The sequence below is a fragment of the Rosistilla ulvae genome (genome assembly GCF_007741475.1).
Taxonomy (GTDB): Bacteria; Planctomycetota; Planctomycetia; order Pirellulales; family Pirellulaceae; genus Rosistilla; species Rosistilla ulvae.
Genome location: NZ_CP036261.1, coordinates 2,825,903 through 3,056,588, shown reverse-complemented (window position 1 = coordinate 3,056,588; position 230,686 = coordinate 2,825,903). Strand labels below are relative to the sequence as shown.

Here is a 230,686-nt window from a genome sequence, read left to right as displayed (position 1 = left end):
CGGCAGTGAACCGAGTACCCGATTCGAAGTTGGCCGACAGTCCCATCTGTGGCCGTTGCAAACAGCCGTTGTTGCCATCGCAACCGATCGATCTGACCGAAAGCTCCTTCGCCAAGTTCATCGCCAAAACCGACGTGCCGGTACTCGTTGACTTCTGGGCTCCCTGGTGTGGTCCCTGCCGGATGATGGCGCCAGCGTTTGCAGAAGCCGCTGCACAGCTTTCGCCGAACATCCTGCTTGCCAAGCTGAACACCGAACAGGCGCCGACGACCGCAGGTCAGTTCGACATCACGGGAATCCCCACGATGATTTTGTTCAAGTCAGGTGCCCCCGTCGCGCGACAGTCGGGCGCGCTGAACGTCCAACAAATCGTCGCGTTCGCAAACAGCTAGTGCAGCGTCAACACAAAACATTTGCGGTAGTGGACGAGGCCACGAATCCTTTCACGCCACAGACTATGGGGACTCGTGACCTCGTCCACGACCATCCGTCCTATATATCAAGGTTTGACAAACCACTAGCGTCTCGCTGTCGATGATTCTCTCCGCTCGGTGGAGGCTGGTGGTGGCGACGCACTGGGGCATCGCGTGCTATCGCTTCACTGCCACTCTCGAAGCCGCCAAGCAAGTGTTTGCGTGACGGAAAAAAAACGTCGTAAATCGGAAGAACAATTGCATTGACATGTCGTGACGTAGCGATATATTGAATGTGTCTGCTAAGGAGTTCTGATGGCTACGCAAGCGATCTCAAAAGAGCCGAAGCGGTCAGACACAGCCAGCCCCGGGGTGAGGGATGCTGGCGGGAACCGAAGCGTTTCACTCCGCTTTTTGCAATGAGTTATCAGGAGTCCTTTTTTTACGCTCAATATATCGCCGAATCGTGACCTAACGACTGTTGCGTTGTAGGAGCTGTCGAATCTTTGCCTTCGCAATAGAAAGAGACCCGCCATGTGCAAACCATCAAATGACTGTGAATGCTGCCGGCAGCAACCGCTGGTCGGTGGTAACGGTTGCCGGGTGTCGGATTCGGCTTCGACAAGAGGGGTTTTGCCGGAAGGAGCACGATCATGTTGGGTCTAGCGATTCTGTTTGGCACCATCGTCGGATTTGCCTTGGGGCTGACCGGCGGCGGCGGGGGAATCTTCGCCGTTCCGCTGTTGGTTTATGGCCTCGCCTTCAGCCCTCGCGAGGCGGTCGGAATTTCGCTCGCCGCCGTTGGCGGAACCGCTCTGTTTGGTGCGATCCCACGATTGGTCCGGGGCGAAGTGGAACTGAGAACGGGTCTACTGTTTGCAGTCGCCGGGATGTTGGGGGCGCCGATCGGATCGTATCTCTCCACGCTGGTTCCCGCCAACGTGTTGTTGGTGATGTTTGCTTTGTTGATGTTTGTCGTTGCTCAACGGATGTGGTCCAAGGCTGGCAATCCTTCGCTTCCCAGCGGTGTTTGTCCGACGGAAGACGAACCGGGTCCCGATCGCAGCGCTTGCCAACGCGATGCCGACGGGAAACTGCGGTTAACGTCGCGCTGTGCACGACTGTTGGTTGGCGTCGGGCTGATGACAGGCGTGTTGTCGGGGATGTTTGGTGTCGGTGGCGGGTTTGTGATCGTCCCGGCCCTTGTCATCTTCAGCGGAATGGCGATCCATCAAGCCGTCGGTACTTCGCTGTTTGTGATCGTGTTGGTCAGCATCAGCGGCGTTGCGTCGCACATTGCGAATGGAAACGAACTGTCGTTGGCAACGACGTTGCAATTCATGGCGGGCGGGTTTGTAGGGATGTGGATCGGCGGGATCGTTGCGAAGCGATTGAAGGGGCCGACGCTGCAAAAAACGTTTTCGATCGCGGTCGTGTTGGTCGCGGTGTTTGTGATTTTCAAATCGGTGGTGTTGTAACAAACTCAGTTTCTAGCAAGGAGAACCCAATCATGTTACTCAAATATTTCTACGATGAAAAACTTGCTCACGCTTCTTATCTGGTCGGCTGTCAACGGGCAAAGGTCGCAGTGGTTGTCGATCCAGGTCGCGATATCGAACCCTATATCGCGATGGCGGAAAAAGAGGGACTCAAGCTGGTCGGAGTGGCCGAGACGCACATCCACGCCGACTACGTTTCGGGAGCTCGCGAGTTGGCCGATCGCGTCGATGCGACGCTCTACGTCAGCGACGAAGGGACCGCCGATTGGAAGTATCTATATCTGGACGGTTACAAAAGTGTCCTGTTGCACGATGGCGACCATTTTATGATCGGTAATCTCCGGATGGACGTTTTGCACACGCCGGGCCACACGCCCGAGAGCATCTCGTTCCTGTTGACCGACGAAGGGGGTGGCGCGGACAAGCCGATGGGCATCTTTACCGGCGACTTTGTTTTCGTCGGATCGATCGGACGCCCCGACCTATTAGAGGAAGCGGCGGGACTGACCGGGACCGCCGAACCCGGGGCTCGCGATCTATATAAGTCCGCGGAGCGTTTCAAATCGCTTCCCGAATATTTGCAGGTTTGGCCTGCTCATGGTGCCGGAAGTGCTTGTGGCAAAGGGCTCGGTGCGATTCCCTCGTCGACTGTCGGATATGAAAAGCTGTTCAATCCGGCGCTGCAGTTCGACGACGAAGACGCTTTCGTCCGCTATATCTTGGCCGACCAACCCGAAGCGCCAAAGTATTTTGCCGTGATGAAGCGGGTGAACAAAGAAGGACCTCGGGTTCTCGGCGCCGGACATCATCACAGGATGTTGCCGATCGCCGGTCTCTCCGATGCGGTTCAAGCGGGCACAGTCATCGATCTGTCGCCTTCGGCGGAATACGCCAAATCGCATCTCCCCGGAACGATTAACATCCCGGTGGGAATGCTGGCGGCGTGGGCCGGATGGTTGGTCGACTACGACAAACCAACCTACCTGATCTGCGAACCACAGCAATTGGAAGAAGCTGCCCGCGTCTTGCACAAGATCGGCGTCGAAGAAATCCGTGGCGGTTTCGATAGCAATGAAGTCCGGTCGCAAAGTTTGGCGAGCGAATCGTACGCGACATGCAGTCCCGCCGACCTGGCTGCTGAGATCGAAGCGAGCGCTGTAAAGCTGATCGATGTGCGTTCCGACGAAGAGTGGAACGAAGGCCACATCGCCGCGGCGGAGCATCGCTTCCTTGGTCGTTTGCCCGCCACGCTTGCCGAACTGCCACGCGACCAAAAACTGGTTGTGCAATGTCGCAGCGGAGCCCGATCGGCGATCGGTGTCAGCGTTCTACAAGCCGCTGGTTTCAAGGACGTGGTCAATCTCACCGGTGGTTACAACGCCTGGAAAGCTGCGGGATTGCCGAGCGTCAAACCGCAACCCGCGATGAGCACCTGAACGCCGGGAAACGCAGCTCGCGATTGAGTTGCGTCCTGTTTTCATTGTCGTCGATCCTCGTCGACTACTTACGCTTGGGGACCTAACGGAAAGACCATTCATGGAAACGACAGTTCAAAGACCTTCTTTAGCCGATCGGTTGAACGATCAGCATACGGCGGAAGTCCTGCATCGTTTGCTAGATCATGCCGAGACGCTCGATCAGGCGCTAACCGCCGCGGGCGAGTTGCCGAATTTGCTGGCGATCGCGGTGGACGTTTTCGATGCGGTCAGTCGCAATGCGTCGCAGGCGGGGATCGACATCGAACAGCGTGGAACGCGGTTGATGCAACTGATGCTTCAGATTACTGAGCCGGCGAATCTGGAGGCGCTCGAGCGACTGGTGGCTCGCTTGCCGAAGCTCGCCGAAGGGAGTGCGTTGTTGGATGAAATGCCGAACCTGATCGCAACCGCGGTCGATGTCTTCGACGAATGGGCAACGCAGGTGAAAGCCGAAGGCATCGACTTGGAACAAAGTGTCCGACAAGGCCTGCACGCTGCGTTGTACTTGGGTGGGCAGATCCGCAAAGAGGAACTCGATCGGATCGGTTATTTGCTGAGGTCCGATGTTCTTAGCGAGCACTCGGTTTCGACGGTGGGGATGGCTGGATCCGCACTTTCGAGTTGTCATCGCGGTACGTGTGAGCATCCGGTCCCGAAACGCGTTGGCTTCTTGGGGCTGTTGGGGGCGATTCGCGATCCCAACACGCAACGTGCACTTTCGTTTGGATTGCAATTCGCGAAATGCTTTGGCGGTGTGCTGGACCAGCAACCGGCAAGCGATCGATGTCCTCCCACTCCTTCTAACCATTGAGGCCAAGTTTTATGAGTCATCATCAAATCGTTATCGTCGGTGGCGGAACGGCTGGAATCACGGTTGCCGCGCGACTGCGAAACGCCAATCCGTCGCTTGACATCGCGGTTATCGAGCCGTCACAGAAGCATTATTACCAGCCGCTGTGGACTTTGGTCGGCGGGGGCATGTTTAAGCCCGAGGAATCGGGACGCGACGAGGCCGATCTGATCCCTTACGGTGTTACCTGGATCAAGAGCTTTGTCGATTCGTTCACGCCGCAATCCAATCAGCTGGCGACTCGCGATGGCGAAACGATCAGCTACGACTACTTGATCGTTGCCCCCGGCATTCAGCTCAATTGGGACAAGGTCAAAGGCTTGAAACAGGCTGTCGGCAAGGAGGGTGTGTGCAGCAACTATTCGATCGACACGGTGGCCAGCACTTGGGAATCGATTCGCAACATGAAACAGGGCGTGGCGTTGTTCACGCAGCCTGCCGGTGCGGTCAAGTGCGGTGGGGCGCCACAGAAGATATGCTATTTGGCGGAGGATTATTTCCGGCGCAATGGGGTTCGCGACGACATCGAAGTCATCTTCACCACTGCGGGGCCTCGCCTGTTTGCGGTGGATCAGTATCGCGAGGTGCTCGAAAAAGTAGCGGCGCGAAAAGGCGTTGAACCTCGGTTTCGCCATAACCTTGTCGAGATCCGATCTGAATCCAAAGAAGCAGTCTATCGGCACATGGACACCGACGAAGAGATGGTCATCGAATATGACATGATTCACGTCACGCCCCCGATGAGTGCCCCCGATTTTGTCGCCAACAGTGAATTGGCTGACGAAGCAGGCTGGGTCGATGTCGACAAACACACGCTGCAACATACGCGGTTTCGCAACGTCTTCGGGATCGGAGATGCTTCGAGTTTGCCGACTTCCAAAACCGGCGCAGCGGTGCGCAAACAAGCTCCTGTGTTGGTCAGCAATTTACTCTCCCTGATCAAACAAGAGCCGCTGACTGCAAGCTATGATGGTTACACATCCTGCCCCGTGGTGACAGGTTACGACAGCTTGGTCTTAGCCGAATTCGATTACAGCGGGCAACCGGCGGAAACCTTTCCGTTTGTACAGGCGAAGGAACGCTTCAGCATGTTCCTTTTGAAGAAGTTCGGTCTCCCCGCACTTTACTGGCACGGTATGCTGCGTGGCCGCGCCTGATCGTCTCCCTTCCCCAATCCCTCCCACCTGCGAAGACTTTCGCATTCCACTGGATCTACCAACCATGACCTTCACGACAAGAGCACTCATCGAACCACTCGCACTTGCGATCTTGATTCTGGGAATCACCAACATCCACGCCCAGGATTTTGCTTCGCTGCCAAAGACCGCTTCCTTGCCGGGAGACACCCAAGAGAAGATCGAACTGGGAAAGAAGCTCTTCTTTGATCCTCGCTTGTCATCCACGGGAACGGTCTCGTGCAATACATGCCACAACGTGATGGAAGGTGGCGACGATGGCCGGGCAACCTCGATGGGCGTCGACGGACTGACGGGGCCACGCAACGCACCGACCGTCTGGAACTCTGCTTTTCAAGCCTCCCAGTTTTGGGACGGTCGCGCCGCGACGCTCGAAGAACAAGCCAAAGGCCCAATGGTCGCCGACGTCGAAATGGGCATGCTCGCTCACGACCAAGTGATCCGTCGCATCGAAGACATCCCTGGATACATCCGCGAATTCCAAAGTGTCTATGGCAAGGATAGCGAGGTCACGATCGAAAACGCCGTCGACGCGATCGCTGCATTCGAACGGGTTCTGATCACGCCCAATTCGCCCCTGGACCGCTATCTCGCCGGTGACAAGGATGCGATGAGTCCGGCTCAAATCCGCGGCATGCAGTTGTTCGAATCGACCGGTTGCACCGAGTGTCATTCCGGGCCCGCGCTGAATGGCTGGCAGCCCGATGGGGAAGCGGAGTTCGCTCACTTTCCGCGAATTCCCGAATCGGATTACGTCACAAAATACGACTTGATCGCCGACCTTGGGCGTTCCAACGCGTCGGGCGATCCCGCAGATGATCATCACTACAAGACGCCGACGCTGCGGAACATCACGCTTACGGCTCCCTATTTTCACAATGGTCGCGTGAGCTCCTTGTCCGAAGCATGCCGATTGATGGCGGCTACGCAGCTGGACGTCGAGCTAAGCGAATCGGAGGTCGCCGACCTGACGGCATTCATGGAAGCGTTGGAGGGTGAATTTCCCGAACTCAGCTTTCCACGCTTGCCATCGCGTTCGGGTGAATCGGTGATTCGCGCGTCGGCGGGAAAACCGCGTCGCGACGAAAGCTAGCCATTCCGTCCCTGATTCCCTGCCGTGCGGTGGCACTCGATATATCGAACGCCTAACGCGGTTGAACACCTACGCACAACCACTCCCGAAGGAGCCACCTTATGAAACGAAGCATTTCATTGTTAACAATCCTGTTTGTTAGCCTCTTGGCGATCGCGCACGCATCGGCGCAAAACCAACCTGGCGAACGACGCGGTTTGGGGTTTGGTGGTGGCCGAGGGGCTGGTTTCGGACATGGAAAAGGGATGCGGCACCGTGCGGACGCCGACGAGAAGGCGGGCTCGTCTCGCCAGCTGGTATATCCCGTCATTGCGAATCATGGCGGAGTCGTCCCCTTGCCCAAGGCGGTTCAGCAGCCTCGGGCCGGGACAAAGCTGGTTGTCGATCTGACAAGTGGCGGCGATCCCGAGCAATTGAATGCGGGAGTCGAGAAGCTTGCGAGGTATTTGAATATCTACGCCGGTGCCGGAGCGAAACCTGCCGCTGCCAAGATCGCAGTCGTCTTTCACGGTGGCGCAACGCTGGCGGTGTTGAATGAAGACGCTTACACAGCAAAGTTCAAAACGGCCAGCAATCCTAACTTGAAACTTTTGCGGCAACTGCATGATGCTGGCGTCGAACTCTTCGTCTGTGGTCAAGCATTAAGCGGTCAAGGCGGTGCCCCCGACGAAGTCGTCGACTTCATCGACGTCGCGGTTTCTGCGCTGACTGCGATTGTGAATCTACAGTCCGATGGCTACGCGTACATTCCACTTGCCATCGCGACTCCGAAACCTGCGCCTGCAGCGCGCGCGGCGTCAGCGTCCAGTGCCGACAAAAGTGTTGATGCCCCCAACGATCGCAACCGCTAGCTGCGATTAGCCGCAGCGGATGAGCGGAGCCGGTTTGGCCCCTTCCGCTTTTACCGATCGCTGTTCGTTCTTCGACCGACCTGTTGGATGATTGGACAGCGCGATCGCCGAGCGCCTTGGCGTCGATCGCTGCTGGCAGGGCCGGTATGCGATTTGCGAGCCGAGTGTCTGAAGAATCCGCGGCCGAGAATGTCGATTGCGGGTTTTGCCCGGCAGACGCACGCATCGCACTCCTAACTCGGCAATCGCATGGACTTCCTAAAACAGACCTTTTCGGAGTTTTCCAAAGACCGCTGCACCACACGCTGGCCGCGGCATTAGCCTACTACACAGCCTTTGCCCTGCCACCGCTGCTTTACCTGCTTTTATCGGTGCTGACCTACGGATTATCGGTCGCCTACGAAAGCGACAGGGCGCACTCCAAAGCGGAAGCTGTACTGGAGGACCAAGCGGCGGACATGCTTGGAAATCCAGCGGCTGCCGACGGGATAACCACGATTTTGCAGCAAAACCGCGAATCGAGCGGCACGTGGTGGAAGACGGCGATCAGTTTCTTGGGCATCATCGTCGGAGCGACCGGCGTTGTCGGAGCGTTGCAAGACGCGTTGAACCGCGTGTGGGAAGTCAAACCCGATCCCAATGCATCGACGCTGCGGACGATCCTCAGCAAACGCCTGCTCTCCTTTGCGATGATCTTGGGACTGGGATTTCTGCTGCTCGTCTCCCTCGTCGTCTCGTCGGTTCTTTCCACCGCAGGCCAACAATTGGGAGAAGTCATCGGGATCAGCGGCATCGTGGCTCGCACCGTCAACTACGGCGTTCAGGCTGCTGTGGTGTTTACCATCTTCGCGGCGATCTTTCGATTTATGCCCGACGCCGACGTCCGCTGGCGCGACGTGATGGTGGGGGCAGCGATTACGACAGCCCTGTTTTTGGTGGGCCGGTTCGGCATGCAAATCTATTTCGGATACAGCGAACCTGGGGCGCAGCTAGGATCCGCTGCCGCTTCGCTGGCGGTGATCCTTGTCTGGGTCTACTACAGCGCGATGATCGTGTTGCTGGGAGCCGAAGCCACTCAGGTCTACGCCATCCGCTTCGGCCACGGGATTCAACCCGAGAATCACGCGGTTCAAGTTGTCGAACAGGTCCGCCATTCTCGATCGTAGTCCTGCCGATCGATTCGCATGACGGCGGCGGGAAATATCGACAAGACCTGTCGTCCGAGTGGATGAGCGGCTGATGTCGATCGCCCACTCCGTAACGACGAAAGCAAGAAGTACTCGACCCAACGCAGCATCGCGACGAAATATAGTCCGCTTCGTTCCGCAAACGACCAACGCCTGCATCGTGTCGAATGGACGCTGGGTTAGCACCATCACATCCGCGCAATAAATCGCGAGACCGATTCCCGGAGCGAGGATTTTTTAGCGTCGGGCCTCATGCAGACAACTCTCAGAAGCGGCGGCTCGGAGCTCGGGCTCGGGCTCGGAAGTCGTACCCGCGACGGTTCGGCAACCGAAACCGCTGTCTGTTCGCCGCCCCAAGTGCACCGATATCGTTCACACTCGACTACAAGGACCGCTGCTCCAGGCAACAACGACCGCTGGCAACCATCGCTTGCCAGCACAATTGGAAACCACTGCGGCGAGAGGAGTCACTCGAACGAAAATTGACTCCAACGTGGTAGCGTCATCCCCTCCAAGAAAGTGATTGTTAGAGGTCGCCTATCGTGATACAGATAGACTCTGCATACCTATTTTTCAAGGGAGGTGGCCGATGATTCGAGAAGAGACGCAAGCGACAGTGGTTATGATCGAAGCGTCACGTTGTTTCGCTGCGACCGACTTAGCCCCCGACAACGTCCTGACGTTGATCGCGTTGGTGTCGGATGATCCATCCGATTGGAAGGAAGCAGCGAGTCTCTGGTCACGCTATTCCACCTCCGTGGTCTGCAAATCGATCGAAGAACTATCGATTCGTGAAATCGGTTACGGTGATGCGCTGAAGACGCTGGCGAATTCCGAAGCATGGGTCGTGATCGATTTTCCGAGCAAACGCGTTTTCAGTGGCGGGGAGTTCATGCCGGTGACTCGCGACGCTGACTTTGCCATGGTCGCCGATGAAGCGGGCAACCAACATTGCCCACTTAGCATTCATTTGCCGCCTTGGTGGGAAATGCATGAACCCGCTTCACTCGATGCAATCGATCGTCCTCGCGATACGCCGATCAACAAACCGCATGTCGACCGCGAAGTACTTTATGGAGCCCCCTTCCTGCAGGACATCGCATCCCGAGTGTTGGATACGGTCGCCAACGACGTTTGGCTGCAAACCAACGCTGGCGAAAACGCATCGGATCGCTACCAATCGACGGTCGCCATTCATCGCGATTGGTTGATGACACCGCGTTCGGATCTGGGCGGACGGATGCCGAGGGAACTGTTGCATGGTGCGCGGCAGTGGATTGAACAAGTGACTTGGGGGCAACAACAACGCGTCCAAGACGGCGGTCCAACGATCGCCCTGCCGGACGACTGGGCGGACTACGCGACGGCACCGATGGGGGGCGAAGAGATGTGCCTCTATTTCGACCTCTGTCGCGAAGTCATCGGCGCGGGCTGGCGATGGTGCTCGGGGGAAGCAGGGAACCGGACGAGTCAATACGAAGCGGATGCAGCGACGGAACTGACCAATTTTTTGCGAGTTGCGAAAAACGATTGGCTTTCCAGTCCCTTCGAAGAAGGCCCCTCCCCAAGTTTCATCATCCAGTGCAGTCGCCGACGTGTTCCTCGAGGCTTAGGGAGCACCATCGAAGGGATCGAAGCGCCCCAGGTGGAAGAGCACTCCATCGGATGCGACTGTCCGATTTGTGAGATGCTGGCCGACGGCATGTTTGGGATCGGGTTCGAGTGTCTCGATGGCCATCATTTAGAGCTGGACAATGAATTTGCGTTTTCGATGCTCGAGACGCGCGAGGCGTGGGAAGAGCAACAGCGTGAATTTGGGTTGTACAATTCGGAACTAGATTTTGAATTGCTCGCCCCAGAGGAAGCGGGGCAGGGGGACGCCACGCTTGCGTCGGCGTGGTCGGGAATCTGCGACGATACGCCGTTACCAGGCGACCCAACCGGGCACATGAAGCTTGCGTTTATGGTTGCCGAGATCGTTTCGAATCTTCAGTTTTCAGGAGCGCCACACGATGACGTTCTCCGTTTAAACGAAGCCTTTGCCAATTTTCGACGCAGCGATATCGACCGGCGTGAAGCGACATCGAGCGCACTCAAATCAAATCTCCAGACACTCGCGGAACGTTACCCAGAACTGATCTCCAAATCGGCAGACCTGCAAAGCCGGATCGACGAGTTGCTTCGCAGCTCTTCTCCACACAGCAACTGATCTAACCGCCCCCCATCAAAACGCCCGTCGATATCGCTCGAAACGACTTTCTGAATCGGATCGGTCGAGGGCAGTAGCTGTCGAGCGTTCGATTTTGGAAAGCCGTTCGTGCCACTCGACCGACCTCGCGATTCCAATCGATACGCGACAAGTCGCGATGCGTTGCTTCGCCGGCTATCGTACGATGTCCGTTGGCGCGAGATACGAAGCAACCCCTCTATCCATGGAACCCAAAGGCGAGACCAAGCAATGAAGGCAGCGATATACCGCGAGTTTGCGGGCCCCGTGACGATCGAGTCCGTCCCCGACCCGGCGCCGACCAACCGGGGTGTTGTGATTCGAGTCGAAGCGACCGGACTTTGCCGCAGCGATTGGCATGGCTGGATGGGACACGATCCCGACATCCGCTTGCCGCATGTCCCCGGACACGAACTTGCGGGTGTGATCGAAGCGGTCGGCAAACAGGTCACCGCTTGGAAGATAGGCCAACGCGTGACGCTCCCTTTTGTCTGCGGCTGCGGCACGTGCACCGAGTGCGCCGCGGGACACCAACAGGTTTGCGACCGACAGTTTCAGCCGGGGTTCACGCACTGGGGTAGCTTTGCAAAGTACGTGGCGATCGACTACGCCGATGCCAACTTGGTCGGCCTGCCCGAAGAGATCGATTTCGTGACCGCGGCAAGCCTGGGGTGCCGGTTCGCCACGGCATTCCGCGCCATCGTCGATCAAGGCAGGGTGAGTGCCGGGCAATGGGTCGCCGTTCATGGATCCGGTGGCGTCGGGCTATCGGCGATCATGATCGCCAGCGCGTTGGGAGCGAACGTTATCGCGATCGATATCAACGATCAAAAGCTCGACTTTGCCCGAACGATGGGAGCTGTCGAAACGATCGACGCCACCACCGTCGACGATGTCGCGGCACAGGTTCACACGCTCACCGGCGGCGGGGCTCATCTATCGATCGACGCATTGGGAAGCCCAACGACCTGTTTTAACTCGATCGCAAGCTTGCGAAAGCGTGGCAAACATGTCCAGGTTGGGTTGATGTTGGCCAGCCACAAACATCCATCGATTCCGATGGACAAAGTGATCGCTGGCGAACTGGCAATCCTCGGCAGCCACGGCATGCAGGCTCATCGCTACCCGGCAATGCTGGCGATGATCCGAGCCGGCAAACTGCAACCTGAAAAACTTGTCGCCCAAACAATCGACTTAGCCGATGCGCCAGGAGCACTGACCTCCATGGATCAGCATCGCGGAACGGGCGTCACGGTCATCGATCACTTCGGTTGACCTGCGGCCCGGTGGCCGCGGCATCATCCCGAGTTTTCAATCGCGGCCGCGTCTGCCCCCTGCTGCGCAGGCAATCGCCCCCCCAACCTTTTCGCCGCGCTGCCGCATGCCCTGAAAATCGACGCAGCGATTCGAGGCGACTCCATAAAAAAACACCCAGCCGAATCGGCTGGGTGTTTCGTTTGAATGCTTCATGTCGCTGCGTTGTCATACTCGATGACGACGCTTGCAACAGAGACTATTCGGTTGGGATCAAAGGACCGCCATCGCCGAGGCCACCCTTGAGCTCTTGGTGCTCGGAGACCTTTTGGCGTTCTTCTTCAGCGGCTGCTTCCTCTTGGTCCTCAGCCCATTCGACGCGTTTACGGCTCAAGCCGATCTTGCGTTCATCGGTGTCGACACGCAGGATCTTAACCTCGATCTCATCGCCAACCTTGACGACTTCTTCGGGATCTTCGACCTTGTGGTCAGCCAATTCGGAGATGTGCAGCAAGCCTTCCAGGCCATCTTCAAGTCCAACAAAGACACCGAAGTTGGTGATCTTGGTGACCTTGCCGTTGATGACTTGGCCGGGTTGGTAACGATCTGGAATGTCGTTGTCCCAAGGATCGCCTTCCATCTGCTTCAGACCCAACGCGATCCGGCGGCGACTTTGATCGACGCTCAAGACCTTGCAGTTGATCTCTTGTCCCTTCTCCAAGACTTCGCTCGGGTGGCTGATCTTGCGGGTCCAAGACATATCCGAAACGTGCAACAGACCGTCGATACCTTCTTCGAGTTCGACGAAGGCACCGTAGTTGGTGAGGTTGCGGATCTTGCCGGTGACGTCGGCACCCTCGGGATACTTGTCCATGACAACATCCCAAGGATTGTCTTGAGTCTGCTTCATGCCCAGGCTCAATTGTTGGCCTTCGACATCGACACCCAAGATCTTGACTTCCACCTGGTCGCCGATCGAAACCAATTCCGATGGATGGTTGACGCGCTTGGTCCAGCTCATTTCGCTGATGTGAACCAGGCCTTCGATACCGGCTTCCAGCTTGACGAACGCACCGTAGCTCATCACGTTGACGACTTCGCCAGTGTGCGTCGAACCGACTTCGTAACGCTCGCCGATGCTTTCCCACGGGTTGCGTTCTTTTTGCTTCAGACCCAAAGCGATCTTTTGCTTTTCGCGGTCGATGTGCAACACCTTGACGTCGATCTCTTGATCGATGGCGACCATTTCGCTTGGGTGTTGGATACGTTCCCAGCTCATGTCGGTGATGTGCAACAGACCGTCGATTCCGCCCAGGTCGACGAACGCACCGAAGTCGGCGATGTTCTTGACGATACCCTTGCGGATCTGGCCAACTTCCAATTCTTGCATCAAGTAAGCGCGATCTTCTTCACGCTGCTTCTCGATCAACGAACGGCGGCTGATCACGATGTTGCGGCGAGTGTCGTCGATCTTCAAGACTTCGGCTTGGATCACGCGACCGATGAAATCTCCGATATCGCCAGGGCGACGGATATCGACTTGGCTTCCTGGCAGGAAGACGTTGACGCCGATGTCGACCAACAGGCCGCCCTTGATCTTGCGAATCACGGTACCGGTGACCACTTGGTCCTCGGCAACCGATTCCATCATCTTTTCCCACTGGACGATCTTCTCGGCCTTTCGCTTGCTCAGCGAAATCATTCCGTAAGGGTCGTCCGCACCACCCAGCTCGTCCTCCATCTCTTCGATCAGGACTTGGACGCTGCCGCCAACCACGGGCGGATCTTCGTCGGGGCCCCATTCGTTTAACGGGACCGTTCCTTCGCTCTTGAAGCCGACATCGACCAGGGCCCATTCGTCGTTCAGTTCGACGATACGGCCGATTACAATTTTGTTGACATCGAAGTCTTGCTGTTCGACCTCAAAGGCCTCCAACAACATATCTTCTAGTTCTTCGTCGGGGGCCAGTCCCAACAGTTCATTGGCCAGAGTGTCATCTTCGAGGGAACGGATCAGATTTCGATTAACCATGAAAGACTCAGTTGCTGAGGATCGGATTCGCGTGGCTGCTTGTCGTAAACGGCTTTTGATTTAGACGCCATGTTTACGAAGCTTCGATGAGAAGCTAAAACGCGATCCCAGCGGGGTTAGAGTATTGCCGAGCTGCTCTCAATCGACCCTTGCGATTGACAATAAAAAACAGCGATAGCAACACGAAAGGCTATCAGAATCGCCTAGTCGCCACAACGGACGTCGTCGTTTCCCCCGGCAATATTCCAATCAAATTCAAACAAAACCAGAACCAGGATCGTTTAACACAGCCCATGAGCAACGCATCTTCTCTGATTTACGCCATCGGCGGCGATCACGCCGGATTCCCGCTGAAATCGGTGGTCACTCAAACCCTCACCGATCAGCATCTGCAGATCATCGATTGTGGCGCTCACGATGAAACCAGCAGCGATTTCCCCGACTTCGCCCTGGCCGTTGGCGAAGCGATCCGATCGGGAAAAGCCGACCGCGGGATCCTGGTCTGCGGCAGCGGCGTCGGCGTCAGCGTGGCAGCTAACAAAATCCCCGGCATCCGCGCCGCACTCTGCCACGATAGCTATTCCGCCCGCCAAGGGGTCGAACACGACGACATGAACGTGTTGTGCATCGGAGCCCGGATCATCGGCCCCGAGCTAGCAATGGAATGCATTCGCGCATTCATGAACGCTCGCTACACCCCGTCGGAACGCCACGCACGACGCCTGGCCAAGCTGCTGGAAATCGAAAAGCGATTCATGAAGGCGTAAAGATTGGGTGGGCGCAGGTGAACCGTCGCTGCGCCGATGTGGAGAGAGCGGCGACTGCGAGAAACAACGCGCAGCGAGAACCGAAACGGACATCGCCGACAGTCGCCGGCGTCGCGAAAGCAATCGTGGATTGGATCGCCAGAGAAGCGTCCCAAGTAAAACAACCTAGATTCTCATCAGCGAAGATCAGGGCGAATTAGTGTCCCGTTTCTTGAACCACTGATTTCCACTGATTTCCACTGATCAACGCTAATCAAACCCACACCCGGCAGATTCGCTCGGGCACCAATACTGTTCGGGTTTCATCAGCGAAGATCAGAGCGAATTAGTGTCCCGCTTCTTGAAACGCCGATCTCCACGGATCGACGCTAATCAACCCCGCACCCGGCAGATTCGCCTAGTCACCAAAACTGCTGGATTCCCATCAGCGAAGATCAGAGAGAATTAGTGTCCCGTTTATTGAAACACGGATTTCCACTGAACGACGCGAAGCAAGCCCGCACCCGGCAGGTTCGCTCGGTCACCAAAACTGCCGAGGTTTCATCAGCGAAGATCAGAGCGAATTAGAGTCCCGTTTCTTCAAACGCCGATCTCCACTGATCGACGCTAATCAAACCCGCACCCGGCAGATTCGCCTGGTCACCAAAACTGCCGAGGTTTCATCAGCGAGGATCAGAGCGAATTAGTGTCCCGCTTCTTGAAACACGGATTTCCACTGAGCGACGCGAAGCAAGCCCGCACCCGGCAGGTTCGCTCGGTCACCAAAACTGCCGAGGTTTCATCAGCGAGGATCAGAGCGAATTAGTGTCCCGCTTCTTGAAACGCCGATCTCCACGGATCGACGCTAATCAACCCCGCACCCGGCAGATTCGCCTGATCACTAAAACTGCCGAGGTTTCATCAGCGAGGATCAGAGCGAATTAGTGTCCCGTTTATTGAAACGCCGATCGACGCTGAGCAAGCCAACGCAGACGACATTTGTGGGGCCCTTTATCGCGGAATCTCTATCAATACTACGCCGGGAACAGGACGCCAATTATGGACATTGCAGGCGTGGACTACTTAGTGGTGGAGTCGCTACCGCACGCGTCGCTGTGGCACCTGACGCCCGTCTCAAGTCAAGAAAGCATAAGACGTGAAACGGGCTGCTACTCCATCGGTTCGGGCTGCGAATCCAACAGGCTGCAGATCAGCGGCAACAATTGCTTCTTGCGGCTGACCACGTTTTCCAGCTTGTAGAGATTGCGGCCGACGCGTGGGTAATTGATCTCTTCCCAACAGGCCGGTTCGCTCGACATCATCAACAGGCTGCCCGACGAACTGATGTCGGTGACCAGCAGAGCGGCAAAGTCGAGCCCCTTCTCCTTGGCATGCCCTTCGAGCGCTTTGCGGATCTCTTGCTGCCGATCCCAGAACAGGCCGAAGCCGAGCTCTTCGATCTGCGAAATCGAGAACCGATGCCCCGCTTCGCTGAACTCCTTGCAGTCCTCGGCGACAACCTCTTCGGGACTGCAGGTCTGCAGCGCCGATCCGATCTCGAAGAAATCGTGAGCGAATTCGTCCAGGTCACAAGTACATAGACTCGCCAACCAGCCATAGATCTCGCGATCGATGTCGGTTGTCGTCGGCGACCGCAGCTTGATCGTGTCGGAGATGATCCCCGAGGCCATGCAGAGCGCATAAGCCGGGGTCGGTTCGATCCCCGCGGCGCGATATCGCATCGCCACCAACGTGCACGTCGAACCAACGGGTTCGTTGATAAACCGGATCGGCTGGCTCGAACGCAGCCCGCCGCCAAGACGATGGTGATCCAAGACTTCGATAATCTCCGCCTCGGCAGCTCCGTCGACCGCCTGCCCCAATTCGTTGTGATCGACAAGCACCAACTGAGGTTTCGGAGGATCGATCAGATCCGATTTCGACAACACGCCACACAGTCGCTGCGAATCGTCGACGACGGGAAAGATCGACTGCCGCGAACGCTCGACGCTCGACCGGGCGTAAGCGATCGTGTCCTTGTTCGACAACGAGAGGAATCGATCGGTGATCGCCGGTCCGATCCCGCGAGCACTTTTGATTCGAACCGTCGTCGTCGCGGTGTCGAATGGACTGACCAGCACCGAAACGTCTTTGGCTTTGGCCAGTTCCAGCAGGCCGGGCGAAAGGGTGTATCCGCCGGTGACAACTAAACACCGAACGCCACGCTCCAACGCCGGCAACTGGATCGTCGGGCGATCGCCGCTGACGACCAACAACTTTTCGGGCGGGTAGTCTTTGATGTGTTCGACGAAACCGTGAGCACTCATCGCCCCCACGCTGACGATAAAGTCATCGCGTTGGTCGGCGTTGCTGACATGTTGGAAGTGCCCCTTCAGACATTCGCAGATCTTGGCCAGGCTGGAATTGACGGTCCGCGACTTGGTCGGATCGCCGTCGCCGTGGAAGACCAGCTCCAACAGATCCAACAAGTTGAGAATCCCGACCAATTCGCCTTCGCTGGAAAGAACCGGGATCGCTCGCAAGGAATGTTGCTTCAGTCGCTCGTAGACCTCCGAAAAGATGTCGGTATCACAAGCGGTGACGACATCGGTGCGGCAAACGTCTTCGACTTCCGGACGGACATCCATTACGATTCGCGGCGTATCGAGCCCCGCCCTTCGCAAGACAAACTCCGTCCGCTTGTTGGGCGGACCGCAGCAGCACGCAATCGCATCGGGCCGAGAGGTCTTCTTTAATAAGTTCGCATAGGCCAGCGCCGAACAAATCGCATCGGTATCGGGATTCTTGTGACCAAAGACAAATAGACTCATTGAAGGCCGCTGAGGGGTCGCTTGGAGGGAGGGCGTGAGACGATGTGCAACACTTTCTGATCGTCCTCGATTCACCGCAGTGAAACAAGGTGCAGGCCGAAGTTTTGGCCCGGAATGCACCGCGCCATTGAAACGCCGATGAATGGATCAACTAACCCCATCGACACTAGCGACCCCAGACCTGTAACGGTTCCAAGCCACTCGGCAAGATTCCGCTGGCCGCCGCACGCTGGGAAAGCTGGCTGAGCGCGTTCGCACCGACCGGCCCCAGATCGACAGTCCAATCGTTGACGTACAGGTCGACGTGCTGCATCAAAACTTCGTCGTTGAACTCCTGGGCATATCGTCGCATCGTCGGAATCGCCGCGCTGCGATCGGCCATCGCGAAGCAGAGCGAATCGTGAATCACGCCCTGCACCCGCGCCAGCGTCTCGTCGGGCAAGCTTCGCCGCGCGACCAAACCGCCCAGCGGCAAAGGGCACCCGGTTTCGGATTCCCATCGCGTGCCGAGATCCTCCACCAGCCCAAGCCCCTCGGACTGCCAAGTGAATCGTCCCTCGTGAATGCAGACGCCAAAGTCGGCTTCGCCGCGTCGCAGCATCGGCATGATCTGCGAAAAGACGACCTGCTGCAGCTCCGTCTTTTGGGGATAGAACAACTGAAACAGTAACGTTGCCGTGGTGTGTCGTCCGGGGCAGAGTGTCATCTGTGAAAGCGAATCCGGAACCTGCCCCTCGCGAGCCGAAAGCAGCAACGGGCCGACGCCAAACCCAAGCGCCGATCCGCTGGGCAGAACCAGCGTCTGATCGGCCAACAGCAGCGCGGCGTGGAAGCTGGTTTTGGCGACGTCAAAATCGCCGGCGAACAAGCGATCGTTCAGCTGTTGAATGTCGAGCAGTTCGATTTCGAAATCGAGCCCTCGCCAATCGACCAACCGCTCCATCAAGGCGTGAAATGTGAAAGTGTCGTTTGGGCAGGTTGATATTCCGAGTCGAATTTTCATCCGCTATTTGCTCCGTTGGCCGGACGATCTAAGACGTGTTGCAACAATTCGCTGGCGGCGTCCAACGCCGCTGTGATTCGCCATCGCGACTTGTCCCGATCCCCGGCGATGTTTGAAATTCCACGGACGATCGTCAGCGGAATACCGTGCATCCGGCAGGCCATCGCCACGGCAAAGCCCTCCATATCCTCGGCTACCGCTTCGGGGAAACGCTGCAAATAGGCTTGCACGTCGGCCTCGCTTGCCGATGCCGAACAGACGGTGACCAAATCCCGATCGGCCTCCGCGGCGGCGGCGGTAGTCAACGCGAGACGGTCCCCAATGGCGTCGCCCGTCTCCGGCGACCACTGTTTCCAGCCCAATTCGCTGGCACTTTGAAAGTCGGAACCGCCTCCAGCGCCGATCCCGTGGCAGCTGACCGAATCGAATTCGCTAGCTTGGCCAACCGCCAACCGCTCTCCGACCGCGCCGGCGATTCCGACTAAAAAAACTCGAGCCGGTCGATGCAGTGCAATCAGGCTGGCAGTTCGCGCTGCCGCGGCGATCGGTCCAAAACCGCAAAGCTCTAACCTGACTGAGGTTGCGGCGACCAGCGAACGGTGAACCCGGCCCAATTCCCCAGGGGTTGGAACCAGCACCAAACGCCCCCGCGACGCACTAAAGTTCGCCGAGTGGTCGCCCTCGGATGTGTCAGGGACTGGATCGATCATTACAATGGATGGTAGCAGGGGATTGGTTGACCGCAGGTTCCAAGAGACGAACAATTCCCTGGTACCACCGCGATATCGACGGACCGTTCCGGCCGGCATCACTTGCCGAACCAAACGAACATCCGTAACTTTTCATGTTGTTTCTGACCGGCTAATCGAAAAACTCTTTGATTCCTTGGGAACCAATGGGGCTTGCGAATTAGTCTTACATAATAGGTAATGGAGTCGTTGGGAAACCACAGGGCTCTCCACGATTTTTAAGCTCGGCCCCCATCCAAGAAATCGTAACTGCCATGACCACCACCGCTGCTGCAACTCGCTGGTTCACGCCCGCCAAGGCCGACAAGACCCTGCCGCTGGTCAGTGCGATCGTGTCGGACATCAAAGAACTGCGCGAAGCTGTCAAATTGCGGCAGTCGCGAGTCGATGAAGTCCTGATGTCGCGTCCCGATGCCTCCTCGGGGCCTTACCACGAAGAACTCGAAGCGATGCGGCGCTCGCTCGACGAAGATCGTCGCCAGATTCGCGCGTTCATCAGCGAACTGACAGCGATCGGTGCGGAGATCGTCGAAGGAGACGATTCGGCTGTCGAATTCCCCGCCTGGGTCGGAGACCGCGCGGTGCGATTGCGATGGTCGCTCAACGAACCGGGAGTCAATTCCTGGCGTGAGCTTGCCGATCCGATCACCACCGACCGCGAAATCGATAGCGTTCTGTTCGGCGAAGGTCCCGACATCGCCAGCTACAGCGGCCGCTAAGCTGCCGACGCTCTTCAATCCCCAACCACCGAGGCTTGCGCCTCTCCGAGTCGCCTCTTCACCCTCGGATGCTCTAGCTGATCAAGCCCCTCCTGCATGCGACTTGCATTCGCGATGCGGAATCGCCTGGCCGGCAATCGCTCTTCACGCGACCATGCAAACTTCCCGAGAATCGCCGCGCGACAACTCTCGATAGGTCCATCCATAAAAAAACAGGACCTCGAATTCGATTCGAGGTCCTGTCATAAAGCTTTGATTGCGACCGGCGTCGCCGAATGCGAAACCGGTTTGCAGTATTGCCGTCCGCCGGCCCTTAGCCGCCGAAATCGTCGTATGCGACGTTTTCTTTTTCGACGCCCAGGTCATCCAACAGATTGAAGACAGCTGCGTTCATCATGGGCGGACCACAGATGTAGTACTCGATGTCTTCGGGAGCCGGATGATCCTTCAAGTATTCGTTGTAGAGGACTTGGTGGATGAAGCCGCGGTATCCAGTCCAGTTGTCTTCAGGCAACGGTTCGCTGAGCGCGATGTTGAACTTGAAGTTCGGGAACTCTTCTTCGATCTTGCGGAAATGATCGACGTAGAACAATTCGCGATGACTTCGTCCACCGTACCAGTAGCTAACTTTGCGGCCGGTCTTCAAGTTGCGGAACAACTCGAACAAGTGACTACGCAGCGGAGCCATACCAGCACCACCACCGATGTAGACCATTTCCGAATCGGTATCCTTGATGAAGAACTCACCATAAGGACCGCTGATCGTCACCTTGTCGCCCGGCTTGAGACCGAAGATGTAGCTGGACATCTTGCCCGGAGGGGTGTCTTCAGGAGCACGTGGCGGCGGCGACGCGACGCGCACGTTCAGCATGATGATCCCTTTTTCGCCGGGATAGTTTGCCATCGAATAAGCGCGAACGACTTCTTCGTCGACAACCGATGTGTAACGCCAAATGTTGAACTTGTCCCAGTCCTCGTGGAACTTCGATTCGATATCAAAGTCCTTGTAGTGGACCGTGTGCGGTGGACATTCGATCTGGATGTAACCGCCCGCCTTAAACGCAACGTCTTCCCCTTCGGGCAATTCCAACACCAATTCTTTGATGAAGGTCGCGACGTTGTTATTGCTGCGAACGGTGCACTCCCACTTCTTAGTCTCGAAGGCTTCGTGTGGCACTTCGACTTTCATGTCTTGCTTAACAGCAACTTGACACGACAGACGCTCGCCACAGGCAGCTTCTTTCTTGGAGATATGGTTGCGTTCGGTGTCGAGAATCTCTCCACCACCGTCGAGAACCTTCACCTTGCACTGTGCACAGGTACCACCGCCACCGCAGGCGCTGGAAACGAAGATGCCCGCGTCGGCCAACGCGCCCAGCAATTTGCCCCCGGCGGGGACGCTGATATCTTTTTGTTCGTTGATGTTGATCTTGACGTCGCCCGAGGGGACCAAGATCTTTTTTGCACCCAGAATCACGCCAACCAGCAGGAAGATGACCCCGGTGAACATCAATACGCCGAAGAAAATGGTCATAGGGAAATTACTCGTTACCAGTGTTTCCAGAATGCATAAATTTGAAAAAGTTAAACGCTACCGCGACGCCTGACGCGTCGCAGCAGATGTTTAGATGCCGCCGAAGGCCATGAAAGCCATCGCCATCAAACCGACGGTGATAAAAGTGATTCCCAAGCCACGAAGTCCCGGTGGGACATCCGAGTACTTCATCTTCTCGCGAATTCCCGCAAGGGCGGCGATCGCCAACGCCCATCCAACGCCCGAGCCGAAACCGTAGGTAACGCTCTGTGCGAAATCGTATTCGCGTTGGACCATGAACAAACTACCACCCAAGATGGCGCAGTTCACGGTGATCAACGGCAGGAAGATTCCCAACGCGTTGTATAGCGGTGGAAAGAAGCGATCCAACACCATCTCGAGAATCTGGACCATCGCGGCGATCACGCCGATATAGCTGATAAAGCCCAGGAATTCCAAGTTCAGCGTTGCATATTCGCTGCCCAGAAAGCGTGCCAACGCACCCTCTTTCAACAGGTAGGTGTAGATCAAATTGTTCGCGGGAACCGTGATCGATTGGATCACGATCACAGCCAAGCCAAGGCCGACGGCGGTCTTCACATTTTTGGAGATCGCCAAGAAGGTGCACATTCCCAAGAAAAAGGCTAGCGCCAAGTTCTCGATGAAGACAGCCTTCATAAAGATAGTCATCAATGATTCGTTCACGTTAAGCCTCCTCGACTTGTTCGGGCCGTGCGACGCGAATCGCCCAGATCAGGAAACCGATCAGGAAAAAAGCACTCGGTGGCAACAACATCAAGTTGTTGGGGTTGTACCAACCACCGTTGCGAGTCAATTCCATCACCTGGTATCCGAACAGCGATCCGTTGCCCAGTAGTTCTCGGAAAAACGCAACGACCATCAGCACCATGCTGTAACCGAGACCGTTGCCGATGCCGTCAAGGAAGCTCATCCCGACGCTATTTTTCATTGCAAAGCCTTCAGCGCGTCCCATCACGATACAGTTCGTGATGATCAGACCGACGAAGACCGACAATTGTTTACTGATGTCGTACAGGTAAGCCTTCAGCAATTGATCGACCAGAATCACCAGCGATGCAATCACGGTCATCTGCACGATGATCCGGATGTTGCTGGGAATGTAGGTTCGGATCGAACTGACCGCGGCGTTACTGGCCGCCACCACGCAGGTTACCGCCAAGCACATCACAAACGCGGTGCTCATCTTGTTGGTAACCGCCAGGGCGGAACAGATGCCAAGGATTTGCAGGGCGATCGGGTTATTGTGGAAGATCGGTCCCAGCAAAACGTCTTTTGATTTTATAGCAGCCATCTATGACTTCCCTCCCGATTTTGGAAGTTCCGTTTTGAGTTTCGCGAGATACGGTTTGAAACCGTCTTCACTGACCCAGTAACGAACCAGATTCGTGACACCACGACAGGTGATCGTCGCACCACTGAGGCCGTCGACCAGGTAGTTGTCGTCAAGCGGCGCGGGGCCCTTGCTAACACCCAACTCCGGCTGGCCTTCATCGTTGTAAATTGTCAAACCTTCCCATTCGGCCTTCCAAGCGGGATTGTCGACTTCACCTCCCAAGCCCGGCGTTTCACCATGTTCGTAGAACGTGATGCCTTTGACGGTCTCTAGGTTCTTGTCCAAGGCGAGGAAACCGTACAGCGTCGACCAAAGTCCGTTGCCGTAGACCGGCAACACAACTTGCGACAACTCACCATCGGCCGTTTTCACCAAGTAGACCTTGGAGACCGTTTCCCGGCGTCCGAGTCCGATTGGATAAGCGGTATCGCCGATGGCGGTGCTTTCATCTTTATCGCGAGCCGCTTTGCGGGGATCAAATGAACTGACCTCCTCGGGGCTTGCATCGACATAGTCGCCCGTTTCGAGATCGACCAATTTGGTCTCGATCTGTTCGAACATCGTTTCAACTTGAGTCTTGGTCAATTGGTTCGCTGGAATCCCCAACTGCTCCATCGCCATCCCGGTCGCGTCGAGAATGTTCTTCTGGACGTCGAGCGCTTTGTTGATCTCTTGCAGTGGTTTCAGCTTGACGGCGGCGACGCTGACCAAGCTGGAGCAAACCAGACACAGGACCAGGGCGACCAAAACCGTATTGGTCATTGAATCACGAGGTGGCATAACGAGCGACCCTCCGTTTGATGTTGGCTTGAGCAACGTAATAATCGATCAGTGGAGCGAACACGTTGGCGAACAGGATCGCCAGCATGATGCCTTCTGGATAAGCGGGGTTTACAACACGAACCAGGATCGTCATGAATCCGATCAGCACGCCGTAGATCCAGCGTCCGGTGTTGGTCATCGCTGCGGAGACCGGGTCGGTCGCCATGAAGACCGCACCAAAAGCGAATCCGCCGACAACCAAGTGCCACATCGGCGGCATCTCGAACATCGCGTACTTGTCGCTGCCGATCGCGTTCATCAACGCTGCGGTCGCAACCGCACCGACCACGGTACCAGCCATGATCCGCCACGATCCGATGCCCGCGGCGATCAGAATCGCTGCTCCGATCAAGCACGCCAAAGCGCTTGTCTCGCCCATCGAACCTTGGATCGTTCCCAGGAAACAGTCCCACCAGGTGAGCGTTTGCGTTCCCCATGAGGTCGCGATTCCGCCGGCAACCAATTCACCCGCTGCGTCGAATTCGCCAGTCACAGGAGCCATGCCAGCTCCGGGAACCGCCGATGCCATCGCACCCAGGCTGGTTGCACCGCTGAAGCCGTCGACTGCGGTCCAAACCTTGTCGCCGCTGATCTCACCAGCGTAAGCAAAGTACAGAAACGCACGGGCGGTCAGAGCGGGGTTGAGGAAGTTGCGTCCGGTACCGCCGAAGACCTCTTTACCGACGATCACGCCAAACGCGATCCCAATGGCGACCTGCCACAGCGGAATCGTGGGCGGTAGCGTCAGCGGAAACAGCAAGCCGGTAACCAGAAAGCCCTCGTTGATTTCATGGCCGCGAACGACACAGAACAGAGCTTCGATGTGACCACCAACAAACATGCAGACGATGTAGATCGGCAGGAAGTGCAACGCACCGAAGACAAAGTTGTCGACGAAGCTGCCCGGATCGCGTCCTAAACCAATCGCAGATTGGATCGTGTAGTGCCAGTCGGTCTTGGCCAGCTTGCGGAGCGGAATCTCGGTCTTGGGAACCAGTTCGTATTCCGCAGGGGTCAGGATTTCGTAGCCCGCCGATTCCATCTTGGCCATCGCCAAGTTGGCTTGGTAGCCGGTGTTCCACATCGCAAACAGCGTGCAGGGAATCAAAGCGACCACGACCATGATCATCATCCGTTTCAGGTCGATGTTGTCGCGGACGTGAGTGGAACCTTTGGCAACGTGTCCCGGAGTGTACAGAAACGTATCGGGCGCTTCGTACATCGGATGGAGCATTGCCAGCGGTGAGCCTTTTTTGAACCAAGGCTCGACCTTCTGGTCGAGAAATTCTCGCAGCGCTTTCATGATATAAGGGGCTACGTTAGTGGTGAGTGATAAAGCGACGTGACGCTAGCCGCGAATAATATTTCGAAAGCGGCAACCGATTGGGGCTGGGCTTTCGTGTCATTGTGTCTTGCGCCAGCCGGGCTCGGCGGCGGCCGACTGGATCAGCCTTCGATTTCGATCGTGGTCAGATTCTCTCGCAAGATCTCACCAAATTCGTATTTGCCTGGGCAGACAAACGTGCAAAGTGCCAGATCTTCTTCTTCGAGTTCCAAAGCGCCCAACTGCTGCGCCTCTTCGGTGTCGCGAACGATCAACGATCGCAACAACTGAGTTGGCAGGATGTCCAACGGCATCACCCGTTCGTACGACCCGATCGGGACCATCGCCCGCTCGCTGCCGTGGGTACCAGTGTTCATCGCAAATCGCTTGCCGGGGGTAAGAGCCGAAGCGAACACTCGCGTGATCGAGAACTTTTCAAAGCCGGGCTTTTGCCAGCCCAAGAACTCGCGTTCGTTTCCTTCCTTCAGCACGCTGACCTGGGTGTGGTAGCGGCCCAAGAACATACAAGGATCGGTTGTGGTGCGACCACCCAAGACCGACCCCGAAACGATTCGCAAATTGTCCCCTTCGAGTTCGCCCGCGGTCAGTTGTGTCAGATCAGCACCCAGACGTGTTTCGATCAAGCGAGGCTTGGAAACGCAGGGGCCGGCCAACGAGATGATTCGTGTCGGATCCAGCTTGCCGGTTTCGAACAAGTGGCCAATCGCGATCACGTCCTGATAACCGATGTACCAAACGGTCTTGGTCGGACCGACGGGATCCAAGAAATGGATATGGGTACCAGGCAGACCGGCGGGATGGGGACCGCTGAAATCGCTGAGTGTCACGCCATCGACGTTGGCACCGGGGATCTCGGCGTCTGGGTTCTTGCAAACAAATGTCTTGCCGGAGGTCAGCTTTTTGATCGCGTTGAGCCCGATCGCAAATTGCTCCGCCTTGCCACGCATGACAACCGAAGGATCGGCGGCCAAGGGATGCGTGTCGATCGCTTGAACAAAGATCGAATGCGGTTGGCTGCCCGGGGCAGGCACCTTGCCAAAGGGACGCGTGCGGAACGCCGACCACAGACCGCTAGCGGTCAGAACCTCGGTGATCGCTTCGCCACTGGCGACACTCAGATCGCTCGGCGTGTCGAAGGTTTCGCTGTCGTCACCTTCGATTTCGATCACCAGCGATTCAAAGCGACGCTTTGCTCCGCGGTTGATCTCAACAACCGTTCCCGCAGCGGGAGCGGTGTAGGTGACACCAGCGGTCTTCTTGTCGGAAAATACAGCCTGGCCCAACTTTACCTTGTCGCCGACGTTCACAAGCATAGTCGGCTTCATACCGATGTAGTCGTCGCCCAACAGCGCGACGCGAGTTACCGCGTGGGACGATTCGACAAGCTGCTGCGGCTCGCCGGAGATCGGTAAGTTCAAGCCTTTGGTGATAGTGGTCATTCTCGGTCACCGATTCGTCGTGGGAGCGAACCGCCTAAATAATGTTGACGGGAACCTATTGTGAAAAATTTCACAAGCCGTTGGCTAAAGAAAACTCACAGCCGATCGATTCAACTTTGAGCTTCGCTTACCGGAGGCAACAACGCGCGTATCATAACGGAACTTCGTCGCGACTGTAACGCCGGGTCAGAAAGGAATCTCTGCCTCATCTGTCCCTGTTCTCTTTGCCAAGAATTGGCATCCGAACAACGAGATCCTGAGAAACTATTGCACAGTCGATAGCGGATGACAACGCCACATTGCCAGTTTCCCGAGCAGATCGACGCAGCCCCCTCTGCAAGGCCCTGCAGTGATCACCACAACGGAGGAGAGGATTCCCCAGCAGCCAGCTAACGGACCCTTGCTCTCCCGATTGTCGACGGCAGGAGACAGGAAGCCCACGCCGCCCCGCGATATTTTTTGGCCACGCCGCCGCTTGCGATACTGCACCACGCCTCGGCTTTGCCGACAGCAGTCGAGCTAACGGGCTACAAGATCCCGGCAGGGCTACAACACAGGCTCCTAGGATTCGCCGCAGCAAACGTTCGCGGTGACGTGCTGGCGGTTAGCTCGGAGCCGTCCCCAGCGAGCGGCCCCATCCATTCGGCGCCGACCATCACCGAGAATGGAGCGTCGAAACAGCCTTTAAAGGTCTGGGCTCAGCCGTCGATCGCAAAGGTCGATTCGACTTTGACGATCGCTTGATCCTCGGGAAAGGTATGGATGGCTTGGATCATCATCGATCGCGCACGGGTCTCGATGTTGATGTAGCTGACCGCTCCCATCGCGATTCGTCCGTTGGAATCGAAGCGATGCAGCAAGCCCTCGGTGGCGTCGGCGGTCAATTGCTTTTGAATCGTCCAAAACAGATCGGTAGCGACCGGTTCGAGTGTAAACCGCGTGGAATAGGTGACGCCCGATCGACATTCGGCGCGGTCGGTTCGCGAACCGCGAAGCGGGTATTCCATCAACCGGCGGCGGGTCGGCAGCAACTGCTGCGACGACGCTGCGACTTCGGAGATCGTGATCCCGTTGCCGCGCCAGGTAACCACATGTCCGGAGTTGGTGATCGAGATCTCCGCATGAAACGCATCGCGTTGGATCCGACGCGACCGATGAAACTCGAACAGCTCGGGATGTAGCGATCGTCCGAATACCTGAAATTTAAGCTCAGCGATCTTGGGGCGGACGGATAACACGTTACATCTTCTCAAACTTGTTGTAGATTTGTAAAAGACTGGTTCGCAAACCGATCGGCCATCGAGCGATGGCTGCAACGAATCTGGCGAACCCGAATGAAATTATACGGTCCCAAGGAAAGATTGCCAAAGACCGTTTAGGCAAGTTCGCTGGTTTTGATTTTTTGCAGCTTAGTGGTATTGCAATTCCAGCTTGGCGTTGGTCGGTTAACGTCCACTGACCGCCGGACAGCTGATCGCTGGCGGAAAAAATTTACGCGACGCAAGCTGGTCGCCGGTTCGAAGCACGAAGAAAGCACTATGGTCGTTGTCATCGATAACTATGATTCGTTCACCTACAACTTGGTCCAGCGGTTGGGCGAAATCCAGCCGCAGATCGATGTGCAGGTTCGTCGCAACGACCAGATTTCGATCGAAGAGCTGGAACAACTGAAGCCCTCGCGAATCCTGATCTCGCCGGGCCCCTGCACTCCCAGCGAGGCGGGGATCAGCGTCGATGTCGTCAAACACTTCGCCGGGCGGATCCCTTTGTTAGGCGTCTGTCTGGGGCATCAGTCGATCGGCCAAGCTTTGGGAGGCAAGATCATCCGCGCCCCCGAACTGATGCACGGCAAGACCGACCAGATCTACCACGACAACGGCGGATTGTTCGAAGGAATCGAGATGCCGTTTGTCGCGACGCGGTATCACAGCCTAGTGATCGAACCCGCTTCGCTTCCCGAGGATCTGATCGTTTCCGCCTGGACCGACACCGGCGGAACGCGGCAGATCATGGGCGTGCGACACAAGAAATTCCAGCTCGAAGGCTGGCAGTTCCACCCCGAGAGCTTCTTGACCGAACCGGGTATCGCACTGCTAACCCGCTTCCTCAACTGGAGTTAAACGCCCCCATACCAGCACGAAGCGCAAGCGAGTGACCTCACTGCGTCACTCCAACCATACCAGCACGAAGCGCAAGCGAGTGATCCCACGGCGACACTTCTACCATACCAGCACGAAGCGCAAGCGAGTGATCTCCTCCCATCCCCATCGATACGCCTCCATCGCCCCGCGCTCACCGTGCTCCCTTCTTCCCCGCTGGCGCATAATCGGGATCGAAATCGGGATTGAGCGTCCGGGGGATATCGGCGTCCGTTTCGACCTGCCATTTCTTGAGCACCTTCAATAACTCGGCCGCCTTTTCCGGATGTTGGTCGGCGAGATCACTGCTTTCTCCCAAATCATCCCGCAGGTTATAGAGCTCGATCGATCCGGTCTCAAAGAACTCCATCAGCTTCCAATCACCCATCCGGATGACGCTGCAGGGCGTCCCTCGCCAATACATCCGGTCGGTCCCGTAGATCGGCTTCACCTGCACTTCTCCGTTGAGATACAGCGGGTAGTGCCAATAGATCGCGCGCCGAGCGATCGCATTGCCCATCATCAGCGGAACGATCGAGACGCCGTCCAGCGGCTGATCGGTCGCCAGCGGCGCCCCAGTCAATTCGGCAAACGTCGGCATGTAATCGACGCCCGTCACCGGCGTATCGCAGACGGTTCCCGGCTTGATCTTCCCGTGCCAACTCATGACAAGCGGCGTGCGAATACCGCCTTCGTAGAAGCCACCTTTGGAACCTTTCAGCGGCGTGTTCCAGGTCGCTCTGCCATACCCGCCGTTGTCGGACGTAAAGATCACCAGCGTCTCCTGCTCGATCCCGTTCTCTTGGATCGCCTGCCGCAGCCGGCCAACCGATGTATCGACAGCTTCGATCATCGCAGCGTAAACGGGGTTCCAGTTCCGGCTCCACTTTTTAGATGCCAGCTTCCTCTTGTATTTGTCGACCACGGCGGCGCGAGCATTGATCGGAGTGTGAACGTCGAAGTGGTTCAGATAGATAAAAAACGGATCGTCTTTGTTTTTGGCGATGTAATCGACAGCCGCATCGGTCAGCCACTGAGCGACATTTTTGTTGCCGTAGAATTTATGATCCTTCTTCAAGTCGGCGCCTCGACCGTCGACATCGTTCCTGTCGAAGCCGAGTCCGCTGCCCGAACCGAGGTGCCATTTGCCCAGGTGCAACGTTTTGTAGTCGACTTGTTTCAGCAAGCGGGCCAGCGAAAAGACCTCGGGATCCAAGCTACCGACAGTCGGGATTTTGCCGTCCCCTTTGTTGTTCTGCCGGCTGGGAACCAGCAACCGCATGTAACGCTGCTCTCCCTTGGAGACCATTCCGGGAGTCCACATCTTCGTCCGCGGCGTATACATTCCGCTCATGATGCAGGACCGCGAGGGCATGCAATTCGCAGCACCGGGATACGCATCGGTGAACTCCATCCCCGACCGACAGAGCGCGTCGATGTTGGGCGTTTCGTAGAACTCCGCGCCGTTGTAGCCGACGTCCGCCCAGCCCAAATCGTCTGCCATGATGAAGACGATATTGGGCTTCCTGTCGTCTGCCGCTTGAACGACGTCGCCAGTCACTACCAGCATGATCGCGATGCTGGATGCCCAAATTGTTACCCGATTGATCATCGTATTTATCCGTACGTTGGGAAGGTAGTTCGATGGTCGCCTTTCGCTCCGCGAAAGAGCGTGCATCCGGACCGCACTTTCGCGGAGCGAAAGGCGACCATGGGGGCGGCGACCCGATTGTATGGCAGGGGTATGCAGAATCGACCATAATTCAAGCCTCTGGCGATTTTCTTGTCCAACCAAGCTGCCTGTGCGGGAAAGAATATGTACGGACGAACAGAACCCGATTCCAGCACACGGCAAACAGGCGTCGTTGCGGCAATGGTCGCCTTTCGCTCCGCGAAAGTGCGTCCCCACCGATCGATCATTCGAACAATCCACACGTTGGCCCTCCTGGCAATCCTCCTCACCAGCGGTATCGCACCGGCAAGCGCCGCAGACAAACCAAACAAAGAACTATCCGGCGAAAGCGAAGTCCTCTTCGTCCGCCGGATCGCACCGATGTTCCGTGAGAAGTGCCTCGGCTGTCACGGCCAGGATCCCGAAGCGATCGAAGGCGGAATCGACTTCCGCGCGATCGCTCCATTGCTTGCCGGCGGAGACAGCGGCGAAGCTGGCATCGTACCGGGACAGCCCAACGCGAGTTCGATCTATCTGGCGGCGGCACGAGGCGAAGACGCTTTCTCAGCGATGCCACCGAAAGAAAGCGAAGCCCTCAGCGATGAACAACTCCGGTGGCTCGGGCGTTGGATTGAAACGGGAGCCCACTGGCCAGCGGATGAACGGACGCTCGCGATCGAAACGGAATACGCCGACGCCTGGTCGTCCGAAGATGGCGTGAAGGTCAACACCTCCGGCGGTCTCGATAGCAACTGGACCAACCGGCGCTACGACCCGGCGGGCCTGTGGGCGTATCAACCGGTCAAAGGTCGCCTTTCGCTCCACGAAAGTGCGGCAAACGCTGCGCACTCTGGCGGAGCGAAACGGGGCGATGTCGATCACTTTATCGACGATGCAATGCCCGACGGGATCGCCGTCGCACCGCGAGCGGACCGCCGGACGCTGATCCGCCGCGCAACCTTCGATCTGACCGGATTGCCACCGACGCCCGGCGAGATCGCTAGCTTCCTCAGCGACCCAGCGGATGACAAAACCGCCTTTCGATCGCTCGTCGATCGCTTGCTCGCTTCACCTCATTACGGCGAACGGATGGCCCAACATTGGCTCGACGTGACTCGCTACGCCGACTCCTCCGGCTTCGCTAACGATTACCAGCGGGGCAACGCCTGGCGATACCGCGACTATGTCATTCGGTCGTTTAACGACGACAAACCTTACGACCAATTTGTCCGCGAGCAGATCGCGGGGGACGAGATCGATCCCGACGATCCTGAAGGCATCATCGCCGTGGGGTTCCTTCGCATGGGCCCTTGGGAATTGACAGGCATGGAAGTCGCCAAGGTAGCCCGAATGCGATTCCTGGACGACGTGACCAACAGCGTGGGCGAAACGTTTCTCGGCCAATCGCTGCAATGCTGTCGTTGTCACGATCACAAATTCGATCCGATCCCTACTCGCGATTATTACAGCATCCAAGCCGTTTTCGCGACGACGCAATTGGCGGAACGACCTGCCCGTTTTCTGCGGGATGAGAACACCAGCGGTTTTGATGAGAAGACGTATCTCGAACAGCAGCGGAACAGCTACGCCCAAACGCAGCAGCAGTTAGATGAAGTCCTGCTGGAGAACGCAGAAAAATGGTACGCCGACATGGGCGTCTTTCGCTCCGCGAAAGAGCGTTCCGATGATCAACGCCCGACTGCGGAGCAAACGACGACTCAAGCTGAACACACTTTCGCGGAGCGAAAGGCGACCATCAAGCAGCGATGGAACGATGCGGTTGCCAAGGCAAAACAGAAACGTTCGGGGCGGGGGATTTTTGCTGCCGCTCGTGGTGCTCTGATCTCTGCGGGAGTCGATCCACAGGAGATACCACCGGTCCGCGTCGGATTCACTCCGCAACAATTTGGGCTCGAACGCGTCTCTCGCAAAGGCATGCAACGACTGCAATGGGAATTCGATCGCTACCAACCTTTTGCGCATTCGGTCTACAACGGCCACACGCCGTCGATGACATCCGTCTCCCAACCGCTTCGAATGCCCAATGATCGCACTCGCGGTGAGCTCGAAAAATCGGTGATCCATACCGGCGGCGACCCGTTTGACGCGGGCGAACCTGTCGCTGCGGGAGTGTTGAGTGTGATCGCGGACCAGGTTTCGGCGGAGATCCCCGGAACGATTGATGGTCGCCGAACAGTGCTCGCCAATTGGATCGCCGATCCCAAAAATCCGCTCACCACGCGCGTGATCGCGAACCGGATCTGGCAATGGCACTTTGGTCGCGCGATCGCGAGAAATCCCAATAACTTCGGCTCGACTGGCAAACGCCCCACGCATCCCGAGTTGCTCGATTGGTTAGCTGGTGAACTGGTTGCCAGCGGTTGGTCGATCAAGCACCTGCACCGCACGATCATGAACTCCGACACCTATTGTCGGTCGACTCGATACCCGCACCCCGCGGAAGCGGATGAAACACAAGAGCCCCAAACGCTTGATCGCGACGCGATGGCCCGCGCGTCGTACGCGTACGCAGTCTTCCTGCCGCGGCGTTTGAGTGCCGAAGAGCTTCGCGATTCGATGCTGAGTGTCAGCGGCGAATTAAATCCCGCGGTGGGTGGCATTCCCTGCCGACCGATCATCAATGCGGAAGTTGCGTTGCAACCGCGTCAGGTGATGGGAACGTTTGCTGCGGCGTGGACACCGAATCCCAAGCCACAGCAACGCAACCGCCGCTCGATCTACGTCTTGAAACTCCGCGGCTTAGTCACTCCGGGGCTCGAAGTCTTCAACGCGCCATCCCCCGACTTCTCCTGCGAACGCCGCGACACATCGACAGTCACGCCGCAGGTGTTTGCAATGTTTAACAGCCGCAACACCCACGCCCGGGCGAGGGCATTGGCAAGCGAAGCGATACAAAACACCTCCGATCCGACCGAAGCGATCGGCATGATTTATCAACGATTGTTTAGCCGCGAAGCGACGGCGGAAGAGATCGAGCGATCCGTGACGCATTGGCAGCGGATCTGGTCGATGCTGCCAGCGACAGCGGATCCGGTCGACCCGCCAGCTCGTGAAGTCATCCGCGAAGCGGTTGAGGAGAACACTGGCGAGCGATTCCGTTTCACCGAAACAAGACACGCTCTCGACGACTTCCAACCCGATATCCAACCGAGCGAAATGGATCAAAAAGCCCGAGCCTTGGCGGATGTTTGTTTAGTGCTGATGAATAGCAACGAATTTGTATACGTGTACTGATGGTCGCCAAGCACCAATACTAGCACGAAGCGCAAGCGAGTGAATGAATGAATTAGCCTACGAACGAACGCCCCCCGCTTGCGGTCGTGCGTTTATTGGGGGATGACCACTCGCTTGCGCGTCGTGCTGGTATTTTTGGAGATGTTGGACTCAACCGTTACATTGAATCCTGCGTCGTGAATGTCGCGATCGCTGTTCGCCGGAGCGCAGGTTGATGTCCGATCGCCCATTCAACACCGAAGAGCCCCTCGCATATTTTGTCACGTGGACATGTTATGGGACTTGGCTTCCCGGAGACGAGCGTGGTTGGCATCAATGGGGAAAAGGAGGAGCGAGGCCTCCTTGCGAACCACTGCAAAAGTTTGCCAAGTCTCAGATGAAAGAACCTGAGTTCCTGTTAACGGTTGATAACCGCCAGGTCGTTGAAGCGACGGTGGAGGAGCATTGCAAAATCCGGAACTGGTTGCTGCATGAAGTCAGTGCGCGATCGAATCATGTCCATGTGATTGCGACCGCAAGTGGATATCCACCAGAAACCGTTCGTGATCAACTGAAAGCCTGGTGTACTCGTAAGTTGAAAGCAAGCTATCCAAAGCGTGAACACTTTTGGACCGAAGGTGCTAGTTGCCGATACATCAATCACGAAGCCGATCTAGAATCCGCGATAGCATACGTGAGAGAAGCTCAGGACAGAAAAGGACTCGAAGACCAATACTAGCACGAAGCGCAAGCGAGTGAACAAGTGGAATCACTCGCTTGCGCTTCGTGCTAGTATTTTTGATACGCGGCTTTGAACGTGTGGTGTGCACGCGTTTTCGCTTCGTGCTGGTATTGCCTAAATATGTTGGACTCAACCATGCATACAATCAATCGCCGCGAAAGTCTTTTCCGACTTGGCACCTCGCTTGGCAGCATCGCCGCGACTGCACTGGTTTCCGACGATGCCCGTGCCAACGGCACCTCCACTTCCCCCCTTGCTCCCAAGGCTGGACATTTTCCGGCGAAGGCTAGGAACTGCATCTTTCTGATGATGGAGGGTGGGCCTTCGCACATCGACACCTTCGACCCCAAGCCGTCGCTGCGCAAGTTGCACTTGAAGGAATTCACTCGCCGGGGAGAGCAGAAATCGGCGATGAAAAGCGGCAAACGCTACTACGTCGAAAGTCCGTTTCGTTTCGGCAAACATGGCGAAAGCGGAGCCGACATGGCGGACAACTGGACGCACCTGTCCAAGCTCGCCGACGACTTGTGCTTCTATCGCGGATGCCAAGTCGACAGCGTCAATCATCCGACGGCGATGTATCAAATGAACTGCGGCAATCGCTTTGGCGGCGATCCGGGACTGGGAGCTTGGGTGACTTATGGACTGGGTAGCGAAAACCAAAACCTGCCCGGCTTCCTGGTCCTGCCCGAGGTGTCGTATCCTCAAGGCGGCGCGGCGAATTGGAGCAACGGCTACCTGCCCGCTTTCTATCAGGGAACGCCGCTGCGTCCCAAGGGATCGCCGATCCTCGACCTGCAACCGCCGCCCGGCGTGACCGCCGCGAGGCAGCGAGCGAATCTCGATTTTTTGAACAAGCTCAACGCCGACCATGCCGCGAAGCATCCCGCTCACGATGACCTAAACGCTCGGATCGAAAGTTATGAACTGGCCTTCCGGATGCAGATGGAAGTCCCCAATGCGATCGATCTATCGGGAGAGGACGCGAAGACGCTGGACCTTTATGGCATCGGCGGCGAGGCGACCGATGCCTTTGGCCGCAAGTGCCTGCTGGCTCGAAAGATGGTTGAAAAAGGAGTCCGCTTCGTCCAACTCTACAACGGTTCCTGGGACAGCCACGACTACATCGAACGCGCTCACGGCAACCTAGTCCGCAGCGTCGATCAACCGATCGCCGCGCTGATCCAAGACTTGAAACAGCGTGGATTGTTGGAGAGCACACTGATCGTGTGGTGCGGCGAATTCGGTCGCACTCCGGACAACGGAGTTCGTGGCGGCGTAGCATACGGTCGCGATCACAATCCCAACGCGATGACGATCTGGATGGCTGGAGGCGGCTGCAATGCCGGACATACGATCGGAGCGACCGACGAGCTGGGCATGACCGCTGTCGAAAACGTCCACCACGTCCGCGATTTCCACTGCACCCTGCTTCGCCTGCTGGGCTTGGACGACAACAAACTGACTTACTATCACGCCGGACGCTTTAAACAGCTCAGTCAATTCGGCGGCAAGGTGATCGATGAGCTGATTGCATGAACTGCCTGACAGCTTCAAACCGAAAGTTGGCGTGCCATAGATGCAGGAACGCGGCTCCTGAGGCTCGCGTATCCAAGCCGCGCCGATCAGTGCTCTAGCGGTGGGATCGGACTGCCGTGGGGATCGGTTTGCGTATCGCGGGTCTCGCGATTCAACTTGTCCCCCATCTCCGCATCGGTCACATGTTCCAGAGCGTCCGCTTTGGCGTGCAGTCGGTCGGTGTCGACTCCCGCTTCATCGACAAGGTATTGTTCCCACAGGCGATGGCTGCGGACAAGCCACCGCGCCTGGGTGCGTCCACGCTTGGTCAACCGATATCCGGCGTCGATCGGTTGCACGTTGCCACGCCCTTGATGCATTCGCAACAACACAGCAGTCGAGAGCGGACCGGCCATCAAGCGTTGCCCCAACTGGGCTCCCGTCGCGACAACATGGTCGCGGTGCTCTTCCATGCGGAACATCACCGCCAACACATCTTCCGCCAAGATCCGCCAGCTGAGGATTCGCCGCCGAATCGATTTGACCAGCACACCGTGTCGAGGTCCAAACAGCATCGCGACAACAAACAGCAACCCCGTGGCAACGGCCATCATCCCCGAGGTGCTTGTGCTGCGGTACCCGAACCAACCGGGAACGACCAGCGCCGACAGATGCCCTAGCACGCCCGAGGCGATCGCGATCAGACTGCTCAGCAAAATCACCATCCACAGCCGATCGGTCAACATCAGCGCCGCCGCTGGCGGCACAACAAACATTGCCACGACCAAGATATTGCCGACGCTTTCAAAACTTGCCACCGCGGTGATCGCCACCAGCGTCATCAGCGAATAATGGATCAACGTCGCTCGAAAGCCCAACGCGGTCGCCAGCGAAGCGTCGAACGAACTGAGTTTCAACTCTTTATAGAACAGCGTCACAAATGCGATGTTGATGCACAGCACCACGCTCAGCACCGCGACGACGCGGGGGATTTCCAGCCCGGCGAAACGCACAAGATCCAACGGCGTCAATTCGATCGCGCCATACAACACGCAGCCCGGATCGAGATCGACGTGATCGGCGGCTTGCACGATCATCACCAGACCAAGGGCAAATAGCGAGGTAAAGACGACTCCCATCGACGCCCCTTCATCGACTTTGCCAAACCCTCGGATCCACTCGCTGAACAGCGCCGTCAGCACGCCGACGATCACCGCGCCGACAAACATCGCGATGCTGCTGCGATTGCCCGTCAGCAGAAACGCCGCAGCTAGGCCGGGCAGGACCGCGTGGGTGATCGCGTCGCCCAGCATGCTCATCTTGCGAAGTACCAGGAAATTGCCGAGCAACGCCGCTGAAAGCGCGCAAAGACATCCCGCGACGATGATCCAACCGTCCAGCGACCATGTTAAGCTTTGCAATGCGTTCATCACTCCATCTTAATCGATGCCGCCGAGTACCGGGAGTCACGACCGAAATCGTCCCAGAGCGAATCCGTGGTTCCATTTTGAAGTAGCAGCCGCCACGCGAATACGGCTTGTCGTTTTAGCCGCATCACCGAATTGAGCGCAAGAGTCTCCGTCCAACACGTGAACGTACGGGGCGGATCAATCCCATGCTCACGCGTCGGGTTGCTCAACCGACGAACGGCTAACACGTGCCAGCGAAGCGTTGGAACATAAACACTCGATAGCCCAGGAATCGTCCTGCAGCCGCTCTCCGCAGCCACATCCCTTTGGGGAAAGGAATTTCTCCATACTTTGTAGACTCAGCAAATCCCAAACCTTAATATCAGGCCCTGGACTTTTCTTGCTCTTATAAAAGATTCCCGGCCCGCCAGTAATTTAATTGGGCTCAGCAATCGACATCAGGGACAAAACATCATGATGCACCACCGGACCAAACGACAACGTGGGCTTCGGCTCGAAGCTTTGGAACGCCGACATCTGTTGGCTGGCGTGATTAGCGAGCTTTCGATGGACACCACGGAACAGTTCTTCGAATTGCGTGGGCAGCCCGATGCGACGATTCCCCAAGGCACGTATTTTACGGTGGTCGAGAGCACCGGTAATTCACTGGGCGGACGGGTCGAAACGGTCCTGGATCTTTCGGGGCAATCTTACGGCGCCAATGGATTTCTGGTCGTGGCGCAGGCCGGTCATTCGTTTTCGATCGACGCGTCGGCCAACGCCTTGGTCAGTTCTTCGACCGCGATGAGCGGGCTGCCGGCGGGGGTGCATCTGGCCGGTGATTTCTCCGTCTTCACCGCGACGGCGTTTTTCCTGCAATCCTCGACTGCCCCGGTCGCTGGCGATGACATCGATCTCGACAACGATGGCACGATCGATCCCGACGGCGTTGCCGCAACATGGACGATTCACGATTCGGTTACGATCGGAAGGATCCATGATTTTTATGGATATGGGCAAACCGTCTTCGGCCCGCAATCCAACCAACAGTCGCTGCAAGCCAATTCCACCTATATCCCGACCGACGAAAACACCGGCGACAACTACGACTACGTTGCCCGGATCGGAGACTCCAGCGGATCGGGAGCGGAGGATTGGGTTGCCGCCCGACTGTACGACGATTTCGGCGACACGCAGGGACTCCGTTTGAACAACGGAAGCGTGATCAGCGATTCGGCGACGCCGACCGTTTTCAGCGGACGCGAATTGGACCACGTGGGGACCTATAATTTCTTTGGCGGAGTCCGCGGCAGGGTGACCAACAACTCCGCTGGTGCTCCGATCCCCGGTGTCACCGTACTGGCTGACACGAATGGTAACGGGATCCGCGACGTGATCACGACGGTGATCGAACCCGATTCGGTTCTCGCCGGCACCGAAATGACAAATCTCTTTCCAGGGATCACGCTGAGTGTTGCCGATCGATCGACCGGTGCTCTGAAAGGTGGGGTTTCATCGATAACCGAAACAATCGGCCTGGCTTCCACCGGTACGCGGGTGTTCGGCGACGACGCGGCATCGTTTGGGTTCAACGATGTGCTGCGCGTCGATTTTTATCGCGATGCCGATTCGGTGCAGATCGATGCAATCGGCGATGCTTTTTCCCTGCCAGCGGTCGTGCGAATGGAAGCGTTTAATCGCGATGGCGAATCGATTGCCTTCACCCGTAGCGTGTCATTGCAGAACGGCCAACGACAACAACTGAGATTGCAATCGGCGACCGGCGAAATCGCATCGGTGCTGATCTACGAGGAATCGGGCAATGGATGGTACGTCAACTACGACCGCATGGTCGTCACCCAAAAGGAAGCGATCGCAATAACCGACGCCGCCGGCGAATACCACTTGGGTTACCTGACGCCGGACAGCTACCAGATCACAATTCCCGAAGGCGTCGGCGCGATTCCTGTTCTGCCAGTCGACGCAACGCAAGCGGTCACGATCGATTCCACCGAGCACTTCGACGTCGACTTTGTGTTTACCAATAACCAGCCTCCCGTGATCGACACGACCACGCTGGTCATGGAGGTCGATGAAAACTCGCCGATCGTCACGCCCGTTGGAATCGTGCAAGCCTCCGATCCCAACGCTGGGCAGAGCATCCGGTATCGGTTGGTCGACGGCACCGGCAGAAGATACTTCGCCCTCGATCCAATCAGCGGGGAGATTCGGGTCAGCAATCCACGCGGGCTCGATTTCGAATTGTCCCGAGAGTATACGCTGGTCGTCGAAGCCTCCGATAGCTTTTTGCCCCGGCAAACGGATCAGGCCACGATCACCGTTTCGATAAATAATGCCAACGACGCGCCGACGTTTGCCGACAATCGATTCACGGTTGCCGAAGACGCTGCCGGCGGATTCGTTCTCGGCACGGTCCTGGCCAGCGACCAAGACGCGTTGAACGAAGACAGCATCGAGCCCGAATCCCCCAATGCGCCGATCGGCGAAGAGAGTGGACAGTTTACATTCGCGATCGCCGACCCCGTTTGGGGAGAAGCATTTTCGATCGATCCCGATTCGGGTGTGCTGACCTTGATCGACCCGGCAGTGCTCGATTTCGAAACCAGCCCTGAAATGTTGCTAACCATCGCCGCGACCGACCAAGGGCTTAAGCCACAAACAAAACTGGGCCAGGTTCGGATCATGGTGCTCGATGCGAATGAACCGCCGCAATTGGATGACACGCCGATCACCATCGGCGAGGATGCGCAACCCGGCAGCCTCGTGGCCCTACCCGCCATTTTCGATCCCGAAGGACACGATCTCTTCTCCCGAACGATCGTCTCGGGCAATGGCCAATCGATGTTCGAGATCGACAGTAACACCGGCGAGATCCGGTTAGCCAACGACGCGACATTGGACTATGAAAATCAGACGACATACCAGATCGTCGTGCGCGTTGTAGAGGTCCCCGACGGCGACGGTGAACCCGCCACAGCGTTGAGCTCGGAGACACCGCTGACGATCCAGGTTCTAAACGTGGACGAACCACCCCAGGTCGAATTTGACGCCACGGCGATCGCTGAAAATGCAGCCGCCGGAACCGTCGTGGCTTCCGTGTCGGCGATCGATCCCGAAGGGGAAGAGGTCACGATCACGCAACGTGGCGGGTCGACAAAGTTTGTCTTCGACCCGCTGACCAACCAGGTGAAAGTCGCCGACGGCGCGGTCCTCGACTTCGAGTCGGACCAGGAATACTCGATTCAATTGCGGGCAACCGACGCTTCCTTTCCGCCCAACTTCTCCGACTTGATCATTCCAATCACCGTTAACGACGCCCCCGAAACTCCGACGATCGTTTCGCAAACCTTAACCGTTCCGGAAAACTCTCCCACGGGACCATTGAACGCATCGGTCGCTGCGATCGACCCCGACTCCAACGATCCGCTTCGATACGAGATCGTTGCTGGTGACGGCGCGGCGGTGTTTACGATCGACGACGCCACCGGAAGACTGTCGCTGCGACCGGGAACAACCCTCGATTTCGAAGGCTCCCAAATTGAATTTGCGTTGGAGATCCTGGTAACCGACTCAACAGGGCTCTTCGACACCCAAACGGTTCAGGTCGTCGTGCAAGATGTCAACGAACGGCCGACGATCAGGCAGGATTTTGCGAATTTGCAATTGCAAGTCGGACGCCGATTCTGTTTCACCTTTGGCGACGATTTGTTCTCCGACCCCGATGCAAACACCACGTTTGAAGTATCGCTTTCGAGCAGCCAAGGCGAATTGCCCGATTGGCTGTCCTACGACAGCGTCACCCGCAACTTGCATGGCACTCCGCAATCAGACGACGTGGGAGTGATCTCGCTGGGCGTTCGCGTAACCGATTCGGGTGAAGTGCCGTTGACCGCATCGGACGCCTTCACCGTCTCGGTCCTCGATTCCGATGTAGGTGATTTTTATACGTCGAATTGTGTTTCGGCGTGGCAAAACCCAGGGGACCGATTCGACGTCAACGACGATGGTAGTGTCGCCCCGATCGACGCGGTGATCATCCTGAACTACCTGAATCGCTATGGAGCTCAAACGGTCCCCGAGGGGCAGGCACCACCTCACTATCTCGATGTCGATGGCGACAGCATCATTCGTCCGATCGATGCGTTGCAGGTGTTGAATTATCTAAATTCGAACCCTTCGCGCACCGCTGTTCCCGCTCCCGAAGCCGAGCAGACTGCGACAGCCACCGACGCTGCACTGTTGGAATTGACCGCCATTCCGCAGCAAGACGCAGCCACGGCGGATGGTTCCCCCGACGCGACACCCGCGTGGAATCACTCCAGCGGGGATGCCGATCGCGACGACGAACCCAATGACAACGCGGCGATCGACGAATCGCTGCGGCAGTTTTTGTTAGCTTAGCGACGGGGCTCGCCGACATCGCCAAAGTCGTTCCGGTCGAACAAGTTAGTTATTGCCAAGGCAATCCAGCCGGGCGTGGCCATGGTGCCGTGGAGTCGGTCGGGCGAAGCGAACGGCAGCCCCCAGGGCACATTGAACAGACGGGGGCTAGCTCACCGACCGATCCCTTCGGTCGCCGGCAGACACCGTCTCGCTTGCAAATGGCGGTTGGCGTATGATCGGATACGTATCCCCAAACCAAGCGGAGTTCTCCAGAACATCATGCTCGCAAAACGTGTTATCCCCTGTCTGGACGTCAGTTTAGGTCGCGTCGTCAAAGGGACGAATTTTGTCAACCTTCGCGACGCCGGCGATCCGGTCGAAGTCGCGGCGCGTTACGAACGCGAAGGGGCCGACGAATTGGTCTTCCTGGACATCACCGCCAGCCACGAAGAGCGGGACATCATCATCGATGTCGTGCAACGCACGGCCGAACAGATCTTCATGCCTTTGACCGTCGGCGGCGGAATTCGCAGCCTCGAAGACATCCGTGCGCTGTTGAGCGCCGGTGCCGACAAGGTCTCGATCAATTCAGCCGCCTGCAAGGATCCCGAACTGGTCCGCGCGGCAGCCGATCGATTTGGCAGCCAATGCATCGTCGTGAACATCGATCCCAAGCGGGTCGTCGTCGATGGAGAGACAAAATTCGAAGTCTTCATCAACGGCGGCCGCAAGCCGACAGGGCTGCAAGCTGTCGCCTGGGCTCAAGAAGTTCAGCGGCTCGGCGCCGGCGAGATCGTACTGACTAGCATGGACGCCGACGGAACCTGCGACGGATACGACTTGGAAATCACCGCAGCGGTCAGCAACGCGGTTTCGATCCCGGTGGTTGCTAGCGGCGGGGCGGGGAAACCGGAGCACTTGGCCGACGCAATCGAAATCGGCCGCGCCGATGCGGCTCTTGCGGCCAGCATCTTCCACTTCGGACAGTTTACAATTGAAGAGACCAAACGCGTGATGGCGGACCGTGGAATTCCTGTTCGACTGGGATCGGGTGTCTGCCGATAAAAGAGATCATCGGGACGTGACCGCCGCCCATTGTTAGACCTCAAGACGAAAGCAGACGACGATGAAGCCAAAGACAGCTGAAAAGCCCGCGATCCCCGCTCCCGATCCTTCGATCTCGCCCGAGGCGCAACGCACCGCGATGATGGCTCGGTTGAAATCGAGCCTGCTGCAAGAGAAAAAAGAGCTGCCGGTCGACAAGATCTTCCGCGCCTTGGTCAAGCTGGAAGGCTCCGATCTTCACTTGAAAGTCGGCCAACCGCCGATGGTCCGCGTCGGTGGCGAACTGAAGCCGCTGAATCGTGGCCCGATCGACACCGAAGAGATGGTCGATCTGTTGCTGCCGATGATGGATCAACGCAATCTGATGATCTTCGAAGAGGAGGGCGGGGCCGACTTTTCGTATCAATGCGAAGTCGATGGCGTTCGCTGGCGATTCCGTATCAACATGCTCAAATCGCTCGGCAACATGGGCCTTGTCGCGCGGCGAATCAGCAATTTCATCCCCGACTTTCGCGGGCTCTTCCTCCCCGAATCGATCGAAAAATTGTGCCACTACGAACAGGGCATGGTGCTGTTGGCGGGAGTCACCGGTTCGGGAAAAAGTACGACGATCGGTTCGATGCTGAACTACATCAACAGCATCTATCGCAAGCACATCCTAACGCTCGAAGATCCGATCGAGTTTATCTTCACCGAGGATAAGAGTCTGATCAACCAGCGGGAGATCGGCCAGGACGTCGTCGACTTTAGCGTCGGCATGAAACACGCGGTGCGTGAAGATCCCGACATCATCCTGGTCGGTGAGCTTCGCGACGAAGAGACCTTTATGACGGCGATCCACGCCGCAGAGACCGGTCACTTGGTCTTCGGAACGATTCACGCGGCGAGTGCGTCGACCTGCATCGGTCGTATTCTCGACCTCTTCCCCGAATCGTTGCACGGCGCGATCCGTTCGGCGATCGCCTTTAATATGAAGGGGATCGTCGCCCAGAAATTGCTCCGCAGCATCAAACCAGGCGTCTCCCGTGTGCCGACCTGCGAAGTCATGACCTTCACGCCGATGATCACCAAATTGATCCTCGAAGGGCACGACAGCAAGCTGCCCGATGCGATTCGGATCGGTGCCGAGGATGGCATGCAGGACTTTACGATGAGTCTGAAGCAGTTGATCGACGACGAATTGATCGACCGCCCAACCGCCTTCGCCGTCGCTCCCAACAAAGACGCCCTCAAGATGGCGCTCAAGGGAATCGACGTCAAAGCCCCCGGCATCATCTGATCCCGGCAACGTTGGAGTAGAGCCTTCAGGCGACCTCAACATCGCGTTGGAGTCGAGTCTTCAGGCGAAGGCTCGACATCGCATCGATCGCCTAAAGGCTCTACTCCAGCACGTGCGTCCGGGACATGACATCCCGGACGCGTCTCCATGGTCATCGCCACAGCGGGCGGCTATGCACAGCCCGTCGCTCGGCGGGGCAGTTCGAACATCGAATACTCCAACTGCTTCTGGCTGATCCCCAACTCATAGCGCAGCCGGCGATACATGTCGGGCATCTGAGCTGACGAACCGACGAAGTGCGATCCGTCGGCGGAGGTTGGTGGCATCCCCGCTTCGACGCGGATCTGTTGCCCGGCCAGCGTATAGACTCCCGCTCCCAAACCGGCTGCTGCGATGCAGTCGGTCGTGAAGACGAGATTCTCTGGCGGGATGCAGCGGATGTAGTTCTGCAGCGCCACCAACGGAACATGAAACCCGTCGGCGATCATGCAAACGACCAACCGATCGGACATCGACAGCACGCGTTGGATGATGTTGTCGTGCCGATGCATCAGTTGCGGGCAACCATTGCCAAGATGCGTGAACATGCTCAAGCCCTGATCGATCGTCGTGGCCAATTGCTCCACGCTCGGATCGCAATGCCCCGCGGCGACGACCACGTTCTGATCGACCAACCAGCGCGTCAGCTTGCCGCCGGGATCTTGTTCCGGTGCAATCGTGACCAACCGGATCAGTCCTTCGCCAGCCGCCAACAACTCTTCCATGAAGCCTTGTTCGCACTGCCGGGCGTGAGCCGCTGGGTGAGCCCCGATATATCCGGTGACCGGACTGATGAACGGGCCTTCGATGTGCAGCCCCGGAATCATCGCCGCCGCCGCTGGCAACAGTTTCCGCAACTCGACGATTCGCCGCACGCGAGCCAACATCGCTTCGTTGGAATCGGTGATCACCGTCGCCAAGATCCCCGAAACGTTGTCCTGCTGCAGCCGCGTTACGGCGGCATCTAGCTGCGATTCGGAGAGCGATGCGTCGTTGAAGTCGGCACCAAAAAAGCCGTTGACCTGCAGGTCGAAGAACTTCGGTAGCGATTCGCTGTCGCTCATGACTGAACCTTTCGCGCTTTCTCCTTCGATTCAGCCGACAGCAGCGAAGCGGCTGGTTCGTCGACCAACAGCGTCGTTTGCGGATGGCGCTGCAAGATCGATGCAGGAGTCTTGGGGCAGATTTCGCCTTCGAACGATCCCTGAACCGCCTTGGCCTTCCGTTCATCGGGAACGCTGCAAACGATCCGCTTCGACTTCAAGATCTGGTTGACCGACATGCTGATCGCTCGCTTAGGAACCGATTCGAGCGAATCGAACCAGCCTTCGCCAACCTGTTGCAACCGGCAAGCTTCATCGAGATCGACGATCAGATAGGGATCGTTGGTTTCGAAATCGGCGGGCGGATCGTTGAACGCCAAGTGAGCGTTTTCGCCGATGCCAACCATCGCGACATCGATCGGTGCCGCCGATACCGCCGCTGCGGCTTCGCTGACAGTCGCTTCGATGTCTTGATCGCCACGCAGGAAACGGAAGCTGCGAAGGCCGACGCGGTCGACAAATCGCTCTTTCAAGTATTTGCAGAACGATGCGGGGTGATCGGGCGAGATCCCTTCGTATTCGTCCAAATGGAAGCCATCGACGACCGACCAATCGATCTCATCGTGCTGGATCAAGTGCTCCAAAACGGTGAACTGCGAGGCGCCGGTGGCGACCAAAAGTCTCGCTTGGCCCGAATTTTTAATTGCGGCGACAAGATCCGCAGCGGCGATCTGGGCGGCTTCGCGCCCCATCAAGTCAGAATTAGCTGCAATAACGAGGTCCATTTGGGATGCTCCAGGTGGGATTCGAGAAATTTTTTGGAAATTAGTTCGTGCTGCTCAGACCGCACGCCGCGATCCAAAACCAGCCGGCCTAAGACTCGGCAGAGCCGTAAACCGTGAAATATCCATTGCCTACCAACGTTAACGAAGGTAAACTCAGTATTGCGACCTTAAAAACTAAGGTAAGGTAAGTTGCCACATCGTGGCGTTAAGGCGGGAAAGACATCCGCAGCGTGGCGAAGGTGGGTCGATTGTGAGTTCGAAAACTTGTTTTGTGGTGTGCGATCGGGTACACTGCTGATCTCGTTCGAATCACTCAGATAAGAACTGGGTAATGGAGATGCCAAAAATGACTCATCGTTTTGTTCAGCCGTGCCCAACTTGCGGTCGCAAGTTGGAGATCGGTATCGAGCTGCTCGGCCGGGCTGTCGCCTGCCAACACTGCCTCGCGGAATTCACCGCCGCCGATCCCACCAGCACACAGTCGATTTTGGATGACGACAGTGCTCTGCTGGCACGTGTGGATCAAGCGCTCCAACGCGCCGATAACCTACTGACCACAAACAACAACGCGGATGCTAATCTTACCGCGAACTAGCACCCCTTTGCTACCACCAATGCCCGATGCTTGCGTCGGGTTTTTTTATGCGCCGACGGAATCGGCGCAACGTTTCCATCCAGGCCCCTATCTCTCACTAGCACCGCATCGGACGCCACTCGCCGCATTTTGATGCCTGCCAATATATTCGCGGTGTTCGTTCTTGACATGCGTGACGTGCTGAATTTCACTGAGCACCATCCTTCCTTCAAATCCCCCACCCCCATTGTAAGGCAATCATGGCAGACGAGTGGCGATACTATCGTAACGGCACGGAGCATGGCCCCGTTGCAGGAGCCGAATTGAAGCGACTTGCTGCCCAAGGAGGTTTGCAGCCGAGCGACACGATCTGGAAGCCGGGTATGGCCGCGCCGGTGCTTGCGTCGCGTTTGAAATCGTTATTCCCGCCAATCGATAACACGGCCCAAACAAGCGATGTCGCGCCGCCATTCGTGCCATCCCCACCCCAACCTCCACAGCTTTCTCCAGAAGCGAACACCGCAGGTTCGTTTTCGAACGCGAACAAGTTTCCCTTCCCCAGTGACGAAGATCGTGCCGGTGAGAATCCTAACAGCGATCTAGATACCGAGCCCGTTACCGGCTCCGCACCGCATTTTCAGACCAATGCAGAATGGTCTAGTGATAAAACGGAGCGACCGCGGCCGCATGCCCCACAGACGCTCCCCTTAAGTAAAATACCGCCACGTTTTCGAGACTACATCCAGAATGGAGAGACGATACTTTACGCGAGCAATCCTTCCGTTAGTGCGAAGATATTAAGCATGATCGTTGCGAGCGCGGTCCCCGGCATCCCTATGCTGTGCACATCCATGATGTTGATAGCTTCTGGTGCAATGGTTCCAGGCATTGTTATGACCTTTATCTCCGCATTTTTCATGTCGCTCCTTGCGTTCATCGCCTACCTGAACTGGAAACACCGCTTCTACATCATCACAGACTCTCGAACGATTGTCTCGCAAGGCATTTTCAATATCGCGGTGAAGATCATCTTCAATCAGAACATTCAAATGATTGCAGTCAACACAGGCGTGGTCGATCGATGGATCAATCTGAACTCCGTTCAGCTTTCAACGTCCGGGTCCGGGGGCGGCATACCGATTTTTGCAGCCTTTCCGGGAATGTCCCCTGGCAACGTGCAGCTTCGCTGGATCGCCGATGCGCCCAAAGTGGTTGGACTTATCGCGCCGTAGTCACACTTCAAAAACTGTAGAGCAGTATCGACTAATTTCCCTTGGACAAGGGACCGATCTGCTCGCACAACGTCTTCTGTGACTCCAAAGACCGAAGACTCGCGAGTCGCTTAATTATGCGTACAGCGACCGCTTGCGACTAAGTGAACCGCTGCGAATCCCAGCCATCAATCGACCGTATTAAAAATCCGGTCGCCGGCGTCTCCCAAGCCGGGGACGATAAACTGCTGGTCGTTCAGCGATGGGTCGACGGCGCAGACGAAGATCGAGACGTCGGGGAATTCCGCCTGCACGCGTTCCAGCCCTGGGCGGGCCGCGATCACGCTCAAGACGCGAATATCGGGGACGCCCCAGCGGATCAACCGCTCGACGGCGCTGCGGATCGATCCGCCAGTCGCCAACATCGGGTCCAACACCAGCGCCACATCGACCGCGTCGCGGCTGGGCAGTTTGTCGTAATACGAGACCGGCTCGGCCGTCTCCTCGTTGCGATACATCCCCAAATGCCAAACCTCTGCATCGGGAATCAATTGGTGCAGCGGTTCGACCAATCCCAGTCCGGCTCGCAAGATTGGAACCAGCCCCACGCGAACGGCTAGCGTTTGCGAAGGGCAATCGGCCAACGGAGTCCTGACCGTCGTGGCCGCCGTCGGCAGATCCTCGGTAGCGTAGACTCCCAACAACATTGCAAGCCGACTGACCGTCGCTCGGAATTCGGCGGGACTGGTCTTCTCGTCCCGCATTGTGGCCAAATGATGAGCCACAAGAGGATGGCTCAACTGATTCAAACGCCCCATCGGCCTAATCCTCGTCTTAAGTTGTGGAAACTGCCGCGGCCGATCATCGCGACCGGCTTCTGGGCGTTTTCGATCGCATCGGTTTAAAGCACCGGGCAGACATCAAACCAGCTGCGTTTTTGACCCTGCATCCATTCGGACGACTCCGTCGGGCCCCACAGTCCGGGTTCGTAGACGTGAAGGTCGGGAGCGGCGGCGCTGCCCCACGCATTGATGATCGGATCGATGATGCTCCACGCCAATTCGACCTCGTCGCTGCGTGCAAACAAGCTCGCATCGCCGTTAACAGCATCCATCAACAGACGTTGGTAGGCGTCGGGCATTCCGTCGGGACCAGCGTCCTGGAAGCGGAAATCGAAGTGGCTGGTGCGGGTCTTCATCTCGGTGTCGGGTACCTTGGACTGGAAGTACATCTGCAGTCCTTCGGCCGGTTGGACCTGGATCACCAATTGATTCGCTTCGGGCGTCCGCATCTTCCCCGATGGGAACAGCAAATGGGGAGGCGAACGGAATTGGATCACGATCTGCGTCGTGCGACAGGACATCGCTTTGCCGCTGCGCAGATAAAACGGCACGCCCTTCCAACGCCAGTTGTCGATGTACAGCTTCAATGCGGCGAAGGTCGCCGTTTGGCTGCCCGCCGGGACGCCATCCTCTTGCAGGTAGCCCTGATATTGTCCGCGAAGCGTGTTGCAGGCGAAATCGCTCCCCGACATCGGTCGCACGCTGTGCAGCACCTTGACCTTTTCATCGCGGACCAGGTTGGCGTCGTAACGCGCCGGTGCCTCCATCGCGGTGATCATCATCAACTGCAGCAAGTGATTCTGAAACATGTCGCGCAAAATGCCCGACGTATCGTAGTATCCCCCGCGACGGCCAATCACCACCTCTTCAGCCACGGTGATCTGCACGTGGTCGATGTAGTTGCGGTTCCAAAGTGGTTCAAAGATCGTGTTCGCAAAACGCAATGCAAACAGATTCTGAACGGTCTCTTTGCCCAGATAGTGATCGATTCGATAGATTTGGTTTTCGTGGAACGATTTGTGAATCGATTGGTTTAGCGCTTCGGCCGATGCCAGATCGGTCCCAAACGGCTTCTCGATGATCACCCGGCGACTGCCTGCGCTCTCGTCGGCCAAGCCAGCTTGTCCCATCAGCGTGATCGCCGATTCATACAGCCGCGGCGAGGTGGACAGATAATAAACGCGGTCGCACGCCGCACCTTCCAACTCGTCAAGGTGCTTCCCCAATGCGACAAAATCATCGGCTTTGGTGATATCGCCCGGGCGATAATAAACATGCTGGCAGAACTGCTTCCAATCCTCGGCAGTAAAGCTGGCGGGCAAGAATTTTTCAGTCGTTTCGCCGAGCTGGTTGCGCCATTGTTCGTCGCTGAAATCGCTCCGCGAAACGCCGACGATTCGAGTCCCCTCGGGCAGTCGTTTCTTTTGGAACAAGCGAAATAACGCGGGAATCAATTTGCGACTCGTCAAGTCGCCCGAGGCACCAAAGATTACGATCGTACTGGGCATGTCGTTGTCTCTCACCATCGCTCGTCCAACGGATTAGGTTCTACGTCGATAAATAAGTGTAACGGCCAGCCCAGGCATTACGAGTGGTGCAACGCGGCGTTTCCCGGCGTGGTCAGCCAGTCCTGAGATCGCGCCGCAACAGCCTTCTGACGTGCGACTCAGCGCCCTAGAGGTCGTTCCGATTGGCCCTCTTGCCAACGGACGTCGTGCAACGCTTGCCCGCGATCCACCAGATGCTCGAACAAGAAATCAGCCGCGTCGCGACGCAGCCGCCGATGGTCGGTCAAATCGGCAAAGCTCCGTTCTTCGTTCCGCTTTACGTGGACGTAAACCAGGTGCAGCCCAAGCCCCGATCGAACGATCGGCAGCAACGTATTAGGGTCCGCCATCAGCGCCGCTTCGGCAACCACTGCTGGCAGGTCGCCATCGGCCCCAATCCAACCGATCCGTCCACCATCGTCGGCGCTACCGGCTTGCGAGTGCTCGGCTGCCGCATCGGCAAACGTGATCTCGTCGCTGCGAATCCGATCGGCGATCTTTTCCAAAGCCTCCAGCTGTGCCGGATCGCTCAGGAAGATCTGCGAGACGTCGACCTGCGTCCCATCGTAAAGCGAGGACCGCGTCTCGAAGAACCGCTGCAGATTCGCATCGTTCAAGCGAACGCGCAGGTAATCGTTCCATAGACTCAACCAAGCGACCTCGGCCTGCAGCGCTGCGACATCGCTCTGCTGTTGGGCTGCAAATTCTTCCAGCGTCTTGCCACTCGCCAACACCTGCTGCTGCCACGCTTGGATCGCATCGTCGATGATCGCCGCTCCCGCTTTGCCCGACTGATCCCGCAGCGCCGCAAGGGCCAGATGCCGCCGGACCAAAACGTTGGCGATCGCCGAGCGGAGCGTGGGATTGGCATTCAGATCGGTGGCCGCCAAACCACGGCGATGAACCAGCAGATCGATCTCGCTAGCCAACACCGGATCGTCACCGATCCAGGCGATCGCACCGCTCTCCGGTTGGCTTTGTCCCGTCGCGGTCAGCCCGCACAGACAAGCCAGTAGCAACGACAACAATCGAACGCGGCAATGGATCATGGCAACAGGATGTCGTGCAAGGTGAAACGAACTTCGCTGCGGACGATCGACGCGGGCGTTTCGTAGTGGAAGCGAAAGCGAGCCGGCTGGCCCTCGAGATCGAACAGATATCCGATCCCGATCTCGTCGGAAGTTTGGCGATAGATCTCATACCCCAAGTTTTCGATTCGCGGCGGTGGGGCCTGTTCGGCGGCAGCATCTTCCCGCGTTTCGTCTTGATCGGTATTCGCCGCAGTCACGTAAGCTGGATTGTCGAAGACCCAGCCGCGATGCGATTCGAGTGCGCGATCGGCCTGTTTGAATTTCACGTTCACCCGCAGCTCGTGCAGCGATCCGTTGCCGCGGACACTTTCCAACGTGACCGTCACATCGCCAGCATCTCTCGGCGGAAAGTTATCGTCGCCCAAATCGAAATCGAAGTGTTTGATCTTGCCCGGCAACAACGCGTCGATCGTTCCCGAAAGCGTATCGATCTTCGCGGGGCGTCCGGCGGGCAATTCAAACGGGATCAAAGTTTGCGTCGACGGAATCCCCGCGTTGGGCATCGCTTCAGCCGTCTCGGCGGAGGCTTGCAACTGCAGCACATCGCCATTGTCCAGCTTCGCCCCAAACTCTTTCAGCGGCAGCGAGAGCCCGATCGGGGTCAGCCGCAGTTCCCACGAGATGTCGATCAACAGATCGAGTCCGCTGAGCCGCGGGTTATGCAAATCGCGGCGCGCGGTGACGCTGATCGGTTCGACGCGAAAGACTCCGCTGTAGGCAGCGGTATCGCTGCGGCGGGGACGATCGGGACTGCGCGGAACCAACTTCAACGATCCCTCGACACCGCCAAAGCGATCGATATCCAATTCGGCCGCGTCGAGGACTTCATCGACAGCGTTCCAGAACGGAATTTTGACGGCGTCGATCTTGACCGGCAACGATTCTTTGATCGCACCGGCAAACTGCACCTTCGTCTGCGCTGAGATCTGCCCAAGCGCGTCGCCAAGCGTTCGCGCGTCGCGGATGGTGACAGGCGTTGCATCGATCGAGGTCGTCGATTCCAGCTGTTCCAACTGGCTGCGAATCCGCCGCATCCGCTGTCGCATCTCCGCTGTGGGGAGATCGTTTTCACGCGGCAGAAATTTCAGGATCTGCGGCCCCAGATCGATCAGATCGCGCTCGGCCGCTTGGCGTTCGGCGAGCGTTCGTCCGTCGAGCCCCGAGAACAATCGGTCGACCTCCGCTCTCGCTTGACGATCGTCGGCGTCGGTATCGGTCGACTCTTGCCCCGCGGCGATCGAGCAGCTTGCGATGACGATCAGCAACAACAGCCCGACAGGATTCCAACGCGGAAGCCAAGACTTCGGGGACAATCGGGTCGAATTAATCGTCATGATCGGCACGGGCTTAAGTGAGAGAATCGTAAGTTCAAGCGTTCGGCCCACCACGGCCGCCGCCGTTCGTTCCCCAAGGGGTTCGATGGCGTAGGGTTTCCAAGCAAGGGCAGCGGCCCGGCGTCTACCGTTCCATCGTAACACGTTCCCCGTTTTGGGGCGCAAACCTCGCAGCAAATTTGCCACGGATATGTCAGCTCCCCATCACACCATTTGGATCTTTGCAGGGCTCGCCTTTGTAACAACATTTGCCGGCCCCAAGCTGCGCGCGGCCGATCGCGACCCGATGGTAGCGATGAGCCTGGGGGGAGAATTCGTGCAGGGGATGTCGTTGTTGTGGACACCGGACCGAGCGGTCGTGTTGCAACGCGACGGGCGACTGTTCGATTTTGATCCGGCCGATGCATCGCAACTGACCATCGACGCGGGACGCTTCGACGCAGCCAGTTCGGCTGAACTGCGCAGCCAACTGTATCGCGAGTTCGGCAGCACGCATCAAGTCACATCGACGTCGAACTATCTTGTCGTCCACCCGACACGCGGGACACACTGGCCGCAGTTGCTGGAGGATCTGCACCGATCGTTCTTGCAGCACTGCCGCACGCGAAATCTACCACTTCGCAAGGCGAGGTTCCCAATGGTTGCGATCGTCTTCCCCGACCGATCGAGCTTCCTTCGCTATGCCCAATCGGATCGCGGCCGGCCGCTGGGAGCCAACGTTTTGGGATATTATTCGCAAAACAGCAACCGCGTGGCGCTGTACGATCACGGCGCGTCGGCGGGAGGCGTTTCGTCGACGATCCGCCACGAAGCGGCTCATCAATCCGCCTTCAACTGGGGCATCCACTCGCGCGTCGCAAAGCAACCGCACTGGATCATCGAGGGCTTTGGAACGATGTTCGAAGCCGCGGGGATCCACGATCCAGCGAACCACCCGAGCTTACCAGATCGCGTCAACCGAGAGATGCTGACCAGCCTGCGTCAGCGTTTTCCCGACTCGCAATCGCTGGCCGCCGCAATCGAGGAATTGGTTCAGGACGACCAGCGGTTCGCGTCCGATGCCGAATCGGCATACGCTGTCGCTTGGGCGATGACCTTTTATCTGGCCGATCGTCGCCCCGATGTGCTGCGACAACTGGTAACGCACTACAGCTCGCGGCTTCCCTTTATCACCTACCCGGCGGTCGAGCGCCGGAGCGATTTCGAGCGAGCGATTGGCATATCGATACCAATGCTCGCTTCGCAGATTCAACAGTTTTTAAGCGACGTCCGCTAAGCGTCGGAATCGGGTTGCACAACGGCAACGCCAGCAAGAATCCGATCCAACGCTATCAGAGCGACGTCCACTAAGCGTGGATACTCTTGTAGCGAGTCTTGCGACCGTCGTCGGATTCGCCAAATCGCTCCTTGCGTTGCGCTTCATAGGTTTCGAAGTTCCCTTCGCACCAGTGCGCGTATCCATCCCCTTCGAACGCCAGGATGTGCGTCGCCAGTCGATCCAAGAACCAACGATCGTGCGACGTCACGACGACACAGCCCGCAAAGTTCTGGATCGCTTCTTCCAAAGCACGCAACGTATCGACATCCAGATCGTTTGTCGGTTCGTCCAACATCAATACATTCACGCCGCGACGCAGCAGTTTGGCCAAGTGAACGCGGTTGCGTTCACCACCGGACAACCTGCCAACCTTCTTCTCTTGGTCGGGCCCTTTGAAATTGAACCGCGTGACATAGCTGCGCGAATTCACAACGCGACCGCCCAGGTCGATCGTGTCGTGCCCGCCGCTGATCTCTTGATAGACCGTCGCGTCGTCGTTCAACGAATCACGACTCTGGTCGACGTAGCCGAGATCGACCGTCGGGCCGACGCGGAATTCGCCGCTGTCGGGCGTGTCCTGACCAGTCAACATCCGGAACAACGTCGTCTTACCGACACCGTTGGGCCCGATCACGCCAACGATACCACCGGCGGGCAGGTTGAACGAAAGGTCCTTCATCAACACCTTGTCGCCGAAGGCCTTGTTGATGTTCTTCGCTTCGATCACCAATTCGCCCAAGTGCTTCCCGGGCGGAATCTGGATTTCCAATTCGTCTGGACGTTCCTGGAACTCCTCGGCAACCATCTTGTCGTAAGCCGCGATACGCGCTTTGCTCTTCGACTGCCGTGCCTTGGGACTCATCCGAATCCATTCCAGCTCGCGAGCCAAGGTGCGTTGCCGCGCCTGTTGCTTGCGGCTTTCGCCTTCCATTCGCTTTTCTTTCGCCTGCAACCAAGCTGTGTAGTTGCCTTCGAATGGGAAGCCCTTGCCGCGATCGATTTCCAAAATCCACTGAGCGACGTTGTCCAAGAAGTAGCGATCGTGAGTGACCGCGACGACGGTGCCGGGATATTTGGCAAGATGTTCCTCCAACCACTGCACCGATTCGGCGTCCAAGTGGTTGGTCGGTTCGTCCAATAGCAGCAGATCGGGTTGGCGGATCAACAGCTGGCACATCGCGACGCGGCGGCGTTCACCACCGGACAGCTTGGTCACGTCGGCGTCGCCCGGCGGAAGATTCATCACCTGCATCGACATCTCGACTTGGCGTTCGAGTTCCCACAGGTTGCCGGCGTCGATCTTGTCCTGCAAGTCGGCCATCTCGTCGCACAACTTCTGCATCTGGTCGGGATCTTCGATCTCGCCCAACAGCGTGCCGATCTCGGTGTAGCGATCCAAGACAGCCTGGCGTTCCGCAACCGCAACGGCCACGTTTTCAGCGACGGTTTTGGTCGGATCCAGATGAGGTTCTTGCGACAGATACCCGGCGGTGTAGCCCGACGCGAGCCGCGCGACACCTTCGAATTCGGTATCCTGGCCGGCCATGATCTTCAGCAGCGTACTTTTGCCCGCACCGTTGGGGCCCAAAACGCCGATCTTGGCACCGGGGTAGAACGCCAGCCAAATGTTCTCCAAGACAACCTTTTGGCCGTGCTTTTTGGTTAAGTCTTCGACTTGGTAGATGTGGTGTTTTCCCATTCTCTTCGCTTCAAGTTCGCTGGGCTGTGCCCGATCTGTGTATGATTCGATCCAAAATTGATTCGTCCCGCCGATCGCGAAACGATTGCCGATCCGGTCTGCGGCGACCGAACTAGCTGAGCATCTTTTGCAACGTGTCGACCATCCGTGTCTGCACCATTCCCTTGAACGGCATCGCCGCCAAAGGCAGTTGGCTTTCGACATCGACAACGTCTTCGCCGACCGACAGCAGCGATTTGATCTTGAAGCCCATCGCTTCGAACGAGATCGTCAACGTATCTTCGTCCCAGACCCGCTGCATGTTCTTCACCTTGTCGCCGTAATCGCGTTCCATGCGTTCGGCCATGTAGTCCAACTTCTCCTTGGCTTTTTCTTTGCCCAGGGTGTTGGCAACTTGGGAGTTCACTTTCGGCATCTGCTTTTAATCCTGATTGAGATGTTTTGGGTTTCGCATTGCGAGCCGGTCGGCTAGCCCTCGCGAACGATGGCACTGATCTGTTTGAACTTGGGATCGGCGGCGGTCTGACACCACTCGAACAAGACGCTTTCGGTCGTCACCAGCGTCGCCCCTTCGGCTTGCATCCGATCCAGTCCGATCCGATGATCGCGATCGCCGCGGGCCCCAACGGCATCGGCAACGACGAAGACATCCAATTGCCGTGCCAACAAATCTAACGTGGTTTGCAAAACACAGATATGGGTCTCGATTCCGACAACGATCCATTGAGTCAAATTGTGCGTTTCGGCAAGCTGGGCAATCGAGGCACAGCCGGCCGCGCTGAAATCGAGCTTCTCGTCGGGCGTCGGGAACCGCTCGGCCAGGCGAGCTTCCAACGGGCCAAGCCCCTGCGGATATTGAACCGAAGCGGTTTGCGGAACGTTCAACAATTCCGCCGCTCGGCACAGCCGATCGGTGTTGGCGACGATTTGCTCGCTCTGCTCGATCCCCGGCAGCAGCTTGGTCTGCAGGTCGACGACCAGCAATCCGCTTCGCGCACGGTCGATCAAGCGGCTGCTTCGAAAGGTTGGATCCATCGGACTCGTCTATAAAGGTCGTGGCGTTAGAGTGTTCGTTGGCTCATCCTAACGCGAGTCCCATTTTCTTCCAACCAGCCCGAGATTCCACGCCGCCGTCACGCGGACACTCACGGCACGTAGAAGGCAGCGTTTCAGGAGACTATCGGACGACCGTCCGTCCAGCCCGAGCGTGGCTCGCGCGGCGCGCGAGCCACGAAGCTAGCAAGATCGGGCTGCTGAAGAACAGCCGCGGTCGCTACATCTGGCAACCGCCGCCGCAGCAACGCGGCGCACCACACGCTTCGCCCGAACCGGCGACGGGCAATTGTCCGCCGCTGCCAGTCGATGGCGACGCAGGAACGCTCATCAGTTTGTCCAGCTTGGTTCCGCCACAGTCGGGGCATTCGGGTTGTTCATCGAAGCGACGCAGCAGCACTTCGACCGCGTGTCCGCAGCCTTCGCATTGATATTCGTAGATCGGCATCTTTTAAAAACTCTTCTGAACCATTGGGTGGAATGGACTCGAACCACAGCGATGGTACCCACCTCGCAGCGTTCGATCCGAAACACGAACGATCCGTCATATTAAACAAAGAACCAGCCAATGTGCTAGGCTCGCTCAGCGACCATCCAGGACTGTTAAGAGTTTGTGCTTAGGTAAATCAGCCGGCCCGTGCTAGCGGCTCGTCGGTTTAGTCACAACGAGCTTCCTTGCATTAACCGTTTGGGCGTTTGCCCCGGTTTAGTGGCAGCGGAACCGGGGCTAACGCACAATCGGCTGATTAAACCGACGAGCCGCTAGCATTCGGTTCCCTTGGACAACCGGATGCTATCGTGGGCTGGCGGTACGTCAAACCGAAACGGTGATTTACCCTGCGAGTACCGTTTAGCGAATCCGGTGCCAATCGGAAGCCACCGATGACGCATTCCCCCCGGAAGCGACAGCGTCCATCACAAGACGAAGTCAAGAGTACCAGACGGAACGCTGGACAAAGAAGATCCCAAGGGGACGGAGAGTCGATTTCTCGATGTGCCATCCCTTGGAATAGCAGCCGGTGTCCGAATGTTAAGCCAATTTCGGTCCACCCGACTCACGCAGCCTATGCTGCGTGAGATTTCAATGGCGGTGGGGTTATCGTCCGCCCAAGCTGCCTTCGATCTGTTTCTGGATCTTCTCCAGATTAAACGAACCAGGCGTTTGGCTCGGCGGGAACTCCTTCATCGTCATCAGGAACTTTCCAGCGAATTGCTGCATCGGAGCCAACACATAGACTCGCGACAAGAACCAATCGTTGTAGGTGTTCGAATTGTGCTGTGCCTTTTCAAACGGATCACGACGAAGGTTGAACAGCAACGGAACGCGGAGTTCGGTGAACGGTTCTCGCCAAACCTCAAAGGCCACCCCACGGTTCTCAAGAAAGACAGCTTTCCAAGCGTCGTAGCGAATCGCGACGATTTGACCGTCATCGTTCACATACATGAATTCACGACGCGGTGATTCATCGACCTTACCCGTTAGGTAGTCGAGTTGGTTGTAACCGTCGATGTGATTCTTGTAGGTGCGCCCGTTAAGTTCAACGCCTTCGAGTAGTTTGCTCTTAATGTCGGTCGACCCCGCAGCTGCGGCAAAGGTTGGCAACCAGTCTTCGTGAGCAACGATTCCGTTGAGCGTTGTGCCTGCGGCGAACTTGCCGGGCCAACGCACATAACAAGGAACGCGATAGGCGCCTTCCCAGTTCGAGTTCTTTTCGCTACGGAACGGTGTCGTTCCGGCATCGGGCCAAGTGTTGTAGTGGGGGCCGTTGTCGGTGGAGTATTGAACGATCGTGTTGTCGGCGATGCCCAGTTCATCCAGGAGATCCAACAATTCGCCAACTTGCATGTCGTGTTCGATCATGCCGTCGGTGTACTCATCGTTTCCTTTGTGCCGGTGTTCCTTCTTCACATGCGTGCGGAAGTGCATCCGAGTTCCGTTCCACCAGCAGAAGAACGGCTTGCCCGCTTTGTGCTGACGCGTGATGAAGTCCTTCGCCGCAGCGATGGTTTCCTCGTCGATCGTTTCCATCCGCTTCTTGGTCAATGGTCCCGTATCTTCGATCTTTCCATCGGCACTCGCTTTGATCACGCCACGCGGACCAAAGACTTGCAAAAACGTTCGCCCATCGGCCATTTTCATGTCGGCGGGATAGTCTTCGTTTTCGGGTTCTTCCTCAGCGTTCAAGTGATATAGATTGCCGAGGAACTCATCAAATCCATGCTGTGTTGGCAGGTGTTCATCGCGATCGCCTTGGTGGTTCTTGCCAAATTGGCCCGTCGAATAGCCGAGGCTTTTCAAGACGGTCGCCATCGTGACGTCGGTCTTCTGCCAACCTTCTTTTGCGCCCGGAAGACCGACTTTCGTCATTCCGCTGCGGACAGGAACACTGCCACCGATGAACGCCGCACGACCGGCGGTGCACGATTGTTGGCCGTAGTAGTCGGTGAAGAAGATACCTTCTTTTGCGACGCGATCGATGTTAGGCGTTTTGTAGCCCATCATCCCACGGTTGTAGTCGCTGATATTTTCGGTGCCGATATCGTCACCCCAGATGACAAGGATATTCGGCTTGTCCTGAGCGGTGGCCGAGAGGCAAAGCCCCGCCGCCAAAAGGAAACTTGTTAGCTTGATTTTCATAGTTGAGGGTTCTCACAGAACGTTGCGCTCGCGGCAAGCACGTAGCGGTTAAACAAAAGCAAAGCCAAGCAACAAGCTTTGCTACGAATTGTTCAGCCCCAATGGGGGGCCAAACTCGAACGGAAACCGATCCGAAACGAAGATAAGGAGACGTCGCGACTTAGCCACCTGCCGGTAAACTAAACAGAAAACTGAACCGTCTGCGGGGGTTCAAGAAATCCATACCGCCTCTCCGTTCACAATTGCGTCGGATCCACCATTACCGTGTCGATTAAGACACTGATGTATACCCCACAAACCGCCACGTCGTATGAGTAGAATTACTCAAACGACGCTAGAAAATAGGAAACAAATCCAGGCTAGGCAATCTACATACCCAGTTGATAAACGTGTACGAAGTGCACATAACCAAAACGGCTTCGAAGCACGTTCGGCTCTATTTCCCAGCGATTAGCCCATGCCGAATTGCGTATTGAACGAGATCCGATGTCGAAGAAACTCCTAAGGCACACATGATACGCGCCTTGTGGTTTTCAGCGGTTCGTTTTGATATTTGCAAAACCTTGGCGACCTGCGGCGCGGTATGCCCTTCGGCAAACAGTTGCAAAACTTCACGTTGTCGTGGAGTCAGCAATGGTTGTTCCATCTGCTTGTTGGCTCGACGCGACGCCGGCATTTGTTCGATACTTTCCGCAATGCTTTGCGTCACAAACGTTTCGCCTGCGATGGCACAGCGGATCGCGGTCAACAATTCTTCGGCGGCCGAATGTTTCAGCACAAATCCGCTCGCTCCCGAACGCAACGCGCGGGCGGCGTAGGTCGCATCGCGATGCATCGTCAGGAAGACAACTTTGGCTTGGCAACCCGCCGATCGTATGGCGTCGATCGCATCGAGCCCGTTCAGCAAAGGCATCGTGATGTCGGCGACGATCACATCGGGTTGTTCACGTAGCGCGACTTCGATCAATTCCCTTCCATCTTCAACGATCGCAACCAAAGTGAAGGCCGGTTCCAGAATATTCCGCAACCCTTCGGCAACGATTCGATGATCGTCCGCTAATAGCACACGTGTGCGTTTCATCGGTCTTCGTCCAACAAAGGAATCCTTAAAGAGATCGTCGTCCCGTTGCCACGACGCGATTCGATAGAGAGATCACCGCCAACGATTCGCGCCCGCTCGTGCAAACTCGCCAGACCGAGACCTCCGTTTTTCAACGCCGCGTCGCTGTCGAATCCGACCCCAAAATCACGGATCTCCAGGTTCACGGTTTCGGGATCGGCGGTCAACACCACATCGATTCGCTGCGTCTCCGCATGCCGCGCCGCGTTCCACAGCGACTCTTGGGCGACTCGATATAAGCACAGGTTGATCGCGTCACTAAAAGGATCGGGCAACATTCCACATCGAAATTCGACGTCGATTTTATCGCGGCGGGCCAAACGATCGCACGCGCTGCGGATCGCATCCTCCAAGCCCAGATCTTCCAAGATCGACGGATGGATCTGATACGACATTTGATGGACATCATCCGAAAGTCCGATCAAGTCTTCTTTCATCTGTTTCAACCTCGCACGAGAATCGGCGTTCCCCAAATCCCCAAGCTCCAACTGTCCTATACCGATCGCCGACGCCGCCAATCGTTGGGAAAGGTCGTCGTGGAGTTCCCGCGCCAGCCGCCGTCGTTCGTCTTCTTGTGCAGAAAGTAAACGTCCGGCCAAATCCCTGGCTTCCCCGCGACTTGCAAACAACGATCGCTCCGCCTTGATCCGACGCGATCGATTCACAATCAAGCCCGCGATGATGAGGGTTTGCAGCGACAATAGCCCGATGCCTAATACAATCTGACTCCGGTACAGATCCCAAATCGAAGCTTCGGCGAACCGGATCTTCGAACCCGGTGGCAGCGCGTCGGTATCGATCTTCCAGCGAATCAATTGCCGCGCGTCGAAAACGGATTGCGTTTCGTGACGTCCGATTATCGGAATCTCCGCGACGTCTTCGCCCGCGATGATCCGCGACGCAAGCTGTCCTGCGAGTTCGCCATGCCTTTCGATCGACCAAACATGGCCCCCCACAACTCCCGTTCCAATTAAAGTGTCGTAGGTGCCAAACACGGGGATTGGAGAATCGGCGCACAACTGCTTGGAGACGTCGACGGTAAACGGATGGTTGCCGTCGCGATCCTCATCGCATGTCAGCATCAACGCCACGCTGCCGGGCTCCGCCTGCAACATCAACTGTTTCAGCTCCGCTATCGGCAGTCCTTCCACATCCACGATCTCCATCCCCCGCGAGGCCAGCGGACCGTCGAGGGCCCGATGCGCCATGCGACGATAGTGCCGATCGGTTTCACCCACGCCGCCAATCAGATACAGCGTGCGTGCTTTGGGAAACAGCCACCTCGCATCCTGGACGGTCTTCCAATAGTCGACGTCGAATTCCGTTCCGGTCGCCTCGGGGACGCCGCGGATCTGTTCGGCAAGGTCCGGTTTCGCGGTGCAGCAGACCAACGGAACGTTCGGAAACAACTGCGCCCGCTGTGCCAGCACAAACTCAATCGCTTGCGTGTAGACGGGGATCACGACGTCGATCCGCCGGTTGGCATATTTGTGCTCCAGCAAATCGACCAGCCGTTCGCGGAAATCGTGATCGGAGTAGCGATCGAGGTCCAGATACTCGACTTCAATTTTGATGTTCTCCAGTCCGGAAAGGGCCAGACCGCGACGAATCCCGCGATCCCAGTCGACGTTGACGGGCATCACGTGCCGAAAGGAATAGAACACAACGACGGAGTGAGCCGCGTCGGTGTCTGTGTCGGCGGCCTCAATGCTCGCACCAAAGAAGAAAAGGAAACACACGGCGGCCATGGCCAGAACACGGATGCACCCGAAGTAGCCGCCGTTGTTTTCTCGCGTTTCCATCATCGATCGCATTCGGAACTCTAGGTAGATGAGCACGCCAGCGAACCAAATCCCGAAGGCTTCACACGACGGATGTTTGTAGCGTACCCGCATGACGGCTTGTCGGTTTAGTCACAACGAGTTTCCTCGAATTAGCCGTTTGGGCGTTAGCCCCGGTTTAACGGTGCTTGAACCGGGGCTAACGCCCAAACGGCTGAGTAAATCAACAGGCCGATGACAGGTTCACAAGCCTGACACGTCCGGCGCCAACTTTCAAGCGTCGGGCGAAATCGTCGCCACGTCGACGCTGACATCCATCCGGTTCTTGCCGCCACCGATGAAGACGCCTTGGATCGGGCAGAGGTCGCTGTAGTCCTGCCCCCAGCCGATTGTGATGTGATCGGTAGCGGGGATCATATTATTCGTCGGATCGAAATCGACCCAACCGATCTCGTCGCCACAATACAGCGACAACCAAGCGTGCGATTGGTCGTTGCCGATCAACCGCTCTTTGCCCGGCGGAGGCAGCGTTCGCAGGTATCCGCTGACGTAGCGAGAGGCCAGACCGATCGACCGCAAGCAGGCGATTTGCAGGTGGGCAAAGTCTTGGCAGACGCCCGCTCGTTGCTTGAAGACGACGTCGACAGGCGTGCTGACCGTGGTCGCTCGCGGATCGTACTTAAAGTCTTCGAAGATCCGCCGCGTTAGATCGAGCCCCGCTTCAACGATCGGCCGTCCCTTGGTGAAACTTGCCAACGTATATTCAGTGTACGCCGGATCGCGTGGCACGATCCGCGAGGCGAACGAAAACTGATACGCCGAAAGGCTCAATTCGTCGCGGCGTTTGGCGATGCCCTGCGCGACATCCTCCCACGGCGGCGATGCAGTAAAGGCGGGCGGCCGCGTGATCGGACGGACTTCGACATTGCTGGTCGCGGTCACGGTCAAACTGCGATGCGGTTCTTGGATCGAAAAGTAATCGACGCGATTGCCGAAATAATCTTTCTGGCACGTCGACGCAAACGCATCCGGCTTGATCAACAAATGGAAGTTGGTCACCGTTTGCTGTGGCAGCGAACGCGCGGCGAGATGGATCTTGTTGTGACAAACTCCAACCGGCTGGCTGTAGTTGTATTTTGTGGTGTGGGTGATCCGGTACTTCATGGCTTGCTCATCCGCACTTGGTCGATCGATGTCAGCAGTCGCGATGGGCCGGCGTGTACCATGTATTTGTTGGTAATCGCCTGGGACAGCTGTGGAAGATGCTGTTCCAGTTTTTCGAACACTTCGACCAGCTCCCGTCGGCGGTCCTCGGAGTGATTTTCGCCGATCGCTTCGATATCTAACATCCGTACCGCGTATAACGCCGACAGCAGCATCCGCTGCTCGCTGCTGGTCGGTTGCGATTCGGTTCGCGGCAACCGGTCGACATGATCCTTAATCCGCAGCAATTGGTAGACGACGCTGCGTGGGTTGGTCTCATCGGTTAACAACAAATCGAGTACCGGTACCTCGTTCAAGTTCGATAGGTAGCGGTAACGGTAGGTCATCAGGCTGTCGCAAACCTGCAGCAACGCTTCGAGCATCTCGCCGGTGATCTCTTGCCCGACCGAGAAACAGTTGTTCAACAGCGACGTCGTCTGCGTGGCCCGTTCGATCCGCAAGCCGAGGTCCATGAAGTGGAACGCTTGCGTGCGAGTCATGCTCTCGGACATCATGCCGATAAAGGCGACAAGGTCGACGATCAATTCGTTCGACATGTTCAAGAGATCGGTGAGATCCCACGTCCCCGTCGCGGGGGCCCGGAACTGTTCGTCGATCCGAACCAGAACACGCCAACTGTCAGCCGACAGACGATCGCGGACCCGCGAGGCGGTGCTGTAGGTCGCGGCCAGCATCGATCGCAGCGAACCCGATGCGGTCGCGTCGAAAGTCGAAATCGGCAGGTTCTCTTCGATCGCAGGTAACTGTTGGCGAATCCCTTCAACGACAAACCCCGGTTCGATCTGACCTTGATCGGCCATCGTTCGCAGCAGCATCGGCAGTTCCGAGCGCAGATGGCTCGCCGATTCGCTGGTCAATCGCATCGTCACCGCACGCAGCAACCGGGCTGCCGAATCGGCTCGTTCCACTTGGCGACCGAGCCAATAAATATCGTCGGCGACGCGGCTGGGTAGATCGTCGCCGCTGCGACGCAGCTTGACCGGTTCGTGCCGGCCTTGGAACAGGCTGTCGTGCTGCGGTGGCTCTTTGCCTTGGATCCAAATGTCTTTGCTCCCCTCACCGGAAACCAAAGACATCTCCAACGAACCGAGCTCGGTCGACGTTCGCGCTAGCCCGCCATGCATGACTTCAAATGAATCGCCCGACGCGATCATATACGCTCGCATTGCAAGATAAGCCGCCGAGACGTTGCCGCCGCCCCAGTTGGGCATCGTCGATCGAACGACTCGCTCCTGGCCGACAAATTCGGAGGGTCGGGCTTTGATTCGTTCGGCCAATTGATCGTTGGGCAATTGCTTGAGGTGTTCGGTCACCTGACGTTCGTGGCCCCGTTGGCGGAAGGCGCGTTTGATCACCAAGCGATCGAGGTTGGCGAGCACATATTCGCGGCTGACCGCATCGCCACACCACCAAGTCGCCACGCTGGGCAACTTCAGATCTTCGCCTAACAATGCAGTACACAGGGCCCCGATGTAGGCCATGAAAATTGGCGACTCGACCAAACCGCAGCCCAGCGGATTCGTGATCGCAACGTTTCCAGCCGCTGCCGCGTCGACGAGTCCCGCAATCGCACCGGGAGAACTGGACGGAAGTTCCAGCGAGTCGCAGTCGACGGTATTGGGGCGCCGCAAAATCACATCGACCGGATACAAACCGCCCAGCGTTTTCATCCAGACACAGCGATCGCGGACTGCCAGATCGGCCCCTTCGACAAGCGTGTAACCGAGGTAGCGGGAAAGGTAAGCGTCTTCGAAATAGTTTTCGCTCGACGGCCCTTGGCTCAGTAGCACGATCCGCGGATTGTCTTTATGCCGCGTCGCGATCCGGCGGCAGGTCTCCCGCAGGGCGCGAAAGTAGGGAGCGAGTCGCTGGACGTTGCAGGCTCGAAATCCCTCGGGCAACATCCGCGATTCGACGACGCGGTTTTCCAACGCGTATCCGGCTCCCGAAGGTGCTTCGGTGCGATCGGCAAGCAACCACCAACCGCCGTCGGGAGCGCGCCCAAGGTCGGCGGCGTAGCTGTGCAGATACCGCCCCATGCTCGGCTTCAAATTGTGCAGCGTGGTGTGAAAACCAGGATGGGCAAAGATGATCTCCGGCGGCAGAACGCCATCGCGAATCAACTTCTTCGGCCCATACAGATCGGCCAGCGTCAGCTCGAGAACCTTGGCGCGTTGTTGCAGTCCAGCGGAGAGATTGCCCCATTCTTTTTGGGGGATTATCAGCGGCAGCGCGTCCAGCTCCCACGGCCGCGGTTTGTCCAACGGATCGCCGTACGCTCCGTAGGTGACCCCGTTTTCGTGGATCAGCCGCTTGGCCTGCGTCCAACGACGCAGCATCTCCTCATTTCCCACGCGATTGATTGCCGCAGCGAATCGCTTCCAGTGGGAACGCATCTGTTGTGGGGCCGCAAACAATTCATCGTAACTGCCAACCGGAGGCGAATAACCTGCGAAGACACTGATCACGGCGGCCGTTTGCGGATCGGGTAACGAACCTTGCTGCTGCGTTTGCATGTTCTTCCAGGTTGCCAAGATGCGAAGGTTCGCGTAAGTCTGCGATCAAACGACTAGGCTACCAAAACCAGCGGTCATACAACAGCGGGATCGCCCCGTCGCACCGCAGTTGAAGCCTTGGCAGGCTGCGTTGGATCGGGAGAATGCGTGCCAATACGCACGATTGTCGTTATTCCTCCCCTTCGGCCATCCCGTACAGCCGGCGTATCTCCGCCAAATCCTCGGTCACCGGCGGCAATTGCGGATCCATCTCTTCGAGCGTTTTGCGAACGATCTGCGAAACGACAGCATTGCGATACCACTTTCGATCCGCCGGAATCACAAACCACGGCGCATGCTTGGGGCTACATTTCTCGAACGCGGTTTGGTAAGCCTCGCGATAATCGTCCCAGCGATCCCGTTCGTGGTAATCGGCGGCGTTCAATTTCCAGTGCTTCTCGGGAAGATCCAACCGCTCCTTGAACCGCTCCAACTGTTCTTCCGGACTGATGTGCAGATAGAACTTCAAAATCCGAGTCCCCGCCGAGGCCAGCAGCGACTCAAACGAATTGATAAGGTCGTAGCGTTCCTTCCAAACGCTCTTGGGAACCAAGTCGTGGACGCGGACGATCAGCACATCTTCATAATGCGAACGATTGAAGATCGAGACCTGCCCGCGGGCGGGAACGCAGGGATGGACCCGCCACAGAAAATCGTGAGCCAGCTCCAGTTCGGTCGGCTTCTTAAACGAATGGACGCGGCAGCCTTGCGGGTTCATCTTCCCCAACACCCGACGAATCAAGCCGTCTTTGCCCGCCGCGTCGGGCGCTTGCAACACGATCAGCAGCGATTGCTTCCCTTCGACAAACATCCGGTACTGCAGCTGGCGAATCGCTTCGACATTCTCCACCGTCGATCGCTCCGCCTCCTCGCGATCCTTAAACGGCTTGTCCTCGCGCGGATCGATATCCTTGAGTTCCACCTTGGAATCGGGTTTGACCCGATATTCATCGTACAAATCCATCGTTCGCCTCGCCGTTAGTTCGCTAGTAGTACTTGACGCAGAAAGTTGAGTCCCGCCTTGCCGATCCGTGGCGGCAACACATCGGGATGCCCGCCCATATGGAATGTGAGCGAGCGAGGCGTCGCCAGTTTTCGACCGGTCACGACCAGCCGGATGTCGGAGCTAGGATTGGTCTTGCCCTCTTCGGGAACGATCGTCGGATAGCCGTCGATAGCCAACGCCCAATCGGCATCAAACCGCTCCATCACCTCTGCCGTCCATTGCTCGGGCGAACCATTCTGCGGAATGCCGAGCACACTTCGCCAGCGGTTCGACGCTCGTTGATCGCTCAACGACAAACCGCCGCGATACAGATCGGGGCGTTCGCATGCGCTCAACCAAGTGTCGGCTAGAGAGTTGAAACCGTGCTCGACACAACAAAGCGTTTCACCTCGCCGGTCCAGCAGTTCGATCACGGCATCTTGCAGTTCAAAATCGTCCCCTGCGCCGAAGATGAACTCGCCGACACGCTGTTGCAAGCTCTCGGTGACGCGATCGATCTGCGATTGACAATCGGCTTCGTCGCTCCCCTCGGCAAAAATCCGCAGCGAGATCGTCGCCCGATTGACAGTGATCCCAACTTGCGGCGTCTGTTTGCGATCCAACAGGTCGGCGATCCGCGACTCCATGTCGCTCTCGCCGACACCAAAACATTTGACCACATGTTGGCGGACGACTCGCTGCACACCTAGCAATTCACGCATTCGGACCGCCACGCCTGCGTTCCACATCTGACGCATCTCCGCTGGCACGCCGGGCAGGCAGAAGACGTGGCAATCGGGGCGACCGGGGCGTTCGACCGTCAGATCGATTCCCGGCGCGGTGCCGTGCGGGTTGTGGATCAATCGACTCCCCTGCGGAAACTCCGCCTGCAAGCGATTCCGATCGGGCATCTCGCGGCCGACGAAAAACGATTGGATGTGATCGAGCGCTTCCTGGCGGATCTCGATCGGGCGATCGGTCGCCGCCGCGATCGCCTTGCGGGTCAGATCGTCTTGCGTCGGGCCGAGCCCACCGGTCATCACGATGTAGTCGGACCTGCCGATCGCGATCCGGAAGACGTCGACGCACGCATCGAAATCGTCGCCGACGCTGCTGTGATACAAAGTCCGCACGCCCAGGTCGCCGAACTGCGACGCCAGCCACTGAGAATTGGTATCCAAGCGGCTGCCGCTGGTGATCTCGTCGCCGATCGCAATCACTTCTGCACAAATGGTCATTCGTCGGGGTGTCCGTAGGTCGCCGCGGTGCGGCGATCGTGCCAATGAAAATGGAACGCCGACACGTCGCCGAGCGGTTCGCAGAGGATCAATGATTCATCGGCAACAGCCACGCCCCCAACACGGTGAAGATCAACGCGGAGATCCCCATCGCGATGCTCATCGGAGCCAACGTCCGCAGCCCTTCGCTTTCGGTCATCCCACTCATCTTGCAGATCACCCAGAACCCGCTGTCGGCCATCCACATGATCGGCTTGGATCCCGCCCCAATCGCCGTTGCCAGATAAACTGGATGGTACGGCAAGATCTCGGGATTGGCAAAGCCCTGCAGCACGCCGGCGGCGGTGATCATCGCGACCGTTGCCGAACCCTGCAGCGTGCGGATCGATGCTGTCACTAAAAAGGCGAGCGGCAGCAGCATCAATCCCGGCAGGCTGCCAGTCATCTCCGCCACCGCTTCGGCGATCCCCGCGTATCGCAGCATCGTCCCAAACGCTCCGCCGGCGCTGGTGATCAAAATGATCACGCCGCCGCTGGCCAACGCCTTGCCGATCAATTGGTTGCGGTCGCTGTCGGCGGGAGCCCAACGCAGCAGCCCCATCGCCATCGCCGCGGCGATTCCCAATGCCACGTTTTTGTCGCTGGCCAGTTTGACAATCCGTCCCAGCGAATCGGTCCAGGCTGGCGCGGCGCCAGAATCGAAGCTACCGATCCACATATTCCAAGCCGTTCCGCCAGCGATCAGCAGCACCGGCAAAGCGATCGGCAGCAGAGCCAACCAGAACGGCGGTCCCTCGACTTCATCGATCGACGGTGGCCCGCCGGCCGATTTTTCGTCCGCCGGTGTCTCGTCATCGCGCAGCGGAACGTCAACGAAGCGGTTGATCACGGCGGCTGCCGACAGCGAAAGGACGCTCGAACAACAGCAGATCGCCAGTCCGCCGACCATCATGTCGAAGATCTCGATGTGCAATTCCGCTGCGACGGCCAGTGGTCCCGGAGTCGGTGGCACCAGCGAATGAGCTAACGATCCGCCGGCAAGGATCGCCAGGATGTAGAGCACATAATCTTTGCCGACCTGTCGCCGCAGCGACTTGGCCAACGGAACCATCAGATAAAAGACGGTGTCGAAAAAAACGGGGATCCCCAGCAGAAACGAACTGCCCGCCAACGCGTAGGAGGCTCGGGCTTCCCCTACGATCGCCAGCATTCGGCGGATGATCACCGCCGCGGCGCCGCTGTGCATCAAACAACTGCCGACCACGCTGGCCAGGGCGATCAGAATCCCGATCTTCCCCGCGTAGTCGCCAAACGATTGAGCCAGCCGCTGGGCGCCGGTGCTGCTGACAAACGACGCGGCCTCCTTCTGAGTCCAAGCCCCTTTGGACTTCTCCATCTGAAGGTCAGCGTAATCGACCAACGCGACGTCGGGAGTCAGCACGGCGACCAAAAATCCAGCCATCGCCAACGCCAGAAAGGCATGCAGCCGCAGCCACAAGATCGAAATCAAGACGACCGCTACCGCGATCGCAACAATCCACCAAATACTCACAGCCGCCACGACTCGTTGAAGGGAATTCGGAATCAAACAGCGAGCAGTATATACGCGACGTCGTTGCCGAAAACACCATCGATCGGGCGTGAAGGGTGGAAAGTTGCGAATTGCAGGTTTCAAGCCGCTTGCGGATGGCGTGCGTTATGGCGGCGAACCAGCGTCGTCGCGATCAGAAATCCGCCGAACAGAAGTCCCATCGCGGCTAAACGAACGCCGCGGCGGAGCGACGACGACGGGATCGCTTGGGCAGTGATCTCGATCTCGCCGCGGGGAGCCGAAAAGAAATACTCCTGCCCGCCCCGATCCAGCGGCAATTCGGTCTCCAGACTCGCCAAGTAGACGTTGCTGGCGATCGCTCCTGTCGCCGGTGGCAGATTCAGTCGATCCCCGAACTGCATCCCGCGATCAAACCCTTCGGCTTCCTCGAGCAATCGCTCGGATCGAGCGTCCTCTCCAAACGCCATCCCCATTCCCATCTCCATGCCGGAATTTGCTTGTCGTCCAAAACTTTGATTCGGCAAAGTTTGAGGCTGAGCCGGCGCATCGGGGACGGCGGCAAAGGGATCGGTTTGGCCGGTTTGGTTGCCTCCAAATGGATCCTGTGGATCGCCGAATGGCCCGGGCTGGCCACGATACCGATCGCTATCCGCTGGCGTTGCCTCATACGCAAACCCGCCGCCCCCCATTCCACCGCCTCGGGGCGAGATCGATCGCTGCGGCGAAGAGGTCTGTGGCGATGGACTTTGTTCGCGCTTCAGTTGCTGCGAATAGCGACTGACATCGTCGCGCAGCCCGCGGCGATCTTGGGTCGCCGCGCGAGGCGCCTCCGGTTGGGCGTCGTCGAATCGCAGCGCAGGCAGTGCCGATTTGTCGATGCTTCGATTTTTGTCGGCTTCTCGTTGCGATCGTGGATCGGTCTGCAGTCGAGGCGTTTGCTCCATCCCTTTCGCTTTCGCGTCCTTCCCCGCCGCAGGTTCCTGCGGCATTGCCAACCCGTTTTGCGCAAACCAATCGCGGTTGAACGTCTGCGATTCCCGGCCCTCTGTATGTTTGCCAGGTTTGTTGGCCTGGGCAGCTGAAAAGTTGCCAAATTCCCCCAATTGATCGACCACACGTCGGCTGCGCGAATTCGAACCGCGATCGAAGTAGGACTGCAGCTGATCGCTGTTGCCGACGCACAACATTTGATCGGCCTTGCGGCGGTTCTCGACCACCTGTTCGGCAGCCTGTTGTTGCGTGATGCTGTTCAGATCCAATTCCTTCCGAACCGCTTCGCTCTGCTCGTAGAACTCGGCGTAATCGTTCTGATGAGCTTCGACGATCCGGCCCAGCTTTTTTAGGTTCGTCTCGGCGCGGACTTTCGAATATTCGTTTTTACTGCTGAGCGCACTGGAGAGCATCCGGAACTGTTGGGTCAGATGTTTTAAATCCAATGCCCGGTAATCCCCTTCGTTGTTGACGCGTTGCATCGTGCCGTCAAACCCATACCAACGATGCGACTCGGGCAGCAGCAACCGCACCTGGCTGATCTCGACATGGATGTTTGTTGTATGGACCAACGGAAACTCGACCCGCGAACGCAGGCCGTTCAGATCGATCGCTCCGCCATACTTCAGCACGACGCCGTAATCGGTATCCCCTTCGGCGGTTTTCACAAGCGGAATCCGCACGTTCTGCTGACTCGCAGCCCCCGGAACCAGCGTCGGTTTCACCGGTTCGCCGGCGACGCTGGCGGTCCACAGCCGAGCATCCCGAGGCAGTTCGATTTCCAAAAACTGTTCGGTATCGTTGTTGATCCGATATTCGACCGCCGCGCGGTAGGTGCCCGCGTCGTCGACGACCAACACCGTCTCCGCTTTGCCAATGCTCGCCCCGGCGGTGCGAACTTCGGCTCGTTGATGGGTGCGAAACCCTAGCTGCGGCGCGGAGGCCGATTCGTCGACGACAAAGGCATCGCCAAACGAAGCTCCCAAGACGTCGGTCAACACGCGTCGTTGGCTGTGCAATCGCCCCAGCGGTTCCATGCCGATCGGTTCGTCGATCACCACTTCATCCCGGCCGTCGTTTTCCAGTGTCGCAAAACGACCGATCGTTTGGCCCGTTTCCAAAATCGGAATCGGGATCGTTTGCGGCGCGTCGTCCAACAGCCGCGTCTGGCGGACCAGGGCACGAACCTGCCCCATCATGTCGTCCTGCAACTGAATCGTCACGCGGACATAATCGGGACGTTCGGCGACCGCAGCGATCGTCTTGCGTCGCAGCGACGCTTGCTGGATCGTGGCGTCGGCCAGCCGCGCCGGCAGCAGGAACGAATACTCACGGATTCCTGCTCGCGAAACGTCCAACGCGATCACGATCAATTCTTCGATCGCACGCTGCGTCACGCGAACGTTGGTGAAGGTTCGCCCCTTCACGATCGCTTGCTGTGGCGTCACGCGGACGATCCCCGAATATTCAGGCTGCCGGTAAGCGATCGCCAGCGTCGTCGCCCGCCGTTGATCCGCTTGCAGCCATCGATTCACATTGCCTCGCAGCGTCGCGGTGCAGTTCTCCAAATCAGCCGCCACGGCCGAATAGGCAGGATCGATCTGAATCGCAATCTCTCCCTGCTGTCGCTGCACGTCGAGAACCTGGATCGCGGGCAACGCGACGTCCTGCTGCGGATCGTCGCGCAACGAACCGCCACGAACGACGATGGCAAAATTGCCTTCCAGCCCTTCCGCCAAGAAGATCGACATTAGGCGATGCTGCGAATCGCCGTCGATCGCTGTGGTCGACCATTGATAATCGCAAGGAGCCGAGACGTCATCGATCTCGAAATCGGCGGGCAAACGCAGACGAATCCGATGCGTCGGGCGATCGTGAACCTGCATCTCGACACGGCATTCGACGTCCGCTTTCCGCTCGGTGATCCGCAGGATGGTTTGCAGCGTCGCCGAGCCGCGAGCTTCGATCGGCGCAGCGGTCAACGACAACGTAAACGGCGTCGCGTTGAAGCTGTACGCTTGGAAAGGACGAATCCCCAACGGGCTTTCATCGTAGTGGGCGACTCGTAACAGCGTGGCAATCTGCTTTTCATCGATGTCGGTCCGCGCCACCCCGATTGTTTCCGCGGCGACCACGTCCAGCAACGGACTTCGCCGAATCTGGACGATCCCCGTGTGCAGTACCGCACCGACGACACCGACAGCCGGCGTCTGCAGCGACTTGGACCGGTCGCCCGCCCTCGTGGGCTGAGCCAAAACGATAGCCAACCGCTCTTCGCCGACAGCTTCCTTTAGTAGCGTCACGTCGACGCGTTGCCGGCCCTCCAGTGGAACGACCGACCAATCGCGAACGTTCGCCCCGTGAACCCCTTGGATTTGGAAGCCGTCGGGAACTTCGAGCGACAGTTCGCTGCGGCGGCTGCGCGGGAAGGAGAGTTCCAGTTGCCAAACGACGCGCAGCCCATCCTCCTGCACGTCCATGACGGCAGCGGATCGAGCGGTCAAGCTCTCGTCGACTTCACCCAACGCGACTCGAGGCCGCCATTGGATCGCGATCCGTCCGTCGGCCTTCAGCGCCGCGACGATCGATTCGTCGGCCGCCGTCGTCTCGAACTGCTCCCGATCGTTGACGCCGGTCAAACGAACTTCGGTCCCTGCGGCGGGGACGACGACTTCGATCTGAGCCGCCGCGGCAACGGGGATTCTTCCAGCTGCGACACGCCATCCTCCGGTCCGCTGCAAGTTCAATCGGACCACAAATTCAAACGAGTGTCTTCCCTTGCCTTCGATCTCAAGGGTCATCAGCGAACGGTCGGCGAACGCTCGTCCGGCCGCCGGATCCGCCTGCTGAGTCACCTGGTTAACGCCAGCTTCTGCCGTTGGTTTTGCAGCGACCAACCGCATCCGCGCCGCCTTGCCATCCAAATGAGCCTGCTCAAAAACGACGCCTTCGATTGGCAATGGAATCGTCACCGATTGATCGCTGAACAGATCGATCAGCAATTCCCCGCGAAGCATCAGGAAACCGTCGCCGTCGAGCCGCGTTTGGTACTTCGCCCCGGCCAGTGCATATTCCGCAGCGACCGGCGGCTTGTCGATCGCTTTGTCGGGGAAGGCCTGATTCCACAACTGAACGTAGGTCTTGTAGGGCACCAGCACTTTTTCGGCTTGCCGAAAACCATCCGCTCCCGCGTCGGCCTGATAGGGAACGATCACCGCTCCCTCGGGCAGCGTGATCGGACGCTCATCGGCCAACATCGACGCAAGCTTTTCCAAATCGATCGCGTTGGGCAAATCAACTGTCGGATCCGCGACTTGAGCTGACGCGGGGCAAGCGATGCCGATCGCAAAACCGAGCATCAATAGACAGCTCGCGACGACTGGCCCTCGAACAATCGATCGCCCCCAACGGAAGCAGGCGACGCCGAGATAAAGGAGTCCCAAGAGGAAGGCGGTTTGGCAGGCGAGCGTCGCGGGTTGCGAAAGTTCCCGTTCCAACCCAAACGCCACGGGGATCAGGTTCGCAAAAAACAGGACTCCCAACACGTAACAGACGTGAACGAACGAGCTCCGCAAAGTCAACAACAATCCGCCCAACCCGACCAAGATCATCGTCGCCAACCCCAGCAGATATAAGCGATGCGAATCGACGATCGTTGCATCGACCTGCGGCGCCGCACCTAAGCTGGTTAATGTCACGCGCTGACCGGTCGTCGGCCGATCGACTTCGATTTCCAAACTCCCCACACCCTCCAACGCCCACGCGATCTGCGGTCGCTTCGCAGCTTCTGCCTTCGGAGTTGGGATCGCTTGTTGCAACGCAGCGCCGGCGGCGACAGGTGCGGCATCAAACAGATCCGCCGCCGCGTCGGAATCGATCTCCATGGCAGCTTTCAGTTCATTGCTGGGCTCTTCCAGACCGCTGGCCATTCCTAACGCCACTTCTGCCGGCGCAGCGGACATATCAATCGATGTCGAAGTGCGATGTCGCGCATGAATCCGCGATGCCGGAATGATCGACAGCGCGTTGCGAATGGGCAACGGCTGGCTGGCCGAAGCCCCACTGCGGACCGTTCCCGCTTCGTCGGCGATCACAAAGCCAGCTGGTAGTTCGAGGTGCCATTTCAGGTCGGCGACGGGAACCTCTCCCGCTCGGCCGCCCGAATCGTCGCGCAGATACAACCGCGGCGCATCGCTCCGAAAGCGACCGTACGCTCCAGTCGACCGAATCGGCGTCGCATAGACGATTTGTAAATCGCGGATCGCCCGGGCGTCTCCTTCGGGAAGACTTACCAACAGGCTGGTTCCCTGCTTCTGCGGCTTCGCCGATTTCCCGTCGACACGGACCGACCACAACGTGGCGCCCGTCGGCAGAACCGCTTCCAAATAGGAGGCCTTTGTGCCCAGCTGGTATCGCGCTGCGGTTTGGCTGCTGCCGTGCGTTCCGACAAGCGTCACTAATTCGGCCCGCTGCACGATCACCGGTGGCAGACCATAACCATCGCGGCGGAAGACATCGACGGTGATTGTTCCCGGATCGCCCAAGAAACCAAACGCTCCCAGCAAGCGGCGGCCGACGAGATAGTCCGCTCCCGCGAGTTTGCCAACATCGACCGGCCGCGCTTCGCCCGGATCGATCTGCACGTCCAGTTCGCCATGCCCCTCGACAGCCACAAGCGCTGTCTGGAATCGCACTCCATCGGCTCGTGGAATCGGTAAGACCAATCCCTTGGGCTGATCGTCGGCCAAGCGATCTTGAAAGTCGACGATCAATCGGCAGACGCCAACCGTTGGAGCCGCCAATCTCGCCGTCCAACGCCGGCCGTTGTCCAACAGTTCGCTCGAAAACTCTTTGACCACCGCGCCGTGACTGCCACGGATATTTAAGGTCTCGGGAGCCTCCGCTGGTAGGAAAAACGAAAGCGTTCGGGCGCCGGCCTGCGTCACGTCGTAAACGATCTCGCCGTGCGTGAAGATCCCGTCGGGCTGGACTTTGAAAAACGTAAAGCTCTCGGCGGTGATGTTCGGTTGCAGACGCTCGACCGTCAATTGAGCCGACCACTGCGGTTGATCGAATTCAAAGGCGAGATCGCTTTGCACATCGTTCAACCCAAACGCTCCCTTCTGCTTGTCGTCCAGCGGGACCAGTTGATCCAAGGCATCGGTTTGGACCGTCATGTCGTCGATCGCTCTGACAGCGATCGCACCGACCGACGTTGCGACATCGATCAATTCAAATCGAGGGAATTCGACCGACGTCGACTGCCAACCGTCGAGCCATTTGTCGGGCGTGTGGACTGCGCGGAAGCGGATCTCCGAACGCTCGCCCGGTGCGATTCCATGAGCCAATCGCACGCGAACGACTTGCCCGGCGGAATCCTGTTCGGAATCGAGTGCCTCGAATTCGAGCGGCTGCTGCGCCCCGTCGGTGACTTCCGTCACATGCCATTGCGGCGGGACGCGAAAGCGAATCTGAAACAGTTTTTCCTGAGTCGGCGAGACGGAATACTGTCCGCGAATCGCATGGCGTTGCTGGCTGAGCGTTAGCAACAGATTGGTGCTCGCCTGGACCGTCGCCGGCGGCCGGCGAAACGCAGCGGTCAATCCGTATTCGCGCTGCGCTGCGTAATAAGCGGCGACGGGGCGGATCAGCGGTGCGCCCGGTTCCGCTTCGAAGACGCTTGGCGGAATCGCCGCGGTGATCACAGCCGTATCGATCGGGATCAATCCTTCGGGCTGCAGGCTCTGTAAATCCAAACGTCCATCCAACAGGACGCCCACGACCGATGCGACGCCCGCGACATCGATCGGGACCAATTGCGGCGCGGTCCATTGCGTTCCGTTTGGATCGATCGGATCGCTTGTCGATTTTTCCGCGGTGATACTGAAGACCTCGGTTCCGCGAGCGGCTTGTCGCAGCGAGACGATCAAAATCGATTCCCCTTCCTGTTCGCTGATTTCAAACTTACTCATCAACGGCGAATCGACATGCGTCACGTCGAAGCCCGCTGGCATCGCAAAACGGAACTCCGTCGCACCACCGTGCAAGACTTCCATCGACACCGTCGCGTGCAAACGCTGGTAGCTCTCGGTCACCTCTGCCACCAACACGCTTCGCGCCACGACGACACTCTGTTGACGCATCTGTCGATTTCCAATCCCCATCGCCAGCTGGTTGATCCCGGGCGAGATCAACAACTGCAGCCGCGAGCGATCGGTATCCGCATCGTAGCGCTGGCTGACGACCTGCGTCGAATCGGCCATCTGGACGTTGCCTGGCCCGGTCAAATAGAACGACGTCGCCGGCGGCGTCGGCAGCTGAAGCGTAAACGTTTGCTGCGTCGTGGTGTTGCTGAGCGCTGCAACCAGGCGGAGCTTCAGCGTATGCCGGCCGATCCCTTCGACAAACAGCGACGGATCGCCCGATTCTCCTTTTCCGATCGCAGCCGGGCTACCATCGAGAGTCGCCTCCAGCACGCCGATCCGTTCCAGCGCGAGCGGAACGACTTGCAGCCCCTTCCGTAAGACGTCGATCTCGATCGCTGCGTCGATCATCACGCGGCCGGTCTCGACCGTCGCTTCGTATCGCGCCGACAATACAGTCGCTGCGGTGGGCGTCTGCACCAGCGGCGTCTGCTTGGCTCGAGCGATCAGGTCGCTGTACTGCTGCCGCGTCAGAAAGACGTGGTTTGTGTTGCTTTCCAAAAGCACGTTCAGGTCTTCGAAGGGGACAAAGATCTCGCGAATCGGAGTCTCCGAGTCAGCCTTTGTTTTGGGCGGATCGGCGGCGAAGGTCCCTCCCGTCCACAACATTAGGATCGGGGCTAGGACAATAAACCGAGCGATTCGGCGGCAAGAGACCGCATTGATCGAGAAGTGAAAATTCATTGGGCACCTCCTGCGCGGCGTTGGCTCCAACCGAACAAGCCGCCTTGGCCAAACAGGCCGCTCGCTTTTGTCGATTCGGTCGCCGACATCGCGATCGTCGGCTGTGGCGTTCCGCTGGGCGGCGTTCCCGAGGAATCGGATGGCTGCGACGGCTTAGGTGTCTGACTATCCGGCGGCGGCGATTGACCGCCGACCGGACCACGGAACCAACGCATGAGTCCCATCAGGATCCAAACTGCCAAGACGAGAAACAGCGCCAGGAACAGGACACTGTCGAACAACTGCAGCGACAGCGAGGGGAGAAAGACGCTGCTGAAGACCAAGCCGAACAGGACGATACCGACGGCAAACAACCGCACCGTCATCGATTGCGTGACCAGGATCACTCCCGGCACGGCGATCAACAGGAAGATCGCCGCATCGAGCATGTCTTTGGAGATCGATGTCACCCGCAACGCACTCGCTTCTCCTTGCGGCGGCCCGGCGGTGCTGAATGTGTAGAGAAGGCCTTGGGTTTGGAAGTCGCTGGTCGGGGAGCTGGCCATCGCGATCCCATCGGTCACCCAAGCGACAAGTTGGTTGTCGTTGGGATTGTTGTAACGGTAACCGGCCAGCTGTCGACGCCATCGGTCCTCGAGGTCGCTGTCCCACGGACCGCCCGTCCCGACAACCGCTTGGTCCTTCGGCAGGTAGGCACACAGATAGACCTTCTGGACCGCCGGATCGTTGGGGAATTCGGGCAGGGGAAGGTGGCGTTGATCGCTGGCAACGGCATACCGCAGCTCCAGCACAAACGCCTGCTCGGGCGACTGATCGGCCAGCGGGATGTAATATTCCCCGGCGTCGCCGCGTTCCAACGGGACCGGTCGGCCATTGATTCGCAGCGGGTTTTGGTTGAAGCCTTTGCCCGGATCAAACGCCGCCGGCAGCTTGACCTCCAACCGCTGGCGGGCACTTCGCATCCGATACAACGCCTGTACCGACGTCTGCCGATCGGCACCGACGACCATCCGCAACACAGCCCGTTCGATGCTTGTGTGTTTGACGTCTTCCAGTTCATACCGCGTCGCGGTGATCGTCAGGTTCCAGTCGTCGTGGAATTCGAACGCCCTGGCCGCTCCGGGAACGCGGATCGATTCGATCAGATCGGTCTGCGGATCGATCGGCCGCAGCCCCACCGATTCCCCTTTGGGCCGCACGTCCAACGTTTCCGCTTTACCGATCACGATCTGCCCCCACGCGCGATCGACTCCCGCCGGACGCAGCCACGGCAGCGCAACATCTTTGCTCTGCCCAACGCCCAGTCCGGTCAGTTTCTCTTCCCATTGAAGCCGAATCTCGCGACGACCCAATAACTCCGTTTCACCACTGAATTGCCAGGCTTGGTAATCCGTGGGAACATCCTCCGGCTGCGGTTGGATCACCAAATCCTGCACGCCTCCGGTCGTGTTGCGAATCTGGCTTGCAATCGCCGTCGGGATGTCGATCCGAAGCGACTTCACGCCGCTATAAAGGATGTCGAAAAGGAACCTCGCTTTGTACTGGACCGCTCCGGCGGCGACGTCGGTTTCCAACAGTTGACGGACCGTGATCTGAGGCTTGCGTCGCTGAGTCGCCAGTTCCAGTGCAACATCTTGCTGTGCGTAGGCGTACGCGAGGATCGGCCGCGCCGTCGGAAACCGGCTCGCTTGACTGACAGGCATCCCGACGCTGGCATCTCGCAGCGCGATCGGTTGCAGCCCCGTCGGCGTCGGATTGGTCCGCAAGCTCTCGGGCGCGTAGACGATCCACTTGCCGGTAACCATCTCGACACTGTCGCGTGCCACGCGCGGTAGCGGAATTTGCAGGTCGGACGCCTCGCCGGTGGGCGCTCGCAGGTTGGGATCGTCCAACCGCCGTTGCATCTCGATCGTCAGGCAGACATCGCCGATCGCTTTGGCCGACAGGTTGACAATCAAGCGACCTTCCTGATCGCTGCTGAAGTGGTGTGTGTCGTATTGAGCGGCTGCCGCATCGCCGGCGGCCAGCCCGCGGACCGATCGGATTTCGTAATCGGTTGGGACGTCGAACGCCAATTGAAACAGGCCCGATCGACGGATGTTGTATCGCGCGGTCAACGCCAACGTGATCTGTTCGGGTTCGACAAACGCTTCGACCCACTGCGTTGCTTGGATCTGCGGTTGAACCTTCTGCAGTTGCAGCGTCAGCGTCGTCGGAAGCGAGGAGAATCGATAGGCAAAGTCCCAGCGGCCCTGCTTCAATTCCGCAGGCAATTCGGCGGCGTCGATCTGCAGCAGGCCCGTTCGCGTGGTCACTTCGCCCCGCAGCGATTCAGCCAACCGGACGACGACCTGGCCGTGTTGGCGGCCGACGCCCAGTGCTCGCACCAGCGGCGCCTGCAGCTGCGATTGCTCGACATCTTGATTGCTGAACCGTTCCAGTTCGACCAGCACCGTCTGGCTCCCTTTGGCCGGCTGGAACAATTGGACCGAAATCCGTTGCACCTCGCCGTCCGCTTCGACTTGCCAACCGCGGACGTTGGCATCCAGCACGCCCGTTACTTTGTAGCCCTTGGGAACCTCAATTTGCAGTTCCGCCAACTCGGCCCGGCTGATCGCATATTGCAGCCAAGTGCTCGCTCGTACGATCCCTTCTTCGATCGTCAGCTGCTGCCGCGATTGAGCTGTCGCCAAAGCAGCCATCCCGCTGGCCCCTTCGCTGCGCGGTGTCCAGTCGATGCGGACGCTGGGAGCGGCGCCGACAAAAGCCAGCACCACCGTCTCGTCGCGCGCCGGCGGTTTCTCCGCGTCGTCATCGCCCGGTTCTTCTGCGTCGTCGTTCTCCTTCGGCTTCGTCGACGGCGGCGTCTCTTCGGTGGCGGCGATCATCGGATGGATGTTCACTTTGACGCCGGCCTGCGGGACGCGGATACGCCACTGGTTCACCGGTGCTTGCGGGGCGAGAAACTCAACGGAATTGCGACCGGGCGATTTGGTAAACGCTTTGGCGTAGGTGATCGTTGCGGTGACACGGTCCGCCGATTTGCCTGGCTTTTCAATCAACAATTTGTAGCCGCCGTCGCTAGGCATGATCCGCGCCGGATCGTCACCGACTTTGGCAGCCAAGATCGCCGCGTCTCCCAATCGCAGCGGGATCTCGTGCCAGCCTTTGCCAAGCAGTTCGATCTGCATCGTCGCCGTGACTCGCACGACATCCTTTTCGACGACCGCTTCGCTGTTGATCTCACTTATCAACGCGTCGACCGGCGGCTTGGGATCGTCGGGCTGGCGATGCGTCGCCGCGCGGGCCCGCTGCCACAGCGATTGAAACTGCTCATAAGGAATGAAGACGCCACGTCCCTCCTTTTCAAAGATCCCACGAATCTTCGAATACGGGATGTAGATCGTCTGCTCGCGCAGCGGTTTTTCCGCTTCCGAGTCTTCCCCGTCGGCAGGATCCACCGTCTCGTCGACGTCATCCGATACGGCAGCCTCCGAGTCGGCTGATGCCTCGTCCTGCTCGGGCTGCGGCTGGGAGTTTTCGCTCGGCTCCTGAGGAGTTGCCCAGATCGGGCCCGGAGCGGAACAGAAAACGGCCGCTAAGCAGAGCAGCAGAAGCATCGGAGCTCGCAACATCGTTGGATCGCCTTGCGCAGAGATGAGAGATTTGCCTGAGCGCCCGCGAGAACCGGGGCAATGTACGAGCATAGACGATCGCGCGAAGCGATCAGTTCTCAGAAAACGGAAAAAGGTTGGAAAGCTTCGGCCGGAGGAGCTCGACGATCCAGCCTTCGACGAGTTGGCATTCGGCATTCGGCTGCGCTAGGATATCCTTCTTCGGAAACTATCCCCGACCGTTGACGTATCAAAAGGGTGAACCATCAGGCTATGAAAAAGAAACGTGCAAACAGTCCTGCATCCGCCGAACCTGCTCGAGATTTACTGGCAGCTTTGGAGTCGCGATTTGCGGCGAACAAAGGCCGCCACAAAGGTATTCGCTGGGCCGACGTAAGCGCCAAGCTCGACGGGAGTCCCGAAAAGTTGGCGGTGATCGAGCGGATGGAACAGACCGGTGGGGAGCCCGATGTTGTTGGTCGCGACAAAAAGACGGGCGAGTTCATCTTCTGTGACTGCAGTCCGGAGAGTCCCAGCGGCCGGCGGAGTGTTTGTTACGACAGAGAAGCGTTGGAATCGCGGAAATCGCATCCGCCGCAAAACAATGTGCTTGATATGGCAGCCGCGATCGGGATCGAACTTTTAAACGAACAACAATACCGCGAACTGCAAACGCTTGGCGACTTCGATACAAAGACTTCCAGCTGGATCCAAACGCCAGCGGAAATCCGAGCCCTCGGAGGGGCGTTGTTCGGCGACTTCCGCTACGGCCAAGTCTTCATCTACCACAACGGCGCCCCATCCTACTATGCAGCCCGCGGCTTCCGCGGCTCGGTGCGAGTCTGACCCGCGTTGGTTTCACCTCGGGCGTGGCGAAAGCAAAAAGTCTGAGCAAACATGTTCCGCAAAATAAATCGCGTTAGGGCTTTTCTGGCTTTTCCCGTCAAGCACATCGAGCCTGTCTCCAACCGATCGCCAAGGCCTCGAGATTGCCGCGCCGTCGGTCGACGTGAGCAACCGACGTTAATTCCTTCTTCGACGCGTCTACCGTTCCGGCTCCGATGGCAGCGGGAAGAGGGGCCGGATCTCGACGGTTCCCTTTCGTGCTGGTGGCAGGCGTTCGGCGATCGCGATCGCTTCGTCGAGATCATCGACGTCGATAATGTAATAACCGCCCAGCTGCTCGGTCGTTTCGGCAAACGGGCCATCGGTAATCTGTCGCTTCCCCTCCCGCAATCGAACGCTGGTGGCCGTGGAGACCGGATGGAGCGGTGACGAGGCGATCCATTTCCCTTCCGCTTCGAGTTCCTTGCAAATCGCCATCGATTCGACCATACAGGACTCCCGTTCCGAGTCCGTCCAACGACTTTCGTCGCTATAGATCAACAGCATGTATTTCATGATGGTTCTCCTTCAACCATCACCATCCACCCGATGCCAAACTTGTCGGTCAGCATGCCAAACAAGGGCGACCAGAAGGTTGCCGCCAGTGGCATGTCCACTTTTCCGCCTTGAGAGAGCGCGTCGAAAGCCGCTTTGCACGCTTCTGCGGAACCCAAGGTGAGCGTGAGTCGAAAGCCATCGAACTTCGAAGTTTCTTCACAACCGTCGGACGCCATCACGTTCATCCGTCCGACGGTGAACGAAGCGTGCATGATCTTCGATTCGAAACCGGCCTGCAATATTTCCTCGGGAACCGGATCGGGACTCTCGTCGAAACGCATCTTCATCGTCACGCGGGCGCCGATCGCTTGTTCATAGAACGCAAGCGCTTCTTCGCAGCAACCGCCATAAAACAGGTAGGACGCGAACGATGCGTCTTGCAAAGCGATCCGTTTCACAAGCGTTTCCTCTTGCTTTCGTACTTCGCCGGTCGGATCGCACGGCTCGAAATCGCCAGCTTCGAAGATCGGTCGGATGTCGATGTCGGAGTCCTCCGGCATCGGTGCGGGGCAGCGTTTCACCCAGTCGATCGCTTCTTGCATCGAAGCGACCTCCCACAACCAATAACCTGCGATCAACTCTTTGGTTTCCGCGAACGGCCCGTCGATCACCGTCCGCTCGCTGCCGCAAAAGTGAACTCGCACCCCTTCGCTGCTCGGCTTGAGTCCCTCCCCCGCCTTCATGATCCCTGCTTCGACCAATTCTTCGTTGTACTTTCCCATTTCGGCCAGCAACTGCTCGCTCGGCATTTCGCCCGCCTCGGAACTCTTGCTTGCTTTGACGATCACCATAACTTTCATGAGTGAAACCTTTGCTGGGTTACGTGGATTGTGTTGTTAGTTATGACGGTAGTGGACGCTGTTCATGATCTTCAACCACGTCGCATCCTCTTGTTGCAGCTCACCGGTAAATGCCCACTCATCCGACGAGACGATCTCGATGGTGTCACGATATCGAGCCATACCAGTACCTTCGAATTTTGGGCCGGTGGAATCGAGCGGGAGACGTTTGCCCGACTCATCCAGTTTTCCGCGATACGGCCACAGGTGGGCGATCATCGAAGCGATGAAACTGCCGACGTAGGCGTCTTGCAGCGGATCGAAGCCGAGCGTCATGATGCAGTTCCAATCATCCCCTTCATCCGATTTGCCGGTACTCTCGGCGATCAACCAGAGACCGCCGACGCTGCGACAATTCATGGTCCCTTCGGTTTGGTTTACCTTGCCGTCTGGCATCGTGCACTGCTGTTCGATCCGCCATTGTCCGACCAATTGATCGAGCCAGCGATGTTCTTGTTGTGGTTTGTTGAACATGTTTTCTACTCCGACTTTTGCAATTGTTGAAATGTGAGATTCCGCTGTTGAATCATCGCCGCAATCGATTCGTCGACGGGGCGAATCTCGAATGGCCCGCTGCGCACGCCGGGATGTTTCGTCATCAATTCGATCGCATGCTGCAAATTGTCAGCCTCAAGAATCAAGATGCCACCGATTTGCTCTTTCGTCTCGGCGAATGGACCGTCGGTCACCTGAACGGCATCGTCATGAAGGCGGAGCGTCACACCTTGGTTCGGTTCTTGCAGTGGCTCGCCCCCCGCAAAATGCACCCCGGCGCGAAGTTGGTCGTCGTACTCAAAACACTCTTGGACCATGGCCTCCATCTCCGCTGCGTCCATCGACGCAAAACGGGAGCTATCGACGTATCCAAAGCAGATGAATCTCACGATGTTTTCCTTGAGCGGGGGGAATGATGGGGTGAACTTCAACAAGTAGTCGATTGGGAAAATCGCCAATCGACAGGGCGCTCAAAAAAAACGGGAAAGCTATTCTGCGCTCAACATCTCCAATTTCGACGCGAGAAAACGCCGTTCGGACCGCTGATTAGTCAATTCCATCGCCGCTTCGATCGCTTCGCGGGCCTCGTCGATTCGATCGAGTCGTCTGAGCAACTCGCCGCGTGCCGCATGGGCCAACGCATACCCCGTCAATTCTCCGCGAGAGAGAATCGCGTCGATGATCTCCAGTCCCGCCGCGGGGCCGTCGCGCATGGCAATGGCGACGGCGCGATTCAGTTCGACAACGGGACTCGATGCGATACGTTTCAGAAGGTCGTAGAGGGCGACGATCTGTCCCCAATCGGTCTGTTCGGGGAGCGATGCTTCGGCGTGGACTGCTGAAATCGCCGCTTGCAACGTATACGCCCCAAAGCGTCGCGTCGCCAACGATCGCTCGATCAACTCGCTCCCCTCGCCGATCAACTGTTGGTCCCAAAGCGTTCGGTCCTGATCCTCCAATAAGATGATCTCACCCGCCTCATTCGTCCGCGCTTCACGCCGCGATTCGTGCAGCAGCATCAATGCCAGCAGCCCCATGACCTCCGCGTCGGGAGCCAACTCGAGCAACAGTCGGCATAGGCGGATCGCCTCTTGCGTCAGTTCAACACGAGTCAACGAATCGCCCGAGGATGCGGAATAGCCCTCGTTGAAGATCAGATAGATCACCGCCAACACGCCGTCGAGTCGTTCGGCCAGATCCTCTTGTTGCGGCATGGCGATCGGAATCTTGGCATCGCGAATATTTGCTTTGCCGCGCACCAACCGCTGAGCCATCGTTTGGGTCGACGTCAGGAACGCACTGGCAATTTCCTCAGTCGTAAGCCCGCAGACCTCGCGTAACGTCAGTGGCACCTGGATGTTCGTATCGATCGCCGGATGGCAGCAGGTGAAAATCAGACGCAGACGATCATCTTCGACCGCTTGTTGCTGTTTCGTAGCATTCGCCGTCGCAATCTCCTCGATCCGTCTTGCCAGCGATTCGGACTTCGCTTTCAGACGCACATCGCGACGAAGTCGATCGATCGCTTTGAACCGCCCCGTCGACACCAACCAGGCAACCGGTTGTTCCGGAATTCCATCGCGGGGCCAGCGGTCCAACGCCGCCGCAAACGCCTCTTGCATCACATCTTCGGCGAGATCGAAATCTCCCAACAAACGGACAAGGGTCGCAAAGACCTGGCGCGAGGAATCGCGAAACACGGATTCGATATCAACGCTTCGATCGGGGGCCATGCGAAGAAATCTTGCAAAAAAGAGAACGATATCGAAGTGAACCCGCAAACGATTCCCTTGGATACATCCCTTCCGACCTAACGCGTGTTCGTTCGAACGGCCACCGAGGGATGTGTACCAAACTTTGGATTGCCGTAGGCTTGGAGAATCCAGACTAAATGGCAACTCCGGGCACTACCGCCTTCCTTGGACCACGCGTCCCCCAATATACCGAGCAATCCCAGATCGCCCCCAGCCCGGACCTGAGTGGCGCAGGGCAAATCCTAACTGGCGCTCGCGGGAAGGCAGCCGTTGAACGATCGTTCGTGATTCACTCGTCCCCCCGGGGCGATTTCGGCAGCCAGATGATATACCTCAACCTGCTGCTCAACGTCGAAACGCATTGAGCGAATGTGTGGAAGGACTTTGCGGGAAGGAAAGGTCTATTCGACGTTCGATTTCCCAGCTGAATCGGCCAATTGATGCTGCAACCAGGCGTAGATCGAGCTGCCGATCTGCTGGTATCCCGACTTGTTAGGATGAACTCCATTGTTGACGGGATAACCATCGACGGGATCGAGATTCAATTGCGTGGGGACGATCTGGATCTGCGGGTCCGATTTGTCGGCGATGTACTTCATCTGCCGCTGGACCAGTTGATGTTGAATCTGTTTCCAACCCCAACGCGAATAGCGATCCTTGTAGTTCGCTTCAAAGGCTTCCTGCCGCGCGTTGGGAGGCGTGGTCAGACAGATGCCGATCGTCGCGTTGGGAGCCGCCGCGCGGATCGCGGCCACTAATTGGTCGGCATATCCAAACACGGTATCGATCTTGGCATCGATCCCCGCGACGTCGCCCGCAGGTGCGGTGAACAAGTCGTTGATCCCCAGTTTGATCACGACATAGTCGGGCGTCTGACCATCGCACTGCTCTTTGAAGTAGCGAGGCATGTCGAGAACCGGCTTCGATTCGTCGTTCAGAAAGACAAAGGGGCTGCTTCGTTTACGGTACGTGCCGTCGGGATTCGGTTCGTATTTGTTGACAAAGTTCCACCAGGTCCATCCGCCGTAACCTTCGTGCGCGACATCCGCTGCGGCCGATGCGGGCTTATGTGTTCCAAGCATCTTCCAAGGTTGTTTGGCATCTTCGGTCATCAGCCTGGCGATCTCGTTGGGATAGGCCGACGCATGCGTCAGGCTGTCACCGATGATTAAAATTCGAATCGGTTCGGTGCTGGGCGATGCGGCTCCGGCCGTCACCCGCAATACGCTCGATGCGGAATCTAACAGCGTATCGTCGGCCGAATAGAGGTCGACGCGAATCGGGTAGACGCCGACATCCCCAGCGGTTGGCGTCCAAGTCCAATGGTGTTGTTCGGATTGGCCAAAGTCGCAGACGACGTCGAAGCGGAATTTGTCGGGAGTCTGCGTGAGCACGATGTTGTCGAAGTAGATATTCGTTGGGCCCCCCGGAACGGCATAGATTTCCGGTGGCAGGGTAAGCTGGAGATCGGTTTCAGTCTGTTGCCCCCAAGCGGGAACGACTAGGCAAAACAGTAGGAGCGTGCAAACATTTCGGATCATGAGAGGAGTCTCGTCGGCGGGAGGGAGAGGCGAGGGATAACGAATGTTGGAAGGTAGGGAAATCATATCTCGTTGAATCCACCGACGCGAATTAGCGGCTCAGAATTCTTGGCTGCGACTCTGGTTTTACATCTGCTCAACCATTCGCCGGGCGATTGTTCGCGTGCCCGTGGCGAATCCAATGTTTCGAAGCGATCGATAATCAGGCGTTGCCCGCTTGCATTGGCGATCGTCAGCGACGAACTTGGAACGCCCCGTCTTTTCCCTTTGCGCAAAAAAGGTCCCGCCGATGAAGATGCTCGTCCAGTGCAGTTTGCTGATCCTATTCTCGCTCGTATCCGTCGTCGCCGTCCGCGCTGCGGATTCCGACGACTCCCGTTTCGATGCGATCGAACCGATCGTGCGACGCGGCATCGAAGCGGGCCAACTGCCCGGCGCGGTGGTTGCCGTCGCCGATTCGACAAAGATCTTGTACCTGCGTGCGTTTGGCGATCGCCAGATCGAACCGACTCGCGAAGCCTTAACGACCGACACGATCTTCGATCTCGCTTCGCTGACCAAGCCGGTCGCGACGGCGACGTCGGTGATGCTTTTGGTGCAACGGGGCGAAGTCGATCTCGATCAACCCGTCGCCAAATACCTTCCCGAATTTGCGGTCGAGGGGAAAGAAGCGATCACGGTTCGCGATCTGATGTTACACGTCGGAGGCATGATTCCCGACAATTCGATCCGCGATTATCAACAGGGGATCGATGTGGCTTGGGAACGCTTGTTTGCATTGAAGCCGAGATCCGAGCGGGGCGAGAAGTTCGTCTACAGCGACGTCGGCTTCCTGATCTTGGGCAAACTGGTCGAACGGGTCAGCGGCAAAACGTTGGATCAATTTACGCGGGAAGAGATCTTTCAGCCGATGGGAATGGAAACGACATCCTATAAACCCGATCCCGCCTTGCGCGACCTGATCGCGGCGACCGAACCACGCGATGGAGCGCTGTTGCGTGGAAAGGTTCATGACCCGCGAGCGGCCTTGTTGGACGGAGTCGCTGGCCACGCGGGACTCTTCTCGACAGCGGAGGATCTGGTCCGCTACGGCCAGATGATCTTGAGCGTCGATGACGAGACGACATCCGCTCCCCGCGTATTGGATCAAAAAACAATCGCCGCGATGATCCAACCGCATCGCGTTCCGCGCGGCACGCGGACGCCGGGCTGGGATCACCAAAGCCCCTATTCGTCGAATCGCGGAACCACCTTCTCCGACTCCGCCGTCGGGCATGGCGGATTCACGGGAACGGTCCTCTGGATCGACCCCGAAAAAGATCGCGTGTTTGTCTTTTTGAGCAGCCGGCTGTATCCCGACGGCAAGGGATCAGTCAACCGTTTGGCTGGCGAAATCGCCACGATCATCGGCCGCTAATCGGACGATACTTTCGATCATTGGAAACCTCCGTTTGATCGCGAAGGTTGTCCCGATATCCTGTAAGCACCAATGCTTAGTAGGGACGACGCATTCGCATCCAATGGCTTTTTCTTCCGACTGACGAAAAAGCTGCGAAAGCGTCTGGCGCGAAACGTACCACTTTAGGCGAGCACTTCGGTAATTCGATGCCCTTCCACATTTGTCAGCCGTCGCTGCACTCCATTGTGCTCGAACGTCAGTTGTTCGTGGTCGAGCCCCAGCAGATGCAAGATCGTTGCGTTTAGATCGTACAACGGGTGGATGTCTTCGATGGCTTTTTGGCCCAGTTCATCCGTCACCCCATGGCTGACACCGCGGCGAACGCCCGCTCCGGTCATCCAGCACGTAAATCCATCGGGGTTGTGATCACGTCCCTTCGCCCCCTTTTGGAACATCGGCATGCGGCCAAATTCGGTGCACCAGACGACCAGTGTGTCCTCCAACAGCCCTCGTGCCTGCATGTCACGGATCATCGCAGCGGTCGGTTGATCCATAATATCCGCGTGGCGGTCGTATTGCTCCTTCAGTTTGCCGTGCCCATCCCAGTTCAGTTCGCCACCGCTGGCGTACGCTCCGTTGAACAGTTGAACAAACCGAACGCCGCTTTCGATCAACCGGCGAGCTAAGATGCAATTCTTCGCGTATGCGGCCTTGATCGGATTCGACGTGTCGTCGGCACCGTACATCTTCAACGTCTGAGCGGTTTCGGTGCTCAAGTCGCTGATCTCCGGAACACTCAATTGCATTCTCGCAGCAAGTTCATAGCTGGCGATCCGAGCTGCTAACTGGCCATCCGCTGGATGTCGTTCCATATGCTCGTGATTCATCCGATGCAGATGCTCCCGAGCGGCGCGGTCTGCCGCCGTCGAAATCTGGCTCGGAGGTGCGAGATGCCGAATCGGATTCTTGGAGCTGAACGGCGTTCCCTGAAACTCCGCTGGCAAAAATCCAGGGCCCCAATTGTTGACGCTCGCCTGCGGCACGCCCCGCGGATCGGGAATCGCAACAAACGCGGGCAGGTTCTGATTCTCGCTGCCTAATGCGTAGGTCACCCATCCGCCATTGCTGGGGAAGCCGTCTTCGACAAACCCCGTCGACAGAAAATTCTCTGCTGGACCGTGCGTATTGCTCTTGCTGGTCAGCGAATGAATGAAAGCGAACTCGTCGGTCAGTTCGGCAAGATGAGGAATCATATCTGAAACCATCTTGCCCGTTTCACCGTGCGGACGGAACTTGTACTGTGGCCTTGCCAGCTCCCCAGCAGGTCCTTGGAACGTCACCGCGGGCCCACCTACCAGTGGCTTGCCATCCTGCCGGATCAGCTCGGGCTTGTAGTCCCATGTTTCCAATTGGCTGACCCCTCCGGCGCAGAAAACGACGATCACGTTTTTCGCTTTGCCTGGATAATGTGTCGGCCGAGGGGCATACGGATTTGCCGGATCGATCACCGGTCGGGACGCAGTCGCGCGGTCCGATGTCAACAGACTGCCCAAGGCGATCGAACCGATGCCAGTTGTCAGATCATTTAAGAAACGTCGTCGATTGTTCATGGCGCATTTCCTTTAAGTTTGGTTGTTCGAAGTCGCGATGGAGAGAGGCTGCGTTCAAGGGATGAACAGAAATTCGTTGCTGTTGTAGATCGCGCGGCAAAGTGTCGGCAGGCCGTGCTGGATTACCAACGACTCGGCGGTCTCCAATTCATCTGCCTCGGGTTCGCGAGCCAATGCCAGACGATAGATGAAACGGATCTGATCCTTGACGTCCGGTCCCATTTCGGTTTCCGCCCGGCTGGCAAGCGCATCGGACTGCTCGATCGTGAAGACGCTGTTGAACAGATTCAACGCTTGAATTGGCGTCGTCGATTGCTGCCGCCGAGCGGTACTTTGGCCTGCGTCAGGACAGTCGAACGCACCGAAAACGGATTCGGGTTCCATCCGGATCTTGTGCGCGTACACCATCCTTCGCAGTCCTTTGTTTGAAAAGGATTCGATGGGTGGGAAACCGCTCAATCCGCCCCGCGACTTGAAAAGATCAAATCCTGGTCCGCCCGTTGTACCGTTTAACCGGCCGTTGACCGCCAGCATCGAATCGCGAATCGCTTCGGCTTCCAAACGACGTGACGGGAATCGCCACAACAACCGAACGTCTGCATCGATCCCCTGGGAGTGCGGATCAATCTGGTTCGATTGCCCGTACGTCGTGCTGAGAACAATTAGACGATGTAAGTGTTTAACCGACCATCCACTGCGAATGAATTCGGAGGCCAACCAATCGAGCAACAGAGGGTGCGAGGGACGTTCACCGCTACGCCCAAGATCGCTCGGCGTGGCGACCAATCCGGTGCCAAAGTGCCATTGCCAAACGCGGTTTACCATCACGCGAGCGGTCAACGGATTGTCGGGACTGGCGATCCAATCGGCCAATGCAATTCGGCGTTCCTGATCGGGAGTCTCTTCGTCCAATTGGATGTCGCCCAGTGCGCTGAGAACAGCAGGTGGCACAGGTTCACCCGGTTGTTCGGGGTCGCCGCGACGCAGGAAGGGCGTCGGCACAGGCTTAGAAAACACTCCGGCAAAGACCATGGGACGGCTGTTCAGTTGCGCGAGCTTTTGTTCGATGGCTTCCTTCTCTTCACGCAGCGTCAACGAACGCTTGACTTGTTCGTCCGTCAGTCCCGCCAGATGTTGCATCGCGTCGAGCGACGGCCCCGCTTCCAACGTGAACATCGTGGGAAGTCGATCGCCAAGCTTCTGTTGGCGATCGCGACTCCAATCGACGCGTTGAATCGAGGTCGGCTCGGCGAGTTCAAACAGCAACCAGCCACGCCCGGCGGTATCAGACATCCAGCTACGACTGTTGCCATACTGGCCGTCGTTGACGTGCTCCAGTCGGTGCTTGTCTGAAGTGCGGCTGCCCGACGCGGTCACCTTGGTTCCGAGCGATGCCAACGCAACGTTCGTCTCTACCGGATCGGCGGCGATAATTTCGAACTCGTCCACGCACGGTTCGATCAACCCCAGAGAAGGATGACGATTGCAATCGTGGATCGTAAAACGGACAAAGCGGGCGTCCATTGCAGCGAACGGCAACCGATTCAACTGCGGATTGGTCTCCGCCAAGTTAGCGAGATCAATCTGCTGCTGTAGCTCGGTATCAATTTCACGCAGTCGCGTTTCGAGCTTCTCGGCTTCGGCGGTTCGCTCGTCGTTTTCGACCGACGCGATCGGGCGCTCCCCATACTTCACTCCGCTGAAAAATGCTTGCATCGCAAAATAGTCTTCGTGCGAAACGGCATCGAACTTATGGTCGTGACATCGCGCGCACCCAACGCTCAGGCCGAGGAAGGCATCTGAAGTGTTGATGACGATCTCTGCCAATTCGTCTTGTCGGGCGAGTCGTTTCGACGCGTCGTCTTTCCCGATTTGGCCGGGCAATAGAGCTGCCGCGGTGACCAGAAAGCCAGTGGCCGCATCCTTCTGCAATGAATCGCCATGCAGTTGTTCGTGGATGAACTGATCGTAGGGTGTGTCGTTGTTAAATGCCTCGATCACATAGTCGCGGTAGGGCCACGCGTTGGGACGCGTCGTGTTGACTTCAAAGCCATGCGTGTCGGCATACCGGACGACGTCCAACCAATGCTGTCCCCAACGTTCGCCATAGTGCTGGGAGGCCAACAATTGGTCCACCACACGGCGATGCGCGTCGTCGGATTGGTCCTGTTCAAATGCGGCAACTTGCGCCGGCGTTGGGGGCAGCCCAATCAGATCGAAATAGACGCGGCGAATCCAATCCCGGCGAGGGGCTGGTGCCGACAAGGCCAGGTCGTTTGCTTCCAACTTTTCACGAATGAAAGCGTCGATTCGGTCGGCCCCAGCGGGCCTTGGTCCACCATCGTCCGTCGTCTGTCCGGTGGCGGATTCCTTTGGCGGAAAGCTCAGCGGCTTAAACGACCAATGATCCGTCCGATCTTCCAGTTGGGCGAGGTCAACACCGTCGGGCCAAACCGCTCCTTGTTGCACCCATCGGGTTAAGATGTCGATCTCCGCAGCCGGCAACCCATCCGCTCCGGGAGGCATTCGCATGTCTTCATCGTCGCTTGTCACCAGTTCGATCAACGGGCTACCGTCGACATCGCCAGCAACAATCGCGGCGCCATAACCATCGCCGCCATCAAACGCGGACGCTTTGATATCCAGCCGGAAGCCGCTCTTTTGCTTCTGCTCCGCATGGCAACTGTAACAACGTTGCTGAAGAATCGGTCGCACATCTTTCACGAAATCGACAGGCGTATCGGCGGCAATCGCACTGCCGTAGAAGAGACTAAACAGGAGGATGCTGAGCTGTCGGTTCATGACATTGAAGGTGGGCTTGAGGGTGGGCGGGCGGCGATTGCGTTGATCGCGATTGCACGGTGGTCGTGCAATCGATCATGTCGCGTCACGCTTAACTATTCACGCATTCACCGTGGATGAATGCAAACGTCCAAACGGCTTGATGGAGTAATGCCCGTTGGGACGCTGCGTTTCCTGTGTGAAGGCTCAGGAACCAAACGCAACTTGTCCGTCTGATCGTTGGAATGATTTACTGTCCGCTAAGAGCGGTAGGCGGTTGTGAGGTCACAAACCATCAATGCCTTCACACCGTGCACTGGCGTCCTCGCGGGGTTTGCCCCGCAAAAACATTGCCAATCGACATCGATGCATCAGTTAGTGATTTCAATATCATACTGAACGCTGCCATCCTCCAAGGTCGTGGTCAGACCACTCTTCTCAGGATCGGAATACTTGCCGTAGTCTTTGGGCTTTTGTGCATCAGGGGATTCGACGCTAAGACCGGTGCTGTCGGTCGTTGTCTGAGTGCTGACGGGCTCGACGGAGATGTGGTAGACGCCTGGTTTTAAGGGGGCCATTGTTGGCGGCTTGTAGGAATATTCGCCGTTGGCGTTGACCATGGCGAAGAAAGCGGTTGCGTCGTCTTCGGCATGAAGGAAACGGACTCGCGTTCCTTCCGGTGCCGGCTTCGAATCGACAGAAACCGTTCCGTGGACCTCTCCGAATCCCGCCGGAGGCGCGGGAGAGCATCCGAACATCAGCATGCCAAATGCAAAAATTGAAATAGTGACGAGGAAGTTACGTGCCACGCGAGGTGTCCTTGGGGAAAATGGCTGCATATTGTGACGAGCCTCTGCCCGTCGCGGAACAAGCGATCGGGCGTAGGCCTTAGGGGGCGAAGCATTGCGACTTAATTGTTTAAGTCGATGGTCTGACCATCGTCTCGTGTCGCTGCTAGTTTCAGAGTGTCGAGGTTCATCGTCTCTGCGATAAACGAAACATGGCCATCTCCATTGAGCCCCATCACTCCGCCTGGATGCGTTGAAGTCAATGGAATATTGGGTCCGTGGTTGATATTGATACCGGGACGGTCATAGTTCGCAGAATTCGGTTCGTACCTGATCGTCGTGAGATTGAAGACGCGATCGGTCGGAGTCTGCCCGGTATTTGCAGTCCCCATGAGCCACCCGTGGAGGCCCGCTGGCGTCACCCAAACGCGTTCGCCATCAATCGTCGTATAGGACGACGAGTTTGCGGTATACATAGCGCCACCGATTTCGGAGACCATCAAGGTGTTGCTTGTTCCGTCGGTAATATCCCGGAAGCGGAGTGACTTGTTGGCAATCAGAACGCCCCCCGCTGCCAAAATCCCATCGTTTGCGCTACCGCTGTGCGAACAGCAACCGCAACACGTCGAGACGCGTGATTCCGTAAACCCGGGGCTGGTAATGGCGGCTCCCGAAATACCGACGTAAGTCGACTTAGAGTCCCAGGTATCACCGTATTCCCCTCCCTCAACCTCGCCGGGATACGATGGGCAGGCCATCATTGGGGCTGGTTTTCTGGTCAAGACGGACGCGTTCGCGCTCCAACCTGCATTGCTGATGCTCAGGTTCAGTCGATCAAAAAGTGCTTGTTGTTCTACGAAAGGCAACAGCCCTGCCCACCACGAGGGACCAAAGCCACTCGAACCATTGTTCATAACACGCGACCCAAACGGGAACGATTGGTACGTGTCGTGGTAGTTATGGAAGGCGATACCGATTTGCTTCAGATTATTGGAACACTGCATCCGGCGCGCAGCCTCTCGTGCCGCCTGAACCGCCGGCAACAGCAAGCCGACAAGGATCCCAATGATGGCGATGACGACAAGCAATTCCACCAATGTGAAACCAGCTGACAATTTACGTTTCGTCATAAAATAGCTCTTTTAATTTTTTCAGATCAAAACTGCAGACGGAAGCAACGGAGACCCGTTACTTGCTACTGCGGAAGGGAATACGACAAAAGGATGGCATTAAGGGAAGACAGAGACGCACCCGCTCTGTTACAGTACATTCCACAACCTGGGGGAATTTAACGTGGGATTATTGCATAAAATCGAAATTTGTATGACAGCGGATATCAGACCTCTCCTCGAGAATGGCCGAAGTGTCCTTTCATTCAGTTTCCTTGAGTGTTTCCAGTATCGTTAAGGAGGGCCACTGAATGCCGTTGAGCAATGCCGGGCGAAGCATGCGTTTTGTTCGCCAGTTTGATTGTCACGAGGCAGCAATTCGCGCGTATGTTCGTCGCCTGATTCCATCGCGGATTGATGCCGACGACGTTGTCCAAGAAGTCGCCGTTGTGCTTTGGGAAAAACTGGATGATTTCGACGAGGAGGGCAATTTTCGATCCTGGGCGTTCAGTATCGCACGTTTCAAAGCGTTGGCTTGGATTCGAGACAAGGGGCGACAAAACATGGTGCTCGACATGGATGTCGTCAGTACGTTGGCTGATGAGGCGGAACGGGACGAGAGTGATCTAGAGAGGCAGCGGCATGCGTTAAGATCGTGCCTTAAAAAGCTGCCCGCTGAACAGCGTCGTCTAGTGGCAAACGCCTATCACCGAGATGCCAGGATGGAGGATTTGGCCGCATCGAGCGGACGTTCGGCTGCCGGCTTTTACCAATGGCTTTACCGTACCCGGCAGATCCTGTTGGAATGCATCCAACGCCAACTCGCAAGCGAGGCAAATAAATGAGCTGTGATCGCAGCTTTCACCGTTCGGTCCAGGATTACCTCGAAGCTCGAGCATCGTCGAAGCAGTTATCGCAGTTAAACAAGCGTTTGCGCGACGATCCTCAGGCGCGACGGGTGTTCCTTGAAATGCTTAATCTTGATGCGGCACTTCGCGATGCAGCCCTGTTTCTTGACTCGAAACCAGGGCATGCAGCGGAGCATCATTTGTCCGCTCAGGTTTCGGGTGTTTTCAATCTCCCACACCGTCCGTCGGCGCAACACAGACCTACCTCGCGAAAGTGGCGGACGGTCACAGCATGGACGATTGCGGCGTCGCTTGTGTTAACGGTTCTCTCCACTCCACGACTCATCAATTTTGCCTCGCATGCTGTCGTCGACGGTGCCGCAGCAACGAAAGCTGTTTTCCGTCGGAATCCAAGTCGATCCAGCCGTCACGACGCCGCTTGATGGTTCTGAGAAACGAGTCATGTGGTGGAGCGAGCGAAACGTGATCGCCCCCGCCAGCCGGAAAAATTCGACCGCCGTTGATTCCTCCGGAGTCAAAACCTGCGACCTCGTCCCGGAGGGACCGTCGTTGGATAGGGGTAGGGAAGTCCGGTTAAGCCGGACTCCCCTCCCTCCGAACCGTGCGTGCGGTTCTCCCGCACACGGCTCTCCAGTCAGTAGGCCCCCGAAAGGGATTGCGCGAAACGGTTGTGGGCCTCTCGCAGACTATAGAGACCCGCGGCCGTAAAATATGCATTCGGCCAACGCTGAGTCCGTGGCAGACGAGCTGGGTTCTTGCGGTGACGCTGCAATAACAAACGCCGAAGCCGCCCGCGAATCTTCGCGTCCAAATCCTTGAAGATCGTCCACCGACAGTGGCGGAAGTAGGCGAACCATCCACGAAGCACGCGACTCAACTCCAACGCGATCCGCTGGATCGAGCCGGGCCGCTTACGCTGCGTCAGTTCGACTATCCGTGACTTCATTTTCGATAGGCTTTCCGCACGAGGATAGATCTTGTCCCCGCGAAATGAATAACCCAGAAAGACGAAGCTCTTCTCTCGACTATCGACGATCTTCGTTTTCCCGCTGTGCAGCGTTAAACCCGCTTTCTTGACCCACTTCTTGATCTCCTCGAGCGCCACTTCCGCCTCGAACTCGCTGCGACACAGCACGACGAAGTCGTCGGCATAGCGCACCATTTCAAAACCTTCACCGGCGATCGTGTGATCCAGGTCATTCAAGTACAAGTTCGACAACACCGGTGAAAGAACCGCACCTTGAGGCACGCCCGCGATCGGGTTGTGTAAGTGCAAGTCTTCCATGATGCCGCTGCCGAGAAACGCTTCGATCAATTCGATCACTTTGGAATCGGCAATGTGCTGCTTGAGCAACCGCATCAGCTTGTCCCGGGGGATCGAATCGAAGTAACCCTTCAGGTCCGCATCGACTACATACACATAGCCTTCCTCGATCTTCTGCTCCACGATGCGAAGTGCATCGTGAGCTGAACGTCCGTGGCGAAAGCCGAAGCTTCGCTCGTGAAATTCGTTGTCCAGGATTGGCTCGATCACATGGACCAACGCCGTTTGCACGACGCGGTCACGGACCGTCGGAATGCCCAAAGGCCGTGTCTGGTTCGGCGTTCCCGGTTTGGGAATGTGAACCCGACGCACCGGCGAGGGCGTGTAGTGACCACCTGTGATTTGTCCGCCGAGCTTGCGTGTTTCCACGATCAAGCCCTCCTCGAACGCTTCACAGTCCTGGCCGTCGACGCCCGCTGCACCGTCTTTAGCCGTCACCTTGCGGGCGGCTTGAAACAGGTTCAGCTCCGAAGTGACTTTGTCGATCAGCGAATGCCATTTGCCGTGTTTCAATCGTCTTTCGACGAGTGTCGACAACATTCGATCAGTCCACACCGCACGGCTGGTCCACGAGCGGATATCGCGCGCGTCCAGATCCTCCCGAGGTTTAGCCGCAAAGGGCACTCGCTCGGGCAGAAGCTCCGTGTCTTTCTTCTTCGCTTCGCGACGAGCACGAAGTTTCCGACGTTGACTTTGACTCTTTCTCATGTGGTGTGACTTCTCGAATCTACTTTCCTGCCTTCCTTCGCTCGCGTCGGGTTTGGTTCCCGACGTTCTGGCACTACTACGAAGGCTCTGGTTCCAGAGCTGAGCGTTTCAAAGGTCTGTCGACGCTGCTCTGGCCTCCCTGCTTATCTCGATTGAACTTCCGAGCATTCCATCTCCAATCACCTTACTGCCATTTCGCTTGCCTCGGTTTATCACGTTACAGGTTCGTTCACCGTGCAAGCCGTCTCACCGACCGTCGGCTTGAAAACCGACTGACCTCGTGGTCATCATCGGGCCGTTGCGTGAGATCAGAGGTTCGCGAGTTGCTAGGACGCTCCCCGACAGGCTTGGCCGAAACGAGTTCATTTTGTTACGGACTGCTCATTCTCCTCCGGTTGCTCTCCACCTTTTCTGTCGAAAACGCAGTTACCTTCGGATACGGGGCGGTAACGACATCCCCGATCGGGACTTTCACCCGACAATTCAACCGCCTTCGCAGGCGCACTAGCTCGGGGCGGAAGCCCCGAGATGATTGCGCGACCAAGAAACCCAAGATCATTCATCCCAATCCACAACGCCCCGGAGGGGCCGACGTTGGTTGGGCCGAAGTATCACGTCATGATTCACGACGGCCCCATCCGGGGCGGACGCCATTTTCGGTCACACCATCTCGGGGCTCCCGCCCCGAGCTAACGCCGTTGACTCCTCTGGAGTAAAAACCTGGGCCCTCGTCCCGGACGGACCGTCGTTGGTATCTCAAGGCGGCAGCCCCGAGATGATTGCGCGATCAAGAACCCCAAAATCATTCATCCCAATCCACAACGCCCCGGAGGGGCCGACGTTGGTTGGGCCGAAGTACCACGTCATGATTCACGACGGCCCCATCCGGGGCGGACGCCATTTTCGGTCACGCCATCTCGGGGCTCCCGCCCCGAGCTAACGCCGTTGACTCCTCTGGAGTAAAAAACTGGACCCTCGTCCCGGTGGGGGCGACGTTGGTATCTCGAGGCGGCAGCCCCGAGATGATTGCTTTGCATCCTGGCCGTGGATCGTGTTTCTTGAGGGGCGCTCGACGGGTTCGTGGGGCCGGCGGTAGACTGCAACGCTGGCATCCAGCAGCATCTGGGCTGCACTCTCAGATTCCATAGGGAAGGTTCAGTATCGAAAGTCCGAATTCAACGGAGGTCGTCGAGCGGCAGGAACGCGTCGACCACGTCCCGCTGCGCGATCCTGAGCCCGCGCCTTCGATCAAGGCTGCTTCGCAACCGATGAATCTGTTGTTGCTCGCCGGCATCCTGCTTGTCGCTGTCAATCTCCGCCCGGCGTTGGCGAGTGTTGGTCCTTTGGTTGAAGAGATCCGGCAATCGACAAGCCTGTCCAGTTCGCAATTGGGCCTGCTGACGACGCTGCCGTTGATCGCGTTTGGTGTCATATCGACCCTGACTCCGCTGTTCACGCGGCGTTTGGGGATCGGCGGTACATTGCTTGGAGCGTTGGCGTTGCTAGCCTTCGGGATCGCCTTGCGATACGTCGCGTGGCTCCCCGCCCTCTATCTGGGAACGCTCTGTCTGGGGATTGCGATAGCGTTTGGGAATGTGCTGCTGCCAAGCATCACGAAACGCAACTTTGCCGCGAATTCCGGGTTTGTCACAAGTCTCTACTCGAGCGGGATGGCCTTGGGCGCGTCGATGGCAGCAGGGTTGAGTATCCCGCTGGCCAACGGCTTGGGGCTCGGATGGCGCGGTGCGCTGGGGATCTGGGCGATTCCGGCCGCGATCGCTTTTGTGGCGTGGCTGCCGCAGGTGCGTCGGTTGACGAGATCGGAGCCGAACCGAAGCTTTGCAAAAGCGATGAAAGATTTGGGCGGGTCGCGATTGGCTTGGCAGGTCGCCTTTTTTATGGGCCTCCAATCGCTCACCTACTACGCGGTCTTGGCGTGGTTGCCAGCGATCTTGATCAGCCGAGGGTATGACGCATCGTTTTCGGGCTGGATGCTCTCGCTGTCGCAAGGGATGGGGATCGTCGGTTCGTTGATCATTCCCACCATCGCGGGACGCAAGCCGGACCAGCGTGGCATTATTTGGTTCCTCGCCTCGGTGGAGGCGGTTGGACTTGTTGGTTTGATAGCCAGTCCGGCGGGCTGGATCGCGATCTGGGTTTCGTTGATCGGTCTTGTTTTGGGCGGATCGTTTGGGTTGGCCCTGCTGTTTATCGTGCTGCGAACCCGGCACCCAGAGACGGCGACCGAGTTGTCGGGGATGGCTCAATCGATCGGCTATTTGATCGCCGGGACAGGTCCCCTGGTGTTCGGCAGCCTGTTCGATTGGACGGGAGCCTGGACCTGCTCGATTCTCTTTCTGATGGCCGTTGCGGTGCTGAAGCTGGCGATGGGCTTGGGAGCTGCCGCGGCGAGAACCGTCGATTAGCGATCTCGGGGCTTCCACCCCGAGCTACCGACGTTAACTCCTCCGGAGTAAACCATGCGGCCTCGTCCCGGAGGGACCGTCGTTGGTAGCTCGAGGCGAAAGCCCCAAGATGAATTTCGACGTGCGGCGCTGTCGCCTTCACCCGAGGCGGATCCCCGATCGCAAATCCCCCGACACTCACACGCGACATCGCAACTTGGTTGGCATCGGTTCGCCATTACGATAGACGCCAGGTGGCCAAGCGCAGTTGTGCGTTGGAGCTGTTGGGAAGCTTTTCGTACCAAACCGTGGCAAACGATCCCGGTGCCAGCTCGACGGTCGATGGGTAGCCGAGATCGCCGGAGCTTGCGTCGGCTTGAATCAGCATCGGCGGCGACCATGTTTCGCCGTTGTCGTCACTGATCCGAGCCTGATTTCCCAACGGCTTGCGGCGATGGCCATAGGTCATCAACAACCGATCGTCGGACAGTCGCAGCAGATGCGTCGGCAAACCCCAGACGCCGATCGGCTCAGGCGAGGTCCAGGTCTTGCCGCCATCGGTCGAATGCGTCTGGAGCGTCTCGCGGTTATTGGTCTTGTTGTGATTGCGGATCTGAACGATCAATCGTCCGTCGGCCGCTTCGACGGCGTGCAGTTCGTGATATTGCGAACCTTGGTCGCCATCGCGGATCGGAATATCGGCGATCCATTGCCACGTCAAACCGTCGTCGTCGGAAGTGTAGGCGGCAACTTTCCGGCCTTCTTCCCAGAGCGCAACGCCTGCGTAAAACAAGCGTCCGCTTTGCAGCGCGATCGGCCCGTGGGGACTGTTGACGGGCACGCGGTAGGCGGGAGACCAGTTCAGGCCACCATCCTCGCTGCGGATCATCCAACATCCCAGATGCGATTCATGTTCTCCTTCGGCAACACGTCGGTGAGCTCCCTTCCAGCGTTCCAACTGAGCCCCGGCCAGCGGATACGGGGTGCCCGCTTCGGCGGCCGCAACCGCTTTTTCGTAATTCGGCTGGTAGGCCATCGAAGTAAACGTGGTCACCAACAGAGTCCCTTTGGCAGTCTCCACAATTCCCGCGTCGCGATCATCCAGCGGTCCATCCAAAATGGTGCGGGCATACGTCCATGTCTTCCCTTCGTCGTCGGATCGAATCAGTTCGACGCGTCCCATCGGACAGACGTGGCTGTCGCGTCCGCCCGAACAAACGACTAACAGTTCGCCGTCGCGAGTCCGCAGCAGCGTCGGCCAGCCATGGTAGCGATCACTCTGCAGACTGATCGTGCGAATCGGATCGACATCGATCCCAGGGGCTTCATCGGCGGCAAACAGTCGCCCGGTTTGGCTGACCAAAACGCCAGCGGCCGAGGCGGCTAATAACGAGCGGCGGGAAATGGGATCCATCATGATGATTCTCCGGCAGGGGGTGTGATTGGGGGGAAGGGGGATCGCCAGTATACCAACTGCGGAAAGAGGTTGCCGGTTTGCCAGCCGACAATACCAGCACGAAGCGCAAGCGAGTGATCGCACCATCGAACCGGAAACACTCGCTCGCGCTTCGTGCTAGTATTTGCCGCAACAAAACACTTGTCATTATGGTCGCCTTTCGCTCTGCGAAAGTGCGGATGCTGAACGCACTTTCGCGGAGCGAAAGGCGACCAACGATCGCAGGATAAAGCTAACCGATCGGGTTTGGCGATATCCTGCTTGCCTGATGCATGATTAGGCAACGTGTTGTGCTGCGGCGTCGCGTTTACTGAGCCGGTGCGGCGACTTCGTGCAGCGTCGCGCCGACGTCTTCGGCGACGACCAGGATCGCAAACTTCTCGGTTGTCGCGAGCTCGGGCGTGCTGAGCGATGTGTAATCGAAACGGCCGCGGAGATCGGTGTAGCCGTCTTTATAGAAGCGGATCTGGCCATCGCGGTGCTTTGCATAAACCTTCACATACGCGCCGCTGATCGGCTGACGGTTGCCGGCCTGCAGCACTTGAACTTGGCCAAACGCTTCGGCCACGTAAGTCGTCAGGTTGCCGCCGTAGTAGAAGATTGTTTGCCGAATACCCTGCCCCGTGACTTCGACCAACAGCGTCTGCTTTGCCAGTTCGGGCGACAAGCGATATTCGAGCGTCCCGCTGGCCGCTTGCAACGTCAGCGGTTCGCTTTCATTGGCGGCGATCATCGCTAATTGGCTGACGTCGTTTTGAATGAAGGGCGTCTTGCTGAACAACAGTTCGAGATCCATCGAATAGAAACGGATCTCCGCTTGGCGAATGTTCTGATGCCGGATCAGTACCGTATCCTGCCGCAGAGCCAATTCGATCTTCGGCTCGTTGGCCGCAGATTGGCTCTGCGCGCTATCGCGTCCCCAGACCGATAGGTCGGCTGCGTCGGCGGTCGGCAACGCATCGGCGGGACGGTCTGCTCCTGCGATTTCCGCTCCGGACATCAGCACCCGCCGCTGCTCCAATTGGTTGCTGAGCTCGGTAAACCGCTGACGCCAGCGTGGGATCGGGAAGCTTTTGTAGTTGTCGGCAATCGCCGCTGCCCGCCTGTAATCCTGAGCGAACAACGCCAGATAGGCGTCCAGATAATCGTATTGCAACTGCGGCGTCGCCTCGTCGCGAGCGACCGTTTCAAACCGTTGGATCGCTTCTTCGATGCGGTTCTGGAGCAACAGGTAATAACAAAGCGCAAGCTGTTGCTCGGTCGAAGGCTTTCGTTGGTAAGACAGCACGTTCATCAGATGGCGATATTGTTGCAGCAGTCGATCGTTCATGATCTCCGGCTGATCGCGGAGCGGATGGATTCGCGACCGGACAAGCGGCGCGTATTCCAAGTGCTCGTACAGATCGCGGTCGACGGGATCGATCGTCAGCAGGTTCGAACGCAGCACCGGACCGCAAGCGGCCACAAATTCGGTGTCGTTGGAAATCAGTTCGGTGATCCGTGGTGCATCCTTGTGATACACCGCGTATCCCCAAACGGTTTCATCCCAAACTTGAAATTCGGTCATCGCGCGGAGCACTACGTCGTAGATCGCCCGGTCGCGCAAACGCGGTGCGACCTGCGTCCAATCGAGCTTCCGCAGATTGGCGGTCTTTAAAAAGTCGGCGATCTTTGCGGCGTCACCACGCAGTGCGATGTATTCCCACGTCTCTTCATCGATCTGCGTCGGATTGTCGACGACGCCAAAGGTGCGCGGCTCGCCCGAAGCCAGAGCCATGCCGTCGGCGGAAACACTGGCTGGATAATGTTTGAACTGGCCAGCCGACGGGAAGTAGAACTGGTACTCGAGCGTCTGCGTGGCGAACGGTTCCAATTCCAGTTGCCGGCTGTCGGTCTCGCGGCCGCCACCCAACGGCATCGCGCCGGCGGGAATCTGCCACAGCACATCGATCTGTTGGATCGTGGGCGTCGGGTTGGTCAAGACGATCTGGCCGAGATAGGGTTGCCCGACGAGAAACTCCGCCGGCGCGAACGCTGTTGGTTTCTCATCGTCTCGCTCGTTGTCGGCTTCAAAGCGTTGGCCGACCAACACCGGCGAATCCCCTTCCAGCGGCCGGACTTCGCGTAATTGTTCGGTCACGACAGCCACGGGATGTGGCGGCGCAAACTGCGGCTGGTCCTCTCCGGCTGGCAGATCGGCCTCGCTGGCGAAGGGGAGCCCCGTCGTGGCAAGCGCGATCAAAGCGGCGGTCCGCGTTTCGGTGGGGACCAACAGTTCGCTGCTGACAAAAGGTTGCGTCACGTCGTGCTCGGCGAGATGCTGCCAGTACCGACCGACCGGAACGAGGTCGGGCGTTTGTTCGATCCGCCTGATCCGATCGTATTGGCTCTCAGCCCACTGACGCGTGGCGGGCAACGGCCGGAAGAATCCACGGCCGGCAACACGCTGCAGATCACTCTCCCGATAGAACAGGCTCATGTTGGCAGCTTCTTCTTTGGATAGCTGTGCTTCCACCGAACGCTTTTTCTGGCGGCTCAATCGTCGCGCGCGGGTACCCGCTTTTTCGTCGGCTTCCATTTCGGGCATCGCGGAGAGCGATTCGGAGACCACGCCGTCGGCGAATGCATCGCCCATGCCTCCCATGCCACCACCAAATCCGAACATCACAGCGCCTCCCTGGTCGTCCAGTTCCAGCCCCAGCAGCGCCGCGTCGATCCGGCTGCGGACCGCATCGAGGTCTTCGTCTTGAAGCGCGATCCGGTTGTCGAACTCGCGCACGACCGCAGCTCGCGAAGAATCGAGCCGCATCGCCAGCAACGCTTTTTCGGCGGCATTCAACTGCTCATATTTCCACAGCTTGGTGTAAGCCGACAGATCCTCTTCCAGCAGCCAGCGATCGACAAACGTCTTCTCCAGCTTGTTCTTCAAATAGGGAAGAACGACGGCATCGAAGAAGGGGCGATCCTTGTGATACAGGAACAGATGCAGCTCATGGCACGCCAAGCGTCCGTAAAGATCCAACCGCTGTTCATTGTTCAGTTCATGCCATCGCGACAGCGGTTCGAACTCGGGCCATCGCTCGTCTTCGACAACGCTGCTGTACAACCGATACAGGTCGCCGACGGTGGAGTAGATCTGCATCCGTGCGGCTCCCAGTTCGCTGAGATCCAAGGGCTTCGCTTGCGAAGCGATCAAGACGGCGCGAGTCTGTGACAGCCGTTTTGCCGGATCCAAGATCGTTCGCAACCGGAGGTCGTTCGGTTGCAGTTGCGGAAGGTCGCGCGTGACGGTCTGTTGCACGATCGAGATCGGATCGCTGACGACGACGCGGATCAGCGAAGCATCGCCCCAGGCGTTCAGTGGAATCGATAGACGGCCGTTGGCGTCGACTTCCAAGTTCGTCAGCACGCTCCCCTGCGTCGGCAGAAAGTCCCAGCTGGCGGAGAGTGAAAGCGGGTGTCCAAAGGGCTCATTGCGGTGCATCGAATCGGCGGGCATCGGCGGAGCGGCCGCGGCGCGACTCTCCATCACATCGCCAGCCATCGCATCTTGGCGAGCGTTTTCGGTGGTGTCGGTTTCCCACGGATTGAGGATCAGCGAGGGCTGGGGCAACAGGTTGCCCGGATATTTGGTCGCATTGCGACGCCGCAACACATATTGATACTCCTCGTCCAAGCGTCGGTCGCTGACAAAACCGCTGGCCGCGATCGAACGCGGTTTGATTCGAGGCGAATAATCGTCCAAGCCGAGGGCCGCAGCGGGAGATTCGCCGGGAAGGTAGCGGCCGCCAAACAGATGCACTCGCGAGAGCGGATTGGCACCGGACAGCTGAACAACAAAGGCGTCTCCTTCGACAGCCGCTTTGGCGATCGAAGTGCTCAGCGGCGGGCGGCGTTCCAGTTCACGCGTCTCGCCCATCAAATAATCGCCAGCGGCAATGCCTGCGGTAACGCGGATCACAAGCGAACGATTGTGATCGTTGTCGACCAACCGATAGTCTCCCGCCGCGAGAGATTTCAATCGCACGGCACCATCGCGAACCGATAACGCTTGGTCGACGCTGGCGTACGGCTGACCAGCCCGTTCTTCCCAGATTCGGAATCGGTCGGCGTCGTCATCTAAATCGCTTGTCGGGATCGCGATCTCGGTCTCCGCCAAGGCGTGGATCTCTGCAGGCCAATGCGATCCCGATTCACGCAGTGGCCAAGTACGCGAAGGCAAGCCGCTGGAGACGGCGGCCAGCGTGTTGATGTCGGTCAGCGGTCCCAGATGCAGCGTCCCGGACTCATCGGTTTGCAACGTCACATCGACGCTGTTGCTGCGGTAGCGATGGCGTAAGCTCAACTGGATCGCTTGTCCGACTAACGGTTCGCCGCTGCGGCCGCGAGCTTCGACCGACCAACCGCCGTCGTGGCGCGCTAAAAACAGGTCGGCGATCGCGTCGGTCTTTTCGGTTTCGTTGATCTTCCACACCTTGATCGCGTCGACTTCGACTCGCTCGCCTCCGCTGCGACTGGCCACCCGTCCGCTGACGCTTGCCGTAATCTGCACCGTCCGTCGCGGGACGCGGAATTGGACTTCGAGTTCCCGGTCGAGAGTGAACTCAAGATCGCGGTACCGCTTGCTGGTGGCGACGCCATCAAGATCGGTCGCGGTAACTTGGACTTCGACCTCTTCGACGATCTTGGGATCGATCGGCCGATCGGCGACCCACAACCGCGGGCGGATCAGGATCTCCGCCAGCTTGCCCGGTTGCAATTGTTGCCGATGCGTATGGAAGCCCGCTTCCAATTTGTAGCTCCCGGCGCGGTGGCGGAACTTGATCGGCATCGCAATCGCGTCGTCGATCAAGATCGCATCGCGGGTCGTGGTCTTGGCGGCGAAAGGAACGATGATCGTCCCCGATTCATCCGCTGTAAATTCCTGCGTTCCAATCTGCAGCCGCGCTTGCGATGCGGGGTTGCCATCCTCGCGGAGGACTTGGAAACGGTGCCCCGCCGCGCCGATCGTCTCTGCAAAACGAAGGTCCCCGCGGCGGATCAGAGCACGCGATCGCCGACCGCCTCCCAACAGATCGACAACCCAGACACCACGTCCTTGAATTTCGGGCAGTTCGATCCGCTGGCGATGACGCCGCAAAGCGGGCAGGTCGTACTTCAGTGAACGACTGTGGTTGGCGACCAAGCCATCGAGATCGATCGCCGTGCTAAGCGGTTTGCGCCCCGCGCGGCAATAGGCTTCGGTGTTGATCCGATAGATGCGGATCATCAATTCGTCGACGTTTTTGATATCGACATGCAGCGCCGCCGGTTCATCGACCGACTGGTACTCCGGATTCGTTGCCGCCAACGTGACTTCGACTCGCTCCTGCAACGCCTTCTGATCCTCCGGCGACAACTGAGCGAACCATTGGTCGCGCGGTTCGATCCCGGCCAACAGCTTGGTTTCGGCAAACAGGTCGCGGAGATATTCCGGACGCAGGTATTGGGCGAAGGCTTCGGGAGAAGCGGCATCGCGAAAAAAGTGTTCCAGATAAGCACGGACCAGCGGTTGGTCGTCGCCGATCGGTGGCAGCATCGCTTGCTGCCGGTAGTCGTGGTCGAGTTCCGCAATCGTGCCACCGAGGCTACGTTCGATCAACTTCGGCAAGACGATCGGGCTTTGCCGTGGCAGGGCCAAGTAGTCGATAAACCGCTGCAACTCGAACTGCTCATTCTTCAGATCGGCCGCGAGTCGATGATACAGAACCGACGCCTTCAAGCCGTTGTAAGCATCGGGTAGCGTTCGAACAAACTCTTCGGCCCGCTGCAGATAGTCGTGGTAGACCTGCGGTTGTTGGCTTGGATCGCTGTCCGCGGACGGACGCAATCGCAACAGGATCGCAGAAACAACTCCATCGTCGCTAGCAACCTCTTTGACCTGCCGGCGGACTTGTTGCAATTCATCCAGCGTGAGCACGTCGTGTATAGGGAGATCGCCAAACTGTTGGTGTTGTGGACGCCGCTGTTGCAGTTCGGTGATCACGAGATCGACGATTTTCGGGAGCGCCGGTTGGTCGAGCCGTTCCAACAACCAACGCAATGTTTGCGGCGAGACGATGTCATCGGGTTGGTCCGCTGCGGTCCAAATCTGCACCAACCGTCGCTGACCTGCGGATGTGAGCGTCTCACGACGCTCGGCAGCTGCAAGCAAAAGTTCATCGCCATCGATCAACGCCGCGTCCAATGAAGCTGGCAATTGCCGCTGGCCGCGGACGCGAGGCGGTTGGTGGTCGAGGTTGACGTTTAAATGACGCCGCAGGTATTCGAGCGTTCGATCGGGAGTCGCTTCGAATTGGAGTAAATGCTGGCGATGCTGCATTCCCAGCAGTCGTGGGTCTTGGTCAAAAGCCTTGTTGGCGGACCAGTCGGCGAGGTAGGCGGCCGCCAGTTCGGGTTGGCCCATCGTTTGATGGTGCAACGCATGAAAATAGTAATAGTCTGCCGAACCGGGGATCAGGTCTTGTAAAAATTGTTGGCGGTCGACAGCCAAGGCGTAACGCTCGATCGATCCGATCTCGGTAGCCCGCGCGGTCCGCTGGGGAATCGAAAACATTCCAACTAACAATCCGATCAGCAGCACCCAATGTTCAACGGCGTGAAGTGACATGAAACGTATCTTTCAGAAGAGAAGAAGTGGTTGACAACCACGGGACAGCCAAGGTTCGCCGCCTCGCGTTCCAGATCGATGGCATCCAACCAGTTTACATCAAGACAGACGCAAGCTTGGGGGAGCGGTTCCCGAAAAAGAAGCCGAACGAACAAATGTGGCGAATTTGCAGCGAGCTGCGAGATTTCCGCGAGACCTTGGCCGACCGCCCGGGTTTAAAAAGCATCAACTCATCCGTTCTCATTCTCTTTTGCAGCACGCCGGGCCGATGTCGGTTCGGGATCCGCTGCCCGCTTCACATTGGAGGTCGACAAGCATGCTTCGTGATCTATTAAAGACAACTCTATTCGGAACGGCGATCGCTATCGCGACAACGTCCGCAGTCTTCGCTCAGGACGAAAATCGAGATCGTGGCGACGACGCTCCACCACGTCGTCCTGCTGGTGAGCACCGGCGACCGGGCGGAGATGTTGAAGCGCCGATGCATGGTATTGAAGGCGAACGCCGTGGCCCTCGTGGAGATACGGAGCGTCCGCAACGTCGTGAAGGCGAACGTCGTGGCCCTGGTGGTGATCGGGGACGCGGCGCGATGGAGTCGCGTCACCATGGCGATATGAATCGCGGAGATGCGAATCGGCCGGATCGATTCGAAGGCGAACGCCGCGGTCCTCGCGGAGATGCGGCTCGCCAGCATCGTCCCGAAGGTGAACATCGTGGGCCGCGTGGGGATCGAGGACCTGGCGAGCCAGAGTCACGCCACCACGACATGAAACGCGGAGATAAATCACCGCGCGATCGATTCGAAGGTGAACGCCGCGGACCGCGTGGGGATCGAGGACGTGACGCGAAAGAGTCGCGTCAACACGACATGAAGCGTGGAGATCAATCATCGCGTGATCGATTCGAAGGTGAACGGCGCGGACCGCGTGGAGATCGGGGATGGAGCGCGAAAGGAGCGCGTCACCACCACGGCATGAAGCGTGGAGAGTCGTATCGGTCTCATCGTTTTGCCAGTGAACGCCGTGGAGCTCGCGGAGATTGGGGACGTGGGCCGTCGGAGTCGCGTCACCACCGTGGCATGAAGCGTGGAGAGTCGTATCGGTCTCATCGTTTTGCCGGTGAACGCCGTGGGGCTCGCGGAGATTGGGGACGTGGCCCGTCGGAGTCGCGTCGCCACCACGGCATGAAGCGTGGCGAATCGTATCGGTCTCATCGTTTTGCCGGTGAACGCCGTGGGGCTCGCGGAGATTGGGGACGTGAAGCGATGGAGCCACGGCACCACCGCGGCGAGAAGAGTTTTAAGCACGGGAAGGGAAAGTCCAAGCGTGGCGAGAAGTCGGCGAAGCATCGCGACGGCAAAAACAAGAAGCTGTCGGCAAAGTCGAAGAATGGAAAACGCGACGGCTCAAAACAGGGGAAAGGGAAGGGAAAAGGAAAGAAGAAGCATCGCGGTGGGGATCGCGGGAAAGGACGCGGGCCTAATTAAAGCAAACTCGACCGTCCGATCGACGGCTGAATCAGATGTCGGTTTGAGCCAACGGAGGCTGCTCCATTAGTGGGGCTTATCGCAGACGCAGTGCAACAACCGCCGCTTGGGATGACCCAACGCGGCGGTTTTGTCGTACCGGTTGCAGGTTTCCCAGACGTGAAACTCGGAAGAATCGTTGCTTTTGAGCCGAATTCGGGCGAGAATGTGGCTTACGATTTGGCTTTGACCGTTGTGGCAATTAGGATTCATCAGTAGCAAAATCCACTCAACGGCGGTCTCCCTTTTCGCTTGTCAAGTTTTCTTGGGCTTCCATGAATCAACTGTGCACCTCCATTGTCCTGATCGCCAGTCTCTTCGTGGGCGTCACCAACGCGTTGGCTCAAGCCCCCGCAGCGATCGACGACGCGGCTCGTTTCGCTCCGGGAATCGTTCGCGTGATCGATGCCCCGCCGGAACCAGAAGAGACGTTTTCGGGACCGCTGCCGCTGCAGGAGTTCCTATCCAATAATCCGCAGATCGATTGGACGGCTCCCGATTTCCCCGAGGGGCAGCCGTTTTTCAACTCCCGCAGCCGCACGCTGATCGAAAAAGCGAAACAGGTCACGCTGCGACGCGAGATCTACGGCTTTGAATTTGCTTTCAAACCGATGCGGCAGATCTACGTCGACATTCCGCAAGCTAGCGGCGTGATGAAACGCAAGCTGATTTGGTACATGGTCTTCCGCGTCCGCTACCGCGGCGGCGACCTGCGATCGAAGGAGGTTGTCGACGAATTTGGCAACAAAACCTATCCCGATATCGAATCGATCGCTTACAAACAACGTCGCTGTTTCCCGATGCTGGTCCTTTCGAACCATGCCAAGGGGAAAGAATATATCGATCGCGTGTTGCCGACCGCCCGCGAACCGATCGCACGGCGCGAACAGATCCGATCGAAATTGCATAACACCGTGGAAATCGGAACCTTAAACATTCCACGGACCACCGCTGCGGATGCTCCAGGCGTCTGGGGATTGGCGACTTGGGAAGACGTCGACCCCGGCACCGACTTCTTTTCGGTCAACGTTCACGGCTTGACCAACGCCTTCCAGACGGTTCAGGAGGAGGGCGGAGAAAAGGTTTTACGAAAAATTTTGCAATTAAATTTCTATCGGCCTGGTGACAGCGTACGTCAACTGGCCGATGAAATCCGGTTCGGTGTTCCCGCATTCGAGGATCCAGCCGAACAAAGCTACGTATTGAAGCAATATGGGCTTACCGAACGGCTTGATTATCAGTGGCTTTTCAGGTAAATTTCCCTCTTCAATTCACAAAACCCCAAACCACCTGGGCTTGTCTGCGTCGCAGATCGGCCCGCAAGCAAAGATACAGGAAGCCCCACAATGGCGCATAAAAAGGGACAAGGCTCCAGCCGTAACGGTCGCGATAGCAACGCACAACGTCGCGGAGTCAAGAAGTTTGGTGGTGAAAAGGTCTGCCCAGGCAACATCATCATCCGTCAAGTTGGCACCAAGGTCCATCCAGGACGTGGCGTTGGCATGGGCAACGACTACACGCTGTTTGCGTTGATCGACGGCGTGATCAAATTCGACCGCGAAGGTCGCCGTGTCAACGTTGTTGACGCTGCCTAGTCGACCGCGTTTCACGCATCCGATTCAAGTTAAAACGATCAACGGCTGTATCGCGTCAATCGCGGGACAGCCGTTTTGCATTGGTATTCTTCCAATTGTTCCATTTTTGTGCGGCGGGCGAGAGTTCTCGACGCCACCATTAGGCCTCTCACTATGTTCGTTGATCGCGTTGAAATCGAAGTAACCGGCGGCAAGGGCGGCGATGGTTGCATGAGCTTCCGCAAAGAGAAGTTCGTCCCGCGCGGCGGTCCCGACGGTGGGGATGGCGGCGGTGGCGGCAGCGTGATCTTGGTCGCGCGCGATGGCGTCAACAGCCTGAACGATTTCGCGGGACGCAAGTTCTGGAAGGCCGAACGTGGAAGCCACGGTTCGGGAGCCAAGCGAACGGGCCGTCATGGTGCCGATATGGTGCTTTACGTTCCGCCGGGAACAACGATCATCGACGCCGAGCAGGGGTTTGTGATCAAGGATATGGTCGACATCGACGACACCGTCGTCGTGGCCCGCGGCGGTAAAGCAGGCAAGGGCAATACTTCGTTCAAGTCGGCGACCAACCAGGCGCCGCGAGAGCGCACGTTGGGCGAATTGGGAGAGGTCCGCAACCTGATCCTGGAGCTTAAATCGATCGCCGACGTCGGCCTGATCGGGATGCCCAACGCCGGAAAAAGCACACTATTGAGCCGGTTGAGCCACGCGCGGCCGGAGATCGCCAATTATCCCTTCACGACCAAACACCCCAACCTGGGACAGGTGAAAGTCGATCGGGATCGATCGTTCATCCTGGCCGACATCCCCGGTTTGATCGAAGGGGCTCACGAGGGTGTTGGCCTCGGGCACGAGTTCCTGCGGCACGTCGAGCGAGCCGGAATCCTGGTCCACTTGGTCGAACCCGAGCCTTCGGACGGAACCGATCCGATCGAGAACTACAAGTCGATCCGTCACGAGCTGACCGAATACACGAGCCAGTTGAGCGAGCGTCCCGAGATCGTCGCCGTCACCAAATGCGAACTCCCTGCGGCCGATGAGGTCTGCCAACGGATGGCGGAAGTCGTCGACCAACGCATCCACCGCATCAGTGCGATGACCGGCGAGGGGCTAAAAGATCTACTGGAAACAATCGCCAAACATCTTGCGGAACGGAGCGAGGTTCCCGGTGGCCAATCGGTGGGCCTCGCCGTCGAGCCTCCCAAACCCAAACGCGTGCCGCCACACCTGTCGGGACCAACCTCGAAATTGTCGAACGAACTTCGAGCTCACGAATACGTCGATGAGAACGAGACATCGTGAACAGTCGCTTTCGCGTCGCGGTGGATGTTGGCAATTCCTCGATCAAAATCGCCTACGCCGTGCCACAAAATGCTGCCGACGGTGACGAGCTGCGCGTCGTTCGGGTTTCGTTGACCGGATCCGATTGGCAGCCTCAACTGGCCGCGATTACCGCTGAGTTTCCGCAAACCGATCTCTCGGTCCAGTGGTTGATCGCCAGCGTCAATTCGGTCGGCTGCGATCGCCTATCGGCTTGGATCGAAACGCATCGCTCGGCCGATCAGGTGCGCGTGATCGATCGCGGTCATGTCGGGATCGAAACCGATGTGCGGATGCCGCAGCGAGTTGGAATCGATCGTTTGCTGGCCGCCCAAAGTGCCTTCCGACTGGCGGGTAATCGATCGGCAATCGTGATCGACGCCGGAACGACCGTCACCGTCGATCTGGTTGCAGCGCCAGGAGTCTTCCGTGGCGGGGCGATCCTGCCGGGCCTGGGGCTGCAGTTTCGCGCTCTCCACGAAGCGACCGACAAACTGCCGCGACTGGAACCTCCCGACGACTTGGCCAGCTTGGAATCGCCGGGGCGCGATACCCAAGCCGCAATGGAATTGGGGGTCGCGTCGGGAATCGTTGGTGCAATCGATCGGTTGGTCGAATCGTTTCAATCGACCTGCGACGTGTCGCAGATCTTCTTGACCGGTGGCGATGCCGGCCGCTTGTCCCCGGCGATACGCAGCCCGCATCGCGTCGTCGTCGACATGCCGCTGCGTGGCCTGTACGGTATCGAACTCGCGGATCCCTCCTCGCCATGAACGCTTCGGGCAACGACGCTGCACTACAAACCTGTGTCCTGACACCCATCGGCCGCGGCGCAATCGCAACCGTCGCGCTGCGAGGTGCCGCCGCCGCCGAGATCGTTGGCAAATACTTTTGCCCCAACGCGGGCAGCACGAACCTGCCGATCGATCGAATTCGCTATGGCGTCTGGTCGCGCGACGCCGATTCGGCGATTGGCGAATCGATCGTCGTATGTGCAACGGCCGAAACCGAGATCGAAATCCATTGCCACGGCGGCCGCGCGGCGGTCGAAGCGATCGTCGGCGACCTTGTCGCGGCAGGAGCGGAACGGATCGGTGGCGACAACTGGCTGCGGGGGCAATCGGACGGCTTTGTGAGCAGCGAGTGCCAGCTCGCGCTGGCCGCCACGCAGACGCCAACGACCGCGGGAATCGTGTTGGATCAAATCCGCGGTGCGCTGGCGACAGCGACGCAAGCGGCGATCGAACAACTTCAATCGCAGAACCTTCAAGCGGCGAGCCAGGAGATCCAAACTCTAATCGATCGAGCCCCGCTGGGACGCGGCGCTGGCAAGCCGTTTCGCGTCGTGATCGCGGGACCGCCAAACGTCGGTAAAAGCAGTCTACTGAACCGGTTGCTCGGCTACGATCGCGCGATCGCCTACGATCAACCAGGGACCACGCGCGACGTATTGTCCGCCAGCACAACGCTTGGTGGTTGGACGATCGAGCTGCGCGATACCGCAGGGATCCACGAGACTGCAGAGGCGATCGAACGCGAGGGAGTTCAATCGGCTCGCCGTGAAGTGCAATCGGCCGACGCCGTCTTGATCGTCGTCGACGCATCGATCGGCTGGACGCCCGAACACGACGCGATCGCCAAACTGGTTTCGAATCCGATTCGAGTTTGGAACAAGGCAGATCTGATCGATATGGAAGCGATGCCGGATGCGGCGGAAAAGATTTTCACCAGCACGCTGTCACAGGCGGGGATCGACGACCTGATCGCAGCGATCCTGCAGCAATTGATTCCGCTGCCGCACGCGGCTGGAATGGCAGTGCCGATCACCGATCGGCAGATCGATTGTCTGCAAGAGGCTCAGGCCGCGATCGCATCGAGCGACGCAACCGCCGCGACGGCTCACTTGCAGCGACTGCTGCGCGGATAATCATCCGACGCCGCGGAGCGGAAGAGGCAACTGCTTCGCCGCCATCTAAGGCCAGCGAAGCGATCTCAGATGCTTGACCTAGCGTCGGTCGCCGAGAGCTCGTAACAGGAAGTAGGCCAGCATCATCAGCGATTGCAGCGTGGCAGCAACGTAGGTCAGCGCCGCGGCGTTGAGAACCTTGGAGACAAGCGGCAAGTCCCGTTCGGCGATGATCCCCTGGGCGACCAGTTGGTGTTTGGCGCGGTTGCTGGCGTCAAACTCGACAGGCAAGTTGATGACCTGGAAAAAAGCAACCGCTGCAAACGCAAGCACTCCCACCCAGACAAGCGGTTGCAAACCAAACGCCAAACCGACCATGGCGACCGTGCCGCCGAGTCCCGAGCCGATGTTCGCCGCAGGCACCGCAGCGTTGCGGATCACCAAGGGGGCGTAATGCATCGCATCTTGCATCGCGTGGCCTGCCTCGTGGCAAGCGATTCCGACGGCGGCCATCGAATTGCCACCATAGACATTGCTGCTCAGACGCAACACCTTGGCTCGCGGATCGTAGTGATCCGACAGTTCGCCCGGCGTCTGCTCGATACCGATCTGCTGCAGTCCGGCCGAATCGAGCATGGCGCGAGCGGCTTGGAAACCGGACATCCGCGCCGGCACCTGGCTCATCTCATGGTAGGCGCTTTTGACCCGCCACTGGGCAAACATTGCCAACAGCACCGGCGGGATGACAAACAAAAACCAAATCGGGTCGAAGTACATTTCGCTAACTGCCAAGAATCTGAAATCGCCGGGAGGTTGCTGCCACGATGGCACGCCAACATCGACGCTTCCCAATCCAGATGCAACTTGTGTGCCAAATCACCCAAACCGGCGTGTCCGATTTGGTGCGAAATGTCCCCACGGCGCGCGTCGCCGGAGAGGGGAATCAGAGATTGACGATCACGGCATCCAATGCAACGTTGTCGCGTGGATCGTAGCGATGGAAATATCGGGTAACACGGCGAGAGAGAACGTCGAGAAAATCTCGCCGGAATTTCGCTTCGGTCGTCTCGGAAGCATATTTTCCGGTGTGAACGGGGAAGGTGAAATCGTCCAAGCTGCGACGGAACTCCTTGCGTCCAGTGGCGACATCGTAAACGGTTGTCGTCACATTGGCGCGACCGCGATAAAGCGTTTGCCCCTCGCGAAGCTTCATGCCGGTCAGCTCGATGGCAAGCACCTTCTTGGCTTTGACCCCTTTGCCGAGCGCGACAAAATCAAGCTCTTCCCAGCCGTTGATGTCTTTCCAACTGTCGACCTCCTCCTCGGGGACCAGATCGAACCCATCGACCTCGATCTCCATGTACTCTCCGACCTTGCGAGTCAGAGTGCGCGAGGTGATGTCGTCGCTGTATTGGCTGCCATCGGTGATTACCACGACGGCAGTTCGTTGGCCAGCGAGGCCCTTGAATTCGGCCGGAGTTAGATCGGCGCCGACCGCATACATGATGGTCGTCAGGGCGCTGGTGCAACCGACTTGGGTGAAGATCAGCGACGCTAACAAGACGCAAACGATTCGTTGCGCGAAACGAGGTCTCATGGGGATTCCCTTCACCACTGCGACTTCCAAATTTTTTCTACTCAAATCTGCCTAAACGATCCGCAGGATCCAGTCGATCCCGGCGGCAAGCATCGCACCCATCAGGCCGATTGCGAGCCACCACGTCTGTTGCGGGTTCACAGGTTGGCCCGTGTACGCCACGCGGACAGCACCCACCGTGACTGCGGTCGCTAGCGCTGCCAGCATGAACCCACCGGGGTTCACGCGGATGCTGGAAACCCATTGCCCGCGGACGTAGTGCGACCACGATGTCGTCATACCACACGCAGGGCAACGCATTCCCAACAAAACACGCAGTGAACAAGGAGGCAATCCGAGCTGGTGATGCGTGCCGAGTCCCGCCGGGGCGGGACGCAGCCAAGCGGCGGTTGCCAGCATTGCGGATAACCACATCGCCAGTCCTATCGCTATCGTCCGGCCTCGCCAGCCGAAAAGCCTACTTGCGAATGCGACCTTAGCGATTTCCGGCGTTTCGATGCAAGAGACATTAGAAGATGATTCCTGGTCGGGCTTCACCGCTTCTCCGTCGCCAGCTTGCGGAAATAGGCTTCGATCGCTTCGCGGTAATGCGTCGGCAAATCTTGGCTGATCTTTTGCAACGCCTCTTGCCGCTGTGCCGGCGGAAGATTGCCCCACCCGTCGCGATCGCCAAGCTTTTTGCGGTCGACGTCACCAGGGCCGCTGCCGCCGGCGATCTGGCTGTCCTCCATCGCTTTGGATTGCGATCCGCCCTGGCTGCCGCTTTGAGCTTGCTGCATCTGCTGCTGTTGTTGCTTCTGCTGCTCTTCCATCTGCTCGATCATCTTGTCCAATTTATCGATGATCTGTTGTTCGCGTTCGACGACCGGATCGCCGGCACGGCCTAGTTCCAAACGCCGCGAGACATCGTTCATCAGTCGAGCGATCTCGTCCAAGGAGTCTTCTTTCAGCGGTTGGATGTCGGCCAGCATCAGTTCCGCTGTCCGAGCGAACCGCTGGGGAATCTCCGCTTTGCGTTGCAGCAGTGCCGACAGGTCATCGACGGCTTCGTCTTTCTTCAGCAGAGCGTGATAGCAGGCGCCGCGGTAGAACAGCAGTTCCGCCGGTGCGATAACATCGGTCGGTTCCAACGGTTGCAGCAACGGAATCGCTTCGTCGAACAACCGCACGCGAACCAACGCGCGGCCAGCCCATAATCGAGCTTGGTCGCGAACGGGAGGAGCAAACGCTAGAAACGGATCGTCGCCGATCGAGCTGGGAGACTGTTCGATCTGGCTCAGCTTTTCAGCCAGCTTCGGTAGCGCGGCGACGCTCGCTTGGATAAACGCATCCAACGGGTCCGCTTGGCCGGCCTGCATCAAATCTCCCAACGCCCCAAGCGCCGCTTCGATCTTCGTCGCGTCGAGCCCTTGTTCGGTCAGCCCCAGTTGCATCGCTTCGGTCACCCGAGCGTCGTCGGCCATCGCCCATTCGGCTTCCTGTTGCAACGAATCATCGGCTGCAAAAGCTAGCGAAAGAGACGATGACATCCAGGCAACCAACAGTGCGGCGACGTGGGTAGCGATGCGTTTCATCGGACGATCCATATATGAGAGTTCGACATCAGACCAATTCAGCATAGCACAAACCAAACGACCAAATCGTTGGGGACGTGAAGCTGTGGGCGGAGCGTTCGCGACGTTCAACGATTCTTTTTCAGCACGATATCACGCGTCACGCGATACAGCCGCAATTGGCGTTGGGATAATTCGTCGACCAGTTCCCCCAGTTCTGCGGGTACTTCCGACGTTCCATCGGGCACCATCTTGGCATACCGTTGGGTCGTCTTTTGGATCCGCGTCTCGAGTGTCCGGATCAACTTCAGTTCCGCGATCGGTTGAACCAGCGGCGATTCGCCAGGTTGCCCCTGTTGCGGTTGCCCCGGCGGCTTGGGCTTGTCCTTCTTTTCTTCCTGTTCGCGTTGGGCCTGTTGCAACGCGGCGATCATCTCCTCGATCGCCGACAAGATATCCTCTTCGAGTCCCTGCGTGATCGGGCCGATCTTCGATTCGGCCAACCGATCGGCCACATGCTGCATGTCGCCTCGCATCTGTTGCACCACCTCGGGAAATGCAACGCTGGATCCCTCTTCCTTTAAGACCAACAGCGCCCGGTCGGCTTCCAGAATGATCTTCTTCTCTTCGAAGGCCAAGTTCCCGGCGCGGATATCGACCGACCGATCGCGAATTTCCGCTGGAATCTCATCGAGTTCCTTGGTCCGCTCGTAAACCACGGTCTGCATCTCGGCCATTTTGCGAAACCTCGCTTCCAACCGCGCCAGCTCGCGTTCCTTCTCCTCTTCACGCAACTGTCGCAGGATTCGGTCGAGGTCTTCGATCGCCTGACGCAGCAACTGTTCCGCTTCGCGTTGCTTCTCCACGGCCCCTTCGCGTTTCGCATCTTCCAACTGCTGCTCGGCTTCTCGCATCTTCTGCTGAGCCTGATCCAGTCGCTTGGCTGCGGAGTCTTGCGGCGTCTGGGGTTGCTCTTGTTGTTCGTCCTGCTGCGGTTGCTGCTGCGAATCCTGACCCTGTTGTCCCTGTTGGAGTTGGCCTTGTTGCGGTTGTCCCTGTTGAGACTTGCCAGCTTCGGACGGTTTCTGCTCGCCGCCGGGCTTGGATTCACTATCGGACTTTGGATCGCCTGACGATTCCTTGGATTGTTCCGACGGTTTGCCATCGGACGGCTTCGATCCCTCTTTGGGCTTCGAGTCGTCAGCAGGCTTTTTGTCGTCGCTAGAGGATTCCTTCTCCTCGCCATCGGACTTTTGATCGTCCGACTCGGAATCTCCCGAGGGCTTCTGACCGTCGGATGGCTTCGGTTTTCCCGACGATTCCTGCGAACCCTCCCCTTCGCTCGGCATCGACTGTTGTTCGGAATCCTTCGACTGACTCGATTCCCCTTCTTGCGATTGCTTGTCCGACTGGGAATCTTGCGACGCGTCAGAGCCCTCTTCCTCGCCGCTCAGTTCATCGCTCAGCTCTTTGGTCTTTTCAGCGATCTTCCCCTGTTCATCCTTGAGTTCATCGGTATCGACGCCGTTTTCGGTCCGCGCTCGCGTCGCGGTCTGTTGACGCAAGCGGCGTTCAATATCCTGCTTGATCCTTTTGATACGGTCCTTCTCCTCGCGGATCCGCTCTTGACGATCTTCGGTCAACAACAGCTTCAGCAGGCCGGCAAGGTTTTGGCTGGCGGTGGATTGATTTTCGATCGCCAGTTGAAATTGCTTGCGGTCCAAAGCTTGGGAGGCTTCTTCGAGCTGCTTCAGCACAAACGTTTCGCTCGATTGTCGAGCCGCCCGTCGCAGCAGTGCCGCTCGTTCGGGATGCGTGCTCGCTTCGACATCGGCCAGCCGAATCAGCAGCTCTTCCAGACGCTTGTAATTGTCGGCGACTTGGGTCTGCCGCTGCTGGATAGTCGGTCCCTCGGGGCCAGGCGGATCAGCAGGCGCGTCCTGTGCCCGCAGCGATGCGGAGGAAAGCCCAAGCAGCCCGAACACGAGCAGAGCGACAACGGTCAGCTTTTGAAGAGTCGATGTTTTCATTAGGCTTGGGTCCCGCAAACAGGAACAGAATCGTGGCGGTTCGTCCGACCGATATCACCGCGGTCGCCGGTTTAATTTCAGACCGTTTCTATCACCGCAAACTACTGAGGCTTGAACAGATCCAAAACGCGGCGTTTCTGTTCATCCTTCGTATCATCGATCAAGCGGTTCTGCCGATCGATCAAATCGCGGACGATGTCTAAAATCTCATTGTAACTTTCCAAGTCTAACATGCTGTCCAGGATGGCCGTCAATCGCAACAGCACTTCTTCCGCCGCATCGACCGATTGCGTCGCCACTTCGGGACCGCTGGCAGGATCGCGGGCGACGCGGCCTAGATGCTCGATCAAGTCGCGAAGCGATTGCATTTCACCACCGACAACACCTTCTAACGGCTGTTGCACCTGGCTGGTAATCCGCTGGCGACGGTCGACCGAATCGACGCGGTTATTTTCCATTTCGAGGATAATATCCCCCAACGAGGCGGCGATTCCGGTCAACTCTTCGCTGGTTTTATTCGCTTGCAGCGAAGACTGTTGGACTCGTAAGACCCTCAATTGCTCAGCCCGCAGCGATTCTTCCTCGCCCCCCTGTGCCGTGGAGGTCGCCGATTCGACAGCCGTCCAGTCGTCGGTGGCGATCCTTTCCAAGACGTCGCGAAGCTGGCGGATTTCGTCGATCGATTGTTCCAACCGCGCCCGCAGTCCCAATTCACGGCGTTCCAAACGGCCCAACAACTCTTCTGGGGAAACCACGTCCAGTCCATACAGATCGCTTTGCGTCACGTGTCGGTCGGCAAGGCTGTAGCGATCGGTCGCTTCGGCAAACAAATTCAATCGCTCTCCCGGAGCCAGCGGCTTCATCACATCGTCGGCCGACAGCGCCCGCAAATCGACCTGACCGGCGTACGATCCGTCGCGATCGGGTTCGACATTCCGCAACACCGGTTGCCCGTTGGGCTGAGAAGCGGGGGCCAACGCGATCTCGGTGCGGCTGAGTTCGTAATCGTCCTTGACCTTCCCCTCAAACGGGATCTTGGCGACCGGCGTGATCGCCGAACCGATCCCCACCAGATTCAACGACACCTCCGGCGGTTGATCGTTGACCACGCCCAAGAAGAACCGAAACGGCGCCCCCGCAGTGATCTCCTGTCGGTCGACCGGCAGCAACAACAGCGCCTGGTCCTCGGCGAAATCGGGCAGCGACATGCTAAAGCTCATCCCATCCACGGCAACTTCCGCCGACAGGACTTTGCCCTCCCCATCGACGCCACGCAACATCACGTCGACGCGCGACAACGGTTTACTACTCTCCCCGATCACTTTCAGATCGGATCCTTCGCGGATCCGCAAACCGGGGGCGTAATTGACGACTAGATCGGCCGCATCGGATGTATTCTGCGGATCGCGAAGGTATTCGGGATACCGGCACTGAATCTCCAACTGAGTGACCGCGGGCGGATCGACGGCAAGCACCTTAAAATCGCTGAGCCGATCGTCCAAGCCGCGGACGGTGAAGCGGACATCTTCGGCCAGTCCATCCAACGGCGGTCCATCGAGCGAAAACTCTTGATACCCGTTCCGCTGCCCCCCGACGCGGCGCATATTCGCTTGGCCGCGTTGTCCCGAAGCGGTTTCGTAATGCACGGTGCACAACTCGGGAACGACGCGGTCGTCGGCGATCGCTCGGACGCGAAGCGTTGCCGAACCTCCGCGAGCCAGTCGCAGCTTGTGGTCCTCGAACGTCAACAGCTTGATTTCCGGCGGCGCCGACGAATCGGGATCGGCAAATGAAACGATCGGGACTTCGACACCCACCATTTCCAACTTGGCCTTTCGCGGCCAAGGATCATCGCTCAAGGTCAACAACCGCGAGATCGCGTGCGATGCGGTCGAAGGGGTGGCGAGCGCGAAGACGATTACCGCCAGCAGCATTACGACGGCCGCGATCGCTTTGTGCAGCAACGGCTTCCATTGAAAGACGCGGCGCACATCCAACGCGTCGCTCATCTGAGCCGCTTCGCGGCGGACGTGTTCGTACAAAGGCCGCGAGTGCGCATCGAGGTTCGATTCAGCGCGAGCCAATTGCACGCTGGTCATCAACCGTTCGCCCAGTTCGGGATGCTGACGTTCCAACAACAGCGCCAAGCTCTCATCGGGCAATTTGGCCGACAAGCGTTCGCCTAACATACGGATCGCCAACACGACCAGCACGACAAACAACGCGACCAACAACAAGATCCGCGCCGAACGCGGCATCTCCAGACCGCCCAACAGGATCGGTCCGTAGTCCAACAACAGCCCGCCCCAGAAAGCGGCACCGATGACGACCAACGCCGTCAGCACAAAGTCGGCGACGATGTACTTTCGCACCATCGATCGAAGTCGCTGGAGCACGACTTGCAATTGAGGATGAATCGATGATGAGTGATTTGGTTGAGGCATGGGGCGGTTGATTGCGTTGGTCGTTCCGTTTTTCGAAAGGATGTTGCGGTGGCAAGTCCACCACATCGCGGCGTTGCGTTAGGCCAAACGATTGAGCCGCCTCAACAGCCATTCCAGCGTCAGGGCACCACCGATCAACCACAACAGACTGGCGTTGCGTCGGCGGTGGAAGTCGCGATCGGGCGTGCCGGGCAAGATCGTCGTTTGCGGTCGCGGTTCGATCGCATCGACCAAGTCCAATGGATTGCGAGTTTCGGATCGGGGACCTTCGCTGCCCGAACCCTCCGCGAACAGCCCGCCGGTCGCAGAGGCCAGAGCCATCAAGGGTTCATCCCCCCGCTGCGGCCTTTCCAGTTCCAGCGTCGGCAACAAGATCTGCACCGGTTGGCGAAGGATTTGTTCGTCCAGAGCATCCCCCAACAGCAACTGCAATTCGAAACCGCCCGATTGCCGAGCGACAAATTGGCCGCCGTAAGTCCCCGGACGCGGCTGGCCTTCCAGCGGACGCAGGATCACTTCCTGCTTGGCACCCGATGGCGAGACGAGTTCGGCGGTGACACGAGGTTCGGTCAACGGACGGAATTGGGCGTCGGTCAGGACCGCGCGAACCGCAATCGTCTCGCCGACCATCGCCCGAGGCTTGTCGACTAACAAGACGCCGCGGGTCGAATCTCGCAACAGCCGTCCCTCGGTCGCCCAGCGAATCAATTTGGTGTAGTAGGTTTCAAAATAGGAATCGCTGACCGCTCGCAGACGCCACATCTCGCCGCTGCCCTGAAAGAAGACGCGTCCCGAGCCGTAGAATTGAGAGGCCAGGTAGATCGGAAAGCGTTGGTCGATCGAGGTCGTCGGATCGGAGAAATAGGCCAACACCTTCGCTCCCGGTTTTGCATCTTTGACACCGACAAAGTCGTAGACCCCGCTGAACTCTTCCCACACGCTAGCGCTATCGGCGGGGTTGTCGGTCAGCGACAGGAACTCACTGCGTTGCCCATCGGGAGTGAAACGCAGGGGCCACGGCGTCGTGCCGCCAACGCGGCCGCTGTCGAAGATCGGTCCACGTCCCGCCAGACTGACGGGGAAAAAGCCCTTGATCGTCGTCGCGCGTACATCGCCACGCAAGCGACTCCACTCGGGAAGATGGACCGGCCCAGCGACCAAGATCAGACCGCCCGACATATCGGACAACCAACGATCCAACAATTCGATCTGGGCTGCTTCGAAGGCCATCCAATCGGGATCAAACGCCACGATCGCGTCGTATTCAAACAACTCTTCGGCCGACGAAGGCAACTCGGTCAGGATCTCGCTCGCCTCCTGGCTCATCCCTTCCTGCCCGGTCTGCAGCAGAACGTCGACGGAGACTTCGCGATCGCGATGCAACAGATTGCGAACAAACCGATATTCGCGAGTTGGCCCCCCCGCGATCAACAGCACACGCACCTTGCGAGCCACGACTTCATAACGCGCATCGCGGACGTTGTCCTCGGGACGTTGATCCCCCGCCGCTCCACGCAACCGCACGGCGAGCTTGCGAGCCCCGATCGATGGCGGATCGAGATCGAACCGGATCCCGCTCAACTTGCCATCTTCGTCCAACAGAACGGTCTTCGTATCGATGATTTCGCTCGGTGGGCTTTCTCCATCGGGTCCTTCAAGGATCTCGACGTCGACTTTTTTGCCCATCATTCCGCTGGCTTGCAAGACGACCGAAAGGGCGAACTTATCGCCGGGATAGACGCGCCGCGGCAGGTCCAGATCGACGATCCGAACGTTAACAGGTGGCTTGGGCGATCCAAAACCGATCGGGTAGACCGGCACGCCATCGCGAGCGGCAAATGCGGCCGCGTCGTCGATCGGAATCCCAGCGTTGTTCTGTCCGTCGGTCATCAAAAGGATGCCAGCCAGGGTCGAAGGATCATGCCGCCCCAGAACACTGCGAACCGCATCGCCGATCCGGCTGCTGGCCCCCGATGCAATCAAGGTGTTCCGCCAGTCTTTTACCTCCTGCGTCTTTTCGCTTTCGAGACTCTCGGTCGTTTCATCGACGTCGACCGGCGGTGCCGCAAAGCCAAGCAACTGGCGAAAGGATAGAGACGTCTCGATGCTCCAGACCGATGTCAACAAGACGGTTCCCAACAACAGGCTGATCGTGCTAGCCAGGATCAAACCGCTGGCCCATCGCCAATGCAGCAGCGGCGCGATACCCGATGCCAAAAGCGACAGCAAGCCGAAGCCCAACACCGCCGCACCAACAAACGCAATCCGCACCAACGCAGGACGCCGCGCCGTCGTGGCGTTCGCGGAATCGACGTCTTCCTCACCCTGCTCGGTTGCATCGGTCGACGACTCCGCCTTGGCGATCGATGCCAGTTCGCGAATTTCCGTCGAATCATCAAAACCATAGACAGCAACGCGATGTTCCGCCGCAACCGAATCGAGCCACGGCGTGTCTTGCAACAGATTGGCGACCGCCGCGATCCGCGCCTGCGAATCGGGAGCTTGGTCGGCTGGCAGCGACATGCTTTGGCTGGTGTCGATCAAGACGACAGCTTCGGATGGTCGAACGACCTGCTGTTGCGCGCGGCGTTCGAAATTCAAAAAGAAGAACATCAACGCGACGATCGCCGAAAGTCGCAGAATCAGCAGCGCCAATCCGGTCGCCCGCGGCAGTTCCGCAGTGTCGCGTCGGTATAGACGAGCGATCACCAGCAGCAACAGGATGCTGCCGACAACGATTGCCGCCCAGGTCCACCATCCGGTCAACGAGACCAATCGCTCGAATTGGTAAACGATCTGTTCAGTTGCATTTTCGCTTGTGGGCTCGTTCATCCCTTGGCCCTCAACGGTGGATGGTAGCTGCCGAAATATCCGAGCACTTGCTCGCCGATCATCATCGCGGCCAACAGCGCCAACAGGATGCCGGTCCGGCCACCACTGTCGGATTCGCTGGCGTTGGCCATTTGGCCGGCATCAAAAAACGTGACCATCGTCGGACGCAGCGTCCGATCGAGTTCCGACCGCCCCACGCGACGCAGATCTCCTTCGCCATCGGCGATCACCGACGCCACCGGGCGGACTTCGCGAGAGCCATCCAAGCGGGTCAGCCACCATTCGAAGATCCCTGGTTGCAACAGTGTCGTGACGTCGACCGAACCATCGATCGCGGCGACCGCGGGAGAGAGATCCAATTCCAACACTTGATCGTCCTCGCCAGGCTCGGCTTGCAACTGCATCGACAATCGTGGCGGTGCCGTCGCCGCGGCCAATAGGTCGACGCTGCGGCCGTAGGATTCATTTCGCATCCGTAACTGCATCGGATCGCTAACCGTTCGCGAGGTGGATGGATTGGCGGTCGACCACAAAAACGCGTTGGCTCGCAGCAGGAAGACGACAAACGTGGGATCGCCGGTCCAATTGGTCCAATTGCTTTCCAGATCGGCCAAAACGGTTACGATCCGTCCCTGCCCATTGCGATGTTCGACGACAAACGGGAGATCGTCGCGGCGACGAATAACGGTCCGCACCCCCAGTTCCAGATCGCGATCGGTCTCCAACGACATCGACCTCGCGACGCGGACCAAACCAAACGCCCCTTCGCCAGCGGATGCCAAGGGTTCGACGATCGGATGCGTTCCGGCGGGCAACAGGTCGGGCGTCGCTTCGCCCGAGGGCAAAGGCAGGTCTTTGGCTGCGTTGAATTTCCCCGGCAACCAGCCTGGATATCTGTCGATCAAGCGATTGTAGTTTTCACGATCGACCGCATCGCCCAAGAAGATCGCCAACCCGCCCCCCGCGGCGACGTAATCGTTGATCGTTCGCGCGACGGCGTCTTCGATCCGCGGCAGGTTCAACAGATAGATGACGCGGTACTGCGCCAGTTCATCGCTGCGGACCGAGTTCAAAAAACTGAGCGGCCGCACCTCGGGAATCGCTCCGGTGCGAACCTGCCCGCCGGGATTTAAAACGCTGGCGACAAAATAGGCGCCGCGGCCTTCGATATCGCCATCGACGATCAATACTTTTTGTTGGTCGATCAACGGCAGCGTGCAGCTGCGCGTGTTGTCGGCGGCCAGAATGTCCTCGGGAATCGAAACGGTCAGCCCGTGGGTTCCCGGTTCGGCGACGTAAACCTGGAAACGCTTGGTCACTTGTTTCCCCGGTTCGATCTTCTCAAACACCATCGCCGGCAGCGAATCGGTCGGGCCAGAATAGAGTTGGTCGGTGCGCGGCGTTGCGACTTCGCGACCGTATCGAATCAACTCCGCTTCCAAGCTGACATTGGTCGCCGTCTCGGTGCCGTAATTGCGAACTGTCGCTTCGACCATCACTGGGACTCCCGCGACCCAGACGTCTTCGACGGGTTGCAATTGCGTGATACCGAGATTGGCACCGGGCAAGGCGGCACAATCGACCATCCGGATCTCGGTCCCCGCCTTGCTGAGTTCCTGCAGGCTGGCGTTGATCCGTTCGGGGCTTTCCCAATCGTGTTGCCGCAGATCGCTGAGCACATACAAGACGGTCCGGTCGGACGAGGTCGCTTCGGCCAAACCGGCCGCCAATTCGACAGCTTGCTCCATTCCTCCCCCCAGCGAACTGGGACTGGTCGCCATCAAACGATCCAAGGCGCGGTTTTCAGCGCCGATCGTTTGAGCACTCAAATCGGCCGCGGCATCGCCGGCGTTGGATCCCGCGCCGACAACCAATTCCGCGCGGCTGGTTCGGATGACGGTCAACTGATGCGAACCGTCGGCGGTCGTCAATCGTTTGCCCAACGACTCCAGAGCGCTCAAGGCACGCCGGTAGGCCGATCCACCACCGCTTTGGTCGGACATCGACAAACTGTCGTCCAACAGCACGATGTGATGATTGGTCTGTCCGCCCAACGCGTCGAGCCAACCGGCTCGCCCCGCCCAACCAGCCAACATCGCCACCAACAGGCCAACGACGGCGGTTCGCATCAGCAGCAACAACAGCTGACGCAGCCAGATCCATTTGCGCTGCTTGCGGTAACTGGCTAGCAGGAAATCCATCGCGGCCCACTGTCGACGTCGTTGGCGCAAGACGTTGATCAGATGGACCAGAAACGGCACCGCCAGCAACGCAAAGCCAATCGTTAGCGTGGGGAACAGGAACTGCATGTGGAATGAAAGTTAGGGTGGCAAATGGAAGGAACGGAAATCGAAGCGTCGGACGAGGTGGAAGTCAAGGTTTCTGCAAAACGGGATGGTCGGCATCGGCACGTCCCAGCGGACCGTCGCGCCCCGATCGTCCCCTGGAAATCATCCTTTTAAGGTGGGCATGTTCGACCGAGCACTCAAGAACTTCGCCAACACGGCGTCCAAGGGTTGATTGGTTCGGACCAATTCGTATTCGATACTCAATCGGGCACAGGTCCGGCGCGTGTTTTCCAGGAAAGCGTTCAAGGCTTCCAGGTAACCTTCGCGGAGCGCACGAGGGTTGCAGTTGAGGAATTGTTCGCTCTCCAAGCCTTCGAACCGCGTCGCTCCGGAGAATGGAAATTCGATCTCTTCGTCGTGCAGCGTTTGGAAGACGATCACATCGTGGCCTCGTTTGCGCAACAGGCTGAGCGCTTTGACCAACGACTCACCAACGCCCAACAGATCGCTGATCAACACGATCACGCCTCGACGTGGCACCGATTCGGCGACTTCCCGGACGATCGCAAACAGATCGGTCGCGCTATTCTGCGACGCACCATCGAGCGCGTCGAGGATTCGCGCCAACTGATATCGGCTGGTCCGTGGGGCCAGATTGCGGCGGATCTTATCGTCGAAGGTGATCAGCCCCGTCGCATCCTGTTGGCGATTGGCGAGGAAGGCCAGGCAGGAAGCGATCGACGAGGCGTATTCAAATTTGTTTTCCTCGCCGCTGCCGTAATTCATGCTGGCCGAAGAATCGACCAACAAGTGCATCCGGAAATTGGTTTCCTCTTCGTACTGCTTGATGTGCAGACGATCCTGCCGCCCCCACACCTTCCAATCGATGTGGCGTATATCGTCACCGGCGACGTATTGCCGGTGTTGCAGGAATTCGATCGATTGGCCGAAGTAGGGACTGCGGTGCATGCCCGACAGAAACCCTTCGACGACGCGTCGCGCCTTGAGTTCGAGGCGGGCGACGCGACGTGCGGCTTCAGGACGCAAAAATCTTTTTGAATCGGGCATCGCGCGACAGCTCGTCTTCGTTTTCTGGAGTAACAGCCAAGATCCGTGCGACCACATCATCGCTCGTAACGCCTTCGCTTTCGGCAGCGAAGTTGACGACCATCCGATGCCGCAGCACCGCAGGAGCCAGTGCTTGAATGTCCGACGGCTGGACGTGGAAACGACCTTCGAGCAACGCCCGGGCTTTGCCCCCCAGGATCAGGTTCTGAACCGCACGCGGTCCAGCGCCCCAACCGACCAGGTCGTTGACGAAATCGGGAACACCTTCGCTGCCAACGCGCGTCTGTCGCACGATCGACAAGGCGTATCGAACGACGTGATCGCTGACCGGTACCTGTCGAACCAGTTGTTGCAGACGAACGATCTCTTCGGCTTTCAAAACCGGTTGAACATCGTCCACGCTGGCGCCGGTGGTTCGACGCGCTACCTCGAACTCTTCGTCGAAGTTGGGGTAATCGACATAGACCTTGAACATGAACCGATCCTGTTGCGCTTCGGGCAACGGATAGGTTCCCTCTTGTTCGATAGGGTTTTGCGTCGCCAAAACGAAAAACGGATCGGCCATTGCATGGCGTTGTCCGCTGACGGTCACCTGGCGTTCCTGCATCGCTTCCAACAACGCGGCCTGCGTTTTTGGCGGCGTACGGTTGATCTCGTCGGCGAGGACCAAGTTGGCGAACAGCGGGCCGGGCATAAACCGCATCTGGCGGTGTCCCGATGCCCGGTCCTCTTCGATGATCTCGGTGCCGGTCACATCGGCCGGCATCAGGTCGGGGGTGAACTGGATGCGGTTGAACGAAAGATCCAGGCACCGCGCAAGCGTGCTGATCATCAACGTCTTGGCCAATCCTGGGACGCCTTCGAGCATGCAATGCCCTCGGCTGAACAGGCTGATCATCAATTGATCGATCACGTTTTGCTGGCCGACGATCACCTTGCCAAGTTGTTCGCGAACACGATTGCGGGCTTCGTGCAATCGTTGCGCGTCTTGTTCGGTGAACTCAGGAGGCGCCTGTGTGCTCATCCAGATCCTTTCGAGTCTTATTAAGTAAAATCCGAAACCAGCGGAGCCGCGGTTCCGATATCGATCAATCCATCTACGTTTACGATCTACATTCTGGCGCGTTCGAACAAACCGCCGTTCAGCGGCCTTTCGTCATCGCGTTGGGATGTTGAATCCACCGCCGATTCAAAGCGACGCCACAAGCTTACCCCAAATTCACCCAACCACCATAGCACGATCGGTGCAACTATTCGACAGGTTGGAAGAAACCAAACGGTTCCTTGGGTCGAATGGCATTGGTTCCATCGGCAGGGCCTGCGTTTCCGGGAACCTTCCCGGGGTCGGGTTTCTGTGGCGGCGTGTCTTGCATCTTGAAGCTCAATTGGTTCCGATCGATCGCCACGATGTATTGCCAATCGGTCGGATTGATACTGACGTGAGTGACCACTTCCATCGGCACCGTGCGAGCGACCAACTGAGTCGCTTCGTGAACGAGCCGTCCGTCGCGGACATCGATCGCCTGCAGCGTGATGTTCCAGGAGGGGATCCCATTGCCCGACCGCGTCGGCCGTTGACGTCGCGACAGAAACATCAATGGACCGCCAACGGGTTGGCCCGGGCTGACTCCAAACGCCCCGATCTCGTAGGGTGCCTCCCACAACGGTTTGCCCGTTTTTAGATCGAACGCCATCGCTGGGCCAGCCACTTCAACATGCTGTTGATCTTTGGCGCTGCGGCTGTATCGCATCTCTTGGTCCTCGGGCAATTCGATGTTAGGGAGCACGAGCAAGCGATCTTCCCACAGCAAGGCCTGCAGGTTCAACAGCGGTCCGCCCGGCGGCAGCGTCGAACTTTCCAAAGCCTTGCCCTCGATGAGATCCCAAATATTGAGATTGCCATCGGGTTGCAGCGTGACCGCAAAACGGTTCTCCACGACCTTTCCCTTCGTCCCCGGCTGCAACGCTTGGCTGTCGATCAATTGCTCGCCCGTCGCAGCATCCCACAACCGCAGCTGCAGCGCACCGCTGCCGTTTGCGTTGGCGGGCGTCTCGGTAAAGCTGAGCACTCGAGAACCATTGATCGCCCAGATTTGTTCGCCCGGTTCGCCCCACTCCTCGGTTTGCATCGGTTGCCCATCGCTGGCTCGGAATCGCAACACCTGGCGAGACGAAGGGCTGATCACCGACACGACCGAATCACCGGCCGCAAGGTAGCCGTCGTCGACACCCACCGATGCCCGCCAACGATCCTTGCCCGTCAACACGTCGACGGCGGTTAACGTCCGAGATTGAAGCATCATAAAATGCCCACCCCGAATCGAACTGGTCCGCAGCGCGGGTTGGTTTTGGGCGTTAAAGTGCCGCTGTTGCATTTGCCCCAAAGCGTTGGGGGCGCGGCGAGTTTGAATGTCGGAATTGCCGCTGCCGCTGCGCCAAACACGACGCCAAATTTCCATGTCGTTGGGGTTTTGCAACGCCTGGAACAAATCGATGCCAATCACCGCGGAGGGCAGCACAACGATCATCACGCCGTGATCGATATAGACTTCCTCGGGACCGTTGCGACCATTGATGCTACTTTCCAGACGATACATCGGCCCCAACATCCCCTGAGGCGTTTGCATTTGCAGACTGTCGGTGCTTTCACTGGCCAATACTTTCCAATTGGCAAACGCCAGCCCATCCCGCTGCATCACCTCCAAGAGGTCCGATCCGCTGCCGATTTCGTTGGGAAATTCCAGCGGTTGGACGTGGGCATGTTGCGGCCATTGGGCCAACGACAATTCGGAAGTCGGCTTTTCGCTGGCCAAACGCCGCAGTTGTTTCAACTGGTCGCTGGCCCAGTTGTCATCGAGCACAATCTCGTCGGGAGCTTTGATTTTTGCGAACGTCGCCAACGCATCCGCTTCCCATTGTACGTTCAAGTAGAGCCCGGCTAGAGTCGCCAGCCAGCGGTCGCGACGCGGTTGGGAATCGGCGGAAGCGATCGCGCCGCGCAACAGGCGTTCGGCGGCCAAGGACGAGCCCTCTTTGCGGAACCGATCGGCAACAGCCAACAGGATCGGGTCGCAAGCTTCGAAGTGGCCGAAGTGCCGCTGCAATTGTTGGCCGCGCGGGCCGGTGAGCGATGTCAGTTTTTGCAACCGTTGGGCAACAAGGTCGTTGATCGCGGCCAACGATTCCGCATCGGCCCGTTGCACCAAATCGTCGACACGCGCGGAGATCCATCCGCCGAGGTTGGCCGATCGACCATCGGCTAGCTCGATTCGCTGCGAAGCGTCAAACGTCTGCACGCCCATAAAATTGACAGCCGGGACCGACAGATCCAATAGCGCTCCGGCGGCTGCAACAAAATCTCCCGACTCCAGCAGGCCGGTCGCCTTGAGCCGCAAGACCTCCGCCGTTTCCTGGGGAAGTTCAGCCACGTTTTCCAGTTCCGCCAACAGTTTGATGTTGGCGGCAAAATCGTCTCGCAGTGCGCCGACCATCGCTTCGACGATCAGCACGCGAGCCTCCTCGTATTCGGGAGCGTCCGTCGGCACGCGTCGCAGCCACTGCAAGGCCTCGTCGCGTTGCCCCGCTTCGAGCAACAGTTCGCCTTTGCAAATCGTCGCCCAAATATTTTTGGGATCCGCCGTCAGCGCACTCTCGACGGCTGCGGCGGCGCTCTGGCGTCCTCGCGCCATCGCGATATGCGTGGCCGATTGCGACAACAATTGCCCCCGCACCGAAACCAGATTACCGAGCGAATAATGGACCGCTTGGCTTGCGATCTCCCGACCATCCCGCGTTCCGATCGATACCAACCGGTCGCTGCTGGTGGGAAACATAAACTGTCCGGGACCAAACGCCCCGCGGCCGACGATCGCTTCGCCGCGCGTTAACGGGGCTTCGTAATCCCAGCGACGATTCCCGCTGGTGACGTCGAGCCCGCGGATCGTGTCATTGCCGACCAGGATTGCGGTGTCATCGGCGACGCCCGCTAGATATTGCCAGTCTTCGCGAGGGATTGTGGCCCAGGCCGGTTTGCCGGTCTGCAGATCGAGGGCATACAGTCGGTCGCCTTCGACGGGCGTGAAAAGGACACGCCCTTTGTAAATCAGTGGGGTCCCGTCGTTCCAACGGGACAGAAGCGAACTGCTGTCGTCGCGACCACGGCCACCAAAGGATCGCGACATCTGGTTCAACATGTCGGTGCGTCGATAGCGGAATCCCCAACGGAATGTTCGCGTCGCCAGATCGAGTGCAACGATCGCACCGTGGCCAGTCGGGCAGACAATCGTGCCATCGGCATAAGCGGGCACGGCACCGCCGATCCGACGAATGGGATCGTCTTCGATCGAACCGGTCTCCACCGCGACCAGATGTTGCCGCCATTGCAACGCTCCGCTGGCGGGGTCCAAACAGACCAAGAACAGGTCCGATTTCTGTTCGGCGATCACATACAACAGGCCGTCGATCGGCAACGGCGGCCCGAGGAAAAACGTATCGACAAGCTCCGGTTCAGCGTTGTATTCGCCGCCGATCGTCCAAACCAATTTGCCTTCGGTCGCAATATCCAATGCGACCAACGTATTGGTACCACCGGCGGATTTCCGGATCCCTTGAATCCCCATCCCGCCAAACTGATTAAACGTTGCCGGGCGGACTTCACCCAAATCCATCAGCATGTAGGCTCGCGTGCCATCGCTGCTGACGCGGCCAAAGGGGAGATCGTTCCAGACGCGTTGGACCAGCAATCGGTGGCGTTGTTCATCATCGGGAATCTCATCGGTAGGAATCGCGGTGCCGTCGATGTTGTCGGAGAACCAAGGATATTCCCAGATATATTTGCCGGTTTCAAAATCGATCGCGACCATCCCTTCGGTCGTCTTGGCGAGGACGGTGTTGTCGACGACGATCGGTTGCCAGGTGGGAATCGGGAACGCTCCGGCTTGCTCGCGAGCCGCTTCAAAGCTCTCCAGAAATTCCTGTTGCCGGATACTCCACGTCGTCTGTTTCATCCAACGTTCGTTCCGCATCGGCAATTCGCTGCCGCGGTATCCGGTCCGCGCCGCGTCGCCGCCCGCCAGTGGTTGGTTGGCCGGAGCGTGATCCTGGAGATGTGTCAGTGGAGGGAAGTGTTGTGCCAACCAATCGGTGACCTGCGACACATCCGCAGACGATTTGGGCAACTCCACCGCACGACCATCCAATTGAACGCGGTTCGCCGGATTGTCGCCCAACGAGACCATCACATCGACCGCCCGTTCGGTCGATCCCGCTTGGTACCAACTGCCCGCCAGGGCGACGATCAAACCGGCGCCATGCTTGTTTCGCAGTCGCTCGTACCGATAAATTCGATCCAAGGTCATCGCGGCGGCCAGCGGTCGACCTTGATTCAAGTCGTGATAACCCAACAACAGTGTCGCTTGCTGGCCGGCATCGGTATGAAGATACTGACGCGAGACGGTGGCGATGCCACGCCAATCGTGTTGGGCGACGGCTTGCTTGAGTTCCGCCGCGGCGAGGCTGCCATATCGCAGATCGTAGATTTCCAATCCCTTGCTGGGCAATTGCCCCAACAGGTTCTCCGCTTCGCGCAGGATGCTGTTTTCAGCCAGCGTCTGCTGTTCGGATTCGAAAAAGAAGTCCTGCCCCTGCATCTCGCTGATACCGGGGTTCGATTTTCGCGCCAGCAATTCGCCCAGTAGGATGACCGCGTCGCCATAGCTGCCGCCCTCGATCGCCTGCCGCGCCTCGGACATCTCCTGCCGCAAGGAGCGGTCGGGCTCGATAAACTCGCCTCCCATCGAAACCCGATTCTGGCGAGTGCCAAACTGGGCGGCTGAATCGCTAGCAAAGACAAGCAGGGTCAAGAAGCAGACCCCGAACATGCGTGCCAGGCGGGGCCGTTGCCCGACCAATCGATTCGAGACGTGGTTGGGCTGCAAAGCTTGAAGCATATTTCAGGAATCCATTGCAAAGCGTGCGTCGCATGGCGAAGTGGCGGGCGCTGGAGGCAAACCGGAGATCCAGCGGCAACAACGTGTCGGTTGAATTGTAGCGTATCGAGACGGTGAAGGAATGCGAGTGCTGCGGCGGGCGGCAAACTCTCCCGGTCCCAACCAAGCTGCCCAGACGAACAAATCTTGAAAGCCTCCATGCCTCTGTCGGCCGATCCAGCCAGGCATCGCAACGCCGAAAAACCGCTACAACCGTCACAACCAGCCCCCTGAAAGGCGGAAATGCAAAGCTGGAGCGTTGATTGTCAAAGTTCATTCAAACGAGTTTTGGCTGTCGGTCGATCTCCTAATAATACATAGGGCACTATGTGGAACGCATACGAAAAATCGAACACAGTTGTTTGCACTGCAGCGAGAGGTTTGGCCGACGGATCGGTCGACCTTTCCATTGTTGTTAATGCAAGCAGGGTGGCTATCCGACCTACGATTAAAAACAGAGCAGTAAATCCAATGCGAAACAGCAAACTATTAAAGACAATTGTCACGATCGTGACCTGTGCGGCGATCGCCGTCCCACATCCCGCGATGGCAGCGTCACGGACGACTCAAATCGTTGATGGCGTCAAAGTTAGCCAAGACATCAAAAATGTCCGCTTGGGTGCCGCCAGCAAACTGCGTGGTGCAATCGTCGACCACAACGGTCGACCTGTCGCCGGAGCACCTGTCGTTGTAGGACAGCAAGGCAAGATCGTTGCTCAGCTGGATACCGCTGCTGACGGGCGCTACGAAGTCGCTGACGTTGCCCCAGGCATCTACCAAGTTGCTAGCTACGCTGGCGTTCAAACGGTTCGACTGCACGCCGCCGACGCTCCTGCCGGTTCGGTCGAAGGTGTCGTTCAGGTCATCGACAGCGAAGGCATCTCGCGCGGCCAATCCAACGGGCGTTTCAGCCTGCTGAAGCGTATTGCGACCAACCCACTGACATGGGCTGTTGTTATCGCCGCTGCAATCGCCATCCCATTGGCACTCGACGACAACGACGACGCTAGCTAATCATCTCGTATGAGTTAGGCTGGTCAAGCAAATCGAAAGAGCCGACTCGGCAAACGAGTCGGCTCTTTTCGTATCAACGTTTGTCCGATCTGGGGTCAGCGAGCCACCGCCGCCGTTAGCTCCAAGGCCAGATCCTGAGCCCCCTTCAGATCAAGCTTCCCCGTCCCCAGCAACGGGATCTCGGCGACCTCAAGAAAGCTGTCTTGCGAAGGGATGTAGATATTGGGCAGACCGGCAGCGACCAAATGCTTCCGCAATTCATCGGGCTGCTTCTCGCTGGGCAAATGCAGGACGATCAAGCGCTCCCCTTTCTTCTCGTCGGGAACGGACGTCACCATGACGCGAATCGCATCATCGTCATCCCCTTCGCAAAACGCAACTGCCAGCTCCTCTTCCACTTGAATGTGCGGGACCATTTCCCCTCCGATCTTCGAAAACCGACTGACCCGTCCGGTGATGTGAATAAAGCCCTCTTTGTCGATCTTGGCCACGTCGCCGGTGGCGTACCAGCCATCGCGAATCGCTTCGCAGGTTAGGTCCTCGCGCCCCATGTAACCCTTCATTACATTTGCACCGCTGATCATCAGCAAGCCATCGGTGCCCACCGGCAAGTCCTCTCCGTCATCGGCTGAGATGACTTTGGCCGCAACGCCATTGACCGGTCGTCCGACCGAACACTCGCGACAATCGATCTGAAATTTCTCGACGCTTCGCGAGGGTGGCACATTGACCGAGACCAGCGGGCTCAACTCGGTCGCGCCGTAACCTTCCACCGGACGGACACCAAAGCGTTTCTCGAACTGATCGGCAAGCGCGATCGGCATCTTCTCAGCACCAACGACCACGACATCCAGCCACTTAAACTGCTCGGGCTCGATCCGCCGTAGATATCCACGCAGGAAGGTCGGTGTCCCCAGCATCACCGTCGCTTTGTATTTCTCAGCCATTTTACCAACCTGCTTGGCATCCAGCGGGTTGAAGTGGTAGACCCCCGCGGACGACAAGGTGTTCACGCCCCACAGCGTGACGGCATAGCCAAACGAATGGAAGAACGGCAGGACTCCCAACACCGAATCTTCTTTTCTCAGTCGCACCACACAGTCGATCGCATCGACGTTGTGGCCGATGTTGGCATACGTCAGCATCACCCCCTTGGGCGTTCCGGTAGAACCAGACGTAAAAATCACCGTCAGGATGTCGTCGCCGCTGACATTTTGCAATCCCAGCAACCATTCGGTGAGCCGCGCCGGAAACACAAAGCCGCCAAGCAGGCCAGACAGTTTATCCATCCATCCGACGCGATCCTTGATGTCCTCCAGGTAGACCATCTCCGCATCCAGCTTGAAATCGAACTTCTCCATGAATCGGCGACTTGTCAGCACATGCTTGATCCCGGCGGTGTGAATGCACTTGTTCATCACGTCCGACGACACGGTGTAGTTCAGATTCACACCCACGCGCCGATCGATCGCCATCGCAAAGTTGACAGCGACGGCAGGAACGCTGGGGGGAAGCAAGATCCCAACATTGATTTCTTTGTCGTCCAGCACTTCGCGACGCAACATCTTTCGGAGCGCCAGGATCCGTACCAGCAACGTCTTGCCACTGAGTTCCGCCCCCGTCGAATCAGCCGACTTGATGCCACGGCCACTGCCACGCAACGACCGGATCAACCGACGCGTCAAAATGGGTTGTCGTGTACCAATCTGCTTGTACGCCTGGGCGTTTAATTGCTGCACCTTCTCGCGGACCGTCGCAACAGGCGTCTGCGTGGGCAACGGTTTGCCGATGTGGAGGGTCAGCGTACGACGCGTTAGTTGCGGCATTTTCCACAAAAACCGGCCGCCCGAATTGCTGAAGATGCTCCCCCACATGCCATCCAAATAGACGGGGACGATCGGGGCTTCGGTCCCCTTGAGGATCTTCTCCATGCCGGGACGGAAGGCTTGCAGTTGTCCGTTGCGTGAAATTCCTCCTTCGGGAAACAGGCCGATCACCTTGCCATGATTGAGACCGTCGCGGCCTGCCTTCAGCGCCCGCGCGATCGATTTGGGGCTGCTGGTCATCATGATCGAATCGAACACCTTCCCCAACGCAAACATGAACTTGCCGCGAAAGTTGCTGGCGTCGACGATAAAATGAACCGGCCGCGGGATGAACCATAACATCAACGATCCGTCGAGCCACGAGACGTGATTCGAACACAACAGATATCCCCCTTCGGCAGGTAGGTTCTCGAGTCCGACAACCCGCTTGCGATAGAGACAGGCGAACAATCCGCGGAAGTAGAGACGAACAAACCATTCCCATTGCAGAAAAATCGCCAGTACCAACAGAGCGTGAAGGGCGATGACCGACAGGGCAATGGCCAGCAATATTTGAAGCAACATCTTGGACCGTGTTGGGAACGAGTTCGAGAACAATGGATGGAAGGTGGGGACCTATTCCCCAGTTTATAGAGAAATCGGCTCCAGAAGGAGACGAGTTTTTCTCTGTCACGAGAGAGCCTCTTTTTAGACTCTGGTTTCGGTAATTGGGCGAGAACTTGCTATACTTGCTCTCCAGCGGGGACTTCGCTCCGCCCTCTCCCACCTGAACTAATTGCCCACCCTGCTGCCCAAGATTTGCTGCCATGAATAGGTTCCGCATCCCCGGCGTCTCGCTCCCCCCAGCCCCACACTCTGCATCGACTTCGCCGACCAAGTCTTCCTGGCTTGGGAAGCTGACCAGCTTGAAGCGGTGGCAGTTCGCTTGGCTCTACATCAGCCTGGTTGCCGGTTCGGCGATCGCAAAGGAGGCCAAGCCCGATCCGAACGTGACGGCGGCCCAAGCGGTCGCTGCCCGGCTCACCGATGCGGCGACCTGGACGGAGCTATTTAACGGCAAAGATCTGACCGGTTGGCAGGGAGACACCAAGGGCTATGTTGCCCAGGATGGCGTATTGGTTTGTCAGAAAGGAGCCAAACTGCTGCTCAGCGAGAAGGAGTACGGTGACTTTGCGTTCCAGTTCGAATTCAAGTTGGAACCCAGCGGCAACAACGGAATCGGGATTCGAGTTCCCGCCGGTGGGCACCCATCGACCGACGGGATGGAGATTCAAATCCTCGATCACGACGGTGACAAATACAACGCACAGATCGATCTGGGAAATGGGAAAACGCAACGCATCAACAAACTGAAGCCGTGGCAGGTCCATGGTTCGGTTTACGGCATCTTCCCCGCAAAAACAGGGTACCTGAAACCGGTTGGCCAATGGAACACGCAGACGATTGTCGCGATCGAAGACCACATCATCGTGATCCTTAACGGAGCGGTCATCGTCGACGTCTTCCTGGACGACCAAATGCCGATCGATGGCAAATCGCATCCAGGCAAGGATGTTCGCAAAGGCCATCTGGTGCTGTCCGGGCACAACGACCACGTCGAATTCCGCAACCTGAAGATCGCCGATTACAGCGTCTCGCCCCCCATTGCCACATCGAAAGTCGACAACACACCGCCGCCAGGTTTTGTCAGCCTGTTCAACGGCAAAGACCTCAGCGGCTGGAAGGGGCTCGCCGATGGCAATGCCAATCGCCGCCGTGCACTAGCGGGCAAGGAACTGGAAGCGGCCCAAGCGGCGGCCGACGAGGTCATGCGGGCGCACTGGAGCGTCGTCGATGGCGTGCTGACCTACGACGGCAAGGGACAAAGCCTGTGTACCGACAAAGACTACGGCGACTTTGAAATGTACATCGATTGGAAGATTCCCCCCGGAGCCGATTCGGGTCTGTATCTGCGAGGCACGCCGCAAGTTCAAATCTGGGACCCCTGGGATCCACGCGTGAAACCGGGCCAGTCGCCTCCCGCCGACGCCCTCGCATGGGTCGCCGCCTACCGCAACGGCCGCAATCTCGGTTCGGGAGGACTTTGGAACAACAAGCGTTGGCGAAACGCTCCCACCACGCTGGCCGACAATCCGCCGGGGCAATGGAACACGTTTTTCATTCGCATGGTGGGCGAAAAGGTCAGCATCTGGCTGAACAAAAAACTGATCGTCGATCGCGTGGCGCTGGAAAATTACTGGGACAAGACCGGCAAGGAACCGCTCGCCCGAGCGGACCAGATCGAACTGCAACACCATGGCAGCGAGCTGTTCTTCAAGAACATCTACCTCCGCGAACTCCCCTATTGATCGCGAGATTCCTTGCGACCGGCAGCATCGCTGCCGTGTCGGGGGGGACTTTTCACATGATTTCCAAAATAATTCCAGTCACGAGTCGGCCGCTCGTTGACGGCTGGCTTGGACTGGATACCATGGTGATATTGAGACCGGTTATCAACAGATCCCAAATGGCGATTCCCTTGAGTAACGAAACCCTCTTAAACGTCTTCCCGACCGACGATGAACGTCACCGCTTGGTCGTTGCTATTCAACGATGCGATGGCGACGCAGACCGCTTGGTGCTGCGTCAAGAAACGTTTTCTCAAGATGTAGGCTGGTTCACGCAAAGCTGCATTGCGATCGAGCCGGAGCAATTGCCCGGATTAAAGATGGCTCTGACCAGCAATACCGCTCGCAAACTGCAACGCCCCTGTCGGAGCGGTGGAGCGTCGCCAGCGGTACTCAGTTTCAGCGAAGCCGCGGCCAGTCGCGTAGGCTAACCCTCGCCGCGGTTCTTTTTCTGCAAGGCCGGATTGCTTAGCCGGACTTCTTGGCCGAGTGGGTCGCAGCGGCACCGGCAGCTGACGAATTACGCAGCAGCTTGGTGTATTCGTCCACGCCCTCTTGTTCGTCCTTGAGGATATCTTCCAGGAAGATCACCAAGGGGCGATTTCCTTCAGCGAGTTCCAAGGCTTTTTCGTACATTTCTACCGCCTTGGCTTCGAATTCCAGGCTGAACTGCAGAACCTCTTGCAGGTCGCGCGATTGTCGGATCTCGTTGCGAGTTGCAACGGGCACGCCACCCAATGCGACGATCTTGTCGCCGACCAGTTGCGCGTGGCCAAACGATTCCTTCGCGTCGCCGAGAAAACGGTCGGCGTAAACTTCGCGCCAGACACCTTCAATGATGAATCCGGCCTGCGAGTATTGTGCGACGCCGGTCCATTCGTGCTTGAGAATTTCGTTCAGTTGGGTGATCAGTTCTTGGCTTGCCATGATGAGTTTCCTTTTGAGCTGGAAGCAGTCTGTAATCGTTGGGGTACACTTGAAGCCTATCGAGATTACAGGCCAAGCAGAAGACCAGAAAATGGCGTTATCCGCTGGTTTTTCGATATATTCCGTGGTCTTGAAAGTGAGTCTCAGTTGCCCGCGTTTGAGTGTCGAGCGGCCGGATAAAACTTTCCGGCGGACGCTTCGGAAAGAGTCAATAATTGCGTTCGAAAGGCACCCCGTCAAAGCATCGTCGAGTGCGTCGATCGGACCGGAGGCAGGCTGCAGACTAACATCACAAACCGCCGGGGTATCGCGACTTCGCGTCCTCAACGCAGAACTGATATTCTGATAAATTGCCAGGCCGCAATGCACTCACTCACGCAGGAACCGATCTGTGGCAAATTCAAATCCCTCCGACGAAGACCGTTGTGCTGTTTACCTCAAGGCGATAGCGGATTCGCTGCGGTTGCAAATCGTCCGCGCGCTGCAATCAGGCCCGTTGAGTGTTTCCGACCTCGCGTTGGCGCTCGACCAAGAGATCGGGACCGTTTCGCACCATCTGCGCGTGCTCTACCACGCGAACCTTGTCACCACCCAGCGCGAGGGGAAGTTTATCTATTACTCACTGAACCAAGGTGTTCTGGGCGGCCAGGCGAAAACACGGCGCGGCGCGTTGGACTTCGGTTGCTGCAAGTTGGATATGGGCCCTGCATCAGGAGACTGAATGATTGACAATCATTCTGACGTTCGTGAGAATGTCGGTGCTTAGATACTTTCAATTTCCGGCAGCATTATTCAAACGCCACTCCAAGGCCCGCTTGATTACGCCCTGTATGCGTTGAGGTTCTCACGATGACATCCCCTATCCGTTTCATCATGATCGGCGGCTTTCTTGGCGCTGGTAAAACGACGCTGATTCAACAGCTGGCCCGGCGTTTTCAAGCCGATGGCAAACACGTTTGCATCGTGACCAACGATCAAGCCGCAGGGCTGGTCGATACGGAGCTGTTGAAGAGCCAAGGCTTTGAAGTCAACGAGGTCGCCGGCTCCTGCTTCTGCTGCAACTTCGACGGGCTGACCGACGCGATGGACGAATTCGAATCGCGTCGTCGCCCCGACGTGATCCTTGCCGAACCGGTTGGCAGTTGCACCGATCTGATCGCCACGATCGCGATTCCGATGATGGAGCGGTTGGGCGAAAAATTCGTTCACAGCCCCTACGCCGTGATCTTAAAACCGAAGCACGGCTTGAAGATCCTTTCGGGAACTGGCGGTGGGTTTTCGGAAAAGGCGGAATACATCTTCCGCAAGCAGTTGGAAGAATCGGAGATCATTCTACTGAACCGGATCGACGAACTGTCCGACGGGGAAGTCGACGAACTGAAGGCTCGCGTCGACGAACAGTATCCGGGGCGTCAAGTGATTTGCATCTCGGCCAAGACGGGCGAGAACCTGGACGCGTTGTACGAAGCGTTTCAACAACTCGCTTCGCCGCGCGAGGCCACGATGGAGGTCGATTACGACGTCTACGCCGATGGCGAAGCGGAGCTTGGCTGGTTGAACGCCACGGCCGTCTTTGAAAGCCCGTCGCCGATGCCCTTGGATCGCGTTGCCGTTGAACTTGTCGAGCATCTGCGACAAAGCTTGTCAAAGGTCGGCGCCGAACCAGGCCACCTAAAGGTACTCTGCAGCGGCAACGACGATGTCAGCGTCGCCAATCTGATCGACAGCGATTCTGCGACGGTGCTGTCGGTTTCCAGCGCAGCGAACGCGGCGAAGGCGACAGCAATCATCAACGCGCGCGTTCGGCTGGCCCCCGAGGAACTGCGGCAATTGGTCGACGCAGCGGTCTCCGCCACCGCGGCGATCTTCTCCGCCCAAGCGGATGTGGAGCAATTGGAAAGCTTTCGACCGGGCCGACCAACGCCGACGCATCGCGTGCAGTACTAGGCAAATATGCTTCCGCATCACGATTCGCGGCGGTCCATCAGCCCCGCGGCGTGGAATTCGATCGGCCGTGGCTTAGGAGCGAAACTGCGCCGCATTGATGTCATGTTTTTTGAGCAGTTTGTGCAGGCCTTGCCGCGACAGCCCCGCTTGTCGCGCCGCTTCGGAAACGTTGCCGGCGTGGATTTCCATCAAACCAACCAGATACTGGTACTCGGCCGCTTCCATCGCTTCCTCGCGCGACGCGTTAGAGAGCGCGGCGGGTAGAGTTGCGGTGGGGGAGGGGGATGCATCGAGCGACGATACGTGCTCCCGAAGGACGCTGAAATGCGAACCGGAGGCGGATGAGGAGTGCACTTTTCCGGGCAAATCGGCGGTGGTCACGAGTGGGCCAGGGGCCAGCGTGAGCGCGCGTTCGATGAGATTGCGAAGCTCGCGGATGTTTCCCGGCCAGTCGTATTGCAGCAGCGCTTCGCGGGCGTCGTCGGAAAAACCTTCGACAGCCGAATTCGGCGGACGCAAGCTATCCAACAGCGCATCGGCGAGCAGCAAGATATCGTTGCCGCGATTTCGCAATGGTGGCATTTCGATATGGATCACTCCCAAGCGGTAATACAGATCCTGGCGAAAGCGTCCCGCGGCGACTTCCATTTCCAAATCGCGGTTGGTGGCACAAACAAACCGCGTATCGACGGTCACCGGCGTGTGGCTGCCGACGGGAATGAAGGTCTGCTCCTGGACGGCTCTCAACAGTTTTGCTTGCAGGGCCACGGGGAGTTCGCCCAGTTCATCGATGAACGCCGTTCCGCCATCGCATTGTTTCAACAGCCCTTCGGCCTCGCCGACCGCGCCGGTAAACGACCCTCGCTTGTGCCCAAACAGCATCGATTCGAACAACGATTCGGGAACCGCGGTGCAGTCGATGACTTGGAACTTGCCGTCGCTGCGATGGCTGTGCGAATGAATCGTACTGGCGACAATCTCTTTCCCCGTACCGCTCTCGCCAGTGATCAAGACATTGGTGTCGGTGGGAGCCACGCGGTCGATGATCTCGAACAGTTCCAACATCGGTTCGCTTTTGCCGATCATATGCGGGAACAACGTTTCCAATTCATCGCGACCGCGCACCGGAACGGGGGGACGCGTCGATTTGTTTTCAGCGCTGGCGAGCACACGTCGTACACAGGCCAAAAGGTCTTCGAACTTGACAGGCTTCAACAGATAATCGGTGATCCCCAAGCGAATGCTTTCGATCGCCGAAGGGAGCGTCGGCACGCCGGTGATCACTACGATCGGGACTGTCGGGCGGTGGTTGCGTTGATCGTGCAGCAGTTCCAGCTTGAAATTGCCCGGCATACTGAGATCCGACAACACGAGGTCGAACGATTCTTCACGCAACCGCCGCATCGCTTCGGTCGCATTGGAAACGCAGACACATGCATAGCCGGCCTTGCGAAGCAGATCGCCAGTGGTCCTCAGGTAGAGCGGTTCGTCATCGGCGACAAGAATTTTCTGGGTCGGGTTGGTCATGCTGTTTCTATCCTCCGAGGCAACGTCACCGCAAACGTGCTGCCGTGCCCGACGCGAGATTGTACCGTCAGGCTACCGTTCATCCCTTCGACAAAGTTTCGCGACACCGACAACCCTAGCCCCATGCCTTCCTTCAATTCGCTTTTGGTGGTGAAAAAGGGTTCGAAAATATGATTCAGCGAGGCTTCACCGATACCACACCCCGCATCGCTGACAAGGATTCGCACCTTGTCCGGTTCGGCCTCCAAAGAGAGCTTAACCGATTGCTGCGGCTGCGAGGCTTGGATCGCGTTGCGAATCAGATTGAACAGGACCTGCTTCAATTCCCCTTCGGGCAAACGGACGATCTCTCCTTCGGTATCAAAATCGGTAACCAGCGTCACCTGATGTCGCCGCGCGATCGGATCGCATAACGTCGCCACGTCGCGGATCGACTTTTCGATCGAAAACTCAAACGACTGTTGGGGGCTGCGGCGATAAAGTTGATACATCTGGTGAATGATCGAACTGATCCGTTCGATCTCCTTGTCGACCAACTCCAACAGATCGTAATGCTCGTGCTCAGGCGTCAAACTGTCGCGGAACAGAGCGAACGCATTGCGAATCCCAGCCAACGGATTGTTGACTTCGTGGGCAACGCCAGCGGCAAGTTCGCCCAAGGCGGCAAGTTTCTCCATCTGCTGGCGATGTTTCTCCAGTTGTGCGATCCGTCCGGTCCGCTCTTGCACCAATTGTTCCAGGTGTTCGGTGTAGAGCCGCAATTGGTCCTTGAGTCCCTGACGATCGGTGATGTCGCGAACGCTGGTACGAAAGCCGAGATGTTTGCCGTCGTCGGCATACATCGACTGCCAAGAAACGGCCATCCAGCGCGCTTGCCCGTCGCAGGTGAGGATCTCGAACTCGAGATCGTTGTGCGACTTTCCCGCAACCGCATCGTCGAGCATCCTTTGAATCCGCGGACGATCTTTTTCAGCGACGATTGGCAACGGATAATCGGTCATCGCCATGCACTGCTGCGACGTATACCCAGTCACCCGTTTCACCGCATCGTTGACCCAGACCAATTTCCCGTGCGGATCGTGCCAACTTTCCCAATCATAGGTCGAGTTGGCGACGATACGAAAGAAGACGTCGTTGAGGGACCCATCGCGGAGGTGGGAGTACGGCATCGGCAGGCTGCTTTTTCGAAGTCGATCGCGGCGTTCAGCGCCGCCGGAAATCTGCGTGGCAGGAGGCCATCATGCCGGTGCTCGGAAAACGTCATTCCAAGCACCGCGAATGCCCCAAACGCTAACATAGCACAACGCGTGCCTGAATCTGCAAGTGCTATTGTCCCCCGTTCGCGACAGTCTGTCACCCGGGGTTCAATACGCTTAGATCCCCCCGCCGCTCAATCGATCGGACGAGCGGAATTAAAATCGTTGGAAGCTGTCCCTCTATTTCTATTTCCGCGTCGATCCGGGACGCGGTCGGAGTGAATGCGAATTCGATGCAGTTGGTGCCGGGAGCTCCGAAACGAGAACGGACGTGTCGGGAGCCTCGCCGGAATAGAAAGCAACGTAGTGTTGGCTTCCGATCACGGTGGCGTTTGCGTTCCCCGAATCCCATGCGATGGGACTCGCGATGGCGACTGCCTCCGATGCTGGCCAGGCGAGCGGATGGTCGAACACGCGGTCGGGATCGACGACTCGGCGCCGCAAGATTCCTCTGCCACGTTCGTAATAATAATTGCTCAGCAAACCCGTTTCGGCGTCCAGGATCAAGCTGGGCGTGGAGGCTCGGACATCGAGGATGTTGGTTTGGGAACGCTTCCAAGTCGCTCCGTAATCGGTCGAGATCAGCTGGAATTGCCCCTGCGCGATCTCCGTCCTTCCCACAGCCAGGATCCTGCCGTCGCCCAGATAAACCGCCGAGGGTTCGGTCGGCCAATCCGCTTTGGTCAATCCCGATTCGATGGTGGTCTGCGTCCACGTGACTCCGTCGTCGCGGCTGGTCATCGTTCCCCATGATTGCGTCGCAGCGTCGCTGTAGTCTCCCGCGAACCACAGCGACATCAGCCCGACCGTGGGAACCGCGAAGACGTCCGTGATTTGCATCGGCTGCACCGCAAGCTCCGGCGTCGCGACGCGCGTGAAGGTCACCCCATCGGTGGTTCGATAGAGGTCGTGGTTCCACTGCTTCCCAATTCGCCGCACCCACAGCAGCATCGCTCCCGTGGAATCGAGTCCCTTGGCGACGGTGACCTCTCCATCTCCCGGCGTGTCGGCGACAGTCGACTCCGCCGTCCATGTTTTTCCGCCATCGTTGGAGGTGCGTGCGAAGACGGCGCGGACATCCTCTTTGATCGAATGAGCTGTGCCTCGGCTGTAAACGCAGACAAGTTTCTCGCCGATCGCCTGGATCATCGGCCACGAGTTGTAGCCGCTTACGTCTTGCACGACGTGTGGCTCGGCAAGTGCCTTCAGCGGCGTCACCTTGACCATGGCTAGGCCCGCGGGCCGCGTGAACGAATCGTTAGGATCGCCCGGTTCCCGCTGGATCCGCACCGTCAACGGAGCTTGCGGATCGACTTCGTAATACGATTCCAGCACGATCGTTCGAGAGTAAAACGGCGCGGCGGGAAGCGCAGTTGGAACGGGCTTGCCCAAAAAATACTTGTCGGTGAACGGGGCATCCTCCACCATCTGCGACAGATGGACTCGGTAGACGTCGTTGTATTCGGGGCGGGTTGTCGGATCTGTCGTCGTGACAAAAATCTCGACTTTCACCGCGACACAGTCGTTCGGGAATCCGCTCACGATTCCAGCGACCGACTGCCCCGTTGTGCCACCCGAAAGCGACCAGATGGGAATGTGAGTGGATCCGCTGGACATCAGCACCAACGAGGGTTTGCCCGTCGCGATCGACATCTCGTTCGCCGCCAGGTAGACAGGCGAGCCCGCAGCACGTTCGCCGTCTCGGCGCTCCCCTCCGCGAGGCACCGCGTCGACAACAGCTCCGTTTTTGTCAGCGGGTGATCCGTTGGGTTCACTCGCCGCGAGGTTGGTGACGAGGGTGGCAAGCAGCACCATGTGGAAGAGTCGTGTTTGCAGATTCATGCTTCGTTTGTCACAGCTTCGTTTCGGGGGCGGCGGACTTCAGGTAAGTGCGGGCGTCGCCGATTTTCGTTTACCAACCGTCTGCGTGATTCGCGTGGACACGTCACGCGAAAGGATTCCTTAACGGCTACGTTTCTTCAATTCGTGCGGATGCCTGTGGGATGGAATTCTACCGTATCCGCCGGTGTTCGGTGGGGTGGGCACTGTCTCGGACCCACGCTAAATCGTTGTTTCAATTCGAGGAATCAACCGGCATGCGATTGCGTCCGGTTCCCTTGGGCAACGCCACGCGAGCGGGAGCCGGCAAATTTGCCTAAGAAGCGGACAAGCGATGAAGCCTGCCGATGCTCGCATTGCAAAACCTCGGCGGACCTGCGTTTCAATCACCCCGTGCTCCTCGAAAGAATCGCCGTGTGTAGCAAAAAGGGAAACTTTAACGCAGAGCCGCAGAGAGCGCAGAGAAGACACTTTTTTAGAAGCGAACAGCGAAACCTCCCGTTGGATTGGCACCGCATTTTAGAAACGCGGTTTTCTGTCCGGCTCTAAGCACAAACACTTAGCAGCCCTGAGGTTTACTCTCGCTTGCCAACAAGCCACCAAAAACTGGAACGCTGTCCGACAATGGGAAGGTTCGCGTGCGGCTGCATGCTTCGATCTACCAAACGTCGCCCTTAGGCACTGGGCTCCAGGCCACGGTGGGGTCCCATTAATGTCAACGGACATGTCAACGAAAGACCTCCTTATGGACAAACACTCCCAGCCAACAAGATGCAAGATTATTTGACATCTGCCTGTCAGTCTTTTAATCTACCTTTTCTTCTAGGGTAATTGCCTTGCTGATTGGCTGTGCCCTTTTGTTCACGTGTTTAGTTCCGGAAGGATGAAGCGATGAAACACTCTCAACCGATGCGCGTCGGCTTTACGCTAGTAGAACTACTTGTTGTTATTGCCATTATTGGAATCTTGGTTGGGCTGCTTTTGCCAGCTGTGCAGGCAGCTCGGGAAGCGGCGCGGCGGATGCAATGCAGCAACAATCTCAAGCAGCAGGGACTGGCGCTGCACAATCACCACGACACCTACAGGAAATTCCCTAACGGAGCGTCGCGATCCAACGGGCCCAACTGGCGTTTTTATATCTTACCAGGACTGGAAGAGGAGAACCTTTACGACCAAGTTGACCAGGGTGCCCATGTGCTATCGGGATGCAATTCTAGCAGCAGCTACGGACAACAGGCGACCGGCAATAATTTGATTTTGATCGACCTGACGGTGCCTACCTATAAATGTCCCTCGAGCGCCCTGCCATCCAACGAACCGGGAGGCAACATGTGCAATTACGATCGTCTGCAAACCCACGATTACGTCGGCATCAGCGGAGCGTTTCCCGATCCGGCAAATCGCACGAATGTTTGTTCAACCGGAGCTTCGTACGGCGTGTACTGCAACACGGGAGTGCTTGTCCCAGAGAAGGAACTCAGCTTCCGCGACATTACCGATGGCACGTCCAACGCGATTCTCGTCGCCGAACAATCGGGGCGTGTAGGAACCAATGACTATCGCAACAACTACCACGGTGGCTGGCGCGGATGGTCAAGTTCCGGCGACGTATCGACCAAGACAGGGGCACATCACATCGCCGGCGTCACGACGGTGGCCTCCGTGATCAATGCGAAAACCGCGCAATCCGGTGGCAATACAGTCCCAAAATCGGATAGGCCCTATGCTGGCAATACCATTCTCAATTCCTTCCACCCGGGCGGTATCCAAGTGTTGCTGGCAGACGGTTCGGTCCGTTTCTTGGCTGAGACATTGGAATTCACCACGCTCAGCCGACTCTCTGTCCGCGATGACGGCAATGTCCTTGCTGAGTTCTAAACTTTGACTTGCGCGCTGCGGTCGCCGCATCCATTGCGGCGACCCGGGCGCTGTCTATTCATTTCAAATAACACAGCAAGTTCGACAAACAATTCAAGCTCAGGTGATTTTATGGTGGCAGTATGCCCTACCCGTCGTTCGTCAGCGTTTCTCTACACAGTGATCGTATGGATCGGGGTTTTACCTTGGGTAAGCGGCTGTGGTAGTTCCCCTGGAGATCCTTCGGGGACGATCAGCGGTCGCGTCACCTACGCGGGGCAGCCTGTCCAACAAGGGGTGGTCACCTTCTACAGCAGCGAGCTTGGTGTGGGCATTTCCGAAGAGCTCCAGGAAGGTGGGCAGTACAAAACGAATACGCCGATCCCAACTGGCAGCTACGTCGTGACGGTCCTTCCGCCCGAACAGCCGCCGTCGATGGAAGAGGAACTGGTTGTCGAGATCGCCCCCGTGAAAGACATCCCCGAAAAGTACCGCGATCCAAGCCAAAGCGGTCTCAAGTTGGAAGTCACCCAGGGAGACAACTCCTTCGATATTGACATGACGAAGTAGCGACACGTCCGATGCTTCCGTCCGGCGAGGCCTTCAAACCGAAGGCCTCGCAAAGCGGCACTCTTCGGTAATTTGCACCCAACGATGAAGCCAAGCCGGGCCACGCCCAGGGGACAATGTTCTCGTGGTGAGATCGTCATTTGCCCTGCAGGTGGGCATGACCGTGAGGCGTTCACATTGACGGTTGCGATTGTTTCACCGTCGCGTGGCATGGGCATTGCGTCAACTGCGGCATCGATGCTCCTCTGGCAACGAGACGTTTCTTTGCAAACGCCAAAGGCTTTCGGAAACAGAGGTGATCGACGGACCGTTTGTGGCATTTCACTGGCTGTTTTGAAACAACGTTTGGCATGGCCTCAAGTCGAACGCTGATTGTCGTTGAACAACGATGGCGACGCGTCGTTGGGCTCAAGCCAGACGCTACCAGAGCATCACGGCTGCGAATGCGAGAACCGGTCCCATCAGGGCAAGGCGTTTGAGGGTCCGCCAGCGTCGTTGCGACGTCCCGGGTTCTATCCTGCGCCAGTCTGCGAGGTACCAACAGATCGTTTGGGCGCCATATAAGATACTGATCATCAAGAACGTCATTAAACGCGCATCGGGATTACGATCGTACCATGACGACGCTCCCGAGACGCCACTGGCAATCATCCATGTGACGCAACACCACGCGATCGTAAGCAGATACGCGATCCAATATAAACCCGGTGAGAGCCGACGTTGCTGGTTTTGACGCGCAGCCCAAATGGTCCATAACTCGCACGGAATGATCACCAAGCCATGGACCAACAACGATTCAACCATGTCACTCGGATTGAAGACGGATTGACCGTACATCGGAATCGCCACCAAGCCTGCGATCCCAAAGAAAATCCGAGCGCAGACGACAAGGATGATCGCCGCCGACAGATCGGAAACCCGCGCGGGACGTTGGCTCCACCGCCGCAATCGATGCCACGGGCTCTGAGCGCGTGCGGAGATGGCATCCCCCTCCAAAAATCGATGTAGGTCGGCGGCCAGATCCGCACTACGCGAGTACCGATCCTCAGGCACTCTCTCCAGACACTTCATGCAAATCGTGGCGAGATCCTTGTCGATTTCTGGCAGCACCTGCGAAATGGGCACCGGCGTGTCGTTCTGCAATCGCATCAATACCGCCGGATAATTCGACGCTGCAAATGGCGGCGATCCGGTGAGTAGATGGTACAAGATTGCCCCGATCGAAAAGATGTCCGTCGCCTGCCCTGCCTCTCCATCGCCTCCATGGGCTTGCTCGGGAGACATATACAGCGGGGTGCCCAGCATGACGCTGCTGCCGGTTTCTTTTAGACGCTGATCGATCGAGCATGCCAACCCAAAATCGGTCACCCGTGGGATCCAAGGCAGCGAGTTGGAATCGCCGTTCTCGCGGTTGGGAAACAACAGAACATTCGCCGGCTTTAGGTCGCGGTGTAGCACATTGTGCTGGTGGCCGTACTGAACTGCATCGACGACGTCAGCGATCGTTCGCGCCGCAAGTATCGGATCGATGGGGCCGGTTTGCCGCTCGATCCAAGCCCCAAGCGTCTCCCCCTCGCACAGGGCCATCACCAGAAAACGCTGTCCCTGATCGGTCGTCCCGATCTCATAGACCGGAACAATGCCGGGATGATCGAGCGTCGCGACCGCACGCGCCTCGCGGTGCAATCGACGATGCATTTCGGCCGGGTCAGTGCCATCGACGCGGGCCACCTTGATCGCGACGTCACGGTCCAGTTCGGGGTCACGCGCTTGATAGACCGTTCCCATCCCTCCGCGTCCCAACAAACCCGACACTTCAAAGCGTCCGATTTTCTCGGGCAGAACAGGTTCCGGCGGGGGCACTTCGGCCCGCTCAAAAACAGTATTCAGCATCCGCAGCACACGGGCCGTCTTGGCGTGTTCCTGTTCAAAACGAACGTCAACTGGATCCGAATCCGAAGCGAGCGCACGTTCATATCCGGCTGCGCGGCGGGCTTGGTCGTCGACGTCTTTGCGGGAATCGCTCACACGGCACCGTCGATCTGGTGTCCAATCGTTTGAATCGCTTCGAACCAGCGACGTCGGCAGGTGGAGGTTGGCAGATTAAGTTCTGTCGCAATCTGATCAAACGTACGGTTGTCGAGATAACGCATCTGTACGATCTGGCGTAGCTCTTCAGGCAATTGTCCGATCGCGCCAAGCAGTTGCGCCACGTCTTCTTTGGCAGAGAGCACCGCACTTGGCGAATCTCCGTCATCTGCCGTTTGGCTCAGACAGTTTTCCCCGTCGGGCAATTCACGCTGTAGACGCCGTTTCTCGGAAACCTTGAACCGACGAAAACCTTCGATCAGCTGGTGATTCAAAATCGTTAACAGCCAGGCGTTGAGGAGTTCAGGGCGTTGGCCCCGAAAGTCTCCAAAATCGCGTGTCGCCACCGCGAAGGCGTCTTGAACCAAATCGGAGCCCGACATCTTCTTTCGCATCTTCGAATCAAGCTTTGCCCGGGCAACATGAGTTAAAAGCTCACGATGCGGCTCCAGCAGTTTCCCCAACGACGCGTCGCAACCAGCGCGTGTTTCTCGCAGCAGTCGCTGGAATTCATTGTCGGTTAGCGGCGATCCATCGGCAGTAGTGCTCATGCGACTGACCTCTGACAAGTCGTTCGTATTGCTCGGATCACGAAATCGGTGGTGCTGACTTGCATGTACGTATTTCAACCTAACCGCACGCAAACCACCATACTGCACGCAAGTCCACCCTTGCGGGCTACCCGGCGGCCACCACGCGGCAGCTTTAACGATAATCCGAATTTTGTGGTTTTTGCGGCAAAGAAATCCGCCAATACCTTTTGAGGGGGGTTACCGGTACGCGTAACGATGCCACTGCGTCGGCACGTGGAAAAGCCTCCAGAACGACAATGACGGAATCCAAGCGGCACAGCACACGGTTAGAAAAGCGATCCGATGAGTCAGGCACGAATAAAACGTTCAAGCAAGCGAAACAATAAGTCACAATTGGCGCCGAGGCGACGACGAATGCTCGCCGAACAACTGGAAGATCGGCGGATGCTGGCGACAGTGGTTTGGGACGGTGGTGGCGACGACGCTTTCTGGTCGACGCCCGCCAACTGGACCAATAACGTAGCGCCTGTTTCAGGTGACCAACTTGAATTTCCTAGCGGTGCGGCTCGATTAGCGAACACGAACAACTTCGCCACCGGTACAGCTTTCGATTCGATCGTCTTCACTGACGCCGGCTACACGCTCACCGGCAACAGTATTGGACTGGCCAATGGGATCGACAACCAGTCTGCCGGCACAAACACGTTTAACGTACCACTGGAATTGACCGGCTCTCAGACGATTCAGACAGATGGTGCACTGGACATTCAGGGAACGATCGATCTTGGCACTCACACGCTCACGCTGAACGATGAGACGATTCCCGGCATGATGAGTCTTTCAGGCATGATTAGTGGCAGTGGCGGCATCACCAAGACAGGATCCGTTTCGCGAGTCCGGCTACTTGGCGACAATACCTACTCGGGAATCACTCAAATCCTTGAAGGGACGATCGACATTTTTCACGACGAAGCCCTCGGTGCAGCGTCGGGTGCCACCAGCCTGTCTTCCGGCGCGACCCTCGTCCTCAACGGAGTCACAACCGCAGAACCCTTTAATATTGGGAGTGCCACAATTACCGGATTTGGCACGTTAAGTGGCCCAACCACAATTTTGGCGAACAGCCCAACGTTCCTTTCGCAATCCAATCATGTGCTGACAGTTTCTGGCAACATCACCGACAACGGCGCCGGACACGAAGTCAGATTGCGCCCGTTTGGTGCGGACAGTTCCGTTGTGCTCTCGGGAACTGGAGCGTGGTCCGGCCAGACATCGGTAAGTGGAAGCGGGACTCTGCGGCTGAATGCCGCGGATGCAATTCCCGATGCCAGTCGTCTTTTCATCGGATCCGACAGCCCCACCATCGTTCTAGATGGTTTCGACGAAACGATCGGTTCGCTGCAGGGAACCGTTGGCGAGATTGATCTTGGAACACAAACGCTGACAACCGGTGGCAACGAGTTGAGCAATGACTTTGGTGGCCTCATCAGTGGTAGTGGTGGTCTGACGAAGATCGGGACAGGCACGCAGACATTGAGTGGCAGCAACACCTATTCAGGGGCGACATCTATCAATGCGGGGACTCTTTACGACAGCGGGGGCTTTGGCGGTGCCATCCCCAATGGCAGCGCGGTGGCGATTGCGTCCGGTGCGACTCTCAGCCTGGATCCAGCCATAGGCTTCGATGGAATTGGTTCACTGGCTGGAGAAGGTGACGTTGTTCTCAACGGATCTGTCAGTCTGCAAAATGGAGGCGACGGCCAATCAACAGCCTTCAGCGGTGTCATCCGTGGTGGCGGTCACCTGACACAGAATGGCTCTGGGACTCTGACTCTGAGCGGTGTCAACAGCTACACCGGTGGCACTGGGATCAGTGCTGGCTCAATCCGAATTGGCGCGTCCGGTGCAATTCCAGACGTGGGCGAAGTCGCTGTTAACTCCGGCACCACACTGGACCTCAACGGCTTCGATGAAACAATTGGTCGACTGCGTGGTCAGAACGGAGGCGGAGAGATCGCGTTGGGCGGTGGTACGCTGACGACGGGGGATGCAAGCAGTTCCACTTACAATGGTGTGATCAGCGGCACTGGCGGTTTAGTGAAGCAGGGTTCAGGTATATTCACGCTGTCAGGAGCGAATACGTACACCGGAGTCACCACGGTTCAAAGTGGACGTCTGAATATTGACGGTAGCCTTGCCGATGGACCTGCGGCAAGTGATGTCGTCGTCGCCTCCGGCACAACTCTCGGCGGTTCAGGGACAGTTAACGGTGCAGTGCAGTTGAATAGCACCGCCATGCTGAGTCCAGGCAACAGTCCTGGCAGACTCACTACGGGCGATCTCCGACTTACATCCGGTTCAACGTTCTTCGTCGAAATTGACGGGGCAACCGCCAGCACCGAGTATGACCAAATTGTTGTCAATGGCACGGTGGATCTGGGTGGTGCCACGTTGGATGCCGCGCGAACCTATGCGCCTCTGATAACCGACACGTTTCTGATCATCGACAACGTTGGATCTGACAGTGTCACCGGAACTTTTAACGGCCTTGCAGAGGGAAGTGTCGTTGGCATCGACGGTAGGAACTTTCAGATTTCCTACCTTGGAGGCGACGGCAACGACGTCACACTGACTCCAATGCCAAACGTCGTGAAGGGTGCGAAATTTGAAGACCTGAATGCGAATGGGGTTCGCGATCCTGGTGAGCCTGGTTTGGCGGGCTGGACAATCTTTGTCGATACCAATGGCAATCGTGTGCTCGATACCGGAGAAATCAGCGACACAACTGACAGCGATGGCGTTTACACGATTAGCAATGTTCCCGCAGGATCGCTTGATATCGTCGAAGTCGGTAAATCCGGCTGGGTCGCCAGTCTGCCAGCACCGGTGGCTGCCAGACTCGTCGAACCGAATCCGCCGATTCTGGCGCGTACCGGGATTTCGAATACTACATTGAGTACCGATATCACCGCAGACACGACGTGGACAAAAGCGGCTGGGCCTTACTTGGTGACCACCCCCGTCACCATTTCTGCGGGCGCGACTCTGACGGTCGAACCCGGTGTAGAAGTTTTGTTTGCGGCTGGTGCACACTTGGTTGTTGAGGGCGAGTTGTCAGCTGTCGGTACGAGCGCCGACCCGATTCTGTTTACATCATCCGCAGCCACGCCGGCCAAAGCTGACTGGAATGGAATCAATATACGCAATACGCAGGGGGGGCATGTGGTACTGGAGTTTGTGACGCTGGAATATAGCAGTACAGGGATTCAGGTCGAATGTTGCAGCACCACATCCCCTGCCGTGATCTCGGACAGCGTTTTCCGCCATAACCAGTCGGGCGTCGGCGGCTATTCTGGTGCAAAGGTTATCATTGAACGCACCGTCTTCGACAGCAACACTTACGGCGTTTCGAGTGTCGACAAGCAAATCACAGATTCATTATTCGCCAACAACACGACAGGTATTCGTGACGGCGGACGGACGACTGTCTGGACGAGCACATTTCGAAACAACTCCATCGGAATCACCGGTGCGTCGGACATGTCGGTGTATTATTCTCGGATCACAGAAAATGCGACCGGAGTGGAAGCATCCTTTAATTCTGGGCCCCGGCTGTACAATAACGAGATCAGTAACAACGATATCGGAGCGATCCTGGGCAGTGGCCGCAACGACGCGATTACGGTTGAAGGAAATTCGTTCCACAACAATACGACTCTCAACCTGAAAACCTTCGGCACCAACAACAAAGTCGCAGCGAACAATTACTGGGGTGTGACCGACAGCGCCAGCATCAACGCAACCATTGAGGATGCTCGAGAGGACGTTGGTCTCGGGCTCGTTTCCTACGAACCCATTCTTACTGCCGCGCCAGAGGTGACACCATTGCTTGCGGGGAGTTTTCCAGTAAGCGTGTCACATGGGGAAACCCTTTCGAACGTTGACTTTGGCAATTATCAACTAACGACGATCAGCGGTGTTAAGTTCGATGACATTAACGGCGACGGCATCAAAGACGCAGGCGAATCTGGCCTCGAGGGTTGGACGATTTACATCGACACCAACGACAATGGCCAATTGGACAACTTCGAACACCGAGTCGCGACCGCTTCCGATGGGACCTACGCCTTTACGAACCTAACCCCAGGCTCCTATCGGCTCCGCGAAGTCGGACGCGCTGGCTGGATCAACACCCTTCCGGCAACCGGGTTTGTCGACCTCTCCACCACCAGCGGGTCCACGATAACCGATATCGACTTCGGCCATCATGAAACCGATCGTCCCGCTCCCGTCGAAATTCATGGCGTCAAATTTGATGATCTTGATGCCGACGGCATTCAGGATGCCGGAGAGCCAGGACTGTCGGACTGGACAATTTTCTTAGATCTCAACAACAATCGGCAGAAAGATACCGGCGAGCCGAGTACCACCACGGCCGATGACGGCAGCTACAGCTTTACCAATCTGGCGGCGGGGACCTATTCCGTTGGTGAAGTGCCACAGGCCACCTGGCAGCAGTCGTTGCCAGCGTTGGAAACTCCGGCACCTCCGGCGGCACCGGCAACGACGACCATCGATCACGCAACGATCTCCACCGCCGCAACGGTAAATGGTGCGCTATTTGAAGACACAACGTGGAGCCTCGCCGATTCTCCGGTTCGCGTGACTGGCGATGTTTTGGTCTTTCCCGATACGACGCTCTCCATCGATCCGGGCGTCGTGGTGCTGTTTGATTCCGGAACCCGCCTGACAGTCCGTGGCCACCTAGATGCCGTCGGTACCGACGCCGCTCCCATCCTGCTGACCAGTTCGTCGGCGACTCCGGCGATGAACGACTGGAACGGCATTCAACTGGAAAACACGATCGGCGGCACAGCGGAACTGGGCTTCGTCGCACTGGAGTACGCCAATACTGCGTTCCAGGTTTCATGCTGCACCAATTCGATCATTCCAGCCACCATTTCGGACAGCACGTTCCGGCACAACTCGCTTGTCTTCGGCGGCTATTCTGGCGGAGACGTCGAAGTCTTCCGTTCGTTGTTTGAAAACAACACTTCGGTTTCCAGAAACGGTGACCGTACCTTTTACGATTCGATTTTCCGCAACAACGGCACGGTGATCGATCGTGCCGGGCGTCATAAGGTTGTCAATGGATTGTTCGAGAACAACGATATCGCAGTCGACACCGGCAGCGACACGCTGATCGAATACTCAACGTTCACGGGAAATCGCATCGCCGTTACCTCTGCTGGGTATGGCGGTCCGCAGTTGCGCAACAACAACATCGTTGGCAACGAAATCGGACTTGAACTGACGTCACATTTTACAACGGCAGTCACAAGCAACAACATCTTCGACAACACCGTCTTCAACGCCCAGAACCTCTCTGTCAATGATCGCAACCTAGCAGGCAACTACTGGGGAACCCAATCGGCACTTGAAATTGCGAATTCCGTTTACGACAGCGCTGATGACGGTTCCGTGGGAACCGTGACGGTCGATCCTTATTCGCTTCAGGAACTCGATGCCACTCCACCCGTGGTTGGATTCCATTCACTTACACTGGGATCCGGTGAGATCGCCGTTGACGCGAACTTCGGGAATTTCCAAAAGATAACCGCTTCGTTTTCCGACGCGACGGCATCGGCTGACGAGGACGCGGGTGTCGTGCAGATTGTGGCTCAGCTTGCCCAACCGCTGCCGTTTGATACGACGGTGCCAGTCACGTTCTCTGGCACGGCCGATCTGAATTTCGACTATTTCGCATCGGACCCGAACTTCTTTTTCCCTGCAGGTAGCACTACGGGTACGTTAACTTTAGCTATCGACGATGACCTTCGATTCGAGGGGGCGAACACCGTCGTCCTAACGATGCAGCCTGGCGTTGGTGTAGCGCCAGGTGCAACGCCAGTTCAAACGCTGACCATCAACGACAACGACGCAATCCCCGAATTGTCGTTCTTTACATTGGGCGTTACCGCCGCGGAAGATGCGGGTCCGATCGTGATTGAAGCACGTATTTTGGCGGAATCCGAAGTCGATATCCACGTACCGATTCTGTTGTCGGGTACGGCAACAAACGGAACCGACTACGCAATCGCCGCCGATCCTGAGATTTGGATTCCGGCCGGTTCGCTTCGCGGTTCGATTCCTTTGATGATCGTTGACGATACAACGCCGGAGTTGACCGAGCGTATCGTTGCAGAACTTGGCACGCCAATCGGAGCAACGCTTTCTACCGCCGTCGGTGATCCGCTGACGCACGTGATTACGATCCCACAGAATGACGTCCCCAATGTTAGTTTTACTGCGAGCCAAGGTAGTTTTAGCGAAAACGGCGGTCAGCTTGCGGCGACGGTGCGCCTATCGGAACCACATGTACTTCCGGTAACCGTCCCTTACACTCTTGTGAACGGCCTCGAGGTAACAGCTGGCGATTACAGCGTCTCGCCAATTGGGTCGATTGTGATCGCTGCCGGAGAGACGGAGGGCGTTATCACGCTGACGGGCCTGGATGACATCATCGACGAAAACAACGAGAACGTCACCCTACGGCTAGGAGAACCAACAAATGCCGTCCTGGGTACCACACGCTCATTTGTGGGCACCATCATCGACGACGATACATCGATCTTAGAGTTTTCGTCGAGCGGAACCACGGTTTGGGAAAATGCAGGTCCGCAGACGGTAACACTGACGCTAACCCCTCCGTCGGCAACGGATGTTACCGTACTGCTGTACACAACGGGCGTGAAGTCGACGGGCAGTTCACGCGACTTCGATATTAGCACGACCTCGGTCACGTTCACTGCTGGACAGACAAGCAAGACCCTCACGGTCGATCCTTATGCTGACTCCCATAACGAAGGTGACGAGTACGGCTACGTAAGAATCGCCAATTCCGACGGCGTGAAGATTGGAAACCAAGATTATTTTCGGCTCAAGATCCGCGACGATGATCCTTACGTCTACATGGGTGAAGGTTCCAGCATCAGTGAGCGAAACCAAACCAGCACGTCGATTACGTTGCGGCTGACAGCCTCATCAAACCGTACCGTCACGGTTCCGCTCTCCTATGCGGGCTCTTCCGCGGGGCGCAACAGAGATTTTACAGGACCATCAAGCGTAACGTTCAGCCCCGGCCAAACCAGCAAGACATTCACAATCAAAGCCAAGAACGACAGCATTGATGAATACACCGAAAAAGTTAAAGTCAGCATCGCAACCCCCACCAATGCTACGACATCATCGAAACTTAAAAGGTCAGAAACCGTTAGCGTATATGACGACGACGCCCAGCCAGTTGCTTCGTTTAAGGTGACATCGTATGAGCGGAAAGAAGGCCAGGGGGCATGGGTGGAGGTCCGGCTTTCCAGGGCAAGTGGCAAAACGATCACCGTGCCGATTGGGATTTCAAGATACTCGACCGCAACCACCAGCGACCATAATTTCCGCAACAGGACACTGACCTTTAAGCCGGGAGAGACGATCAAGTCCTTCCAGGTCAGAATTACAAATGACAGCCGCAGCGAGAACAGGGAAAGGTTGTTGCTGTTCCTCTCAAGCAATACAAAGAATGCCGTAACCGACAAATCGAGAAACCTATTCTCCGTTTACATCGTTCCAAGTGATGCCTGCCGAGTCTTGTCTTCCAGTTCAAGTAACGCGGAGACGGTTTCCGGCACGCTGGCCGTGAACCCAAGGATCAATTTAAAAACGATTGGCGATTGTCGCTCTGGGTTCGGAAGCTCGATCAATCTGTCGCAGATCCCCGTCTCCGACCGCATTTTCAACGGACAGTTAGCGGTCAACGGAGGCTATATCGTCGACGGCACTGCCTTCTTCGATGCCAATTTCAATGGAATCGTCGATTATCTCGACTTGAATGACAATGGTATTCAGGACGAAGGTGAACCGTCCGAACCGGTCACGACAACCCTGCAGGACGGAAGCTTTGCCCTTGATATCGATTCTGCTTTTGATGTGGATGGCAACGAGACCCTGGATCTCGATGAAGGCCGCTTCGTTCTAATCGGTGGCACCGATGGGGCAACACAACTGCCATTCGTCGGCCAGTTCTCGTCCGTACCCGGACAGTTACTGCTCAGTTCGATCTCGTCGACGATTCAGCATCTCACGCAACTGGGATTTGATATTCCACAGGCAAGCGAGCGCGTGGTTCAGTCGATGGGAATGCCTGACGGCATGGAACTCGACACACTGGACCTGTTTGAGGCGACGATGGATGGCAATGCGGATGCTGCAGTCGGATATGCACGTTCCGCCGAACTGTTCAATGCCACCGTCGACGCGGCAAGCCTGTTCTCCGCCGCGCCTGGCGCTCCGCCCTCGAATTTGCTTGTTGATCTGGCCTACGCTGAGATCGCTTCGCGCATCCAGGATGCTGGTTCAGAAATCGACTTGGCGAATGAATCCACCGTACGTTCGTTGCTTGAAGGAATCGGATTCCGTACCGGCATCACACTCTCGGCCGACGTGATTGATGGTGCAGCTTCATTGATCGCACGCGGCAATTTGAAGATTCGCGACCTGCCCGTCACCACGGACGCCGCATTTGTCGAAGACATCGTGCGGGTGGAAGCATGGATGCAGGGCGCTCTGGCTACGGACTTACAAGCCGTTGCTGGCGGTTCGACGGATATCGCGACCGTGCTCGCGGCCTATGCGGGCGCGGCCCTTGACACGGCTGTCGCCAATACGCCCGTTGGAGACATCGAAGTTCCCGTCATCTTTGTGAACGATGTCGTAAAGACCGAAGGCGACGACGGGACGACATCCTTTGACTTCACCGTCTCGCTGACCTCTGCGTCAAAATTCCCTGTCTCGGTTGAATACCAGACGAACGACGATACGGCGGAGGCTGCCGATGGCGACTATACGCCAACCAGTGGCACGTTGAACTGGGCTCCAGGTGAATCGGGCGAGCAAACGGTCAGCGTTGTCGTTCGTGGCGACGAGGTTGCCGAAGCGGACGAAAGGTTTCTGCTGAACTTATTCGACGCCGAAAACGCCATCGTGCGCCGCGAGGTTGGAGCGGGCTTTATCATCAACGACGATGCCGTCGATTATACGGCGACGCATCTTGCCGATCAGACCGAGAATCAGTTTGTCGTCGCACTAAGCGAAGAGGACGTGTTTGTAATCGAAGATGACGTGGAGGTCTTTGGTGGATTCCAGACCGAGCCATGGCAGGCATTGCTCACGGGACAAGACGATATCGATGATACGCTATTCCTCGACTTCTCCGCAGGAACTTATCGAAGCGACACGATCACGTTCGATGGCGGAGGAGGCACAGGATTCGATTCGGCAATTGTCAGCGGTGGAGATTTCGACACCGTAACGGTATCTCTCACCAATGCCACCGACGGCCAGACGGTTTTCGACCCTACCGACAGCGACGAAATCGTATCCCTAGTCTGGTTGGGACTCGAGCCCTTTGAGTTCAATTCGGTAGTCGAAGACATGGTTTTCGAATTGCCTGCGGGGGTGACATCTGCCGTTTTGGAAGACATCGATCCCACAGATGCCACCAAACCTGGCGTCATGCGACTCTACAGTCCAATTGGCGATTTCGAAGAACAGATCTTTCCGAATCCATCGGGATCACTGACCATTCGTGGAGGTGACGGCACCGACACGATTTCGATTGCATCGCTGGACCCGGCGTTCACAGGGGCACTGAACGTGGATGCGGATTTCCTAGGATCCGACGATGTTAACGTGGCCGTCGACGGGGCAATCAATGCAATTGCAGACTTCGCTGTCGAAGCGACTTCAATCACTGTGAATCAGCCGATTACTTTGACCGATTTCGATGTCCGCTTGGCAGCATCAGGGAATTTGATTCTGAACAGTCCCATTGAGTCGACGAATCGCAACGTCGAATTGTCTTCGGGAACGACGACATCGGTTAGCTCGAACATTACGGGGAACATCGTACTAAGTTCAGGCACGTTCGATTTAAGCAATGGAGACAACCTTAATGGGCAAGTCTCGATCCAAGACGGAGCGACAGTAGCGGGCGGCGACATGATTCACGGAAACGTCCACGTCGCATCGGGAGGAACGCTTGCCGGAAACCAAACGGTCACTGGACTCATCACCGTTGCCGATGGCGGAACGCTGAGTCCCGGAGCTGTCAGTCCGAGTGGAATTGGTACGATCCAGGCCTCGGCCCTGAAACTTCTGGCGGGTTCTCTGTACCACGTGGATATTCTCCGGACAGACGCTGGTTACTCAGACAAAATTATAACCAGTGCGATGTCCAACCAGGGTGGCAAACTCTCGGTCACACTTACCGGATCCCCGGATGCAGGAGAAACATTTCAGATCATTGACATCCGCAGTGACGCCGGAGCGGACGAGACAGGGACGGTGTTCCAGGGACTCAGCGAGGGAGCGATTTTCGCGACCGAAGCATCGTTATTCCAAATCAGCTACGGTGGTGACGCCGCGAACTACACTCTAACTGCGGTTGCCGCAAACACGATCACCGGCACGACACCCTCGCTGGCCGCGGGCGTTATCGCTGCGGGTACCACGGAACTGACGATCGACTTCAGCCGCGCGGTCGATGCGGGAGCTGGAACGGCTCCGTTTGTGTTGCAGTCGGTGGGACACGATGGTTTGTTGGGCAATGCCGATGATGTCATGGTCTCGATCGACCCGCCAACGTACAACGGCGATTCCGTAACGCTCACGTTTGCCGCTTTGCCGGAAAGCGTTTATCGCCTGACGAGCACGGATTCACTGCTTGGTCCCGGCGGCGATCCAATCGACGGAGACGGTGATGGTGTTGCGGGAGGTGACTTTGTCGCGGATTTTGTGGTCGGTGCGACGACGCACACACTCACGTCACCCAACGGCTTTGACTTTGACGTCGAATTCGGTGGTTTCGGTGCCGGGCAACTGGTGCAGGGAACAAACAATGCGTTTGACGGTTTGAATCGCCTGCAAGTTGACGGTATTGATTATGGTCCTTCACTTGTGGAACAGTCTTCAGTGCAATCGGTGGCTGTTTCCTCTGCTGGGTCGCTGACAGGAACATTTACAGATGTTCCGGGGCTTACAACGACAATCACGTTGACGGAAGACTCCGTCGTGCTGCTGGATTCACAATTGAACCTGCTGTCCCAGGATAACTCTGCATGGTCGGGTGCGGTGCGATTTTCCATCGATGGTGTTGCTGAACCCAGTTCAGCAACATTTTCCAATCCCTATCAGTTGCCTCAGTTGGTGGGATCAACGAGTTCAGAAAGTGTGAGTGTTGACCCGCCTAATACAATCACATCGGTTGAAGGCAGTCACTCTCATAGCTTTGTTAGCCGAGCGGGCGAATTCGTGCCCGTTTTGACTGAATCATACCATTATGATCCCAACCTAACTATCAACAATTTGTCGCAGAACACGGCATACGCTGGGAACCACAGCCACCAGGTGAATATAGGCCGACTTACTTCAGATTCGCATTCACATTCCCTGGAGCTAGCTCCGTCAGCCTCAGATCGTCACTTGCAAGTTGATGCCGAAGATTGGGTGATGCTACCAGCAGGAACATACGTCATCACGGTCCAGGCAGAATCGACAGGTGCCGTCAGCTTCCAAGCCGAGCAAAGTCTCGATGTTGTGAGTTTCATTCACGCAACAAGCGATGAAAAACTTGCGTCTCCTGTCGGGTCGCTGACAGGAACATTTACAGATGTTCCGGGGCTTACAACGACAATCACGTTGACGGAAGACTCCGTCGTGTTAATGGATTCACAATTGAATCTACTGTCCCAAGATAACTCAGCATGGTCGGGTGCGGTGCGATTTTCCATCGATGGTGTTGCTGAACCCAGTTCAGCAACATTTTCCAATCCCTATCAGTTGCCTCAGTTGGTGGGATCAACGAGTTCAGAAAGTGTGAGTGTTGACCCGCCTAATACAATCACATCGGTTGAAGGCAGTCACTCTCATAGCTTTGTTAGCCGAGCGGGCGAATTCGTGCCCGTTTTGACTGAATCATACCATTATGATCCCAACCTAACTATCAACAATTTGTCGCAGAACACGGCATACGCTGGGAACCACAGCCACCAGGTGAATATAGGCCGATTTACTTCAGATTCGCATTCACATTCCCTGGAGCTAGCTCCGTCAGCCTCAGATCGTCACTTGCAAGTTGATGCCGAAGATTGGGTGATGCTACCAGCAGGAACATACGTCATCACCGTCCAGGCAGAATCGAGAGGTGCCGTCAGCTTCCAAGCCGAACAAAGTCTCGATGTTACCAGCATTTCGTCACGCACCTCGCCAACTTTGAAAAATGCAGGGTCGATGCTTGTCACAGATGTTCAAACGATTTCCGCTTTCAAGGTGTACCGCGAAGTCACGGTTCCCACAACTGGCATCCACGACTTCGCTCACACGATCGAAGTGCTAGAAAATCCCACCGGTGCCGATATCACCACGACCGTCCGGATCGTTGGCAACCTGGGATCCGACGGCGATACAACGGTCTTCAACACCTCGGACAACGATACCGATGTGGAAATTTCCGATCAATGGATCGGAACCGACGACGCCGATGAAAGCGGTTCGCCCGCGATCATCCACTTCATCCATGGCCCCGGCGGGCTGCTGCCTTCGAGCGTTGATGTGATCGATGACAACATCGTCTGGGAATTTGTCGTGACCGTGCCCGCTCATGAAACGGTGCGGCTAATGACGCTGACGATTCTTGCCGATGCGCGCGAAGATGCGGTTGCTGCGGCCGAGAACCTTGTGACCGTTGCTGGTTTCGGCGGCCAAGCTGCCGCCTTCTTGACGCAAGACGAACTCGATTCGCTTTCAAATTTCCAGTTCCAGGGCGAGGTGGAATTCAGTTCCGCCACCGCCTCGGATCTGGAGACCACCACTGGCAGCAAGCTGCCCAAACTGCTGGTCGACGGCGTTATCAGTGAAGATCAGACCATCGACGTCACGATCACCGGTGGATCAGCGGATGTTGGCGACGACTTTACCTTGACCACCAGCGTCACGATTCCTGCCGGCACCTACGATGGAACCTTAGACTTCGCGATCGACATCCTTCTTAGCATCACGGATGAAAGCATCGTCGAACTCGACGAAACCATCGAACTCACCCTCGCCAATCCAAGTGCCGGCCTCCGGATCGAGGATGCCGACGGTGATTCGACAATTCAAGGTACCCATACCTACACGATCACCAACGACGATGCGGCAACGCTAAGCATCGACGATATCACGCAGAACGAAACGGATGCTGGAACGACGACCTTCACGTTCACCGTGACGTTGGATGCCGAAGTCGACACAGGTCTCACGTTCGACTTTGAAACGGCCAACGGTTTGGCGACCGCTGCCGACCATGACTACACCGGGATCTCGCTGACCACCCGTAACTTCGCCAGCACGGCGGCAGGTGCGACCGAAACGATCACGGTCCAAATCCATGGCGACGAGAAGGTGGAGCTCGACGAAACGTTCTTCGTCAATCTGTCCAACATCCTAGCCGGTGGTCGAGACGTGACGTTCGCCAACAACCAAGGCCTGGGGACGATCACCAACGATGATTCTGCCACGCTGAGTATCGACGATATCACGCAGAACGAAACGGATGCTGGAACGACGGCCTTCACGTTCACCGTGACGTTGGATGCCGAAGTCGATACCGGCGTTACGTTCGACTTTGAAACGGCCAACGACTCGGCGACCACTGCCGACAATGACTACACCGGAATCTCAACGACCACCCGCACCTTTGCCAGCACCGCAGCTGGTGCCACCGAAACGATCACGGTCCAAATCCATGGCGATGAGAAGGTGGAGCTCGACGAAAGCTTCTTCGTCAATCTGTCCAACATCCTAGCCGGTGGTCGAGACGTGACGTTCGACAACAACCAGGGCCAGGGGACGATCACCAACGAAGATACGGCCACGCTAAGCATCGACGATATCACGCAGAACGAAACGAATGCTGGGACGACGGCCTTCACGTTCACCGTCACGTTGGATGCCGAAGTCGATACCGACGTCACGTTCGACTTTGAAACGGCCAACGACTCGGCGACCGCGGCCGACAATGACTACACCGGAATCTCAACGACCACCCGCACCTTTGCCAGCACCGCAGCTGGTGCCACCGAAACGATCACGGTCCAAATCCATGGCGATGAGAAGGTGGAGCTCGACGAAAGCTTCTTCGTCAATCTGTCCAACATCCTAGCCGGTGGTCGAGACGTGACGTTCCTTGACGCTCAAGGCCTGGGGACGATCACCAACGATGATGCAGCCAGCTTCACGATCGAAGCGGTCACCGTTAACGAAGGCGAAACGGCAACGTTTACCGTCTCCCTAGATCATCCGATCGATACCGACGTGATCGTCGACATCGACTTCACAAATGGATCGGCATCGGCCGCCGACTACGCAAGCGTTCCTCAGATCGTGACGTTTGCCGCCGGTACTACCACCGCCAGAACATTCACCGTTGCTACGACGGAAGAGGACTTGGTCGAATTGACCGAGACCTTTACTGCAGCACTCAGCACATCGACAGAATTGGGCTCGCGCAACGTGACCGCCAGCGATAGTGCCACCGGTACGATTATCGATGACGATGCCGCCAGCTTTACAATCGAAGCGGTCACCGTTAACGAAGGGAATACGGCAACGTTTACCGTTTCGCTGGATCGTCCGATCGATACCCAAGTTGTTTTGGATATCCACGTTAACGATGGTACGGCTACGGGGGGCGTTGATTTTGATGACGCGTTAGTGCAGTTGACGTTTGATCCGTCGAGTGTCGCGGCTCAGACGTTTGACGTGGCAAGCATGGAAGATGCCATCGATGAAATGGACGAGGACTACGGTCTCTTGTTGGATACGTCGACCGACCTGGGGACAAGATCGGTCACGTTCGGAACGGCAACCGGTACGATATTGGATGATGACGAAGCGGGATTTGTAATCTTCCCCGTGGATGGGCTCTCCGTCACTGAAGCGGGCGGCACTTCCACGGTTACAATCCAACTCACATCGGAACCGACGGCCGAAGTGACCGTGCAGTTCTCGAGCACCGACGCGACCGAAGGTTTGGTGTCGAGCGACGGAGTCAGCTACGCGGCGACAGCGACATTGACGTTTGACGCCAGCAATTGGGATCAGCCGCAATCGATTCTGGTCCAAGGGCAGGACGATGACCGTGGCGATGGATCCGTCGCGTTTTCAATTCAATCCGACGTGTCGAGCGACGATCCCAATTACGACGACTTCCCCATCGCGGATCTCTCTGCCACCAGCCTTGATGACGAACCTGTCATCTCGTTTTCTCACTTGATCGATGGATACGCAGTGGTCGATCTGGCGGACGTCACCCCCGACGGCATCGTCGTCTTTGCTTGGGGAACGGGGCCAGGTTCCACGTTCCTACCCCAATATGGGGTTACGCTGGATATCGCCAATCCCACTTTCAGTTCATTAGCCGAAGGGGGGATCGATGGCACAACGTCCGGTGTCATTCCAGTTCCGTTTACGCTGGAAGGGGATAAATTTTGGTTCCAGGCATTCGAACTTGCCCCCAATCCGCAAGTCTCCAACGTCCTCCCCCTGAACATCGTCGGCTCGCCCGTTGTGGTCACCGCGAACAATCTGGCTCCCGAACCGACGGCAGAACTGCCAAACTTCACAGCCACCGTCGACAAGCCGTTCGACTTCGACGTCGTCGACGATCCGTTTGTCGATCCCGATTCGGACACCTCACTGTTCTACAACGCGCGGCAAAGCGACGGTTCGGCGCTTCCCGAATGGCTCACCTTTGATCCGAATCGCCTCGCCTTCCACAGCGATTCGATTCCCGAATCGGGACAGTGGTCGATCACGGTCACGGCAACCGACAACGGATCGCCGGTTCGTTACTCGAGCACGACGTTTGTTCTGCAAGCCGTCGCCGACCGCAGCGTATGGCAGAATGAATCCAATTCTCGAGATGTCAACGGCGACGATCGGGTTGAGCCGATCGATGCGTTGCTGATTCTGAATCGGTTGAATCGTTCCAACGATCCGTTGCTATCGCACCAACGCGTCGACGGAGCGTCAATGCTTGACGTCAATGGCGATCAACGTGTTACGCCGGTCGATGCGTTGCAGGTGATCAATTGGTTGAATAAGCAGAACGCATACGTGGCAGCGGAATTACCACCATCGTCCCAGCTTCCATCGAAACAGGACGAAGAGAATGATGAAGTTGTCTCCGCGGATGCATTGGATGGGAACCTGTATCCCGACAACGCGCCAACCATCAGGATCGACGCTCCGCATGCGACCACGCCTGTAGACCGTCTGCCATCGAACAACGAGTTCGAAGACTCTGAATCGTTGAGCGAATACGAGCAGACTGTCGACTCAATCTTCGCGGAAGATTTCTAAGATCCGGTTTGCCCATCAACCAGGCGTTTGGCACGGAATGCGAGCTCGATGGACTTCATTTCCACACAGCCAAAGCAAACATGGACGCTGACATGCAAGACAACGTTGGGCGACTTTCGTCGACGTTGTTGGCTTGGCAAACTCGCCCCCCATTCCAAAAGCACTTGCTGCGTCGCGCAACACGACCGTTGCGGCGTTCGCGCCGTCGATGAATTTTCTTGCGAAACCTCTCTCCGAAGCCCCACCTCCCTGCCCACAAACGTGTGCAACACGCGACACCGCGGTGGCAGTGTTGCGTGTTTTCGCCCAAACTCCCCCGCAGCAGCCTTGGCTCCGTAGCACTTATTGCCGGAGACATTCCGAAAGGAGGGATTGGCCTTGGCGCAAACTCTCCGGCAGGGCAGTACCGCCCCCATTCAGATCCCCGATGCACGGCAGGGAAAGGGACTTTCCTGTTCGCATCCCCTGGAAATTGCCTTGTCGGCCATGCTCAAATCGACCGTTGTCGTTGTTCTCAGTCCACCAGTGTTGGGGGACTCTCTTCGTAATTCTTGTGAACGTGACAGCGATGTTGAATCACAGTAATATTGCTGTCCCCTAGCGATTCGGCCTCACCTTGCGTTGGTTTGCTGTGCCCCCCAACATGCGTCAGGGATACCACTCCATTGTTTGCCGCGAGACGAAGAGCAATTTTGGATTCAGCTTCCCGTAGTGGGACGATTGCCTAGGGCCCCACCTTGGCCAAACTCAGTCAGGGCGCGCTCGAATAACGATCGGCATTAAAAATTAGCGCGTGCTAGGCAGGAAGCCGGTCGGTTGCTTGGAATGCTGCCGCTACCATTCGCCGAAGTTTCCGAGTCGTCCGTCTTGAATGGCGAAGAAATCGATGCCGGCGTTCGGGAACAGACGAATGTAAACGTCTTGCGGTGCCAGCGACCAGTCGAACTCGATCTTCCTCTCTTGAATCCCAGCCTCACGTTCTATCAGCACATCATGGAATTGCGATTTACAGCATTGTTCATGGCAATCGTTTCCGGAATTGCCAGTATCACGAATTTCTCGTTGATCTATTTTCCCGAACTCGGAGCGCTAAGCTACGAAGTGTTCAAGAACCCGAGCGGAAAATGGGCGAAACACAAATGGCAGTTGGCTTTGGTTCCCATGTTAACGGGGATCGTTGGTGCAGCATGTGCAATCTACTTGCCGTATGGATTCGCCTCCATGATCCTTTCGGTTGGTTTGTCGATCGCGATATTGCTCGTTCTTCGGTCTCCGATCGCACCCGCGATTTCGGCTGGTTTCTTTCCCGTTGTCTTGGGAGTTGATACGTGGTGGTATCCTATGGCGATCCTGGGCGGGACATCATCGCTTGCTTTGACTCGTTACGCGATGGATCAAGTTCAGCCCCCCGCTCCGCTCACGTTTGACCATTCCGAGGTCGAGCCAACAGATGACCAACGAAACAGCGCTCCCCATGTTGGCTCCGCAATCGTTCGGCTTTTGGTCTTCGGGCTGCTAACCATGGCGATAGCCAACTTGTTCGACAACAAACTGATCCTCTTTCCGCCACTCATTGTGATCGCCTTTGAGTTGTTTCTGCATCCCATCGACTGCCCTTGGTCAACAAGCCTCTGGAAATTGCCAACCACATGCCTTGCGACGGCAACCATCGGCGTACTTGCAGTCGCCTTGCTGGGGCCAGGCGTCATTTCAACTGCGCTCACCGTCGTCCTTGGGATCGTGGCACTTAAACTAATTCGACTCCATATCCCACCAGCTATCGCCGTTGGACTGATCCCTCAGATTCTGGAGGGCCCCATTCATTGGTATCCATTATCGGTCGGAGTCGGCACGTCCATCTTGGTGGCATTTGAGTTGGCCTCTTCCGCCATGCTTCGAATCTACCTAAACAAGACGCGAGTTCAATTCGACTCGCAAAGTTGAAGCAGTTTCGCGAGGTTTAGAACAGGCCGATTGGTTGCATGCCCGTCGTTGCGGAACTCGTCAAGAGTTTCGGAGGAGACTCGGCTCGGCGTGGATCGAAAGTCATGGCGACTTCCGCTACGCGCTCTAGGTGTAGAGCTGGTCGGTTTTATAGATTCGCAGCGTTACCTCGGAGCCGACTCTTCCTCTGGTGGGGCGCGAGTAATAGGCGATCAAGACTTCATCATCGACGAAAGTTGCCGAGGGATAGGCGATCTCGTAGTTGTTGCGATTGTCGATGTCTTGAACGTGCTTCCAGGTTTTCGCTTCATCGTCTGAAATGGCGACGCTGAGCGGATTTCTCGGCCAATTGGAACTCGAACTTACGTTGTTCCAGATCACCATCAAGTCGCCGGTGCTTGGGATCCGCTTCAGGAGCGCGGGAGACTCGGGGGAAGTTAGCACCGTCGGCTCGGGCGTCGACCACGTTTCGCCGCCATCGATAGAACGGCTCGCGTACTGTTTCTTGTTCGTATTCCGCATCAAACAATACAGGCTGCCATCTTTCAGCTCGACGATGGTCGGTTCATGGCACCCACGCCCTTCAGCCGTCATGCTGTTTTTGCTGGTCTTCCACGTTTGAAAGCCGTCGTCCGAATAATAGACAAACGAATGCAAGTCGCCTCCTTTGTAACGCGTGCCGCCGATATAACGCGGGTCGTAGGGGCCATGCGCCGGCAAGAGAATCCGCCCGGTGCTTAAGCGAATCGCGCGGTCGGCGTTGTTACAGTACCAGCCCGGCTGTGAGATTTGCACTTGCGCGTCCCACGTTTGGCCATTGTCGAGCGACCGCCGCCGAAAGACGTTGCGATCGGTCGCGGAATCCCAGCCGACATAGAACATCAAGAGTTCGTTCTCGGAAAGCCGAACCAGATTGGACTGCTTGACGTTGTGTTTCCACTCATTCGGTTGCAGCACGCGTCGGTCGCTCCACGTGCGGCCGCGATCCGACGAAATCATGCTCGAGATCTGACACGAGACTTCGTCCCCGATCCTTGCATTTCCACCCCGCTGCGATGGCTGCGCGGCATTCAAGTAGTATTCGGACCAGACCAACATCAGGCGATCCGAATCCAAGGGCAGGATCGTTTGATGGTCGTTTCGCGGATGCTCCGCCGTCTCGGGACAAATCACCTGGTCGAAAACCGGGCGCAGCAACGGACGATCTTCGCCATACGATTTCGCCCAGCTGTTCGCCGAAATGCCTGGCAGGGTGCACGCTCCGCCCCAACCTGCCGCCGCTTTGATGAGATTTCGTCGATTCAGCATGGTCGCCATGCCTCCGTTGTTAAAGAGGTAATCGTCTTTTCAGACCTTTGGGAAAATCGCTCCGAACTAATTCGGTTGAGCGCCTTCCAGCGGCAACGCAAACTCGATTTCATCTTGATCGTCAGCCAAGTCGAGCGTCGTTTCGTAAGCTTCAAACAATGCCTTCGGCGGCGCATCGGGGTTACTCGGATCTTTGATCCCGTCAAAGCCCGTGATCCGAACGGAAGTCGGCCCGCTGAGCGCCCCTCGGCCTCCATCAGCCGTATCGAACAGACCGTTTCGGATCGGGGCGAACCCGCCTCCGACACCCTTTTCGATCGGTTCGAATGAAACCATCCCCACTGGCACGGGAGCACCTTCAAAGGTGACGGTGCCAGAAAGATCGTGCCGCTCGACGCCGCTCTTGGGTCCGCACCCCAGAGTTCCCAAAACCATCAACGCCATCGCGACCCGCAAGCCGACTGAATGAAAACGCTTCATAACAATGCTCCAATTCTTCTTAGTAGTCGCCGACAGGATTGCCGTCGTTGGGAATGAACAAGTTTTGCCAGACGCGATTGGCATCCGACGGTTGCGAGACGGCTTGGGCGGCCAGTCGGAAGAAGTTTGTGGAAGAACTCGACGGGTAACTAGTGAGGCTGTCGACGTTTTCGCTGATAAATCGGACCGAGCCGTCACAACGAGTGATGTTAACGCCACCAGGATGCAAGCTGGAATAGGCGGTCCGCGTATTCAGCGGATCCGACGTGCCCGAGATGTCATCGAGATCACCGGCATAGGGAGTATTCGGCGGCCAAGCGGCGCGGCCATGGGCCTGGACGTTGCCCCCGGTCCTGCTGCGTCCTGCCCAAATGCCTCCCACGCTACGAAACGGCTGCTCTCCCAGAAATCGTTCGCCGTACAGGAGCGTATTGGAAAGCCCATCGGTGATATTGGCCAAGCGGCACGCTTGGGTATAACCGCTGTCGTTATAAGGCACCCAAAAAACACCCTGGCTTGGCAAGTAGTTTGCTTTGCCATAGTCGTTGAACGCGAAGTTCAGATCGGGACCGGGGTCCGATGGACAGATAAACCCATCGATCCGCGTGGCCAGCAAAGGCTGGACACTCACGTTGGGAATCGCATCCCCTTGGGGATTCAACGCTTCGTGCAATGCCGATTGCTCAATAAATGGCATCAACAAAACGTTTGCTCCCCAGTTTGTCGTTCTGCCGTTTTGCCAGACTTCCAGCGGGGGAATCACCTTGAACGTATCGGCATAGTTGTGAACCGCTAGGCCGAGCTGCTTGAGATTGTTTGTGCATTGCATCCGTCGGGCTGCTTCGCGAGCTGCTTGAACCGCAGGCAGCAGCAGGCCAACCAAAATCCCGATGATCGCAATCACAACCAACAACTCAACCAATGTAAAGCCCATCGTGCGGACCGACGTCACGGGACGACTCCCCCTGCGGCGCAGTCTTTGATTCGGGAAACAGGTTTGGTGGAGCATCGCGATAGTCCTCAGAAATTTAAAACGGGATCGAACGGATAAAGGGGGAACGCACAACGGTGTTGCGGCATCGTGGTTCAGCGCACGTCCATATCCTAGCCGCCCGCTGCGCGCAGGTTCAATTCAGTTTTGCGAACAACTTATTCGTTTTTGCGTCAACGCCTGTTTACCAGCCCCATCCTCTCCAGTTAGTTTAGATGCGAGTATTTCAGGCAATTCGAGATGCTTCGTCCCTTTCTCACGCTGCGTCCTCCCAAGGTGCTACCCGTTATGCAACCGACACCACGCGTTGCCTTGTTCGTCGAAACGTCGCGGGCCTACGGCCGAGGCGTGCTGAAGGGAATCTGGCAACATGTTCAAGAGCATGGTCGTTGGTCGATCTTGTTCCGTCCCCGCGGATTGGAAGAACCGACACCCGCATGGATGGCCTCCTGGCAAGGCGATGGAATCATCGCGCATGTAACCAACCTGCGAACGGCGGCGGTTCTGAAACGTTCGGCGGCTCCCTGCGTCGACGTTCTTGGTGATATCCCCAACACGGGGTTCCCTGTGGTGAAGACCGATTGCCTGCGGATCGCCGAGTTGGCGTTTGGGCATCTCGCTGGCTTGGGGCTGAAAAACATCGGCATCTGCGGCATGCGCCGCGGCCATCGCCCGCGCCTCGACGAACGTTGTGATGCTTTCCAATCGCTGGCCGAAGAAGCTGGGTACGACGTCAACATTTTTCAGCCACGTGGCGGCGGTCAGTACGGTCCGTCTTGGGCGAAAGAACAAAAGCAGTTGGTCGATTGGGTTCGCAGTTTGCCAAAGCCGATCGGGATCTTCGCCTGCAATGACATCCGTGGCCGCGAGACGCTCGACGCCTGCGCTACCGCGGATATTCCGGTTCCCGAACATGTCGCCGTGATCGGCGTTGGCAACGATGAATTGCTGTGCGAATTAAGCGACCAACGGCTCACCAGCGTCGACGTCAATCCGATCCGCGTCGGCTACCAAGCCGCCGATCTGCTCAGTCGAATGATGCAGGGGCAAAACGTTCCAGCGAAGTTCAATGTCTCGCCACGACGCGTTGTCGAAAGGCAATCGACCGACATGCTGGCGGTCGAGGATCCGGAGGTCGCCGATGCGGTGAAATACATTCGCCTGCATGCTTGTGATGCGATCGACGTCAACGATGTCGTGCAGGAAGTGGCCGTAGGAAGACGTGTGCTGGAGCGTCGGTTCCGCGACTTGCTGGGACGCTCGCTCAAATCCGAAATCGTCCGTGTTCGACTGGCGCGGGCCCGAGAACTGCTGATCGAAACATCGCTCTCGGCAACAACGGTCTCTTACCGATGCGGGTTCAGCAGTCCCGCGTATTTCATGGATCACTTCCACAAGAAAGTTGGAATGACCACCAAAGATTTCCGCGAGTCCGCGCGGCGTGAAGAAGACCCGGACCCAGATGAAGATTGAACCCCAACGATCGCGAAATGCCTCTCGCAATTATTGAAGCGCGGGGAACAGCGATCGAGCCTGTGCAACCGGAAACGGTTCCATGTCGATTGCAGAAGCGAGAATTCGCTAATTGAACAGCCAATGATATGCAATCATTGGCCCACCCACTGATCTCGCCCAATCGGGCGTTCAGTCAATAGCAACTGACTAGAGCTTTGCCCAGCTTGATTACTTTCGTGATTACATCGCGATTTGGTCGACAGCAAAAAACGCAGTTTTCTTTATAGTCGGGCTGACAGGATTTGAACCTGCGACCTCTTGACCCCCAGTCAAGCGCGCTACCAACTGCGCTACAGCCCGTGTGGTCCATATCGTCGGCGGGAAGTGGCTTTTTGTCAAGCCGGGCTGGCCGCTGGTTGCGGCCGTTTTTGCACTATCAAAGTCTATCGGTTTGCGTCGCAGCGGTTGCGCCAATCGTCGGATTGGGCGCGGGATATTAGGTTCCCGCGGTCCAGGGGTTTTCCCATTCGCCCCAGCCTTCTAAATAGTCTGCGTAGGCCTGGCAGTCGTCGGCGCGTTCGACGATATATTGCTTCGCCTTGGCAACCAGTTCTTGCTCGCGGGTGACATCGATCCGCCCGCTGATCACGTTAAAACGCAGGAAGACAAAATAGGTATCCAAGACATCGCAGCGGCAATAATCGCTGATCGTCTGCAGTTCGCCCTGTTCATAGAGCCCTTGGACCATGTTCCCTGCAACAACCATCTTGCCCGGTTTGCCGACCAGGTTGGCCGCCAGATTCAGTCCCCCGCGGAACCACGTCGAACCAAAATTTGTCAACATTTCGTGCAGGTCGATGTGCGACTTCATGTTGTAGCGGTTGCGGTTTTGGTCGTACGTACGCGCCGACATGTTGAACCATTCGGGCAGCTGAATGCCGTGCCGAAAGGCCGCAAGTTCCATCAACGGGATGTCGAAACCGCGTCCATTAAACGTCACCCAAGTCGGCTGTTTATAAGCTTGCCAGCCGCGCCAGAAATGCTGAGTGATCACGTGCGGTCGATGCAGCGGTTCGTCGAGCGAGACGAGGTCCAACAGTTCCAGGTCGGCCGAGACCTTGGCGATCACGACGGCCACCGGCATCTGGAAGGTATAGGGAATGAAGTCCTTGCCACCCTCGTTAACAAGATCGCTGCGGAATTCTTCGATCGCGTCCCCCGCCTGCATCGTGTCGCTCTTGTAGCGAGCACGCGCGATTAGGTCGCCGTCGGCGACACTCTCCACGTCAAAAACCAGATAACGGACGTCGGTTGCAGCTGACATGGGGGCTCAATTCCTTGTTCGTCCGTGCGGTCGGCTGGCCTCGATGCCCGTCGCCCGCTATTGCTTTTTATGGATCAGCGCCTCGGGCTCGCGAAGCACAAAATGGTGCCCGTGATCCGAGGTTACGATCAGCGCGGTGTCGTCCCACGCATCGCGATCATCGATCCAATTGACTGTTGCCTGAAACGCGTCTTCACCGCTGAAGACGGCGCCGATCGAGCTGTCGATATTGTTGGCGTGGTTTGCCCAGTCGATATCGCCCGCTTCGATCATCAACCAAAATCCCTTTTCGCTCGATTGCAGAACCTGCAACGCGGCTTCGGTCATTTCGGCGAGAGTTGGATTTTCGTTGATGTCGGCCGGTTCGTAAACCTCGGTTCCTTTGACATCCTCCGCAGGGTTGTAGCGTCCGTCGGCGGTGCGGAAGGGGAGATGCGCCTGGTCGGTGCCAAAAAAGCCTAGCAAGCGACCGTTTTCGGCGATCGCGCGGCGGGCTGCATCGTCGAGCAATCGCGAACCGTTTTTCCCCGCGGTTCGTTGCGCGACGACATATCGGCCTCCGTTGTCGATCTCGCTGCGGCGCAGATCCTCGAGATCGGCGTAGATGTTCCCGGCGGCAAAGTTGTCGCCTTGCCCAGGCGCTTGATCCTGGTAAACGCCCCAGCCGGCACCGATCACGACGTCGGCTCCTTCGAGCGGCATGCGGTGACTGGACGATGGCAGTCCCAACAGGTCTCTCGTAATGTCTTGGTAGTCGTTGCGGCTGACATTGTTTGCGTAAGCAGCGGCCGGCGTCGCGTGGCTGATCGGGACGCTGGTCACCATGCCGACGCGGAAGCCGTGTTCGCGCTGCAGCCACCTCGCGACCGGTTCGACTTGCTTGCCGTCGACGGTCACGTTGATCGCCGCGTTATAAGTTTTTATGCCGCAGGTCATCGAGGTCGCCGACGATGCTGAATCGGTAACGCAATCGGGCTGTTGGCGGTCCTTTCCGATCAGATAATCGCGCGACTTGGCATGTTCCCACGGAGCCCAACCGCCACGCAACGGATCATATCCTCCTGCGTCGCCCAGTTGGCCGTCGATCACCAGTTGGGCACTGACGTCCGTCTTCGCATCGCTGTGATGAGCGCTCGTGACGCAATATCCGTAATCCGATGGGATGCTGCGGTAATCGAGGAAAGCCAGCCCCGTCCCGCGGCCCTCGGTGAAAGCGACATTTTGTTGCTTGTAGATCGCCGCGGCCTGCGTCGTGTTCCAGTCCATGCCGTCGAAGACCATCAAGATGATATTCTTTTTGCCCGCGGCAAACGCCAGCTTCTGCAAGCGATAGATGTCGGTCTGATCGAAGTACTCGGCCTTGGGGTTCAGCGATCCGGTGGGGACGCGACCGTAAAGCTGCTGCAACGCATCGGATCGCCGATACTGACTCCCTTCGTTTCGCAACACTTCCATATCGAGCCCGAAGGTGTAGATCGGGATCAAGCGGTTGGAGTGGTTCGTCCAGGTCGAATAGCGACTTGGATCGGTTCCCCAATAGCCCCACGAAGCCGCCTTGGAACGCATCGCATCAGCTTGCATCTGGCGGATCGGATCATCGGCCAAGACCGATGTCAAACTGAGCAACGAACCGAGGACGAGGGTCAAAAAGGCAATGCAGCGTTTCATGAGGGGAAAGGTCCGAGCAGAGTGAAGGATCGCATCTGCAGCAGGCGATCGAAGAGCAAAATCTCACAGACCGTAAACGATAGTTACAGGGCGCCGTCGCGCCCAAGGGGGTAAGCTGCGAATGCCTGGCGTTTTCGCTCGACAAGTCAAATCTTCACAATTGGGCGAGGAGAAACCGCGCCAAATCGGCCCGATACGCGTCCCCAAATCGACCAGCCGAGATCGACCGAAGAGTTGACTGGGGGTGTTTGGGCGTGCCGCAGAAGATTCCTGCGACCAGCCAAGTTCTGCAGAAGAACTTGGTGAAGAAGAATGAAAAGATCGAAGCAGGCGTATAAGCCGGGTCCTGTGCAACGCCGAAGCGCCGGACGATCATTTATCTAGGACGGCGATTGCTCGCCGCCTCAAGCAACCTACCCGGAAGTCACGGCGATACGAACCGCATCGCGTCGCAGACCGCTGGCACTTTGCAGCGCTATCGATCTGCGAACGGCTCCCTGTTTGGTCTTGCTCCGGGTGGGGTTTACCAAGCCGCCGAAGTCACCTCCGACGCTGGTGAGCTCTTACCTCACCGTTTCACCCTTACCACGCACCTCTCCGCGAGGGAGAGGCCGTTCGGCGGTCTGTTCTCTGCTGCACTTTCCCTAATCTCACGACCGGTCGGCGTTACCGACCACCCTGTCCTGCGGAGCCCGGACTTTCCTCTTGCCTTGCGACAAGCGATCGTCTTGCCCGCTTCGATCTAAGCCAGATGTGGATGAACGATTCGCATCGCGGTAAAGCCTTCGCGGGTCAAGGAATAAGCTCCCTTGAACCGCTCTTTGACCAACAGTCCGCGTTCGGTCAATCCCTTCAGGGCGTTGCGGTATCTTTCCAGTTCCGGTCCGTAAAAGCACAGCATTTGGCCTGGGCTCATCAGAAACTCACGAAACGTTTTCAAGACACTCTGTTCCGACTTGGTAAAAGTTTGATCTCGAACGACAGGCATGCAAGTCTCCGCTGGGTAATTGACGAATGTGGGGACATCCATAAATGCCCCACAAACGGTTACTGAAAATCTTGACCTTCCCTAGTCACTCGTAAACGACCAATCCTCTGTTGAGTTCCGGCAAACAGCGGAACTCACTTTATCTAATTAGTAGCGTCCGCCACCGCCGCCGCCGCGATAACCGCCGCCGCCACCACCGCCACGATAGCCGCCGCCACCGCCACGATCTTCGCGAGGGCGAGCTTCATTGACGACCAAGGCGCGGCCATCATAATCTTGCTCATTCAGACCTTCGATTGCCGCAGCGGCTTCTTCGTCGCTGGACATTTCGACAAAACCAAACCCCTTGCTGCGTCCTGTTTCGCGATCGCTGATCACTTGAGCGCTTTCGACAACGCCAAACTGACCAAACAACTGCTCTAAGTCGGAACTCGTAGCACCAAAAACCAAGTTCCCGCAGTACAGCTTCTTACCCACCATTCGTCTCCCTAGGACGCAATCTCGCTTGTCCGTCGCCAACAACCAACGCTCGGCGAGGCCACCGTTTGATAGACAAACATCGCAAACACAAAAAACGCCAGCGTTGATCTATCGACAAACACTGACCACCGTTGGCGGAACACGGGCCGGCCTGGCAAGCGAAAACAACTTTCCGCCAGCCCACCTTCGACGCGCCCCAACCGACCAACAATATACCCCGTTTTACGGCACATGTACAGCCCCGGCGCCTTTCGACTGGGGCAGACGCCCCGCCGACATCGATTCGCACAACAATCGATCTGGATCAATTTGGAGCTTCTGGCCGGGGGGCTTGGAGAAGGGAGGACGGAAGGGATGACTGGTCATTCAACAGGCCATCCACTTATGATGGAGGCAACAGCCGGAGCCGCTAATTTTCGACAGCAGGGCTACGTCAGAATCTATATCTTATTTTTTGCACGGGGGCGTGCCACTTTGGAAAATTGCCCGCTTCCCGTTCACGCGCGCGAGACACCGCCGGATGAAAATTGCGTTCAAAATGATGTTGGTCTCGCTGTCGGTCATCGCCGCGGTGACTTGGATCCTGTCGTGGTTTTTGCTGCAGCAACAGGAAGATGTCTTCCTGGCTCGGGCCGAAGAAGTCGCTGGCCGGTTTGCCGCCGAAACGACCGGAACGCTGGCCGGTAGCCCCGCCTCGGAACGACGCAAAATTTGCTCGGAGATGTCACGTCCCCCTTCGATTGAATGGCAGTATCACTCCCGTTGGGTCTGGTTCGATGCGCAGTCCCCACAGGAAGGGCCGCGCGTTGCCGTCGAGATCCAATCGCTGCGACGCCAGCAATTGCAAAGCGTGCCGGTCCGCGATGCCGAGGGTCAGCTGCATCTGTTCAGCTATATTCCGATCGAAACCGACCAAGCTCGCCCCGGTGGTCTGGAATTCGTCCAATCGATGGATCAATTGCAGCAAGCCCGCCAGGAATCGATGCGAGCGATTTGGATCCTGGCCGCCGCGGTGATGGTTTCGTCGACGCTGGCCGTTGGCGTTGCCAGTCTCTATTTTCTGGCACACCCGCTGCAACGCTTGACGCATAAAGTCGCCCGGATCGCCGACGGAGATCTCTCCTCGCCGCTGCAAGGACACGCTCGCGATGAATTGGGAGAACTGGCCGACGGGATCAATGCGATGTGCGAACGGTTGACCGAGACACAATCGGCGGTCGATGCCGAATCGGCTGCCAAGGTCGCCGCGATCGAGCAATTGCGCCACGAAGATCGTCTGCGCACCGTGGGCCGGTTGGCGTCGGGGATCGCTCACGAACTGGGCACGCCGTTGAACGTCATCCAGGGACGGGCCCAATTGATCAAAGGGGCAACCAACGATCCACAGCGAATCGACACCAGTGCCGGTGAGATTATCAAGGAGTCTCAACGGATGACCTCGATCATCCGCCAGCTGCTCGATTTCGCTCGCCGCGACACGCCGCGTCGGATCGTTTGTTCGTTGAATCAAATCGCCGAACAAACGATCTCGCTGCTGCAATCGATGTCCCAGCGCCGCGATGTTACGCTGGAATTGATCGCCAGCGACGACGTGTCGGGCGAAGTCGATGCCAATCAGATCCAACAGGTTTTGACCAATTTGATCGTCAACGCAATCGATGCGTGCGACGCCGGCGGCCGGGTCAGCGTGCAAGTCGCCCGGCACGCCGATAGCGCCCGAATCGACGTCGTCGACAATGGGCACGGCGTCGACAACGAAGACATTCAACAGGTCTTCGAGCCCTTCTACACAACGAAGCCAGTGGGCGAAGGGACCGGTTTGGGACTGTCGATCGTCAACCGAATCGTCCAAGAGCATGGTGGGCAAATCGATATCCACAGCGAACCAGGCGTCCAGACAACATTCCAAATCACACTGCCGATCGCTTCCCGCGATCCGATCCCCGCCGATCCGACAACTCACGTTCCTTCCTAATAGCGACCTCCATGCCAGACAATGCTCCCTCCAAGCCCAAGCCGCGCGTGCTGGTCGTCGACGATCAACAAAGCATGTGCGAATTGACAAAAGACGCGATCGAACCTCACGATTTTTCAGTCGAATGGTTCACCGATCCGTTGGAAGCGTTTGCCGCGTTCCAGCGGAATCAGTTTGATGTCGTGTTGACCGACATGCAGATGAAAGGCCTGAACGGGATCGAGCTGTGCGACCGGATCGTTTCCAGTCGCAGCGACGTCCCGGTTGTCGTGATGACAGCGTTTGGCAGCATGGAAACAGCGATCGGCGCGATCCGAGCGGGAGCCTACGATTTTGTCACCAAGCCGCTCGATTTTGAGATGTTGGCGCTCACCCTGGGCCGCGCCGTCGAACGCCGCGACATGCAACAACAGATCCGCTTGCTGAGCCAACAAGTTGCGGCCGCGCGACGCGGCAGCCTGGACCAGATCTTGGGTGAAAGTCCCGTGATGCTCCGCTTGGCCGACCAGGTGCGACAGATCGCCGATTCCGAGGCATCGGTCCTGATCACCGGCGAAAGCGGATCGGGGAAGGAGATGGCAGCCCAGGCGATCCATCGCTTGAGTCGAAGATCGCAAAACACCTTTGTCGCGCTCAATTGTGCAGCGCTCCCCGAATCGCTGCTCGAAAGCGAGTTGTTCGGCCACACCAAAGGAGCATTTACCGACGCGTCGGCCGATCGCCAGGGGCTGTTCTTTCAAGCCGATGGCGGCACGATCTTCTTGGACGAATTGGGGGAGATGCCGATGCCGATGCAAGTCAAATTGCTGCGGGCGCTCGAACAGGGAGCGGCGCGTCCGGTTGGTGGTAGCGACGAACGACCGTTCAACGTCCGCTTGTTGACAGCGACCAACCGCGATTTGGAAGCGATGGTCGAAGCGGGAACGTTTCGCGAAGATCTGTTCTATCGAATCAACGTGATCCAAATCGAAATGCCGCCGCTGCGCAGCCGTGGCACCGACGTGTTGATTTTGGCTCAGCACTTTATCGATCAATTCGCCCGCCAAGCAGAGCGACCGATCGGCGGCCTATCCGAAACAGCGGCACAGAAATTAGTCGATTACAACTGGCCCGGAAACGTCCGCGAACTGCGGAACGTCATCCAACGCGCCGTCGCCTTGACGCGTTACGACCACATCGCTCCCGAAGACCTTCCCGAAAAAATTCGCAACCATCGCGGCAAACAGGTCCTGATCGGGGGCGAAGACCCGGCGGAATTGTTGCCGATGGAAGCTGTCGAAGCACGCTACATCCAACACGTTCTCGAAGCGGTCGGTGGCAACAAGACGACGGCTGCCAAGATCCTTGGATTCGATCGCAAGACGCTTTATCGAAAGCTCAAAGAAACCAAGTAGTTCAAGTCTCCCGATTGCCAAACCATCGCGAATCACAACACACGAAACGGACACCGGCTCCCCTTGCCGCCCCTCCCTCAAACTGTGTTGGGAAAGGGGCAAGCATTTCCTGCGTTCAGCCCGCATCACCGGGCAAGAACGCCACGACCAGCAAGCGGCGGATGTCCGATCCAACGCGTAGCGTATCGCGGGCTAGTCCTTAAACACCTCGCTTGTTGGATCGCCAGCTGCCATCACATAGGCGATCAGATCGAGGACCTGTTCCTTGGTGAAGTAGTTCAGCAAGCCGGTTGGCATCGCGGACTTTTCGTTCTTCTTTTCGTGCTCGATATCCTCTTTGATCACGACGGTCGGTTTGTCTTGGTTCAACGGATCCGATTTCACGTGAACCTCGGTTGCCGTTTCGGCAACGACAAACCCAGAGATTACTTCGCCAGAGATCATCAGATAGGTCCGCATCGCGTACTTCTCTTCGATATCTTTGGAAGGATCGAGCATCGATTCCAGCAGATAGGCTGGGGTGCGTTTCTTCTTGTCCAGATCGGCCAAGTTGGGTCCGAAGACGCCTCCTTCGTTTCCGATCTTGTGGCACTGAATGCAACCGATTCGCTTGAACGCCAACGCCCCCGATTCGAACGAACGTCCGCCAGCGGCCAGGTCGGCGTCGCTGAAATCGCTCCCCTTCCATTCTTGAACCAACTTCGGAATCCAGCCATCGGTCGATGCTTGCGCGACGGCGACGCTGCCATCTTCCATCGGATATTCGGCCAACAGATCGACAGCGCTCCAGAACGTCGCATCTTTGCCGCGGTCGATCGCACGCATCTTCGCGACGTGTGCCGGATCGATCGGCTGGGCCCGGTTAGTCCACGAGTTGCGGACGTAAGTCAGAACGGCGGCGATCTCTTCGTCGTTGAGCAGTTGACGGAAACCGGTCATCGGCGGCAGCGGCGGAGAACTGTATCGCTTCCCTTTGACTTCGATCGTTCCATGCATGCCATCCAACACCATTCGGATCAAACGATCTTGATTGCCGGTGGTCCACAGGCTGCCATCGATCGGTGGATAGAGATTGGGCAAACCCTGGCCGCTCGGTTGATGGCAAGTCGCACAATGGCTCTCCCGAGCGTACACCTCCGCCCCCAGTTCCATCACCTTCGGATCGGCCTTGACCGGAATGCTCGCCCGCAGTTCGTTCAACTGCTTGCCTGCACCGGCGACCGCCTTTCCCGTGGCCCGAGTTAGACGGGTCCCCAATTGCAACAGATTCGCGAACGAACCGCTCTGCCGCTCAACCGGCGTCGCCGCATCGGCTCGCTGAAGCAGCGTCTGCAGGATTGCCGCCGCGTCCGCTTCGGACAACTGTTGGGCAACCTTCTGACTAGGCAACGAAGCGAGTGCCTGTAGCGCCGCCCCCGTCAGCGAATCGGCCGTCACCAGCTTGGAAAAATCGGCGATCTTGGCATCCAGATGACCAGGCCAAGCGGCGATCACTTGCAACGCTTGCTGCTTCAGATTGCCACTGCCAGCAGGCCGCAAGACCGTGGCATCGATCATCTGCTTGGACAGCCCTGGGCCTTGCCACGCAACCGCCAATCCGTCGCCACCGCCGTTATCAAAGTAATTGACAACGATCGAATGCAACCCGGCATCCAATTGCGTCTTGCCGCTCTTCTCGGACATCCCGTGCAAGCCGTCGTTGTCGATCAATTCTTTGCCATCGATGAACAAGCGCGACCCGTCGTCGGACGTCAGGTAGAACGTGTACACCCCGGTGGTCGGGACAACGATCGACGCGGTTTGCCGCGTGGCGAAGCCATCTTTCTTACCGCCAGGGACATACTTCTCGAACTGGTCGAGCGATCCGGTCAACTGAGGGCTCAAGTTGTCCAACGTTTCCCGTCGCACGTTTTTAGGATTCGGGACATAGTACTCAAACCGCACCGCTTGGCTGCTGGGCGCCGCTTGGTTGTCCTCGGCGCTGCGGAGCGATTCGGGCAGATCGAACATCAACCGCCGAACCGATGGATAGACCTTCGCGCGGGCAGCCTCGTTTTGCATCTTGCCAACGCTGGACAACGCATCGCGCAATCGATCGCGCGACCCCAGTGCGTGTTGCCAAACACTGTCGACATCGCCCGTGTTCAACCAAGCGGTGTAAGCGGCTGCGCGAACTGGCGACACTTGCGTTTGGTCGGCCAACTGCCGCAACACCCCCGCGTTGGACGAAGCGTTCCCTGCGACGATCGGAAGCAGATCGGCGAGGTCGTTCAGGCTCCCCAGTTTCTGCTCTTCCGCACCCTGCAATTGGATCGCCAATTGTTCCAACGGCGATCGATCATTGGCTTTCGCAATCGCTTCGATCGCTTCTCGCCGGATCGCCGCCGGAATCCGCTCCCGCGTCAACAACGCTTCATACACGGCGTTGGACTTGTCCATTTCCAACAACAGGTTTGGAGAGGCGTTGGCCAACGCGTACGTCTGAGCCGCGGGAGACAACGGCGTCTTGGACCGGATCGCTTCGCCGATCATATCGTCGACGCGAATCTGGCTGCGAGCAAAGTTCAGGACGTCGACCAATTCGGGATCGGTCGGACGCGTTGCGACTTCGAAGATCGCTTCGGCGGACGGCAAGCCACCAAAATCGACAGCCGCTTTGACCGCCTCGGCGCGGACGAGTGCCGAATCGTCTTGCGCCGCTGCCGACAACAGTGCTTCCCAACCGGGCAAGTGATCGGTCATCGGTCGTCCGGCCAGTTTGTGGTTTGCCCAATGTCCCAGCGTGCGGATCGCCGCCGCGCGGACGCGTGGCTCCGCGGCCTGGAACGTCTTTTCCACCAAGCCGATGTTCGGGACGCGATGCTCCTCGTGAACCCACAAACATTCCAACAACGCCTGCGATTCGTCGCGGTCGGGATCGGCATGCTGGGGATTCAAGGTGGCGGCAAAGCGATCGACGGCGTCGATCACTTCTTTTGACTCGCGACCGCTCAATTCGATTCGCGTCCGATAGCGAACGCCATTTTCTTTGCTGAAGAAATTTTGAAGCACTTCCGCTGTCGGTTTCCCCTGCATCTTCACCGGCTGCAACAGCGGGCGTCCTTCCGCCGCGATCCGGTAGATCCGCCCATGTCGATCGTCGCGATTCGGATCGCGCATGTTGTGCTGCATGTGTCCGATCAACGTGTTTTGCCAATCGGCGACGTAGACCGCGCCATCCCCACCGACTTCGATATCCGACGGACGGAAGTTCGGATCGGATGACTGCAGCAGATCGACGGTCCGATTCGCGGTGATCTCCGCTCCGTTGTATTGGACTTCGTATTGCAACACGCCCAAGAAACCAATCGTATTGCAGATCAAAAAGTTGTTTTGACTGGCATCGGGGAAATGGCTACTGGACAGCAGGCCCGTCGCCGCCACAGGCCGCCATTCTTTTTTGAACCATTGGCGACCGCCTGGGCGTTGCCCTTTCCCGATACTCACATATCCACCGGTTCCCGAAGTTCCATCGTTGGCGAATTGATACCCCCAGCGGTCGAAGACGTCGCCGTGCGGATTGGGGCCAATCGGATAATGGAACTCGAATTCAAAGGTGCGAGGATTGAAGCGATGAACGCCGCTGGCCCCCGACCGGAAGGTCTGTGTGGGCGTTTCGAGAGCCGCCACGTTGAAGATCCCTCGCGACCAGTAGACCCAACCATCGGGGCCCAACAGCATCGCGTTGGCGCTATGGTGCGTGTCGGCGCTGGAGAGTCCTTGCAACATGCGAATCTTGACATCGGCGCGGTTGTCCCCGTCGGTATCTTTCAGGAACCACAATTCCGGCAAGGCCGCGACCAACACGCCACCTCCCCAGAACTCAAATCCGGTGACGCTGTTCAATCCATCGGCAAAGACGATCAATTCATCGGCGCGACCATCGCGATCTTCGTCGGGCAGGATGACGATCGCATCCTTGCGAGGTTCGACAGGATTCCAGTGAGGATAGGAAGGCCAAACCGAAGCCCACAAGCGTCCATCGGTATCGACCGACATCTGGACGGGATTGACCAGCCGCGGGAACTGTTTTTCCGAAGCGAACAGATTCACTTGCATCCCCGGCTGGACCGTCATCTGCGAGATCGCTTCCTCGCCATCGAGATAGGGGAACGCACCGCCGGGCAAGGGCCCTTCCTTGTTGGGGCGGACGACCAGTTCGGCTGGAATTTTTTCGTCCTTCAGATCGAGATCACCTCCGCTGGCAATAGCCCAGATCTTGCGATCGCGATTAGCCGTTTTGACGTCGAAGATTTCCATCTCCCGCATCATCACGTCGGCGTTGGATTGTCCGAACCAAGCGAGTTTCGATCGGCCACCAAAGACGTTGTATTCGTCCACGACGCGGTACCGGCTGAACCATTGATAGTTCTTATCGAGGATCGCCTCACGCAATTTTGCAATTTCCGCATCGCTCGGCAGCGTTGGATTTCCCAGTTCGGCAAAGGGAGATTCGGGGGAAGCAAGCAGCGCCCGAGCGACAGCCCGGTTGCCGCGATCGAGCAAGTGAATCCCGTTCATCGTCAGCGGTTCATCCGCTTCGCTGTAAAGCTTCTTCGAGAGCGTAAACAGATCGACAAAGGGGACTTGCTTGGCGGCGCAAATCTTCTGCATCGCTGTCGTGTAGATCGCTAGATTTTTGTTGTTCTCGCTGCCGTCGGGCAGATGCGGACTCTGGAGATCTTCGTGCGCCAACGGGGAAAAGACGATCAGCTTGGGTGCCGATTCACCGTTGTACTTTTGAGAGCGCATCTGATCGATCATCGTCGCCAAATCGGCTTCGAAAGTTTTCAGTCCCGCTTCGCCTTTAAGCGATTCGTTGTATCCGAAGAAGCAGAGCACGACGTCGGCACCACATTTGGACAGCCACATGTCCGCGTCGCCAAAATTGTCGGCCCGCTGCCGTAGCTTGACTTCGTCCCCGGAGAATCCAAGATTCCGGAAGGTCAACTCATGCTCTGGCAATAACGCATGCAGATAGCTCTCCAACCACGCATCGTGTTGCATCCGATCGGCAAGCGTGTTGCCGATATAGACGACATGGTCTCCCTTGTCGAAGATCGGTTCGCTGGCGACCGCCTGGTACGACGAGACCAGGACAAGAAGTGCAGTAATGGAAAGGCGAAGCAGCGGTAACATCAATCGTTCATCTCGACGGTGGGGGGGGGAACTGAAACGGAGGGATTGCAAGCGTGAGCTAGCCAATTGCGTGATACCACAATTAACGAAACGACAACGCCAAAGCGGGAGGGTCTTTAAACCTCCGCAGTATCATAATTGGGGGGCGGGTCCCGTCATAGATCCCAGGACAAATGACGTTTTCCAACCGAAGCGTCTCAGAAATATGGAAACCCGAAGCGTAAGCGAGCAATTCACCCGGTGCCTCGCTTATCCATCGAGTTGCCAAGATTGCCCAAACACAAACCATGATTTCCCCTGGCAGCAGTGCGAACACCGATTTTCATTTCGTACGTCGCGGAGACTAAGATGGACGGCCATGCCAACGCACAGATGCAACCGTTCTACGGAAGCATTCTGTGCCACTTGGCGGCGACACGCTCCTCCTCCACCGAATCGACAAGTCGCGAAGTTTCCTCTCGGCCCAACGGCCCAAGCCGATCTTCGCGACAGCCGTTGCGGTTGCTTTCGAATCAACGCAGCCGAAGCGTTTTATAAAAAGGACAACTGCATTGAATTCACCCTCTCGTAAAACATGCGACTGGTTGCTTGGGATCTTCGTTGGGGCATCCCTCGGAATCGCAACGACAGCCGGTGCCAAGTCTCCTGACGCCCCGAATCGCCCCAATTTTGTCTTGGTCATCGCCGACGACATGAACTGGGACGATTGCGGTGCATACGGTCATCCATCGATTCGCACTCCCAACATCGATCGACTGGCCAACGAAGGACTGCGGTTCCAACACGCCTACCTGACGACCAATTCGTGCAGCCCATCGCGGGCGAGCATCATCACCGGCAAATATCCTCATAACACCGGGGCCGAGCAATTGCATTGGCCGATCCCCGAGGGAAGTCGCACCTTTGTGGCTCAGCTGAAATCGCTGGGCTACTACACCGCCGCCGCGGGAAAATGGCACATGGGCGATGCCATTCGAGCTGATTTTGACAAGATCTACGAAGCGTCGACCGCCGGATTTGTCCTGCCGACCGGAGCGAAAGGGGAACCGTCTCGGATGGTTGCGGCGCAACCCAGCGGATGCGAGGACTGGGAACGAGCGTTGGATCAGCGTGCCGAAGGGAAACCGTTTTTCATGTGGTTGGCGTCGCTCGATCCGCATCGCGAATATACAGCCGGGGCACTCGATCCACCGCATGGGTTGGATGACGTCATCGTCCCGCCGCATCTACCCGACACTCGCGACGTTCGCGAGGACCTACGCCTCTATTACGATGAGATCGGGCGTCTGGATCGCTACGTTGGCAAGGTACTGGCGAAACTGGAGAGCCAAGGTGTTGCAGAGAACACCATCGTGTTGTTTATCAGCGACAATGGCCGGCCATTCCCACGCGATAAAACGACGTTGTATGACGGCGGCATCCGCACCCCTTGGATCGTACGTTGGCCCGCCAAGATCGCCGCCGGAAAGAAGACCGAGGCGTTGGTCAGCGCGATCGATATCGCGCCGACATTCCTGACTCTAGCTGGCGGTGATCCGAAAGCTCTGGGAGGTGAAGGCGAAAGCTTTGCAGCGGTCTTGAGCGATCCGCCCCGTGCGGGACGCCAGTTTGCGTTTGCCGAAGATCACTGGCACGATTACGAAGACCATGCCCGCTGTGTCGTCGATCAACGCTTCAAATTGATTCGCAACGACTATCGAGATCTCCCTTCGACACCATCGGCCGACGCGGGTCGCGGGCTATCGTGGCAAAACATGCTCCAGCTGCAACAAGCTGGAAAATTGCCACCGCATCAACAGGCCTGCTTCCTCAGCCCACGGCCGCGATGGGAACTCTATGACCTGCAGCGAGATCCCGGTGAACTCTCCAACTGCGTCGACGATCCGGCGTATCAAACGGTCAAAACACGCATGATGAACGCGTTGGACCGCTGGACAGAAACCACCGGCGACTACCTACCATCCAAACGCACCCCCGACGAATTCGATCGCATCACCGGCGAACCCGATCATCGTGTCCGCGTTCGCCCCCGGCCATCGAAACAGCAGATGTTTGGCACCAACGAAAAATACTGACCCGCACAAACACTCAAGAGAAGAAGTCCGCTTGATCTCGTTTCGCCCGAGCGAAATGGAGAGCCAATCGCCAAGAAAACTGGCGTTCGTGCTTCGTCGTTCGGTGCTGCAATTCAAAATTTGGGAGGCCACGCAATTGCTGAGGCCCCACCGCGATCGATCACCCAGTGCAGGCGTTGACGATCTGTTCAGCGCGGTCGCAGAGAGCTTTGGCTTCTTCGAGCGTGGGGGCTTCGGCGATGAAGCGGACGATCGGTTCGGTATTGCTGCCGCGGACCAACAGCCAGCGGTCGGACCACGATAATCGTAGCCCATCGATCCGGCTGACCTCTGCGTCGGGCAGCTCCGCCGCGATCTGGTCCATCGCCGCTGGCAACGCTTCGCGGCCGATCTCCGCTTTCGCTTTGTAGATCTCAAACCGCGGCAGCTCCGCCGCCAGTTCGGCGATCGATTTGCCGGTCGTCGCCATCAGCTCCAAGACGTGAGCCATGCCGACGAAGCTGTCGCGAACATATCCGACGGCTGGATCGATCGGCCCGCCGTTCCCTTCGCCGCCGTAGACCGCAGCGTTCGCGATCATCATGTCGGCAACGTTCGCTTCGCCGACGGCGCTGCGATAGGGAGTCGCCCCGGCGTCGATCGCGACTTGCTGCGACATGCTGCTGGTTGCCAGATTGATCACGATCGGGCCGGGCTGTTTCATCATTGCCCGCTGAACGCACATCGCGACTGTGTACTCTTCGCCAATGAACTTGCCATCGGCATCGATCAGTGCCAGTCGGTCGGCATCGGGATCTTGGCAGAAGCCGACCTCACAGCCTCGGCTCTTGATCGTCTCGCAAACGCCTTGCAAATTTTCGACGATCGGTTCGGGAGGATGTGCGAACTGGCCGTCGGGCTCGTCACCCAACACGATCACTTGGCAGCCGAGCGCTTCGAGCAGCCGCCGCCCCAACGTGCTCCCCGATCCGTGGTTGCTGTCCAAGACGACGGAAAAGTTCCGTTTGCGGATCGCTTCCACATCGACAGTCGCCAACACCGCATCCAAGTGCGATGCGTGGGGATCGTCGATATCGCAGCAGCTGCCCAAAGCGTCGGCCGCCTTCCACGAGATCGAATCGTCCAGGTACAGCTCGCGGACCTTGGCTCCGCTGGCAGCATCCAACACTCGGCCGACGGCGGAGAAGAGTTTGATGCCGTTGTAAGCGGGAGGATTATGCGAGGCGGAGATCTGAACCGCTCCGGCCGCTTTAAATTGTTTCACCAGCACTCCGACGGTCGGCGTGGCGGCGACGCCAGCGTCCAACACATCGCGGCCACAGGCGACGATCGCCGCGGCGGCCACATCGCGCAACATCGGTCCGCTGGTCCGGCCGTCGTAAGAGAGGACGACGGGGCCCGGTTTGGTCAATTGGTTGCAAAACGCTGCCAAATAACGGGCCGCCACCGGTGGAGTCAGCGTCTCCCCAACAATCCCTCGCAATCCGCTGACGCTAATAATCAGTTCCGACATCTTTTCGTTTTATCCTTTTACTAATCTCAGCTTACCAGTCCGCCCAGCTGCTGGTTGCCAGCCTCAATACTCAGGCTTTAGAATCTCTGCAGGCTGAAGTTTTCAGCCTTTTTTTCAGCTTGCAATCCATTGTTTTGCCACGGCCCGGCAATCGGACCGCTACCCCCACCGGGTCACCTAACAAACGAAAGAATACGCGATCCCCATGACACAAACAGCCCCCACGATCACGGTTGAAACGGCGCTTGCACAAATCGCAACAGCTCATACCGCGGGCAAATTGACCGCCGGTGCCGTCGAGAATCTCCGCGCGTGGCTCAGCGAAGACCGATATGCCGCTTATCGCAACGATATCCTGCTGCATGTCGAAGACGAAAAGTGGCAAAAGTTGGACGACGTCTTCTGGACGATCATCCCATTCGGGACCGGTGGCCGCCGCGGACGGATGTACGATTTTGGTTCCAACGCGATCAACGACCGCACGATCGGCGAGAGCGCTCAAGGGTTGGCGACTTATGTCAAGCAACAGCACCAGGGTTCAGCCAGCGGGCTGTCGTGCGCGATCGCTTACGACACGCGGCACAAATCGCGGCACTTCGCCGAATTGTGCGCCGGGATCATGGTCGCCAACGGCTTCAAGGTTTACTTCTTAGACGATTACCGCGCCACCCCGCAGCTCTCCTTCGCCGTCCGCGAAAAGCACTGCAGCTGTGGCATCATGGTCACCGCCAGCCACAATCCGCCAAGCGACAACGCGGTGAAGGTCTATTGGTCGACGGGCGGTCAAGTTCTGCCGCCGCACGACAAAGCGATCATCGATCGCGTGATGTCGACCGACGCGATCGAAGTCGTGGCGTTTGCCGACGCCCTGGCCGACGGCCGCGTCGAGATCTGCACCGAAGAGATCGACAAGGCGTTCACCGACAGCGTGACAGCGTGCAGTTTCAGTGGCCCGCGCGACGCGAAGATCTTGTTCACACCACTGCACGGCGTCGGATCGGCCGCCGTCCTCCCCGTGCTTGAACGCGTTGGATTCGCCGACGTCGAGGTCTTCCAACCGCACGCCGAACCGAGCGGCGACTTCCCCAACGTCCCCGGGCACGTCTCGAATCCGGAGAACAAACAAGTCTTCGACGCTCCGATCGAACAAGCGAGCAAAGAAGGCTTCGATCTCGTGATGGCGACCGATCCCGATTGCGATCGTTTGGGCTGTGCGGCACCGTTGACGACCGAAGCGGGCAGCCCTTGGGCGACATTGACCGGCAACCAGATCGGCGCGTTGCTGACCGATTATGTGCTCAGTAGCCGCAAGGCCGAAGGGAGCCTTTGCAGCGACGACTACATCGTCACGACGCTGGTCACCACCGCGATGGCCGGCCGGATCGCCGAACATTACGGCTGCCGCTGCGAGAACAACAACCTCGTCGGATTCAAATACATCGCCGGCGTGATGGATCGCGAAGGAGCCGACAAGTTCGCTTTCGGCTTCGAAGAATCGCACGGTTACCTGATCGGTAAATACGCCCGCGACAAAGACGCCGCGGCGGCCTGCATGTTGATGAGCGAATTGGTGGCGAAGCTGAAGAGCGAAGGAAAAACGATCCACCAGCAGATGGATTCGCTCTCGCAAACCCATGGCCTGCACGCCGAACATCTGATTAACGTGATGATGGAAGGTAGCGAGGGGATGGCGCTGATGACCAAGTTGATGGCTAAGTATCGCCAGGATCCCCCCAAGGAGATCGGCGGCATGAAGGTCGCTCAGGTCCGCGATTACACCGCCAAGACGATCACCGCAGCCGACGGTTCGACGTCGCCGTTGGACGGTCCCGACGGCGATCTGGTTATTTTGGACCTCGACCAGTCGGGGAACTACTTCGCCGTTCGCCCAAGCGGAACCGAGCCGAAGGTGAAATTCTACGTCTTTACCTATCTGCCACCTGCAGAGTCGCAAGACCTGCCAGCGGCCAAGGCTAAGCTGGCCGATCGCTTGGCGGCGATGGAAGTCGACGTCCGCGCGTTCGCCAAGACCGTGTCGTAGTCGTCGCTCGCGTTGCCGACGTCAAACGATGGATTAACAATGGAGAGGTCGCTGCCCGACGCAGCGGCATCTCTTTATTGGAGCGATCCGGTCCGGCAACTTAGCCTCAACGGCCAGCGGTTTCCCCAAAACGCGTCGAAATCCTGGCTCGACCACGTCTCGCGTTCTCGACATCCGCCAAGTATTCTGCAACACTTGAACCCGATCCCCATGGAAATCTCCCACCCATAAAGAAGACCGCTCAACGCGGCTCGGCGGGGAATTTCCGCTGGTCGCCTTTCGCTCCGCGAAGGTGCGCTCAGCAAACAGCGATCATCGTTCCATGAATTCACGATCGAACCGCGAACGTTGTGCGTTGCGTGCATGCGCGGAACGAACGAGGACATTCCCTCTCTCAATCCAACAGGCAAGAACGCCTGCCCACCCTACATAACCCTCGAAAGAATCGAATGAGCGAAACCGAAGTTGCGCCGCCGGCCGAATCTGGAAACTCTGTCGACAAAGTCCATGCGGACCGCGAATTTTTGAAACAGGCCGCCGCCGAAGGCCGCCTGCTGTCGGCTTTCGTTCGACTTTCCGGCCCCGGTTGGTTGCAGAGTGCGATCACATTGGGAGGCGGTTCGCTGGCCGGAGCGCTCTTCTTGGGCGTGCTGGGCGGAACCAGCATGATCTGGCTGCAACTGATGGCGATCACGATGGGTGTGATCATGCTTTCGGCGATCAGCTACGTCACGCTGTCGACCGGACGCCGCCCGTTCGAAGCGATCAACACCGAGATCAACCCGGCGCTCGGCTGGGGTTGGTTGATCGCGACGATGATGGCCAACATGATCTGGTGTATGCCTCAGTTCAGCCTCTGCTACGACGCGTTGGATAAGAACCTGATGCCGCTGGCAGGCCAGTCGTTGGGTGAAGACATGGGAGCGAAGCGAACCGTTTCGTTGATCCTGTTGTTCGCCGCCGGATTTGTCGTGTTGCTGAACACGCGGCGCGGTGCCGCTGCAAAACTGTTCGACATCACGCTCAAAGCTCTCGTCGGAATGGTCGTGATCTGTTTCTTTGGCGTCGCGATTCTGTTGGGCGTCAAAGGGGAACTCGATTTCGGTGCCATCTTCTCCGGCTTGATTCCCAACTTGAACCAATGGACCCAGCCGACAGGCGATCTGGCAGCGATGGTCGCCAGTCTTTCGGAGCAAGGCCAGTCGTTCTGGACCAACCGTTTGGTCACCGAACAACGGGCGGTGATGATCGCCGCAGCTGCGACCGCGGTCGGCATCAACATGACCTTTCTGTTGCCTTATTCGATGCTCGCTCGCGGCTGGGACAAACCGTTCCGCGGCCTGGCTCGCTTCGACTTGGCGACCGGAATGGCGATCCCATACATCCTCGTCACCAGCTGCGTCGTGATCGCGGCGGCATCGACGTTCCACGGTAAGATCGACGACCAATTGGCTAGCAACGACCTGTCGGTGATGGAGCAGAGTCCGATGTTCGACGCGGTTAAAGGATCGTTGATCGCTCGCGTCGACCAACAGTTGGGCGACGCGGCGGCGGAAACATCCGAAGCTGACAAATTGGCGATGGTCGCTCAATTGGATGTCACCGAAAAGAAGCTCGCCTCGACGCTCGTCAAGCGCAACGCGTTCCAATTGGCCGACACACTGGCACCGCTGTTGGGCACATCGCTCTCAAAACTCGTCTTCGGTTTGGGCGTCTTCGGAATGGGATTCTCGACGATCATCATCCTGATGCTGATCAATGGATACGCCTTCCGCGAAATGTTTAATCGCCCCGACGGAACGTTTCCGTTTGTGCTGGGCGTTGTCTCGGCGGGGCTGATTGGTTTCTCGTGGATGTACTTCTGGGCAGGTGGCGCGAAGTTCTGGCTGGCGATTTTCACCTCCAGTTTCGGCATGATGTTGCTGCCGATCGCCTACATCACGTTCTTCTTGATGATGAACAGCCGCCGGATTCTGGGGGACGAAAAGCCGACCGGCGGACGGATGCTGCTTTGGAACGTATTGATGATCTTCTCGGTCTTGGGAGCTCTTGCGGCTGCCGGAACCGCGATCTACGACAAAGTGACCGACAAAGCCAATCCAGTTGCGGGACAAGCCATCTTGGGCCTGTTAGTCGTATACTTGATTTTGATTGCGATCGGTTTCTTTGTGCGTAAGAACAAGTCGACTAGCCCAGGAATGGAATGAGCGAGAACTCAGAGTCTGCCAATAATGCTCCCGAATCGGGAGCCGAGCTCGGCTTTGAGTACGCGGCCGCCAAGGTCCGCACGTTTCCACAAACTCCCGGCGTCTATCTGATGAAAGATGCCGCCGGGCGGGTGATCTATATCGGCAAGGCGAAAAATCTTCGCAGCCGCGCCGGGAGCTACTTTCTGAAAGCGGCGGCCGAGGAGCAGCGGACGGCCGACTGGATCGGCGAGATCGCTGACATCGACTTCATGGACTGCGATTCCGAAGTCGACGCGCTGCTGATGGAATCGCGGCTGATCAAAGATATCCAGCCCAAGAACAACAAAGACCTTAAAGACGACAAGACCTTCCCGTATCTAATGATCACGACGCGGGAGGAGTTTCCGCGGATCGAGGTCACGCGGGAACCGCGCGATCGCGGCGTCAAACTCTATGGTCCCTTCCCCAGTGCCGGGGCGCTGCGTGGTGCGATCCAGGTGCTGCAGCGGATCTTTCGCTTCCGTACCTGTTCGCTGGACATCACCGAAGGGGACGAGCGATGGAAATGGTTCCGTCCCTGTCTGTTGGCCAGCATCGATCAATGCACCGCGCCGTGCAATCTGCGGATCAGCAAAGAGGACTACCGGCAAGACATCCGCCGTCTGCAAACCTTCCTCGACGGTGGCAGCAAGAAATTGCTGAACGAGCTGCGCGGCGAGATGATGGAAGCAAGCAAGGCGTTGCAATTTGAAAAGGCGGCGAAGCTGCGCGATGAAATTCGGATGCTCGAGAAACTCGATGAGCGTGGCGATCTGGAAACTCACGCCCAGCCGGAAGTCTTTTACGTCGATCCCAAGAAGGGGCTGACCGGACTGCGGAAAGTGCTTTCCCTGAAGGAGACGCCGCGAGTGATCGAAGGGGTCGACATCGCACACCTCAGCGGCGGCGAGACGGTCGCCAGCCTTGTCCAGTTCATCGATGGGCTGCCGTTTAAGCCGGGCTATCGACGCTTTCGGATCAAAGACGTCAAAGGGATCGACGACTACCGCAGCATCTATGAAGTGGTCTCGCGGCGCTTCCGCAGCCTCAGCGACAACCAGGAAAAGTTTCCCGACATCCTGCTGATCGATGGCGGCAAAGGGCAGCTGAACTCCGCCATGGCCGCCTTCCGCGATCAAGAGATCACGCCGCCGACGGTGATCTCATTGGCGAAGCGAGATGAAGAGATCTTCGTGCCGGGTGAATCCGAACCGATTCGGTTGAGTCGCAACGCGTTCGCGCTGCGGTTGCTGCAATACGTCCGCGACGAATCGCATCGCTTCGCCCAGCACTACCACCACATCCTGCGCAGCAAATCGACGCTGGAACGCTAGCCGGCAGCGTCTCCATTGCCAACGCATCGCTTGCCCGATCGGAGCGGCAATGCAACATGCAGATCATTCAGCGAGCTTGCGTATCGGCAAACACTTGGGATCGCTTGCGTTGGGGCCAGCCCCAAAAACTGCGTTTGACTTTCGAATCGTCACTAGCGAGAGCGTTGGTGACGCTTGCCGCCTTTCTCTTTTTCTGGCGTTCGAACTGGAGTTCGTCCACGAAACGCTGCATCTCCCGAAGGCGATCGTGCAATTGATCGACGTCTTGATCGCGACATGCCGACTCGCAGTCCACAGCTAATTGAGACAACTGCGGCAGCCCAACGGTGCCACCGGAACCTTTGATCCAGTGGGAATGCCGGGCGACTTCGTCGAACTGGTGAGCGGCGCAGGCGTCGAGCATGCTGGACATCTCTTGGGCAACCTTGTCGACGAAGAAGCAAGCAAAATCTCCTCGCCAATCGTCTGACAGCCGATTGGTGTCGGTTCTTTTTTGTTGTTCTTGTTCCGTCGCAGTGAGGTTTTGCGGTTCGGCCGCCCGCGGCATTGCAACAGCGTTTTGCGGCGGTTTGGATTGTGGTTCGAACGTCTCCGCTGGCACACCGACCGAATCGCATTGCGTCGACGTGGTGGAACCAACTGTCACGATCTGCAGCAACGCATCCAAGTCGATCGGTTTCGTCAAATAGTGGGTGCATCCCGCCTGTCGACATTTCGCTTCGTCGCCGACCATCGCATTCGCTGTCAATGCAACGACGGGGCGATTGTAACCACGATTGCGCAACATTCGTGTTGCAGTGTAGCCATCCATGATCGGCATCTGCATATCCATCAAGACGATGTCGACCGATAGCTTGCGATCGAGCAACAGCTCGACAGCTTCTTTACCATTGGTTGCCGTCGTCACTTCGCTGCCAGCATCCTGCAACAGGAACGTCATCAGTTTCCGATTCGTGTCACAATCGTCGACGATCAGCACGCGAGCCCCCGACGCGTCGGCCTTTCGGAACTGTTGCGATCGGGTTTGGCTGGCGAATGCCGTCGCTTCATCGGGACTCAGGATTGGCGTATCGGCAAGCCGTTCGATCGGCAGCGAAAAGACAAATTTGGTTCCAACATTCAGCGTGCTGGAAATGCTCAGCGATCCCCCCAACGCTTCCGCCAACCGTTTGCCGATCGACAAACCGAGCCCGGTACCACCATGTTTCCTTGTCGTCGACGTGTCGGCTTGAACAAACGGTTCGAAGATTCGCGACATCTGTTCGGGCGTCATCCCCGATCCGGTGTCGTCGACGGAGATCTCCAGTAGGCTCGGTGACTGCGGATCGCCTTTGGAGTTCAGATGGACCGTGACTCCACCGGTGTCGGTAAATTTGACTGCATTGCCGACAAGGTTGGTGATGATCTGACGGAACCGCGTGGGATCGCTGACGATCGATTCGGGAATCGGACTGTCGATCTGGAAGTCCAACGCGATCTCTTTTTGGATCGCTTTGGAACGGAGCGAACGGACGATCTCATTGATCAATTGTGTCGGTGCGAAGGGGACGCGTTCGATCTCCACTTTGTCCGCTTCGATCTTGGAGATGTCCAAGATGTCATCCAACAGTTGCAACAGGTGGGTGCCATTGGAATGAATCGTTTCCAGATGCGCGGTGCGATCGTGTTCGCTGGGCACGATTCCACGCAACAACAGTTCCGAGAAGCCCAAGATGCCGGTGATCGGGGTTCGGATCTCGTGGCTCATCCGGGCCAGAAATTCGCTTTTGGCGTGATTGGCGTTTTCGGCGGCTTCTTTGGCACGCTGCAGTTTCTCTTTGGTTTTTTGCAGCTGTTGGGTCGTCAGTTCCAATTCCTTCGATCGTTCAACGACTGCGATAATCCGATCCTGAACCTTCTCTTCCAGGTTCTGGTTTAGATCTTGCAACTGTTGGAAACCGTCGGCCCGTTCCAGTCCTGCTCCCGCAAACGAAACCAAATAATCAGCGATACGAATTTCATCGCTACCGAAGAGATCCGAAAAACGCTTGTTGCGAATGTACAGGAATGCCGCCCCCTTCCCATGCACTTCGATCGGACTGCACAGAAAAGAACCTTTGCATTTGGTAACGATGCCGCGTTCGGATCGGTTCTCTTCATCTTTTACAACCGTCGTCTTCTTTCGCTTGGCTTCGGCTAGCATGCTGCTGTCGAAGACGTGCCCTTCGGGAAAGGTGACCAGATCGTCGCTGTCGGGCGAGATCGCGATCACAAAAGCTTGTTCGCCACGCAGGATCTTCTGTGCCGCGATGCCAACCTCGCGATAGATTTCCGCTGGCATCACGCTGTTTGCGATCTTACGTCCCGACGCGAGCAGGGAATCAAATCGATCGAACTCCGAAAGCGATCCTCCCTGTTCGACCTTCTCGTCAGCGAATTTCAAACGGGAGATTTTGGCGAACGCTTGGGAGTATTCGTCGGGGTCGATTTCCCAGCCGAACTCGTTGGCAAATTCCTCGCGAACCATGATCGTTTTCGCATGCTCCAACTTCGCCCCTTGCCGCGTCGCGACGTCGAGACTGCGTTGAAAGCAGCGTTGGGCAACCCGTTGGCGCCCCGCCATCGCCGCAACGGCAGCGGTCTCGCGGAGCGCGTGGGGAAGTTCGTTGGGAAAGCGCTTGCCATACGCGAGCGCCTTTTTGGCAGCGACCGCAAGTTGCTTCAACCGTTGTTTCTGCATGGTGACCGATTTGGCCGGCTGGGCTTCAAACAGCTTCCGCATCGCCGTGCAGCGCCAGGAATAACAAGGGCTGATATAGGTGTTGGATACCTCCGCGCGTTCGGCAATCTCGATCGCCGCTTCGAACTGCGCAACCGCTTCGCTATACCGACCTTGATAGAATTCTCGGACTCCGCAGGCCAACCTCACCTGGGAACTTCGCTGTGCATCACAAACATCGCGCTGCAGTTCGGTTTCCAGAATCTCCGCTGGGATTTCACCAAACGAAGCTCTTGCCCAAACGTCGATGATGTTCCCTGTCGCCTGGTAGTCGCCATGATTCACGGCGGAGCGATAGTTCAATTGGGAATGACGAACGGCTTCCTCCGATCTGCCGAGCCGGTAGAACGATGCGGCCAATTGGTAGCGGGCGATGTGCACTTCCCAATAATCGCCTGTCCGTTCCAAAATTTCGACTGCGCGCCGCGCTTGTTCGATACAGTCTTCGAATCGCGCGAACGAATAGAGCAAGATGCTGAAAAAGTTGCGTGATTGCCCCTGCCCCCAGAGATCGTCCAACGATTTACGCATCTCCAGCGAACGTCGCGCGTATTGGATCCCACGGCTTTCCCAACGCATCAACGACATCGCCGGTGCATGCTCGGAATAGGCTTGCGCCAAATACTGGTTCGCGGGGTAGCGTTCGGCGGCGTTCATGCCACGCAGATGGGCCCAGAGCGTGTAATATTGGTCGCGAGTGTACCAATAGGCATGCGCGATTTGGCTGTACAGACTCAACGACATCTTTTCGGCCTCGCTCGGTTCCCCGCGCCGCCGCCCGCAGAGCGACGGGATCAGAGAATTTCGGATCTGTCGCAACAGTTCGATGCCGATGTTCCAGGCGACTTGCAATTTATTGCTGCAAACGGTTTCACCGAGCTGTTTCAGCGAGGCTTCAAAGTACTCGACAGCGAGGTCTTTATTACCGCGTTTGAAGTGTAATTCCCCCCGCTTCATCGCGACCTTCGCGTGGTCTTCGTCGGTCACCGCGCTGCGCGCCGCAGCCTCCAACCATTCCTCGGTTTGGTCGTATTCCCCGCGTAGCATCAAGACTTCGCTCATCATCGATTCGACTTGATGTCGCGTACCGCTATCGGCATGTTGCAGTGCTCGCGCCGCAATCGACAGTTGCGTTTGAGCACTGACCAACGAAAAGCTTTTCAGCGCAACCTGCGCCGCGCGGAGCGCGTAGGGGAGCGCTTCGACGTGCATATCGGCCGCGTCGAAATGGTAGGCGATATCGAAAACCTGATCGGGAAAGTGCGACTCCAGATACCGTCCCAATTGACCGTGCATCGATCGCTTGGTCTCGTCGGCGATCCCACTCAAAATCGCAGCGCGAATTTTGTCGTGGACAAACGAGAACATACTGTTGGGGCGGCTCCAGACCAGACGGTGCGCGCGGGCGGGCTTAAACGCCACGTGCGCATCGGCCATCTCCATTCCCGCCAAACTGGCCGCTGCATCGAGACTGAAATCGTGCCCGATCACAGCCGCCGCGGTGAGCAGATTTCGAGAGTTGTCGGGCAAACGGGTCAATCGATCGACCAAGATCTCGCTGGAATTGTCCGCCGCTTGAAAGTTCGACAACAGGTCGTGATCGATTTCCCAGGCTTCGTTTTCGACGCTCAAAACCTTCGATTCCACCATCCCACGCAAGACCGCGGCAGCCATAAAAGGACTCCCTTCGGCATACCTTTGCACGACCTCGATCGCCACGCTTGGCAACGGACCGGCCATCGAGAGGGCCAGTTGTTTGACGGCGTGATTGCTGAGCGGTCCGAGGGTGGTGGTGTGGGAAACCCGTAGCGCCCGCTTCAGCTGATGGCCAACGTGATCGTCGGGGCGCATCACGGCCAGCAAAAACAGATGTGCCGCGTCCGCCTGGCTGATCTCCGTCAACACTCGCATCGATTGGTCGTCGATCCACTGACAATCATCCAACGTCAGCATGACACATCGATCGGCAGTCCCCAGTCCGGCAAACAACGTGCGGAACGCCTGAATCACACGTCCTTGTCCCAGTTCGTCGGGCCCCGACAAACGCGTCCCGGTCCATCCCAATACATCTGCGATCGCCGGCATCGCGGTGATGACTTCCTCGCGAAAACCCTCCATGCGACGCGCGGTTTGCTCGCACAACAGCCCATCGTTGGCAAGGAACTTGGCCAGTTGATCGACCATCTGCAACCAAGCCGCATTGGGTTGTTGGGCGGCGTGTTGCGTCGACCTTCCGTTGAGAATCAGGAAACCTTTTCGAGCGGCGGCTGTCGAGATCTCGTTCAACATCCGGGTCTTACCCATCCCCGATTCGGCGACCATCAAGATCTTGTGGAAGCGACCGCAGTGGGCATCCTCGATTCCCAGGCGGAGTTCGTTTGTCTGTTCTTGGCGACCGACAAATGCTGGCTCGATCAATACCGTGCGTCGGTCGGCGGTACCAATTACGAACTTGGGAGCGACGATTCCCGCCTCGATAAAGGAGAGGATCTTGTCGACATCAAACAGCGCCGCCCGGGCCGATTGGTAGCGGTCGCGAGGCTCTTTGCAGATCAATTTCTCGATGAACTTGATCACCAGATCGGGCGTTTCGACGGCGAATCGCTCGGGGGCCGGATCCGAGGTCATGTGCTGGTAGAGGATCTCATTGACCTCTCCATCAAACGCGGGAACGCCCGTCAAACAGGCATTCAAAACATGCCCCAGCGAATAGAGATCGGAGACTTCACCGATGTCGTGATCGATGACTCCCGAGAGTTCGGGGGACATATACGACGCGTACTCGCGGCTCAAATCGTCATCGCTGCCGAGCCCGTCGGGAGACCTCAGCGGCAGGTAACCGCACAAGACCGCGAGTCCATCGGGGCGGATCACGATCTTCGATGGGCGGAGATCGCGTTGGATACAGCCGATCTGATGGACGTCGTCGAGAGCTATCAGCAGATCGCGGGCGATCCGCATCGTATCGCGTGGCGTAAATCGGGCGTTGCCAATCCGCGCCGACAATAACGTCCCCGGCACCTCGGCGTAGACCAACCGCAAGTGATCTTCGCAGAGCTGGAATTCCAACGGACGTGAATAGGTATCGCAAGAAAGTCCCGACGTCAGCCGGGCTTCGTTCATGAATCGCGCAAGGCCGCTATCGCGGAACTGCCGCTTCGGCACTTGCCGCAACACGACGCGTTCGCCGGAATGAAGATCCAGAGCGCGATAGCCGCAGACGACCGAACTGTTCGGCAACCGGTCGAGAATCTGGTATCGCTTCTCGCCAATCGTTAGCGTTTCGTGGGAAACCGATGTGTGTGTCATGAACTTGACCGCAAATCTTTGCAGATCGGATGCGAAACGGAAGCCGCTCCTTGCTTCGACAGGGCAAGTCGTCAGTGGGTGAATACAACGGGGTCAGGCAGAGGCGTGCCATCAAAGAAAGCTTAGGTTCTAAACGCGGCAGGCTTCGAAAAAAGTTTTCCAACCGCCGATTCGACAGGCTTGCGAGATCGACATGAAACCCTCCGTGATGCCACACCGGCGCGTCGTGCCGCATGCAAAATGGTGTCTACCCAGATAACCGTTGCAGTGACGATCGTTGCAAAGAAGTGACTTCGACCACCAAACCACGCACCTCTGGATAGAGACACATCACCACAGGTGCTAGCTCCTGGAGCGGCTTCGATGAATCCGCTATTTGCGCAATAGTATTTCCCGCAAACTCCACCTCGATGGGAGCTTTTGCACGCCCTCTAACTAGCATCGATTTGCACGAAGCAGAGCCGACGCTTGGCAGCTTCGAACCATTTGCATCTTGTCTTATTGGATCGATATTGAGGTTGGAAGATGGTGAGTTCACAGCTGGGGCCGATGTCCATTTCTTGGGAACAGGACTACGAGAACCGAATGAACCCAGGCTTGGTGACAAGCTTGTTACATGAAGCGGTCCCGGTTTTGAAAGCGATCGATTGGCGGATAACCGAGGTCCGCGAGGGGATGTGCACAACGGAGTTGCCGCTCAGCTATGCGTCGACCAATCAGCACGGTACGCACCAGGCCGCCTTGATTTCGTTGTCTGCGGATTACACCGGTGGTATCGCGTTGGCGGCGCTGTTGCGAGGTGTGCCTGTTGTGGGGGTACATCCATGTCACGAAGAGGAGTCGGCGTCGCTGTGGCTGGCATCGATGGATGTTAAATACCGAATCCCCAGCACGGGACATGTGCGTGGATTCTGTGAGATTCCCGAGAAGCTTGCCAATAAGGTTCGGCAGCGTTATTTCGCCGGCAAACGGGTCTTGGTCACTCTGCCGGTCGTCTTCACCGCCAACGGAGATGTCGTCGCCGAAGCGGAGATGAAATACTTCGCCCAGCCTTCGATCCAGTTGCGCCCCACCGAAGCGCAGCCGCAGATCTCTCCGCTGTACAAGCACAAACTGAAGTCGTCGGCGCGGATGATCGCCGGTCTGCGATCATCATCGCAGAGCGAACGACTACGGCTCGATTCGGGGCACGAACGCGTCGCCGCGGGCCCACATGGCGAACTGCTGGCGAACCGGTTATGCCGCGTATTGCCCCAGTTGCAAGATATGGTTCTGGCGCGAACCGGCCACATCGATCAAACAATCACCGCAGTGGAAGACCTGAAACAGGTAGTGATCCTCGGGGCGGGATTGGACATGCGTCCGTTCCGGTTGTTCGCCGAGGGGCCCAAGCCGACCTACTTCGAACTGGATCTTCCCGAGATGCTCGAAGAGCGAACGCGTGTGATCTCTCAGATGAAAGATCGCCCCGACGTCCGACGCCGGATGGTCGCCGCCGACTTCAAGCGAGACGACATCGCCAGCCTGTTGTTGGAGCATCCCGATTTCGATCCCGAACTGCCAACGGTCATCGTCTACGAAGGCTGTTCGATGTACTTCAGCCCCGCGGAGAACCGCCGCATTCTTACATCGGCCAGCCAATTGTTGGGGCATCGCGACAGTCGCATCTGGTGCGACTTTGTCACCCGCTGCGTCGTCGATGGAACGTCGCAGCACCCCGAGGTCGCTAAGTTTCTCGAGGGGATGGATGAGCTTGGCGAACGCTTCATCTTCGGCTGTGACCAGCCGTCCGAAGTGATGGATAGCTGCGGATTCGCCAAGACGCAAACGACGCCGTCGGGCGAGTATCTGGAATCGGACGATTCGCTGTTATCGGAGTATCAGTTTGCAGTCGCGTTTGGCGGTCGGCCGACGAATCCGCGTTAACGCGATCGCGTTCAGTCGTCGGACCGCTTCGCAACCTATCGGCGTTGCCAGCCGTGCCGTTGCCATCATCGGTTGCCAGACCCCGAAACGCTGCAGGGGGACTTCCGCAAAGTAACTGCATTTACGGCATATCGCGAACGGTCGCCGTCGCCGAGAGTCGATAAGGCTGTCAAAGACCGAACGAAGATTGGATTCGTTCACTCGTCGATATTGGGGGGCAGCAGTTATGGCAACACTTCATCGTTGCGTAAAGTTTGTCCAAGGCATGTTCCTGTTGCTGGGCACAACAGGTGTTTGTTTTGGTCAAGGGGCAATTGTATCATCAGCAGGCCCAGTTCATCGGGGGATGGGAGGCGCATCAACCGCTGCGCCGATCAGTGCGCTTGGTGCACTCTATTGGAATCCGGCAACCATCAGTGGAATGGAACACGGTGAGCTGGAAGTCGGCATGGACCTGTTGTTCACGCAGCACCGCGTCGATTCGACCTTTGGTCCGTTCAGCGGTTCGACGGAAGCCGAACCCGGGACGTTTCCAATCCCTAACATCGGTTGGGTTCATCATCTGGAGAACTCGCCCGTCAGCCTCGGCTTGAGCGTCAACGCAGTCGCCGGATTCAAGACCAACGTGCAATCGGATCCGACCAATCCGGTCATGTCGCCTCAACCGACGGGGCTGGGCCGGGTTAGCTCTGAGGCGTCGTTCCTGCAGATCGCGCCGGTCATCTCCTACGCCGTCACCGATCGGATCTCGATCGGCGGCGGCCCGGTGATCACGAGCGGCCAGGTGGGATTGGAACCGTTTGTGTTTGGTTCGGCCAACTCCGATTCCACTTATTCGTCCGGGCGATCCAGTCGGTATCACTGGGGTGGCGGCTTGCAAGCGGGCGTCTATTTCATTCCCAACGAAGACTGGCGTTTCGGGGCCTCGTTCAAAAGCCCTTCGTGGATGGAAGAGTTTGAATTCTACGGAGAGGATGAAACCGGAGCGCCACGAGAATTGAGCGCTCACATCGATCTTCCGATGATCCTGTCGTTGGGAACCGCTTATGCCGGGTTCGATAAATGGCTGCTGGCGGTCGATCTCCGCTACATCGATTATGCCAACGCGGACGGCTTCGGCGATCCCGCCACCTACGATGCCACCGGACGTTTAAACGGTCTCGATTGGAGCAGCGTGATGGCCGTTGCGTTTGGTGCTCAGCGAGCTATCGGCGACCGCGCCTTCATTCGCGGCGGGTATTCGTACAACCAAAATCCGGTCCGCGAGAGCGAGTCGTTTTATAACGTCGCGACGCCGCTGATCTACGAACACACGTTGAGTGTCGGTGGATCGTACAAGTTGAACGAGATGCTGGCGCTGAACATCGCTTATTCGCACTTCTTCGAGAACTCGCGAACCGGCCCGATCGTGATGCCCGGTGTTGGAGCGATCCCCGGATCGTCGGTGACCAATGAGATGTCGGCCGACGTGTTGAGTTTCGGTATCTTGATGCGGCAGTAAACAGCGTCGCGCGGCAACAACCGGCGACGCGATATCGCCGCGTTTAGCGTTCCACCAGAGCGCGGCAGATCATCGCCAGCGAGGCTTCGTCGCGCAACTGCATGACGGCGATCCCGCTGGCGACCAGCGGGCCCGCCGCTTTGCTATAGTCATCGACTTCGAAGGTGTTGATGATCGCGGTCACTGCCCAGCCGCGGCGTTTGAATCCGGCAAGCACCTCCGCCGTGCCGGAGTCGCACTTTTGCACGATCACGATCAGCGTCGTATCGCGAGACAACCGCGATTCGACTTCTAAAAAGGTCTGCGACAAATTCAGCCCGTCGGTGATCTCCAACCGCGCCAACATCCGATGGACGTCGCGATAATGGACCGGGCCGCGCTGAGCCGACAGACAGACTGGTTTCAGGTGCGCGTCGACCTCATGCATTTTCAGATGCTGCGTGGCGGCATCGCGCGTCCGGTAATCGGTCATAAAACCTTCGGTCCGGATTCGATCGGCGGCGTCGCGTCCGTTGGAGACCAAACCGAACGGCTGATTCATCTGGTACAGTGCGTTGCTGATCGATGCGGCCAACGTGATCGCCAACTCGCTGCGGACCGGTTCGTGCTGCCGCGGATTGGTGTCGCGATGGAGATCGATCACCAGCGTCGCTCCGGCGATCGACGACGCTTCGTAGATCTTGCTGTGCAGTTCCCCGGTACGAGCGGTCGCCGACCAGTGGACACGCCGCATCGGATCGCCAGGTTGCCATTGGCGGATACCGACGATTCGCGTTGGGTCGTCCATCAATGGATGCGACATGCGGATCTCGCCGATCGGGCGACGCGATTGAATGTCGTAACCGTGCAAGGGAACAACGCGTGGCATCACAAGCAGATACTGCGGTACAGCGCCGACGCGGTAGCGACGGTTCAGCCCCATCAGGTCCCCGGTCTCCAAGACCGTCGGTCCGATCTGATAGTACCCGCGGCGATTGCATTTGATTTCGTAGCGGATCGTGTCGGTCTCGCCAGCGGATAGCGAGATGACGCGAATTCGATCGCCTTCGATCTGCAGCGCGGGAACCTTATAGAGCAACGCGTCGCGGGGCAATAAGTCTTCGGCTAACAGCCAGGGGATCAAGACCTTCCCGGTGTTTTGAATCTCGATCTCGATCGGCACGACTTGGCCAATCTCCGCTTCCAGCGGGCCGCTGACACGGTGCGCCCTCGGCGCGACCGACCATGCGTTGGTCAACCAGCGGCTGACGACAACGACCGCGATCGCGCTGTAAGCGGTGTACAGCAGCAGCGACGAACCAAACAGCATCCCGACCAACAGCACCGCCGCGCCGAGTGCGATCCATTTAAAGGAACCCTCGGACGCCGCTTGGCGTGAATCGGCGGGCGGGGCGGCGGCGTTCATGCTTCGCCGACCGTTGGGACGGCGATCTCACCGAGGATCGATTCCATCACCTTTTCGGCGGTGACCTTCCTCAGCCGGCTTTCGGGGCGGACGATGATGCGGTGATTCATCACCGGGCCGACGATCCGTTTGACGTCATCGGGCTGCACAAAGCTGCGGCCGCGGATCGCCGCCATCGCTTGGGCGCAGCGGAACAAAGCGATCGTCGCCCGCGGCGACGCTCCCAACGCAAGGTCTTCGTGCTCGCGGGTGTCGTGCACGATTTGCAAGATGTACTCGCGGACCAAGCGATCGACATGCACATGTCGCACCGCGGTTTGGCAGGCGACCAGTTGTTGCGCCGTCGCGACTGGCTTGAGTCCGTCGATCGGATGTTGGACCTGCAACAATTCCAGCATCCGCAACTCTTCTTCCAACGACGGATAGCCGAGCGAGAAACGCATCAGGAAGCGATCCAGTTGAGCTTCGGGAAGCGGGAACGTTCCCTCGTGGTCGACCGGGTTTTGCGTCGCGACAACTAAAAACGGAGCCTCCAGTTGATAGGTCGTCCCGTCGACGGTGACTCGCGATTCGGCCATCGCTTCCAACAGCGCCGCCTGAGTTCGCGGCGTGGCGCGGTTGATCTCATCGGCTAGGAACAACTGGGTGAACAGCGGCCCTTTGCGAAACTCAAACTCGCCGCTCTTCTGATTGAAGATCGACGTTCCGGAGATGTCCGAAGGGAGCAGGTCAGGGGTGCATTGAACGCGTTTAAATTTGCAGCCAACGCTTCTGGCCAGCGCCCGGGCCAACATCGTCTTGGCCACGCCCGGCACATCTTCCAAGAGGATATGTCCGCTCGAAAACCAGGCGACCAACGACAGTACCAATTGTTTCCGCTTGCCGACGATTGCTTGTTCGACGTTGCTGATGATCTTTTTGGAAAGCTCGGTAACTTCCGTCACATTGGGCGATGTAGGTTGCGGCATGATGGATCGGAAGGGCCCAAGAACGGAGCGGCGGACAATGGAATCACAGGGTCGGTGGACCTATTGTGGCCTAGATCGACGGTGAATGCGATACGTTTGCTATCGCGGAATTCTTCGACTTCTACAGCTTTCCCGGGTATGAATCGTTGGACCCTCGTCGGCGTGACAACCGAAAACTAAGGATGAGAGAAGCAGAACCGGTTGCGCAGCTAAAACGGGCGGCGCCGACGGGACCCCGCATTTCGAGGGATCGCAACCCTAGCGAAAGGTTAGTTTCATGCTGAACTGGATGGATCATGTCGACACCTATTTGCAGCAGCTCAACGAGACCTCCGATGCGCTCGCTGGGACGCTGGTTGGGTTGGAGCAAGCGACGCGGAAAGCGGACAGCGAAGAGATCAACAGCGCGTGTGCAAAATTAGGCAGTCTGTTGCGCGTGCTCGAACAGCAGTTGAGTCAACGCGAGGCATTGTTGGTTGAATTTCCCGATGCCGCCGATACCGCACCGGCCAATCTGCAGTCCGCCTTGGGGACGATCGAACATCCTCGCGCCAGCGAATTGGACAAGCGTTGCACGCTGATCAGCAGCGAGTTGCGCGGGATTCACCAGAAAGCTATCGGTTTGTTTGTCGGCCAATACCATCTGACCAGCGTGACCGAAGAATTGCTGCGGTTGATGTCGGGCGTGTCGGCCAAACCGAACACCTACGATTCGGCGGACGAAGAGACCAACGGCAGCTTCTTGGATCGAGCGGCATGATTTTCACCGCGTGTGAGAAGCCACTTGCGGCTTCGCTGGTCAGCGAGATTTCTGCCGATCTCGCCTCGGGGCGGGTTGCGAATCCGTCCAGAACGTCATTGGTCAAGGCAACGACAGCAAGCGGCAGCCCGCTAGCTTGCACTCGTGTCGCACCGCAAATCCGTGCCCTCGTCTCCATCAACGCGAAATCGTCGCCATGTCGCTAATCTCTGCTATCCAGAAATCGGTCAGCGGTCTGAACGTTGCCCAGCTTGGGCTGCAGGTGGTTGGCAACAACATCGCCAACGCCAACACGCCGGGCTACATTCGCCAAGAGCTTGTCCAGGAAGCAGGGCACGTCAATCGTCAGGGCGACCTGTTGATTGGCAGCGGTGTGCGGCCGATCGGTATCACGCAGTCATTGGACCAAGCGTTGGCGGAACGATTGCGAGACGCCACATCCGCGCTCGCCGCCAACGACACCTTGGGATCAGCCCAGAAACAACTGGAAGCTCTGGTCAACGAACTCGGGGACGCTGATCTCAGCACGCAATTGTCGTCGTTCAACGGAAGCCTGCACGACCTCGCCAATCAGCCCGGCGATTATGCGTTGAAACAACAGGTCGTACTGGAGGGACAAACGCTAGCCAATCACGTGCAACGATTGCACCAAGGGGCAACCCAGTTGGCCGACGCAGCCGATGCCACCTACGCCGCAGACATTGAACAAGTCAACATTTTGACGACGAAGATCGCGTCGCTCAACGGCAAGATCGTCGATATCGAAGGGGGCCGAACGCTGGGCAGCGATGCGACGGGGCTACGCGACGAACGCGAAATGGCGTTAAACGAACTGGCGGGATATCTGGACATCGATACCCAGGAACAATCGACCGGATCGGTGGCCGTCTTTGTCGGTGGCGACTTCTTGGTCACCGATGCGATCTCGCGCGATGTCTACAGCACCAACGTCAGCAAAGATCCCAGCAGTGCGTCGGAGATTCGAATCGTCGACACCAACGCACCGTTACAGATCACCGGAGGCAAGCTGGGGGGAATCAGCGAATCCCGCGAAGGGATCTACGGCAAATTCCTTACCGATCTCGATTCGATCGCAGCGGGGATTGCCGAATCGTTCAACCGCATCCATTCGCAGGGCAAGGGGACCGTCGGTTATACCGACCTCACCTCATCGGTCGCGGTTCCCCGCGACGTTTCGTTAGATCAAGCGGGGCTCGATTTTCAGCCTGAAAATGGTTCGTTCGAAGTGCAATTGTTCGGCGATACCAACCAACTGCTTTCGACACACCGGATCGATATCGATCTGTTCAGCGATGGCAACGGGACGACTCTGAACGATGTCGCCAATCAGATTAGCGCTGTCGATGGACTGCAGGGGAGCATTACACCCGATGGTCGGCTGACAATCTCCGCGACAACGCCTGGCGTGACGTTTGGATTCGGCAGCGATTCCAGCGGTTTTCTGGCTGCCGGTGGAATCAACACCTTCTTTACGGGGAACGATGCCGCGACGCTGGCGATCTCCGACAAACTGCTGGAGTCGCCGGAGTATCTGGCGATCAGCGCTGAAGGGATTGGAACCGACGCGGACCACTTGACCCAATTGGTCGATCTGTTTGAAAAGCCGTTGCCCGAATTGGGAAACGTCTCGGTTCGCGATCGATACCAACGCTTGGTCACCACGATCACTCAGGGGGCCGCGATCCAACAGAGTGTGACCGATGGGCTACGCACGTATCACTCGACGCTCGAAGGGGATTATCTGTCGGTGACCGGAGTGAACATCGACGAAGAAGCGGTTAAAATGATCTATTTGCAACGCGCCTTCCAGGCGAGTTCGCGGGTGATCTCGACGGCCAGCGAGATGTTAGAATTGCTGGTCTCACTCTAATACGTGCCTCACGCAAATCCAGAAGGCTACAATTGAAACGCAGAACGCTCGACCTGCCGACCGCAGCGGCGGTCATCGACGACATCGATCATCTCCGCGCCGTTGGTTACACCAAAACGAAGCGTTGGAATCTGACGCAGATCTGCCAGCACCTGGATGCGACGATGACTGGCGGAATGGATGGCTTTGGGTTTCGCTTGCCTTGGATCCTGCGGCGGACCGTCGTCAAATGGGGCTTTGGTTACGCGCTGAAGAAACGCAAGTTGATGAGTGGCACCCCGACGTTGCCGATCTTGCAGCCACCGGCGTCGACCGATCGCGACGACAACGAAGTCATCGATCGCTGCATCGCCACGATCCGGCGGGCAGCGGAGTTCAACGGCTCGATGAAGGAATACGCGTTGTTGGACGATCTGTCACCGGACGATTGGCGGGACTTTATGTGGATCCATGCCGCCCATCATCTGAGCTTCTTAGTTCCCCACGACGGCGCCTGAACGAACCGGCTGACGCCCGTTCACATCAACAAGATCTGATAACACCATCGAACCGTCTGGGCGTTGCCTTCGCCAAGACTCTCGGGACGTATTTCACAGATCCGATCGTCGCCGCTGCAGCTGGCAACGGTTTGCTGATCGTCGGGGGCGATTTGAACACAGGCTTCGTCGACGCGAAACAAAATCCCCGCAAAGGCGTCGGTTTGACAGTCGACCCCATCGGCCCAGCGGTAACTGCTGCCTAGCGATTCGGGAAGCGAGGTGCAGCGGCAAGCGCAATCGATCCGCAGGCCTTCGCTGTCACCGGCCAGCGTCTCCATGCTGATGCTCCAATGACTCGTGCCGGCCAGCCCGACGCCAAGGATCGCCAAGCGGCCATCGATCGTTTCCAGCGAAGCCTGTTGCAGCGGCGGATTGGCGGGCCAGGGGAGTTGCTGTGGATCGGCAACCGTCTGCAACAACGGCGTCCGTTCCCCTCCTCGCAGCAATTCAATCACATGACCAAACCGATCCTCTTGCCAGACCAGACGCAGCGCCAGTCCCAGGGTGTTCGGATCGCCAGCGGTCAGTTCGGCGGAGGTGTTGGGTTCGATCAGAGTCATCGCGCAGCAAGGCCATCGGGACAAGGGAAGTGAGCAACGCCCGGGAGAGCACAAGGGGCCGCACGCTCGCAGCGATCGTGCGAGCGACGCAGCTTGGGCAGCCGGCGTTGAAAGGACGGCGGCGGCCAACGCGGTTGGCCGCCGAGGATCCGCGATCATAGCAGATCGCTGCGTTAGCGTTTGGCGGGTTGCGAGTAAAGCGCCGCTTCGGCCATATAATTCACTTCATCGCCGACCGCAAATCCGATCCACCCATCGCGAAGTTCGAACTGAGTGATCGCCAGCCCTTCCATCGCGGGATGGTTCCGCAATTGTTCGCTGGTCAATTCCAGCGATCGATTGGGCGAAAGGACCTTGTTGAAGATCGTGCGAACCGCCACGCGATCACCAAGACTCATCCGCGGTCCGCTGATGTTCAAATGGCCATCGCGAACCAATGTCGGTCGCAAACCATCGATCTTCGGGATATAGGACGCTTTGACGATGAAGTTTCGCAGCGTGATCCCGTCGGTTTGATCCAGCCGGATAATTCGCATCGTCAGATCCAAACGGCCGTCATGAATTTCGACGGTCACCGGGCGGCTGCTGGTGAATTGAATCCGCACGTCGTCGGGCAGTTCCTCGGTCGCTTTGCGGCCTTCGAAACCAAAGACCTGCATCGTTTCGCGAATGGCCGAATCGACCAATACCGCCTGGCCTTGAGGCGCCAGACGAGCCATTGCGTTATTGAGCGTCGATTGATGCATCTGGACACTCATCATGCAATGTGTTGGAGCCCGTGGTCGAGGCGTAAAGCTGGCCAATTGCCAGTCTCCCGACAATCGATATCGAACCGTCAAACGCTCTTCGGTCGTCGACATGTCGACAACGGTCGGCGAAAGGTCCAACATCGCCAAGGGGCCGATCAAACGGGACGAAAACTTCTGCTCCGCCTCGTCGATCTGTTTCTGCAACGTCTCGCTCAACTGGCTTCCAATCTTCGATCGCATCCGACGCTCGCTGTAACGCTGGGCATACGAACGGGTCTCGTCGTGACGTTGCTTGACATATTCACGGACCAACGGCCCCAGCACGGGAAAGCCATCGTATTGTGTCCGCAGTCGGCGCAATTGGTTGTCCGCATCGACCTTCACATCGGGCTGGCTGACATCGACGCCCCCGCGATCGACGCGGATCAAGGTCCCGGCATCAAAGTTCGCGTTGCCGACGTGTTTCAATTCGGCAGGCCCTTGTTTCGACCAAGTTTGCGTATCGATCTTCCCTTGGCTCGCCAAACGGATCTGCCACGCGTTTGGCGAAGGCTCCAGACGGATGTTCAATTCGGCCGTCGCGCGACTGGTTCCAAGGACCGAGGCGCCCAGAACGCGGTCTCGGATCGGTTCGGTTTTGCTGGGGATTTCCGGCAACATCCGATTCAGCATCGCTGCGGAGACCGAGACGCGGAGGTTCGCGTTTCGGTAGTGGCGGTTGATCGATTCGGCAATCGCATAGGCGCTTTGGTTGCTCGCAAAACGGAGCGTCTGCATCGTAGCGGCCACACGCCCACCATCGCGGTCGAGCGTATCGGTCTCTTGAATTTCAATTTGGTCCAACAAGGCGACGTAATCGACGGGGCCATGCGCCCACGATCGAATCGTTTCCCCCAGCTCTTTACAAGCCGATTTGTGCAGCCATTCGCTTTGAGCTTCGCTCAGTTCGGTGTACTCGACGCGCGATAGATACCGTTGAGCGATCAGCCGGCGTTGAGCGTCGGTCGTGTTGCCCAGGCTGGCCGCTTCGATCTCGTCGAGCATCAAAAAGGTCTGCCAATCGGCGGTGTCGCGAGTTTGGCTAACCTGTTCTCGCAATTCGGCAACCAATTCTAAGACGTTCGACTTTGCTTGCGGACGCTCTTGTCGAGCACCGACCGCGGCGGCATGCAAGTTGTTCCAAACCGCATGCCAGACGTCGGCGCGTCGTTCGACGGCATAGGCGGCTCCAACCCAGCTGCGCTGACGTTCGAGCGGATCGTTCTCGTCGACCATTCCATAACCGCCGTCGGCCAACGAACGCAAACGATCGATCAAGACGCCCGATTGCTCGGTGGCCAGTTTGGGTTCTTCGCGCAGTTCCTTGAGCACTTCGCGAACCTTCGCACTCCACGCGATCCCGTCGGGACCGGTCTGTTCGACGTCCAACAATTGTTCATCCAACGCCGGAGTCTTTGGCCATTCGGTGGGCACTTGCGTCACCGGTGTGCGCGCAACGGGACTGCTGATGCTGGACGATGGGGGCTCGGGGGAGGGCGACTTGCGAGCCAGCGGCTGCGGATCGATCCGATTGCTGCTTAATTGCATCCCGGCAAATGGATCGTCAAAGGCCTGTGGATCGGGCAAGCCGGCCAATTCTTCTTTGACATTCACCTTGGGGGCCGACAACGTGACCAACGGTTGGTCGTCGTGCAAGTCCGACGGGCTCACCGGTTCCAGGGTCGTCTTGGCAAGCGACGGGGCGTTCAGGTCGGTCATCAAAACCGAAGGCGTTTGCGGAGCTTGAAAGGCAAATTCTTGGGCAGGCAACGGATCTGGGCCGGCCGGAGCTTCCAGCGTTTCGATCACGACGGGAAGGTCGTAGGTTGGTTTGCTGACGATCGGGATTTCGACAGCTTCCAAGGTTTGCAGCGTCGGAATCGGCGGCCCCGCTGGCGGGAAAGGATACGACAGCTCGTTCCGTTCAAACGGCTCGCGACTCAACGAAGGTCCCGTCCACGCAACGCGCGGCCCCGGTGTTCGTTCGTCGTCAGAGATCGTCCAGGGACGTGGCAGAGGGCGGGTCGAAGCCGATCGCACCTCGGGGGTCCCCCCTTGATGAACCTGTTCGCGCTCGAATACGCACAATAATCCGATCACCGCTGCCGACGCTGCCGCAGGCCAGAAAATGATCCGGAATTTTCGTAATGGGCCCATGCCCCGCACTCCTTGCTAAAGCCTTCGTCCTTGAATTCGCACGATCCGGAATGGCCCGAAACGCAACGATCCTTTCCTGATCATCGATCGGACAGATGCAATGCTGAAATCCAATCAGATCGGTACCGGCCGCATAATCAGCCCTGCAGGTAGCAATGAAAACGCTGGTGTTCCGGGCCTCACGACTCGGGGGGAGCCCATTGGCCGTTGCACTTTTCGGCTGGGTATTTCTTGCGATTGAGCACCATCTTTTGCTCGATCGCAGCGCTAAGATCGATCCCTAGAGTGGATGAGAGTGCCAGTAGATAGCAAGCGACGTCGGCCATCTCATGCGCCACTTCGGTGCGCAATTGGGGATCCTGCGCAATCGCTGCGGATTCCTCCGGCGTCCGCCATTGGAAGTGTTCCATCAACTCGGCCACTTCCACCGCCAGGGACATCGACAGATTTTTGGGCGTATGAAATTTCTGCCACTGACGCTCGTCGACGAATTCGTCGACGACAGCACGGAGCTGGGCGACGGAGGTCTGGGAATCATTCATATTTATGAGTCGACAACTTCCTCGGCAGATCCGATACCAACAGGCCGAAACCGCTCTTCGGTTTCACAGAGGGGGGGACCGCATCGCGATCCCCCGGTGAGACGCTTCTCGCCGGGCAAACGTTCGACGAAGCGTTGTGGAGTGCTTTCACCCTACAGGGCTTACAGCTTTGGCAGAGGACGTTTGGGGGCAGGCTTCTTCAACATCCGCTTCTTCTCATCCTCAGCCGCGGTCATGTTGTTATTGTTGTTATTGTTCCCGCCAGCACGAGCTGCTGGAGCGAGGTCGGTAAACTTTTCGACCCATTTCCAACCGATCGGAGTCTCCAGTTCGTTCTTGGCCAATAGCGCCCAAGGGGTTCCAGCGTGTTCCGTGACAACACCTTGAAGCAGCTCGCGAGCTTTCTCCGCCTCCCGTTCCCACTTGCTGCCGACGCTGACCTCATCGGCCGCTTCGATCACCCACGTGTTGTTCTTTTCTTCTTGAAAGGGCATGCCGCGCTTCGCCTTGGCGAGCATCGCATTGTAGGTTTCGGTACGGACCTTATGGGCCAAGACGCGGCCATAAGCGAGATCAAAACCAGCTCGCCACCGCGGGCTCATCTCCTCGTCGCGATCCTTCAATCCCTGCTGCAAAATCTCGGCCATCCGAACCAACTGGGGCTCGATGATCGCCGCCGCTTTCTGAGCGTCTCCCAATTCAGTCGCCAATTGGGCTTCGCTGCGACGGACAAACCGCATCTGCGGCGCTTGTAGCGTCTCCAGCTGAGAATCTTTCGCTGCGGTCGTCAGAGCCGTCCGCAACGCGCTGGCCCGCACCTGACGGACGTATTCCTCGGGGGATACGTAATCAGGACGATAGCGGGCCATGGTGTTGGAGTCGAAGAAGTAATCGATCTGTGCCGAAAACGCCTCGGTATCCTTCTTACGAACTCGCTTGTTGACGTTTCGGTTGGGGTGGACCGAAAAATAGATCCCCCCGGTTTCATAGCTCAACCGAGTCAGAGCAAACGGCCCGAAGCCCGAATCGATCACCGGTTCTTCTTGATAGTTTCCGGAGTACCCGATCTTAACCCGTTCGGGCATCACGCTCTCGGGGCCCGCATCGACCTGAGCCCACTGTGGGGATTGGTCGTACTTCGGGTCGGGGTCGACATATTTGACCAGCGAGTGTTCGCGGCCAAAGGGAGCGGGGGATCCGATCACATAGACGGGCATACCATAGCGTCGACACAGATCGATCGTCGTTTCGAGCCCCTCTTGATCGTCGCCCCGTTCGTCGGTCACGACGACCAGCATCACGTTTCGCAGCGGCCCTTCTGGCCCCCGTTTGACGCGGTACTTCTTGAATTCGTTGGCCGCCATGTAAACGGCGGAAAAGGCGCGTTCGACGCCACTGGAATCAACTTCAATGTTGTTGACGGTATCTTTGATGACCTGCAAGTTGTCGGTCGGCTCCTCGGTCAACAGACTTACGTCTTTGCCAAAACCGACGATCGACGTCAGCAAGGGAATTTCGCTGGCGTTCTTTCGCTTGCCCGACTTCTCTTTTTGGCTGTCGATGATCCCTAGTTCTTCATAGATCTTGTCGAAGCGGTCGCGAATCTCTTGACGTTGACGATGCAGCGACCCGCTTTGATCGAACACCCAGACGACCAACGTGGGGCGTTCTTCCATCGATTGCAGAATCTCGAAGGTCAACCGATCGACGGCCCCTTTGGCTCCGTTGAGTCCCTGACCGACACTCCCTTTCTTGTTCACCATCGCCTGGGTGGGAGCGACCGGTTCGGTGAAGAAGTTGTTTAGATCGATCGTCGCCAACTCCTGCGGCGCCATATCCATCGGGCTGGGAATCTGGGCCGTTTCAGCAAACGTTTCCGCCGTCGCCATGGCGATCGCACTCTCCAGCGAATCGCTGTTCGAACCGATCTGATCCTGCGGTACTTCGCTGGCAACGATCTCTTCGATCGAATGGATCTTATCTTCGGCAACGTCACGCATCGGCGAAACGATCACGATCGCTTCGGGATCGATGTGGGGGGCAAACGTTGCCAAGGCAAGGAATAACACGATCCCCATGTGGGCCATCAAACTGGCGACAAAAGCTATCGATTCATCGTCGAACCAACTCTCGTCGTCATCCTCGTCATCGTAGTCCTCCTCCTCAAATTCCGCCTGATCGGCGATCGCGTCGAGTCGCTCGCGCTCGATTGCCTCGGAACGGTTTGCGGAAGATTGTGGACCAGCAATGGCTTCGGCAGGTACGGAAGAGGTGCTGATGTCGATCGACATAAGATCGTGTTCCTCGGTGAATTGATTTACGCACCAAACCCGTCGGTTTGGCGTGAATCGGCCGACTTGGCGTCAACTTGCTGTGCGGGGGGCCCGGTAATAGCATACCGGATCGACGCTGCTATTTCCACGTCTAACGTTGCGGCAGGCGACGACCACCTGTATTTTCGTCGATTAACCGATATAAATCAATCGAATGTCGTTTCTGGCCTGACACCCGACGGACTTTTTCCGCACCCGGCTCTGTCGCTAGAACGGGCACCGACGGCTTTTGTACTCACCTTGCATCGACCGCGGGCTCGACAACTTCTCCACAACTGGCAACCATCGATTAAATATGCAAGAGAGATTGATAGCCATTGGGGACATACACGGATGTTCCGACGCGCTTCAGGCACTGCTCGATTCGATCGCCCCGACCCCTCAAGACACGCTGGTCGTCCTGGGGGACGTGGTCGACCGCGGCGAGGGGACGCGTCAGGCGGTGGAATTGTTGCTCGAAGTCTCCCAACAGACCCAGCTGATCACGATCCTGGGGAACCACGAGGAGATGATGTTGCGGGTGCTCGACGGGGAACCGCCGCAGCGTTGGTTGCAATTTGGTGGGATCGATACGCTGGATAGTTATGGTTTTACGGGAGACTTTTCGGCAATCCCCGAATCGCATCACGCCTTCTTCGATGCGATGCGAGATTACTACGAAACCGATGACTACTTCTTCACGCACGCGGCTTACAAACACGACCTACCACTCGATTATCAACCGGCCGATCTTCTGCGTTGGCACTCACTAAAGGAGGGTCTCCCTCCAGCTCACGAAAATGGCAAAATTTGTTTTGTCGGCCACACGGCTCACAAGGAGGGTGAGATCATGGATTTTGGGCACCTCGTCTGCTTGGACACCTACTGCTACGGCGGCGGTTGGCTGACGGCGATGGATGTTCGAACCCGGCAGACCTGGCAGGCAGATATCTCGGGGCAGCTGAGGGACCGTTAGTTCACGACGTTCTCGAGTGCAAATCCGTTGACGGCGTCGACGACGCTAAAGCCGCTGAACGGAACGATGCCGTAGATTCCTTCGGTGAAGACCTGACGGACGAAGTTGTCGAACAATCGGATCGGACTCGACGGCACGACGACGACATCGCCATCGCGGAGCCAAATTTCATCCGCGGGGAGCGGGGATTTTCCGAGGATTGCACCTCGCAGATCCAAGACGGTCGAGATCAAACGCCAATCTTCGGCGCGACGGAAGACGACCACCTGTCGCAAGTTGGCACCGACCAGGTGCCCTTGGGCCAATGCGATCGCGGTCAGGGCGGTCGTGGGACCTTGCATCTCGAACCGTCCCGGTTGATTTACTTCGCCGAGTACCGACACAAAATGAGTCGCTTGTTGTTGCAAGCCTGCTTCGACCTCGAGCCCTACGACCATCGATCGATAACGCAGATTGACCTCTTTTTTGATTTCCGCCAGAGTTAGTCCCTGCACGCAGACGGGGCCAATTTTCGGCAACGCCACGCGTCCATCGGGAGTCACGATGCGAGCGATCGCTTGTTCGTTCAAACCGCTGGCACCGCCAATCGCATTGCGAATGTCTTCCAACAAGATGTTCGTCTTGATCGGCGTCACATCGATGCCTGGTTCGTTGTAGTACTTTTTGTACTTTTCTTCGAGCTGATCACGCAGCTGATCGATCGTCAAACCTGCGGCATGAATCGACCCCAAGATGCGAACCGAGATCGTTCCGTCGGGCTGCACCTCCAAACCGCGTTCGAACGTACCGCGGGTTAGCACCTCTTCGTCGGCCAACGATTCGATCAGCAATTGGTCGCCGATGCCAATCCGGTACGAACTGCGCATCATGTCGCGAGAGAGAACATACGTAAACTGCAGCGTGTCACCGACGCGGACCCGGTATTCTCGCATGTGAGACAAACGCGACGGACCGGCGTATTCCCCCTGCCCATAGGGCCCGAAATCGATCGGGTACATGTTCTTCCATTTCAGCTTTGGATTGCATTGTCCGTTGGCGCAATCGAAACCTTTCATGCAGGGCTGGCAGCTGCCCAGGCAGGCCGCCGGTGGCGTGAGGTTGCCGCAATTGCAAGCTGCCGCCGACGGGCCGGTGAGCGCTCGCGGCGCTCCCAAAACCGTACCGTTTGATGACGCAACCTCGTATCCCGGTTGCGCGTATTGCACTTGGGCCTGCGCGACGGCGGGCTGGGTCGATAGACCGCCGAAGCAGATCAGGCCCCACAATACGATTTGGGCAACATTTTTAAAGGACATTCGTGCGTTCCCACTCATCAAGCAAGACATCAATGATTCCTAGCGAAAGATCCCTTTGACACGGTCAAAAGTGCTGGCCACGCGGCCTTGCTGCTGCGGTTCGGGGTTGGTTTGTTGAACGTGCGGAGATACCGGTGGTTCTCCTGCGGCGGCGACCTGTGGCGTTCCAGGCGACATCACTTGAGGCGACATTTGAGCGAACTGCGATGGTGTTAATTGCACCACTTGGGCGACGCGTGGCTGCTGGCTTTGCAGCAGAGCAAGATTGGTCGCACAGGCTTGAGCCAGTTCCATGTTGCCCGTCACACGATGCAGTTCGGCGAGGTTTTGCAGCGCGGCGGTCGAGGGCTGTTTGGCGTAGCTGTGTTCCAGGGCCCAACGGGCTTCATCGAACATTCCCAGGGCGAGCAATTCATGCCCCAGTTCGTTGGCGGCGACCGCGTTGTCGGGATCGCAAGCGATCGCCGATCGCAGGCAGCAGACCTGAGCTGCCGACAGGTTGCTGTCGCCAACATCAGCGGTCAAGGGTTCGGTTTTCGCCACGATGATCAGCGCCCGCGACGCGGGAGCCCAACCAGCGACGGCGTCGACAAAGCGACCGCGTGCGAATTCGTAATAGACGTCGGCGGCTCGCAGGGGAGTTACCTGTTCCAAGTCGCAGCGTTTGAGGACGAGCGTGGAATGCGAATCGACAAGCCGCTGCATCGCGGTCGCATCGACAACACCAAACCGGCCCAAAAAGTCGGACGCTTCGCGGATCGCGGTCAAGGCTTGCGTCAGCGCTTCGGTCCCTTCGCTGCTTCGCGTCGTCTCATCGGTCGATTGGGCGATCAGGTGCAACGCTTCGATCGCTTGTTGACGAGCCGCCATCGGCGATTGACGCGACAGCAGTTCTTCGGCCTGTGCAATCTTTTGCGAAGCCAAGCGTCCCAATTGCCAATTTGATACCGTTTTCGTTCCGACGTTGGGGACGGGCAACAACGGCTGTTCGACGGCCACGGTTTGCGAAGTAGAGGTTGATCGAGCCGGAGGCATTGCCGGTTGCAACTGCAGCGACGGTGGCATTGCATCCATCGGTTGGTATCCGGTTGGCGTCTGTCCTTGCAGCGATGCGACGTCCAGCACCGATTGCGACGCTCGCTCCACGGGGGCCGCGTTCGCAGGCTCCGCAGCGTATGTCGGTTCGGGACGCTGCGCCGCTGCAAGATGCATCGATGACGCAGCGATCCGATCGCGTCGTACCGCGGGCGTGGTGGTGGCGGGGTTGCGGTATGGGTAGGCGTTGCCGTCGCGAGCTGGATCGTTCGTCGGAGTCGACACTGCCACGGGGGAGGTCAGTATGCCGACATGCTCCGGCCGCATCGGCTCGGCTGCGGGGAAGAGCCCCCGCTGCGCAACGGGCGTTGCCGCCGCATCCACCACCGATTCCGTGCTCAACGGCGGTTCGGGGGGTCGCGGTACGATCGTCGACTCGGACAACAGCGCAGCAGCCTGAGAATGCTCGGACGATCCCTCTCGCGGCGCGGCGGCGCCTGGCAATGGGGATTGGGTTTGAGCGCTGTACGAACTGCTGGCAGCATATTTAATGGGGCGCGGGCTCGACCAATCGTCCAACCGGTCGGCGGCGATCACTGCTGGCGAGCTCAGCAGAGCTGCCAGCAATGTGATGTTTCGAGCCTTGGCGGCAGATATCTTGGAGTTCATCCGTTGACACTCGTGATCCGAACCGAAAAACGGGGTTAGGCGGCACAATACGAAACGGCATCGTGCCTAATTCAGATCGGTGTGTTACAACCGGTATAACCATCGAATCAGGCGAACGAATTACCGTTGCATTTGAAACCGGTGGAACAACCGGAACATTGAGAATAGGCAGCCTAGGCCTCAAAACTTACCAAAACACCCCGCTCGGGCGGACCCAGGAAGCCCTGATAAACTGGGCATCCAGATCGTGGCCTCTCGTGGCAAACTGGGAGAGATATGTCCGAAACAACAAGCCCCGTCACAACCCAAACGCTTGCAAAGATGGCAGCCAAGGGAGAGCGGATCGCCATGCTGACCGCTTACGATTTTCCGACAGCGCGCGCTTTGGACGACGCGGGGATCGATGTCCTGCTGGTCGGCGATAGTTTGGCGATGGTCGTGCAGGGGCACGATACCACCCTGCCGGTGACGCTGGATCAGATGATCTATCACGCCGAAATGGTCGGCCGCGCGGCGCGGCGGGCTCTGGTGGTCGTCGATCTGCCCTTTCCCGAAGGCCAGCTGGATCTCGACCGCACGCTTGCTGCGGGAGCCCGGATTTTGAAGGAAACACGCTGTCGGGCGGTCAAGCTGGAAGGGGGAAGCGAGCAGGCCCATCGGATCGAAGCCTTGGTGACCGCTGGCATCCCCGTGATGGCCCACGTCGGCTTGCGGCCGCAGAACATCCATATCGATGGCGGATACCGCGTCCAACGCGATGCCGATCGGTTGATCGCCGATGCCCAAGCGGCTGCCGATGCGGGGGCGTTTTCGGTTCTGATCGAATGCGTGCCGAGCGACATCGCCGCTCAGATCACCGCGGCAGTCCAAGTTCCCACGATCGGAATCGGCGCCGGCGGAGATGTCGACGGCCAGGTTTTGGTCACGAACGATCTGATCGGATTCACCAGCGGATATATGCCGCGATTTGTCAAGCAATACAGCGACGTCCGCGGCCAGATCGTGTCGGCGGTGCAAGCTTATTCTAAAGAAGTGAAAAGCGGAGCCTATCCCGGCCCCGAACATCAATTTTGATCAGCCTCGCAGCGGCAGGAGCCTTTCCCATTTCTCGAGTCACACGATTTCGCGGCTACCGGCTGCACTACAACGACGCCGAGGCGATGGAGTCGATGTGTCGCGAGGCGGACGAATTCCCCGCCTTCTTCACCCCTCGCGCCGACGACGCACTGTTTATCGATTGCGGTGCGAACATCGGCGTGACGATGCTCGAATGCAAGGTTCGCTGGCCACACGCCAAGATCATTTGCTTCGAGCCCGACCCGTTTGCCTTCGCGTCATTGCAGCGGAATGTCGACGTTAACGACCTTCCCGGTGTTCGCTGTATCGAAGCGGCCGTCAGCGATTGCGATGGCCAGGCGACATTCTACGGCGACCTGGCGCCAACCGCCGATGGACGTGGCAACTCGTTGAACGCGGGCTGGGCCGAACGACCGGGTTCGACCAGCCGAACGGTTGCCTGCCGCAGGCTTTCCCCCCTGATCGCCGACCAACAGATCGACTTTCTGAAACTGGATATCGAGGGGAGCGAGCAAGCGGTTTTGCAAGAGATCGCCCACCAATTGCCGCAGATCCATGCGATCTATGTCGAGGTGCACGAGACGCCAGCCACATTGGCGGAGAATTCCGTCGATGCGATCACGCAACAATTGACCGCCGCCGGTTTTACCGTCGACGCGCAACAGCGGGATTACGAATTCGCCCTGCCACCCCATCTGGCCCAGTGGCAAGCGACAGCCCGACCAACCCAGACCCAGCTGCTCTGCTGGCGATGAATTTTCAACGGTTGCGGCGGGGAAATCGAGGTTGACCGCGGCCGTTTGAATTGCATACCACACATCTCTGGCGGCAATTCGATTGCCGGAATCTTCAGCGCTACCTAAGCGAGCAGGGCAAATCGGTGTTTCAGTTGACGGTATCAGCTGGCACGCGCTAGCGTCCGGTTCTCCAACGAACCGTGATCTATCGCGCCGCGGCTGATCTGCCTCCAAGCAAAAAACGATTCCCCCTGTCCGTGCGAGCGCTCGCCCCCCTGGAATTCAGACAAACAGTTAAACTATGACTTTGAGCAAACAAACCGGTCTAGGATTGACCCTGTTGGCTTTGTCGATGGTTGTCGGTTGCGGCTCTAGCAGTGCGCCGGTCGCCGAAAACAATGCTAGCCAAAATCCTGCAGCCTCCCCCGCTCCCAAGCCAGCCGTCGACATGACCCCGGCCGCCAATGTGGTCAGCCAGTTTCTCGACGCCATGCGTCGCGGCGGCTCGGACACCGAATCGCTCAGCTTGGTAACGACCAAAGCTCGCGATGAATTCCGTCGCACCGGATTGGTGATGCAGCCGATCGGTTCGCCCGACGCGAAATTTGAAGTCACCCGTAGCGAACCCGTCCCGGGGCAAACCGATGCCGCATTGGTCCATTCGCACTGGACCGAACCTTCCGAATCGGGCGAATCGCAAACGTTCGAAGTCGTATGGGCGGTTCAACAGGAAGCGGGCAACTGGAAGATCTCCGGTCTGGTGATCGGCCAGGCGACCGGCGACGCTCCGATTGTCGTCGACTTTGAAAACGGCAGCGATCTCGCCGCGATGTTCCAACCCCAAGCGAACCCTGCCGGCCAACAGCCAACGCTGCAGGCGACCGCTCCGGGGTCCGAATCGGGCGTCCCTTTGGATACCGAAGCTCCCGTCATCCGCTAGCACGTCAGCGGGATGAAAGCATGCAAGCCTGACGGGCCAACGACACGCTCGCCACTGGCGAGCCGGCAACCGAACGGACGATTCGTCAGTGCAAGGCGATCGTCTGTTGCAGTGGGCGGAGCACGTTTTCGATCAAGTATTCGTCGACCAGATCGCGTCCCAACGCGGCCAAGCGACCGTACTCTTCGGCAAAGCTCTGCCCGACGCTGAGACTGTCAAAACGGCGAACCGTCAGATAGACGCTCAATTGATCTTCGGAAAAATCGGTGGTCCGGATCTGATAAGCCGTCGTGCGGGTCTCGAATCCGATCCGGCACTGCGTGCGACACTGATCGTCCAACGCAAACTGGATCGACGGTTCGTGCGACAGCAATGAGATCCCAGGGACTTCGAGCGCCTTCTCAAACGCCGGCAATACGCCCAACGCTTCGGCTAGCAATTCGTTTTGGTTGCCGCGAAAGGTGAAGTCGAATCCAAACATCACGCTCAACGATTCGCATTCCAGCGGGCTGATCGAGAGCGCGTAAGGTGCGGTTTCGAGCACCGAGCGATGCTGGGCGACCAAATCGTCGATATTCTTGGGGTTCACTCCGCCGCAACTAACGCGTCGCGCTTCGACTGAAGCCCAATTGTATTGCCCCGACTCCTTGTCCTCTTCCAGGACAAATTCGTTCTTCTCGCGAGCGTAGAAGTTTTGCATCGACGGATAGCGACGCTGGATCTGCTCGAAGAAGTGCATCACCGACTCCCGATCACGCGGCATATCCAGCTCGGTGGATAGATGCATGTTCATATAGTAGTCGTCGCTGAAGGCGTCGTACCCACTCATTCATGTCTCCTCATGGTGGTGATGCGAAAAGTGGCAGGATCGAGAGGACTCGACGGCACGAGCTTTGCCAGCGCGATTGCTGCCTCAAGCAATTGTTAATCCCCCGAGTGCCAGTGTATAGGCCATTGACGCCAAGAGCGGGCAAATGTCAACCAAGAATTGCCTGCAAATCCTGCAAAACCAACGCTTTCGCCCATCTCAATGGCAAACGGCTCAATTTTGAAAGCTCGCATTCCGCTTGGGACACATCGGCTATTCCGCCGTTGCGAACCGCTGCTTGATCGTACGGAACAATCGCTCCACCGTCTCGGACGTCAACGCTAGCGTCCCGGTCCGCTGCGACCGCGCGATATTGATCCCAACGGCCTTGCCATCGAGATCGATTAACGGTCCACCGCACTCCTCGGGCAACAGGACGCTATCGTGCGTCACAGCAAACGGGAACCCATCGCGTCGCTCGCTCAACCGCCCCGCCATCGCCGCGTCGTCCTGCGACTTGGGATCGGACCGATGCCCCAATCGCACCGCGACGGTCATCTCGCGGGCATCGCGACGGACCCGCAATTTGATCACATCCCCCCCCACAAAACGTCGCACTTCGGTGGTGAGGGCCGCGAAGCTGGAGATGTTGACACCGTTGACGGCTAGGATCACGTCTCCCACTCGGAGAACCGAACGGTCGGCGCCACTACCTTTGACAATCGATTCGACATAAGCATCGGGGCGCGTCGGCGATCCACCGACGCCCATGAAACCAGGTGTCGATCGGATCTCGCGGGCAGGGACGCTGATCACGCCGGCGGACAATGGTGTGCGGCCGCGGCTGGTGCTGATCACCCATTGCCCAACCGCCGCCGCGCCGTCGGTCTTCCATTGAACCGCCGACAGGTCGGTCGCATCGATTTTCAGCCAGGCCAGATCGTACTGCCGATCGACTTGGACAAGCTTCGCCCGATAGCGTTCGCTGTCGAACAAGTGGCATGTGATCCATTGGCGATCGACGACCGCTTCCAACTCGCTCGCCTTCGTCACGACCCATCCATCGCTGTCGAGAATCGTTCCGGTCGCGACCTGCTCTCCATCGACCAGCACATCGACCGTCCAACGGCTCGCCTCTTCCGTCGCGTTCCGCAGCACGTTCAGTGCAGCCAGCCCGCGTGTATAGTGATGCTTGCTGAGGGCATCGAGTTCACCGGGGCTGTCGAACAGCATCTGGCCGGGGCGCTCGAGTTGCACGTTTCGACGCTTGGATAGATCCAAACCGATCCGCGATCGCAGATCGCTTATCTCCTGCGGTTGTTCGGCGTCAAAATCATACGTTTTGGCCAATCGCAGGTAGGCGTCGCGGCGTGGCCCATCGGGCAGTTCGGTCAGCGTTAAACGTCCGTCCTGATCGAAATCAAACTGAGCCAAAAAGCTACTTGCAGGTCCCAACACCGAAACCTGACTGTCCTTCAACCGCTCCCATGTCCGTCGATAGGTCACGATCGGAACGTGAAGGTTGCCGGTCGCATCATTATAAATCCGACTGTGGACACCGATCACATATCCGCGTAGGTCGACCAACGGCCCCCCCGAATCTCCCGGTTCGATCGGACAATCGCTCCGCAAGCGGTATCCATTGACCGAAATGACGCGGCCCAATCGCAGCGGGGCGGAGCGTTTTTGATCGTAACCGCCGGGATGTCCAGTAGCCAAACACCAATCCCCCGGTTTTGTCGTCGTCTTCGGGCCGGCCACCGGCAGAAAAGGCCACGGCCCTGGACTATCGATCTTGATCAACGCCCCGTCGACATCGGTGTTCTGCCCGAGCGTTTTGCCCCGCACCTTTCGACCATCGGAAAGAGTCAACTGGACAGTTCGCCCCGGCGAACCGCTGACGTGCGCGGCGGTCAAGACATACCCGCTAGCGCTGACGATCACGCCACTTGCATAAGCATCGCCCAAACGAACACCTACCGTGGCAGCGATCGCCTTGGCGGCGAGTGGTTGAAGTATCGATTCGAGTTCGCGAAAGTCGTCGATCTGGGTCGGGAACGCTTTTTCGATCGTCGGGAGATCCGTTTCCAAATCGCTGACTTCCTGCGATTCGAACGCCAGCAGATCTTGCCCCCGGGAAGAATTCGCCGCGACAGCGAACAAGACGGCGAACCACAGGAGCACGCGACGCATATATCGAAAGCAATTGATCATAGTCGACTCATTTTTCAGGTGGGCGGGCCCTAATCCCTAGACCGCGGCAGCCGGGCTGGATGCATACAACTCATTCTAAGCGGCTTTGCTCTTCTCGCCTCCACGATTTCAGCGCGCCGCCGCTCGACGGGCGACACACAACCAATATTTATAACCCTCCGACCTCCCCGGCGGGGCGATGGCTCACTATAAAAAAGGCTCCCAACGTGCGATCCGCCACCGATCGCTTCATGTTTCGCCCCCACGAACCACTGAATTCCCAATGCGTCCCATCCGAAAATTGCTTGCCGCCAACCGCAGTGAAATCGCAACCCGCGTTTTTCGCAGTGCCCATGAATTGGGAATCCGCACCGTCGCGATCTATTCCTACGAAGATCGTTACGCCCTGCATCGCTTCAAAGCCGATGAAGCGTACCAGATCGGCAAGCCGGGCGAACCGATTCGTTCGTATTTGGACATTCCGACGATCGTGCAAACTTGCCTTACGCACGACATCGACGCGGTCCACCCCGGATACGGATTCCTTTCCGAACGAGCCGATTTCGCCCAAGCGTTGGAAGACGCCGGGATTACATTTGTCGGACCAAGCGTCAATTCGTTGCAACAGCTCGGCGACAAAGTAGCCGCTCGCAAAATCGCACAACAGGTCAACGTACCCGTCCTCGGCGGGACCAATCAAGCCCTCCGCGACCTCGATGACGCGATCCAACAGGCCGCAGCGGTCGGATATCCGGTGATGTTGAAAGCGTCCAAAGGGGGCGGCGGTCGAGGCATGCGGGTTGTCCGCACCGAACAGGAACTGGCCGCCAATTTTGAACAGGCTCAGCGAGAGTCGCTGACGGCGTTTGGCAGCGACGAAGTTTTCGTCGAACGCTTTGTCGAGCGAGCTCGGCACATCGAAGTGCAATTGTTAGGCGATCAGCATGGCAACCTGTTGCACCTGTTCGAGCGCGACTGCAGCGTCCAGCGGCGGCATCAAAAGGTGGTCGAACTGGCCCCCGCTCCGAACCTCCCTGCCGAGACGCGTCAGGCGTTGTGCGATGCGGCGTTGGCGATCGGAAACAAAGTCGGCTACGAAAACGCCGGAACCGTTGAATTCCTGCTGGATGTCGATTCGGGAGACTTCTTCTTTATCGAGGTCAATCCACGGATTCAAGTCGAGCACACGGTTACCGAAGAGGTGACCGGGATCGATCTGGTCAAATCGCAAATCTTGGTCGCCAGCGGTTTGTCGTTGACCGATGCCGAATTGTCGCTGCCACCTCAAGACGAGATTAAGACAGTCGGATTTGCGATGCAGTGCCGGGTGACGACCGAAGATCCCGCAAACCAATTCCTCCCCGACTATGGCCGGATCACCCACTATCGCTCCGCTGGCGGCCTTGGGATTCGCTTGGATGCTGGTAGCGCCTTCAGCGGTGCCGTTGTCAATCCATTCTATGATTCGATGCTCGTGAAGGTCTCCGCACGCGGACGCACGCTGGCCGAATCGGCATCGCGGATGGAACGCTGTTTACAGGAATTCCGCATCCGTGGCGTGAAGACCAACATCCCGTTCCTGGTCCGTTTGATCAAAAACGATCAATTCCTTTCCGGAAATGCGACAACGCGTCTGATCGACACGACTCCCGATCTGTTTAATCTGCCGAACCGTCGCGATCGTGCGACCAAACTGCTGAAATACCTCGGCGAAACGATCGTCAACGGGAATCCGTTGGTTTTGGATCGCCCGGTTGCCACGCGGCGGTTGCCCGCGCCAGTCCCCGAGATCCCTGTCGCCGCCAAACGCCCCGAAGGCTCCCGCGATGTGTTTCTGAAGAGTGGTGTCACCGGCCTGGTCGATTGGATCAACAACCAATCGAGCTTGCTGTTGACCGATACCACGATGCGCGACGCGCACCAATCGCTGCTGGCGACGCGTGTGCGCAGCTTCGATATGCTGCAGATCGCACCCGCCTATTCGCAATATGCGTCCGAATTGTTCTCGCTGGAAATGTGGGGGGGGGCGACGTTTGATACCTCGATGCGTTTCCTGAACGAATGCCCCTGGAATCGGTTGGTCGATCTGCGAGCGGCGGTCCCCAACATTCTGTTCCAGATGCTGCTGAGAGCCTCCAACGCGGTCGGCTACACCAACTATCCCGACAACGTCGTGCAACTGTTTGTCAAGGAAGCGGCCTCCGCCGGGATGGATGTCTTCCGCGTCTTCGACGCCTTGAACTGGGTCCCGAACATGCGTGTCGCCATGGATGCGGTGATCGAGGCGGGGGGGATCTGCGAAGCGTCGATCTGTTACACCGGCGACATCCAGGACCCTGCGCGGACGAAATACTCGCTGAACTATTACGTCGATCTGGCCAAGGAACTGGAAAAACTGGGGGCTCACCTGCTGG

At 57.7% G+C, this 230,686-nt stretch carries 143 protein-coding genes, 1 tRNA gene and 1 other RNA gene (2 of these 145 cut by a window edge); 58 read left to right on the top strand and 87 right to left on the bottom strand.

All coding sequences use genetic code 11. From position 1 onward, the window contains the following. From trxC to EC9_RS10790, 10 genes are all read left to right on the top strand, one after another. Positions 1 to 392 carry the 3' portion of a thioredoxin TrxC gene (trxC, locus tag EC9_RS10835; RefSeq protein ID WP_145344974.1) on the top strand. Its footprint begins 25 nt before the window's first position, so 392 of the gene's 417 nt are visible here — the last part of the coding sequence; the start codon falls outside the window, past its left edge; the stop codon is at positions 390 to 392. Positions 393 to 1,066: 674 nt separating this feature from the next. Then, a complete protein-coding gene (locus EC9_RS10830) occupies positions 1,067 to 1,891 on the top strand; it encodes a sulfite exporter TauE/SafE family protein (protein ID WP_145344971.1) in 825 nt (274 codons plus the stop codon). A 32-nt stretch (positions 1,892 to 1,923) separates the two neighbouring features. Continuing rightward, positions 1,924 to 3,348 carry an MBL fold metallo-hydrolase gene (locus tag EC9_RS10825; RefSeq protein ID WP_145344968.1) on the top strand — a complete coding sequence of 475 codons (1,425 nt, stop codon included), beginning with the start codon at positions 1,924 to 1,926 and terminating at the stop codon, positions 3,346 to 3,348. Positions 3,349 to 3,448: 100 nt separating this feature from the next. Next, a complete protein-coding gene (locus EC9_RS10820) occupies positions 3,449 to 4,201 on the top strand; it encodes a DUF1641 domain-containing protein (protein WP_145344965.1) in 753 nt (250 codons plus the stop codon). Positions 4,202 to 4,212: 11 nt separating this feature from the next. Continuing rightward, positions 4,213 to 5,397, top strand: a complete 1,185-nt coding sequence (locus EC9_RS10815) for an NAD(P)/FAD-dependent oxidoreductase (protein WP_145344962.1) — start codon at positions 4,213 to 4,215, stop codon at positions 5,395 to 5,397. Between the two features lie 64 nt (positions 5,398 to 5,461). After that, the gene (locus tag EC9_RS10810) at positions 5,462 to 6,529 is read left to right on the top strand and encodes a cytochrome-c peroxidase (RefSeq protein ID WP_145344959.1); all 1,068 of its coding nucleotides are present in this window, start codon (positions 5,462 to 5,464) and stop codon (positions 6,527 to 6,529) included. Between the two features lie 101 nt (positions 6,530 to 6,630). Beyond that, positions 6,631 to 7,380, top strand: a complete 750-nt coding sequence (locus EC9_RS10805; RefSeq protein WP_145344956.1) for a DsrE family protein — start codon at positions 6,631 to 6,633, stop codon at positions 7,378 to 7,380. A 164-nt stretch (positions 7,381 to 7,544) separates the two neighbouring features. Beyond that, the gene (locus EC9_RS10800; RefSeq protein WP_246106067.1) at positions 7,545 to 8,546 is read left to right on the top strand and encodes a YihY/virulence factor BrkB family protein; all 1,002 of its coding nucleotides are present in this window, start codon (positions 7,545 to 7,547) and stop codon (positions 8,544 to 8,546) included. 610 nt (positions 8,547 to 9,156) lie between these two features. Continuing rightward, positions 9,157 to 10,776 carry a hypothetical protein gene (locus EC9_RS10795; protein WP_145344950.1) on the top strand — a complete coding sequence of 540 codons (1,620 nt, stop codon included), beginning with the start codon at positions 9,157 to 9,159 and terminating at the stop codon, positions 10,774 to 10,776. A 249-nt stretch (positions 10,777 to 11,025) separates the two neighbouring features. Further along, positions 11,026 to 12,069 carry a zinc-dependent alcohol dehydrogenase family protein gene (locus EC9_RS10790; RefSeq protein WP_145344947.1) on the top strand — a complete coding sequence of 348 codons (1,044 nt, stop codon included), beginning with the start codon at positions 11,026 to 11,028 and terminating at the stop codon, positions 12,067 to 12,069. A 238-nt stretch (positions 12,070 to 12,307) separates the two neighbouring features. Here EC9_RS10790 and EC9_RS10785 read toward each other — a convergent pair whose 3' ends face one another. After that, a complete protein-coding gene (locus tag EC9_RS10785; protein ID WP_145344944.1) occupies positions 12,308 to 14,080 on the bottom strand; it encodes a 30S ribosomal protein S1 in 1,773 nt (590 codons plus the stop codon). A 293-nt stretch (positions 14,081 to 14,373) separates the two neighbouring features. Between EC9_RS10785 and rpiB the strand changes: the two genes are divergently transcribed. Beyond that, complete coding sequence (rpiB, locus tag EC9_RS10780) at positions 14,374 to 14,847, top strand: ribose 5-phosphate isomerase B (RefSeq protein WP_145119590.1); 474 nt, start codon at positions 14,374 to 14,376, stop codon at positions 14,845 to 14,847. Between the two features lie 1,148 nt (positions 14,848 to 15,995). On the opposite strand, the gene EC9_RS10775 is transcribed toward rpiB, so the two are convergent. From EC9_RS10775 to mqnB, 3 genes are all read right to left on the bottom strand, one after another. Continuing rightward, complete coding sequence (locus tag EC9_RS10775) at positions 15,996 to 17,657, bottom strand: putative manganese-dependent inorganic diphosphatase (RefSeq protein WP_145283965.1); 1,662 nt, start codon at positions 17,655 to 17,657, stop codon at positions 15,996 to 15,998. Positions 17,658 to 17,823: 166 nt separating this feature from the next. Beyond that, positions 17,824 to 18,660: a menaquinone biosynthesis family protein gene (locus EC9_RS10770; protein WP_145344941.1), complete on the bottom strand. Its 837-nt coding sequence runs from the start codon at positions 18,658 to 18,660 to the stop codon at positions 17,824 to 17,826. Further along, positions 18,657 to 19,370, bottom strand: coding sequence for a futalosine hydrolase (mqnB, locus tag EC9_RS10765; RefSeq protein ID WP_145344938.1), 714 nt, complete (start codon positions 19,368 to 19,370; stop codon positions 18,657 to 18,659). Before mqnB ends, EC9_RS10770 begins: the two co-directional genes overlap by 4 nt. 293 nt (positions 19,371 to 19,663) lie before the next feature. Between mqnB and EC9_RS10760 the strand changes: the two genes are divergently transcribed. Continuing rightward, the gene (locus EC9_RS10760; protein WP_145344935.1) at positions 19,664 to 20,128 is read left to right on the top strand and encodes a DUF2203 family protein; all 465 of its coding nucleotides are present in this window, start codon (positions 19,664 to 19,666) and stop codon (positions 20,126 to 20,128) included. Between the two features lie 313 nt (positions 20,129 to 20,441). Here the strand turns inward: EC9_RS10760 and nqrF are convergent, their stop codons facing one another. The 7 genes from nqrF to EC9_RS10725 form a co-directional block, all read right to left on the bottom strand. Then, on the bottom strand, positions 20,442 to 21,662 hold the full coding sequence (gene nqrF / locus EC9_RS10755; RefSeq protein WP_145344932.1) for an NADH:ubiquinone reductase (Na(+)-transporting) subunit F: 1,221 nt from the start codon (positions 21,660 to 21,662) through the stop codon (positions 20,442 to 20,444). A 90-nt stretch (positions 21,663 to 21,752) separates the two neighbouring features. Then, positions 21,753 to 22,352: an NADH:ubiquinone reductase (Na(+)-transporting) subunit E gene (nqrE, locus tag EC9_RS10750; RefSeq protein ID WP_145349099.1), complete on the bottom strand. Its 600-nt coding sequence runs from the start codon at positions 22,350 to 22,352 to the stop codon at positions 21,753 to 21,755. A 16-nt stretch (positions 22,353 to 22,368) separates the two neighbouring features. Further along, positions 22,369 to 22,995, bottom strand: coding sequence for an NADH:ubiquinone reductase (Na(+)-transporting) subunit D (locus EC9_RS10745; RefSeq protein ID WP_145119604.1), 627 nt, complete (start codon positions 22,993 to 22,995; stop codon positions 22,369 to 22,371). Then, positions 22,996 to 23,799 (bottom strand): Na(+)-translocating NADH-quinone reductase subunit C, encoded by an 804-nt coding sequence (locus EC9_RS10740; RefSeq protein ID WP_218934722.1) that lies wholly within the window; start codon positions 23,797 to 23,799, stop codon positions 22,996 to 22,998. Between the two features lie 4 nt (positions 23,800 to 23,803). Then, positions 23,804 to 25,162 carry an NADH:ubiquinone reductase (Na(+)-transporting) subunit B gene (locus EC9_RS10735; RefSeq protein WP_145344926.1) on the bottom strand — a complete coding sequence of 453 codons (1,359 nt, stop codon included), beginning with the start codon at positions 25,160 to 25,162 and terminating at the stop codon, positions 23,804 to 23,806. A 143-nt stretch (positions 25,163 to 25,305) separates the two neighbouring features. After that, the gene (locus tag EC9_RS10730) at positions 25,306 to 26,643 is read right to left on the bottom strand and encodes a Na(+)-translocating NADH-quinone reductase subunit A (RefSeq protein WP_145344923.1); all 1,338 of its coding nucleotides are present in this window, start codon (positions 26,641 to 26,643) and stop codon (positions 25,306 to 25,308) included. 698 nt (positions 26,644 to 27,341) lie between these two features. Next, entirely contained in the window at positions 27,342 to 27,881 is a 540-nt protein-coding gene (locus EC9_RS10725) for a DUF2617 family protein (RefSeq protein ID WP_145344920.1), read from the bottom strand. Positions 27,882 to 28,181: 300 nt separating this feature from the next. Between EC9_RS10725 and EC9_RS10720 the strand changes: the two genes are divergently transcribed. After that, positions 28,182 to 28,763 (top strand): anthranilate synthase component II, encoded by a 582-nt coding sequence (locus EC9_RS10720; RefSeq protein ID WP_145344917.1) that lies wholly within the window; start codon positions 28,182 to 28,184, stop codon positions 28,761 to 28,763. Between the two features lie 172 nt (positions 28,764 to 28,935). Here EC9_RS10720 and EC9_RS10715 read toward each other — a convergent pair whose 3' ends face one another. After that, positions 28,936 to 30,393 (bottom strand): sulfatase, encoded by a 1,458-nt coding sequence (locus EC9_RS10715; RefSeq protein WP_218934721.1) that lies wholly within the window; start codon positions 30,391 to 30,393, stop codon positions 28,936 to 28,938. Between the two features lie 324 nt (positions 30,394 to 30,717). On the opposite strand from EC9_RS10715, the gene EC9_RS10710 reads away from it, so the two are divergent. The 3 genes from EC9_RS10710 (at position 30,718) to EC9_RS10700 (ending at position 35,968) form a co-directional block, all read left to right on the top strand. Then, positions 30,718 to 33,708: a PSD1 and planctomycete cytochrome C domain-containing protein gene (locus EC9_RS10710; protein WP_246106066.1), complete on the top strand. Its 2,991-nt coding sequence runs from the start codon at positions 30,718 to 30,720 to the stop codon at positions 33,706 to 33,708. 376 nt (positions 33,709 to 34,084) lie between these two features. Then, positions 34,085 to 34,426, top strand: a complete 342-nt coding sequence (locus EC9_RS10705) for a transposase (protein WP_218934720.1) — start codon at positions 34,085 to 34,087, stop codon at positions 34,424 to 34,426. 138 nt (positions 34,427 to 34,564) lie between these two features. Continuing rightward, on the top strand, positions 34,565 to 35,968 hold the full coding sequence (locus EC9_RS10700; protein ID WP_218934719.1) for a DUF1501 domain-containing protein: 1,404 nt from the start codon (positions 34,565 to 34,567) through the stop codon (positions 35,966 to 35,968). Positions 35,969 to 36,054: 86 nt separating this feature from the next. On the opposite strand, the gene EC9_RS10695 is transcribed toward EC9_RS10700, so the two are convergent. Further along, positions 36,055 to 37,377 carry a metal ABC transporter permease gene (locus EC9_RS10695; protein WP_145344908.1) on the bottom strand — a complete coding sequence of 441 codons (1,323 nt, stop codon included), beginning with the start codon at positions 37,375 to 37,377 and terminating at the stop codon, positions 36,055 to 36,057. Between the two features lie 453 nt (positions 37,378 to 37,830). Here EC9_RS10695 and EC9_RS10690 point away from each other — a divergent pair, with 453 nt between their 5' ends. The 3 genes from EC9_RS10690 (at position 37,831) to EC9_RS10680 (ending at position 44,104) form a co-directional block, all read left to right on the top strand. Beyond that, the gene (locus tag EC9_RS10690; RefSeq protein ID WP_145344905.1) at positions 37,831 to 41,778 is read left to right on the top strand and encodes a cadherin domain-containing protein; all 3,948 of its coding nucleotides are present in this window, start codon (positions 37,831 to 37,833) and stop codon (positions 41,776 to 41,778) included. A 261-nt stretch (positions 41,779 to 42,039) separates the two neighbouring features. Next, positions 42,040 to 42,825 (top strand): imidazole glycerol phosphate synthase subunit HisF, encoded by a 786-nt coding sequence (gene hisF / locus EC9_RS10685; RefSeq protein ID WP_145124079.1) that lies wholly within the window; start codon positions 42,040 to 42,042, stop codon positions 42,823 to 42,825. A 139-nt stretch (positions 42,826 to 42,964) separates the two neighbouring features. Continuing rightward, positions 42,965 to 44,104, top strand: coding sequence for a type IV pilus twitching motility protein PilT (locus EC9_RS10680; RefSeq protein WP_391556721.1), 1,140 nt, complete (start codon positions 42,965 to 42,967; stop codon positions 44,102 to 44,104). 170 nt (positions 44,105 to 44,274) lie between these two features. Here EC9_RS10680 and EC9_RS10675 read toward each other — a convergent pair whose 3' ends face one another. Together EC9_RS10675 and EC9_RS10670 are read right to left on the bottom strand one after the other, a co-directional pair. Then, complete coding sequence (locus EC9_RS10675; protein WP_145344902.1) at positions 44,275 to 45,207, bottom strand: N-acetylglucosamine-6-phosphate deacetylase; 933 nt, start codon at positions 45,205 to 45,207, stop codon at positions 44,275 to 44,277. Then, a complete protein-coding gene (locus EC9_RS10670) occupies positions 45,204 to 45,971 on the bottom strand; it encodes a glucosamine-6-phosphate deaminase (protein WP_145283689.1) in 768 nt (255 codons plus the stop codon). Before EC9_RS10670 ends, EC9_RS10675 begins: the two co-directional genes overlap by 4 nt. A 346-nt stretch (positions 45,972 to 46,317) precedes the next feature. Here EC9_RS10670 and EC9_RS10665 point away from each other — a divergent pair, with 346 nt between their 5' ends. Next, positions 46,318 to 46,566 carry a response regulator gene (locus EC9_RS10665; protein WP_145119629.1) on the top strand — a complete coding sequence of 83 codons (249 nt, stop codon included), beginning with the start codon at positions 46,318 to 46,320 and terminating at the stop codon, positions 46,564 to 46,566. Between the two features lie 239 nt (positions 46,567 to 46,805). Then, entirely contained in the window at positions 46,806 to 47,777 is a 972-nt protein-coding gene (locus EC9_RS10660; RefSeq protein ID WP_145344898.1) for a PH domain-containing protein, read from the top strand. Positions 47,778 to 47,944: 167 nt separating this feature from the next. Here the strand turns inward: EC9_RS10660 and upp are convergent, their stop codons facing one another. The 4 genes from upp to EC9_RS10640 form a co-directional block, all read right to left on the bottom strand. Then, entirely contained in the window at positions 47,945 to 48,574 is a 630-nt protein-coding gene (gene upp, locus EC9_RS10655) for a uracil phosphoribosyltransferase (protein WP_145283688.1), read from the bottom strand. A gap of 83 nt (positions 48,575 to 48,657) precedes the next feature. Continuing rightward, entirely contained in the window at positions 48,658 to 50,106 is a 1,449-nt protein-coding gene (gene zwf / locus EC9_RS10650; protein ID WP_145119633.1) for a glucose-6-phosphate dehydrogenase, read from the bottom strand. Positions 50,107 to 50,264: 158 nt separating this feature from the next. Beyond that, entirely contained in the window at positions 50,265 to 51,194 is a 930-nt protein-coding gene (locus tag EC9_RS10645; RefSeq protein ID WP_145344895.1) for a peptidylprolyl isomerase, read from the bottom strand. Further along, complete coding sequence (locus EC9_RS10640) at positions 51,191 to 52,570, bottom strand: hypothetical protein (protein WP_145344892.1); 1,380 nt, start codon at positions 52,568 to 52,570, stop codon at positions 51,191 to 51,193. The genes EC9_RS10645 and EC9_RS10640 overlap by 4 nt, the downstream gene beginning before the upstream one ends. Before the next feature lie 190 nt (positions 52,571 to 52,760). Here EC9_RS10640 and EC9_RS10635 point away from each other — a divergent pair, with 190 nt between their 5' ends. Beyond that, the gene (locus EC9_RS10635) at positions 52,761 to 53,846 is read left to right on the top strand and encodes a DUF1570 domain-containing protein (protein WP_145344889.1); all 1,086 of its coding nucleotides are present in this window, start codon (positions 52,761 to 52,763) and stop codon (positions 53,844 to 53,846) included. Positions 53,847 to 53,916: 70 nt separating this feature from the next. Here the strand turns inward: EC9_RS10635 and ettA are convergent, their stop codons facing one another. From ettA to EC9_RS10565, 14 genes are all read right to left on the bottom strand, one after another. Continuing rightward, positions 53,917 to 55,587, bottom strand: a complete 1,671-nt coding sequence (ettA, locus tag EC9_RS10630; RefSeq protein ID WP_145119641.1) for an energy-dependent translational throttle protein EttA — start codon at positions 55,585 to 55,587, stop codon at positions 53,917 to 53,919. 112 nt (positions 55,588 to 55,699) lie between these two features. Continuing rightward, the gene (locus tag EC9_RS10625) at positions 55,700 to 56,002 is read right to left on the bottom strand and encodes a polyhydroxyalkanoic acid system family protein (protein ID WP_145119643.1); all 303 of its coding nucleotides are present in this window, start codon (positions 56,000 to 56,002) and stop codon (positions 55,700 to 55,702) included. A gap of 53 nt (positions 56,003 to 56,055) precedes the next feature. Then, positions 56,056 to 56,622 carry an isochorismatase family protein gene (locus EC9_RS10620; RefSeq protein WP_145119645.1) on the bottom strand — a complete coding sequence of 189 codons (567 nt, stop codon included), beginning with the start codon at positions 56,620 to 56,622 and terminating at the stop codon, positions 56,056 to 56,058. 238 nt (positions 56,623 to 56,860) lie between these two features. Next, positions 56,861 to 57,088, bottom strand: a complete 228-nt coding sequence (locus tag EC9_RS10615; RefSeq protein WP_145119647.1) for an FmdB family zinc ribbon protein — start codon at positions 57,086 to 57,088, stop codon at positions 56,861 to 56,863. Positions 57,089 to 57,736: 648 nt separating this feature from the next. Continuing rightward, positions 57,737 to 59,278 (bottom strand): arylsulfatase, encoded by a 1,542-nt coding sequence (locus EC9_RS10610; protein WP_145096297.1) that lies wholly within the window; start codon positions 59,276 to 59,278, stop codon positions 57,737 to 57,739. A 436-nt stretch (positions 59,279 to 59,714) separates the two neighbouring features. Then, entirely contained in the window at positions 59,715 to 60,359 is a 645-nt protein-coding gene (locus EC9_RS10605; protein ID WP_145344886.1) for a response regulator, read from the bottom strand. Further along, positions 60,356 to 62,212, bottom strand: a complete 1,857-nt coding sequence (locus EC9_RS10600; protein ID WP_218934718.1) for a sensor histidine kinase — start codon at positions 62,210 to 62,212, stop codon at positions 60,356 to 60,358. Before EC9_RS10600 ends, EC9_RS10605 begins: the two co-directional genes overlap by 4 nt. Positions 62,213 to 62,452: 240 nt before the next feature. After that, the gene (locus EC9_RS10595) at positions 62,453 to 63,343 is read right to left on the bottom strand and encodes a transglutaminase family protein (RefSeq protein ID WP_145119734.1); all 891 of its coding nucleotides are present in this window, start codon (positions 63,341 to 63,343) and stop codon (positions 62,453 to 62,455) included. Next, positions 63,340 to 65,919, bottom strand: a complete 2,580-nt coding sequence (locus tag EC9_RS10590) for a circularly permuted type 2 ATP-grasp protein (RefSeq protein WP_145349095.1) — start codon at positions 65,917 to 65,919, stop codon at positions 63,340 to 63,342. The genes EC9_RS10595 and EC9_RS10590 overlap by 4 nt, the downstream gene beginning before the upstream one ends. 169 nt (positions 65,920 to 66,088) lie before the next feature. After that, positions 66,089 to 66,922 (bottom strand): polyphosphate kinase 2 family protein, encoded by an 834-nt coding sequence (locus EC9_RS10585; protein WP_145344880.1) that lies wholly within the window; start codon positions 66,920 to 66,922, stop codon positions 66,089 to 66,091. Positions 66,923 to 66,936: 14 nt separating this feature from the next. Next, entirely contained in the window at positions 66,937 to 68,181 is a 1,245-nt protein-coding gene (locus EC9_RS10580) for a competence/damage-inducible protein A (RefSeq protein ID WP_145344877.1), read from the bottom strand. 88 nt (positions 68,182 to 68,269) lie between these two features. Continuing rightward, positions 68,270 to 69,733 carry a GntP family permease gene (locus EC9_RS10575; protein WP_145344874.1) on the bottom strand — a complete coding sequence of 488 codons (1,464 nt, stop codon included), beginning with the start codon at positions 69,731 to 69,733 and terminating at the stop codon, positions 68,270 to 68,272. Positions 69,734 to 69,852: 119 nt separating this feature from the next. Then, the gene (locus tag EC9_RS10570; protein ID WP_145344871.1) at positions 69,853 to 77,610 is read right to left on the bottom strand and encodes a hypothetical protein; all 7,758 of its coding nucleotides are present in this window, start codon (positions 77,608 to 77,610) and stop codon (positions 69,853 to 69,855) included. Beyond that, positions 77,607 to 81,245 carry a hypothetical protein gene (locus EC9_RS10565; protein WP_145344868.1) on the bottom strand — a complete coding sequence of 1,213 codons (3,639 nt, stop codon included), beginning with the start codon at positions 81,243 to 81,245 and terminating at the stop codon, positions 77,607 to 77,609. The genes EC9_RS10570 and EC9_RS10565 overlap by 4 nt, the downstream gene beginning before the upstream one ends. Before the next feature lie 252 nt (positions 81,246 to 81,497). Here EC9_RS10565 and EC9_RS10560 point away from each other — a divergent pair, with 252 nt between their 5' ends. Further along, positions 81,498 to 82,070 carry a DUF4256 domain-containing protein gene (locus tag EC9_RS10560; RefSeq protein ID WP_145344865.1) on the top strand — a complete coding sequence of 191 codons (573 nt, stop codon included), beginning with the start codon at positions 81,498 to 81,500 and terminating at the stop codon, positions 82,068 to 82,070. A gap of 198 nt (positions 82,071 to 82,268) precedes the next feature. Here the strand turns inward: EC9_RS10560 and EC9_RS10555 are convergent, their stop codons facing one another. From EC9_RS10555 to EC9_RS10530, 6 genes are all read right to left on the bottom strand, one after another. Further along, entirely contained in the window at positions 82,269 to 82,625 is a 357-nt protein-coding gene (locus EC9_RS10555) for a YciI family protein (protein ID WP_145344862.1), read from the bottom strand. Next, on the bottom strand, positions 82,622 to 83,467 hold the full coding sequence (locus tag EC9_RS10550) for a YciI family protein (RefSeq protein WP_145344859.1): 846 nt from the start codon (positions 83,465 to 83,467) through the stop codon (positions 82,622 to 82,624). The genes EC9_RS10555 and EC9_RS10550 overlap by 4 nt, the downstream gene beginning before the upstream one ends. 36 nt (positions 83,468 to 83,503) lie before the next feature. Continuing rightward, positions 83,504 to 83,980, bottom strand: a complete 477-nt coding sequence (locus EC9_RS10545) for a DUF1579 domain-containing protein (protein WP_145344856.1) — start codon at positions 83,978 to 83,980, stop codon at positions 83,504 to 83,506. 5 nt (positions 83,981 to 83,985) lie between these two features. Continuing rightward, complete coding sequence (locus EC9_RS10540; RefSeq protein ID WP_218934717.1) at positions 83,986 to 84,390, bottom strand: YciI family protein; 405 nt, start codon at positions 84,388 to 84,390, stop codon at positions 83,986 to 83,988. Positions 84,391 to 84,489: 99 nt separating this feature from the next. After that, a complete protein-coding gene (locus tag EC9_RS10535; protein WP_145344852.1) occupies positions 84,490 to 85,734 on the bottom strand; it encodes an RNA polymerase sigma factor in 1,245 nt (414 codons plus the stop codon). A 422-nt stretch (positions 85,735 to 86,156) separates the two neighbouring features. Then, positions 86,157 to 87,296, bottom strand: coding sequence for an SGNH/GDSL hydrolase family protein (locus tag EC9_RS10530; RefSeq protein ID WP_145344849.1), 1,140 nt, complete (start codon positions 87,294 to 87,296; stop codon positions 86,157 to 86,159). A 289-nt stretch (positions 87,297 to 87,585) separates the two neighbouring features. Between EC9_RS10530 and EC9_RS10525 the strand changes: the two genes are divergently transcribed. Further along, positions 87,586 to 88,713, top strand: coding sequence for a serine hydrolase domain-containing protein (locus EC9_RS10525; RefSeq protein ID WP_145344846.1), 1,128 nt, complete (start codon positions 87,586 to 87,588; stop codon positions 88,711 to 88,713). 164 nt (positions 88,714 to 88,877) lie between these two features. Here the strand turns inward: EC9_RS10525 and EC9_RS10520 are convergent, their stop codons facing one another. The 4 genes from EC9_RS10520 to EC9_RS10505 form a co-directional block, all read right to left on the bottom strand. Continuing rightward, positions 88,878 to 90,305 (bottom strand): DUF1501 domain-containing protein, encoded by a 1,428-nt coding sequence (locus EC9_RS10520; RefSeq protein WP_145344843.1) that lies wholly within the window; start codon positions 90,303 to 90,305, stop codon positions 88,878 to 88,880. Positions 90,306 to 90,359: 54 nt separating this feature from the next. Next, entirely contained in the window at positions 90,360 to 93,107 is a 2,748-nt protein-coding gene (locus tag EC9_RS10515) for a PSD1 and planctomycete cytochrome C domain-containing protein (RefSeq protein ID WP_145344841.1), read from the bottom strand. Between the two features lie 350 nt (positions 93,108 to 93,457). Next, positions 93,458 to 93,895: a hypothetical protein gene (locus EC9_RS10510; RefSeq protein ID WP_145344838.1), complete on the bottom strand. Its 438-nt coding sequence runs from the start codon at positions 93,893 to 93,895 to the stop codon at positions 93,458 to 93,460. Between the two features lie 101 nt (positions 93,896 to 93,996). Next, entirely contained in the window at positions 93,997 to 95,004 is a 1,008-nt protein-coding gene (locus EC9_RS10505) for a DUF1559 domain-containing protein (protein WP_145349093.1), read from the bottom strand. Between the two features lie 317 nt (positions 95,005 to 95,321). Between EC9_RS10505 and EC9_RS10500 the strand changes: the two genes are divergently transcribed. Further along, positions 95,322 to 95,828, top strand: a complete 507-nt coding sequence (locus tag EC9_RS10500) for a sigma-70 family RNA polymerase sigma factor (protein WP_246106064.1) — start codon at positions 95,322 to 95,324, stop codon at positions 95,826 to 95,828. Between the two features lie 658 nt (positions 95,829 to 96,486). Here EC9_RS10500 and ltrA read toward each other — a convergent pair. Further along, positions 96,487 to 97,716 carry a group II intron reverse transcriptase/maturase gene (ltrA, locus tag EC9_RS10495; RefSeq protein WP_246106063.1) on the bottom strand — a complete coding sequence of 410 codons (1,230 nt, stop codon included), beginning with the start codon at positions 97,714 to 97,716 and terminating at the stop codon, positions 96,487 to 96,489. Positions 97,717 to 99,152: 1,436 nt separating this feature from the next. Between ltrA and EC9_RS10490 the strand changes: the two genes are divergently transcribed. Beyond that, positions 99,153 to 100,310 (top strand): CynX/NimT family MFS transporter, encoded by a 1,158-nt coding sequence (locus EC9_RS10490; RefSeq protein ID WP_145344830.1) that lies wholly within the window; start codon positions 99,153 to 99,155, stop codon positions 100,308 to 100,310. Positions 100,311 to 100,527: 217 nt separating this feature from the next. Here EC9_RS10490 and EC9_RS10485 read toward each other — a convergent pair whose 3' ends face one another. The 3 genes from EC9_RS10485 to EC9_RS10475 all read right to left on the bottom strand — a co-directional run bounded on the left by EC9_RS10485 (position 100,528) and on the right by EC9_RS10475 (position 109,106). After that, positions 100,528 to 101,706: a sialidase family protein gene (locus EC9_RS10485; protein ID WP_218934716.1), complete on the bottom strand. Its 1,179-nt coding sequence runs from the start codon at positions 101,704 to 101,706 to the stop codon at positions 100,528 to 100,530. Positions 101,707 to 102,052: 346 nt separating this feature from the next. Continuing rightward, positions 102,053 to 108,394, bottom strand: coding sequence for a hypothetical protein (locus EC9_RS10480; protein ID WP_145344827.1), 6,342 nt, complete (start codon positions 108,392 to 108,394; stop codon positions 102,053 to 102,055). Positions 108,395 to 108,737: 343 nt separating this feature from the next. Beyond that, entirely contained in the window at positions 108,738 to 109,106 is a 369-nt protein-coding gene (locus EC9_RS10475; protein ID WP_145344824.1) for a hypothetical protein, read from the bottom strand. Positions 109,107 to 109,472: 366 nt separating this feature from the next. Here EC9_RS10475 and EC9_RS10470 point away from each other — a divergent pair, with 366 nt between their 5' ends. From EC9_RS10470 to EC9_RS10445, 6 genes are all read left to right on the top strand, one after another. Further along, positions 109,473 to 109,880 carry a hypothetical protein gene (locus EC9_RS10470; RefSeq protein ID WP_145344821.1) on the top strand — a complete coding sequence of 136 codons (408 nt, stop codon included), beginning with the start codon at positions 109,473 to 109,475 and terminating at the stop codon, positions 109,878 to 109,880. A gap of 314 nt (positions 109,881 to 110,194) precedes the next feature. After that, positions 110,195 to 111,175, top strand: coding sequence for a hypothetical protein (locus EC9_RS10465; protein WP_145344818.1), 981 nt, complete (start codon positions 110,195 to 110,197; stop codon positions 111,173 to 111,175). Between the two features lie 90 nt (positions 111,176 to 111,265). After that, the gene (rpmA, locus tag EC9_RS10460) at positions 111,266 to 111,514 is read left to right on the top strand and encodes a 50S ribosomal protein L27 (RefSeq protein WP_145344816.1); all 249 of its coding nucleotides are present in this window, start codon (positions 111,266 to 111,268) and stop codon (positions 111,512 to 111,514) included. Between the two features lie 153 nt (positions 111,515 to 111,667). Beyond that, complete coding sequence (gene obgE, locus EC9_RS10455) at positions 111,668 to 112,801, top strand: GTPase ObgE (RefSeq protein ID WP_145344813.1); 1,134 nt, start codon at positions 111,668 to 111,670, stop codon at positions 112,799 to 112,801. After that, positions 112,798 to 113,592 carry a type III pantothenate kinase gene (locus tag EC9_RS10450; protein ID WP_218934715.1) on the top strand — a complete coding sequence of 265 codons (795 nt, stop codon included), beginning with the start codon at positions 112,798 to 112,800 and terminating at the stop codon, positions 113,590 to 113,592. The genes obgE and EC9_RS10450 overlap by 4 nt, the downstream gene beginning before the upstream one ends. Beyond that, positions 113,589 to 114,746 (top strand): GTPase, encoded by a 1,158-nt coding sequence (locus tag EC9_RS10445; protein WP_145344806.1) that lies wholly within the window; start codon positions 113,589 to 113,591, stop codon positions 114,744 to 114,746. Before EC9_RS10450 ends, EC9_RS10445 begins: the two co-directional genes overlap by 4 nt. Positions 114,747 to 114,824: 78 nt before the next feature. On the opposite strand, the gene EC9_RS10440 is transcribed toward EC9_RS10445, so the two are convergent. The 11 genes from EC9_RS10440 to EC9_RS10390 all read right to left on the bottom strand — a co-directional run bounded on the left by EC9_RS10440 (position 114,825) and on the right by EC9_RS10390 (position 134,485). Then, on the bottom strand, positions 114,825 to 115,517 hold the full coding sequence (locus EC9_RS10440; RefSeq protein ID WP_246106062.1) for a zinc metallopeptidase: 693 nt from the start codon (positions 115,515 to 115,517) through the stop codon (positions 114,825 to 114,827). 151 nt (positions 115,518 to 115,668) lie between these two features. Then, positions 115,669 to 116,322 carry a hypothetical protein gene (locus tag EC9_RS10435; protein ID WP_145344803.1) on the bottom strand — a complete coding sequence of 218 codons (654 nt, stop codon included), beginning with the start codon at positions 116,320 to 116,322 and terminating at the stop codon, positions 115,669 to 115,671. A gap of 51 nt (positions 116,323 to 116,373) precedes the next feature. Beyond that, entirely contained in the window at positions 116,374 to 116,736 is a 363-nt protein-coding gene (locus EC9_RS10430) for a DUF2752 domain-containing protein (RefSeq protein WP_145344800.1), read from the bottom strand. Between the two features lie 119 nt (positions 116,737 to 116,855). Next, entirely contained in the window at positions 116,856 to 117,896 is a 1,041-nt protein-coding gene (locus EC9_RS10425; RefSeq protein ID WP_145344797.1) for a hypothetical protein, read from the bottom strand. 107 nt (positions 117,897 to 118,003) lie between these two features. Then, positions 118,004 to 119,905 carry a hypothetical protein gene (locus tag EC9_RS10420; RefSeq protein ID WP_246106061.1) on the bottom strand — a complete coding sequence of 634 codons (1,902 nt, stop codon included), beginning with the start codon at positions 119,903 to 119,905 and terminating at the stop codon, positions 118,004 to 118,006. Positions 119,906 to 120,006: 101 nt separating this feature from the next. Then, positions 120,007 to 122,349 (bottom strand): polyketide synthase, encoded by a 2,343-nt coding sequence (locus EC9_RS10415; protein ID WP_145344794.1) that lies wholly within the window; start codon positions 122,347 to 122,349, stop codon positions 120,007 to 120,009. 78 nt (positions 122,350 to 122,427) lie between these two features. Beyond that, positions 122,428 to 125,181, bottom strand: coding sequence for a vWA domain-containing protein (locus EC9_RS10410; RefSeq protein ID WP_145344791.1), 2,754 nt, complete (start codon positions 125,179 to 125,181; stop codon positions 122,428 to 122,430). Then, on the bottom strand, positions 125,178 to 127,490 hold the full coding sequence (locus tag EC9_RS10405) for a BatA domain-containing protein (protein ID WP_145344788.1): 2,313 nt from the start codon (positions 127,488 to 127,490) through the stop codon (positions 125,178 to 125,180). The genes EC9_RS10410 and EC9_RS10405 overlap by 4 nt, the downstream gene beginning before the upstream one ends. Before the next feature lie 141 nt (positions 127,491 to 127,631). After that, positions 127,632 to 128,537: a DUF58 domain-containing protein gene (locus EC9_RS10400; protein WP_246106060.1), complete on the bottom strand. Its 906-nt coding sequence runs from the start codon at positions 128,535 to 128,537 to the stop codon at positions 127,632 to 127,634. Continuing rightward, positions 128,506 to 129,561 carry an AAA family ATPase gene (locus EC9_RS10395; protein WP_145344785.1) on the bottom strand — a complete coding sequence of 352 codons (1,056 nt, stop codon included), beginning with the start codon at positions 129,559 to 129,561 and terminating at the stop codon, positions 128,506 to 128,508. Before EC9_RS10395 ends, EC9_RS10400 begins: the two co-directional genes overlap by 32 nt. Positions 129,562 to 129,787: 226 nt before the next feature. Continuing rightward, positions 129,788 to 134,485 carry an outer membrane protein assembly factor BamB family protein gene (locus EC9_RS10390; RefSeq protein ID WP_145344782.1) on the bottom strand — a complete coding sequence of 1,566 codons (4,698 nt, stop codon included), beginning with the start codon at positions 134,483 to 134,485 and terminating at the stop codon, positions 129,788 to 129,790. Between the two features lie 510 nt (positions 134,486 to 134,995). On the opposite strand from EC9_RS10390, the gene EC9_RS10385 reads away from it, so the two are divergent. After that, positions 134,996 to 135,538: a carboxypeptidase-like regulatory domain-containing protein gene (locus EC9_RS10385; protein WP_218934714.1), complete on the top strand. Its 543-nt coding sequence runs from the start codon at positions 134,996 to 134,998 to the stop codon at positions 135,536 to 135,538. A 95-nt stretch (positions 135,539 to 135,633) separates the two neighbouring features. Here the strand turns inward: EC9_RS10385 and EC9_RS10380 are convergent, their stop codons facing one another. Beyond that, entirely contained in the window at positions 135,634 to 137,928 is a 2,295-nt protein-coding gene (locus EC9_RS10380; RefSeq protein ID WP_145344776.1) for an AMP-binding protein, read from the bottom strand. A gap of 242 nt (positions 137,929 to 138,170) precedes the next feature. On the opposite strand from EC9_RS10380, the gene EC9_RS10375 reads away from it, so the two are divergent. Continuing rightward, the gene (locus EC9_RS10375; protein WP_145344771.1) at positions 138,171 to 139,712 is read left to right on the top strand and encodes a 3-keto-disaccharide hydrolase; all 1,542 of its coding nucleotides are present in this window, start codon (positions 138,171 to 138,173) and stop codon (positions 139,710 to 139,712) included. A gap of 170 nt (positions 139,713 to 139,882) precedes the next feature. Further along, positions 139,883 to 140,182, top strand: a complete 300-nt coding sequence (locus EC9_RS10370; RefSeq protein WP_145094128.1) for a hypothetical protein — start codon at positions 139,883 to 139,885, stop codon at positions 140,180 to 140,182. 37 nt (positions 140,183 to 140,219) lie between these two features. Here the strand turns inward: EC9_RS10370 and EC9_RS26940 are convergent, their stop codons facing one another. Continuing rightward, complete coding sequence (locus tag EC9_RS26940; protein ID WP_246106059.1) at positions 140,220 to 141,005, bottom strand: ferritin-like domain-containing protein; 786 nt, start codon at positions 141,003 to 141,005, stop codon at positions 140,220 to 140,222. 64 nt (positions 141,006 to 141,069) lie between these two features. Here EC9_RS26940 and EC9_RS10360 point away from each other — a divergent pair, with 64 nt between their 5' ends. Next, positions 141,070 to 141,399 (top strand): ArsR/SmtB family transcription factor, encoded by a 330-nt coding sequence (locus EC9_RS10360; protein WP_145344768.1) that lies wholly within the window; start codon positions 141,070 to 141,072, stop codon positions 141,397 to 141,399. A gap of 128 nt (positions 141,400 to 141,527) precedes the next feature. Further along, complete coding sequence (locus EC9_RS10355; protein WP_246106058.1) at positions 141,528 to 142,625, top strand: GTP-binding protein; 1,098 nt, start codon at positions 141,528 to 141,530, stop codon at positions 142,623 to 142,625. Between the two features lie 72 nt (positions 142,626 to 142,697). On the opposite strand, the gene EC9_RS10350 is transcribed toward EC9_RS10355, so the two are convergent. The 3 genes from EC9_RS10350 to EC9_RS10340 form a co-directional block, all read right to left on the bottom strand. Further along, positions 142,698 to 144,152 carry a sigma-54-dependent transcriptional regulator gene (locus EC9_RS10350; RefSeq protein WP_145344765.1) on the bottom strand — a complete coding sequence of 485 codons (1,455 nt, stop codon included), beginning with the start codon at positions 144,150 to 144,152 and terminating at the stop codon, positions 142,698 to 142,700. Beyond that, the gene (locus tag EC9_RS10345) at positions 144,149 to 145,321 is read right to left on the bottom strand and encodes a PAS domain-containing sensor histidine kinase (protein ID WP_145344761.1); all 1,173 of its coding nucleotides are present in this window, start codon (positions 145,319 to 145,321) and stop codon (positions 144,149 to 144,151) included. Before EC9_RS10345 ends, EC9_RS10350 begins: the two co-directional genes overlap by 4 nt. A gap of 273 nt (positions 145,322 to 145,594) precedes the next feature. Next, a complete protein-coding gene (locus EC9_RS10340) occupies positions 145,595 to 147,250 on the bottom strand; it encodes a sialidase family protein (RefSeq protein ID WP_246106057.1) in 1,656 nt (551 codons plus the stop codon). An 888-nt stretch (positions 147,251 to 148,138) separates the two neighbouring features. Here EC9_RS10340 and EC9_RS10335 point away from each other — a divergent pair. Next, on the top strand, positions 148,139 to 149,125 hold the full coding sequence (locus EC9_RS10335; protein ID WP_145344758.1) for a DUF1559 family PulG-like putative transporter: 987 nt from the start codon (positions 148,139 to 148,141) through the stop codon (positions 149,123 to 149,125). 159 nt (positions 149,126 to 149,284) lie between these two features. Next, positions 149,285 to 149,674 carry a hypothetical protein gene (locus EC9_RS10330; protein ID WP_246106056.1) on the top strand — a complete coding sequence of 130 codons (390 nt, stop codon included), beginning with the start codon at positions 149,285 to 149,287 and terminating at the stop codon, positions 149,672 to 149,674. A 420-nt stretch (positions 149,675 to 150,094) separates the two neighbouring features. On the opposite strand, the gene EC9_RS10325 is transcribed toward EC9_RS10330, so the two are convergent. Continuing rightward, entirely contained in the window at positions 150,095 to 151,702 is a 1,608-nt protein-coding gene (locus tag EC9_RS10325; protein WP_145344755.1) for a serine/threonine-protein kinase, read from the bottom strand. Next, on the bottom strand, positions 151,699 to 152,313 hold the full coding sequence (locus EC9_RS10320; RefSeq protein WP_145344752.1) for a sigma-70 family RNA polymerase sigma factor: 615 nt from the start codon (positions 152,311 to 152,313) through the stop codon (positions 151,699 to 151,701). The genes EC9_RS10325 and EC9_RS10320 overlap by 4 nt, the downstream gene beginning before the upstream one ends. Before the next feature lie 396 nt (positions 152,314 to 152,709). Here EC9_RS10320 and EC9_RS10315 point away from each other — a divergent pair, with 396 nt between their 5' ends. Next, positions 152,710 to 168,750, top strand: coding sequence for a Calx-beta domain-containing protein (locus EC9_RS10315; protein ID WP_218934713.1), 16,041 nt, complete (start codon positions 152,710 to 152,712; stop codon positions 168,748 to 168,750). Between the two features lie 816 nt (positions 168,751 to 169,566). Then, positions 169,567 to 170,694 carry an HPP family protein gene (locus EC9_RS10310; protein WP_145344747.1) on the top strand — a complete coding sequence of 376 codons (1,128 nt, stop codon included), beginning with the start codon at positions 169,567 to 169,569 and terminating at the stop codon, positions 170,692 to 170,694. Between the two features lie 126 nt (positions 170,695 to 170,820). On the opposite strand, the gene EC9_RS10305 is transcribed toward EC9_RS10310, so the two are convergent. The 3 genes from EC9_RS10305 to EC9_RS10295 all read right to left on the bottom strand — a co-directional run bounded on the left by EC9_RS10305 (position 170,821) and on the right by EC9_RS10295 (position 173,416). Next, positions 170,821 to 172,002: a sialidase family protein gene (locus tag EC9_RS10305; protein WP_218934712.1), complete on the bottom strand. Its 1,182-nt coding sequence runs from the start codon at positions 172,000 to 172,002 to the stop codon at positions 170,821 to 170,823. Positions 172,003 to 172,068: 66 nt separating this feature from the next. After that, positions 172,069 to 172,482, bottom strand: coding sequence for a hypothetical protein (locus tag EC9_RS10300; RefSeq protein WP_145344741.1), 414 nt, complete (start codon positions 172,480 to 172,482; stop codon positions 172,069 to 172,071). A 19-nt stretch (positions 172,483 to 172,501) separates the two neighbouring features. Then, positions 172,502 to 173,416 carry a DUF1559 family PulG-like putative transporter gene (locus EC9_RS10295; RefSeq protein WP_449314244.1) on the bottom strand — a complete coding sequence of 305 codons (915 nt, stop codon included), beginning with the start codon at positions 173,414 to 173,416 and terminating at the stop codon, positions 172,502 to 172,504. 297 nt (positions 173,417 to 173,713) lie between these two features. On the opposite strand from EC9_RS10295, the gene EC9_RS10290 reads away from it, so the two are divergent. Next, on the top strand, positions 173,714 to 174,946 hold the full coding sequence (locus EC9_RS10290) for a XylR family transcriptional regulator (protein WP_145344736.1): 1,233 nt from the start codon (positions 173,714 to 173,716) through the stop codon (positions 174,944 to 174,946). A 269-nt stretch (positions 174,947 to 175,215) separates the two neighbouring features. Here the strand turns inward: EC9_RS10290 and EC9_RS10285 are convergent. From EC9_RS10285 to EC9_RS10260, 6 genes are all read right to left on the bottom strand, one after another. Continuing rightward, positions 175,216 to 175,288 (bottom strand) — tRNA-Pro (locus tag EC9_RS10285). 136 nt (positions 175,289 to 175,424) lie between these two features. Next, the gene (locus EC9_RS10280) at positions 175,425 to 176,252 is read right to left on the bottom strand and encodes a 3'-5' exonuclease (RefSeq protein ID WP_145344733.1); all 828 of its coding nucleotides are present in this window, start codon (positions 176,250 to 176,252) and stop codon (positions 175,425 to 175,427) included. A gap of 57 nt (positions 176,253 to 176,309) precedes the next feature. After that, positions 176,310 to 177,920 carry an alkaline phosphatase gene (locus tag EC9_RS10275; RefSeq protein WP_145344730.1) on the bottom strand — a complete coding sequence of 537 codons (1,611 nt, stop codon included), beginning with the start codon at positions 177,918 to 177,920 and terminating at the stop codon, positions 176,310 to 176,312. Positions 177,921 to 178,239: 319 nt separating this feature from the next. After that, positions 178,240 to 178,659: RNase P RNA component class A (rnpB, locus tag EC9_RS10270), an RNA gene on the bottom strand. Positions 178,660 to 178,662: 3 nt separating this feature from the next. After that, entirely contained in the window at positions 178,663 to 178,908 is a 246-nt protein-coding gene (locus EC9_RS10265; RefSeq protein WP_145344727.1) for a hypothetical protein, read from the bottom strand. 147 nt (positions 178,909 to 179,055) lie between these two features. Continuing rightward, the gene (locus tag EC9_RS10260) at positions 179,056 to 179,385 is read right to left on the bottom strand and encodes an RNA recognition motif domain-containing protein (RefSeq protein WP_145349085.1); all 330 of its coding nucleotides are present in this window, start codon (positions 179,383 to 179,385) and stop codon (positions 179,056 to 179,058) included. A 523-nt stretch (positions 179,386 to 179,908) separates the two neighbouring features. Here EC9_RS10260 and EC9_RS10255 point away from each other — a divergent pair. Both EC9_RS10255 and EC9_RS10250 read left to right on the top strand, forming a co-directional pair. Beyond that, positions 179,909 to 181,363, top strand: coding sequence for a sensor histidine kinase (locus EC9_RS10255; protein WP_145344724.1), 1,455 nt, complete (start codon positions 179,909 to 179,911; stop codon positions 181,361 to 181,363). An 11-nt stretch (positions 181,364 to 181,374) separates the two neighbouring features. Continuing rightward, positions 181,375 to 182,757 carry a sigma-54-dependent transcriptional regulator gene (locus EC9_RS10250; protein WP_145344720.1) on the top strand — a complete coding sequence of 461 codons (1,383 nt, stop codon included), beginning with the start codon at positions 181,375 to 181,377 and terminating at the stop codon, positions 182,755 to 182,757. Between the two features lie 192 nt (positions 182,758 to 182,949). Here EC9_RS10250 and EC9_RS10245 read toward each other — a convergent pair whose 3' ends face one another. Beyond that, entirely contained in the window at positions 182,950 to 187,935 is a 4,986-nt protein-coding gene (locus tag EC9_RS10245; RefSeq protein WP_145344717.1) for a PVC-type heme-binding CxxCH protein, read from the bottom strand. A 617-nt stretch (positions 187,936 to 188,552) separates the two neighbouring features. On the opposite strand from EC9_RS10245, the gene EC9_RS10240 reads away from it, so the two are divergent. After that, positions 188,553 to 190,010 carry a sulfatase family protein gene (locus EC9_RS10240; protein ID WP_261342957.1) on the top strand — a complete coding sequence of 486 codons (1,458 nt, stop codon included), beginning with the start codon at positions 188,553 to 188,555 and terminating at the stop codon, positions 190,008 to 190,010. Positions 190,011 to 190,170: 160 nt separating this feature from the next. Here the strand turns inward: EC9_RS10240 and glmM are convergent, their stop codons facing one another. Next, positions 190,171 to 191,523, bottom strand: a complete 1,353-nt coding sequence (gene glmM / locus EC9_RS10235; RefSeq protein ID WP_145344714.1) for a phosphoglucosamine mutase — start codon at positions 191,521 to 191,523, stop codon at positions 190,171 to 190,173. Positions 191,524 to 191,728: 205 nt separating this feature from the next. Here glmM and EC9_RS10230 point away from each other — a divergent pair, with 205 nt between their 5' ends. The 3 genes from EC9_RS10230 to EC9_RS10220 all read left to right on the top strand — a co-directional run bounded on the left by EC9_RS10230 (position 191,729) and on the right by EC9_RS10220 (position 197,126). Beyond that, positions 191,729 to 193,564, top strand: coding sequence for a phospho-sugar mutase (locus tag EC9_RS10230; protein ID WP_145344711.1), 1,836 nt, complete (start codon positions 191,729 to 191,731; stop codon positions 193,562 to 193,564). A gap of 449 nt (positions 193,565 to 194,013) precedes the next feature. Next, a complete protein-coding gene (locus EC9_RS10225) occupies positions 194,014 to 195,771 on the top strand; it encodes a divalent metal cation transporter (RefSeq protein WP_145344708.1) in 1,758 nt (585 codons plus the stop codon). Then, positions 195,768 to 197,126, top strand: a complete 1,359-nt coding sequence (locus EC9_RS10220; RefSeq protein ID WP_145344705.1) for an excinuclease ABC subunit UvrC — start codon at positions 195,768 to 195,770, stop codon at positions 197,124 to 197,126. The genes EC9_RS10225 and EC9_RS10220 overlap by 4 nt, the downstream gene beginning before the upstream one ends. Before the next feature lie 67 nt (positions 197,127 to 197,193). Here the strand turns inward: EC9_RS10220 and EC9_RS10215 are convergent, their stop codons facing one another. Continuing rightward, a complete protein-coding gene (locus EC9_RS10215; RefSeq protein ID WP_145344702.1) occupies positions 197,194 to 203,193 on the bottom strand; it encodes an ATP-binding protein in 6,000 nt (1,999 codons plus the stop codon). 549 nt (positions 203,194 to 203,742) lie between these two features. On the opposite strand from EC9_RS10215, the gene EC9_RS10210 reads away from it, so the two are divergent. After that, positions 203,743 to 205,119: an SAM-dependent methyltransferase gene (locus EC9_RS10210; RefSeq protein ID WP_246106054.1), complete on the top strand. Its 1,377-nt coding sequence runs from the start codon at positions 203,743 to 203,745 to the stop codon at positions 205,117 to 205,119. Positions 205,120 to 205,345: 226 nt separating this feature from the next. Next, positions 205,346 to 206,620, top strand: coding sequence for an OmpP1/FadL family transporter (locus tag EC9_RS10205; protein ID WP_391556713.1), 1,275 nt, complete (start codon positions 205,346 to 205,348; stop codon positions 206,618 to 206,620). Between the two features lie 43 nt (positions 206,621 to 206,663). Here EC9_RS10205 and EC9_RS10200 read toward each other — a convergent pair whose 3' ends face one another. Together EC9_RS10200 and EC9_RS10195 are read right to left on the bottom strand one after the other, a co-directional pair. After that, positions 206,664 to 208,025 (bottom strand): DUF58 domain-containing protein, encoded by a 1,362-nt coding sequence (locus tag EC9_RS10200; protein ID WP_145344695.1) that lies wholly within the window; start codon positions 208,023 to 208,025, stop codon positions 206,664 to 206,666. Next, entirely contained in the window at positions 208,022 to 208,993 is a 972-nt protein-coding gene (locus EC9_RS10195) for an AAA family ATPase (protein ID WP_145344692.1), read from the bottom strand. Before EC9_RS10195 ends, EC9_RS10200 begins: the two co-directional genes overlap by 4 nt. A 277-nt stretch (positions 208,994 to 209,270) precedes the next feature. Here EC9_RS10195 and EC9_RS10190 point away from each other — a divergent pair, with 277 nt between their 5' ends. From EC9_RS10190 to EC9_RS10180, 3 genes are all read left to right on the top strand, one after another. Then, on the top strand, positions 209,271 to 209,753 hold the full coding sequence (locus tag EC9_RS10190) for a hypothetical protein (RefSeq protein WP_145344689.1): 483 nt from the start codon (positions 209,271 to 209,273) through the stop codon (positions 209,751 to 209,753). A gap of 196 nt (positions 209,754 to 209,949) precedes the next feature. Next, positions 209,950 to 211,644: a flagellar hook-associated protein FlgK gene (gene flgK / locus EC9_RS10185; RefSeq protein ID WP_145344686.1), complete on the top strand. Its 1,695-nt coding sequence runs from the start codon at positions 209,950 to 209,952 to the stop codon at positions 211,642 to 211,644. A 32-nt stretch (positions 211,645 to 211,676) separates the two neighbouring features. After that, the gene (locus tag EC9_RS10180) at positions 211,677 to 212,141 is read left to right on the top strand and encodes a DUF1569 domain-containing protein (protein WP_246106052.1); all 465 of its coding nucleotides are present in this window, start codon (positions 211,677 to 211,679) and stop codon (positions 212,139 to 212,141) included. Positions 212,142 to 212,161: 20 nt separating this feature from the next. Here the strand turns inward: EC9_RS10180 and EC9_RS10175 are convergent, their stop codons facing one another. From EC9_RS10175 to EC9_RS10160, 4 genes are all read right to left on the bottom strand, one after another. Next, positions 212,162 to 212,743 carry a hypothetical protein gene (locus tag EC9_RS10175; RefSeq protein WP_145344680.1) on the bottom strand — a complete coding sequence of 194 codons (582 nt, stop codon included), beginning with the start codon at positions 212,741 to 212,743 and terminating at the stop codon, positions 212,162 to 212,164. Between the two features lie 173 nt (positions 212,744 to 212,916). Beyond that, positions 212,917 to 215,688, bottom strand: a complete 2,772-nt coding sequence (locus EC9_RS10170) for a hypothetical protein (protein ID WP_145344677.1) — start codon at positions 215,686 to 215,688, stop codon at positions 212,917 to 212,919. Positions 215,689 to 215,867: 179 nt separating this feature from the next. Then, complete coding sequence (locus EC9_RS10165; RefSeq protein ID WP_145344674.1) at positions 215,868 to 216,230, bottom strand: nucleotide pyrophosphohydrolase; 363 nt, start codon at positions 216,228 to 216,230, stop codon at positions 215,868 to 215,870. Between the two features lie 161 nt (positions 216,231 to 216,391). Then, on the bottom strand, positions 216,392 to 218,521 hold the full coding sequence (locus EC9_RS10160) for a vWA domain-containing protein (protein ID WP_145344671.1): 2,130 nt from the start codon (positions 218,519 to 218,521) through the stop codon (positions 216,392 to 216,394). Positions 218,522 to 218,870: 349 nt separating this feature from the next. On the opposite strand from EC9_RS10160, the gene EC9_RS10155 reads away from it, so the two are divergent. Continuing rightward, positions 218,871 to 219,518: a metallophosphoesterase family protein gene (locus tag EC9_RS10155; protein ID WP_246106051.1), complete on the top strand. Its 648-nt coding sequence runs from the start codon at positions 218,871 to 218,873 to the stop codon at positions 219,516 to 219,518. On the opposite strand, the gene EC9_RS10150 is transcribed toward EC9_RS10155, so the two are convergent. After that, complete coding sequence (locus tag EC9_RS10150; protein ID WP_246106050.1) at positions 219,515 to 220,813, bottom strand: polysaccharide biosynthesis/export family protein; 1,299 nt, start codon at positions 220,811 to 220,813, stop codon at positions 219,515 to 219,517. The two genes, EC9_RS10155 and EC9_RS10150, sit on opposite strands and share 4 nt — an antisense overlap. 39 nt (positions 220,814 to 220,852) lie before the next feature. Then, positions 220,853 to 222,517 carry a hypothetical protein gene (locus EC9_RS10145; protein WP_145344662.1) on the bottom strand — a complete coding sequence of 555 codons (1,665 nt, stop codon included), beginning with the start codon at positions 222,515 to 222,517 and terminating at the stop codon, positions 220,853 to 220,855. Positions 222,518 to 222,793: 276 nt separating this feature from the next. Between EC9_RS10145 and panB the strand changes: the two genes are divergently transcribed. The 3 genes from panB (at position 222,794) to EC9_RS10130 (ending at position 225,271) form a co-directional block, all read left to right on the top strand. Next, positions 222,794 to 223,591, top strand: a complete 798-nt coding sequence (panB, locus tag EC9_RS10140) for a 3-methyl-2-oxobutanoate hydroxymethyltransferase (protein WP_145344660.1) — start codon at positions 222,794 to 222,796, stop codon at positions 223,589 to 223,591. Then, positions 223,588 to 224,349 (top strand): FkbM family methyltransferase, encoded by a 762-nt coding sequence (locus EC9_RS10135; protein WP_145344659.1) that lies wholly within the window; start codon positions 223,588 to 223,590, stop codon positions 224,347 to 224,349. The genes panB and EC9_RS10135 overlap by 4 nt, the downstream gene beginning before the upstream one ends. A gap of 283 nt (positions 224,350 to 224,632) precedes the next feature. Further along, positions 224,633 to 225,271 (top strand): hypothetical protein, encoded by a 639-nt coding sequence (locus EC9_RS10130; protein ID WP_145344657.1) that lies wholly within the window; start codon positions 224,633 to 224,635, stop codon positions 225,269 to 225,271. Positions 225,272 to 225,356: 85 nt separating this feature from the next. On the opposite strand, the gene EC9_RS10125 is transcribed toward EC9_RS10130, so the two are convergent. Both EC9_RS10125 and EC9_RS10120 read right to left on the bottom strand, forming a co-directional pair. Continuing rightward, positions 225,357 to 226,100 (bottom strand): hypothetical protein, encoded by a 744-nt coding sequence (locus EC9_RS10125; protein WP_145344655.1) that lies wholly within the window; start codon positions 226,098 to 226,100, stop codon positions 225,357 to 225,359. Positions 226,101 to 226,352: 252 nt separating this feature from the next. Continuing rightward, positions 226,353 to 228,293 (bottom strand): S1C family serine protease, encoded by a 1,941-nt coding sequence (locus tag EC9_RS10120; protein ID WP_145344653.1) that lies wholly within the window; start codon positions 228,291 to 228,293, stop codon positions 226,353 to 226,355. 262 nt (positions 228,294 to 228,555) lie between these two features. On the opposite strand from EC9_RS10120, the gene EC9_RS10115 reads away from it, so the two are divergent. Next, positions 228,556 to 230,686, top strand: the 5' portion of a protein-coding gene (locus EC9_RS10115) for a pyruvate carboxylase (RefSeq protein ID WP_145344652.1). Its footprint extends 1,313 nt past the window's final position; 2,131 of the gene's 3,444 nt are visible here — the first part of the coding sequence; it begins with the start codon at positions 228,556 to 228,558; its stop codon lies off the right edge, out of view.

What these genes read in the sequence shown, in the direction of transcription:
- upp (WP_145283688.1), bottom strand. Translation starts at nt 48,574, where the DNA reads ATGGGGCGTTTGAATCAGTTGAGCCATCCTCTTGTGGCTCATCATTTG.
- EC9_RS10690 (WP_145344905.1), top strand. Translation starts at nt 37,831, where the DNA reads ATGATGCACCACCGGACCAAACGACAACGTGGGCTTCGGCTCGAAGCT.
- EC9_RS10675 (WP_145344902.1), bottom strand. Translation starts at nt 45,207, where the DNA reads ATGAGCGACAGCGAATCGCTACCGAAGTTCTTCGACCTGCAGGTCAAC.
- EC9_RS10265 (WP_145344727.1), bottom strand. Translation starts at nt 178,908, where the DNA reads ATGCCTGTCGTTCGAGATCAAACTTTTACCAAGTCGGAACAGAGTGTC.
- EC9_RS10400 (WP_246106060.1), bottom strand. Translation starts at nt 128,537, where the DNA reads ATGCCCGATTCAAAAAGATTTTTGCGTCCTGAAGCCGCACGTCGCGTC.
- EC9_RS10200 (WP_145344695.1), bottom strand. Translation starts at nt 208,025, where the DNA reads ATGAACGCCGCCGCCCCGCCCGCCGATTCACGCCAAGCGGCGTCCGAG.
- EC9_RS10130 (WP_145344657.1), top strand. Translation starts at nt 224,633, where the DNA reads ATGACTTTGAGCAAACAAACCGGTCTAGGATTGACCCTGTTGGCTTTG.
- EC9_RS10505 (WP_145349093.1), bottom strand. Translation starts at nt 95,004, where the DNA reads ATGACGAAACGTAAATTGTCAGCTGGTTTCACATTGGTGGAATTGCTT.
- EC9_RS10445 (WP_145344806.1), top strand. Translation starts at nt 113,589, where the DNA reads ATGAACGCTTCGGGCAACGACGCTGCACTACAAACCTGTGTCCTGACA.
- EC9_RS10805 (WP_145344956.1), top strand. Translation starts at nt 6,631, where the DNA reads ATGAAACGAAGCATTTCATTGTTAACAATCCTGTTTGTTAGCCTCTTG.
- EC9_RS10515 (WP_145344841.1), bottom strand. Translation starts at nt 93,107, where the DNA reads ATGAACCGACAGCTCAGCATCCTCCTGTTTAGTCTCTTCTACGGCAGT.
- EC9_RS10705 (WP_218934720.1), top strand. Translation starts at nt 34,085, where the DNA reads ATGAAAGAACCTGAGTTCCTGTTAACGGTTGATAACCGCCAGGTCGTT.
- EC9_RS10720 (WP_145344917.1), top strand. Translation starts at nt 28,182, where the DNA reads ATGGTCGTTGTCATCGATAACTATGATTCGTTCACCTACAACTTGGTC.
- EC9_RS10465 (WP_145344818.1), top strand. Translation starts at nt 110,195, where the DNA reads ATGAATCAACTGTGCACCTCCATTGTCCTGATCGCCAGTCTCTTCGTG.
- EC9_RS10390 (WP_145344782.1), bottom strand. Translation starts at nt 134,485, where the DNA reads ATGCTTCAAGCTTTGCAGCCCAACCACGTCTCGAATCGATTGGTCGGG.
- EC9_RS10175 (WP_145344680.1), bottom strand. Translation starts at nt 212,743, where the DNA reads ATGACTCTGATCGAACCCAACACCTCCGCCGAACTGACCGCTGGCGAT.
- EC9_RS10560 (WP_145344865.1), top strand. Translation starts at nt 81,498, where the DNA reads ATGAAAAAGAAACGTGCAAACAGTCCTGCATCCGCCGAACCTGCTCGA.
- EC9_RS10640 (WP_145344892.1), bottom strand. Translation starts at nt 52,570, where the DNA reads ATGACGATTAATTCGACCCGATTGTCCCCGAAGTCTTGGCTTCCGCGT.
- EC9_RS10215 (WP_145344702.1), bottom strand. Translation starts at nt 203,193, where the DNA reads ATGACACACACATCGGTTTCCCACGAAACGCTAACGATTGGCGAGAAG.
- EC9_RS10810 (WP_145344959.1), top strand. Translation starts at nt 5,462, where the DNA reads ATGACCTTCACGACAAGAGCACTCATCGAACCACTCGCACTTGCGATC.
- EC9_RS10670 (WP_145283689.1), bottom strand. Translation starts at nt 45,971, where the DNA reads ATGGACCTCGTTATTGCAGCTAATTCTGACTTGATGGGGCGCGAAGCC.
- EC9_RS10585 (WP_145344880.1), bottom strand. Translation starts at nt 66,922, where the DNA reads ATGGATTTGTACGATGAATATCGGGTCAAACCCGATTCCAAGGTGGAA.
- EC9_RS10600 (WP_218934718.1), bottom strand. Translation starts at nt 62,212, where the DNA reads ATGCGATCGATGATGGAAACGCGAGAAAACAACGGCGGCTACTTCGGG.
- EC9_RS10345 (WP_145344761.1), bottom strand. Translation starts at nt 145,321, where the DNA reads ATGCCGTACTCCCACCTCCGCGATGGGTCCCTCAACGACGTCTTCTTT.
- EC9_RS10470 (WP_145344821.1), top strand. Translation starts at nt 109,473, where the DNA reads ATGAAGCGTGGAGAGTCGTATCGGTCTCATCGTTTTGCCGGTGAACGC.
- EC9_RS10340 (WP_246106057.1), bottom strand. Translation starts at nt 147,250, where the DNA reads ATGAATCTGCAAACACGACTCTTCCACATGGTGCTGCTTGCCACCCTC.
- EC9_RS10355 (WP_246106058.1), top strand. Translation starts at nt 141,528, where the DNA reads ATGACATCCCCTATCCGTTTCATCATGATCGGCGGCTTTCTTGGCGCT.
- EC9_RS10590 (WP_145349095.1), bottom strand. Translation starts at nt 65,919, where the DNA reads ATGCAAACGCAGCAGCAAGGTTCGTTACCCGATCCGCAAACGGCCGCC.
- EC9_RS10475 (WP_145344824.1), bottom strand. Translation starts at nt 109,106, where the DNA reads ATGTTCACCTTCGGGACGATGCTGGCGAGCCGCATCTCCGCGAGGACC.
- EC9_RS10410 (WP_145344791.1), bottom strand. Translation starts at nt 125,181, where the DNA reads ATGAACGAGCCCACAAGCGAAAATGCAACTGAACAGATCGTTTACCAA.
- EC9_RS10305 (WP_218934712.1), bottom strand. Translation starts at nt 172,002, where the DNA reads ATGCTGAATCGACGAAATCTCATCAAAGCGGCGGCAGGTTGGGGCGGA.
- EC9_RS10760 (WP_145344935.1), top strand. Translation starts at nt 19,664, where the DNA reads ATGACCACCACCGCTGCTGCAACTCGCTGGTTCACGCCCGCCAAGGCC.
- EC9_RS10545 (WP_145344856.1), bottom strand. Translation starts at nt 83,980, where the DNA reads ATGTTCAACAAACCACAACAAGAACATCGCTGGCTCGATCAATTGGTC.
- EC9_RS10660 (WP_145344898.1), top strand. Translation starts at nt 46,806, where the DNA reads ATGGCAGACGAGTGGCGATACTATCGTAACGGCACGGAGCATGGCCCC.
- mqnB (WP_145344938.1), bottom strand. Translation starts at nt 19,370, where the DNA reads ATGATCGATCCAGTCCCTGACACATCCGAGGGCGACCACTCGGCGAAC.
- EC9_RS10415 (WP_145344794.1), bottom strand. Translation starts at nt 122,349, where the DNA reads ATGCCTCAACCAAATCACTCATCATCGATTCATCCTCAATTGCAAGTC.
- EC9_RS10665 (WP_145119629.1), top strand. Translation starts at nt 46,318, where the DNA reads ATGACTCATCGTTTTGTTCAGCCGTGCCCAACTTGCGGTCGCAAGTTG.
- EC9_RS10145 (WP_145344662.1), bottom strand. Translation starts at nt 222,517, where the DNA reads ATGAACTCCAAGATATCTGCCGCCAAGGCTCGAAACATCACATTGCTG.
- EC9_RS10170 (WP_145344677.1), bottom strand. Translation starts at nt 215,688, where the DNA reads ATGGGCCCATTACGAAAATTCCGGATCATTTTCTGGCCTGCGGCAGCG.
- EC9_RS10580 (WP_145344877.1), bottom strand. Translation starts at nt 68,181, where the DNA reads ATGACCATTTGTGCAGAAGTGATTGCGATCGGCGACGAGATCACCAGC.
- obgE (WP_145344813.1), top strand. Translation starts at nt 111,668, where the DNA reads ATGTTCGTTGATCGCGTTGAAATCGAAGTAACCGGCGGCAAGGGCGGC.
- EC9_RS10775 (WP_145283965.1), bottom strand. Translation starts at nt 17,657, where the DNA reads ATGAGTCTATTTGTCTTTGGTCACAAGAATCCCGATACCGATGCGATT.
- EC9_RS10165 (WP_145344674.1), bottom strand. Translation starts at nt 216,230, where the DNA reads ATGAATGATTCCCAGACCTCCGTCGCCCAGCTCCGTGCTGTCGTCGAC.
- EC9_RS10500 (WP_246106064.1), top strand. Translation starts at nt 95,322, where the DNA reads ATGCGTTTTGTTCGCCAGTTTGATTGTCACGAGGCAGCAATTCGCGCG.
- EC9_RS10195 (WP_145344692.1), bottom strand. Translation starts at nt 208,993, where the DNA reads ATGCCGCAACCTACATCGCCCAATGTGACGGAAGTTACCGAGCTTTCC.
- EC9_RS10490 (WP_145344830.1), top strand. Translation starts at nt 99,153, where the DNA reads ATGAATCTGTTGTTGCTCGCCGGCATCCTGCTTGTCGCTGTCAATCTC.
- EC9_RS10150 (WP_246106050.1), bottom strand. Translation starts at nt 220,813, where the DNA reads ATGTCCTTTAAAAATGTTGCCCAAATCGTATTGTGGGGCCTGATCTGC.
- rpiB (WP_145119590.1), top strand. Translation starts at nt 14,374, where the DNA reads ATGAGCAACGCATCTTCTCTGATTTACGCCATCGGCGGCGATCACGCC.
- EC9_RS10380 (WP_145344776.1), bottom strand. Translation starts at nt 137,928, where the DNA reads ATGTTGCTTCAAATATTGCTGGCCATTGCCCTGTCGGTCATCGCCCTT.
- rpmA (WP_145344816.1), top strand. Translation starts at nt 111,266, where the DNA reads ATGGCGCATAAAAAGGGACAAGGCTCCAGCCGTAACGGTCGCGATAGC.
- EC9_RS10570 (WP_145344871.1), bottom strand. Translation starts at nt 77,610, where the DNA reads ATGAATTTTCACTTCTCGATCAATGCGGTCTCTTGCCGCCGAATCGCT.
- EC9_RS10385 (WP_218934714.1), top strand. Translation starts at nt 134,996, where the DNA reads ATGCGAAACAGCAAACTATTAAAGACAATTGTCACGATCGTGACCTGT.
- EC9_RS10320 (WP_145344752.1), bottom strand. Translation starts at nt 152,313, where the DNA reads ATGAGCACTACTGCCGATGGATCGCCGCTAACCGACAATGAATTCCAG.
- EC9_RS10820 (WP_145344965.1), top strand. Translation starts at nt 3,449, where the DNA reads ATGGAAACGACAGTTCAAAGACCTTCTTTAGCCGATCGGTTGAACGAT.
- EC9_RS10210 (WP_246106054.1), top strand. Translation starts at nt 203,743, where the DNA reads ATGTCCATTTCTTGGGAACAGGACTACGAGAACCGAATGAACCCAGGC.
- EC9_RS10205 (WP_391556713.1), top strand. Translation starts at nt 205,346, where the DNA reads ATGGCAACACTTCATCGTTGCGTAAAGTTTGTCCAAGGCATGTTCCTG.
- EC9_RS10435 (WP_145344803.1), bottom strand. Translation starts at nt 116,322, where the DNA reads ATGAGACCTCGTTTCGCGCAACGAATCGTTTGCGTCTTGTTAGCGTCG.
- EC9_RS10350 (WP_145344765.1), bottom strand. Translation starts at nt 144,152, where the DNA reads ATGACCAACCCGACCCAGAAAATTCTTGTCGCCGATGACGAACCGCTC.
- EC9_RS10555 (WP_145344862.1), bottom strand. Translation starts at nt 82,625, where the DNA reads ATGAAATACATGCTGTTGATCTATAGCGACGAAAGTCGTTGGACGGAC.
- EC9_RS10790 (WP_145344947.1), top strand. Translation starts at nt 11,026, where the DNA reads ATGAAGGCAGCGATATACCGCGAGTTTGCGGGCCCCGTGACGATCGAG.
- EC9_RS10735 (WP_145344926.1), bottom strand. Translation starts at nt 25,162, where the DNA reads ATGAAAGCGCTGCGAGAATTTCTCGACCAGAAGGTCGAGCCTTGGTTC.
- EC9_RS10530 (WP_145344849.1), bottom strand. Translation starts at nt 87,296, where the DNA reads ATGATCCGAAATGTTTGCACGCTCCTACTGTTTTGCCTAGTCGTTCCC.
- EC9_RS10635 (WP_145344889.1), top strand. Translation starts at nt 52,761, where the DNA reads ATGTCAGCTCCCCATCACACCATTTGGATCTTTGCAGGGCTCGCCTTT.
- EC9_RS10605 (WP_145344886.1), bottom strand. Translation starts at nt 60,359, where the DNA reads ATGAAACGCACACGTGTGCTATTAGCGGACGATCATCGAATCGTTGCC.
- EC9_RS10120 (WP_145344653.1), bottom strand. Translation starts at nt 228,293, where the DNA reads ATGATCAATTGCTTTCGATATATGCGTCGCGTGCTCCTGTGGTTCGCC.
- EC9_RS10795 (WP_145344950.1), top strand. Translation starts at nt 9,157, where the DNA reads ATGATTCGAGAAGAGACGCAAGCGACAGTGGTTATGATCGAAGCGTCA.
- EC9_RS10610 (WP_145096297.1), bottom strand. Translation starts at nt 59,278, where the DNA reads ATGAAAATCAAGCTAACAAGTTTCCTTTTGGCGGCGGGGCTTTGCCTC.
- EC9_RS10815 (WP_145344962.1), top strand. Translation starts at nt 4,213, where the DNA reads ATGAGTCATCATCAAATCGTTATCGTCGGTGGCGGAACGGCTGGAATC.
- EC9_RS10245 (WP_145344717.1), bottom strand. Translation starts at nt 187,935, where the DNA reads ATGTTACCGCTGCTTCGCCTTTCCATTACTGCACTTCTTGTCCTGGTC.
- EC9_RS10785 (WP_145344944.1), bottom strand. Translation starts at nt 14,080, where the DNA reads ATGGTTAATCGAAATCTGATCCGTTCCCTCGAAGATGACACTCTGGCC.
- EC9_RS10615 (WP_145119647.1), bottom strand. Translation starts at nt 57,088, where the DNA reads ATGCCGATCTACGAATATCAATGCGAAGGCTGCGGACACGCGGTCGAA.
- EC9_RS10430 (WP_145344800.1), bottom strand. Translation starts at nt 116,736, where the DNA reads ATGTGGTTATCCGCAATGCTGGCAACCGCCGCTTGGCTGCGTCCCGCC.
- flgK (WP_145344686.1), top strand. Translation starts at nt 209,950, where the DNA reads ATGTCGCTAATCTCTGCTATCCAGAAATCGGTCAGCGGTCTGAACGTT.
- zwf (WP_145119633.1), bottom strand. Translation starts at nt 50,106, where the DNA reads ATGCCCAGTACGATCGTAATCTTTGGTGCCTCGGGCGACTTGACGAGT.
- EC9_RS10695 (WP_145344908.1), bottom strand. Translation starts at nt 37,377, where the DNA reads ATGAACGCATTGCAAAGCTTAACATGGTCGCTGGACGGTTGGATCATC.
- EC9_RS10405 (WP_145344788.1), bottom strand. Translation starts at nt 127,490, where the DNA reads ATGCAGTTCCTGTTCCCCACGCTAACGATTGGCTTTGCGTTGCTGGCG.
- EC9_RS10395 (WP_145344785.1), bottom strand. Translation starts at nt 129,561, where the DNA reads ATGAGCACACAGGCGCCTCCTGAGTTCACCGAACAAGACGCGCAACGA.
- EC9_RS10160 (WP_145344671.1), bottom strand. Translation starts at nt 218,521, where the DNA reads ATGTCGATCGACATCAGCACCTCTTCCGTACCTGCCGAAGCCATTGCT.
- EC9_RS10825 (WP_145344968.1), top strand. Translation starts at nt 1,924, where the DNA reads ATGTTACTCAAATATTTCTACGATGAAAAACTTGCTCACGCTTCTTAT.
- glmM (WP_145344714.1), bottom strand. Translation starts at nt 191,523, where the DNA reads ATGTCGGAACTGATTATTAGCGTCAGCGGATTGCGAGGGATTGTTGGG.
- EC9_RS10535 (WP_145344852.1), bottom strand. Translation starts at nt 85,734, where the DNA reads ATGGCCCCCGATCGAAGCGTTGATATCGAATCCGTGTTTCGCGATTCC.
- EC9_RS10740 (WP_218934722.1), bottom strand. Translation starts at nt 23,799, where the DNA reads ATGACCAATACGGTTTTGGTCGCCCTGGTCCTGTGTCTGGTTTGCTCC.
- panB (WP_145344660.1), top strand. Translation starts at nt 222,794, where the DNA reads ATGTCCGAAACAACAAGCCCCGTCACAACCCAAACGCTTGCAAAGATG.
- EC9_RS10480 (WP_145344827.1), bottom strand. Translation starts at nt 108,394, where the DNA reads ATGTCACTTCACGCCGTTGAACATTGGGTGCTGCTGATCGGATTGTTA.
- EC9_RS10680 (WP_391556721.1), top strand. Translation starts at nt 42,965, where the DNA reads ATGATGGCTCGGTTGAAATCGAGCCTGCTGCAAGAGAAAAAAGAGCTG.
- ltrA (WP_246106063.1), bottom strand. Translation starts at nt 97,716, where the DNA reads ATGTTGTCGACACTCGTCGAAAGACGATTGAAACACGGCAAATGGCAT.
- EC9_RS10290 (WP_145344736.1), top strand. Translation starts at nt 173,714, where the DNA reads ATGCTTCGTCCCTTTCTCACGCTGCGTCCTCCCAAGGTGCTACCCGTT.
- EC9_RS10620 (WP_145119645.1), bottom strand. Translation starts at nt 56,622, where the DNA reads ATGGATCCAACCTTTCGAAGCAGCCGCTTGATCGACCGTGCGCGAAGC.
- EC9_RS10375 (WP_145344771.1), top strand. Translation starts at nt 138,171, where the DNA reads ATGAATAGGTTCCGCATCCCCGGCGTCTCGCTCCCCCCAGCCCCACAC.
- EC9_RS10520 (WP_145344843.1), bottom strand. Translation starts at nt 90,305, where the DNA reads ATGAACAATCGACGACGTTTCTTAAATGATCTGACAACTGGCATCGGT.
- EC9_RS10625 (WP_145119643.1), bottom strand. Translation starts at nt 56,002, where the DNA reads ATGCCGAAAGTGAACTCCCAAGTTGCCAACACCCTGGGCAAAGAAAAA.
- nqrE (WP_145349099.1), bottom strand. Translation starts at nt 22,352, where the DNA reads ATGACTATCTTTATGAAGGCTGTCTTCATCGAGAACTTGGCGCTAGCC.
- ettA (WP_145119641.1), bottom strand. Translation starts at nt 55,587, where the DNA reads ATGGGAAAACACCACATCTACCAAGTCGAAGACTTAACCAAAAAGCAC.
- EC9_RS10700 (WP_218934719.1), top strand. Translation starts at nt 34,565, where the DNA reads ATGCATACAATCAATCGCCGCGAAAGTCTTTTCCGACTTGGCACCTCG.
- nqrF (WP_145344932.1), bottom strand. Translation starts at nt 21,662, where the DNA reads ATGACCATTTTCTTCGGCGTATTGATGTTCACCGGGGTCATCTTCCTG.
- EC9_RS10550 (WP_145344859.1), bottom strand. Translation starts at nt 83,467, where the DNA reads ATGAAAGTTATGGTGATCGTCAAAGCAAGCAAGAGTTCCGAGGCGGGC.
- EC9_RS10525 (WP_145344846.1), top strand. Translation starts at nt 87,586, where the DNA reads ATGAAGATGCTCGTCCAGTGCAGTTTGCTGATCCTATTCTCGCTCGTA.
- EC9_RS10730 (WP_145344923.1), bottom strand. Translation starts at nt 26,643, where the DNA reads ATGACCACTATCACCAAAGGCTTGAACTTACCGATCTCCGGCGAGCCG.
- EC9_RS10770 (WP_145344941.1), bottom strand. Translation starts at nt 18,660, where the DNA reads ATGAAAATTCGACTCGGAATATCAACCTGCCCAAACGACACTTTCACA.
- hisF (WP_145124079.1), top strand. Translation starts at nt 42,040, where the DNA reads ATGCTCGCAAAACGTGTTATCCCCTGTCTGGACGTCAGTTTAGGTCGC.
- EC9_RS10335 (WP_145344758.1), top strand. Translation starts at nt 148,139, where the DNA reads ATGAAACACTCTCAACCGATGCGCGTCGGCTTTACGCTAGTAGAACTA.
- EC9_RS10315 (WP_218934713.1), top strand. Translation starts at nt 152,710, where the DNA reads ATGCTCGCCGAACAACTGGAAGATCGGCGGATGCTGGCGACAGTGGTT.
- EC9_RS10275 (WP_145344730.1), bottom strand. Translation starts at nt 177,920, where the DNA reads ATGAAACGCTGCATTGCCTTTTTGACCCTCGTCCTCGGTTCGTTGCTC.
- EC9_RS10715 (WP_218934721.1), bottom strand. Translation starts at nt 30,393, where the DNA reads ATGATCAATCGGGTAACAATTTGGGCATCCAGCATCGCGATCATGCTG.
- EC9_RS10595 (WP_145119734.1), bottom strand. Translation starts at nt 63,343, where the DNA reads ATGAAGTACCGGATCACCCACACCACAAAATACAACTACAGCCAGCCG.
- EC9_RS10645 (WP_145344895.1), bottom strand. Translation starts at nt 51,194, where the DNA reads ATGATCCATTGCCGCGTTCGATTGTTGTCGTTGCTACTGGCTTGTCTG.
- EC9_RS10190 (WP_145344689.1), top strand. Translation starts at nt 209,271, where the DNA reads ATGCTGAACTGGATGGATCATGTCGACACCTATTTGCAGCAGCTCAAC.
- EC9_RS10565 (WP_145344868.1), bottom strand. Translation starts at nt 81,245, where the DNA reads ATGTTGCGAGCTCCGATGCTTCTGCTGCTCTGCTTAGCGGCCGTTTTC.
- EC9_RS10220 (WP_145344705.1), top strand. Translation starts at nt 195,768, where the DNA reads ATGAGCGAGAACTCAGAGTCTGCCAATAATGCTCCCGAATCGGGAGCC.
- EC9_RS10830 (WP_145344971.1), top strand. Translation starts at nt 1,067, where the DNA reads ATGTTGGGTCTAGCGATTCTGTTTGGCACCATCGTCGGATTTGCCTTG.
- EC9_RS10745 (WP_145119604.1), bottom strand. Translation starts at nt 22,995, where the DNA reads ATGGCTGCTATAAAATCAAAAGACGTTTTGCTGGGACCGATCTTCCAC.
- EC9_RS10425 (WP_145344797.1), bottom strand. Translation starts at nt 117,896, where the DNA reads ATGAAACGCATCGCTACCCACGTCGCCGCACTGTTGGTTGCCTGGATG.
- EC9_RS10225 (WP_145344708.1), top strand. Translation starts at nt 194,014, where the DNA reads ATGAGCGAAACCGAAGTTGCGCCGCCGGCCGAATCTGGAAACTCTGTC.
- EC9_RS10420 (WP_246106061.1), bottom strand. Translation starts at nt 119,905, where the DNA reads ATGAAAACATCGACTCTTCAAAAGCTGACCGTTGTCGCTCTGCTCGTG.
- EC9_RS10280 (WP_145344733.1), bottom strand. Translation starts at nt 176,252, where the DNA reads ATGTCAGCTGCAACCGACGTCCGTTATCTGGTTTTTGACGTGGAGAGT.
- EC9_RS10125 (WP_145344655.1), bottom strand. Translation starts at nt 226,100, where the DNA reads ATGAGTGGGTACGACGCCTTCAGCGACGACTACTATATGAACATGCAT.
- EC9_RS10485 (WP_218934716.1), bottom strand. Translation starts at nt 101,706, where the DNA reads ATGATGGATCCCATTTCCCGCCGCTCGTTATTAGCCGCCTCGGCCGCT.
- EC9_RS10300 (WP_145344741.1), bottom strand. Translation starts at nt 172,482, where the DNA reads ATGAAGCGTTTTCATTCAGTCGGCTTGCGGGTCGCGATGGCGTTGATG.
- EC9_RS10255 (WP_145344724.1), top strand. Translation starts at nt 179,909, where the DNA reads ATGAAAATTGCGTTCAAAATGATGTTGGTCTCGCTGTCGGTCATCGCC.
- EC9_RS10250 (WP_145344720.1), top strand. Translation starts at nt 181,375, where the DNA reads ATGCCAGACAATGCTCCCTCCAAGCCCAAGCCGCGCGTGCTGGTCGTC.
- EC9_RS10295 (WP_449314244.1), bottom strand. Translation starts at nt 173,416, where the DNA reads ATGGGCTTTACATTGGTTGAGTTGTTGGTTGTGATTGCGATCATCGGG.
- EC9_RS10230 (WP_145344711.1), top strand. Translation starts at nt 191,729, where the DNA reads ATGACACAAACAGCCCCCACGATCACGGTTGAAACGGCGCTTGCACAA.